This is a genomic window from Chromatocurvus halotolerans (assembly GCF_004340525.1).
Classification (GTDB): Bacteria; Pseudomonadota; Gammaproteobacteria; order Pseudomonadales; family Halieaceae; genus Chromatocurvus; species Chromatocurvus halotolerans.
The window spans coordinates 1-218724 of record NZ_SLWX01000006.1 but is presented as its reverse complement, the minus strand read 5'-3'; the positions used below and the strand labels follow the sequence as shown (position 1 = coordinate 218724).

At 61.5% G+C, this 218724-nt stretch carries 175 protein-coding genes, 2 tRNA genes and 1 pseudogene; 103 read left to right on the top strand and 75 right to left on the bottom strand.

Translation table 11 applies throughout. From position 1 onward, the window contains the following. Nucleotides 1-90: 90 nt before the first annotated feature. Nucleotides 91-1224, bottom strand: coding sequence for an efflux RND transporter periplasmic adaptor subunit (locus tag EV688_RS09370; RefSeq protein ID WP_165876882.1), 1134 nt, complete (start codon nt 1222-1224; stop codon nt 91-93). Nucleotides 1225-1226: 2 nt separating this feature from the next. Beyond that, nucleotides 1227-4412: an efflux RND transporter permease subunit gene (locus EV688_RS09365; protein ID WP_117315805.1), complete on the bottom strand. Its 3186-nt coding sequence runs from the start codon at nt 4410-4412 to the stop codon at nt 1227-1229. A gap of 224 nt (nt 4413-4636) precedes the next feature. Here EV688_RS09365 and EV688_RS09360 point away from each other — a divergent pair, with 224 nt between their 5' ends. From EV688_RS09360 to EV688_RS09335, 6 genes are all read left to right on the top strand, one after another. After that, nucleotides 4637-5416, top strand: coding sequence for a phosphocholine cytidylyltransferase family protein (locus EV688_RS09360; RefSeq protein ID WP_205686541.1), 780 nt, complete (start codon nt 4637-4639; stop codon nt 5414-5416). An 89-nt stretch (nt 5417-5505) separates the two neighbouring features. Next, nucleotides 5506-5901 carry an HIT family protein gene (locus tag EV688_RS09355; protein ID WP_131917612.1) on the top strand — a complete coding sequence of 132 codons (396 nt, stop codon included), beginning with the start codon at nt 5506-5508 and terminating at the stop codon, nt 5899-5901. Continuing rightward, a complete protein-coding gene (gene lptF, locus EV688_RS09350) occupies nt 5898-6941 on the top strand; it encodes an LPS export ABC transporter permease LptF (RefSeq protein ID WP_117315809.1) in 1044 nt (347 codons plus the stop codon). The genes EV688_RS09355 and lptF overlap by 4 nt, the downstream gene beginning before the upstream one ends. Further along, nucleotides 6938-8014, top strand: coding sequence for an LPS export ABC transporter permease LptG (lptG, locus tag EV688_RS09345; protein ID WP_162883827.1), 1077 nt, complete (start codon nt 6938-6940; stop codon nt 8012-8014). The genes lptF and lptG overlap by 4 nt, the downstream gene beginning before the upstream one ends. A 40-nt stretch (nt 8015-8054) precedes the next feature. Continuing rightward, nucleotides 8055-9305 (top strand): CDP-alcohol phosphatidyltransferase family protein, encoded by a 1251-nt coding sequence (locus tag EV688_RS09340; RefSeq protein ID WP_117315813.1) that lies wholly within the window; start codon nt 8055-8057, stop codon nt 9303-9305. Nucleotides 9306-9330: 25 nt separating this feature from the next. Continuing rightward, nucleotides 9331-10653, top strand: a complete 1323-nt coding sequence (locus EV688_RS09335) for a lipopolysaccharide biosynthesis protein (RefSeq protein ID WP_131917610.1) — start codon at nt 9331-9333, stop codon at nt 10651-10653. Between the two features lie 45 nt (nt 10654-10698). Here EV688_RS09335 and EV688_RS09330 read toward each other — a convergent pair whose 3' ends face one another. The 3 genes from EV688_RS09330 to EV688_RS09320 form a co-directional block, all read right to left on the bottom strand. Next, nucleotides 10699-11715, bottom strand: a complete 1017-nt coding sequence (locus EV688_RS09330) for a DUF3187 family protein (RefSeq protein ID WP_162883828.1) — start codon at nt 11713-11715, stop codon at nt 10699-10701. An 8-nt stretch (nt 11716-11723) separates the two neighbouring features. Further along, nucleotides 11724-14150, bottom strand: a complete 2427-nt coding sequence (locus EV688_RS09325) for an Ig-like domain-containing protein (RefSeq protein WP_117315819.1) — start codon at nt 14148-14150, stop codon at nt 11724-11726. A 217-nt stretch (nt 14151-14367) separates the two neighbouring features. Then, nucleotides 14368-15597 (bottom strand): Nramp family divalent metal transporter, encoded by a 1230-nt coding sequence (locus EV688_RS09320; protein WP_117315821.1) that lies wholly within the window; start codon nt 15595-15597, stop codon nt 14368-14370. 117 nt (nt 15598-15714) lie between these two features. Between EV688_RS09320 and EV688_RS09315 the strand changes: the two genes are divergently transcribed. The 4 genes from EV688_RS09315 to EV688_RS09300 are packed head-to-tail and all read left to right on the top strand — an operon-like array spanning nt 15715 to nt 18230. Continuing rightward, nucleotides 15715-16563, top strand: coding sequence for a glycosyltransferase (locus EV688_RS09315; RefSeq protein ID WP_117315823.1), 849 nt, complete (start codon nt 15715-15717; stop codon nt 16561-16563). 30 nt (nt 16564-16593) lie between these two features. Next, the gene (locus tag EV688_RS09310; protein ID WP_117315825.1) at nt 16594-17346 is read left to right on the top strand and encodes a uracil-DNA glycosylase family protein; all 753 of its coding nucleotides are present in this window, start codon (nt 16594-16596) and stop codon (nt 17344-17346) included. 1 nt (nt 17347) lies between these two features. After that, on the top strand, nt 17348-17836 hold the full coding sequence (locus tag EV688_RS09305) for a GNAT family N-acetyltransferase (protein ID WP_162883829.1): 489 nt from the start codon (nt 17348-17350) through the stop codon (nt 17834-17836). Next, nucleotides 17823-18230: a hypothetical protein gene (locus tag EV688_RS09300; protein WP_117315829.1), complete on the top strand. Its 408-nt coding sequence runs from the start codon at nt 17823-17825 to the stop codon at nt 18228-18230. The genes EV688_RS09305 and EV688_RS09300 overlap by 14 nt, the downstream gene beginning before the upstream one ends. 37 nt (nt 18231-18267) lie before the next feature. On the opposite strand, the gene EV688_RS09295 is transcribed toward EV688_RS09300, so the two are convergent. The 7 genes from EV688_RS09295 to metG all read right to left on the bottom strand — a co-directional run bounded on the left by EV688_RS09295 (nt 18268) and on the right by metG (nt 25555). Continuing rightward, complete coding sequence (locus tag EV688_RS09295) at nt 18268-18981, bottom strand: electron transport complex subunit E (protein WP_117315830.1); 714 nt, start codon at nt 18979-18981, stop codon at nt 18268-18270. Beyond that, nucleotides 18978-19640, bottom strand: a complete 663-nt coding sequence (gene rsxG / locus EV688_RS09290) for an electron transport complex subunit RsxG (RefSeq protein ID WP_117316120.1) — start codon at nt 19638-19640, stop codon at nt 18978-18980. The genes EV688_RS09295 and rsxG overlap by 4 nt, the downstream gene beginning before the upstream one ends. 2 nt (nt 19641-19642) lie before the next feature. Beyond that, on the bottom strand, nt 19643-20671 hold the full coding sequence (gene rsxD, locus EV688_RS09285) for an electron transport complex subunit RsxD (protein WP_117315832.1): 1029 nt from the start codon (nt 20669-20671) through the stop codon (nt 19643-19645). After that, nucleotides 20671-22218, bottom strand: a complete 1548-nt coding sequence (rsxC, locus tag EV688_RS09280) for an electron transport complex subunit RsxC (RefSeq protein WP_117315834.1) — start codon at nt 22216-22218, stop codon at nt 20671-20673. The genes rsxD and rsxC overlap by 1 nt, the downstream gene beginning before the upstream one ends. Beyond that, entirely contained in the window at nt 22215-22865 is a 651-nt protein-coding gene (gene rsxB, locus EV688_RS09275; protein ID WP_117315836.1) for an electron transport complex subunit RsxB, read from the bottom strand. The genes rsxC and rsxB overlap by 4 nt, the downstream gene beginning before the upstream one ends. Then, nucleotides 22866-23444, bottom strand: a complete 579-nt coding sequence (gene rsxA / locus EV688_RS09270; protein ID WP_117315838.1) for an electron transport complex subunit RsxA — start codon at nt 23442-23444, stop codon at nt 22866-22868. A 62-nt stretch (nt 23445-23506) separates the two neighbouring features. Next, a complete protein-coding gene (gene metG, locus EV688_RS09265; RefSeq protein WP_117315840.1) occupies nt 23507-25555 on the bottom strand; it encodes a methionine--tRNA ligase in 2049 nt (682 codons plus the stop codon). 162 nt (nt 25556-25717) lie between these two features. Between metG and apbC the strand changes: the two genes are divergently transcribed. Beyond that, complete coding sequence (apbC, locus tag EV688_RS09260; protein ID WP_240624263.1) at nt 25718-26530, top strand: iron-sulfur cluster carrier protein ApbC; 813 nt, start codon at nt 25718-25720, stop codon at nt 26528-26530. Between the two features lie 47 nt (nt 26531-26577). Further along, nucleotides 26578-27144: a dCTP deaminase gene (gene dcd, locus EV688_RS09255; RefSeq protein WP_117315844.1), complete on the top strand. Its 567-nt coding sequence runs from the start codon at nt 26578-26580 to the stop codon at nt 27142-27144. Between the two features lie 56 nt (nt 27145-27200). Here the strand turns inward: dcd and EV688_RS09250 are convergent, their stop codons facing one another. From EV688_RS09250 to purM, 3 genes are all read right to left on the bottom strand, one after another. After that, nucleotides 27201-27902: a DUF3108 domain-containing protein gene (locus tag EV688_RS09250; protein ID WP_240624264.1), complete on the bottom strand. Its 702-nt coding sequence runs from the start codon at nt 27900-27902 to the stop codon at nt 27201-27203. Nucleotides 27903-27981: 79 nt separating this feature from the next. Then, nucleotides 27982-28650, bottom strand: a complete 669-nt coding sequence (gene purN, locus EV688_RS09245) for a phosphoribosylglycinamide formyltransferase (RefSeq protein WP_117315848.1) — start codon at nt 28648-28650, stop codon at nt 27982-27984. Further along, nucleotides 28650-29690 carry a phosphoribosylformylglycinamidine cyclo-ligase gene (gene purM / locus EV688_RS09240; protein ID WP_117315850.1) on the bottom strand — a complete coding sequence of 347 codons (1041 nt, stop codon included), beginning with the start codon at nt 29688-29690 and terminating at the stop codon, nt 28650-28652. Before purM ends, purN begins: the two co-directional genes overlap by 1 nt. A 207-nt stretch (nt 29691-29897) precedes the next feature. Between purM and EV688_RS09235 the strand changes: the two genes are divergently transcribed. From EV688_RS09235 to hda, 3 genes are read left to right on the top strand one after another with little or no spacing between them, the layout of a single operon-like run. Then, nucleotides 29898-30875 carry a DUF2066 domain-containing protein gene (locus EV688_RS09235; RefSeq protein WP_162883830.1) on the top strand — a complete coding sequence of 326 codons (978 nt, stop codon included), beginning with the start codon at nt 29898-29900 and terminating at the stop codon, nt 30873-30875. After that, the gene (locus EV688_RS09230; RefSeq protein WP_117315854.1) at nt 30863-31945 is read left to right on the top strand and encodes an AI-2E family transporter; all 1083 of its coding nucleotides are present in this window, start codon (nt 30863-30865) and stop codon (nt 31943-31945) included. The genes EV688_RS09235 and EV688_RS09230 overlap by 13 nt, the downstream gene beginning before the upstream one ends. 2 nt (nt 31946-31947) lie before the next feature. Beyond that, on the top strand, nt 31948-32655 hold the full coding sequence (hda, locus tag EV688_RS09225; protein WP_240624265.1) for a DnaA regulatory inactivator Hda: 708 nt from the start codon (nt 31948-31950) through the stop codon (nt 32653-32655). On the opposite strand, the gene EV688_RS09220 is transcribed toward hda, so the two are convergent. Together EV688_RS09220 and EV688_RS09215 are read right to left on the bottom strand one after the other, a co-directional pair. After that, nucleotides 32643-33425 carry a queuosine precursor transporter gene (locus EV688_RS09220; RefSeq protein ID WP_117315858.1) on the bottom strand — a complete coding sequence of 261 codons (783 nt, stop codon included), beginning with the start codon at nt 33423-33425 and terminating at the stop codon, nt 32643-32645. The genes hda and EV688_RS09220 overlap by 13 nt on opposite strands. 4 nt (nt 33426-33429) lie before the next feature. Continuing rightward, nucleotides 33430-34131, bottom strand: coding sequence for an SDR family oxidoreductase (locus EV688_RS09215; RefSeq protein ID WP_117315860.1), 702 nt, complete (start codon nt 34129-34131; stop codon nt 33430-33432). Between the two features lie 178 nt (nt 34132-34309). Between EV688_RS09215 and EV688_RS09210 the strand changes: the two genes are divergently transcribed. Next, nucleotides 34310-34804 (top strand): 6-pyruvoyl trahydropterin synthase family protein, encoded by a 495-nt coding sequence (locus EV688_RS09210; protein ID WP_240624266.1) that lies wholly within the window; start codon nt 34310-34312, stop codon nt 34802-34804. Nucleotides 34805-34837: 33 nt separating this feature from the next. On the opposite strand, the gene prlC is transcribed toward EV688_RS09210, so the two are convergent. Further along, complete coding sequence (prlC, locus tag EV688_RS09205) at nt 34838-36874, bottom strand: oligopeptidase A (RefSeq protein ID WP_117315864.1); 2037 nt, start codon at nt 36872-36874, stop codon at nt 34838-34840. 117 nt (nt 36875-36991) lie between these two features. Between prlC and EV688_RS17705 the strand changes: the two genes are divergently transcribed. Genes EV688_RS17705 through EV688_RS09195 form a run of 3 tightly spaced genes read left to right on the top strand, consistent with a single transcriptional unit; the run spans nt 36992 to nt 40026 of the window. After that, a complete protein-coding gene (locus EV688_RS17705; protein WP_240624267.1) occupies nt 36992-38014 on the top strand; it encodes a TolB family protein in 1023 nt (340 codons plus the stop codon). Beyond that, nucleotides 37959-39050, top strand: a complete 1092-nt coding sequence (locus EV688_RS17700) for an alpha/beta hydrolase family protein (protein WP_240624268.1) — start codon at nt 37959-37961, stop codon at nt 39048-39050. Before EV688_RS17705 ends, EV688_RS17700 begins: the two co-directional genes overlap by 56 nt. Nucleotides 39051-39054: 4 nt before the next feature. After that, nucleotides 39055-40026: a quinone oxidoreductase family protein gene (locus tag EV688_RS09195; protein WP_117315865.1), complete on the top strand. Its 972-nt coding sequence runs from the start codon at nt 39055-39057 to the stop codon at nt 40024-40026. Between the two features lie 186 nt (nt 40027-40212). On the opposite strand, the gene EV688_RS09190 is transcribed toward EV688_RS09195, so the two are convergent. Together EV688_RS09190 and EV688_RS09185 are read right to left on the bottom strand one after the other, a co-directional pair. After that, the gene (locus tag EV688_RS09190; protein WP_240624269.1) at nt 40213-40668 is read right to left on the bottom strand and encodes a TlpA family protein disulfide reductase; all 456 of its coding nucleotides are present in this window, start codon (nt 40666-40668) and stop codon (nt 40213-40215) included. Next, complete coding sequence (locus tag EV688_RS09185) at nt 40665-41885, bottom strand: YihY family inner membrane protein (protein WP_117316123.1); 1221 nt, start codon at nt 41883-41885, stop codon at nt 40665-40667. The genes EV688_RS09190 and EV688_RS09185 overlap by 4 nt, the downstream gene beginning before the upstream one ends. Nucleotides 41886-42075: 190 nt before the next feature. Between EV688_RS09185 and wrbA the strand changes: the two genes are divergently transcribed. Genes wrbA through sppA form a run of 3 tightly spaced genes read left to right on the top strand, consistent with a single transcriptional unit; the run spans nt 42076 to nt 44941 of the window. Beyond that, the gene (gene wrbA, locus EV688_RS09180) at nt 42076-42705 is read left to right on the top strand and encodes an NAD(P)H:quinone oxidoreductase (RefSeq protein WP_276309857.1); all 630 of its coding nucleotides are present in this window, start codon (nt 42076-42078) and stop codon (nt 42703-42705) included. Nucleotides 42706-42713: 8 nt separating this feature from the next. After that, on the top strand, nt 42714-43091 hold the full coding sequence (locus EV688_RS09175) for a DUF2069 domain-containing protein (protein ID WP_205686543.1): 378 nt from the start codon (nt 42714-42716) through the stop codon (nt 43089-43091). Between the two features lie 2 nt (nt 43092-43093). Then, nucleotides 43094-44941 (top strand): signal peptide peptidase SppA, encoded by a 1848-nt coding sequence (gene sppA, locus EV688_RS09170; RefSeq protein WP_117315871.1) that lies wholly within the window; start codon nt 43094-43096, stop codon nt 44939-44941. A 22-nt stretch (nt 44942-44963) separates the two neighbouring features. Here sppA and EV688_RS09165 read toward each other — a convergent pair whose 3' ends face one another. The 6 genes from EV688_RS09165 to EV688_RS09140 form a co-directional block, all read right to left on the bottom strand. Next, entirely contained in the window at nt 44964-45821 is an 858-nt protein-coding gene (locus tag EV688_RS09165) for a mechanosensitive ion channel family protein (RefSeq protein ID WP_117315873.1), read from the bottom strand. 125 nt (nt 45822-45946) lie between these two features. Further along, nucleotides 45947-46534, bottom strand: coding sequence for a PqiC family protein (locus EV688_RS09160; protein ID WP_117315875.1), 588 nt, complete (start codon nt 46532-46534; stop codon nt 45947-45949). Further along, nucleotides 46531-47505, bottom strand: coding sequence for an MlaD family protein (locus EV688_RS09155; RefSeq protein ID WP_117315877.1), 975 nt, complete (start codon nt 47503-47505; stop codon nt 46531-46533). Before EV688_RS09155 ends, EV688_RS09160 begins: the two co-directional genes overlap by 4 nt. Next, the gene (locus EV688_RS09150) at nt 47498-48292 is read right to left on the bottom strand and encodes an ABC transporter ATP-binding protein (protein WP_240624270.1); all 795 of its coding nucleotides are present in this window, start codon (nt 48290-48292) and stop codon (nt 47498-47500) included. Before EV688_RS09150 ends, EV688_RS09155 begins: the two co-directional genes overlap by 8 nt. After that, on the bottom strand, nt 48289-49419 hold the full coding sequence (locus EV688_RS09145) for an ABC transporter permease (protein WP_117315879.1): 1131 nt from the start codon (nt 49417-49419) through the stop codon (nt 48289-48291). The genes EV688_RS09150 and EV688_RS09145 overlap by 4 nt, the downstream gene beginning before the upstream one ends. 82 nt (nt 49420-49501) lie before the next feature. Continuing rightward, entirely contained in the window at nt 49502-50008 is a 507-nt protein-coding gene (locus EV688_RS09140; RefSeq protein ID WP_117315881.1) for a DUF3806 domain-containing protein, read from the bottom strand. Nucleotides 50009-50171: 163 nt separating this feature from the next. Here EV688_RS09140 and dapA point away from each other — a divergent pair, with 163 nt between their 5' ends. The 6 genes from dapA to EV688_RS09110 are packed head-to-tail and all read left to right on the top strand — an operon-like array spanning nt 50172 to nt 55684. Then, complete coding sequence (gene dapA, locus EV688_RS09135; protein WP_117315883.1) at nt 50172-51044, top strand: 4-hydroxy-tetrahydrodipicolinate synthase; 873 nt, start codon at nt 50172-50174, stop codon at nt 51042-51044. After that, nucleotides 51044-52078, top strand: coding sequence for an outer membrane protein assembly factor BamC (gene bamC, locus EV688_RS09130; protein ID WP_117315885.1), 1035 nt, complete (start codon nt 51044-51046; stop codon nt 52076-52078). Before dapA ends, bamC begins: the two co-directional genes overlap by 1 nt. Continuing rightward, nucleotides 52078-52875 (top strand): MBL fold metallo-hydrolase, encoded by a 798-nt coding sequence (locus tag EV688_RS09125; RefSeq protein ID WP_117315887.1) that lies wholly within the window; start codon nt 52078-52080, stop codon nt 52873-52875. The genes bamC and EV688_RS09125 overlap by 1 nt, the downstream gene beginning before the upstream one ends. A 52-nt stretch (nt 52876-52927) precedes the next feature. Further along, entirely contained in the window at nt 52928-54088 is a 1161-nt protein-coding gene (locus EV688_RS09120) for a hypothetical protein (protein ID WP_117315889.1), read from the top strand. Beyond that, nucleotides 54085-54936 carry a class I SAM-dependent methyltransferase gene (locus EV688_RS09115; RefSeq protein WP_117315891.1) on the top strand — a complete coding sequence of 284 codons (852 nt, stop codon included), beginning with the start codon at nt 54085-54087 and terminating at the stop codon, nt 54934-54936. The genes EV688_RS09120 and EV688_RS09115 overlap by 4 nt, the downstream gene beginning before the upstream one ends. Continuing rightward, on the top strand, nt 54926-55684 hold the full coding sequence (locus tag EV688_RS09110; RefSeq protein ID WP_117315893.1) for an SDR family NAD(P)-dependent oxidoreductase: 759 nt from the start codon (nt 54926-54928) through the stop codon (nt 55682-55684). The genes EV688_RS09115 and EV688_RS09110 overlap by 11 nt, the downstream gene beginning before the upstream one ends. Here the strand turns inward: EV688_RS09110 and dapE are convergent. The 7 genes from dapE to map form a co-directional block, all read right to left on the bottom strand. Beyond that, nucleotides 55673-56818, bottom strand: coding sequence for a succinyl-diaminopimelate desuccinylase (dapE, locus tag EV688_RS09105; protein WP_117315895.1), 1146 nt, complete (start codon nt 56816-56818; stop codon nt 55673-55675). The two genes, EV688_RS09110 and dapE, sit on opposite strands and share 12 nt — an antisense overlap. Nucleotides 56819-56828: 10 nt before the next feature. Continuing rightward, nucleotides 56829-57848, bottom strand: a complete 1020-nt coding sequence (gene dapD / locus EV688_RS09100) for a 2,3,4,5-tetrahydropyridine-2,6-dicarboxylate N-succinyltransferase (RefSeq protein WP_117315897.1) — start codon at nt 57846-57848, stop codon at nt 56829-56831. Between the two features lie 34 nt (nt 57849-57882). Then, on the bottom strand, nt 57883-58239 hold the full coding sequence (locus tag EV688_RS09095; protein ID WP_117315899.1) for an arsenate reductase: 357 nt from the start codon (nt 58237-58239) through the stop codon (nt 57883-57885). Nucleotides 58240-58328: 89 nt separating this feature from the next. Further along, nucleotides 58329-58985: an endonuclease III gene (gene nth / locus EV688_RS09090; protein WP_117315901.1), complete on the bottom strand. Its 657-nt coding sequence runs from the start codon at nt 58983-58985 to the stop codon at nt 58329-58331. After that, nucleotides 58985-60175: a succinyldiaminopimelate transaminase gene (dapC, locus tag EV688_RS09085; RefSeq protein WP_117315903.1), complete on the bottom strand. Its 1191-nt coding sequence runs from the start codon at nt 60173-60175 to the stop codon at nt 58985-58987. Before dapC ends, nth begins: the two co-directional genes overlap by 1 nt. After that, a complete protein-coding gene (glnD, locus tag EV688_RS09080; RefSeq protein ID WP_117315905.1) occupies nt 60172-62841 on the bottom strand; it encodes a [protein-PII] uridylyltransferase in 2670 nt (889 codons plus the stop codon). The genes dapC and glnD overlap by 4 nt, the downstream gene beginning before the upstream one ends. Before the next feature lie 8 nt (nt 62842-62849). After that, complete coding sequence (map, locus tag EV688_RS09075) at nt 62850-63623, bottom strand: type I methionyl aminopeptidase (RefSeq protein WP_117315906.1); 774 nt, start codon at nt 63621-63623, stop codon at nt 62850-62852. A gap of 314 nt (nt 63624-63937) precedes the next feature. On the opposite strand from map, the gene rpsB reads away from it, so the two are divergent. From rpsB to EV688_RS08955, 24 genes are all read left to right on the top strand, one after another. Continuing rightward, the gene (gene rpsB / locus EV688_RS09070; protein ID WP_117316127.1) at nt 63938-64696 is read left to right on the top strand and encodes a 30S ribosomal protein S2; all 759 of its coding nucleotides are present in this window, start codon (nt 63938-63940) and stop codon (nt 64694-64696) included. Nucleotides 64697-64794: 98 nt separating this feature from the next. Next, complete coding sequence (gene tsf / locus EV688_RS09065; protein WP_117315909.1) at nt 64795-65652, top strand: translation elongation factor Ts; 858 nt, start codon at nt 64795-64797, stop codon at nt 65650-65652. Between the two features lie 147 nt (nt 65653-65799). Then, the gene (gene pyrH / locus EV688_RS09060) at nt 65800-66525 is read left to right on the top strand and encodes a UMP kinase (protein WP_117315911.1); all 726 of its coding nucleotides are present in this window, start codon (nt 65800-65802) and stop codon (nt 66523-66525) included. Between the two features lie 32 nt (nt 66526-66557). Continuing rightward, on the top strand, nt 66558-67115 hold the full coding sequence (frr, locus tag EV688_RS09055) for a ribosome recycling factor (RefSeq protein WP_117315913.1): 558 nt from the start codon (nt 66558-66560) through the stop codon (nt 67113-67115). Between the two features lie 11 nt (nt 67116-67126). Next, nucleotides 67127-67888 carry a polyprenyl diphosphate synthase gene (gene uppS, locus EV688_RS09050; protein WP_117315915.1) on the top strand — a complete coding sequence of 254 codons (762 nt, stop codon included), beginning with the start codon at nt 67127-67129 and terminating at the stop codon, nt 67886-67888. Further along, complete coding sequence (locus tag EV688_RS09045) at nt 67881-68717, top strand: phosphatidate cytidylyltransferase (RefSeq protein ID WP_117316129.1); 837 nt, start codon at nt 67881-67883, stop codon at nt 68715-68717. Before uppS ends, EV688_RS09045 begins: the two co-directional genes overlap by 8 nt. A gap of 1 nt (nt 68718) precedes the next feature. Beyond that, nucleotides 68719-69948 carry a 1-deoxy-D-xylulose-5-phosphate reductoisomerase gene (ispC, locus tag EV688_RS09040; protein WP_117315917.1) on the top strand — a complete coding sequence of 410 codons (1230 nt, stop codon included), beginning with the start codon at nt 68719-68721 and terminating at the stop codon, nt 69946-69948. Then, nucleotides 69948-71303 (top strand): RIP metalloprotease RseP, encoded by a 1356-nt coding sequence (gene rseP / locus EV688_RS09035; protein ID WP_117315919.1) that lies wholly within the window; start codon nt 69948-69950, stop codon nt 71301-71303. The genes ispC and rseP overlap by 1 nt, the downstream gene beginning before the upstream one ends. Before the next feature lie 72 nt (nt 71304-71375). Further along, the gene (gene bamA, locus EV688_RS09030; protein ID WP_240624278.1) at nt 71376-73970 is read left to right on the top strand and encodes an outer membrane protein assembly factor BamA; all 2595 of its coding nucleotides are present in this window, start codon (nt 71376-71378) and stop codon (nt 73968-73970) included. Between the two features lie 28 nt (nt 73971-73998). After that, on the top strand, nt 73999-74517 hold the full coding sequence (locus EV688_RS09025) for an OmpH/Skp family outer membrane protein (RefSeq protein ID WP_205686544.1): 519 nt from the start codon (nt 73999-74001) through the stop codon (nt 74515-74517). 5 nt (nt 74518-74522) lie between these two features. Next, nucleotides 74523-75551: a UDP-3-O-(3-hydroxymyristoyl)glucosamine N-acyltransferase gene (gene lpxD, locus EV688_RS09020; protein ID WP_117315923.1), complete on the top strand. Its 1029-nt coding sequence runs from the start codon at nt 74523-74525 to the stop codon at nt 75549-75551. A 5-nt stretch (nt 75552-75556) separates the two neighbouring features. Then, entirely contained in the window at nt 75557-75994 is a 438-nt protein-coding gene (gene fabZ / locus EV688_RS09015; RefSeq protein WP_117315925.1) for a 3-hydroxyacyl-ACP dehydratase FabZ, read from the top strand. Continuing rightward, complete coding sequence (gene lpxA / locus EV688_RS09010) at nt 75991-76761, top strand: acyl-ACP--UDP-N-acetylglucosamine O-acyltransferase (protein WP_117315927.1); 771 nt, start codon at nt 75991-75993, stop codon at nt 76759-76761. The genes fabZ and lpxA overlap by 4 nt, the downstream gene beginning before the upstream one ends. A 46-nt stretch (nt 76762-76807) precedes the next feature. Then, nucleotides 76808-77962: a lipid-A-disaccharide synthase gene (gene lpxB, locus EV688_RS09005; RefSeq protein ID WP_117315929.1), complete on the top strand. Its 1155-nt coding sequence runs from the start codon at nt 76808-76810 to the stop codon at nt 77960-77962. Beyond that, nucleotides 77955-78593: a ribonuclease HII gene (rnhB, locus tag EV688_RS09000; protein ID WP_240624271.1), complete on the top strand. Its 639-nt coding sequence runs from the start codon at nt 77955-77957 to the stop codon at nt 78591-78593. Before lpxB ends, rnhB begins: the two co-directional genes overlap by 8 nt. 9 nt (nt 78594-78602) lie before the next feature. Next, on the top strand, nt 78603-82079 hold the full coding sequence (gene dnaE, locus EV688_RS08995) for a DNA polymerase III subunit alpha (protein ID WP_117315931.1): 3477 nt from the start codon (nt 78603-78605) through the stop codon (nt 82077-82079). 13 nt (nt 82080-82092) lie between these two features. Further along, complete coding sequence (locus tag EV688_RS08990) at nt 82093-82395, top strand: DUF1244 domain-containing protein (protein ID WP_117315933.1); 303 nt, start codon at nt 82093-82095, stop codon at nt 82393-82395. A gap of 228 nt (nt 82396-82623) precedes the next feature. Then, on the top strand, nt 82624-83823 hold the full coding sequence (locus EV688_RS08985; protein WP_117315935.1) for a CaiB/BaiF CoA transferase family protein: 1200 nt from the start codon (nt 82624-82626) through the stop codon (nt 83821-83823). Beyond that, nucleotides 83820-84722, top strand: a complete 903-nt coding sequence (locus tag EV688_RS08980) for a hydroxymethylglutaryl-CoA lyase (RefSeq protein WP_117315937.1) — start codon at nt 83820-83822, stop codon at nt 84720-84722. Before EV688_RS08985 ends, EV688_RS08980 begins: the two co-directional genes overlap by 4 nt. Before the next feature lie 92 nt (nt 84723-84814). Then, the gene (locus tag EV688_RS08975; RefSeq protein ID WP_117315939.1) at nt 84815-86875 is read left to right on the top strand and encodes a hydantoinase/oxoprolinase family protein; all 2061 of its coding nucleotides are present in this window, start codon (nt 84815-84817) and stop codon (nt 86873-86875) included. A gap of 13 nt (nt 86876-86888) precedes the next feature. Further along, nucleotides 86889-88760 carry a hydantoinase B/oxoprolinase family protein gene (locus tag EV688_RS08970; protein WP_117315941.1) on the top strand — a complete coding sequence of 624 codons (1872 nt, stop codon included), beginning with the start codon at nt 86889-86891 and terminating at the stop codon, nt 88758-88760. Nucleotides 88761-88810: 50 nt separating this feature from the next. Next, on the top strand, nt 88811-90388 hold the full coding sequence (locus EV688_RS08965) for a sigma 54-interacting transcriptional regulator (RefSeq protein WP_205686545.1): 1578 nt from the start codon (nt 88811-88813) through the stop codon (nt 90386-90388). Nucleotides 90389-90429: 41 nt separating this feature from the next. After that, nucleotides 90430-92952 (top strand): TonB-dependent receptor, encoded by a 2523-nt coding sequence (locus EV688_RS08960; protein ID WP_117315943.1) that lies wholly within the window; start codon nt 90430-90432, stop codon nt 92950-92952. A 110-nt stretch (nt 92953-93062) separates the two neighbouring features. Then, nucleotides 93063-93797 (top strand): hypothetical protein, encoded by a 735-nt coding sequence (locus tag EV688_RS08955; protein ID WP_117315945.1) that lies wholly within the window; start codon nt 93063-93065, stop codon nt 93795-93797. A 3-nt stretch (nt 93798-93800) separates the two neighbouring features. Here EV688_RS08955 and EV688_RS08950 read toward each other — a convergent pair whose 3' ends face one another. Further along, complete coding sequence (locus EV688_RS08950) at nt 93801-94361, bottom strand: VOC family protein (RefSeq protein ID WP_162883831.1); 561 nt, start codon at nt 94359-94361, stop codon at nt 93801-93803. 229 nt (nt 94362-94590) lie between these two features. Here EV688_RS08950 and EV688_RS08945 point away from each other — a divergent pair, with 229 nt between their 5' ends. The 3 genes from EV688_RS08945 to EV688_RS08935 all read left to right on the top strand — a co-directional run bounded on the left by EV688_RS08945 (nt 94591) and on the right by EV688_RS08935 (nt 101273). After that, nucleotides 94591-97902 carry an efflux RND transporter permease subunit gene (locus tag EV688_RS08945; RefSeq protein ID WP_117315949.1) on the top strand — a complete coding sequence of 1104 codons (3312 nt, stop codon included), beginning with the start codon at nt 94591-94593 and terminating at the stop codon, nt 97900-97902. Further along, nucleotides 97899-98969: an efflux RND transporter periplasmic adaptor subunit gene (locus tag EV688_RS08940; protein WP_117315951.1), complete on the top strand. Its 1071-nt coding sequence runs from the start codon at nt 97899-97901 to the stop codon at nt 98967-98969. Before EV688_RS08945 ends, EV688_RS08940 begins: the two co-directional genes overlap by 4 nt. A 162-nt stretch (nt 98970-99131) precedes the next feature. Further along, the gene (locus tag EV688_RS08935) at nt 99132-101273 is read left to right on the top strand and encodes a TonB-dependent receptor family protein (protein WP_117315952.1); all 2142 of its coding nucleotides are present in this window, start codon (nt 99132-99134) and stop codon (nt 101271-101273) included. Here the strand turns inward: EV688_RS08935 and greB are convergent, their stop codons facing one another. Beyond that, complete coding sequence (gene greB / locus EV688_RS08930; RefSeq protein WP_117315954.1) at nt 101274-101795, bottom strand: transcription elongation factor GreB; 522 nt, start codon at nt 101793-101795, stop codon at nt 101274-101276. Between the two features lie 118 nt (nt 101796-101913). Between greB and EV688_RS08925 the strand changes: the two genes are divergently transcribed. The 7 genes from EV688_RS08925 (at nt 101914) to EV688_RS08895 (ending at nt 107705) form a co-directional block, all read left to right on the top strand. Further along, the gene (locus EV688_RS08925; RefSeq protein WP_117315956.1) at nt 101914-102771 is read left to right on the top strand and encodes a M23 family metallopeptidase; all 858 of its coding nucleotides are present in this window, start codon (nt 101914-101916) and stop codon (nt 102769-102771) included. Nucleotides 102772-102826: 55 nt separating this feature from the next. Next, nucleotides 102827-103012 (top strand): Trm112 family protein, encoded by a 186-nt coding sequence (locus EV688_RS08920; RefSeq protein WP_117315958.1) that lies wholly within the window; start codon nt 102827-102829, stop codon nt 103010-103012. Nucleotides 103013-103015: 3 nt separating this feature from the next. Further along, the gene (locus EV688_RS08915) at nt 103016-103363 is read left to right on the top strand and encodes a histidine triad nucleotide-binding protein (RefSeq protein ID WP_117315960.1); all 348 of its coding nucleotides are present in this window, start codon (nt 103016-103018) and stop codon (nt 103361-103363) included. Between the two features lie 28 nt (nt 103364-103391). Then, nucleotides 103392-106001, top strand: a complete 2610-nt coding sequence (gene alaS, locus EV688_RS08910; protein WP_117315962.1) for an alanine--tRNA ligase — start codon at nt 103392-103394, stop codon at nt 105999-106001. Beyond that, entirely contained in the window at nt 105998-107239 is a 1242-nt protein-coding gene (locus EV688_RS08905) for an aspartate kinase (protein ID WP_117315964.1), read from the top strand. The genes alaS and EV688_RS08905 overlap by 4 nt, the downstream gene beginning before the upstream one ends. 129 nt (nt 107240-107368) lie before the next feature. Next, nucleotides 107369-107557: a carbon storage regulator CsrA gene (gene csrA / locus EV688_RS08900; RefSeq protein ID WP_117315967.1), complete on the top strand. Its 189-nt coding sequence runs from the start codon at nt 107369-107371 to the stop codon at nt 107555-107557. A gap of 55 nt (nt 107558-107612) precedes the next feature. Beyond that, a tRNA-Ser gene (locus EV688_RS08895) sits at nt 107613-107705 on the top strand. Between the two features lie 71 nt (nt 107706-107776). On the opposite strand, the pseudogene EV688_RS08890 reads toward EV688_RS08895, so the two are convergent. Further along, nucleotides 107777-107932: pseudogene (locus tag EV688_RS08890) on the bottom strand (transposase); the annotation flags it as partial. A gap of 251 nt (nt 107933-108183) precedes the next feature. On the opposite strand from EV688_RS08890, the gene EV688_RS08885 reads away from it, so the two are divergent. The 3 genes from EV688_RS08885 (at nt 108184) to EV688_RS08875 (ending at nt 111465) form a co-directional block, all read left to right on the top strand. Further along, on the top strand, nt 108184-110157 hold the full coding sequence (locus tag EV688_RS08885; RefSeq protein ID WP_117315969.1) for a PhoX family protein: 1974 nt from the start codon (nt 108184-108186) through the stop codon (nt 110155-110157). A gap of 64 nt (nt 110158-110221) precedes the next feature. After that, nucleotides 110222-110380, top strand: a complete 159-nt coding sequence (locus tag EV688_RS08880; RefSeq protein WP_117315970.1) for a twin-arginine translocase TatA/TatE family subunit — start codon at nt 110222-110224, stop codon at nt 110378-110380. Nucleotides 110381-110889: 509 nt separating this feature from the next. Next, the gene (locus EV688_RS08875; RefSeq protein ID WP_162883832.1) at nt 110890-111465 is read left to right on the top strand and encodes a porin family protein; all 576 of its coding nucleotides are present in this window, start codon (nt 110890-110892) and stop codon (nt 111463-111465) included. 86 nt (nt 111466-111551) lie between these two features. Here EV688_RS08875 and EV688_RS08870 read toward each other — a convergent pair whose 3' ends face one another. Further along, the gene (locus EV688_RS08870) at nt 111552-112472 is read right to left on the bottom strand and encodes a homocysteine S-methyltransferase family protein (protein ID WP_117316136.1); all 921 of its coding nucleotides are present in this window, start codon (nt 112470-112472) and stop codon (nt 111552-111554) included. Nucleotides 112473-112613: 141 nt separating this feature from the next. Here EV688_RS08870 and EV688_RS17890 point away from each other — a divergent pair, with 141 nt between their 5' ends. After that, complete coding sequence (locus tag EV688_RS17890; RefSeq protein WP_131917608.1) at nt 112614-113342, top strand: DUF4174 domain-containing protein; 729 nt, start codon at nt 112614-112616, stop codon at nt 113340-113342. Here EV688_RS17890 and EV688_RS17420 read toward each other — a convergent pair. Next, a complete protein-coding gene (locus tag EV688_RS17420; protein ID WP_162883834.1) occupies nt 113251-113733 on the bottom strand; it encodes a c-type cytochrome in 483 nt (160 codons plus the stop codon). The genes EV688_RS17890 and EV688_RS17420 overlap by 92 nt on opposite strands. 282 nt (nt 113734-114015) lie before the next feature. Between EV688_RS17420 and EV688_RS08860 the strand changes: the two genes are divergently transcribed. The 4 genes from EV688_RS08860 to EV688_RS08845 are packed head-to-tail and all read left to right on the top strand — an operon-like array spanning nt 114016 to nt 118770. Further along, on the top strand, nt 114016-115032 hold the full coding sequence (locus EV688_RS08860) for a 3-oxoacyl-ACP synthase III (protein WP_117315975.1): 1017 nt from the start codon (nt 114016-114018) through the stop codon (nt 115030-115032). A gap of 6 nt (nt 115033-115038) precedes the next feature. After that, the gene (locus EV688_RS08855; RefSeq protein WP_117315977.1) at nt 115039-116049 is read left to right on the top strand and encodes an alpha/beta fold hydrolase; all 1011 of its coding nucleotides are present in this window, start codon (nt 115039-115041) and stop codon (nt 116047-116049) included. Continuing rightward, complete coding sequence (locus tag EV688_RS08850; RefSeq protein ID WP_117315978.1) at nt 116030-117787, top strand: fatty acid CoA ligase family protein; 1758 nt, start codon at nt 116030-116032, stop codon at nt 117785-117787. The genes EV688_RS08855 and EV688_RS08850 overlap by 20 nt, the downstream gene beginning before the upstream one ends. Further along, entirely contained in the window at nt 117784-118770 is a 987-nt protein-coding gene (locus tag EV688_RS08845) for an NAD-dependent epimerase/dehydratase family protein (protein WP_117315980.1), read from the top strand. Before EV688_RS08850 ends, EV688_RS08845 begins: the two co-directional genes overlap by 4 nt. Nucleotides 118771-118785: 15 nt before the next feature. Here EV688_RS08845 and EV688_RS08840 read toward each other — a convergent pair whose 3' ends face one another. Further along, a complete protein-coding gene (locus EV688_RS08840) occupies nt 118786-119157 on the bottom strand; it encodes a DUF6768 family protein (RefSeq protein ID WP_117315982.1) in 372 nt (123 codons plus the stop codon). Continuing rightward, the gene (locus EV688_RS08835; protein WP_117315984.1) at nt 119154-119705 is read right to left on the bottom strand and encodes an RNA polymerase sigma factor; all 552 of its coding nucleotides are present in this window, start codon (nt 119703-119705) and stop codon (nt 119154-119156) included. The genes EV688_RS08840 and EV688_RS08835 overlap by 4 nt, the downstream gene beginning before the upstream one ends. A gap of 241 nt (nt 119706-119946) precedes the next feature. Here EV688_RS08835 and EV688_RS08830 point away from each other — a divergent pair, with 241 nt between their 5' ends. From EV688_RS08830 to EV688_RS08800, 7 genes are all read left to right on the top strand, one after another. Continuing rightward, nucleotides 119947-121650, top strand: a complete 1704-nt coding sequence (locus EV688_RS08830; RefSeq protein ID WP_240624272.1) for a DUF1592 domain-containing protein — start codon at nt 119947-119949, stop codon at nt 121648-121650. 103 nt (nt 121651-121753) lie between these two features. After that, nucleotides 121754-123088, top strand: a complete 1335-nt coding sequence (locus EV688_RS08825) for a DUF1552 domain-containing protein (protein WP_117315986.1) — start codon at nt 121754-121756, stop codon at nt 123086-123088. Beyond that, entirely contained in the window at nt 123089-124543 is a 1455-nt protein-coding gene (locus EV688_RS08820; RefSeq protein ID WP_240624273.1) for a COG4315 family predicted lipoprotein, read from the top strand. A 129-nt stretch (nt 124544-124672) separates the two neighbouring features. Continuing rightward, a complete protein-coding gene (locus tag EV688_RS08815) occupies nt 124673-125692 on the top strand; it encodes a hypothetical protein (RefSeq protein WP_117315988.1) in 1020 nt (339 codons plus the stop codon). Nucleotides 125693-125720: 28 nt separating this feature from the next. Beyond that, entirely contained in the window at nt 125721-126563 is an 843-nt protein-coding gene (locus tag EV688_RS08810; protein WP_117315990.1) for an HpcH/HpaI aldolase family protein, read from the top strand. A 68-nt stretch (nt 126564-126631) separates the two neighbouring features. Then, nucleotides 126632-126973 carry a high-potential iron-sulfur protein gene (locus EV688_RS08805; RefSeq protein WP_117315992.1) on the top strand — a complete coding sequence of 114 codons (342 nt, stop codon included), beginning with the start codon at nt 126632-126634 and terminating at the stop codon, nt 126971-126973. Nucleotides 126974-127016: 43 nt separating this feature from the next. Next, entirely contained in the window at nt 127017-128348 is a 1332-nt protein-coding gene (locus EV688_RS08800; RefSeq protein WP_240624274.1) for a cytochrome c, read from the top strand. A gap of 51 nt (nt 128349-128399) precedes the next feature. On the opposite strand, the gene EV688_RS08795 is transcribed toward EV688_RS08800, so the two are convergent. Continuing rightward, entirely contained in the window at nt 128400-129389 is a 990-nt protein-coding gene (locus EV688_RS08795; protein ID WP_117315994.1) for a threonine dehydratase, read from the bottom strand. Nucleotides 129390-129749: 360 nt separating this feature from the next. On the opposite strand from EV688_RS08795, the gene EV688_RS08785 reads away from it, so the two are divergent. Next, nucleotides 129750-130616: a hypothetical protein gene (locus tag EV688_RS08785; protein WP_117315998.1), complete on the top strand. Its 867-nt coding sequence runs from the start codon at nt 129750-129752 to the stop codon at nt 130614-130616. Between the two features lie 166 nt (nt 130617-130782). Here the strand turns inward: EV688_RS08785 and EV688_RS08780 are convergent, their stop codons facing one another. Then, nucleotides 130783-131247: a DUF2269 family protein gene (locus tag EV688_RS08780; protein ID WP_117315999.1), complete on the bottom strand. Its 465-nt coding sequence runs from the start codon at nt 131245-131247 to the stop codon at nt 130783-130785. A gap of 61 nt (nt 131248-131308) precedes the next feature. Next, a complete protein-coding gene (locus EV688_RS08775) occupies nt 131309-133489 on the bottom strand; it encodes a sulfatase-like hydrolase/transferase (protein WP_117316001.1) in 2181 nt (726 codons plus the stop codon). Between the two features lie 297 nt (nt 133490-133786). On the opposite strand from EV688_RS08775, the gene EV688_RS08770 reads away from it, so the two are divergent. From EV688_RS08770 to EV688_RS08760, 3 genes are read left to right on the top strand one after another with little or no spacing between them, the layout of a single operon-like run. Beyond that, nucleotides 133787-134821, top strand: a complete 1035-nt coding sequence (locus EV688_RS08770; protein ID WP_205686546.1) for a catalase family protein — start codon at nt 133787-133789, stop codon at nt 134819-134821. 21 nt (nt 134822-134842) lie between these two features. Then, nucleotides 134843-136687 carry a c-type cytochrome gene (locus EV688_RS08765; RefSeq protein ID WP_117316005.1) on the top strand — a complete coding sequence of 615 codons (1845 nt, stop codon included), beginning with the start codon at nt 134843-134845 and terminating at the stop codon, nt 136685-136687. 31 nt (nt 136688-136718) lie between these two features. Then, nucleotides 136719-138623, top strand: coding sequence for a di-heme-cytochrome C peroxidase (locus EV688_RS08760; protein ID WP_117316007.1), 1905 nt, complete (start codon nt 136719-136721; stop codon nt 138621-138623). Between the two features lie 63 nt (nt 138624-138686). On the opposite strand, the gene EV688_RS08755 is transcribed toward EV688_RS08760, so the two are convergent. From EV688_RS08755 to EV688_RS08745, 3 genes are all read right to left on the bottom strand, one after another. Continuing rightward, the gene (locus EV688_RS08755; protein WP_117316009.1) at nt 138687-139517 is read right to left on the bottom strand and encodes a putative porin; all 831 of its coding nucleotides are present in this window, start codon (nt 139515-139517) and stop codon (nt 138687-138689) included. 208 nt (nt 139518-139725) lie between these two features. Further along, the gene (locus EV688_RS08750) at nt 139726-142149 is read right to left on the bottom strand and encodes a zinc-dependent metalloprotease (RefSeq protein ID WP_117316011.1); all 2424 of its coding nucleotides are present in this window, start codon (nt 142147-142149) and stop codon (nt 139726-139728) included. An 11-nt stretch (nt 142150-142160) separates the two neighbouring features. Next, the gene (locus EV688_RS08745) at nt 142161-143771 is read right to left on the bottom strand and encodes an amidohydrolase (RefSeq protein WP_117316013.1); all 1611 of its coding nucleotides are present in this window, start codon (nt 143769-143771) and stop codon (nt 142161-142163) included. A gap of 596 nt (nt 143772-144367) precedes the next feature. Here EV688_RS08745 and EV688_RS08740 point away from each other — a divergent pair. The 3 genes from EV688_RS08740 to EV688_RS08730 all read left to right on the top strand — a co-directional run bounded on the left by EV688_RS08740 (nt 144368) and on the right by EV688_RS08730 (nt 151690). Beyond that, on the top strand, nt 144368-147220 hold the full coding sequence (locus EV688_RS08740) for a TonB-dependent receptor plug domain-containing protein (RefSeq protein WP_117316015.1): 2853 nt from the start codon (nt 144368-144370) through the stop codon (nt 147218-147220). 322 nt (nt 147221-147542) lie between these two features. Next, on the top strand, nt 147543-150545 hold the full coding sequence (locus EV688_RS08735) for a WD40/YVTN/BNR-like repeat-containing protein (RefSeq protein WP_240624275.1): 3003 nt from the start codon (nt 147543-147545) through the stop codon (nt 150543-150545). Next, nucleotides 150545-151690, top strand: a complete 1146-nt coding sequence (locus tag EV688_RS08730; protein ID WP_117316019.1) for an asparaginase — start codon at nt 150545-150547, stop codon at nt 151688-151690. The genes EV688_RS08735 and EV688_RS08730 overlap by 1 nt, the downstream gene beginning before the upstream one ends. Before the next feature lie 54 nt (nt 151691-151744). Here the strand turns inward: EV688_RS08730 and EV688_RS08725 are convergent, their stop codons facing one another. The 11 genes from EV688_RS08725 to EV688_RS08675 all read right to left on the bottom strand — a co-directional run bounded on the left by EV688_RS08725 (nt 151745) and on the right by EV688_RS08675 (nt 168026). Further along, on the bottom strand, nt 151745-152566 hold the full coding sequence (locus EV688_RS08725; protein ID WP_117316021.1) for an SDR family NAD(P)-dependent oxidoreductase: 822 nt from the start codon (nt 152564-152566) through the stop codon (nt 151745-151747). Between the two features lie 43 nt (nt 152567-152609). Further along, the gene (locus tag EV688_RS08720) at nt 152610-155822 is read right to left on the bottom strand and encodes a M16 family metallopeptidase (RefSeq protein WP_162883835.1); all 3213 of its coding nucleotides are present in this window, start codon (nt 155820-155822) and stop codon (nt 152610-152612) included. 132 nt (nt 155823-155954) lie between these two features. Continuing rightward, complete coding sequence (locus EV688_RS08715; RefSeq protein ID WP_117316024.1) at nt 155955-156425, bottom strand: CYTH domain-containing protein; 471 nt, start codon at nt 156423-156425, stop codon at nt 155955-155957. 26 nt (nt 156426-156451) lie between these two features. After that, a complete protein-coding gene (locus EV688_RS08710) occupies nt 156452-157366 on the bottom strand; it encodes a CHAD domain-containing protein (RefSeq protein WP_117316025.1) in 915 nt (304 codons plus the stop codon). Beyond that, nucleotides 157367-159133 carry an N-acyl-D-amino-acid deacylase family protein gene (locus tag EV688_RS08705; protein ID WP_117316027.1) on the bottom strand — a complete coding sequence of 589 codons (1767 nt, stop codon included), beginning with the start codon at nt 159131-159133 and terminating at the stop codon, nt 157367-157369. Nucleotides 159134-159257: 124 nt separating this feature from the next. Continuing rightward, on the bottom strand, nt 159258-161171 hold the full coding sequence (locus EV688_RS08700) for a gamma-glutamyltransferase family protein (protein ID WP_117316029.1): 1914 nt from the start codon (nt 161169-161171) through the stop codon (nt 159258-159260). A 129-nt stretch (nt 161172-161300) separates the two neighbouring features. After that, complete coding sequence (locus tag EV688_RS08695; RefSeq protein ID WP_117316031.1) at nt 161301-164411, bottom strand: efflux RND transporter permease subunit; 3111 nt, start codon at nt 164409-164411, stop codon at nt 161301-161303. A gap of 1 nt (nt 164412) precedes the next feature. Continuing rightward, nucleotides 164413-165519, bottom strand: a complete 1107-nt coding sequence (locus EV688_RS08690; protein ID WP_117316033.1) for an efflux RND transporter periplasmic adaptor subunit — start codon at nt 165517-165519, stop codon at nt 164413-164415. Nucleotides 165520-165612: 93 nt separating this feature from the next. Continuing rightward, on the bottom strand, nt 165613-166389 hold the full coding sequence (locus EV688_RS08685; protein WP_117316034.1) for an amidohydrolase: 777 nt from the start codon (nt 166387-166389) through the stop codon (nt 165613-165615). Further along, complete coding sequence (locus EV688_RS08680) at nt 166377-167522, bottom strand: methionine aminotransferase (RefSeq protein WP_117316036.1); 1146 nt, start codon at nt 167520-167522, stop codon at nt 166377-166379. The genes EV688_RS08685 and EV688_RS08680 overlap by 13 nt, the downstream gene beginning before the upstream one ends. A gap of 27 nt (nt 167523-167549) precedes the next feature. Next, nucleotides 167550-168026, bottom strand: a complete 477-nt coding sequence (locus EV688_RS08675; protein ID WP_117316038.1) for an Lrp/AsnC family transcriptional regulator — start codon at nt 168024-168026, stop codon at nt 167550-167552. Between the two features lie 132 nt (nt 168027-168158). Here EV688_RS08675 and EV688_RS08670 point away from each other — a divergent pair, with 132 nt between their 5' ends. The 3 genes from EV688_RS08670 (at nt 168159) to EV688_RS08660 (ending at nt 175609) form a co-directional block, all read left to right on the top strand. After that, nucleotides 168159-171656, top strand: a complete 3498-nt coding sequence (locus EV688_RS08670; protein WP_117316040.1) for an indolepyruvate ferredoxin oxidoreductase family protein — start codon at nt 168159-168161, stop codon at nt 171654-171656. Between the two features lie 45 nt (nt 171657-171701). After that, nucleotides 171702-172811, top strand: a complete 1110-nt coding sequence (locus EV688_RS08665; protein ID WP_117316041.1) for a Glu/Leu/Phe/Val family dehydrogenase — start codon at nt 171702-171704, stop codon at nt 172809-172811. 95 nt (nt 172812-172906) lie between these two features. After that, complete coding sequence (locus EV688_RS08660; RefSeq protein WP_117316043.1) at nt 172907-175609, top strand: M14 metallopeptidase family protein; 2703 nt, start codon at nt 172907-172909, stop codon at nt 175607-175609. Here EV688_RS08660 and modC read toward each other — a convergent pair. The 7 genes from modC to speA are packed head-to-tail and all read right to left on the bottom strand — an operon-like array spanning nt 175557 to nt 183441. Then, nucleotides 175557-176684 carry a molybdenum ABC transporter ATP-binding protein gene (modC, locus tag EV688_RS08655; protein WP_117316057.1) on the bottom strand — a complete coding sequence of 376 codons (1128 nt, stop codon included), beginning with the start codon at nt 176682-176684 and terminating at the stop codon, nt 175557-175559. The genes EV688_RS08660 and modC overlap by 53 nt on opposite strands. Further along, a complete protein-coding gene (modB, locus tag EV688_RS08650) occupies nt 176675-177352 on the bottom strand; it encodes a molybdate ABC transporter permease subunit (protein WP_117316058.1) in 678 nt (225 codons plus the stop codon). The genes modC and modB overlap by 10 nt, the downstream gene beginning before the upstream one ends. Before the next feature lie 13 nt (nt 177353-177365). Next, on the bottom strand, nt 177366-178229 hold the full coding sequence (modA, locus tag EV688_RS08645) for a molybdate ABC transporter substrate-binding protein (RefSeq protein ID WP_117316061.1): 864 nt from the start codon (nt 178227-178229) through the stop codon (nt 177366-177368). Continuing rightward, entirely contained in the window at nt 178210-179103 is an 894-nt protein-coding gene (gene speB / locus EV688_RS08640; protein WP_117316063.1) for an agmatinase, read from the bottom strand. Before speB ends, modA begins: the two co-directional genes overlap by 20 nt. After that, entirely contained in the window at nt 179100-180263 is a 1164-nt protein-coding gene (gene nspC, locus EV688_RS08635) for a carboxynorspermidine decarboxylase (RefSeq protein WP_205686554.1), read from the bottom strand. Before nspC ends, speB begins: the two co-directional genes overlap by 4 nt. A 4-nt stretch (nt 180264-180267) precedes the next feature. Then, the gene (locus tag EV688_RS08630; protein ID WP_117316067.1) at nt 180268-181467 is read right to left on the bottom strand and encodes a saccharopine dehydrogenase family protein; all 1200 of its coding nucleotides are present in this window, start codon (nt 181465-181467) and stop codon (nt 180268-180270) included. A gap of 36 nt (nt 181468-181503) precedes the next feature. Next, the gene (gene speA, locus EV688_RS08625) at nt 181504-183441 is read right to left on the bottom strand and encodes a biosynthetic arginine decarboxylase (protein ID WP_117316069.1); all 1938 of its coding nucleotides are present in this window, start codon (nt 183439-183441) and stop codon (nt 181504-181506) included. A gap of 227 nt (nt 183442-183668) precedes the next feature. Between speA and EV688_RS08620 the strand changes: the two genes are divergently transcribed. Beyond that, the gene (locus tag EV688_RS08620) at nt 183669-184175 is read left to right on the top strand and encodes a hypothetical protein (protein ID WP_117316071.1); all 507 of its coding nucleotides are present in this window, start codon (nt 183669-183671) and stop codon (nt 184173-184175) included. A gap of 26 nt (nt 184176-184201) precedes the next feature. Here EV688_RS08620 and EV688_RS08615 read toward each other — a convergent pair whose 3' ends face one another. Then, on the bottom strand, nt 184202-185575 hold the full coding sequence (locus EV688_RS08615; protein ID WP_117316073.1) for a sigma-54-dependent transcriptional regulator: 1374 nt from the start codon (nt 185573-185575) through the stop codon (nt 184202-184204). Further along, nucleotides 185572-187044, bottom strand: coding sequence for a sensor histidine kinase (locus EV688_RS08610; RefSeq protein WP_162883836.1), 1473 nt, complete (start codon nt 187042-187044; stop codon nt 185572-185574). Before EV688_RS08610 ends, EV688_RS08615 begins: the two co-directional genes overlap by 4 nt. Before the next feature lie 225 nt (nt 187045-187269). On the opposite strand from EV688_RS08610, the gene EV688_RS08605 reads away from it, so the two are divergent. Continuing rightward, nucleotides 187270-187650: a DUF4168 domain-containing protein gene (locus EV688_RS08605; protein ID WP_162883837.1), complete on the top strand. Its 381-nt coding sequence runs from the start codon at nt 187270-187272 to the stop codon at nt 187648-187650. A gap of 162 nt (nt 187651-187812) precedes the next feature. Here EV688_RS08605 and EV688_RS08600 read toward each other — a convergent pair whose 3' ends face one another. Both EV688_RS08600 and EV688_RS08595 read right to left on the bottom strand, forming a co-directional pair. Beyond that, the gene (locus tag EV688_RS08600) at nt 187813-189048 is read right to left on the bottom strand and encodes an NAD-binding protein (protein WP_117316079.1); all 1236 of its coding nucleotides are present in this window, start codon (nt 189046-189048) and stop codon (nt 187813-187815) included. Between the two features lie 87 nt (nt 189049-189135). After that, nucleotides 189136-190836, bottom strand: coding sequence for an aminotransferase class V-fold PLP-dependent enzyme (locus tag EV688_RS08595; protein ID WP_117316081.1), 1701 nt, complete (start codon nt 190834-190836; stop codon nt 189136-189138). A gap of 205 nt (nt 190837-191041) precedes the next feature. Between EV688_RS08595 and EV688_RS08590 the strand changes: the two genes are divergently transcribed. Further along, on the top strand, nt 191042-191506 hold the full coding sequence (locus tag EV688_RS08590) for an Lrp/AsnC family transcriptional regulator (protein WP_117316083.1): 465 nt from the start codon (nt 191042-191044) through the stop codon (nt 191504-191506). Between the two features lie 44 nt (nt 191507-191550). On the opposite strand, the gene EV688_RS08585 is transcribed toward EV688_RS08590, so the two are convergent. Continuing rightward, nucleotides 191551-192468 carry a hypothetical protein gene (locus EV688_RS08585; protein WP_117316085.1) on the bottom strand — a complete coding sequence of 306 codons (918 nt, stop codon included), beginning with the start codon at nt 192466-192468 and terminating at the stop codon, nt 191551-191553. Nucleotides 192469-192591: 123 nt separating this feature from the next. Here EV688_RS08585 and EV688_RS08580 point away from each other — a divergent pair, with 123 nt between their 5' ends. The 5 genes from EV688_RS08580 to EV688_RS08560 all read left to right on the top strand — a co-directional run bounded on the left by EV688_RS08580 (nt 192592) and on the right by EV688_RS08560 (nt 198123). Beyond that, nucleotides 192592-193188 (top strand): DUF2452 domain-containing protein, encoded by a 597-nt coding sequence (locus tag EV688_RS08580; RefSeq protein WP_117316086.1) that lies wholly within the window; start codon nt 192592-192594, stop codon nt 193186-193188. A 15-nt stretch (nt 193189-193203) separates the two neighbouring features. Beyond that, the gene (locus tag EV688_RS08575; RefSeq protein WP_117316088.1) at nt 193204-193995 is read left to right on the top strand and encodes a TSUP family transporter; all 792 of its coding nucleotides are present in this window, start codon (nt 193204-193206) and stop codon (nt 193993-193995) included. A 65-nt stretch (nt 193996-194060) separates the two neighbouring features. Then, nucleotides 194061-194498 (top strand): hypothetical protein, encoded by a 438-nt coding sequence (locus EV688_RS08570; protein ID WP_131917606.1) that lies wholly within the window; start codon nt 194061-194063, stop codon nt 194496-194498. A gap of 77 nt (nt 194499-194575) precedes the next feature. Beyond that, on the top strand, nt 194576-197989 hold the full coding sequence (locus EV688_RS08565) for an EAL domain-containing protein (RefSeq protein WP_117316091.1): 3414 nt from the start codon (nt 194576-194578) through the stop codon (nt 197987-197989). 57 nt (nt 197990-198046) lie between these two features. After that, nucleotides 198047-198123: transfer RNA gene (locus tag EV688_RS08560), tRNA-Arg, on the top strand. Here EV688_RS08560 and EV688_RS08555 read toward each other — a convergent pair. From EV688_RS08555 to EV688_RS08535, 5 genes are all read right to left on the bottom strand, one after another. Next, nucleotides 198086-199636, bottom strand: coding sequence for a recombinase family protein (locus EV688_RS08555; protein ID WP_117316093.1), 1551 nt, complete (start codon nt 199634-199636; stop codon nt 198086-198088). The genes EV688_RS08560 and EV688_RS08555 overlap by 38 nt on opposite strands. Next, nucleotides 199633-199875: a hypothetical protein gene (locus EV688_RS08550; RefSeq protein ID WP_117316095.1), complete on the bottom strand. Its 243-nt coding sequence runs from the start codon at nt 199873-199875 to the stop codon at nt 199633-199635. The genes EV688_RS08555 and EV688_RS08550 overlap by 4 nt, the downstream gene beginning before the upstream one ends. A gap of 146 nt (nt 199876-200021) precedes the next feature. Then, nucleotides 200022-200702, bottom strand: coding sequence for a hypothetical protein (locus EV688_RS08545; RefSeq protein WP_117316096.1), 681 nt, complete (start codon nt 200700-200702; stop codon nt 200022-200024). 10 nt (nt 200703-200712) lie between these two features. Beyond that, nucleotides 200713-201735: a hypothetical protein gene (locus tag EV688_RS08540; RefSeq protein ID WP_117316099.1), complete on the bottom strand. Its 1023-nt coding sequence runs from the start codon at nt 201733-201735 to the stop codon at nt 200713-200715. Beyond that, a complete protein-coding gene (locus tag EV688_RS08535) occupies nt 201722-202060 on the bottom strand; it encodes a hypothetical protein (protein WP_117316101.1) in 339 nt (112 codons plus the stop codon). The genes EV688_RS08540 and EV688_RS08535 overlap by 14 nt, the downstream gene beginning before the upstream one ends. A gap of 98 nt (nt 202061-202158) precedes the next feature. Between EV688_RS08535 and EV688_RS08530 the strand changes: the two genes are divergently transcribed. The 7 genes from EV688_RS08530 to EV688_RS08500 all read left to right on the top strand — a co-directional run bounded on the left by EV688_RS08530 (nt 202159) and on the right by EV688_RS08500 (nt 213784). Beyond that, entirely contained in the window at nt 202159-203499 is a 1341-nt protein-coding gene (locus EV688_RS08530; RefSeq protein WP_117316103.1) for a hypothetical protein, read from the top strand. Nucleotides 203500-204078: 579 nt separating this feature from the next. Further along, entirely contained in the window at nt 204079-204267 is a 189-nt protein-coding gene (locus tag EV688_RS08525; protein ID WP_240624276.1) for a hypothetical protein, read from the top strand. Then, nucleotides 204264-206276: a type I restriction-modification system subunit M gene (locus tag EV688_RS08520; RefSeq protein WP_117316105.1), complete on the top strand. Its 2013-nt coding sequence runs from the start codon at nt 204264-204266 to the stop codon at nt 206274-206276. The genes EV688_RS08525 and EV688_RS08520 overlap by 4 nt, the downstream gene beginning before the upstream one ends. After that, nucleotides 206273-207589 (top strand): restriction endonuclease subunit S, encoded by a 1317-nt coding sequence (locus EV688_RS08515; RefSeq protein WP_117316107.1) that lies wholly within the window; start codon nt 206273-206275, stop codon nt 207587-207589. Before EV688_RS08520 ends, EV688_RS08515 begins: the two co-directional genes overlap by 4 nt. Beyond that, complete coding sequence (locus EV688_RS08510; protein WP_117316109.1) at nt 207586-210606, top strand: type I restriction endonuclease subunit R; 3021 nt, start codon at nt 207586-207588, stop codon at nt 210604-210606. The genes EV688_RS08515 and EV688_RS08510 overlap by 4 nt, the downstream gene beginning before the upstream one ends. A 2-nt stretch (nt 210607-210608) precedes the next feature. Next, nucleotides 210609-212375 (top strand): SIR2 family protein, encoded by a 1767-nt coding sequence (locus EV688_RS08505; protein WP_117316111.1) that lies wholly within the window; start codon nt 210609-210611, stop codon nt 212373-212375. Then, nucleotides 212372-213784, top strand: a complete 1413-nt coding sequence (locus EV688_RS08500) for an argonaute/piwi family protein (protein WP_117316113.1) — start codon at nt 212372-212374, stop codon at nt 213782-213784. Before EV688_RS08505 ends, EV688_RS08500 begins: the two co-directional genes overlap by 4 nt. Before the next feature lie 12 nt (nt 213785-213796). On the opposite strand, the gene EV688_RS08495 is transcribed toward EV688_RS08500, so the two are convergent. Continuing rightward, entirely contained in the window at nt 213797-216274 is a 2478-nt protein-coding gene (locus EV688_RS08495; protein ID WP_117316115.1) for a DEAD/DEAH box helicase, read from the bottom strand. 1193 nt (nt 216275-217467) lie between these two features. Here EV688_RS08495 and EV688_RS08490 point away from each other — a divergent pair. Beyond that, nucleotides 217468-218463 (top strand): ArdC family protein, encoded by a 996-nt coding sequence (locus EV688_RS08490; RefSeq protein ID WP_131917604.1) that lies wholly within the window; start codon nt 217468-217470, stop codon nt 218461-218463. Nucleotides 218464-218724 lie beyond the last annotated feature (261 nt).

Below are 218724 nucleotides of genomic sequence, written 5' to 3'. Positions count from 1 at the left end.
TGACTTGCGGGAAATCGTCGACACTGTCCGCGCGCTGATGCCGCCAAAGGCAAAATAGTCACGCTGGCAACAACGTCTCGGAATGACCGGTTACTGTGTCGCGACGGCAACGGCCCGTAAGCGCTGGTTTTCAACAACGTAAATATAGCGGTTCCTGTGGAGGCTCTGCTGCGGCACCGCCACAACGTTGTCTACCGGCGGCAATTGCAGTACCAGATCCACGGTGCGACCGATTTCCAGAGAACTGCCGGTCGGGAGCCTGAAAAACGCGTCAATACCGCTGCTTCCCGATTCGATTTCACTGGACAACTGGTCGAGCTCTGCCATGTCCAGTCTACCGGCTATTGCTGCGGAAATGCGGGTGCCGCTGGCGACGTGCGACTTCAACCTGGGCACCAGCGCCGATGGCAGGCGAGCACGAACGCGCAGCTTTTCAAGGTCATAGAGGGCGACGAGCACTTTCCCGGGTGTCACACGATCCCCCTCGGAGGCATTCACCAGGGTGACGCGACCATCGAAGGGCGCTCGCAGCACGCTGCGTTCCAGGCGCAGCTGTTGTTCATCCAGCGCTGCCCTGGCGCTGTCTACAGCCGCGCGGGCGGCAGCGAGTCGCTGAGGTTGTCTCTCTACCAGTGCCTGCTGTCGCGATAATTCAATGCGCCTTATCGACACCTCCTGCTTCAGCGTATCTACCTCTGTGGTGGACACCAACTGTCGCGCATACAGTTCTCTCAGCCGGTTCACCCGCCTTTCAGCGAGTTCCTGTAATTCCTGCATCTGCGCAAGAACCCGCTGTTCGCTGTCGAAATCGGCTGCCAGTGATTCGAGTGTTGCCAGGTTTCCCGCCAGGTCGGCCGCGCGTTGTGCGTGAACGAGCTGCGCCTCGGCGGCATCCAGCGTCACCAAGGGTTCACCTTTTTGCACGCTGTCTCCCTCGCTGACGTGCACGGCCACCACCGGTGCATCAAGTGCACTGGACAGGCGGGTATGCCTTGGGCTCTCGACTCTCCCGTACACCTGCAGCTCTGGACTCAGGCTATCCACTTCAACCAGCGTCGTACTGACTGGCCACACTTTCTCGTCCACCTCCTGTGGTGCATGTTCCGGCGCCGTGGCCATGAGAACCGTCGTGGTCATGGTGCCGATACCCACGGCGATGGCGAACAGAACGTTCTTGCGCTGGATCCGTGGCGTGATGCTGGCCAGGGTTGTTTTCAGGGTCATGATCATTCTCCGTAGTATCCGGGCAGTGGCACGTGAGTTGGTGTTGTCGGGTTCCGGGCCGACTGAGTCTGCCTGGCAGGCCGATCAATCAGCGACAGGATTGCTGGAATCGCGATGAGTATGAGAGCCGTGCCATACATGAGACCAAAGCAGATCACGACGGCAATGGGTGCCATCGCCTCTCCCATCGGCGAGCTCTCCAGCATCATGGGTGCCAGTCCCAAAGTAGTGGTGATTGATGTCAGCAATACCGGGCGCAGGCGCGAGACGCAGGCTTCAACAAGCGCTTCGCGTGCTGTCATCGGGCCCTCTCTGAGCTCGCGGTAGGAGTTGATGAGGATGATCGAGTCGTTGATGATGACGCCGGTCAGGGTAAACAGCCCCATTATCGCCATGGCACCCAGATTCAACCCCATGATCTGCAGGCCAAAGAGTGCGCCGGTGAATCCCAGTGGGATTGCCACCATGACGGCCAGCGGCCAGGACCATGATGCAAACATCCAGGCGAGAATGAGGTAGATAAGAATCAGACCTATCACGGCTCCGATCAGCATGTCGCCGAGCACTCGGGCTTCTTCTGCGGAACCATCGCCAAGGCCATACTGCACGCCGTATCTGTGGGTTATTTCCGGAATGGTCTGCGCCTCAAGGTCGGCGATGATTGTCATGGGCGTGTTCACGCGACGATCGACGTTGGCATAGACATTCACAACACGCTGCCCATCGCGATGCCGAATACGATCGATTCCGCGCTGTGATTCCAGTGTCGCTATGCTGGCTAGCGGCACGCTGTGGCCGTCGGGCGTGACAATGGGAAGTGTTGCGACGCGGGCAGGTTGCCGTCGTTCACTCTCGGGCAGAGATACCCGGATTTCCAGTTCCGCATCGCCCTCCATGAACAGCTGCACGCGATGTCCCTGAAAAGCCGCGGTGACCTGTCTTCCGACCTCTTCGCTGCTAAGCCCTGCCGCGCGGCCTTCTGCGGTCAGTGAAAAGAGCCACTGCTGATCGCCATAGGGAAGATCGTCGAATGTGTGGGTAACGCCGGGATATTGTGAAATCGCCGCGGCCAGCTGCTCGGCGGCGGCCTTGAGTGTCTGGGTATCGTCTCCACGGAGGAATAGCTGAAGGTCCGGCGTGCTGTCTTCGCCCGAAGAGAATGCGACCTGTTCGACCGCGCTGTTTGCCGCCACGCGCTGTTTCCAGGCTGCGGAAAAATCAGCCAGCGTTACCTGTCGGTCCTCAGGAGATACCAGCTCGGCCTCGACCGCCGCATATTGCGCGCCGTGGCGCTCCTGCTGATCAAGGCGCGCCCAGTTGTGCGAGCGTACCTGGGTAATCACGACATTGCCGCCGAACGCGTCGTCGGTTTTCTGCAGTGCCGTTTCGAGGGCTCGCAGATAGCTTTCTTTGTCGGCCTCGGTCGCGTGTGGCGCAAACCGCACGTGGGCATCGGCAAATTCAAAATTCAGCTGGAGGTCGAGTTCGGGCTTTACTCGCCCGCTGAAGAGTAGCGACAGTGCCACCACGAAGGCGCCCAGCGCAACGGCCACGACGGTACGTCGATTGTCCAGGCACCAGTGCAGTCCGGGTCGGAACAGGCGCGATACCATGCATTGGAAGTAATGATCGAAGCCGCGCCGGAATTTCCCCGGAACGCGATGCTGCATCCGCTCGAAGCTGTGTCTCAGGTGACCGGGCAGGATCAGAAAGCATTCAAAGAGCGACGCAATGATAATGCAGAAAATCAACAGCGGGATTTCGCGAATGGAAGCCTGGTCGAGGACAACCAGCGGCAGGAACGCGGCGAGCGTGGTCAGCGATGACGCCACAACCGGTGCGAACATTCGCCGTGCTCCACTCGCAGCGGCCTCTGCCGGGCTGGCACCTGCCTCAAAGCGTGCCAGCGCATGTTCGCCAACCACGATGGCGTCATCGACCACAATGCCGATGGCCATCACCGCGCCGACCAGGCTGATGAAGTTGATCGAGCCACCCAGATACCAGAATGCGCAAAGCGCCGTCAGGAACGATACCGGTATTCCCAGCGTGACCCAGGCGGCCACGCGGGTATTTAGGAAAAGAAACAGAATGGCGACCACGAGGAACAGGCCCGTGATGCCGTTATTCACTACCAGCATCAGCGTGTCACGGGCAAAGCGCCAGGCTTCCAGCCAGACTCCGGCGTCAATGCCGCGTGCTGCAAGGGAATCCACGTTCTCTGCGTGCCACTCGCGCAGAATCTGCGCTTCTGCCATCACGTCCGAATCTGGCGCGCGGCGCGCGCGTATCATGATGGCCGCATCGCCGTCATGGAAAAGCAGGCGCTGGTTGTCCTGATAACGACGCTCGATCAACGCGATGCTGTCTAGGCGCTGCAGCTGTGCGCCGCTGCCCGTCTGCAGCGGCAGCTTGGCCAGCTCCTGCGGACTGCGTCGCTGCTCGGGAGCCCGCAGTGCGAGCGCCGATGCGCCTGAGCCGACGGTGCCGGCGGAAATGTCACGGTTGTTTCTCAGAACGCTGGCCGCAATATCGTGAAGGGGGACACCGAGCTCAAACAGTGTCTGGCTGTCGATCTGTATTGCGATCTCCTCACGCGGTACGCCCCTGAATTCCACCTGATCGAGACCGCGCGCCAGCAGGTCACGTTGAATACGGCGGGCTTCAGGCACCAGCTCGGAAAGGGGTCCATCACTCGATAGCAATATGGCCGCGACGGTTTCGTAATAGATGGCTTGACGGATGACCGGCGTTTCCAGATCTGCCGGCAGGTCGCGCGCCTGATCGACCCGCTGTTTGACCCGATCGGCAGCCGCACTGATGTCTTCCGCTCCGCTGAAGCGCAGACGAATGGATGCCGCGCCGCTCTGTGTGGTCGATGTCAGGCTTTCAAGTCCTGGCAGCGAGCGCAGTTGGTGCTCCACGGGCTGCGTCACGAGCTGCTCCACGTCTTCTGCCGCGGCGCCGGGCCAGGTCAGTTCAACCTCGATGCTGCGTGTGGGCTGCGTTGGATTCAGCTGGACATTCAGCTGACGCAGGCCCCAGATGCCCGCCAGAATGCAGACCAGCATGAGAAGGTTGGCGGCGAGGGGGTGGCTGGCCAGGGTCGAAATCAGTCCTGGGTGTGCGCCGGGTTTCTGCGGGATGTGCTGCACGTCGGTATCTGCCATCGATATAGTGTTATGCATAACTATAACACCATATCAAAAGCTCGCAAGGGTTTTTGCGCCCCAGGCGCCTGAACGCTCTCGCCTTGTCGTTCGGTGAATGCTCAGCGTGATTAAGACGCCGGTGCCGTTGCACACCCGTCTGCAGCGTCAGGGTGCGCGCTGTGCGAATAAAACTGGTATCTTTACCGGGATGCGAGGAGCGCAACGACAATAATGCGCGCAATATCCCGGGGGGGATCTACATGAAAGTGATAATACTGAGCGCCGGCCAGGGCAGTCGCCTGCTGCCGCTAACGGAAAATCAGCCGAAATGTGCACTGGCAGTTGCAGGTACGCCGGTGCTCGAGTGGCAGCTGCACAGCATCGCGCGCTGCCCACAGATTGAGGAAGTGGTGGTTGTCACCGGTTATGCAACAGATAAGGTGGAAGCGATCATTGCCGGTTTCAGCAGTGACCGGCTTCTCGTGCGGAGCCTGCACAATCCGTTCTTTGCGGCGAGTGATAACCTGGGAACATGCTGGATTGCGCGGCATGAAATGCATGACTCTTTCATTCTCATCAACGGTGACACGCTTTTTGAAACCGCCGTACTGCAGACGCTGCTTGACGTGGAAGCCACGTGCCCGATAACCCTCACCGTCGATCGTAAAGGATATTACGATGATGATGATATGAAGGTCATTCTTGAGCGTGGACGTCTGCGGCAGATTGGCAAGAAACTCGATCCCGAGGATGTTAACGGTGAATCGATAGGCATGACGCGTTTTACGGCACATGGAGCCGATATTTTTCGCGCCGAGCTGGAGCGCAGCATGCGCTTTGGTGGCGGGCTGAACCGCTGGTACCTCTCGGCGATCGATGTCATCGCCCAGAAACATGCTGTAGTGGCCTGCTGCATCGAGGGGCTCAGCTGGTGTGAAATCGATACCCACGAAGATATCGAGAACGCCCATGGCGTGGTGCGTGGCTGGTCTCAGCCGTGCCGGGCTAGCCTGGGCAACGGCGTGTTGCGGGGAGCCTAGCGCTGGCCGTGCACGCCACTCTTGCAAAGTTCGGGTACCCAGAGGGCTGTCTGCTCGAGAGCCCGCATTGGGCGGTTCTCCTGCGACCGGTGCAATGCACGCTGTCAGCTCTGGTCCTTTGCAGCAAGACGCAGGAACGCGCGCTGCCCTCTCTGCCCCCGGCAGCATTTACCGATTTGCAGGATATCTGCCAGCGTCTTGAAACTGCCCTGACCGGCGCGTTCGGTTACGAAAAAATCAACTATCTGATGCTGATGATGGTCGATCCCGAGGTGCATTTTCATGTGTTTCCCCGTTATTCATCCGAACAAGTATTTGCCGGTCATCGATTCCCGGACAGCGGTTGGCCGGGACCGCCGGACATCAGCGGTGGCGTTGCAATAGAGGGGGCCCTCACCCATTCACTCATGAGGGTGCTGCGGAACCACCTGCCCGCGCAGGGAGCGTCTGCGAAGCCGGATGACCCCACCACCCTGACTCGGTGATTATCGACCGGTATCTGCTGCAACGTCTGCTGCCCCCGGTGGTCGGGGTCGCACTTGTGCTGTCGGCAATTTTTGCCACTTTTTCCCTGGCGCGTTTTCTCACGGATGCCAGTGCCGGTGTGCTGCAGATCTCCGAGGTGTTTCAGCTGACGGCATTGCGTTGGTTGATCGCACAGGACGTTTTGCTGCCAATTGCCTTTTACCTGGGCCTGATTCTTTCCTGGGGACGGCTGCGGGAGGATCTGGAAATTGACGCGCTGTGTGCGAGTGGCATCAGTGAGTTCCGCCTGCTGCGCTCGACCCTGGGGCTTGCGCTGCTGTTCGCCCTGCTCGTCGGACTCTTCTCGCTGTGGCTGCGGCCCTGGGCGTGGGGAGCGGATCACGTCATCAGGTCCCAGGCCGCGGCGTCCGCCGACATCCAGCGCATTACCTCGGCCGCTTTCAACGCCTATGCCAATAACCGCACCGTGTTTATCGAGGACATTGATGCCAATGGCGCCCTGACCGGAGTGTTCATCCGCAAGCGAAGCGGTGAGGACTTCGAGATCCTGTCAGCGCCGACAGGCCAGTTCCGGGCCTACGTGACCCGGGACGCACACGAGCTTCGCCTGCAGCAGGCCCGTGTTTTTATGGAGTCCGGCGATGATCCGGGCGTGCTCGGTCGCATTGATGACCTGACGCTGAGAATCGAGGCGGCGCGACCGGAGCCGTTCGCTGACAAGGCCAAGGTCCGGGACACGTTCACCCTGCTTGAAAGCAGTGACAACCATGACCGCGCGGAACTGCAGAGACGGCTGTCGGCGCCGCTTTCGGTTTTTCTGTTGCTGGCAACTGCTGTCCCCCTGACACGGTCGGGCCCCCGCGAGGGTCGCTACGCACGCCTGCTGGTAGCGATAGCTGTCTATGCCGTGTACTACAACTTTCTCGGTGTCGGACGCACCTGGGTAGAGCAGGGGCAATGGCGCAGCATTGTCTGGGTCCATGTTGCCCTGTTGATTTTCGCGATTGGCATTGGTCGCTACCGGCGGGTGGCGGCATGAATCGGGTCACACGTTATCTGGCGTGGCACTATCTGCTCGGCTGTGTTCCGGTACTTCTGATTCTCGTGACCCTGTTTTCGTTTCTGGCACTGTCCGAGGAGCTGGAAAGCGTCGGTGAGGGCTTATACCAGACTCGTGATGCTCTTATGGTAATGCTGTTCACAACGCCGGGCCGCTTGCTCGAACTGTTGCCCGTCACGCTGCTGCTAGGTTCGCTCTGGGGCCTTGGTGGTCTGGCGCGACACGGTGAAATTGTCGCCTTGCGCGCGGCCGGCGTTTCGGTCCTTCAACTTGCAGTCCCCGTCCTTGCGGTGGCGCTCATGGCCGTGGCAATGGTTGTGGGCCTGCGGTTCCAGGTGATCCCCGGTCTTGAGCAGAATGCGCAGGTGCTGCGCGCAAAAAGCGAGTCGACCGGTTTCATATCCAGCGAGGACGCCGGTGGCTACTGGATGCGTTCCGGTGATCAGATTGTCCGTATCGGTGGCCTCAAGGGCGGTGATCAGTTGCATGATGTCGAAGTCTACCGGCTCAATGCGCGCGGCCAGATTGAGCATTTCATGCGCGCGGCCAGCGGGCGCATGCGCCTGGATGGGGAGTGGCGGCTGCAGGCTGTCCGCCGCTACGATACACGGGAGGGTCCGGCGCGGGAGACCTTTGATGAAACGCTGGCCTGGCGCAGCCCACTCTCGGATCGGCAGGCCAGCAGCGTTGCGGTCCCTGTTGAGGCACTTTCGCCCGTCGCGCTGCACCGATACATTGAACTGCTGGACGCGAACCGGCTTGACAGCCACCGCCATCGGATCATCTTCTGGCAGCAGGTCAGTCAGCTCCTCGCCATGGTGATCATGGCCATCGTGAGCGTGCCCTTTATTCTGGGTACGCAGCGCAGCGGCGCCCTGGCGCGCTCGGCGGTGATCGGTGGAGGGCTCGGTATCGGGTTCTATCTGGCGGAACAGCTGGTGAGTCACCTCTCGATTCTGATCAATCTTGCGCCGCCCATTGCGGCGCTGCTCCCGGAACTGGCAATGGCAGGTATCGCAACTTTGCTGCTGCGTCGGGTCCGCGGCTATTGAGCGCGGCGCTTTCACGACAGAGGCATAATGACACGACACCATGAACGGAAAGGACAACATGCAGGCAATAGCGTTTCTGGTAGGTGATTCCGGGGTTGTTCTCTGGGGGCTGTCCTCGCGCGAGCGTTTACGGCGTCAGTGTCGCGGTCTGGAACTGCCGGTCAGCGCGGCTCCACCGGATGCCGCTGCCAGTGGCGACTGCCTGCTGTTGCGCTGTGACTATCTGTTCGAGCTGCGTACGATCGCCTCGCTGCTGGATCGGGCCGATTTTTTATTGTGCGACCCGGATACCGGCGATATCGCCGCTGCGCGGGTGCCCGGTGAGCGCGCCGCAGCGCTGCACGCGCTGATGCAGCAGCAGTTTGTCGCCACTGCACAAACCCGGCATGAGCAGCCTGACGTTATCGATGACACGGCGTGTGATGGTCTGACTCGCGGCGCCCCGGGTGATCTCGGTGATTACGATCTGACGCTGCGGCGCTCGCAGCCACCCATGCTCGAACGCCTGGATGCGAGTCGCGCCGGACAGCTGGAAGACCAGCTGTATGGTGATGCGTACAAGGGCATCACCGACCTGGTCACCAAATGGCTGTGGCCACGGCCCGCCAAGCGCCTCGTCAGGGTGTGCGCCGCCTGGAATATCAGCCCGAACCAGGTAACGAGCATCAGTTTTCTGCTTGTCGTGGCCAGCGCCGTGCTGTTCTACCGTGGCGAATTCGCGCTGGGTCTGCTCAGCGGCTGGATAATGACGCTGCTCGATACCGTGGACGGCAAGCTGGCTCGCGTGCGGGTGCAGTCCAGCCATTTCGGGCATCTGTTTGACCATGGTATTGATCTCATTCACCCGCCTTTCTGGTACCTGTTCTGGGCACTGGGGCTGTCAGGTGCTGGAGAGACTATCGACATCGGCATGACCGCCACCCTGATTTTCAGCGGTTACGCTGCGGGTCGCTTTGCCGAGCTTGCCTTCCAGAAGCTGTGCGGCGGCTCCCTGTTTGCCTGGCGTCCCTTCGACTCCTGGTTCCGGCTGGTGACAGCGCGGCGCAATCCCTGTCTGGTGATACTCACCGTCGCCGTGCTGCTGGGTGCCCCGGAGGCAGGTCTCTGGGGGGTTGTCGTATGGACGGTCTTCACGTCGATGATCCTGTGGTTGCGCGTCACACAGGCAGTGTCGGCGCGGCGGCAACGCGGTGGCAACCTGCCGGCCTGGTTCGAGTCGCCGGAAGCCGTGCGCGCGCATCCACGCAGCCATCGGCTGTTTTCCGGAACGCGTGGCGCGTATCGCGCCTGACCGTGGTTTCGATCCGGGTGCTGCCATGAGTGTGTCGGCGTCGGAGGTGGACACCCGTTGGCAGGGTCGCCGCGTCGGCCGGAATTTTCTGCGCCTGCTCAAGGGCCGCGCCGCGTCTGCCCTGCTTATGCTCGCCGCTACCGCGCTTATGGCGCGGAGCCTCTCGCCGGAGGATTTTGGGTTGGTTGTGCTGATCCACAGCTACCTGCTGCTGGTGAGGGGCCTGGTTAACCTGAAGCCTTTCGAGGCCATTATTCACTACGGCGTACCACTGCTGGAGCGCAACGACGGCGATCGGCTTGTGCAGCTACTGCGCCTGAGCTTCGTGCTGGATGTGTTGCTGGCAGTCATCGGTATGGTCCTGGCCATGCTGGTGCTGGTCCTGGCGAGCGATGTTTTGCCCTGGGACAGTGACGCCAGCCAGGTCGCACTGGTCTATTGTCTGCTGCTGCCGGCTGCGGCCAGTGGTGCTGCCAGCGGCGTGCTGCGACTGTATAACCGCTTCGATCTGCTGGGTATACGCCAGGCCCTGGGCCCACTGGTACAACTGTGCGGCGTCACGCTCGCCTGGTGGGCCGACGGGAGCCATGTGCATTTCCTGATGGCCTTCGGTGCGGGTTTCCTGATCGAGCATGTCGCGATGCTCGGCTTCGGTTATTCGGAGCTTCGCCGGCAGCAGCCGCATTTTCGTCTGCGCGGTGAATGCCTGACAGCGCGACGCGAGCGCTTTCCCGGCCTTTGGCGGTATCTGCATGTCGTCTACTGGCAGAGCAACATCGATCTGGTTCCGAAGCAGGTTTCCCTGCTGCTGGTGGGAGCAATTCTCGGTCCCGCGGCTGCAGGACTTTTCCGCATCGCACAGCAGATTGCGCGGGTGGTCTCGGTGCCGGCGCTGTTACTGCGGCAGGTCCTGTTCCCGGATCTGGCGCGGCTGTGGTTCCGCCGCGATCCGCAGTTTCGACGGCTGCTTGGACGCACGCTGCACATAGCGCTGGTAACGGGTCTGTCTGTGGCGCTGATGTCACGGTGGGTGGGTGAAACCCTGATTGAGGGAATCGCAGGAGAAGGCTATGCGGGTGCGCGCGACGTACTGCCCTGGCTGCTTCTGGCGGCGGGGCTCGATCTTGGCGTGGCTACCCTGCGCGCGGCGGGCTATGCCATGGGGCAGGCGGGCGGCCTGCTGCGCGTATCGGCTATCGCTACGCTCTGTTATATGTTTGTGCTGGTCATGTTTGGCCGGATACTGGGGCTGGAGGGCGTCGCTTTCGCGGTTGTCGTCTGGGCGAGCATGAATCTGATCGCATTTGCCGCAATTGTGCATCGTGGCCTTGGCAGAAGCGGGATGTAGACGGACTGCCGTCAGCCAGCGTATCGCGACCCCTGCTGAATGCGGTCAGAACCGTCGCTGGAATCCGCCGTGGAAAGCGATGTCGGGAGCCGTTTCCACCGCAATGTCTTCGCTGAATCCGACCTCGAAAGACCAGTCCCGGGACATCGCAAATGCCGCTGCCAGGGATAGCTGCAGCGAGCCGCGATCGAGGAGGCTGCCCGTATCGTGGTAGGCGGCGGTGTGCCCGTCGAGCTGCGCCTTCAACACCCAGTTCCCGGACACCCGCCAGGCCAGCGTTGTCGAGCCGATGCCGAGCAGGTTTTCGCGCTGCCCCCGCAGGACGTCGCCGTTGCCGCTGATCAGCAGGCCGCCGCTGATATGCCATGTCAGGCTGTCACCGAGGTTGCGACTGGCATGCAACGAGGTGGCAAATGCCGTCGCCCCGGATCCCGTCAGCTGCTGGCTGCTGCCGGTCGGCAGCTTCAGCATGCCGCGCAGGGCGAGGCCAGCGCCGAGTCGTCGGCTCGCGGACAGCTGCAGATCCCCAATCCCTCCGCCGGCGCTGTCCAACTGGAACCCGGGTGCGTCCGGTGAGCTCTGGCTGAACAGGAGGCGGTCCCGGGGCAGCCGGTCGCGGTTGCCGTTGGGAAGCTGGAAAAACTCATGCCAGCGTTCGATGGGCCGATCCAGAAACCCGCCGCTGTGTCGCAGGAACGGCAGGGTAAGTCCTATATCCCAGCCGCCGCCAAGTCCGTGTCGGATATCGAGCTCAAGGCGGTGGGTTTCTCCGTCGATGATCGTCAGGCGGCCATCTGGCGCTCTTTCAACGATGCTCGAATTGGCGGCATCGGCGTGCAGGTAAAGCCGCGTACTGTCTTCGTTGAGCAGATACGCGCTGCGTGCAGGGGGCAGACCGTGGATGGCAAGGAAAGGCAGGCGGTTGCCGGTAGCGATCGGGTCGGCGGCGATCTGGCCGCCGCCGGCTGCCGCTGCCGGCAGCGCCGAAAACAATAATGCCAGGACAAAACAGGCGCCGCGCTGGCTATCGTGGTAAAGCCCGCGGCAAGGCCTGGTATCCAACCCGGGGGTCAGCTTCCGGCCTGGCATCCGAAAGAGGCGATGATCACACCGTTGTCACTGTCAGGGTCGGTTGCGGTCACCAGAATCTGCCCGTTCTCAAATACCGTGATCGTCTGGTCCGGGTTATTCGGGTCAGGTGCCTCTTCGCCGCCCGTAAACTGGACGAGAAACGATGTTGTGAAGGCCCCGCGGGCACCGCCCCGATTCGGCACGATTACCGGTTCTTCAGGAAGAATGCCGCAGTCGCCGGTCGTTTCGAACTCGATGGTGGTGCCGGCCCCGGGGGCATTGTTATAGAAGTCGGCAATGTGCAGGTCGTAGCTGTTGCCATTGCGCGCTGTGGACACGGTACTACCTGTGCCGCCGCTACGCCGTACCAGTCGCGTGAACAGGTTGTTCGGTGATGAGGAAAGCGTAAGCACCAGGTCTGCGCGCACGTTAACAAGATCCCGACTGCAGTAGATGCCATCGCCCTGGGCAGGACACAGGCTGCCGTTATAGACGCCCTCTCCGGTGTTCGGATCAACGTTCAGGCTGTACACGCCGTCGCCATTGGCATCGATGAACTCCTCTTCAGCGCCCGCCAGCCGGCAGTTCTCGGCAGTGCTCGGCGACCCGCACTTAGGACCCTCCGTGGGTGTGTAAACGCCGTCCTCGTTATGGTCCAGAAAGGCTTCTGGCAGATTTTCGAACGCTTCACCTCGGTCATACAGGCCATTGCCGTTGGCGTCGACAAAGAATTCTTCACCCTCTGCGGTAACAAGAACCGTGGAGCGAAGACCGCGAATCGCGCCGAGATCCTGTGGGCAGGGACCTCCGAATGTGCTGTTGAGTACGCCGCACGAGAAGCTGCCGTCATCGGCAATGGTCTGTACTCGATCGCTATTGAATGTGGGCAAACGCGGCGCCTGGCTGATCCACAGCACGGTGCACGTACCGCGCAGCGGTGCCTCGGTATCCCGCAAGCGCTGGTAACGCGCCCCGTTGCTTTGCCCGGTGAGGCAGGAGGAGTCGATTGCCCCGTATTCCGTGGTAAAAATGGCGCTGGTGCCGTCGGCGACGGGATTGTTGAATTTGTCAGCCATGCGCACGGTGATGGCGACTTCCACGCCGTCCACGTCAGCGGCGCGCGGCACGTTGAAGAATTCGGTGCTCAGAGAGATGGAGTTCTGGTCCGGCAGCCCGGTGCCGATCACGATCTGGTTCGACAGCACTGACTGCGGGCGCAGCGTGCCATTGCTGCTCTGCGCCTCAAAGCTCGCAACGATGCGGGTCGACGTGGCCACGTTGCCTGAGCGCAACTCTACGCTCACCAGTCCATCGGCATCGGAAACGGCGCTGGTATTCAGGAGCGTGGTGTCACCCAGGCTGCTGGTCAGTTCGAACGACACGGGAATACCCGACAGCGGCCGGCGGGCGGGGTTGTTCAGGTAGGCAGGGTCACCGGGTCCTGGCTCGTCCTCGCCCAGCGCTACTGACTCCTCCAGCACTTCGAAGGTGACCGTGGCGATTTCTGTGCGGCCGGGTCCACCGGTGCCCTTGATCGCGATGATGGTGCGGTCCGAGCCTTCTTCGCCCTCAGAAGGCTCGCTGCGGATAAAGCCAATGAAATTGGCGTCGCGGTCGGCGATGGTGACGTTAGCGGTTGCCTCTCGCCCATTGCCCAGAAGGCGCGCAGTAATCACGTCTTCCGCCTCACAGCTTCCCGCCCGGTACTCCACCGAAGCCAGGCCATTCGGCGCCTCAACGGTCAGGGAAGAACTGCCGCTGCCTTCATCATCGAACTCCCTGAAGGTGGCGCGGCCGGCGTTCGAGCACACGCTGCGGAAGCGCACCTCCTCGACGGTGGAGACCGCTTCACCCTGTTCATCGACAATAGTGACCGTCAGCACCGAGGATCCGCGGAAAGGCAGGTTTTCGGCGCTCAGGCCGATCTCGCCGTTGATGAAGCTGTTGCCCTCGAAGTAACCGATACTCAGGCCCGCCGCCTGGACATCGACCACGGTATCAACGCTCACAGGCCCCCTCGGAGCCTCGGCGGTGACGGTCACGGTATCCGCGCCGAGCGTGGCGCCGGCCTGTATTTCAAAGCGTGCAATGCCGTCACTGTCGGTACGGGCCTGGCCATTGGCCGGGAGTATTTCAACAAACTGGGCCTGGGCCGTCACCAGGACGCCGCTGGCGGGCGCGCCCGCGCGGGTGTCTTCCAGCACGGTAACTTCGAGGGTGACGGGGCGCGTGGAGGTGACCAGTGAGGTCGGATTGTCATCCTGGTCGATCACTGCGGTGCTCATGCGGTAATTCAGCAGGTCTGCGCCCGGCTCGCCCGGAATGAAGCCTCCGCCGCCGCTGCCGCCTCCACCACAGGCCGCCAGGGCAAACAGAATGGCGGCAGCCGCAAATCGGCTGGCAAAGAAAGCGACCCGGTGACTCATTCTATTCCCCTTTCTGTTCGCAGCGGAACAGGTGTTGTTATCAGTGCACGTGCGTGCCGCGCTGTACTGTAGCCTGACACCGGAACACACGCTAGACCGGTCAATACCATAGCACGGTTTATGAAGAGAAAGTCCATACATAACATGACGATAGATCAAAAAGGTAATTTTTAACGCAAAGTATGCCGCCTACCTGGCTGAAAACCGGTCTCACCGCTCAGAACAGGCCCGCGCTGTCCGCCAGCTTGACCGCCCCGAGCAGCACGGCGACAGTCACGACCACAATACCCAGCAGGTTGCCAACCCGGCCGTTCACATGCTCGCCCAGCAGGTCGCGCCGGTTCATCAGTATCAGCAGCGCCACTGCGACGAAGGGCAGCAGCAGGCCATTCGCCGCCTGCGCGAACACAATGGCCACGAGGGGTCGGGTGCCGATCGCGGAAAACAGGGTGCCGGTAACGAGCACGGTCAGGCTCACGGCTCTGAAGGGCAGGTCGCGCATGCCACCGCGGCAGCCGAGAGCGCCGCAGACGGCATAGCCGGCGGCCAGCGGTGCCGTGATGGCGCTGGTCAGGCCGCCGGCGAACAGGCCGGCAGCAAATACCGGGCCGCTGGCATCACCCAGCAGGGGGCGCAGCTGGTCGGACATGGCGAAGGCGTCAAAGGCAGCACCGCTCACATAAAATGTCATCGCGGCGGTACTCAGGATGGCGAGAGTCACCAGACCGCCGAGCCCTATCGACAGCCCCGTATCCCAGCGCGACTCGCGCAGCGCACTCTCGAGAGGCACGTCGGCAGACCATTTCTCGCGCACCGCGTTCGCCTGCAGAAACAGGTTGTAGGGCACAACGGTGGTGCCTATCAGCGCGACAACGGTCAGCAGAGATCCCGAGGGCAGGCTGGGATGAAACAGACCCGCGGCGACGTCGGCCAGCGGGGGCGCAACCAGCCATGCGCAAAGCAGGAAAACCACGCTCATCAACAGCACCAGCGCAATAAGCACCCGCTCCAGAATGCGGTAGTGTCCGCTGAGCAGCAGGCCACCCGCGACGGCCCCGATGACCAGTGACCAGGTACTGCCGGGCACGCTGCTGACGCTTGCCAGCGCCAGGGCCGCGCCCGACAGGTTGCCGGCTTCATAGGCCGCATTGCCGCAGCCGATGGCCGCGACCACCAGAATAATGGCGACGCGCCCGACCAGACGGCTCTGGAAGGCACTGCGCAGGTTTTCCGCCAGGCCGGTGCGCGTCACCAGGGCCTGCCTGGCGGCCATTTCCTGGAGGATGATGGTTGCCGCTACGGAAAACAGCAGTGCCCAGAGCAGGGCAAAACCGTAGCTCGCCCCGGCACTGCTGGCGGTGGCAATCGTGCCCGGCCCGATGAAGGCCGCGGTGACCAGGATACCGGGGCCGAAGGCGGCGCGCCTGCGCGGGGACTGGGATGACATGGCAGCCGGTGGGTCCTTTGCTGTGATGCGGCATGGTACCAGCTGTGCCTGCGGGCGCACACGTCATGGGACGCCAGCCCGGGCCAGGGTATGCGCAATACTGGTAAACTGCCCGGGATGACGCCAACGCATTTGCCCAGTCTCGCTGTTTCCGTGGTCCTGCACCACAGCCCCCTGCCGCGACTCCGCCAGACCCTGGCGAGCCTTCTCGTTGCGCTGCAGGAAGCCCGGGCAGATGGCGTCCTTGGCGCCGCCCGCGTGTGGTTGATCGACAACGCCTCGGGTGAAGCCTATCGGAACGCCGCGCAGGAGCTGCTGGACGACGTTTTCGGCGCGACGGACGACGCTGTGCTTACACGCTTCGTGCCGCTTGAGCAGAATGTCGGTTTCGGTGGCGGCCACAACCGTGCCCTGCTGGACGACGACAGTGACTACCACCTGGTGCTGAATCCGGATGTCGTCCTCGGGCACGATGCGCTCGCCGCCGGACTTCGCCTGTTGTCCCGCGATACGGGCGTGGTGGCGGTGAGTCCCCGCTCCTCGTCACCGGGGGGGGCGCGTGAATACCTGTGTAAACGCTACCCGTCGGTGCTCGTGCTGGCGCTGCGCGGTTTTGCGCCGGCCTGGCTCAGACGCCGCTTTGCCGCGCAGATTGCCGCCTACGAGATGCGCGATGTGTGCCGCGGTAACGCGCCCGCAGAGGTGCCCCTGATCAGCGGCTGCTTCATGCTGCTGCGCGGCAGGGCGGCGCGTCGTGTGCGCGGGTTCGATGCGCAGTACTTCATGTACTTTGAAGATTTCGACCTGTCCCTTCGCCTGCGGCTGCACGGTCGCCTGATGTATGTCCCGACCGTTTCCATCGTGCATTACGGAGGCTATGCGGCGGCCAAGGGCTGGCGCCATCGACGCTGGTTCCTGCGGTCCGGAGGGCGGTTTTTTTCCCAGCACGGCTGGCGCTGGATATAGCCGCACCGGGAAAACTGGTAATATCGCGTCATGCCCAGCGAACACCTCATGGCTCATCGGCAAACCCTGCAGGCCATGGGACTGACGCTGTACGTGGCCCGCTACCCGCTGCCGGGGGCGGCAACATCACTCGGGTTTGAGGAATCGCCGGCAAGCGTCGGGGCAGGGGCAGCGCCCCTGCGGCAGGGCATCGAGTCCGCGCATCACGGGACCGACGGCGAGGCGCTGGATCGGTCTGCACAGGAGCCGCCTGACGCGCAGGCACTTCAGGCGTCCGTGACTGCACCGTCGTTACTCGACGCTGCGTCCCTCAATGTGGCACCGGTCAAACCGACGCCGCGGCCGCGTCAGGCGACGGCGGTGGACGCGCCGGCACTGGCGCCCTTCACACTCGCCGCGGTGGCCCTGGGGGGCCGTCTGTGGCTGGAAGAGCTCCCGGATGGCGTACTGGGTAGGGATCAGGTGCAGCTGGTGCGGGCGATATGCCACGCCCTCGGCTGGCCGTTGGAGCCCCTGACCATCAACCAGTTCACCTGGCCCATGCATCGAAATCCCCAGTTTGATCAGAGTGCCGATGCCGCCAAAGCGGCACTGTCCGCCTTTGTCGGTCGGCAGATGGAGGCCGGCCAGTGTTCACAGCTGATGCTGCTCGGGTCGGAGGCTCGGGACAGGCTCGGCGACATGCCCCCCGGCACCCCGGTGCTTTGCACCCACTCAACCCGTGACATGCTCGGCAACCCGCAGCTCAAGCGCGACGCGTGGCGCGACCTTCGCGGACAATAATGTGGATTCATGCAGGATACGCCCCGCAGAGCCAGGTGATATCGAGGACGTGCTCGCCATCAACAGCGAGGCGCCGCTATCCGCGCTGCCTGAGAGCTGGCTTCGGGATCCCTTGCTCTGTGCCGATGCGCACCGACTGATCCTGGTGGCAGAGCGTGCCGAGGGTATTATCGAGGCCTTCTGTCTTGCGGCACTGGTGCTGGATGAGGCCTCGCTGTTGCTGATTGCCGTCCGGCCCGGGGCGCGGGGAAAAGGTCTGGGTCGCCAACTGCTGCTGGCACTGCTTGACGGCTTCGGACCGGCAGGCATCCATCGTTGTCTGCTGGAAGTTCGCGAAAGCAACATGGCGGCCCTGGCACTGTACCAGAGCTGCGGCTTTGCAAGAGATGGACGCCGCCGGGGCTATTACCCCCCGGAAGCTGGCGGAAAACGCGAGGATGCAGTCCTCATGTCGTGGACGAGGAAGGTTGAAGATCATGGTTGTGCTTGAAACCGAGTGGTGGAGTCTGCTGCTGCCGCCCGAATGGGTCGCTGAAGAAGACGAGGACGAGGATGGCGGCGTCGTTATTGGGGACAGCGATGGCGTCGGCTGCATCGAGCTCAGTGAGCTGCGCCATCCCCGGGGGACGTTTGCCGAACAGGACACTCGCGATTTCGCCGAGCAGCAGGGCAGCGAGCCGGCTTGGCAGGCGTGCTCACTGGGCCAGCTGCGCGGCGTGAGCCGGTCGCTGGTGGAAGACGGTGCCGCGATCCGCGAGTGGTGTGTTGCCAGTGGCCCGCTTCTGCTTTACATCACCTACAGCTGCGACGACAGCAACGCGGGTATGGATGACGCGGCAGTTGACGATATTCTCGGTACGCTGGCAGTCAATCCGGATCTCTAGTGGGCGGTGCGGCTGGTCCGGTCATAGCCGGCCGCGGCTAGCTGACCGCGCCCGTCACGCGGACACGCTTGCTGCCGCGCACCGGCTGTTCTCGGAGCGCCAGGCGGCGCTTCGCCAGCTGGCGGTCTATCAGGTTCTTCAGGGCGATCAGCAGGCCGGTGAAGATAAACGCGCCCGGTGGAAGAATGGCCAGCAGGAAGGGCTGCGAGGTGTCGAAGAAAACGACTTTCCAGTCGGCCGCCACGGGTCCGAAGAGCAGATCCATGTTGGCGAACAGGGCGCCGGTGCCAACCAGCTCGCGCATGCCCCCCAGCATGACCAGCACAACGCCAAACCCCAGCCCCATCATGACGCCATCAAACAGCGCGGGCGCCACGGGGTTCTTGCTCGCGTAGCCGTCGGCCCGACCCAGGATCACGCAGTTGGTGGTGATCAGGGGCAGGAATATGCCGAGAATCTGGTATAGCTCGTAGGTAAACGCCTGCATCAGCAGTTCGATGCAGGTCACGGCGGAGGCGATGATCATAACGAAAGCCGGTAGGCGCACGGCATCCGAAACGATGTTGCGGATGATCGACACCGCCGTGTTTGAGCACACCAGCACCAGCAGGGTTGCCAGCGCCAGGCCGAGCGAGTTAACCACCGTGCCCGTGACGGCCAGAAGCGGGCACAGTCCCAGCAGCTGCACCAGCGCCGGGTTGTTTTTCCAGAGCCCGTTGACAGAAAGGTCGCGGTAGCGGGTATCGCTCATGGTGCGGCTCCTGCGGTTGTGGCGCTCGATGTCTCAGTGCCGGGCAGTTCAAAAAGGCGCTGGCGGTTCTGCGCGACAAATTCCAGCGCACGGCGGGTGGCGTTGATCACTGCCCGCGGGGTAATGGTAGCGCCAGTGAACTGATCGAACACGCCCCCATCCTTTTTCACCGCCCAGTCGGGCTCGGGCGTGTTTGCCAGCGAGTGGCCCTTGAAGTCGGTTATCCAGTCGGACTTGCGGCGTTCGATCTTGTCGCCCAGCCCCGGTGTTTCCCGGTGAGAAAGCACACGCACGCCGGCGATGCTGCCGTCGCGGCTGACGCCGACGATCATGTCGATCGCGCCGCTGTACCCATCCGCTGCGCGGGCGGGGACGATCAGTGCTGTGACGTCACCATCGCGTCGCGCCCGGTAAATGGGTCGCGGCGCAGTCAGCCGCAGCAGGTCGTCGCCGGCAGGCGCGGACAGGGTATCGTCGAGCAGGGAGTTGTCATGACTCTCCCGCGGCAGGATCTCCAGCAGCGCTTTTTCCTCGGCCATGCGCTGCTGCTGCGCAATGCGATCGCGTGTCTGCAGAAACGTGGTCGAGATAACCAGTGCGGTGCCGACGGCAAACAGTGCCAGCAGTACGCTGTTGCGTGATACCGATTGGCCCATCAGCTTCATGTCGGCGGCCTCACGCGGTGGCCATAGGTGCGTGGCTGGGTGTAATGATCGATGAACGGCGCTGCGAAGTTCATGATCAGAACGGCAAAGGCAACGGCATCGGGATAATTGCCGGCCACCCTGATGATGTAGACGAGCGCGCCGATCAATGCCCCGTAGACCAGTCGACCACGGTTGGACACGGCGGAAGAGACGGGGTCGGTGATTATAAAAAAGGCTCCGAAGAGCGTCGCGCCCCCGAGCAGATGGAATAGCGGCGAGCCCTTGCTGGCGGAGGATCCCTCGTCATAGAAAAGCGCTGACAGCAGCGTGATGCTCAGCAGCATCCCGACCGGCGCATGCCAGGTGAACAGACGCTTTTTCAGCATCCAGAGCCCACCGGCGAGGAAGGCCAGACTGACCCACTCCCAGCCCGCCCCGGCCCATCGACCGAGCTGCGGTGATTCCCGCCAGAGCGCTTCCAGGGTCAGTCCGCTGTTCTGCTTCACGACGTCCAGCGCGGTGGCCATGGTCACGGCATCGTAGGTCTGCGGTGCGAAGCAGGCGCGAAGCGCCTCCAGGAATGAGGGCAGTTCAGCGCCGGTCCCACGCGGTGGAGCCCAGGACGTCATCTGCACCGGGAACGAGATCAGCAGCACCACGTAGCCCACCATGGCGGGGTTGAAGGGGTTGTAGCCCAGGCCGCCGTAAAAATGCTTGGCAAGCCAGATGGCGGAGCCCATGCCAATGACAATCAGCCACCAGGGCGAGTAGGGCGGCAGCGAGATGCACAGCAGGCTGGCTGTCACCACCGCGCTGTGGTCGTCCAGCGTGCGCAGGATGGGACGTCGCCGCAGCGCCAGCGCGACAGTCTCCATGGCCACCGCGACCATGCTGCCAAAAAGGATATTCACCAGCGTTCCCGGCCCGAAAAACCAGGTCATGACCGCCACGCCGGGCAGCGTCGCCAGCAGGACCGACTGCATGACCTGTGTGGTGTCCTGGGCCCCATGCGCGTGGGGCGACGTGACCCGCAACAGAGCCATCAGTCTTTGCTGCCGGCGTCGGCCAGCGCGGCCTTGCGAGCCTGGGCGCGTTCGATGGCGGCCTGTATCGGGTCGCTATCCTTATCGTCCCCTGTGGCCGCCGTGGCCTTGGCCTCGGCGGCACGCTTGCGTGCCTCGCGGCGCTCGGCCTTCTCGCGAGCCTGTCTCTCGATGCGCTCCTGGCGCGCCTCGAAGCGCTGTCGCGCGTGCTCGGCGCGTTCGGCGTCCTGTCGCTGCGCAATGATCTCGGCCTTGGAAGCGCGATAATACTGCACCAGCGGAATATGGCTGGGGCAGACATAGGCGCAGGCGCCGCATTCGATGCAGTCGAACAGGTTGTGCGCCTCAAGGCGCTCGTGGTCCCGTCCGCGGGAATACCAGAACAGCTGCTGCGGCAGCAGGCTGGCGGGGCAGGCTTCGGCACACAGGCCGCAGCGGATGCAGGCCTGCGGCGGCGGTGGCGTTGGCAGCTCGGCTTCGGTGGGCAGAAGCAGGCAATTACTTGTCTTGATGATCGGACAATCGGGGTCGCTGACGGTAAAGCCCATCATCGGTCCGCCCATGACCAGGCGCTGGTTCACTGATGCGTCATAGCCGGCGAGTGCCAGCAGGTGGCGGATCGGCGTGCCCAGCAGCACCTCGTAATTGCCCGGCCGCGATACCGCCTCTCCGGTAACCGTCGTGATGCGGGACACGAGCGGCCTGCCGTTAACGACCGCGTGGTGCACGGCGGCTGCGGTGCCGACGTTCTGGCAGACAACGCCTATGTCTGCCGGCAGCGCGCCGCTGGGTACCTGTGCGCCGAGAAGAATCTCGATCAGCTGTTTTTCGCCTCCGGAAGGATATTTGGTGGGGAAGACCACGATCTCGACGCCGCTGCCGGTAGCGGCATCCTTCAGCGCCGCGATGGCCTCGGGCTTGTTGTCCTCGATGCCGAGCAGCACGGTCGGGTTCCCCAGTACATGCGCGAGGATCAGGCTGCCACTGATGACCGCGGCGGCGCGCTCGCGCATCAGGCTGTCATCCGCGGTGATATAGGGTTCGCATTCGGTGCCGTTGATGATGAGTGTCTGTATGGGCTTGCCCGGCCGCGGTGACAGCTTGACCGCGGTCGGGAAGCCCGCACCGCCCATGCCGGCAATGCCGGCCTGCTGGATGTGCTGGGTGAGCAGCAGGGGGTCGGCGTTCATGGGGTTAGCAAAGGGTCGCGGCTCTGCCCATTCGTCGCGACCGTCCGGCTGCAGAACGATGCACAGCGCCGAGAGTCCCGACGGGTGAGGGACCGGTCGGTCCTCCACCGCCAGCACCGTGCCCGAGGTTGGGGCATGGCAGGGCACGCTGAGCGCGCCGTCGGCTTCCGCAATTTCCTCGCCGCCCAGGACCCGCTGTCCCGGTGCTACCGTGGGCAAGGCACTGTTGCCGATGTGCTGGCCGGTCGGCAGCACCAGGACATCCGGCACGCCCGCTGGCTGTATGGGCTGCGCCATGGAGTCGGACTTGTGCTCGGCGGGGTGAATGCCGCCGTGAAAGTCGTGTATGCGCCTCATGCTGCCTGGTCCCGATCCTGGGAGTGAGACGTCGCGACCGCCTGATTCACATCGCAATCACTGGCGATAATGTCTGCCGGGCTGCGGTCTGCCGGGGGGAGCGGCCAGTGCCAGGAGCGCAGGGTGGTTTCGACCGGCAGCATATCGATGCAGTCAACGGGACAGGGCTCCACGCACAGATCACAGCCGGTGCATTCGCTCGCGATCACCGTGTGCATCTGTTTCGCAGCGCCGAGAATGGCGTCCACGGGGCAGGCCTGTATGCACTTCGTGCAGCCGATACATTCGTCTTCGCGAATATAGGCGACGGTTTTTGCTACCGCCTCTTCGCCGTGCTCGTCGTCCAGCGGTATCGGCTCCACATCCAGCAGGTCGGCCAGAGCCTGTATGCCCGCTTCCCCGCCCGGCGGGCACTTGTTGATCGCCTCGCCGTTGACGATCGCCTCCGCATAGGGGCGGCAGCCCGGATAGCCGCATTGGCCGCACTGGGTCTGCGGCAGTAGCGCATTGATCTGGTCGGCAATGGGATTGCCTTCGCTGCGAAAGCGCACGGCGGCGAAGCCGAGCAGGGCGCCGAATACGCCGCCGAGGCCCAGCATGGCGAGACCGGCGGCAAGCAGCGGAAACTGTTCCAGCCAGGCGAGCATCTACACCAGCCCCGCAAAGCCCATGAAGGCCAGGGATGCCAGACCGGCCGTAATCATGCCGATGGCGGCGCCAGCGAAGGGCTCGGGAACATCGGCAACGGCAAGCCGTTCACGCATGGCGGCGAACAGCACCAGCACGAGTGAAAAGCCGAGTGCCGCGCCAAAGCCATACAGCAGCGACTGAGCAAAGTCGTGGCTCTTGTTGATGTTCAGCAGGGCAACCCCCAGAACCGCGCAGTTGGTGGTGATGAGGGGCAGGTAGACGCCGAGCACGCGGTGCAGCAGCGGACTGCTTTTGCGCACAACCATCTCCGTGAACTGCACCACCACCGCGATCACCAGAATGAAGGAGATGGTGCGCAGGTAGCCGAGATCAAGCGGCAGCAGCAGGTAGTTATAGGTAAGATAACTGCAGGCGGAAGCCAGCGTGAGCACGAAGGTCGTGGCCATGGACATGCCCATGGCGGTCTCCAGTTTGTTGGAGACGCCCATGAACGGGCACAGGCCAAGAAACTGTACCAGCACGAAGTTGTTGACCAGGATCGCCCCGATCAGCAGAAAGGAATAGTCAGCAAGCATCTCGCATTCCGCCGGGTTCTCGCTGGAATGTTAGGGGGTCACCGCCGACAACACAATGCCATTCACTTGACCTGCATGCCCGGCGTGGCGCCGCTGTCCGGCGCCAGCAGGAAAATGTCCTTGCCGCCCGGTCCCGCTGCCAGCACCATGCCTTCGCTGGTGCCGAAGCGCATTTTGCGCGGTGCGAGGTTGGCCACCACTACCGTGAGCCGGCCGACCAGATCCGCCGGTGCATAGGCCACCTTGATGCCCGACAGGACCTCCCGCTCGCCCAGGGAACCGAGGTCCAGCGTGAGACGCAGGAGTTTGTCGGCGCCATCCACGGCCTCCGCACTGATGACTTTTGCGACCCGCAAATCGACCCTGGCGAAATCCTCAAAGGCGATTTCGCTGGCAATCTCCACCCCGGGCGCCTTCTCGGCCGTCCCGGTTTTCGCCGGTTCGGACTGCACGTGCGCAGCCTCTGCCGCCTGGCGTTCCGCGTCGAGAATGGCGGCAACCTGCTTCGCATCGATACGCGTCAGCAGTGGGGTGAAGGCGCGCAGCTCATGGTCGAGCAACGTCTGCTCCAGCGCTGTCCAGTCGAGGGACGTCTGCAGGAATGCCTCGGCCTTCTCGGCCATGCGGGGCAATACGGGTTTCAGGTAGATCATCAGCACACGGCACAGATTGATGCCCACGGAGCAGACTGCATGTACCTGGTCGGCGTTAGCCGGATCTTTCGCCAGAATCCAGGGTTTGTGATGGTCAATGTACTGATTGGCGCGATCTGCCAGGGCGATGATATCTCGCACGGCCTTGCTGAACTCACGGCTCTCGTAGCGCTCTGCAATCTCTTCCCCCGCGGCGATAAAGGCGTGCAGCAATTCGGGCTCGCTGCAGCTGGCGGCCAGGCGATTATCATAACCCTTGCGCAGGAAGCCGGCGCAGCGACTGGCGATATTTACCACCTTGCCGACCACGTCAGCGTTGACGCGCTGCACGAAGTCCTCGAGATTCAGGTCGATATCGTCGACGCCCGCGCCCAGCTTGGCGGCAAAGTAATAGCGCAGGTATTCGGCGTCCAGATGCTCAAGGTAGGTGCTGGCATTGATAAAGGTGCCTCGACTCTTTGACATCTTCGTGCCGTTCACCGTCAGAAAGCCGTGGGCGAAGATGCCGGAGGGCGTGCGCAGGCCGGCAGAGTGCAGCATGGCGGGCCAGAACAGGCCGTGGAAGTTGACAATGTCCTTGCCGATGAAGTGGTACAGCTCGCTGTCGTGACCGGAGCGCCAGAAACGGTCGAAATCCGTGCCGGTGCGCGTGCAGTAGTCCTGAAAGCTGCCCATGTAGCCAATGGGCGCGTCCAGCCAGACATAAAAGTACTTGTTGGTTTCGCCGGGAATCTCGAAGCCGAAGTAGGGGGCGTCGCGACTGATATCCCATTCGTGGAGCTCGGTATCGGTCCACTCGCGCAGCTTGTTTGCAATCTGCGGCTGCAGGGTGCCAGAGCCTATCCATTCGCGCAGCATGTCGGCAAATGCCGGCAGGCGGAAGAAAAAGTGTCGCGAGGCCTTCTCTACCGGGGTGGCGCCGGAAAGTGCCGATACGGGGTCAATCAGCTCGGCCGGCGTGTAGGTGGCGCCGCAGGCCTCGCAGTTGTCACCGTACTGATCGGGCGTCCGGCAGCGCGGACAGGTGCCCTTGATGAAGCGGTCCGCCAGGAAGAGCCCTTTCTCCGGGTCGTAGGACTGCGTGATCTCACGCTCGGCAATGTGGCCGTTCGCTTTCAGGCGCGCATAGATGTATTCACACCACTGGCGGTTCTCTGCCGAGTGGGTGGTGTAGAAATTGTCGAAGCTGATCAGAAAGGCTTCGGAATCGCGCTGATGCGCCGCGTGGATTCGGTCTATCTGCTGCTGCGGCGTGATGCCCAGTTTTTCCGCGCTGAGCATGATGGCGGTGCCATGGGCATCATCTGCACAGACATACAAACATTCATGTCCCCGCGAGCGCTGAAAACGGACCCAGATGTCCGTCTGTACCTGTTCCAGCATATGGCCCAGGTGCAGGGGGCCGTTGGCGTAGGGCAGGGCGCTGGTGACGAGAATGCTGCGCTTTTCTGGGGGCATGGGGCTGCATGGCATCGCAAAATGGGCGCGTACTATAGCCGCTTTGAGGGAGTTTTTCACGCGGCTCATGCGGGTCGGCCGCCGCGGATTGTGGGGGAAGAGGTGAGTCTCTATACTGGCCGCCCGTCGGGGCCTGTGGCTCGCTCGGCCAGGAGAACAATCATGCAGTCAGTGCAGCACATTATCGCCGTCGCTTCGGGCAAGGGGGGCGTGGGCAAATCCACCGTTGCCGTGAATCTGGCGCTGGCACTCAAGGCATGTGGTGCCCGGGTCGGCCTTCTCGATGCTGATATCTATGGCCCCAGTCAGCCATTGATGCTGGGCGTTGCACCGGGAACGCGACCGGACACCGAAGGTGACCAGGTGATACTGCCGGTCGAGGTGCACGGACTGAAAACCATGTCCATGGGGTATCTGACAACGGACCGCACGCCATTGGTATGGCGGGGTCCGATGGCCGGTGGTGCGCTCACCCAGATGCTGGAGCAGACGCGCTGGGGAGAGCTGGATTACCTGCTGATCGACATGCCCCCGGGCACGGGCGACATTCAGCTGACGCTGGCGCAGAAGGCCAGGGTCAGCGGTGCGGTGATCGTCACGACGCCGCAGGACATCGCGCTGCTCGACGCACGCAAGGGCATCGAGATGTTTCGCAAGGTCGATGTGCCGATTCTCGGCATTATCGAGAACATGGCGCTGCATGAATGCACCCAGTGCGGTCACGTGGAACACGTATTTGGCAGCGGTGGCGGCGCGGATGTCGCCGCGGAGTACGGCGCCGAACTGCTCGCAAGCCTGCCCCTGGCCATGGCGATCCGCGAGCAGACCGATGCCGGTCGGCCAACGGTGCTGTCGGCACCTGACTCCGCCGCCGGGGAGGCCTTCATGCAGGCGGCGCGGCGTCTACAGGAGCGGCTGGCCGCGGACGACGCGACGCAGGGCGGCGCCCCTGATATCAGTGTGACTGACGACTAGTGGCATGAATTGCCACTCATGACACTAGCGTCCAGAAAGGAGCAGCGGTGAGTATCAAGGCGGACAGATGGATCCGGCGCATGGCGCTGGAGCAGAGCATGATCGAGCCCTTCGAGCCCGGACAGGTCCGCGAGCGCGACGGGCACAAGCTGATTTCCTACGGAACCTCCAGCTACGGTTACGATGTGCGCTGCTCCCAGGAGTTCAAGGTTTTCACCAATATCAATTCGGCCACGGTTGACCCCAAGGCCTTCGACGAGAGCAGCTTTGTCAATGTCACCGGCGATGTCTGCGTGATCCCGCCCAACTCCTTTGCGCTTGCCAGCACCGTGGAATATTTTCGCATTCCGCGCAATGTCCTCACTGTCTGTCTGGGCAAGTCGACCTATGCCCGCTGCGGCATCATCGTTAACGTGACGCCGTTGGAGCCGGAGTGGGAAGGGCATGTCACGCTGGAGTTTTCCAACACCACAACGCTGCCCGCAAAGATCTATGCCAACGAGGGCGTTGCGCAAATGCTGTTCTTCGAATCCGATGAGGTATGCGAAACCAGCTATAAGGATCGCGCTGGTAAGTATCAGGGGCAGCGCGGGGTGACTCTGCCCAAAGCGTGATAAAAGGCCCAGAGCGTGATAAAAGGCCCAGAACGGGAAAGAGCCCGGAATCCTGTTCAGCTGGCGACGTACTGCGTGACCGGAACGCCGTCGATTTCCGCGCTGATAAGGTTTGCCTCTATGGTTTTTCCTTCCTCAATGTGCAGCGTCTTTACCACAAGATAATCCCAGTCGGGTGCCACCCAGAGCTGTGACAGGCGCTCGTCGGTATCGCGCTGGCGCTCGTAGAGCAGTGTGTCTACCTCTCCCATCGGGGTCTGCAGTCGCTCCTCGCCGATGAGTGCCAGCGTGTAGTCCTTGACCTTTCGGCCATCGGCAACGGTAAATACCATTTCCTCGGGCGCGGGATCCTGGCTGAGAAGATTCAGGCGCATCTGTTCCTGCTGACTCATCCGGTCAAGCGTATGTCCGACATCGGGCAGGGCATACCACTCGTCCTTGTAAAGACTGCGAATGACCGAAGAACCCGACGTGAAGTGGACTTCCCGCCGCCGACTGATAAGCCCCGTTCCCTGGTAGATGTACGAATGGGGCTCCACACGGCCTTCCGTCAGGCTGAACCGGCTGACTTCGCTCAGTCCCACGACGAGCAGGCTGCCTTCGCTGGTCAGTCTGCAATGTCCCTCGGCGTCAATGGTCAGGTCGCGGCGAAGCTTGATGCTCAGGCCGCGCGCGGTTGTCTTGTAGACTGTGCTATAGGGCTTCAGCCCTGTTTTCCCCGTGCCTGGTGCCGATTCCTGCTGGGCTACGGCCGACACGCCGGAGGCACACAGACACGCAAGCAGAAGTGTCGACAGTCGCCGCAGCGAATGCCAGGCAGCGCGACGCCCCGTGACCTCATGTTTTGCCCGGGGTGTACGGTATCCCGGTTGCGGGCATCGTTTTTCCATCCAGTGTCACCTCTCCTGCTGTCAGCCGCAGCCGTCCTTTCACCCACCATGAAATGGCTTGGGGATAGATGCGGTGCTCAAGTTCGAGAACCCTTGCGGCCAGTGTGTCGGCGTTATCGTCAGGTATTATTGGTACTCTTGCCTGAAGAACAGGGGGCCCGCCGTCCAGTTCGTCTGTGACAAAGTGAACCGTCGCGCCGTGTTCGCGGTCTCCGGCTGCCAACGCTCTCGCGTGAGTCTTCAGGCCAGGATACTTCGGCAACAGGGATGGGTGAATGTTCAACAGGCGGCCACGGAAAGACGCGATGAACAGCGGCGTCAGTATGCGCATGAAACCGGCGAGAACCACCAGGTCCGGCGCATGCGGTTCGAGTTCGGCCAGCATGGCGCGGTCAAAGGCGTCGCGGGTGGCGTAGTCGCGATGATCCACGACGACCTGTGGAATGCCCGCGCGACGGGCGCGCTCGAGAACGCCGGCTCCGGGCCGGTTGCTGCCGATGACGGTGATACGGGCGGGAATGGTGCCGTCGCTGCAGGCATCGGCAATGGCCTGCATGTTGGAGCCGTTGCCGGAGGCAAGGATCGCCAGCCGCGACAGGCTGTCGGCAGCGCCCATCACTCCCTGAGGTTGACGCGACGCTCGCCGCGACTGATCGTCCCCAGCTTCCAGGCTTTCAATTGCTTCTGCTGCAGACTGTCAATCCCTGCTTGCCAGGTGTCGGGCGACATGCAGACCACCATGCCGACGCCACAGTTGAAGGTCCGGTACATCTCCTCAGTGGCAATCCCTCCCTCGCGCTGCAGCCACTCGAATACCGGCGGCCACTGCCATGAGCTGACTTCAATGTCTGCCGCGCAGCCCTCGGGCAGGACGCGCGGAATGTTCTCGAGCAGCCCGCCGCCCGTAATGTGTGACAGGGCGTGGACGCCACCCTCGCGTATCAGCGCCAGCAGCGGCTTCACATAGATTTCCGTGGGTGCCATCAGCGCTTCTCCCAGCGTCCTGTCGTCGAGTTGCTGCTGCAGGTCGACGCCGCTGACCTCGATGACCTTGCGGATCAGCGAGTAACCATTGGAGTGCGGGCCGCTGCTGCCGATGCCTACGAGAACATCGCCGGGCTGTACCGCGCTGCCGTCGATGATCTCGCTTTTTTCCACCACGCCAACGCAGAAGCCGGCGAGGTCATAGTCGCTGCCGTGATACATGCCGGGCATCTCTGCCGTCTCTCCACCTACCAGTGCGCAGCCCGCCAGTTCACAGCCGCGTCCGATGCCATCAATGACGCGGGCCGCAACGTCAACGTCGAGCGCCCCGGTGGCGTAGTAGTCCAGGAAGAACAGGGGTTCAGCACCTGCGACCACGAGATCATTGACGCACATGGCAACGAGATCTATGCCGATCGTGTCATGTTTTCCCAGCTGCATTGCCAGTTTCAGCTTGGTGCCGACGCCATCCGTACCCGACACCAGCACCGGCTGACGATAGCCGGCCGGGATCTCACAGAGGGCACCGAAACCGCCCAGGCTGCCCATGACCTCGGGGCGTCGAGTGCGCCGGGCGGTATCCTTGACGCGCTCTACGAGTGCGTTGCCGGCATCGATATCGACGCCGGCGTCCCGGTAGCTAAGCCCGGTCTTGCCGCGATCACCGCTCATGCTTCTCCCTGTCTGGCGCTGGATTGAGGCGCGTAGTGTACTGCCACGTTATTTCCAGTAAAGCCGCGACGGTACTATTTATGCTCTCCGCCTGCGGCTCGCGCTGTTACACTTGGCCGCATGATTGTATCCGTTTTCAGGTGCCTTGCACGTAGGATCACGCTGGGCCTGTTGTGTGTCTTGCTGGCGCACCCGGCAGCCGCTCGCGTGGTTGATGACCTGTACAGCGCGCGGGTCAGCGTGCAGGATCGCAGCCAGGCGTCTCTGGACGCTGCGGCGCGCGACGGCCTTTCCGAGGTGCTGGTGAAAATTACCGGCAGCCGCGAGGTACTTTCACTGCCGGTGCTCGATCGCGCCGTGCGCGACGCACGGGACCTGCTGCAGCAGTTTTCCTATCAATCCTCGGGCGATGGCCGCGATCTCGAGATCGAGCTCAGGTTCAGCAGCGAGACAGTCCGTGGCCTCGTCATAGAGGCCGGCGCGCCGCTGTGGACCGCGAATCGGCCGCAGGTGCTGGTCTGGATGGTTGTCGACGGGCCAGGCGGGCGTCAGCTGGTCGATGCCGAAAGCTACCCGGATGTGGTCGCCAGTATGCAGCGGGCGTTTGAGCGCCGGGGTCTGCCGCTGGTCATGCCGATTCTGGATCTGGATGATGTGGTTGCCCTGTCGCCGGGCGATGTCTGGCGGCAGGGTCTCGCCGAGATCATGCAGGCGTCCGCCCGATACCCCGCCGAACAGATTCTGATCGGACGCGTTGCGGCGTTGTCCGGTGACCGCTGGCTGGGCGACTGGCTGCTTTACGACGGGCGCAGCCGCGCCGATCGGCCGGTCAATGCCGGGTCTGCGGATGCGTTTCTGGAGGCGGGCGTTGACCTGGTTGCCGGAGTTGTTGCGGGCCGCTTCGCGCTGACTTCGTCTGTTGCCGGCAGTAACTCCGGTGCGCGAGTGGAGGTCAGCGGTGTCAGCAACTATTCGGATTACGCCGCGATTGTCAGCTGGCTGGAGAGTCTTGAACTGGTCGAATACGCGAACGTGGAGTGGTTGCGGGGTGACCGTCTCACCCTGCGCCTGGTCGCGCAGACCGATCTTCAGAGTCTGCGACCCCTGATCGAGCTCAACAGCCGCCTTGTCCCGGACAATCGCGGCGGCGACGGTGCCAACCTGGTGTACGTATGGCAGAACTAGACGAGCCGGTTGTTGACATCCCGATCAAGCGATGGCCGCTGGTTCTCGCGGTGTTTGCCGTTGCCTGTCTGTTTTTCTATCTGCTGCAGCCTATCCTGCTGCCGTTCGTTCTCGGCGCGGTGATCGGCTATCTCGGTGACCCGCTGGTCGACCGGGTAGAGGCCCGCGGCGGCAGCCGCACCCTTGGCGTGGTTCTGGTTTTCCTCGCCTTTGGTCTGCTGCTGCTGGTCGCAACGCTGTTCGCCATGCCGATGCTTCTGCAGCAGCTGGATATCCTCATCCAGAAGATTCCCGCATTCTACGCCTGGCTGCGCGATAGCGCGCTGCCGTGGATGCAGTCGAGGGTAAGCATACCTTCCTCGCGTCTTCCCGAGATCGACTGGTCGGGCCAGCTGCTTGAAAACTGGCAGTCTTTGGGCAAGGCATCGGCGAAGGCAGTGGGGCAGATCACGGGATCCGGACTGGGCATGCTGCTGTGGCTTGCCAACATTGTGCTGGTGCCGGTGGTGGCGTTCTATTTCATGCGGGACTGGGACAACATGGTACGCAAGCTGCTTGAGCTGCTGCCGAAGGCCTGGCAGTCCGGCACCCGCACTCTGGCAGCGCAGGCGGATGAAGTTCTCGGCGCCTTTCTGCGCGGCCAGTTCGTTGTCATGTGTGCACTCGGTGTGCTTTACAGCAGCGGGCTGTGGATTGTCGGCGTGCAGGCGGCGCTGCTGCTGGGCCTGCTTGCGGGCCTGGCGAGCATCGTACCCTACCTCGGTTTTGTCGTCGGTATTACCGCATCCATGATCGTGGCCTACGTGCAGTTCCAGGAGTTTTCCATCCTGCTCTGGGTGCTGCTGGTGTTCGGTGTCGGACAGCTGGTGGAAAGTCTTTTTCTCACGCCGGTTCTGGTGGGCGATCGCATTGGGCTGCACCCGGTAGCCGTAATCTTTGCATTGATGGCCGGGGGCCAGCTGGCGGGGTTTCTGGGCGTCCTGGTCGCGTTGCCGGTAGCGGCGGTCGTCATGGTCTTCGTCAGGCACGCCATTTCCCACTACCGCGCCAGTAATCTCTACGGGGGCTGATCGTGGCCACTGCCTTGGGGAGCCAGCTACCCCTGAACATCCGTCCCCGCGATGACGCGACCTTCGACAACTATGTGGTCAATTCCCGGGTGCGGGCGGTCTGTCTGGCCGTAAGCGGCGCTGTCGAGCGACTTTTGTTCATCCATGGTCCCGGTGATGGCGGCAAATCCCATCTTCTGCAGGCAGCCTGTCATGCCTGCGACGGTGTGGCCCTTTACCTGCCGCTGGCCGCACTATCGGATATGGCGCCGACGGGTCTTCTCGATGGCGTTGAGCACTCGGCGCTGATCTGTATTGACGATCTGCAGGTGGTCGCCGGGGACGGCGAGTGGGAGCGGGCGCTGTTCAACCTGTATAACGCGGTGCAGTCGGCAGGCGCGCGCCTGGTGGTCGCGGCTGATGCTCCCCCTTCCGCCCTTGCCATCGCCATGCCGGATCTGCGCTCCCGGTTGGCTTCGATGCTGGTTTACAGTGTGCCCTCGCCCGACGACGAGGAAAGACAGGCAATACTGATCGCGCGGGCGCGCCGGCGTGGCCTCGCGATGCCGGTCGAGGTGGCCCGTTACATCGGACACCGCGCCGGTCGGTCACTGGGAGACCTGATGGCGGTACTGGAAGAGCTCGACCGCGCGTCGCTCACTTACCAGCGCGCGCTATCCATTCCCTTTGTGCGCCAGGTCATGGGCTGGCAGGGAAGTCAGGTTCCATAGACTTCGTTATCCGCGTGCGCTGCCGCCATTTCGCCGGGCTGAAGCCGCAGGTAGCGCCGCAGATAATGCACGGCAATGTACAGCGGGCCGGTATCGAGAAGCGCCACACAGGCCTTGAACACATAGTTGCTGCCTACCAGAACGAGAAGCGCCGTCAGCGCGATGTCTCCACGCAGGAAGGCGGCGCCAAAGGTCACCGTCACCACCATCACCGAGTCCACCATCTGGCTCATCAGCGTGCTGAAATTGTTGCGTATCCAAAGGTGCTTGCCGCGTGTCACCCGCTTCCAGAAATGAAACAGCTGCACATCGCAGTACTGGGCCGCGACATAGGCGAGCATGGAGGCGAACACGGCGCCCGAGGTCGTGGCGTAGATCAGCTGATACAGCCCCACACTGGATTCGACGATGTCGCCGTTGGGCAGGGCTATCGGCGCCGCCAGCTGCAGCACCTGCCAGGGCGGCATGGCGTCGGGACCCACCGAGGGCAGGCTGTTGCCCAGGATCAGCACGCCGAGAATGAAGAAATTCATCCCCAGGCCGACGCTGACCAGGAAGTTCGCGCGGGCCCGGCCATACAGTTCGCACACCAGGTCGGTACACAGGAACGTCAGGGGATAGGGAAGCACGCCCACGGCGAGAGCCATGGGCCCGAGCTGAACAAAACGCGTGATGCCAATCACGTTGAGCAGCGTCATCGCGCAGAGAAAGGTTCCGGCAAGTACCAGGAAAACCCGCTCCCGGCGCTCCTGCAGCACGCTTGCCTTCATGCGCTCAGCTTTCCCGCTGGCCGAGGTTGGCATGTATGACAGTGCCGTTGATTACCGGGTGTTCATGCGCCCAGATGATCAGCTCGGCGATTTCCTCCGGCGCCACGAGACGACCAAAACTGTTGCTGCCGCCAATGGCCCGGAGGGTATCTTCATCATTGCCCAGGTGGGTGCGCAGCATCTCGGTATCAGTAAAGCCCGGACATACCAGCGCCGTGTGCACGCCCTTGCCCATCAGATCCTGGCAGGTTGCGCGCATCATGCCGAGTTGCGCGTGCTTTGAAACGACATAGCTGAACGCCCCGGCAACCGCCTTTTCGGACAGTGTCGAACCCACATAGATCACGCTGGACGACGCAGGCATCACGGGCAGCAGCCGCTGGTTGAGCGTGTTGATGCCAATGACGTTGACGCCCAGCACGCCGGCCAGGGCCTCATCGCTGCAATCCAGTGCGGAATCCTTGAGCATCTGGCTGGCATTGTGGACGAGGGCGACCGTGTCGGATTGCTCGACCGCCGGCAGCAGAACCGACATCGCCGCCTCCACGCTGCCCCGGTCCCGAAGATCGCAGCGCAGGTTCTCAACGCCGGTCAGGAGGCAGGGTCGACGCGACAGATTGTAGACCGAGTAACCGGCGTCGCGGAACAGCTCGGCAGCGGCGTGGCCGATACCGGCGCTGGCCCCTGTGATGATGGCAATGGGCATTGATGTATCCTGTCTGACGGGGGCTGCAGAATGGCAGCCTATGCTAACGTTGTGTGCGACCAGTTTATACTCCGCGACTGGCCGGCCGGATTGCCCTGGGTGTGAACCATTGCCGATGCGGTTCGCGTATGCAGATCTGACCGCACAGCACGCATGCGCATTGCGCGAGGAAGGCCCGTTGAATAATCAGGAACCGCAACTTGCAACGCTCTATATCGACAAGGAGAGTCACAAGTTCTCCGCCGCCCATTACACCATTTTCTCGGCCACCGAGCGCGAACGACTGCATGGCCACAACTACTCGGTGTCGGCGAAAATTGTGGCACCCATGGGGAACAACGGGTTCGCGGCGGATTACAACGTGTATAAAAACCGCATAAAGCGTCTGTGTGACGAACTCGACGAATACATGATTCTGCCCGAACATTCTCCCCACCAGACACTCGAGGACGGGGGCACGCACTACCGGGTGGCTTTTGCCAATGACACCCTGCATTTCCTCAAGAGCGATACCCTCGTGCTTCCCATTGTCAATGCCACGGTCGAGGAGTTCTCACGCTACCTGCTGGCGCGCGTTATTGCCGATTCCCGGGGTGAGGATCTGCGGGAAGTGCAGATCTGTGTCGCCTCCGGTCCGGGGCAGAAGGGCTGTACCACCTGGACAGCCGGATAAGCCTCCGGTCACCTGCAAGGCTGCCTGGGTGTCTCACGCGGCAATGCCACTGTGACGCAACAGTGCGCGGATGTCCGGGTCGCGCCCGCGAAAGGCCCGGAACGTTGCCAGTGCATCGCGGGACCCGCCAGCCTCCAGCACTTCGCGCAGGAAATCCGCGCCGGTCGCCGCATTGAAGATTCCCTCCTCCTCGAAACGGCTATAGGCGTCAGCTGACAGCACTTCGGCCCACTTGTAGCTGTAATAGCCGGCTGCGTAGCCGCCGGCGAAAATGTGGCTGAAGCTGTTCTGGAAGCGGTTCCAGGTAGGCGGCTGCAGCACCGCCACATCCTCGCGCACGGCATCCAGCAGGGCTTGCACGGAGTCGAAGTCCTGCCTGCCCCATTCCAGATGCAGCCGGAAGTCGAACAGGGAGAACTCAAGCTGCCGCACGGTCTGCATGGCCGCCTGGAAGGTCCGCGCCGCCAGCAGTTTGTCCAGCAGCGCCGCCGGCAGCGGCTCGCCCGTCTCGACGTGACCTGAAATGAAGCCGAGCGCTTCTGCCTCCCAGCACCAGTTCTCGAGGAACTGGCTGGGCAGTTCCACCGCATCCCATTCAACGCCATTGATGCCCGATACCGAGGCGACAGTCTGTGCTGTGAGCATGTGGTGCAGACCGTGCCCGAACTCGTGGAACAGCGTGGTCAACTCGTCGTGGGTGAGCAGCGAGGGAGAGCCGCCAGAGGGGGCAGAGAAGTTGCACACCAGCCACGCTACCGGCAGCTGAAGGCCGTCGCCGGCGAGGGTTCGTCGAGTGCTGTAATTGCCCATCCAGGCGCCCCCGCGCTTGCCGCTGCGGGCGTAGAGATCGAGGTAGAATCGCGCCACCGCCGCGCCATCGCGTCGGATCTCAAACAGCTGGACGTCGGGGTGGTAGCTGTCCACCTCAGGAATCTCCACCACCTCAACCCCATACAGCCGATTGACCAGAGTGAACAGGCCGCAAAGAACCCTGGGGACCGGCAGGTAGGGGCGTATTTCTTCCTGCGAGACGGCGAAGCGGTGCTGGCGAAGCTTTTCGCTGCAATATGCAACGTCCCAGGCCTCGAGCTGTTCGAACCCGAGTCGCGCCTTGGCAAAGTCCGCCAGTTCCTGCCATTCCTGCTTGGCGCGGGGCTTGGCTCTGTCCGCCATGTCGGTGAGGAAGCGCACCACTTCATCGACGTCCCGGGCCATCTTGGTGGCAAGAGAGAGCTCTGCGTAATTGTCGAAACCGAGAAGTCGCGCCAGTGCAAGCCGGCAGTCTAGCGTCTCGCGGATAATGGCGCTGTTGTCCCAGCGGTCCGCATCAGGACCCTGCTCGGAGGCGCGCGTGGCAAAAGCGGTGTACATTTCCCGGCGCAGTGAAGAGTCATCGCCGTAGGTCATGACCGCCAGGTACATTGGCATGTCCAGCGTCAGGAGCAGGCCATCCTTGCCTCTGGCCGCGGCGGCGTCCCGGGCACTGTCCAGCGACGAGGCAGGCAGGCCGGACAGCTCTTTCTCGGTCACCGCTTTCGACCAGGCGTCGGTCGCGTCGAGCACGTTCTCGCTGAAGCGGGCGCCCAGGCGCGACAGGCGCTGGCGAAGCTCGGCATAGTCGCGCTTTTTCTCCGGTGCCAGGGCCACCCCGGCAAGGCGGAAATCGCGCAGGGCAATCTCCACGCTGCGCTGCTGTGCCGGCGAAAGCGACGCGAATGACGCGCTGTCGAAAACCTCCCGGTACGCCCCGAAAAGCCCTTCGTGCTGACCGAGCCAGGTGTTGTATGCGGACAATAGCGGCAGGCAGGCGTTGTAGGCAGCGCGCAGTTCCTCGCTGTTGACCACGGCATTGAGATGGCTGACCGGCGCCCAGACGCGCGCGAGTTCATCCTCAAGCGCTTCAATCGGCTGCAGAACGGTTTCCCATGTGGCGGGCTGGTGTGACGCTAGCAGTGCCTCGATTGCCGTCTTGTTGCGATCGATCAGTTCTCGGATGGCAGGTTCTGCGTGTGACGCTTCGATAGCGCTGAATCGGGGCAGCTCGGCAGGCGCGAGCAGGGGATTGGTCATCGGGTATACTCCAGAGTCGAACATCAATATGGCGCCAGTGTAGCGCATGACCGCGCGGTTTCCCGTCGCGATGTGTGCCTCCGGCAGATTACCGTTTCCACCAGAGAAGGATGTCTCATGAAACAGACACTACGGCTTTGGCGGTCGCTGTTCACCGGTGCGGTCTCGATACTGCTGGTGTCCCAGGCCGCACTGGGGCAGGAGAAGGCCCCGCTGGCGCTGGAGGATGTTTTCCAGCTGCGTTACGCGGGGGCGCCGCTGGTCAGCGCCAGCGGTGATTTCATCGTGTATACGCGGCATTCCATGGACATCATGCAGGATCGCGAGCGGAAAAACCTGTGGCTGGTCAGACGCGACGGCAATGACCACCGGCCACTTACCAGCGGTGCGATGAGCGTATCCCACGCGGCCCTGTCACCGGATGACACCCGGGTTGCCTTTGTCGCCAGGGATGACACCGGATCACAGATCTTCGTGCACTGGCTGCAGCAGGGCTATACGGCGCAGCTGACCCGGCTTGCCAACGCGCCCGGTCAGTTGACCTGGTCGCCGGATGGCCAGCAGCTGGCTTTCACCATGCGGGTTGCGGAAAAGGCGCCCGTAATGGGGGTGTTGCCGTCAGCCCCGGAGGGCGCGGAATGGGCACCACCGCCGATAGTCATTGACCGCGCGGTCTATCGCAGCGACGGCAAGGGCTATCGCAAACACGGATTCCAGCATGTGTTCGTCATGCCGGCCAGTGGCGGCAGCCCGCGGCAGGTGACCTCGGGTAACTTCGATCACAGTGGTGGCATCGCCTGGTCTGCGGCTGGGGACGCACTGTTTATCTCGGCAAATCGCGGCGACGACGCCGAACTGAACCCGGTGAACACCGACCTGTTCCGTATTGACCTCACCACGGACCAACTGACCCGTCTGACCGATCGGCAGGGCCCGGACAGCGGTCCGGTGGTCTCGCCTGACGGGCGCTATCTCGCCTATACCGGATGGGACGACGCCGGCAAGGGCTACCACCGCCAGCGGCTTTACGTCATGCGCACGGACGGCTCCGGCAGGCGTGAGCTGCAGGCTGACCTTGACCGCGATGTGGCGTCACCCCCTTTGGTCCGAAGGCAGCGAACACCTGTTTTTCAGCTTTGACGACAAGGGTGACACTGTCCTTGCCATGACCGACCTGGAAGGTCGCCTGGTGCGTCTTGCGGAGGGTCTCGGCGGGACATCGCTGGGGCGCCCGTATGCGGGTTCGGCCTTCGCCGTGGGTGGCGGTGATGTCTTTGCCTATACGGCAGGCGACACATCGCGCCCCGCGGATATTGCCGCGGGCCGGCCGGGGCACGACGCTCCCGCCCGACTGACAGCCCTGAACGAGAACTTTCTGGCACATCGTGAGCTGGCGCGCGTCGAGGAGCGCTGGATCACCTCATCGGCTGACGGCGAGGAGATCCAGGCCTGGGTCGCCCTGCCGCCGGGCTTTGACCCGGGCCGGAAATATCCGCTTATCCTGGAGATTCACGGGGGACCATTCACTAATTACGGCGATCGTTTCTCGACCGAGATTCAGCTGTATGCGGCCGCCGGTTACGTGGTGCTCTATGTGAATCCCCGCGGCAGTACCAGCTACGGCGAACGCTTCGGCAACCTCATACACCATGCCTATCCTGGCAAGGATTACGACGATCTGATCTCGGCAGTAGACGCGGTCATCGACGAAGGGTATGTCGATACGGACGCGCTGTTTGTCACGGGTGGCAGTGGCGGCGGTGTTCTGACGGCCTGGATTGTCGGCAAGACCGACCGTTTTCGCGCCGCGGTGGTGGCCAAGCCGGTGATCAACTGGGCCAGTTTCGTGCTGACCGCCGACAATTCACCGTACTTCACCCGCTACTGGTTCCCGGCCCTGCCCTGGGAGGACCCCGAGGGTTACTGGGCGCGCTCGCCGCTGTCCCTGGTCGGCAACGTCAGCACGCCAACCATGCTGCTGACCGGTGAGGCGGATCTGCGCACACCCATCAGCGAGACGGAGCAGTATTATCAGGCACTGAAGCTGCGCGGGATCGACACGGCGATGGTTCGGATACCGGGTGCTTACCACAGCATCACCAAGCGGCCCAGCCAGATGGCGGCCAAGGTGGCGGCCATTCTGGCCTGGTTCGAGCAGCATTCGGCGACGGAGTAGTCCCATGGTTCAGCGTATCGAGATCGCACAGACCGGTGGTCCGGAGGTGATGCAGCTTCGCGAGACGGAATTGTCGGCGCCGGGTCCGGGCATGGTCCGGGTGCGTAACAGGGCGGTCGGCCTCAACTACATCGATACCTACCATCGCTCGGGCCTGTATCCACTGCCATTGCCCAGCGGTCTCGGTCTCGAGGCCGCCGGGGTGGTGGAAGCCGCGGGTGATGGCGTTGCGCTCGTACCCGGAACCCGAGTTGCCTACTGTGCCGCCGGCATCGGCGCCTACAGCGAGGCGATCAACCTGCCGGCGGCCAGGCTGGTGGTGCTCCCGGACAGCATCAGTGACGAGATGGCTGCGGCGGTACTGCTCAAGGGCTGCACGGTTGAGTACCTGCTGCAGCGCACTTACCGTTTGAGCGCGGGAGAGCACTGCGTCTTTCACGCGGCGGCTGGCGGTGTCGGGCAGTTGTTCGGTCGCTGGGCGCAGGCTCTGGGCGTGCAGGTCATCGGCACGGTGGGCTCGGCGGAGAAAGCCGAGGTGGCGCGACGCTGCGGCTACGCCCACGTGATCAACTACCGGGAGGAGGATGTTGCGGCCCGGGTGCGTGAGATTACCGGTGGGGTGGGTGTTCCCGTGGTGTACGACGGCGTTGGCGCGGCAACCTTTGATGCCTCGCTCGATTGCCTGCAGCCCCGGGGCCTGATGGTCAGCTTCGGCAATGCCTCCGGCGCACCGCCGCCGCTGGACCTGCAGCAGCTGACTGTCAGGGGTTCGTTGTTTATCACACGGCCTTCGCTGATGGGCTATGTCGCCTCGGATGCAGAAATGCAGGCGTCCGCGCGGGACGTACTGCAGCGGGTTGCAAACGGTACCCTGGCCGTTGCCGTCAATCAGCGTTACCCGCTGGCTGACGTGCAGCGGGCACATCGGGAGCTCGAGGCACGAGCGACGGTCGGGTCGAGTGTGCTGCTGCCCTGATTGAGGGAAAAGCCCGCCATGGGGAACCATCGCCGTATTCGCGGGTCACAACTGCGCAGGCGGTAAATGCCTGCCGATGTATTGACACTGTTCAGGCCATTGACCCCCTGGAAGAGACTCCTCCTCTGCCGGCCGCAAGGCCGGCTTTTTTTTGGCTGAGCAATCCCGACCCGGGTGCGCGGTGCGCTATTTTGCGGAACGCTGCACCGTTGCCTCGAGCAGTGAATCCAGGGTCTGTGGTCCGACCAGGGTCTGTATCAGCTGGCCGTCGGGATGGAACACCAGGGTGGTCGGCAGCACCACAGGTCGCTCGGTGCCGAGGGCTTGCGCGGGATCCTCCGGCAGCGTGGCAAAGTCGATACCGAGTTTTTTCAGCTGCTGCGCAAGCGCATCGCCCGTGGCGCCATCGAAATTGACGCCGAGCACCGTGACATCATCGCGCGAGTTCAGCTCATTCAGTTCCGGCACTTCCTTGATGCAGGGTTTGCACCATTCTGCCCAGTAGTTCACCACCACCCAGTCTCCCTGAGCCGCCCTGATCGGCGCCAGAGGGCCGTCCGCCGACGGGTCACAGCCAGCCATTGTCATCAGAAGAAACCAGAGTGCCGCCAGCGGGCGGCGAACGTTGCTGCGTAGTGTCATGCCGAAAACAGCTCCACCAGGTTGATGTCGAGGGCTTTTTTGCGTGCCTGCTCCTGTTCGCTGAGCAGGGCAATGGCCTTTTCCTCCCAGGCGCTCTCAGCGTTGCCCGGATAATCGCGCACCCGTTTTTCGCCGCTGACCCACTGCACAACCTGCCACAGGCTGATGTTGTGAAGGTCACGGGCCAGCAGGTAGTGCCCGCGATCATTCTGCGAGATGAGTTTGTGCTGCAGAAAGATACGGCGCAGGGTACTCCAGCTGTCGCTATCAATATTACAGCCGCGGTCGAGCATCAGGTCGAATTCGCGCAGGGTCTGTCCGGCCTGCTGGCGACGCCACAGCAGGTGCAGCGCCTCCAGTGCCTTCACTACCAGGGGCCGTGCTGCCTGCTCTCGCGACTGGTAGGCCGACAGGCCGTGCACGAGGATCGCGCAGATGAGGACAATATTCCAGGAAATAAAAACCCACAGCAGGAACAGGGGTACTGCCGCAAACGCGCCGTAGATAAAGGTGAAACTCGTGCCCGACACCAGCATGGTGAAGAGCTTGCGTGCCACGTTGAAAGCGATGGCTGCCGTCGTGCCACCGATCAGCGCATGTTTCAACGGCACGCGACAATTGGGAACGGCTGCGTAAATGAGGGTGAATCCAATGGCGTTGAGGAAAAATGGCGTCAGCTGCAGCAACAGACCACCGACGCCGATGATATCGAAGCTTTCCAGGACGTCGGCGAATGACGCGAGATAGGTGCTTACGGCCAGGCCCAGCCCGATGGTCAACGGCGCCAGGCTCAGCACGGCCCAGTACAGCAGAAAGCTGGACACCGGGCTGCGATTCTCCGGCGTGCGCCAGATTCGGTTGAAGCTCTTTTCAATGTTGCGCAGCATCAGGATGGCGGTGCCGCCGAGAAAAGCCACCCCGAAGCCCGTGAGGTTCTTGGCCTGACGGGAGAAGTCGTCCAGGTAGTCCTGCATTTCCCGTGAGGCCTCCGGCATGAGGTACTCAAACAGAAGGTTCTGGATATTGCCCTCGAGGCCCTTGAAGGCGGGTATCGCCGAGGCCATGGTGTAGAGCACGGTCAGCAGCGGTACCAGTGCGAACAGGCTCATGTAGGTCAGTGCGGCCGCCGTGTCCTGGCAGCGATCCGCCTTGTATCGCTGGAGGAAGTAGTCGAGCCGGTGCAGTAGTGGCTGCCACTTGTCGGGTACGCTGATCATGAGCGGATTATTGCACGATTCACGGCGCGTCGGGACGCAGGCACAGTCAGTCATGCCGCTTTGCTATAATGCGGCGCTGGAATATGGAGAGTCGAATGATCGTCATCATGCCAACCCGCAATCCCGTCGCAAGCTGCCGCGATCACGCTGTGAGCAGCGCATTCCCGGCACGCGTCCAGGCACCGCTGTCGTGACGCCAGGCAGACCCTATGTCCTGGTAGTGTACTACTCGGCCTCAGGTGCGACAGCCCGGATGGCAGAGGAAGTTGCCCGCGGTGTCCAGGGCGTGGCCGGCATTGATGCGCGGCTGCGCACGGTCCCTGGCGTGTCTGCGGAAACGGCGCAGGTGGCAGCGGACATCCCCGACGCGGGTCCGATGTACTGTGAGCTTGATGATCTGCGGCAGTGCAGCGGTCTGGTGCTTGGCAGCCCGACACGATTTGGCAATATGGCGGCGCCCATGAAGTATTTTATCGACGGCACTTCCGAGCTCTGGCTTAGCGGCGCGCTGGTAGACAAACCTGCGGGTGTGTTCACTTCCACGTCCAGCCTGCACGGGGGACAGGAGAGCACGCTGCTCAGCATGCAGCTGCCGTTGCTGCATCACGGTATGCTGCTGGCCGGCCTGTCTTATGGCGAGCCGGGACTCACCCGCACCCGCGGTGGAGGTACGCCTTACGGCGCCAGTCATCACGCAGGCCCCCGCAATGATCGTGCACTGGACGCTGACGAGCTGGGTCTGTGCAAGGCGCTGGGCGCCCGCGTGGCGCGCCTGTCTCTGGCCCTGGACACCTCCCGCGCCGTGGGTGGCACCGCATGAGCGCTGGTGTGACAAGACAGGGCGCGAGCGCCTGGCTGTGGGGTCTGGTGTGGGGTGCCTGGCTGTTGCTGTTCCTGCAGCAGACCGCCGATGCCTGGCTGAGGGAAGTGCCCTGGGTCATCTGGTGCGGCAAGCTGCTGCCGTTGCTCATGTTCGCGCCCGGTATGCTCAGGGACCGACTGCGCAGCTTTATCTGGCTGTGTTTCATGTGCCTGCTCTATTTCATTGCGCTCGTCCAGTACCTGTTCGCAGCACCGGCCTCGCTCCTTGCACAGACCGGCATGCTTGCGGTGGTGGCGCTGTTCATTGCTGCCATGATGTACGTACGTGCCCGCGGTCCCGAGCTGCGCGCGGGGAATCAGCCAGCCACGTCGCCTGAAGGATGACCATGACCCGCCGCCCCTCTTTTCTGAAACGACTCCTTCGCGGCACCTGGCGCGGCATCACCTTCCTGCGCCTGGCGCTGTCGAACCTGCTGTTTCTTGTGGCTATCGGGCTGCTTTACCTGCTGTTCAGCGGGACATCACCCGAGCCGCTGCCGAAGAAAGCGGCTCTGCTGCTCGATCCTGCCGGCACGGTGGTCGACGAGAAAACACGCATCGAGCCGCTGTCCCTGCTCAGTGAGCCTTCCCCGGCGACGGCAGAGACACGGCTTCAGGACATGATAGACGCGGTGGACGCAGCGGCCACCGATGAGCGGATCACCGCGCTGGTCATGGATACGGAGAATCTGGTGCAGTTTGGACTGAGCAGAGCGCAGGAGATGGCGCCGGCGCTTGCGCGCTTCCGCGCAAGTGGCAAGCCGGTCATTGCCGTCGGAGACTACTTCACCCAGGATCAATATCTGCTGGCTGCGGAGGCTGACGAGATTCTGCTGCACCCCTACGGCGGTGTGGCCCTGCAGGGTTTTGCCAGTTACCAGAACTATTTCCAGGAGGCTTTCGAGAAACTCGCCGTGGATATCCACGTGTTTCGCGCCGGTGAGTTCAAGTCAATCGCCGAGCCCCTGATGCGCAACGACATGTCGGAGGGCGAAAAGCAGATTACCCGTGCATGGCTGGAGGATCTCTGGGCCCAGTACACCGGACATATCGAGCCGCGGCGCGGCCTGGACGCGGGCGCGCTGCAGCGGCAGATCAATGCCTATCCGCAGCGCCTGGCCGGTGCCGGCGGTGATCCGGCGAGGCTGGCGCTGTCGGAGGGCCTGGTTGATCAGCTGATGTCACGTCGGGAAATGGACAGTTACCTGGCCAGCCGCGTCGGGGCGTCGAACGACGCCGGTGAGGCGACCATGATTCCTTTCCAGCGTTATCTGGCGAAGCGCGGCGCCTCCACGGGGAATGGCAGGCGTATTGCGGTTGTCACTGCGCAGGGAAATATTCTGCCGGGCGAACAGGAACCGGGTGCCATTGGCGCAGAGAGCCTGTCTTCACAGCTCATCGAGGCGTCAGAGGCGCCCGACGTCGCGGCGATTGTCCTGCGCATGAACAGCGGTGGCGGCAGCGTCTTTGCCTCCGAGGTGATTCGTGCGGCGCTTGCCGAGGTGCGCGCCAGGGGCACGCCGGTGGTCGTGTCCATGGGACCTGTCGCGGCGTCTGGCGCCTATTTTATCGCCACGGCAGCGGACCAGATCTGGGCAACGCCGGCAACCCTGACCGGCAGCATCGGCGTTTTTGCGGCGTTTCCCACGATTGACCGTCTGCTCTCCCGAGCCGGTATTCATACCGACGGCGTCGGTACCACGGAGGCGGCGGGATCGCTGCGCATAGATCGTCCGCTGAATCCCATGGCAGCGGAAGCACTGCAGCAGTCCGTTGAGCAGATCTATCAGAAATTTCTCTCGCTGGTGTCGGAAAGCCGCGGCATGAGCATCGCCGAGGTTGATGCAGTGGCGCAGGGGCGCGTCTGGAGTGCAACCGCAGCTCGGGAGGTGGGTCTGGTCGATGAAATCGGATCGCTGGAGGACGCCGTGTCGGCGGCAGCGGCACTGGCCGGCGTGTCGACCTATCGCGTCGACCATATCCGGGCGCAGATGTCGCCGCGCCAGCAGCTGCTGCAGCAGCTGAGTGAGCGTGTGGGGCTCGGCGGAATTCTCTCCGGGTTGCCAGACGCGACCGCCGCGCTGCCTGTCGCTGTGCGACAGGCCCTGGTGCCGTTGCGGGTGGCGCGCGACGCGATGTCCGGACTTGCCGATCCGCGGCATCTGTACATGCAGTGTCTCGGCTGCAGTTTCTGATCGCCGACGGCAACGTCCTTGCCTATTCCGCTACCGCGGTCCGCGCTTGCTCCGTGGCCATGGCGGTCTCGTACCGGGTAATGTGCAGCTCCCGCTGCGGAAACGGAATGGTGATCCCCGCCTCGTCAAAGCGCAGTTTCACCTTCTCCGTGGTGTCCCAGAACACCGGCCAGTAATCGGCCGAGTTCACCCAGGGGCGCACCAGGAAATTGACGCTGGAGTCCGCCAGTGCCCCGACCACCACGGCGGGCGCCGGATCTGCCAATACACGCTCATCGCCCTCGACGATATCCTGCAGGATGCTCCTTGCCAGGCGCAGGTCGTCGTCGTAGGAGATACCGAAAGTCATGTCGACGCGACGGGTGGGCTTCGCGGAGAAATTGGTGATGTTGTTGCTCATAATGGTGCCGTTCGGAACGATGATCTCCTTGTTGTCGGGCGTGATCATCGTCGTGGTGAAAATGTTGACCTTGTCTATCGTACCCATCGCGTTGCCCGCCTCGACGAAGTTGCCTTTCACGAAAGGACGGAAGATGATCAGCATGACGCCGGCCGCAAAATTTGACAGCGAGCTTTGCAGTGACAGGCCGATGGCCAGGCCCGCGGCGCCGATCAGTGCAATCAGTGACGTGGTGTCGATACCGAGCTGGCTCAGTGCTGCGATGATCACGAACAGCAGCAGCAGGGCCCGAAGAATGGCGACAACAAAAATAACCAGCGTCTCGTCCAGTTTCTGTCGCAGCATGAGTTTCTGGGCGATGCCCACTACGACGGCAACGACCATGCGCCCGATAATGAAAATGACCAGCGCGGTGACGATGCGAATGCCCCAGGGGATGGCGTAGATATTGATGAGTTGCGGGATGTCAATGTTTTCCATGCGCTCGCTCCTTGCGGCTATCAGGCAGAAGGCGGAAGATCATACCGGCGCCTCCCCGTGCTGTACACGGCAAGGCAGGTGGCGTCGGGCTGTTGGGCCACGTTGCCCGGTCGGTATGCCGGACTTCAGGGGTCCTGCGCCGGGATCGCGCCGGCGATATCCAGTGCAAGCGCGCGCACCAGAGCACTGAAGGCGCGGGCGACGGCGGGACCGGAGGGTGACACAAGGGCTTCCTCGCGACTGAATCGCCCCGTGAGTGTCGGGCCCGGTGAAACGGATGACGTTGGCAGAATGCGCCAGCTCGCGGACAGCCTCGCTATGGCATCTGTTGCCTCCAGCCTGCGCACAGAAATGCTGACCCCGTAATCCGCCCGCGAGGCCGAGGGTCCGGGGAAATTCGTGATCCCTGCGCCTTCAAGCGCGTCAGAGAGAATCTCGATCAGCGTGCGCTGTATGCCCTGATCCAGCGGCTCTGCCCAGAGCTCTGACACACTGTAGTGCAGCGCGCCCTCGCTGTCGCGTCTCGCCAGAGCGCTGCGCTTGAGGTATTCGGGTAGCGTAACCGGGCCGACACTCACCGGGGGCGCATCACTGCGAATGGCTGCCTGCGCTGGTGAGGTCAGCGTCAGATAGTCCACGGCGGCAGGCGTGGCGCAGCCTCCCAGTGTCATTGCCAGCAGGTAACACAGCGTCTGGAAATACGGGCCTTTCACTGGTCGTTACTCCGTCGACCACGCAGAAGGGCATCCGGATGTTCCTCCAGCAACCGTGCCAGAGACTGCAGGGCCCGGCTGGCATCCGCGAGTTCTTTCAGCGTTGCGTTCAGCTGGTACAGCGTGGGCGATCCGGGATCCACCTGGTCACCGATGGATCGCATGGCCTGTTCTGTGGCCAGCAGCGCCGAGTCCAGTCGCTTCAGGCCACTGCCGGCGCTGCTGGCGAGCCCGGGAAGATCCGCGTTGACCTGCTGCAGCACGCCGCGGGCTTCCGCGAGCACGGTCGTCACTTCAGGTCGCAGCGCGACCATGGCATCTGTGAGACCGTCACCTGCCTGCGCAAGGGATGCCAGCGTCTGCTGCAGGTCTCCGGGCAGGGCCTGGAACTCTTCCGTTGCGGTCAGCGTATTGAGACTGCCCGCAATATCACCGATGTCCTGCGCGATTCTGGCGTAATCGATGGATTGCAGTGTTCTGCGCAGCAGCTCCAGCTCGGTGGGAATGGTTGGCACCTGTGTGTGCGGCGAGGTAACGTCTGGCAGACTGACAACGGTGTCGGGGTGGAAGTCCATCTGCACATAAAGCAGTCCGGTCAGCACGCTCTGCATGTTGAGCTGGGCGCGCAGGCCGTTATCGATCAGATAGGGAATGAGCGACGACGCATCCATGCCTTCGCCGACGAGAAGAACGTTTCTCTCGGACAGCTCCGCCTCAACCTGCATGATGATGTCAGCCTTGTCCGTGGACAACAGCAGCTGGATGTCGGTGACCTGGCCGATCTCTACCCCGCGCAAGGCTACCGGTGCACCCACGGTCAGCCCTTTCACCGAGCCCTCGAAGACCATGACGACCCGCTCTCGCTGGCCTCCGAAACCGGTGCTGCCGATAACTACCGCTCCGGCGAGCACAATGAGCAGGGAACCCACCACGAAGGAGCCGATCAGCACGCTGTGCTTGCGTTCACCCACGATCGTCCTCCCCGGAGACGTCGCCGGACGGCCGGACGTCGGCTTCGCGATTCAGAAACTGCCGCACGACAGGCTGTTCACTGTGTGTTCTCAGCCAGCCTGGATCGCCGTAGTCAATCATGGTCCGGGTCTCCGCGTCCAGATAGACGCTGTTGGTGGCGATGGCAAAAATGCTCGGCAGCTCGTGCGTCACCATCACCACGGTGGCTCCGGTCGACTCCTTGATCTGCAGGATCAGGTCGTCGAGGCGTCGTGAGCTAACCGGGTCAAGCCCGGCAGAGGGCTCATCGAAGAACAGAATCTCGGGATCCAGGGCAATGGCACGTGCCAGGGCCGCGCGTTTGCGCATGCCACCGCTGATTTCTTCAGGCAGATAGTCCTGGAAGCCATCCAGGCCCACCAGCGCGAGCTTGTAGGCCACGATATCATCAATGGTGGCAGCTTCGTATTGCGTGTACTGGTGCAGCGGCAGCGCCACATTCTCCGCGAGGCTCATGGCGCTGAACAGGCCGCCACTCTGGTAAGTGATTCCCCAGCTGCGCCGCATGACACGTCGCTCCGCGGCACTGGCAGACATCAGGCTGCGACCGTGATAGAGCACGTCGCCAGCGGCGGGCGTCTTGAGGCCAAGCAAGTGACGCAACAGGGTGCTCTTGCCGCAGCCGGAGCCGCCCATGATGACAAAAATGTCTCCGGGGAAGACGGCGAAATCGAGGTCGCGCTGAACGACCGTGGAACCGTAGGCCATGCACAGCCCATGCACCTCGATAACCGGCTCCTGGATCACACGCCCACCTGCTGAAAGAGAATGTTCATGCCGGCATCGGCGACGATCAGGTAGACCACCGCGGTGACGACGGCTTCCGTGGTGGCGTCGCCAACGCCCGCGGAGCTGCGACCTGCCGACATGCCGGCACGGCAGCCGGCAATCGCGATCAGCACGGCAAACAGCAGGCTCTTGGACAGTCCGACCATGAAGTGCCCGGGGGCCAGTACGGTGACCAGTTCACTCAGGTAGGCCAGTGGACTGATCCCCATGCCGCCGGCGACGATCGCCCCGCCCAGCATGCCGAGGACGTTGGCATAGATCGTCAGCAGGGGCATCATAAGCGCGAGCGCCAGCAGGCGTGGCGCGACCAGGAATTCCATCGGTGACAGGCCGAGGGTCGTCAGGGCGTCGATTTCGTCGTTGCTCTGCATGGTGCCGATCTGGGCGGCATAGGCGGCGCCTGTTCGACCCGCCATGACCACAGCCGTCATCAGTGCGCCCATTTCCCTGAGCATGCCGATGCCCACGAGGTCGGCGACATAGACCTCGGCGCCAAACTCCTTCAGCTGCACCGCGCCGAGATACGCGAGAATCATGCCGACCAGAATGCTCGTCAGTGTGATGATGGGCAGTGCCCCGGGCCCGGCCTGAGCGCAGTACAGCTTCAGGTCGGACCAGCGCATGCTCGAGCCGGGCATCATGCAGGTGGCGCAGGCGACAGTGGCATCCCCCACAAAGGCCAGGGATTCCTGCACCTGCTCGCCGATCTCATGCAGGTTGCGCCTGATGGCAGCCGCCGACAGCCAGCCGGCGCTGCGCGGTCGTGCCTCGCGCGGCGGTGTCGCGGTTGCCAGATCCAGCAGGTCGTCGAGACTGGAACCGTGGCGGCGACGCTCGCAATCGATACCGCGGGAGCGGCACAGATTCATCCATCTCAGGCAGAACGCGGGGAGCTGAGAATCCCAATCGCCGATGCCGGAGAGGTCGAGGGCGACGGGACCGGGCGGTTCAATCCGTGCCAGCATATCCTGCAACCGGGATGGTGCCGGGGTGGGCTGGCCCTCTGTCCAGTCGCCGCTAAGGTAAAGCGTGGGCTGACCGCTCGCGTCAGGACGCAGTGCGCAGTCGGGGGCCGTTGCGTCCATGGTCGGTTTTCCCTGGCTTACTCGCGCCAAAGGTTGCAGGTGGCCACTGCGTCTGCCGGATGCTGCCGGCGGCGTGACCGGCTCACTGGAACGGCCGCTTTTCCCGGATCGGTTCAATCAGGTCGATCGCCTTGTCATAGATTTCCTGCACTGGACGATCATTGCCAACGGCGCGCCGACGCGAAATCATGGTGGCCGGAAACAGGTAATTGTCGGTTTCGCGGTAACGCAGCGCGCGGCTGCGGCCCACCGGGTCCTCGTAAATCACCCAGTGCATGTCGAGTTCCCGCGCCAGGACATCGCCCAGCAGTATGCCCATGGCCTGCAGTTCCTCGGTCTGCTCAGGCCGCACACGGCGCTCATCGAGGAGGCGCTGCAGCAGCGGAATGTCGTTTGCGGGAGAACCGTCAAAACCGCTGCCGGTATGGCGGCGCGCCAGACTCTCGATCGCATCGCGCTGGCGCTGCATATACTGTCTGTCCAGTGGCGTCAGTTCGCTGATACGCAGCTGATCCTGGCCCGCCGCCGGCAGGCTGCTGAAGAGAAGTGTTGCGATGATGACCAGGCAAAGACGGGTCAGGACGTTCATTCGGGCCTCCGGTTTTCAGTCAAACCCCACGTGCTGCACTCTAGCGCGGCGTGACGGATACCTCAATCCGGTTGTGTTTGGGTGATGGGCATGGATAATTGCGCCCTTTAACCCGACCGTCGGCGTTTTCGACGCCGACCCGGGTCAATTTGCGGAGTTTCGCATGATCACTGGCAGCATAGTCGCTCTCGTCACACCCATGCACGATGACGGGAGCCTCGACTGGGCGGCTCTCGAGCGTCTCCTGGACATGCACATCAGCGCGGGCACCGCGGCGATCGGAGTCACCGGCACCACGGGAGAAAGTGCGACACTGACGGTTCCGGAGCACTGCGCGGTGATTCGCCACTGCGTCGAGTATGTTGCCGGCCGCCTGCCCGTGATCGCCGGCACCGGCGCCAACTCCACCCGCGAGGCCATCGAGCTGACCACGGCCGCCGCCAACGCGGGTGCCGATGCCTGCCTGCTTGTGGTCCCCTACTACAATCGTCCCACGCAGGCCGGGATCTACGCCCACTTTATGGCGATTGCCGACGCCGTCGAGATTCCGCAGATCCTCTATAACGTACCTGCCCGCTGTGCGGCGGATCTCGCCAACGACACTGCGGTGGCCCTGTCGCGTCATCCGAATATCGTCGGTATCAAGGATGCGACGGGCAATATGGAGCGCGGAAGGGAGTTGATCGAACGGGTCGGCGATGACTTTGCCGTGTACTCGGGTGATGACCCGACGGCGCGGGAGCTGATGCTGGCAGGCGGGCGAGGCAATGTCTCGGTGACCGCCAACGTGGTGCCGAAGCTGATGGCCGAGCTGTGCGACGCTGCGATGGCGGGCGACCAGGCGGGCGCGGCAGACATTGATGCGCGTATGGCGGGGTTGACGGCGGCGCTGTTCATCGAGCCCAATCCCATACCGGTGAAGTGGGCGCTGGCGCGCATGGGCCTCATCGAGACAGGCATACGCCTGCCCCTGCTGCCCCTGGATGCGAAGCTGCGCGCGGTTGTGGATGATGCGCTGGCAGGGGTGGCACTGTGATGCTGCGCAGTCTGTCAGTCGCGTTGCTCTGTCTGCCGCTGGCGGGTTGTGGGTACCTGTTCGGCGACTCCGGCTTCTTCCGGGACAGCTCCGGGGATTATCGACAGGCCCGGACAACCGAGATCATCGAGGTTCGCCCCGGAGAGACGGCCGCGCTGCAGGAAATGTACCCGATTCCTCCAATCCAGACCGATGCCCTGATGACACGGGAATTCGAGGTGCCAAGGCCAGCGTCACTGGCGTCGGGACGTGCCGAGGAGATGGTGCGCATTCAGCGGCTGGGCGACGAGAGCTGGGCGCTGGTGGCGATAGCGCCGGGCCAGTTGTGGCCACAGGTGCGTGGCTTTCTCTCCGCGGCCGGCATCAATTCAGGCCGCATTGACGCCGGGCAGGGGATTATCGAGACAGACTGGCTGAAGCTGCGCAATCAGGACATGGAGTCCCGCTTCCGTTTCCGCATTGAGCGCGGCGTGCAGCGCGGCACCAGTGAACTGCATGTCCTGCAGATGAACCGCGCTGGCGATACCAGCAGTTGGCCGGAGGTGTCTAACAATCTCGAGCATGAGTCCGAGATGCTGCGCAGCGTCGCGCAGTACATAGCGAACAGCACGGAGACCGCGCCCGTCTCCATGATGGCCGACCGGGCGATCAGCGCGGGCGGCAAGATATCCGTCCAGGAAGATGACGGCGGTGATGTGTACATCCGTCTCGGTCTGCCCTTCAACCGGGCGTGGGCGTCGCTGGCGCTGGCGCTGGAGGCGGCAACGTTCGAGATACTGGATCGCGACCGCAGCGCCGGCAATTATTACGTTCGCTTCATTGGCGACGATGAAGAGGAGAGCCGGGGCTGGTTCGGTCGACTCTTCAGCCGTGACAGCAATCACCCGCTGGCGGATCGGCAGTTTGTGGTGTCGCTCGCGGAATCGGACGCGAGCGAGGTCAGGATTGACCTGCAGACGGAGGAGGGGGATCCCGAGCTGGATCCTGGACAGAAGCAGGCGATGCTCGAATTGATCAAGGGGAATATCAATTAGTGCGCTTTGCATCCCTGGGCAGCGGAAGCAAGGGCAACGCCACCCTGGTGCAGAGTGGCGATACCCTGGTCATGGTGGACTGTGGGTTTTCGCTGAGGGAAGCGCGGCGCCGGCTGCAGCGACTGCAGGTGGATCCCGCCAGCATCACGGCCATTCTGGTCACCCATGAACACAGCGACCACATCAGCGGCGTGGGACCACTCGCGCGCGCGCTCGGGATTCCGGTTTACCTGACCCACGGCACGCAGCGCAGTGGCAGGCTCGGCGATTGTAATAATGTCGTTGCCTTCAACGCCGGAGAGCACTTTTCCCTTGGCGCCATGGCGGTGCGCTCTGTGGTGGTCCCGCATGATGCGCGGGAGCCCTGCCAGTATCTGTTCAGCGGCAACGGCTGCCGTGTCGGTGTTCTGACCGACCTTGGCAGCGTTACGCCGCACGTGATCGATGCCTACCGCGGATGCCACGGCCTGCTGCTGGAGTTCAATCACGACAGCGGGCTGCTGGCAGGGGGACCCTATCCGCCCTCGCTCAAGGCCAGGGTCGGCGGTGACTGGGGACACCTCAGCAATCGGCAGGCCAGTGAACTGCTGCGGCAGATCGCAACCGACGATCTCAGGCAGGTGGCCATCGCCCACATCAGCGAGCAGAACAATGCGCGGGCCGCGGTGGAGGAAGCCCTGGTCGCGCAGCTTCCCACCTGGCGAGACGATGTCGTCTGGGCTGACCAGGGGACGGGCTTTCCCTGGCTTGACGTGGCCCGGGACACAGCGGCGATGGCCCAATGCGATGCTTGCTAGTATGCTGATCGTGAAGGTACCGGCGACCTCGCCGGGCATGGCGGTCCTGTAAATGGGTAACGCTGAAGTGGAAGCGGTCAGTATCATCCAGCGGGGAAATCTGCAGAACCTCGAGCGCACCCTGCGTCGTCAGTGGCGCCTCGGGCAGAACATTGTGCTTTGCTGGTCGCTGGATGCCCGCGGGCTGCTGGTGATCTTCGTCCCGCACTATTTTCTCGGCAACTACTGCGCACCGCGCAAGGACGATACTGAGCAACACCGCGACAATGAGCGCTATATCCGCCGCCTGATTTCCGGCAAGCGGCGCAAAACCCGCGATGAACTGTTTGCCGTCGCCGTACGCCTGGGCGCCTCACCCACTTTTATCAAGCTGGACCATCCCCTCGACGATCAACCGGCTGTGGTGGCGGCGGTCGAGCAGATCATCCGGCGCTACGGGCTGGGCTATGTCGACAGTCGTGCCGTGTTGCTTTTCGATATTTCCGATTTTTCTCTGCGTACGCCGTTCGAACAGGCGAGCCAGCTCAACAGCCTGTCCTACTCCATGAACTCGGTGTACAACAAGCTGGCCGCGCGTGGGATGGAGATCAACTTTGCACGAACCACCACCGGCGATGGCTACTACGTCTGGAACCGGGATCGGGAGGCGGATTCCGACAGCCTGCTGTTCTACTTCCTGATTCTCATTATGCTCGACAACGCGCTGGCGTCGCGGGCTTCCCGCGGCAAGACGGTTCCCCTGATTCGTGCGGCGTTTCATATTGGCAGCCACTATGAGCTATACCAGGCCGAGGGCGTGAACCCCACGGTATTCAGCTACATCGTCGGCGATGTGACCATTGATCTGGCGCGCATGATCGAAAAGGCGGAGCCCGGTCAGATTCTGCTCGGGAATTTCGCTGCAGAGCTGACCATCTCGGGGGAAGTGGTGGACCCGAACGCCCGGGTCACCCCGGCCTTCGTTGCGTCGAGTGACGCCGGTCTGGAGCGTATCCGGGGCATCAGGATGATGGGCAGCGCGATCGATGAAGTTGCCTGCTGGCTGACGGCTTCGCGCCCCCTGGCGCCCCGGCACACCTCACCGCTGGAGCTGGCGCTGACCGACAAGCACGGCTTCTCCCATCTTGCCTACAATCTTGAAATCGCCGCGACCATCGGTGATGTGCAGATGCGCCTCGGCCACTCACCGGAGCAGCTCAGGGCGCAGAAGTGACGGCCCAGGTCCGGGAAGGCGGGGGCGGCGCTGTTGCCGGCGCCTGTCGCATGGCCCTGATGCGGCCTGCTTCCGGGCCTGAACGCGACGCGGCAGACTGGCCCCGGCTGGCCGAGACACTGGGCCTCCCCCTGCTGGAGTCCGCCCTGAGCGCGCGCCAGGAGACGCGCTGTGACGTCTACCTGTCGCAGGACGAGACTGGCCCCTTTCTGCAGGTGACGGGCAGTCGCGCGCCGGGTCCCGTGCGCTGTGGTTTTTACGATCCGGCCATGGCCTATCGGCGCCGCGGTGGACAGAATGAACTTCTGGGGCGCGCCGTGGGGGTGCACAGGTGCCCCGGGGGTCGCGTGATAGACGCGACGGGGGGCTTTGCCGCCGACGCCTTTGTGCTGGCAGATCTGGGTGCCCGGGTTCTGCTGTGTGAGCAGCACCCCATGCTTGCCACGCTGCTTGCTCTCTCCGTCGACCATCTCACGCATGTGCAGCACGACTGGCGCTCGGACGTGGTTGGCAGATTGTCGGTGCACAGCGGTGACAGCCGGCTGCTGCCGGCGGGAGAGCTGCAGGCCGAGGATGTTCTCTACCTGGATCCGATGTTTCCCCCGGGCCGGCGCTCGGCGGCGGGCAAGGGCATGGCCCTGCTGCAGCGCCTTCTGCCCGAGCACCCTGATAGCGCGGCGGAGTCCCTGCTGCGCTGGGCGCTGCGCCAGACGGTCCGGCGTGTGGTCGTGAAGCGGCCGCTGAAGGCGCCGCAGCTGTGCGGGATTCGCCCGTCACATGGGCTTTCCGGGCGTTCCGTACGTTTTGATGTCTACCAACTGGATGGAGTCGCAGTTCATGAATCCTGAAAATGCCACAGTGCTGGTTACCGGCGCATCCTCAGGCCTTGGGGAGGAGTACGTGCGCCAGCTGGCGCCGCGCTGCGCTCGCATCATCGCGGTCGCCCGGCGCGCTGACCGACTCGACGCCCTCGCTGCGGAGCTCGCGTCTGCACATGCTGACATTGTTCCGCTGCAGGCAGACCTTGCCACGCTGGAAGGTCAGGGACGCGCCGTCGAGTGCATCCGCCAGCAGGGGCCTCTCGGCATGCTGGTGAACAATGCCGGCTTCGGCAGCTTCGGACCTTTCATTGACGACGATATCGACAGGGATCTGGCGATGCTGCGGCTGCATCAGGACGCGGTACTGCTGCTGACCCGCGCGGCGCTGCCGGCCATGCGTGACGCCGGTGGGGGCGACATTATCAACGTGGCGTCCGTCGGCGGCTTCCTGCCGATGCCCGGCAGTGCGGTGTACGCGGCCAGCAAGGCGTTTCTCAACAGTTTTTCCGTATCGCTGCAGAGTGAGGTGGAACGCTTCGGGATCCGCGTGCAGAGCCTGTGCCCGGGATTCACGCACACCGAGATCCACGATTCGCCGTCCATGCACGGTTTTGACAAGTCGCGCACGCCGCAGGACCTGTGGATGCCGGTGGATGAGGTTGTGAGAGAGAGTCTTGCCGGACTGGACAGCGGCAATGTGCTGCTGGTGCCCGGTGTCATGAACCGCGCGATGGTAGTCGATGCGCTGGACAGGGAGCTGGCGCTATTTCGCTAGCAGCCGCCGCAGCAGGGCAGCGTAGATTGCCGTCAGCGTTACCAGATCCTCGCTGCGAACCTGTTCGTTCACCTGGTGGATGCTGGCGTTGACCGGGCCTAGCTCGACAATCTGCGCGCCGCTGGGTGCAATAAAGCGTCCGTCTGACGTGCCGCCGGCGGTTGACAGCCTTGCCGTACGACCGGTGACCTCGCGTATCGCGGCGACCGTCGCATCGACCAGTGTCCCCTCGGCGGTGAGGAAGGGCTCGCCGCTCAGGTTCCATTCGATGTGGTAGTCGAGTCCATGCCGGTCCAGCAGGTCTTCCGTGCGTCGCCGCAGATTGTCAGCCGTCGTCTCCGTCGAGAAGCGGAAGTTGAACAGAACGCGCAGTTCACCGGGAATGACGTTGGTGGCGCCGGTGCCCGCTTCCACGTTGGATATCTGCAGCGATGTTGCGGGGAAATGGGCGTTGCCGTTATCCCAGTGCTCTGCCGTCAACGCGGCGAGTGCCGGCAGTGCGCGGTGCACGGGGTTGTCTGCCAGCTGTGGATAGGCAACGTGGCCCTGCCTGCCGCGCACCACCAGGGTGGCCCCCAGCGAGCCACGGCGCCCGTTCTTTACCGTATCTCCCAGCGCCGTGCTGCTGGAGGGCTCGCCGACAAGCGCCCAGTCGATCTGCCGGCCCGACTCACGCAGCCACTGCATCACTCTGACCGTGCCATCGGTGGCCGGGCCCTCCTCATCGGACGTGATCAGGAAGCCGATGCGCCCGCGGTGGTCGGGGTGTGCGCTGACAAACTCCTCGCAGGCGACCACCATGGCGGCAAGGCTGCCCTTCATGTCGGCGGCACCGCGACCGTACAGCACACCGTCGATGTCCGTGGGCTCAAAGGGTGGCGTGCGCCAGGCGGCCTCCGGGCCCGCGGGAACCACGTCGGTGTGGCCGGCGAATACCATCAACGGTCCGCCACTGCCGCGCTCTGCCCAGAAATTCAGGGTATCCCCGAAAGGCAGGCGCTGGCAGGTAAAGCCGGCCGCCTCCAGGCGACTGATCATGATGTCCTGGCAGCCGGCGTCGAGCGGCGTTACCGAGGGTCGCCGTATCAGGTCGCGGCACAGCGCCAGGGTGGGGTGATGGGAGGTCTGCGCCATGGGGAGTCCGTCAGTTGTGGCTGTGCAGCATGTCGTTGAGTTCGACCGCTGCCTGGTTCGTCTGGCATTCCACGCGGCCGCTGGTCGAGTTGCGCCGGAACAGGAGGTCCGGTCGGCCCGCGAGTTCGCGCGCCTTGACCGTATCTACGCTGTTGCCTTCATTGTCCAGCACGGCGACCTTGGTGCCGGCGGTGATAAACAGTCCGGCCTCGACTGTGCAGCGATCACCCAGGGGGATACCGATGCCGGCGTTGGCCCCGATCAGGCAGCGTTCGCCGACCGATATGATGATGTTGCCGCCCCCGGACAGCGTGCCCATCGTGGAGCAGCCACCACCGAGATCTGACTGCGCGCCGATAAAGACCCCGGCGGAAATGCGCCCCTCGATCATGCCGGGCCCTTGGGTGCCGGCGTTGAAGTTGACAAAGCCCTCGTGCATCACCGTCGTGCCCTCGCCGAGATAGGCGCCGAGTCGTACGCGCGCGGTGTGTGCGATCCGCACCCCCCTGGGCACCACGTAATTGGTCATTTTCGGGAACTTGTCGACGCAGCTGACTTCCAGCGGCACGCCGCGCAGGCGGGCCGCCAGCTGGCGCTCGGCGAGTTCTTCCAGTGCGATGGCCCCCTCACTGGTCCATGCCACGTTTGGCAGCAGGCCAAACAGGCCCTCAAGGTTGGTGCCGTGGGGCCTTACCTGGCGATGGGAGATGAGGTGCAGCTTGAGGTAGGCCTCGGGCACGCTGGTGGGCGCAACATCCTTCTCCAGCAGGACACAGGCAATGGGCTGCGGGGCATCGCCAAGGCGCCTCGCAAGCTGTGCGAGTTCGGCAAAACCTGCCTCTTCGAGAGCCGCCACCAGACCCTGCGCCGCTGTCCGAGTCAGCGGGGTCGCACTGCTGAAAGGCCGCACCGCTGTGGCGAGACTGGCATCCACCGCGAGCCCTGGCTGGGGAAAGAACACCTCAAGCCAGTTGCCGGCGCTGTCCAGCGTACCGACGCCGATTCCGAAAGCAAATGCGGTTGCCGTCATTGTGTCGAGTCGTCCATGTCAGTGGGAGGTGTTTTCAGAGTGTGTGCCGTTTGAAGAGCGTTGCGTAGCGTTCCGGGCTGAAGCCGACGTGAATCTCGCTGCCGGTATCGAGCACCGGCCGCTTGACCAGCGTCGGGTGTTCAAGCACTGCCGTCAGCGCCCGGTCATCATCCATGCTGTCTCGCAGTTCTGCCGGCAGTGTTTTCCAGGTGGTGCTGCGGCGGTTCAGCAGTTCCCGCTGGCCGAGGGCCGTCAGCCATGCGCTGGCGCTGGGTTCTGACAGGCCGTCCTCGCGCAGGTCGTGGTACTGGTAGTCGATGTCGTGCTGGTCCAGCCAGCGCCGCGCCTTGCGCACCGTGTCGCAGGATTTGATGCCGTATAGCGTGATCACGATAGTCTCCGGGCCGCGTCAGCCTGTAAAAGCCGGCAAGGATAGCAAAGATGCTACGGTGCCCGCGATACGGGCATTGATCTGCTGGGTCATGCCTTGCGGGTTTTTTTCGGGTGTCGTCGCGCCGGATAGCAGGTGCGGCAGATATCACAGACGCGACCGTCGCAGCCGCGCGCTGTGCAGAACTCGCGACCGTAGAAGATGAACTGGAGGTGAAGTGAGTTCCAGCGCGCGCGGGGGAAGAGCCGCTTCAGGTCTCTTTCCGTCTGCGCCACGCTTTTGCCCGAGCTCAGGCCCCAGCGCTGCGCCAGGCGGTGTATGTGCGTGTCCACCGGAAAGGCGGGTACCCCGAAGGACTGGGCCATCACCACGCTGGCGGTCTTGTGGCCGACGCCGGGCAGGCGCTCGAGGGCCTCGATGTCCGCCGGCACCTCGCCGTCGTGCTCGTCCAGCAGAATCTGGCTGAGACCGGTGATGGCGCGCGCCTTCTGCGGCGACAACCCGCAGGGACGGATAATGCCGCGGATAGCCTCGGTACCCAGCGCCAGCATGTCGACCGGGTTGTCGGCTGCCGCAAACAGTGCCGGCGTGATCTGATTGACGCGCTCATCGGTGCACTGGGCGCTGAGCAGCACGGCAATCAGCAAGGTATAGGGGTCGCGATGATCCAGGGGGATCGGCGGGTCGGGGTAAAGCGCCTGCAGGCGTGTATCGATGAAGGCAACCCGCTGTGCCTTGGGCAGCATTACAGCCGCCCAAGGAAGCGCACGATCCGTCTGGCGGCCTCCTCGCAGTCGGCAAGCCCGGCCACCAGCGCCAGCCGCACGTGGTTCTCGCCGGGGTTCATGCCGCCGGCATCCCGCGCCAGATAGCGTCCGGGCAGCACGAGGACGTTTTCCTCGGCGTAGAGCCGCTGTGTGAAGTCGGTATCCGGGATCGGCGTTCGCGGCCACAGGTAGAAGCCGGCCTCTGGCACCTGCACCGGCAGCGCCGGTGCAAGCAGCGATGCCACGCGGGCAAACTTCTCCCGATAAAGTGCCCGGTTGGCTGCCACGTGGGTTTCATCCCGCCACGCAACGGCACTGGCGGCCTGGTGGTGCAGTGGCATGGCACAGCCGTGGTAGTTGCGGTAGCGCGTGAATGCATCGAGCAGATCCGCGTCTCCCGCGACAAAGCCGGAGCGTAGCCCGGGCAGGTTGGAACGCTTGGACAGGCTGTGAAAACTGAGGCAGTTGCGGAACGTCGCGTTGCCTGCCTCGATGCAGGCCTGCAGCAGGCCAGGGGGCGGGGCATCCTCATCGCTATAGATCTCGGAATAGCATTCGTCGCTGACCAGGATCACGTCGTGCTCCAGCGCCTTGTCGATGAACCGGCACAGCAGTGACTGGGGCATTACGGCGCCACTCGGATTGCCCGGCGTGCAGAGATAGAGGAGCTGACAGTGCCTCCAGGTCTCGGCGTCGATACTATCGGGATCTGGCAGAAATCCGTTGTCGGCGTGGCAGTTCAGGAAGACCGGCTCGGCGCCGGCGAGCAGCGTCGCGCCCTCATAGATCTGGTAGAACGGATTCGGGCTCAGCACCAGCGCCCCCGGCACCCTGGAAACACAGGTCTGGGCAATGGCGAACAGCGCTTCGCGGGTGCCGCTGACCGGCAGAACCTGGCGCCCGGGGTCTGGGCGGGCAATGCCGTAGCGTTGCTGCAGCCAGTCGGCGATGGCATTCCGCAGGTCTGCCGTGCCGCGGGTGGCGGGATAGCGGTCCAGCAGATGCAGGCTGTTGTGCAGGGCCTCGATGACCGCGGTGGGGGCGTCGTGACGGGGTTCGCCAATGGTCAGGACAACCGGGTCGAGCGACCGGGGTGGCTCTATGTCGGCGATGAGTGCCGCGAGGCGCTCGAAGGGGTAGGGGTGCAGTCGGTCGAGATCGGTATTCATGCGGTTTTCTGTCCATCCAGTTCGCGGCGAATCGCCGCCTGTATCGCCTCGCACAGCTCGCGGTCTTCCAGCGGTCTGTGCGCGCTGTCGGTAATGAAGAAAACGTCCTCGACGCGCTCGCCGAGCGTCTGGATCTTGGCGGCCTGCAGCACGACGTTGAAGCGCACGAAAACCTCGCCGATGCGCGCCAGCAGGCCGGGCCGGTCGGGCGACCTGACTTCGAGAACGGTGACACCCTTGTTGGTGTCGGTGGTCATGAGGGTTTCCGTGGGCAGGCTGAAGGAGCGCACCTGGCGGGGTGTGCGGCGCTGCACGATGGCGGCGCCACGCGCCTCGTCAGAAAGCGCATGTGTCAGGTGTTCGGCAATGTGCTCCTGGCGTTCCCCCTGGTCTTCCAGCGGTGTGCCGTCCGAGTCCAGTACGAAGAACGTGTCCAGGCTCATGCCGTCATTGGCGTTGTAAACCCGTGCGTCGTGCACGCTGAGCTCTAGCTGCTCAAGCTCGGCGCAGACCCGCGGGAAGGACCGGTTGTCATTGCGCGCGTAGATGAAGATCTGGGTAGTGTTGGCAACGTTGGACTCCAGGCTGTTGCGCACCAGAACCAGTGGCTGCCGCCGGTCGTGGTGTCCCGCGATGGCCTCCGTATGCCAGGCGATGTCCTCGGCCCGCTCGCGCAGGAAATAATCCTCGCCGCGCTCGCGCCACAGCGCATCCAGCTCCTCGACCGTAAAGCCCCGATATTCCAGAATGTCGATCGCCGCCTGGCGCGTTTCGTTGATCCAGTCCTGCTTGTCGACCGGGTTTTCCAGGCCGCGGCGCAGTGCCCGTCGTGTTTCGGCATACAGTTGACGCAGCAGGCTGGCGCGCCAGGCATTCCACAGCGTCGGGTTGGTGCCGTTGATGTCCGCGACCGTGAGCACCAGCAGGTAATCCAGCCGGTTCTGGCTGGTGACGTGGCGGGCAAAATCCTGAATCACATCCGGGTCCGAGATGTCCTTGCGCTGGGAGAAGGCTGACATGACCAGGTGGTTGCGCACCAGCCAGGTCACCAGATTGGTGTCGCGTCGGCTGAGGCCGTGGTCAAGACAGAAGCGCTCGGCGTCCACCGCACCGAGTTCCGAGTGGTCGCCGCCGCGGCCCTTGCCGATGTCGTGATAAAGGCCCGCGATGTAAAGCAGTTCTTTCTTCGGCAGACGCCTGGCGACGCGGCTGGTAACCGGAAACCGCTCATCGCTGTCCTCACGCAGAAAGCGCCGCATGTTCTCGATCACCTGCAGCGTGTGCGCGTCTACCGTATAGGCATGGAACAGATCATGCTGCATCTGCCCGACCACCCGCCCGAACTCGGGCAGGTACATGCCCAGAATGCCGTAGCGCGCCATGCGGCGCAGCTGCCGCGTCATGCGGTGCTGTGCGCAGAATAGCTGCAGGAACAGTCCGCGGTTCGAGGGATCGGCCCTGAAGTCTTCGTCGATCAGGTGCCGGTGCTCGCGAATGAGGCGGATGGTCGGCGCACTGATGCCCTGGATGTGCGGGTTGTTGCCCGCCTGAAGAAAAACCTCCAGCAGCGCGCCCGGCCGGCTCCGGAACAGATCCGGCGAGCGTGCGGCAATATAGCCGTTGCGGATCTCGAAACTGTCATTGAGGATCGTGACCTCGTCCTCGGCGTCGGTGCGCAGGATGGCCTGGTCGAAGTTCTGGATCAGCAGCTCGTTCAGCTGCGCCAGCGCCAGTGCCCAGCGGTAATACACCTGCATGAACTGCTCCACGGCGAGGCGTTCACCGTCGGTGAAGCCCCACATCCGCGCCAGCTCACGCTGGTGGTCGAACAGCAGACGATCCTCTTCGCGTCCCGTCAGCATGTGCAGGGCGTAGCGCACCCGCCACATGAACTCCTGGCCGCGCAGCAGAATGCTCGATTCCTCCTTGGTCAGGAAACCGCTGCTGGTGAATTCTTCCGCCGTGCTCCAGCCGAAATGTCGCCGCGCCAGCCAGCCGATCAGCTGCAGGTCGCGCAGGCCGCCCGGCGAGCTTTTCACGTTGGGTTCGAGATTGTATTCCGTGTCCGCGAACTTGTTGTGGCGCGCCTCCTGCTCCGCCAGCTTGGCCTGCAGGAATTCGCGCGCCGGCCACATATGATGCGTGGACGTGCGTTCGCGCAGCTGCGCCAGGAGGCCGGCGTCACCCGCCAGCAGGCGCGCTTCGAGCAGGTTGGTCAGTATGGTGACGTCGCCGGCGGCGCGCCGCACACATTCTTCCAGCGTGCGCACGCTGTGGCCGATGCTCAGCCCGAGGTCCCAGAGCAGAGTGATGAACTGCTCAACCCCTTCCGGACCTCCGCTCTCGCGATCCGACTGCAGTATCAGAAGGTCAATGTCAGAGTGCGGGTGCAGCTCGCCGCGTCCGTAGCCCCCCACGGCGATGAGGGCGAGACCCGGGCGATCCGGGGTGAAGCGCTGCCACAGTGCCGATAACAGCTGGTCTGTCATTTCCGCACGCCAGTGGATCAGTTCACCGGCGAGGTGGCCGCTCCTGAAGGCCTCGTTGAGCTGCTCATTGGCCAGACGCAGGGCTTTTCTGCCTGCCTTTACCGGCCCGGCGGCCGCGGCGTCGGTTTCAAAGGCTGCCCGGCTGAAGAGATCCCGCGGCAGGTCGAGTTCAGACATCCGCTGCCTCAGAACGGCTCGTCACTACGGCGCGTCAGGACTTCGACGCCGGCGTCGGTCACGGCAAGCGTGTGTTCCCACTGGGCCGAGAGGCGGCCGTCCCGGGTGGACACTGTCCAGCCATCCTTCTTGTTGAGTTTGGTGTGACGCCTGCCGGCGTTGATCATGGGTTCTATGGTGAATGTCATGCCCGGTTCGAGGGCCATGCCGGTGCCCTTGCGTCCGTAGTGCAGCACCTGCGGCTCCTCGTGAAACACCTTGCCGATGCCATGGCCGCAGTATTCGCGAACCACTGAGTAGTAGTTCGACTCGGCGTGTTGCTGGATGATATGGCCGATGTCTCCAAGCGTTGTCCCCGGACGCACGATCTCGATGGCCCGGTAAAGGCATTCCTGCGTGATGCGCATCAGGCGCTCCGCGTGAGGCGGCGTATCGCCGACACCGACCATGATGCTGGTGTCGCCGTGATAGCCATCCTTGATGACGGTGACGTCAATGTTGATGATGTCGCCTTCTTTCAGTTTGCGCGTGTCGCTGGGAATGCCGTGGCAGATGACGTCGTTGACAGACGTGCAGATGGAGCGCGGGAATCCGTGGTAGTTGAGCGGGGCGGGGATTGCCTGCTGTACCTCTGTGATGTGCCTGTGGCAGATCTGGTCGAGCTCTCCCGTGGTGATGCCCGGTTGCACCTGCGGCCTGATCATTTCAAGGACTTCTGCCGCCAGTGCGCCTGCGACGCGCATCTTGTCGAGTTCCTCGGCGGATTTTGCAATGACGGGCATGGCAGACCTTATGGGTAGGGAAACTGTGTCTGCAGGCGCGCTGACGGGCCGGCCTGCGGGATCAGCGCCACAGTGTAACGCAAGCGGTGGTGCAATCTGTAGTCTCGGGCGCTGTCGACGGCCGTCGACGCTTCTTATCGGCGTTGACTTGTGGTATAAAGCGCCCCGCTCGGGGCTGCTGCCCCGGGTAAACGACACACGCACGCCACAACCCGCTTCAGGGTGCCGGTGCCGGCGATTGCCACAAAGGCTCGCCGCGACACGGGTTTGGATCGGGGGCAGTGCGGAGGACTAACCCATACAAGGTAATGATTATGTCACAGATAAGCATGCGCGACCTGCTGCAGGCCGGTGCGCACTTCGGTCACCAGACCCGCTACTGGAACCCCAAGATGGACCAGTACATCTTTGGTGCCCGCAACAAGATCCACATCATCAACCTCGAGCACACGGTGCCGGCGTTCAATGAAGCGCTGCAGCTCATCAAGCGCATGGCCGGCGGCAAGAACAAGATCTTGTTCGTGGGTACCAAGCGCGCCGCGGGCAAGATCATCAAGGAGCAGGCCGAGCGCGCCGGTATGCCCTTTGTCAGCCACCGCTGGCTCGGCGGCATGTTGACCAACTACAAGACCATTCGCGCATCCATCAAGCGTCTTCGCGACCTTGAGGCCCAGCAGGCCGATGGCACTCTTGCCAAGCTGACCAAGAAGGAAGCGCTCATGCGCACCCGGGAGATGGACAAGCTTGAGCGCAGCATCGGTGGTATCAAGGATATGGGCGGTCTGCCCGATGCCCTGTTCGTGGTCGACGTCGATCACGAGCGCATCGCCATCACCGAGGCCAACAAGCTGGGTATCCCGGTTATCGGCATCGTCGATACGAACAGCGATCCCGATGGCGTGGATTACGTTATACCCGGCAATGACGACGCCATTCGCGCGGTCCGGCTTTACGTGACCACCGTGGCGGATGCCTGCATAGCAGGTCGCACCGAGAGCGGCGAGCAACCGCCATCCGCTGGCGACGAGTTCGTTGAGGAAGCGGCTTCTGCGGAGACGCCCGCAGACGCCTGAGGGCGGCTGCTGCACCCCACACACTATCGCGCGCCATGAGCCTGGTGCGCGATGTTTCATTATTTGCCCGCCGAGGTGGGCATGTCAGGAGGTAATCCATGTCTGCAGCATTGGTTAAAGAGTTGCGCGAGCGCACTGGGCTGGGACTGCTGGAGTGCAAAAAGGCACTTGCGGCGGCCGATGGCGATGTCGACAAGGCGATCGAGGAATTGCGCAAGTCCAGCGGCATGAAGGCCGCAAAGAAGGCAGGTCGTACCGCCGCTGACGGGGTGGTTGCGGCGCGCGTCGCAGAGGATGGCAGTTACGGCATGCTGCTGGAAGTCAACAGCGAGACCGACTTCGTCGCCCGCGACGAGGGGTTCCTTGGCTTCGTCAACAGTGTTCTCGAGGCGGCGTTCTCGCAGCGCGAGACGGACATTGAAAAACTCATGGCCGGCGAGCTGGAGCAGGCGCGCGAGGCGCTGGTGCAGAAAATCGGCGAGAACATCACGGTGCGACGGGCGGCGCTCATGACCGCTGACAACGGCGTCGTGGGTTCCTACGTGCACGGCAACAATCGTATCGCGGTGCTGGTTGAGCTCAAGGCCGGCGACCAGGACCTGGCCAGGGACGTTGCCATGCACGTGGCGGCGGTGAGTCCGCAAGTTGTCTCTCCCGATGACATGCCGGAAGAGGTGATTGCCAAGGAGAAGGAGATCTACACGGCGCAGGCCATGGAGTCGGGCAAGCCGAAGGAAATCATCGAGAAGATGATCGGTGGGCGAATTCAGAAGTTTCTCGCCGAGAACAGTCTGGTCGACCAGCCTTTCGTCAAGGATCCCGATACCAGCGTCGGCAAGCTGGTCGCCGCGGCTGGTGCGGGTGTGGTGTCCTTCTGCCGCTTTGAAGTGGGTGAGGGCATCGAGCGTGAGAGCGTGGACTTTGCTGCCGAGGTGGCGGCCCAGCTCAAGGGCTGATTCGCGGCATACGAGAGGAGCGGGGCTGTGGCCCCGTTTTTTTTCGCCCGAAAAGCACGGTCCGGCACACATTGCCTGCGCCCAGGCGCTAGGGCGGTGCCCGATTGTCCTGTAACATACGCATTTTTCCGGAGGCGATAGGGTTGTATGGTTCAGGGCGCGGGAGAAAAAAAGTACAAGCGTATTCTGCTCAAGCTGAGCGGTGAGGCCCTGACGGGTAGCGAGAAGTTTGGTATCGACCCGAAGATTCTCGACCGGCTGGCACTGGAAATCGGCCAGCTCGTGGGTATCGGTGTACAGGTCGGTCTGGTGGTTGGCGGCGGCAACCTGTTTCGGGGTGCCGCGCTGCAGGCAGCGGGCCTCGACCGGGTTACGGGCGATCATATGGGCATGCTGGCAACCGTCATGAATGCCCTCGCGCTGCGCGATGCGCTGGAGCGTTCGAACATCGCCACGCAGGTGCTCTCATCCATCCCGATGAGCGGCGTGGTGGATCACTATGACCGGCGCAAGGCGATTCGGGCGCTGTCCAACGGCGACGTGGTCATTTTCTGCGCGGGCACCGGTAATCCGCTGTTCACCACGGATTCCTCGGCCTGCCTGCGGGGGATTGAAATAGAGGCCGAGGTCGTGCTCAAGGCCACCAAGGTCGACGGTATCTACTCGGCCGACCCGCTGAAGCAGCCGGATGCCGAAAAATACCAGCGCCTGACCTACGACGAAGTCCTCGACAAGAAGCTGGAGGTGATGGACCTCACGGCGATCTGCCTGTGCCGCGATCACAGTATGCCGGTACGGGTTTTCGGGATGAACAAGGCCGGCGCGTTATTGAATATCGTGCGCGGCGGCAACGATGGTACGCTGATAGAGTAACAGGCGCGAACAGTCCAGAGGGAGCAGCAAGCGTGATCAAGGATATCAAGAGCGATGCCGACGAGAGGATGAAGAAAAGCCTCGAGGCACTGGGGCACAATTTCAACAAGATCCGGACCGGACGGGCACACCCGAGCCTGCTGGACGGTATCAAGGTGTCCTATTACGGCGCCGAGACGCCGCTCAGCCAGGTCGCCAATGTCAATGTCGAGGATGCCAGGACCCTGTCGCTGACGGTATGGGACCGGTCGATGATTCCGGATGTCGAGCGCGCCATCATGAAGTCCGATCTCGGGCTGAATCCGGCAACGGCAGGTGAAGTCGTCCGTATTCCCATGCCCATGCTCACCCAGGAGACCCGCAAAGGCTATATCAAGCAGGCGCGGTCAGAAGCCGAGGCGGCGCGGGTGTCAATCCGCAACGCAAGGCGCGACGCGATGAACCTGCTCAAGGAGTTGCTCAAGGAAAAGGATATCAGCGAGGATGACGAGCGCCGTGGTCAGGATGCCGTGCAGAAACTCACCGACACCTATATCGGCAAGGTGGATGCGCTTCTGGCTGAGAAAGAATCAGACCTCATGGAAATCTGAACCGGCGGCTTATGTCCGGTAAACCCAAATCCGCTCCGGCGATTCCCCGGCATGTTGCCATCATCATGGACGGCAACAACCGCTGGGCGAAGCGCCAGGGTCTGCCTGGTTCTGCGGGGCATCGCGCCGGTGTAGAGGCGGTACGCAATGTCATGCGCGCGTGTCGCGATCAGGGCGTGGAAATACTCACCCTGTTTGCGTTCTCCAGTGAAAACTGGGGGCGACCCAGACCGGAGGTCCGGGCGCTGCTGGCGCTGCTGTCGCGCTATCTCCGTACGGAAGTCAAGCAGCTGCAGCGAGACGAGGTACGACTCCGGTTCGTTGGTGAGCGCTATCGCTTCAGTGAGCGCCTGCAGCGACTCATGGAGCACGCAGAACGCAGCACCCAGCACAATACGGCGGCAACGGTGGTTATCGCAGTCGACTACGGTGGGCAATGGGATATGGCAGACACCGCGCGGCGCATGGCGCAGGATGTCGTTGCCGGTCGACTGGCGCCCGGTGACATTACGGTCGAGTCCTTCGGTCGCGCGACCAGTCTCGGGGATCTCCCGCCTCCCGACCTGTGTATCCGCACGGGCGGGGATGCGCGCATCAGCAATTTCCTGCTTTGGCACGTCGCCTATAGTGAACTGTATTTCACGCCGACACTCTGGCCCGACTTTGGCGAGCTGGAGTTTGCGCGGGCGCTGTCCGATTACGCGCGTCGTGAACGTCGCTTCGGCAGACGTCAACCTGATGGACTGGTCGCCGGCGGTGACCTTGATGCTTAGGCAGCGTGTCTTCACGGCAATCGCCATGGCCATGGCCTTCCTGGGCGGCGTGCTGTTTCTGTCCATACCGACGCTGGCCCTGACTTTCGTTGTCGTGGTTGCCCTCGGCGCCTGGGAGTGGGCGCCGCTAGCAGGGCTGCAGCACGCGCTGGCGCGAACCGCCTATGTCGCGCTGGTCGTGCTGGGCTGCGGGGCGCTCTATCTCAATCTGTCGCTGGGTGACAGCCCGCGCCGGGCAGAGGTGCAGCCATTGCTTGGTGTCGCCTGTCTCTGGTGGTGCTTCGCACTGCTCTGGGTGCGCTCGTTTCCCGGCAGTGCGGTGCTCTGGAGCAGCCGCCTGATGCGGGTTGTCATGGGGCTGATGGTGCTGCTGCCCGCCTGGATGGCTGCGGTTTATCTGCTGAGTTTCCAGCGCGGTGGCGTGCTGATGGCAACGCTGGTGCTGCTGGTTGCAACCGCGGATATTGGCGCGTACTTTGCCGGCAAACGCTTTGGTCGTCACAAACTGGCGCCGGCTGTCAGCCCGGCCAAGACCTGGGAAGGTTTCTGGGGTGGCATGATCTGTGTGGTGCTGGTCACGCTTGCCATCTGGTCCATCCTGCCGACACAGTTTGATCATATCGGCGTGGGGGCCGCCATCGCGGTGGGTCTGGCGACGGCGCTGACCTCGGTGCTGGGCGACCTCACGGTGAGCATGGTGAAGCGGGAGAGTGGCGTGAAAGACAGCAGCTCCCTGCTGCCGGGGCATGGCGGTCTTCTGGACAGGCTTGACAGTCTCTGTGGCGCCGCTCCGACCTTTGCGCTGGCGTTGTTGCTGGCAGGATATTGAGATGTCTTCGAAACGACAGCAGATCACGATACTCGGTTCCACCGGCTCCATAGGCGTCAGCACGCTGGATGTGATCGCGAGACATCCGGACAGGTTCAGCGCCTATGCCCTGACTGCCAGCACGTCCGTTGACGCGCTATACGAACAGTGCTGTCGTTTCCAGCCACGCTTTGCCGTCATGGCGGACGCCGATGCGGCCGCGGCGCTGGAACGCCGTCTGCGGGACGCTGGCGTCACCCGCGTACTGCATGGCGATGCCGGGCTGCGACAGGTCGCCGAGGCTGCCGAAGTGGATGCCGTGATGGCGGCGATCGTCGGTGCCGCGGGGCTGCCGCCAACGCTGGCGGCGGCGCAGGCGGGCAAGCGCGTCCTGCTGGCCAACAAGGAGGCCCTGGTGATGGCCGGCGCCCTGTTCATGTCAGCGGTGCGCGAAGCCAATGCGCTGCTGATGCCGATCGACAGCGAACACAACGCCATCTTTCAATGTCTGCCGGTTGCGGCCGATGGGCGGCCCGGCCTGCAGGGCGTCGAACGCATTCTGCTTACCGCCTCCGGCGGCCCGTTCCGCAGCTGGTCCGAGTCGGCGATAAGTGACGCCAGTCCAGACCAGGCCTGCGCCCATCCGAACTGGGCAATGGGCCGCAAGATCTCTGTGGATTCTGCCAGCCTGATGAACAAGGGGCTGGAGCTCGCCGAGGCCTGCTGGCTGTTTGACGTGACGCCGGAGCAGGTGGATATCGTGGTTCATCCGCAGAGCATCATTCATTCCATGGTCCAGTATCAGGATGGATCGGTGCTGGCACAGCTTGGCAATCCGGATATGCGCACGCCCATTGCCTTCGGCCTCGCCTGGCCTGAGCGCATCATGGCCGGAGTGTCGCCGCTGGACATGATTGCCACGGCAAGGCTCGATTTCGAGGCGCCGGACGAGGGGCGGTTTCCCTGTCTGCGTATTGCCCGCGAAGCGATTGCCGCGGGGGGCACCGCCATGGTCTCCTGCAATGCGGCAAACGAGATAGCTGTCGCCGGTTTCCTGGAGGGACAGCTTGGCTTTACCGAGATTCCCCGCCTGATCGAGGCGACGCTCGAGCAGGTGCCGCAGGTGGAACCTACCACGCTGTCCATTGTCGAAAACGCCGACGCACTGGCTCGCGACACGGCCCGGGCATTGCTCGCCAATCCGGGCACCCGCCGCACCGTGGCGCGGGCGCCCCTGTCACAGGATCGCTGATGGACCTGCTCTATACCATTTTTGTCATGCTCGGCACGCTGGGAATACTCGTGGCCATACACGAGTATGGCCACTTCTGGGTTGCCCGCCGCTGCGGTGTCAAGGTCCTGCGCTTCTCTATCGGATTCGGTCGAGCGCTCACCCGATGGCATGACCGTCACGGTACGGAGTACGTGATCGCGGCAATACCGCTAGGCGGTTATGTCAAGATGCTGGATGAGCGCGAGGGCGAGGTATCGCCGCAGGAGCAGCATCTGGCGTTCAACCGCAAGCCTGTGCTGGCGCGGATTGCCATCGTCGCGGCGGGTCCCCTGGCCAATTTCCTGCTTGCCATTGCGGTGTACTGGGGCCTGTTCATGGCCGGCGAGAGCGGCTATGCCCCTGTGGTGGGGCAGGTGGAAAATGCCTCCATTGCCGACCTGGCAGGGCTTGAGCCGGGCCAGGAGATCGTGGCGGTGGACGGGCGCGAGACGCCCACCCGGCAGGCACTGAGTTTCCGCCTGCTCGATCGTCTCGGCGATTCCGGGCCCATTTCATTTACCGTCAGGTATCCCGGGTCCGACATGCTGTATGACTCGCAGGCGATGCTCGATAACTGGCTGGCCGGCGCCGACGAACCGGATCTCTATCGGGCGCTGGGTCTGCGTCTTTACGTGCCGGAGGTTCCGCCGAAGGTCAGCGAAATTGTTGACGGCGGCGCCGCCGCGCGGGCTGGACTGAGCCCCGGCGACCTTGTGGTCAGCGCGGATGGCAACCCCATGCCAGACTGGGAAAGCTGGGTGGATTACGTGCGCCAGCGCCCTGGCGAGTCCATTAGGGTGGGTTATGAGCGTGATGGCGTACGCCAGTCGACAACCCTGGTTCCCGAGCGCATCACCGATGACAGCGGTGAGGCTTTCGGGCGGGTCGGTATGGCGGTGGTGCTGCCCGAGATGCCCGAGAGCATGCTGCGAACCTTCGAGCGGGGGCCGCTCGAGTCACTGGCGGCGGGCGTCAACCGCACCGGTGAGATGATCGGCTTCACGCTGACCTCCATCAAGAAGATGCTGCAGGGGCTTATCTCGCCAAAAAACTTGAGCGGTCCCATCACCATTGCTAAAGTGGCGTCCGCTTCGGCCCAGTCCGGTCTTGAGTCCTACGTGGGTTTTCTTGCATTGCTCAGCGTCAGCCTCGGGGTGCTGAATCTATTGCCCATTCCGGTGCTGGACGGCGGCCACCTGCTGTATTACACGGTGGAGCTGATCGCCGGACGTCCTGTTCCGGAGCGTGTGCAGATGGTGGGCTACCAGGTGGGGCTTTTCCTGGTGCTGAGTCTCATGGCGTTCGCGTTATACAACGATTTCTCACGGCTCTAGGGGGATAACACTGGCAACTGCGGCAGCGCCACGCTGACCGCAGTAAAGCCGGTCACTGATATTTTGACGACAATTACATTGAAATGCCGTGCCTGCCTGCTGGTACTGCTGCTGCTGTCGCCGCTGGTGTCGGCGCAGAGCTTTATCGTGTCGGACATACGTGTCGAAGGCCTGCAGCGGATTTCTGCCGGCAGCGTGTTTTCCGCAATGCCGATCGCCGTGGGTGATGTCGCGGATGACTACAGCATCCGGGAAACCGCGCGGCAGCTGTTCTACACCGGCAACTTCGATGACATTCGCATTGGACGTGACGGTGACGTGCTGGTGATCGTCGTGGTCGAGCGACCCAGTATCAGCGCCATTAACATAGACGGTAACAAGGCCATTGAAACCGAAGCGCTGCTGGAGGGCCTCAAGGGGGCGGGTCTGGCGGTCGGTCAGGTGTTCCAGCGCTCAACCCTGGAAGGCATGCAGCTCGAACTGCAGCGTCAGTATGTCCAGCAAGGCCGCTATGATGCCAATATCGACACCGAGGTCCTGCCGGAGCCGCGTAACCGGGTGTCTGTCAATATCGACGTCGATGAGGGCACTGTTGCCTCCATCAAGCACATCAACATCGTCGGCAACGATGTGTTCGAGGATGAGGAGCTGCTCGACACCTTTGAGCTCAAGACAACCAACCTGCTGTCGTTTTTTCGCAACGACGACAAGTACGCCCGGGAAAAGCTGTCAGGCGATCTCGAGACATTGACGTCCTACTACATGGACCGCGGCTACCTGCAATTTTCCATCGATTCCACCCAGGTCTCCGTATCGCCGGCGAAGGACGAGGTGTTCATCACCGCCAACGTCACCGAGGGCAACAAGTTCACCGTGGGGTCAGTCGGCCTTTCCGGTGACCTTGTGCTGCCCGAGCAGGATCTGATGCGCTTTGTCTTTGTCGGGGAAGGGCAGACCTTCTCCCAGCAACTGGTGACGTCCTCCGAGGAGTACATCACGCGGCGTCTGGGCAACGAGGGCTACAATTTTGCCAAGGTGACCGGTATACCCGAAGTCAATGAGGACGAGGACACGGTCGACCTGAAGTTTTTTGTCGATCCCGGCAAGCGTACCTATGTCCGACGTATCAGCTTCACCGGCAACAGGCGCACCGAGGATGCCGTCATGCGTCGGGAGATGCGACAGATGGAGAGTGCTCCAGCGTCTGCCTCGGCCATCGAGCAATCCCGGATCCGGCTGCAGCGCCTGGGGTATTTCAGCGAGGCAAAAGTCGAGACCACGGAAGTGCCCGGTCACGACGACCTGATTGATGTCGAGTTCGAAGTGGAGGAGATGTCTTCCGGTAGCATTGGCGCCAGCCTCGGTTTCGCCCAGGCGGCGGGCCTCATCGTCGGCGTGAATCTGCAGCAGAACAACTTCCTGGGCTCAGGCAAGCAGGTCGGCATCGGTCTGAATTCCTCGCGCTTCCAGGACGTCTACAACTTCAGCTACACCAACCCCTACTACACCGAAGATGGGGTCAGTCGTGGCTTCAATGTCTTTTTCCGCTCTACCGACCTCGCCGAGGTCAACGTGGCCAGCTACACCACCGATACCGTTGGCGGTTCGCTCAATTTCGGCTATCCATTGTCCGAGACCCAGCGGCTGGGATTCCAGTTCGGGCTCTCCAACACCAAGATCACCGCTGGCCGCTTTGCCGTGCAGGAAATCCGCGCAAGCCCACGCCTGCTTGAAGGTGTCGATACCTTCTATGAAAGTACCCGGCTCGACAGCGGTCTTTACGCCGGTCCGGAGGTCATCCGTCCGATTTCCGAATTGCCGGAGGGGGCGCTGACGATACCCTCGGAGCCCGGCTTCCTTGATGAGAACGGCAGTGAGTTCCTGAACTGGACGATCACCTCGAGCTGGTCATCCTCGACGCTGAACCGTGGTCAGCTGGCGACACGGGGTTCAGCGCAGTCACTCTCGCTGGAAGTCTCCATGCCGGGTTCGGACCTTGAGTTCTACAAGGCCAACTATCGGGGGGAAATCTATTTCCCCATTACCAACCGCTGGGTCATGCACTTCCGGACACAGCTGGGCTTCGGCGATGGCTATGGCGATACCACAGAGCTGCCGTTCTACCAGCACTTTTTCGGCGGCGGCTTTGGCTCCGTGCGGGGCTATGAAATCAATACCCTGGGTCCGCGCAGCTCACCGCCATCCATCTATGACGTGACGCAGCCGGTGACGGCGGTGGGCGAGGACGGCAACCCACTGGAAGTGGGTGGGCCGGATGGGCGTCAGTTCGGCTATGTGCTGAACCCGGCCACGGGCCTGCTGGATTTCCAGACCATCCAGAACCGGCGTCGCCCGCCGCCATTCGGTGGCAATACCAAGATCGAGGCGTCCGCCGAGTTGCTGTTCCCGCTGCCGTTCATCAAGGACCAGAGACGTTTGCGAACGGCTTTCTTCCTCGATGCCGGTAATGTCTTTGACACGACATGTCGCCGCGATCAGCTGAACTGTTTTGATATCGACGCGTCGGAGTTGCGCTACTCGGCGGGTATTGGCGTGACCTGGATTTCCGGGTTCGGGCCGATGACGTTCGCCATTGCCAAGCCGCTAAACGCGTCGGATATCGACCGTGAAGAGGTGTTTCAGTTTACCCTCGGTCGCGGGTTCTGAGTTTAAAGCCAATCAAAAGGAGAATATTGTGCATAAATCATTGACGTTGTTAATTGCCGCAGTTGCGCTGTCGCTGCCCGCTATCGGCTGGGCCCAGGGCAAAATAGCCGTTGTTGACCTGCAGGAAGCGATTCTGCAGTCCGATGCGGCGCAGAAAGCCCTGGAGCAGGTGCGCTCCCAGCCCGACTACAGCGAAGACAAGCAGGAGTTCGATCGTATCCAGGACGAACTCGAATCGCTCGTTGCTGAATTCCAGAAAGACGCAGCTGTCATGAGCCAGGAGCAGCAGATGTCAGCGCGCAAGCGTCTCGCCAGCAAGCAGGCCGACCTTGAGCACGTGACCGGCAAACTGCAGCAGGCCGAGCAACAGGCCGGCCAGGCCATATTGCGCCAGATGTCCGGTGAGGTGCAGGAAATCCTTCGCGACCTCATTCAGTCAGAAGGGATTGGTCTGCTACTGCAGCGCCAGGCGGTCATCCACGCTGATCCCGGCTACAGCATCACGGCCAAGGTAACGGATCGCCTGAACCAGGCCACGTCCAACTGACATTCGTGCTCACGCTGGGCGAGGTTGCCGCGCGCCTGGATCTGGAGCTGGTGGGCGACCCTGCTGCGCCGATTGCCGGCCTGGCATCGCTGGCATCGGCGACGGATCAGGATCTGACGTTTATCACCTCCCGCCAGCGGCTCGCGGCACTCGGGTCGACCGCCGCGGCAGCCGTCATACTGAAGCCGGAATGGCGACGGGACTGCCCGGTCGCGTGCCTGCTCACGGCAGATCCCTACCTGGCCTACGCCAGGGCGTCGAGGTTGTTTGATCGTCAGTTAACCCCGGATTACCGGGTGCATCCCACGGCCATCATCGCCGCCGGCGTGCATCTGGGGGCGTCGGTTGCGATCGGTCCGGGTGTTGTCATCGAATCGGGGGTTGTCATTGCCGATGAGGTCGTGATCGACGCTGGCGTGTTCATTGGCGCCAACACCCGAATCGGCACCCGCACACACCTTTATCCCAATGTGGTGCTATACCACGGCGTCAGGATAGGCGATGACTGTCGCATTCATGCAGGGGCGGTTATCGGAGCTGACGGGTTCGGCTATGCGCCGGGTCCCGGTGGCTGGGAGAAGATTGCGCAGCTTGGCGGGGTGCAGCTGGGTCATCGCGTGGAGGTGGGGGCCTGTTCGACGATTGATCGCGGTGCGCTGGATGACACGGTAATCGATGACGGCGTGATTATCGACAACCAGGTGCAGATTGCGCACAACTGCCGGGTCGGCAAGAATACCGCGATCGCCGGTTGTGTGGGCATAGCCGGCAGCACCACCATCGGCGAGAATTGCACCCTCGCCGGCGCGGTGGGTGTCTCCGGGCATCTCGATATCTGTGACAATGTGCATCTTACGGGGCAGGCGAGGGTAACGCGTTCCATTCATGCGCCGGGAACGTATTCGTCTGGCACAACACTCGCTCCCACCCGGGAGTGGGCGCGTAACGCCGTTCGCTTTACTCAGCTTGATACACTCGAGCGTAGACTGGCGGCGCTGGAAAACGCTGTTTCGGCAACCACTGACAAGGAGTGAATAACATGATGGATATCGCCGGAATACGCGAGCATCTGCCCCACCGCTATCCCTTTCTACTGGTCGACCGCGTTCTGGAACTGGTCCCGGGAGAGTCCATCGTCGCGCTGAAGAACCTGAGCGTGAACGAGGAGTTCTTTCAGGGGCATTTCCCTGACAAGCCGGTTTTTCCCGGGGTACTGATGCTTGAGGCGATGGCCCAGGCGGCGGGAATCCTCGGTTTCAAATCGCAGGACAAGACCCCGGCAGACGGTTCCATTTACTACTTCGTCGGCGCGGACGACCTGCGCTTCAAGCGGCCCTGCGTTCCGGGTGACCAGGTCATCCTCCACGCGCGCATCCTGGGCGATCGGCGGGGTATCTGGAAGTTTGCCGTGCGTGCCGAGGTAGACGGTATTCTTTGCGCCTCCGCCACGATTCTGTGTGCCGATCGCAAGGGATGATTCACCCTTCGGCCATCATCGACCCCGAGGCATGCCTGGCGGAAGACGTCAGCGTTGGCCCCTGGAGCGTGATCGGTCCCCACGTCGAGATCGGCGCAGGCAGCGTTATCGAACCGCATGTCGTGATCCGCGGCCCGACGCGCATTGGTCGCGACAACCATATCTATCAGTTCTCCTCTGTCGGTGAGGCGACGCCGGATCTGAAGTATCGCAACGAACCCACGTGGCTGATCATGGGTGATCGCAACACGGTTCGCGAGGGGGTGACCATTCATCGCGGTACCATACAGGACCACGGCGAGACACGGATCGGCGATGACAACCTGTTCATGGCCTATGTGCATGTGGGTCACGACAGCGTGATTGGCAACCACACCATTCTGGTCAATAACGCGGCGCTCGCCGGCCATGTGCATGTGGGTGACTGGGCGGTGCTCAGTGGCCATACGCTGGTACATCAGTTCTGCAAGATCGGCGCGCACAGCTTCAGCGGCATGCAGACGGCTATCGGCAAGGACGTGCCCGCCTACATCACCGTCAGCGGTTCCCCCGCAGAGGCCAAGACCATCAATACGGAAGGGCTGCGCCGACGCGGCTTTTCGAGCGAAGCCATTAACGACCTTCGCCGGGCCTTCAAGATTCTGTATCGGCAGGGGCTGACGCTGGATATCGCGATTCAACGCCTTGAGGGCGTGTTTGCCGGTAGCGCCGAGGTTCAGGTCCTCATTGACTCCCTGCGCGCATCGGAGCGGGGTATCGTGCGCTAGTGGGCCACGCGGGGAAGCAGCACCGCACCTACCGCGAGGCCCGCTAGTGTCCAGCCCTCTCCTGCGCGTCGCCATGGTGGCCGGCGAGGCGTCGGGCGATATCCTGGGGGCCCGCAGTATCGCGGCGCTGCGCGATCGGTTCGGCGAGATCGAGGTCACGGGTATCGGCGGGCCGCTGATGCAGGCAGAGGGCATGCAGTCGCTGTTTCCCATGGAACGGCTGTCGGTGATGGGATTTGTGGACCCCCTGCTGCGATTGCCGGAGCTGCTGCGGATTCGACGTGACCTGTTTCATCACTTCTACCGACAGCCGCCGGACTTTTTCCTTGGCATTGATGCCCCGGACTTCAATCTGGGCCTCGCACGGCGTCTGCGGCGCGAGGGTATCGCTACGGCGCACCTTGTCAGTCCTTCGATCTGGGCCTGGCGTGCCGGCCGGATACACCGGATTTCCAAGGCCGTTGACCTTATGCTCTGCCTGTTCCCGTTCGAAGTGCCTCTTTATCAGCGGGCCGGCGTGGCGGCCCGCTGCGTGGGACACCCGCTGGCGCAGTCACTGACGCCGGCCGACGGCATGCGCCGCAGTGCACTGCGCCTGGAGCTGGGCATCCCTGAGGGAACGCCGGTTCTGGGATTGCTGCCCGGCAGTCGGGCATCGGAAGTCACCCACATCGGACCGGCCTTTGTGCAGGCCGCGCAGCGCCTTGGTCGGGATCTGCCGATGCTGAAGGTGCTTGTCGCCGCGTCTGATGCTGAGCGTCTGGCGCAGATCTCGGCCCTGCTGCCCGATGCAGAGACCTTGCCGGTCAGCCTTCTGGAAGGGCGCTCCCGCGACGTGATGTCGGTTGCCGATGCGCTGCTGGTCGCCTCCGGCACGGCTACGCTGGAAGCCGCGCTGCTTGACGCGCCCATGGTTGTGGGATACCGCATGCAGCCGCTGTCCTGGGCTCTCGTGTCGCGTCTCGTGCGCACGCCTTATGCCGCTCTGCCGAACATCCTGAGCGGCAGGGCGGTGGTGCCCGAGTGCATCCAGGGAGCCATGACCACCGATGCCCTAACCGCCGGGCTGCTGCCGCTGTTTGCGCCGGGTGGCGGGCAGGCGCAGCGGGCCGCCTTTGCGAAGATACGGGCCTCACTGGCGGTGGATTTTGGGTTGGCGTTTACTCAGGCGGTTCAGGAGCGTCTACTGCAGCGTGGATGATCTGCGGGCAGCAGGGTTCAGCGCCGATGCGATATCGGCCCGGTATCTCGCTGGCGTCGATGAGGTCGGCCGCGGGCCTCTTGCGGGTGATGTGGTGGCGGCGGCGGTGATTCTCGATCCAGGGAGGCCGATTCCCGGACTGGCGGATTCCAAGACCCTGAGCCAGCGACGCCGCGAACAGCTGGCCGATCAGATTCGCGAGCAGTCGCTGGGCTGGGCGCTGGGCCGTGCCAGCGTCGCGGAAATAGACACGATCAACATACTGCAGGCGAGTCTTCAGGCCATGCATCGGGCCGTCGCGGCGCTGGCGATTGTGCCCGACCTGGTTCTGGTGGACGGCAATCGTCTGCCGCAGTGGCCTTATCGCGCGCAAGCTGTTATCAAGGGCGACAGTCGCTGTGCAGCGATTGCCGCGGCGTCTATCCTGGCCAAGGTTCAGCGCGATGCCGAGCTGGTCGCGCTGGAGCAGCGTTTTCCCGGTTACGGGTTTGCACAGCACAAGGGTTACCCCACCGCGGCGCATCTTGAGGCCCTGGTCCGGCTCGGACCGACGGTGGTGCACCGGCGCAGCTTTGCGCCGGTGAGACGAATTATCGCGGCTGGCGAGACAGTGTCGGCGCGCAAGGAGTAGATTGCCCGCATGACCGAATTTGTTCATCTCCGCCTGCACACCGAATATTCACTGGTTGACGGACTGGTGCGCATCAAGCCACTCATGCGGCGCACCGCCGAGCTGGGCATGGGGGCCGTTGCGGTCACCGACCTGTGCAATTTCTATGGCCTGGTCAAGTTCAGCAAGGCGGCCTATGCTGCGGGCATCAAACCCATTTTCGGCGCCGAACTCGCGGTTGTCGACAGCCACGATGCGGAGGATGCCTTCCCTCTCGTCCTGCTGGTCGCGAGCGAGACGGGCTACCGCAACCTGACGCGTCTGATATCGGTCGCCTACACCGAAGGGCAGCACCTCGGCATGCCGCGGGTGATGCGGGAGTGGGTGAGCCAGCACAGTGAGGGACTGATTGCGCTGTCGGGGGGTGCCCGGGGCGATATCGGTCGCGCGCTGCTGGTGGGGCGTGGAGAACAGGCGTCGGAGCGTCTGCGCTACTGGATGCGCTGCTTTCCTGATCGCTTCTATCTGGAAGTGCAGCGGACTGGCCGCGAAGGGGATGAAGACCACCTGCACGCTGCCGTTGCGCTGGCTGCCGCAACGGCCTGTCCGGTCGTTGCTACCAACGATGTGCGCTTTCTGACAAGCGATGAGTTCGAGGCCCACGAGGCGCGGGTCTGTATCGGTGAGAGCCGCACGCTGGACGACCCGCGTCGGGCGCGGCGCTACTCGGCGCAGCAATACCTGCGCACGCCGCAGGAGATGGTCGAGCTGTTCGCCGACCTGCCCGAGGCCATTGAGAACTCCGTCTGCATTGCCATGCGCTGCAACTTTGCCCTCACGCTCGGTCAGCCCTGCCTGCCGGATTATCCGGTGCCGCGGGAGCTGGGCATGGAGGCCTATTTTCGACGCCTGTCCCACGAGGGGCTGGAAGCGCGGCTGGCAAAACTGGGGCGCGATACCGATCCCGATGCGGTGTCTGCGTACCGGCAGCGCCTGGATTTCGAGCTGGACACCATCATCCAGATGGGTTTTCCCGGCTACTTTCTGATCGTCATGGACTTTATCCGCTGGGCCAAGCAGAACGGCATTCCGGTGGGTCCGGGCCGCGGCTCCGGGGCGGGTTCACTGGTGGCGTATGCGCTCGAGATCACGGACCTCGACCCCCTGCAGTACGACCTGCTTTTTGAGCGCTTCCTGAATCCGGAGCGTGTCTCAATGCCCGACTTCGATGTCGACTTCTGCATGGAGCGACGCGACCGGGTGATCGATTACGTGGCAGACAAGTATGGTCGCGAGGCGGTTTCCCAGATTATCACTTTTGGCACCATGGCCGCCAAGGCCGTGGTTCGCGACGTGGCGCGGGTTCAGGGCAAGCCCTACGGACTCGCCGACCGACTGTCCAAGATGATTCCCTTCGAGGTGGGGATGACCCTCGGCAAGGCGCTGGAGCAGGAAGAGACGCTGCGGGAGTTTCTTGCCGAGGACCCGCAGGCGCAGGAAATCTGGGACATGGCGGAGCAGCTCGAGGGCCTGACCCGCAACGTCGGCAAGCATGCCGGTGGCGTGGTGATTGCCCCGGCGCGGATTACCGACTTCTCCCCCCTGTTCTGTGACGAGAGTGGCAGCGGGCTGGTCACGCAGTATGACAAGGGCGATGTCGAGGACGCCGGGCTGGTGAAGTTCGACTTTCTCGGCCTGCGCACGCTGACCATCATCGACTGGGCGGTGCGAATCATCAACGACGAGCGTGCCGGCCTGGGTGAAACGCCCCTGGATATCGAGCAGCTGCCGCTTGACGACAGCGCGACTTTCGATCTGCTCAAGCAGGCGGAAACCACCGCCGTGTTCCAGCTGGAATCCCGCGGCATGAAGGAGCTTATCGCGCGGCTCAAGCCTGACTCCTTCGAGGACATCATTGCGCTGGTCGCCCTGTTCCGTCCCGGCCCGCTGCAGTCGGGCATGGTGGATAACTTTATCAACCGAAAGCACGGGCGCGAGGCCATTGCCTACCCGGATCACAGTTATCAGCACGACTGCCTGAAGCCCATCCTCGAGCCCACCTACGGCATTATTCTGTACCAGGAGCAGGTCATGCAGATCGCCCAGGAGCTGGCGGGCTACAGCCTCGGCGAGGCCGACCTGCTGCGCCGCGCCATGGGCAAGAAGAAGCCCGAGGAAATGGCCAAGCAGCGCGAGGTCTTCGCCGAGGGCGCCGCGGGGCGCGGTATCGATGCCGATCTCGCCACGCGCATTTTCGACCTGGTGGAGAAGTTCGCCGGCTACGGTTTCAACAAGTCGCACTCGGCGGCCTACGCGCTGGTGTCCTACCAGACCGCCTGGCTGAAAACCCATTATCCCGCCGCATTCATGGCGGCGGTCATGAGTTCGGAAATGCAGAACACCGACAAGGTGGTGGTCCTGATCGAAGAGGCCCGGCGCATGGGGCTCACGGTCAAGCTGCCCGATGTCAACGAGGGCGAGTACCGCTTTACCGTGAATGCCCGGCACGAGATCGTCTATGGTCTGGGGGCGATCAAGGGCCTGGGTGAAGGGCCCATCGAGCTGTTGCTGGCCGCCCGCGCGGGCGACGGTCACTTCACCGACCTGTTCGATTTCTGCGCGCGCACTGACCCGCGCAAGGTGAACCGGCGCGCCATCGAGGCGCTGGTGCGTGCCGGAGCCTTCGATTCACTCGAGGTAGCGCGCTGGATTCTGATGGCCAGCATCGACGATGCGCTGCGCGCGGCCGAGCAGAACGCCGCCAACCGCGACGCCGGCATGCTCGACCTGTTCGGCGAATCGGTGGTCACGGCCGATGCCGCCGCCGGCGATCCCTACGCGGGGTTCCGGGACGTTCGTCCCTGGTCGGATCGCGAGCGCCTAAGCGGTGAAAAGGACACCCTGGGCCTGTATGTCACGGGGCACCCGATAGACGAATACGAAACGGAAGTTCGGCGCATGGCACCTGTCCGCATCGCCGATATGCGCGCGGATGCCAAGGGTACCCAGCGGCTGGCGGGACTCGTCATTTCCCTGCGAACGGTGAAGACCGCCCGGGGCACCATGGCGATTGCGGTGGTGGATGATCGCAGCGCGCGTATCGAGGTCACGGCGTTCGCTGAAACCTATAATGAGTGTCGGTCGGTACTGGTCAAGGACGCGATCGTCGTGGCCGAGGGGCGTATCGCCCAGGATGATTTCAACAACGGTGCGCTGGTGATGCGCGCCACGGGCATACGCAGCCTGGCCGAGGAACGGGAGCGGCTTGCCAGGGAGCTGACGCTGGAAGTGCACGACAGCGCGCTGGATGATGCCTTCGGTGACTTTCTGGCACAGGCCCTGGGCGCGACCCCGGGGGCGTGTCCGGTGAGGCTGCTGTACTGCAGCGGCGACATCCGTGCACCTCTCATCTTCGGCAAGGCCTGGCAGGTGAGGCCCACCGAGGACCTGCTCGAAACCTTGCGTGCGCGACTCGGCAACGCTAACGTCAGACTGGTGTTTTCATGACAGGAGATGACACATGACCCAGGACGACGCACAGCGCGAACGCGATATCGAGGCCGCGGTGTTCCGTCGGCTGCTGGACCACCTGGACAGCCGCAAGGATGTGCAGAATATCGAGCTGATGAATCTTGCCGGTTTCTGCCGTAACTGCCTGTCCAAGTGGTACCGCGCGGCGGCACAGGAGCAGGGCGTGACGCTGGAGGATGCCGAGGCCCGGGAGCGCATCTACGGCATGCCCTACGAGGAGTGGAAGGCGCGTTATCAGGCGCCGGCGACGGCGGAGCAGCGGGCGGCATTTGAGGGGTCGCGGGAGGTCTGATCGGGAGCGGGGATCTTCGCGCTGCATTTCAAAGTGAAAGAAGGGCATTCACTTTGAAATGCAGCGCGAAGATCCTCTCGAGTCGCTGCCGTCACTGAACGCCAAATTTCCTGTAAGCCACCGATTTAAAAAGTTTTTTTGGGGGGCTTTCCGGTCGCGTTGTTGTGGCACGCATTCTGCAATGCGGTAGCGGTATGTAAAGTACCGTGCTGACAGGAAGGTGTGTTCATGGCGAAACCATTGGCGGGATTGCGCGTTCTGGATCTCACCCACATGCTCTCGGGGCCCTACGGTGCGATGATCCTCGCAGACCTTGGCGCGGAGACCATCAAGGTCGAGCCGATCAAGGGCGAGGGCACGCGCAAGCTGCTGGCCACGGACCCCGCCAACTCTCTGGACGGCCAGGGTGCCTACTACATCACGCTGAATCGCAACAAGCAGAGTGTCGCCCTGGATCTGAAGAGTGCGGAAGGTCTTGAGGTCTTCTATGACCTGGTGAGATCCGCCGATATCGTGATAGAGAACTTCAGCGCCGGCGTCGCCGACAAGCTCAAGATCAGCTATCCCTTCCTTTGCGACATCAACCCTCGAATCATTACCTGCGCTATCAGCGGCTTCGGGTCCGCGGGGCCGAGTTTCCAGCGCCCTGCCTTTGACCAGGTGGTTCAGGCGCTGGGCGGTGGCATGTCCATCACCGGCACCGACGCCGAACACCCGACCCGCGCGGGCATTCCCATCGGCGACCTGGGAGGCGGCATGTTCGGTGCGATGGGCGTGATGGCGGCCCTGTACGAGCGTGAGCGCAGCGGTAAGGGGCAGCACGTGGACATCTCGATGCTGGACTGCCAGATTTCCATGCTGAACTACATGGCCACCATGTATTTTCTCTCGGGAAACGAGCCGACGCCCATCGGCAACAGTCATTTCGTGCACGTGCCCTACAACAGCTACCGCACTGCCGACGGCCATATCATCATCGCGGTCATCTTTGACAGCTTCTGGGACAACCTGCTGGAAGTCGTGGACTACGCGCCCTTCCGCGACGAGAAGTACCGTACACAGCCCGGGCGCCTCGCTGACAAGGACTTTATCGACGGCAAACTCAATGAGCTGCTGAAAACCAACACCTCTGAGTACTGGCTGCGCCGGCTGGAGGAAAAGCGCATTCCCTGCGCCAGGGTCAACCGGCTCGGCGAGGCTCTGGCGGATGAGCAGGTGCTGTCGCGCAATATGGTTGTGGACCTGCATCATCCGAACGGCAGTCACACTCGCGGTCCCGGCAATCCGATCAAGCTGTCGCGTACGGACGAGGAGTCCTTCAGTCCGGCGCCGCTGCTGGGCCAGCACACAGACGGCGTCCTGGCAAATATTCTGGGGTATAGTGATGCGCAGATTCGGGCGCTGCGAGAAGAGGGCAGAATCGCATGACAGACGACACGATTCGCATCAACGAGGTCGGCCTGCGCGACGGCCTGCAGAGCCAGTCCCGCCACCTCACCCTCGATGAGCGCCTGCGCCTGGCAACCTCTCTCATGGAAGCAGGTCTTACGTCCCTGGAAATCGGCAGCTTTGTCTCACCCAGGGCCGTTCCGCAGATGGCGGGTACCGGCGAACTAATCGCCGCACTCAAGCAGCCCGATGGCGTGCATCTCAGTGCACTCATTCCGAACATGAAAGGCTACGAGCTTGCCCGCGCCGCCGGGATCGGGACCGTGGCGGTGGTGGTGTCTGCAACCGAGACCATGAATCTCAAGAATATCAACATGAGCCTTGAGCAGACCCTGGAAGTCGCGCGCGGAATCATCGCGCGCGGGAAGGCCGAGGGGGTAAAGGTTCAGGCCTACCTCGCGGTGGCCTTCGAGTGCCCCTTCGAGGGGCCGACGCCGCGGGAAACGGTCCTGTCCCAGGCTGCGCAGCTGGCCGAGTGGGGCGCACACGAGATTGTTATTGCGGACACTATCGGCGCAGCCAATCCGGCGGCGGTGCGCGGGCTCATGGATGCATTGGTGGTGGCTCATGGCAGCGGCCGGCTTGCCTGTCACTTTCACGATACCCGGGCCATGGGCCTTGCCAACGTCTTTGCCGCCATCGAAAGCGGGGTGCGTCAGTTTGACAGCTCAGTGGGTGGTCTTGGTGGCTGCCCCTTCGCCCCCGGCGCCAAGGGCAACGTGGCGACAGAGGATGTGGTGATGCTGTGTGAGCAGATGGGCTTCGCCACGGGTGTCGACATGCCGGCGCTTCTCCGCTCGGTCGAGCTGGTCAGCGAACTGATCGGCACAGCCCAGGGTGGCCGGGCGCATGACTGGTTGAGCCGCAACGCGGCATAGACGCAGGCAGGGACCCGGGCGCGTCGGGAGCAGCACCGCCAGCGCCCGCAGAGGATACACCGGTAACCGATAACAGCGAGGAGACATAGCGCATGGCATACAGACTGGGTGTCGACGTCGGCGGCACGTTCACGGATTTCCTGTTGATGAACGATGCGACGGGCGAGACCCATACGGCAAAAGTGCCGTCTACGCCGGAGGATTCCTCCATCGGTGTTCTCAACGGCATAGCCCGCGTCTGTGAGGAAACCGGCATCAATCCGACTGACATCCGTCTCGTCATGCACGGCACCACGGTTGCCACCAATGCCGTGTTGACCGGTCGCGGTGCAAAAGTCGGGCTTGTCACGACCGCCGGCTTCGAGGACACCCTGCAGGTGGCGCGCTCCTACTGTCCCGGTGGCCTTGCCGGCTGGGTAAGCTACATCAAGAGTCCGCTGCTGGCGCCCCTGGAGCTGACGATCGGCGCACACGAACGCATGGCGGCGGACGGCTCTGTGGTCACGCCGCTGGATGCTGACCGGCTGCGCGAGGAGCTGCGCAGGCTGCACGCAACGGGCGAGGTCGAGGCGCTGACGATCTGTTTCATCAATGCCTATATCAACCGCGAGCATGAAGAGCAGGCACGCGCCATCGCCAGTGAAATCTTTACCGACACACCGATTTCTATCTCCAGCGACGTGGTGCCGGAGATGCAGGAGTACGAGCGCACCGAGACCACGGTTGTGAATTCCTATGTCAGACCTCAGGTAGCGCGCTACGTCGACAACCTGCAGCGCGCGCTGGAGGAGCGCATGGGTGGCGATACCCACCTGTCGATCCTGCGCTCCGACGGCGGTCTTGCCTCCGCGCGCGCCGCCTCGGAATCGCCGGTGAATCTGCTGATGTCGGGCCCCGCCGGCGGGGTTGCCGGGGCCATCTATTTCTGCAGCCGCGCCGGTTACGACAATATCCTGACCTTCGACATGGGCGGCACGTCTACGGATGTGGCGCTGATCCAGGAGTCAAGGGCGCGGGTGCGTCGTGAGACCTATGTCGGCGATGTGCGCGTGCGTGCACCCTCTGTGGATGTGCGCACCGTCGGCGCTGGCGGCGGCTCGATTGCCTTCGTGCCGGAGCTGACGAAAGCCCTGCGCGTGGGCCCCGAGTCGGCGGGCGCTGTCCCCGGTCCCGCCTGTTACATGAAGGGCGGTGAAGAGCCCACGGTCTGCGACGCCAACGTCGTGCTGGGCTATCTGCCCTCCGATGTCCAGCTTGGCGGCAAGATGGAGATCAACTACGACGCGTCGGTCAAGGCCGTGCAGAAGGTGGCCGACGCCATGGGCATCGGACTCATGGAGGCCGCGGAGGGCATTGTGCGCATCGTCAACGAATCCATGTTCGGTGCCTTGCGGCTGGTGTCGGTGGAGCAGGGGTATGACCCGCGCGACTTTGCCCTGGTGGGCTTTGGCGGCGCCGGCCCACTGCATGCCAACGCGCTGGGGATTCTTACCAGCGCCTGGCCGGTGATCGTGCCGCCGGGCCCCGGTGTGCTGTGTGCCTACGGGGACGCCACCACCCAGGTGCAGGATGAGGCCTCTCGCACCTACCTGATGATGGCGGGCGACCTGACCGACGACAAACTGATGGCAGACCTGAAAGAGCTGCAGGAGCGGGCAGGGGCCTCCCTGCGTGCAGACGGTATCGCTGCGGAGGATCAGGAGGTGGCTTTCCAGGCCGACCTGCGCTACGTCGGCCAGGCCTTTCAGATCACGGTCGACTTCACGGAAGACGAGCTGCGTGGCAGGGGCGTGAGCCTGTTGACCGATGCCTTCGATGCCGAGCACGAGCAGCTGTTTACCTTCAAGCTTGGCGATGGCCACGAGGTGCTGATGATCCGCGCGGTTGCCAGGGCCCGCACCCGCACCATAGAAGCGGCCTCCGCCGGTGATGCCTCGGCGTCGCTGGCGGACTGCATTATTCACCAGAGTCGCTTCTATGTGGACGGCGAGTGGCACGACATCAACATCTACAGTCGCGAAAAGCTGCATGCGGGTCTCACGGTGCCGGGGCCCGCGATCGTTCTGGAAATGGACTCCACCACCGTCGTGTTGCCGGGCTACGCCGCAGGCGTGGACACCATCGGCAACCTTTTGATCAACCCGGCCGCCTGAGGAGAACAGACCGATGGGAGCACGAATCATTGAGACCAGCCCGGCGCCGCTGAAGACCGTCGATGTGGACGGCGTGACCGTGGATATCATTGAAAATGCCCTGAAAAACGCCCGCGTGGAAATGGATGCGGTGCTGTTCCGTACTGCCATGTCTCCAGGCATTCGCGAGCAGGGTGACTGTTTCCCCATGATCGCCAATCGCGAGGGGAAAATGGTGGTGGGCCAGTTCGGCTCGTTTATCGGGCCATTCCTGTCGGTCTATGATGCGGATATTGAGGAGGGTGACATCATCCTCACCAACGACCCCTACCTGTGCAACGCCGCAGTGTCGCACCTGCCCGACTGGCTGGTGCTGGTGCCCGTCTTCAAGGACGGTCGACACATTGCCTGGAGCGCCATGTTCGGCCATATGTCAGACAACGGTGGCATGGTACCGGGGTCGATCCCCATCGAGGCTACCAACATTTTCCAGGAAGGCATTCGCATCCCGCCCACGAAACTTTACCGGAAGGGCGTTCTGCAGGAAGACATCCTCGAACTGATACTGCACAACGTGCGCACGCCGCAGTGGAATCGCTTCGACCTGAATGCCCTGGTTGCCGCGTGCAAGACGGCGTCACGGCGATGCATCGAGCTTGCAGAGCGCTTTGGCGATGATGTTCTCGGCACCACCATGGATGTCATGCTGCAGCGCAACCACGATGCCATGCAGCACATTATCGAGAATTTCATCCCCGAGGAGCCGCGGGAGTTCGAGGATTATCTGTGCGATGACGGCATGGGCATGGGTCCCTACCGCATCAGGTGCCGCATGTGGCGCGAGGGATCGAAAGCCATCTTCGATTTTGACGGCACTGATCCGCAGGCGCAGAGCTCGGTGAACTTCTTCCTCAATGAGGACATGTTCAAGATGTTCTTCGGCTCTTTCACCATCAACGTGGTAGATCCGCAGATTGTCTTCAACGACGGTTTCTACGACCTTGTGGATGTGCGCATCCCCGAGGGTACGCTGCTCAAGCCAAAGTTCCCGGCAGCCCTGTCAGGCCGTACCCACGCCCTCGGTCGGCTGTTTGACCTGCTCGGCGCACTGCTTGGCATGGGTGCGCCGGAGCAGATGCTCAACGCGGCAGGATTCTCGGATTCGCCCCACCTGTTCTACTCGGGCTACGACAGCAAGGGGGAGTGGTTTCAGCTGTTCCAGATCGGCTTTGGCGGTATCCCCGGGCGCCCCGTGGGTGATGGACCCGATGGCCACTCCCTGTGGCCGGGATTCACCAATGTTCCCAACGAGTTCATCGAGAGTTATTTTCCGCTGCGCATAGAGCGTTACGCCACCATTCCCGATTCCGGCGGCGCTGGGCTGCACCGTGGTGGCAACGGTCTCAACGTGGCCTATCGCTTTCTCGCCGATGGCGACATTGCCATCCACGACGATCGCTGGCTGACCTACCCCTGGGGCGTCCTCGGCGGTGAAACCGGCATGCGCTCCACGAAACGCCTTGTCCGTGCGGATGGCAGCGAGGAGTGGCTGCCGTCCAAGGTGGAAAACGTGAAAGTGAGGGAGGGTGACGTGCTGCACTTCAATACCTGGGGCGGTGGCGGCTGGGGCGACCCCTTTCAGCGCGATCCCGATCTGGTGCGCCAGGATGTCAACCGCAGGCTGGTCACCCGCGAGGGCGCGAAACGCTATGGCGTCGTGATTGCCGACGATGGCAGCGTGGATGCCGCGGCTACTGACACGCTGCGGCAGGAACTGCGCGCATCGCGTGGCGAGATTGCGCTGTTCAACCGCGGCGGCAGCATTGAGGAACTCAAGTCGCGCTGCGAGGCGGAGACGCATCTCAAGCCACCGGTTGCGCCCAGCTTCCGCAAAGGGGCGGCGTAGTACGCCGCGGCCAGCGTGACGGATAACGGCATCATGCGGAGACGGGCGTCGTGACCGAGCGGGTGAAGGTCCTCGTCGTCGGTTATCGCAAGTTCAGCGAGCTGATCAATGCCCTGCTGCCGGAATTTTCCGATGAGGCGGATGTGGTCATTGTGGAATCGGTGGCATCCGATCATCGGGACTACAGCGACATGGTCAAGCGCTACGCCGCCGATGTTGTGGTCAGCACCGGATCCAATGCTGCCTATCTCAAGGCCACCCTGAAGGTGCCCGTGGTATCGCAGCGGGTTTCTGATACCGACGTGATCGAAGCTCTTGGCAAGGCACGCAGGGTTGCGCCAACGATGCACCTTTTCAGCTATTCCGGGGAGCCTGAGCCCAGTGCCCGCCTGCTGGAGAGCCTGCCGGAACTGCTGGGTGTCTCTGTGCAGGCGCACAGCTACACCACGACGGATGAAGCGGCCGAGAGCCTGCTCCTGGCGCTTGCCGGCGAGGCGCCCGAGGTGATTGTCGGTCCCAGTTATATCTGCCGTCTCGCCGAGCAGCGAGGCGTGCCAGCGATACTTGTGTACAATCGGAGCTCGGCCCGGCTGATGCTGCGCGAGGCGATAGATACCGCGCGCGCGGCGCAATCTGTCGCGCGAGCGCTCACCGAGAGTCCCGATACGGGCCCTTTTGTTATCCGCTCGCCGCAGATGGAGCGCGTGTCCGCCCTTGCAAGCACCTATGCCCGGGGTCGCGCGGCGGTGCTGCTCCAGGGGGAGAGCGGTACGGGTAAGGAGCATATTGCACGGGAAATTCACCGGCGGAGTGAATTTTCCAGCGGGCGGCTGGTGCCGGTCAACTGCGGCAGCATTCCCAACGAGCTGTTTGAAAGCGAGCTGTTTGGCTATGTGGAAGGGGCGTTCACCAGCTCCCGTCGTGGTGGCCGCGTCGGGCTGATAGAACGGGCAAACGGCGGCGTGCTGTTCCTCGATGAAGTTGGCGAGATGCCTCTCCAGCAGCAGGTCAAGCTGCTGCGCGCGCTGCAGGAGCGGCGCATACGGCCCGTGGGCGGCAACCGGGAAATCGCACTCGACTTCAAGGTGATTGCGGCTACCAACCGCGATCTGCGCGATGCGGTGACGCGGGGTGAATTTCGTGACGATCTGTATTTTCGCCTGAATGTTTTCTCGCTGCGCATTCCTGCGCTGCGTGACCGCCCTGAGGATATTCCGCCAATCGCCGGCCACTACCTGCGCGAATATGCCCGCCAGTACGCCACCGATATCGATACCGGGAGCCTGCTGGCGCAGGTGGTGGATCGACTGCTGGGTTATGCCTGGCCGGGGAACGTTCGGGAGCTGCAGAATTTTGCCGAGCGGCTGGTGGTGAACTGCCTCGATCACGGTGCCGCAGCGATCACGCCGCAGACACTGCGGGATATTCTTCCGGAGCTTATTGCGGCTGACAGCTCGCTGCAGTCGTCCGGGGCACTGAAAGCGCAGGAGCAGGCGGCCATAGACGAGGCCATGCAGCGGTTTGGGGGTGACCGGCAGCGCGTGGCCGAATATCTGGGTATCAGTACCACAACACTGTGGCGACGCCTGAATACCATGGGCCGGGCCGGAGTCTCGAGCATCAACTGACAGAGCGACAACAACTTTCAAAAAAGAGCGGGAGGAGACACATGCAACACACCAGGCGACCTTTGATCGCTGCCCTTGTGGTGGCGGGTGCTGCGTTGGGCAACACGACGCAGGTGAATGCGCAACAGGGCGGTGCTTCTATCGAGGAAGTGGTAGTCACCGCGCGCAAGCGCGCGGAAAACCTGCAGGAAGTTCCGATTGCGATCAATGCGCTCAATGCGCAGGACCTTGAGCGTGCCGGCATCAATCGACCGAGTGACTACATGGGGCTGATCCCCAACGTCACGATTGTCGACGCTGCCAACGTCGGTGATACCCAGGTGAGCATACGCGGCATCGTCTCCACGCGTGACGCCGAGTCCACTTTTGCCTACGTGGTTGACGGCGTTCTCAGCACCAACCCGAACAGCTTCAACGAGGAACTGTTCGACGTCGAGCAGATTGAGGTGCTGAAGGGTCCCCAGGGCGCCCTGTACGGCCGCAATGCGGTGACCGGTGCCATTCTGGTCACCACGAAACAGCCGACCAACGAGTTTGAGGCGCGTGTCGGCGGCACGGTGGGCAACGTCGGTACTTACCGGGCCAATGCGATGATCAGCGGTCCCATCATCGAGGACAGGCTGCTTGGCAGACTCGCTGTGAGCACCAGTGAAACCGATGGCTTCTATGAGAATATCTTCACGGGCCAGGATGACGTGGTGGACTTCCTCGAGGACACCAGCGTGCGTGGACGCCTCATTTTCAATGCAAGCCCGGACCTGACTTTCGACATGCGTGCGGGATACTCCGAAGTCAGTGCGGGCGCCATCAACTTCAACGCGGCTTTCGCCATCCCCGCGTTCGTCGACGCCTTCGGTGCACCGAACTATTTCCAGGACCCCAACGATCTGGATTTCCGCTTCATCTTCAACACCCCCGGGGAAAATGAGCAGGAAACCACCGAGTTTGCCATCAAGGCCGACTGGACGCTGGGTTTTGCCGACCTGGTCGCCAGCTTTTCCTACAATGATCTTCAGGAATACCTACTGTCCGATGGAACGGCAGCGACATTCTACGGCTACGAGCTGACGCCCTCCTGTCAGTCTGACCGCGCCGAGCTGAACAGCTTTACCCGCCCGGACCTGTTTGGTGAACCTTTCAATCCCTTCGGCGTGTTGCCGCCCGGCAATGACTTCGAGGGCGTTTACGGGCCGTATACTGCGTTGTCCTGCGACGGCTTCCAGTACCAGGAGCGCAATCAGACGGATATGAGCCTGGATGTCCGCCTGGTGTCAGCCCAGGACCAGCCCATGCGCTGGATTGCCGGTCTGTACACGGCGGATATCGAGCGAGAGGTCGTGGTGTCCTATGGTGCCGACCGCGGTCAGGGCTTTGTCCGCGCCCCTTATGTGCCTGCCAGCGGTATCAGCCCGACCGACCTGCTGTTCTGGGACGATTTCAAGACCCGGGTGTATTCCGGCTACGGGCAGCTCGAGTTTGATCTCAGTGACCGCATGGAAGTGTCACTGGCCCTGCGCTACGACCGCGAGGAGCGCGAGGTGGAGAACCGAGTACCCAACGTGCTCAACTCCGGGCTCAACGTCAACCTCGTGGACGAGAACTTCGCGCCTTTGCCCATCAATCCCGCCTTTGGCAATAACCCGGATGGCATTCCCGATCGCGATCGCACCTTCACCCAGTTCCAGCCCAAGGTCACCTGGAGCTGGGCGGCAACCGAGGCGGTCAATGTCTATGCCAGCTACGGCATTGGTTTTCGCAGCGGTGGCTTCAACTCCGTTGGCACAGAGGATCTGCTGAATTTCTGGTTCAACGCCGGCTTCGGTGGTCCGGGCGAGGCGGTGAATGCCGGTATCACCGTCACCGATGATTACGACAAGGAAGTCTCGGAGGCCTGGGAGCTGGGCCTGAAGTCCGAGTGGCTGGATCGCCGCCTGCGCCTTAACGCGGCGGTATTCCGCACCGACGTCGAGGACAACCAGTTCTTCGAGTTCTTTGCCGGCCCCTTCGGTCTGCTGCGTTCTGTCACAACCATTGATGAAATGTACATCCAGGGACTGGAGGCAGACTTCACCTTCGTTGCCGGCGACGGCCTGACGCTTTACGGCGGTATTGGCCTGATGGACTCCGAAATCGAGAAGAACGTGAATCGCCCCCTGTCTGTCGGCAACGATGTGCCGCAGGCGCCGGACATGACCGGTAATCTGGGCGCGGAGTGGGTTCTGCCACTTGCCGATGGTCTGGATCTGGTCAGTCGCCTGGACTGGAAATACACCGGTGAGATGTGGTTTCACACGCTACAGGGAGAGCAGACGCCAACCATCTGGAACGCGTTTTTCGGCCCGGGCTTCAATCAGGATTTCTCCAAGTCCTCCCGCGATGCATTCAGCACGCTTGATCTTCGAGTCGGGCTGGAGTCCCTGAACTGGACCCTGACCGCCTGGGGGCGGAATATCACCGACGAGGAGTACCTGCAGGAGATCATCCCGGCGCCCGAGTTCGGCGGCACCTTCAACCATCCTTCCGCACTGCGCAGCTACGGTGTCGATTTCTCCTATCGTTTCTAGTGGCCCACTGTCTAGCGTGCAGACTGCCGGGGACGCGCAGGCGCTCCCGGCAGTCCCGCCGACCGCAGACCCGGGGAGTGCGTGCCTCTTGACGGCAGAGGTATAGCGCCTTGTTCACGCCTGAAGTTGTCGTGCTGTGTACTGCCGCAGCCTCCATCGCCTTTGTGCATACGCTGCTGGGTCCCGATCACTACATGCCCTTCGTGGCGCTCTCGCGCAGCCGCGGCTGGTCGCTGGGCAAGACGGTTCGCGTCACCCTGTTCTGCGGCGCAGGACACATCGTGGGCTCGGTGATCCTCGGCGTGCTGGGGCTGTATATCGGTATTCAGCTGAATGTGCTGGAGTGGGTGGAGAGCGCCCGCGGCGATCTCGCAGCATGGGCGCTGGTTGCCTTCGGGCTGGTTTACATGAGCTGGGGCATACGGCATGCCTGGCGTCAGCGACCGCACGCACACTGGCACAGCCACGATGGCGTCAGTCAAAGCCATGCCAATGCGAACAGCGCGGCGCAGGCTCACCCGCACACGGAACCGGATGCCGCAGCAGAGAAGAGTGAGCGCCGCACGCTGATTGGCTGGGCGATTTTCATTATCTTCGTGCTCGGCCCCTGCGAACCTCTGATTCCCCTGCTCATGTTTCCCGCCGCCCGGGAGAGCCTACCGGCGCTGCTTGCCGTGACCGGCATTTTCGCGGTGGTGACTGTGGCCACCATGCTGTCTGCGGTTGTGGCGGGATTCTGGGGCGCTCGAAGCCTGCGGTGGCCGGGACTTGCCCGCTTTGGTCAGGCGATTGCCGGCGGCATTATTCTGGGCTGCGGGTTGGGTATTGCGGTGCTCGGTCTGTGAGCGCTATTGCAGCTGGTTGAGTTCCACGGTGAAACCGTCCGGATCCTGCATGGCCCCTATCAGGACGGTGAGGGCCTTCTCACCCGCGTAGGAGGGATAGGTGACCCGCTCCGGCTCGTCCAGAACCGTCACTCCCGGTACCTCCCGCGCCCGGGCAAAGCTTTGCAGCAGCTCATCCGTGTTGAACACAAGTACCGTGGTGCCCTCCCGGAAGGCTGCGCCCTTCAGATCAACACGCGGATTTTCGGGCTTGATGTACTGCAGCAGGCCGATCATGCCGATGTAATCGTCATTGGCGCGCAGTAACACGAGCCGGCGAATGAACTCCGCCTCATCCCGGGATGCGCCACGGGGCGTGATGATGGTCCTGTCGTAGGTCACCACCATGCCCAGGGCGTCCCGGTAGAAGGCGAGTGAGCGATCAATGTCGGCCACGACAAGTGTTGTGCGCCGCAGGTCGATGGGAGTGCGTTGCTCCGGATCGACCGGCTCGGCATGCGCCGGCGGCCGCAGGGCCGACAGCGCCAGGCAAAGCAGAGCGGTGGCCAGGTGTTGTACAGACATGACGGCGCCTCCCGGGGCAATAATGGCTAACGTGCTGACGACTGGCCTGCCGGCGCCTGCGCCTGATGCAGACCCGTTAGTGCAGTGCACGGTACAGGGTAGCCCAGGCCGGTCGTGCAATTCCATTCGCTGCCGCAGCAGTGGCGGGTGTTATCCGCTGGCGACGGCGGTGACGCTCCAAAAACGGTAGACTGCGCAGCAGGCATGGCGAGCGGATCGGGAGCGCGGGATGATCAGGGATTTCAACGGACTGATGGGGGTCGTCCTGCGTGGCGGTCTGCCCACCCTGATCTTCCTCGGCGCGCTGCTGGCCGGGGTGCTCGCGCTGCAGCTGACGCCGCGGGAGGAAGAACCGCAGATAGTCGTGCCCATGGTGGATGTGCTGGTGGATGCTCCCGGACTGAGCGCCCGCCAGACCGAGCGTCAGGTCACCATCCCGCTGGAAAAACTTCTCAACCAGATTCCCGGTGTAGAGCACCTCTATTCGAGTACCCGCGCCGGCAGCGTTGCTGTAACGCTGCGCTTTCACGTGGGTGAAGATCGCGAGCGCTCCCTGCTCAATACCTACAACAAGCTGTATTCCAATCAGGATCGCATTCCGCAGGTGGTGTCGCGCTGGCAGCTGAAGCCGGTCGAGATCGACGATGTGCCGATTCTGGTTGTGGCCCTGTGGAGCACCAACAGTGAACGTTACGGGGACTACGAGCTCGGGCGCATGGCGCAGGAATTTGCCACCAGCCTGCAGGCCATACCCCAGACCAACGGCGTTACCGTGACAGGGGGGCGTACGCGCACGCTGCGAATACTGCTTGATCCTGAGGCCATGGGGGCCCGCCGCACCACTCCCACGGACATCGTTGAGGCACTGGCCTCTGCCAATCGGCTGCAGGAAGCGGGCGACTGGGTGGTGGGTAATGAGGCGATCTCGCTGCAGGCTGGCGATGTCCTGCGCGAGGCCGGCGAACTGCGCCAGCTCGTGGTCAACGTCATCGACGGTGCGCCGGTATTCCTGCGCGACGTGGCCGATATCGTTGACGGACCGCAGGAGCCGGAGGCTTACAGCTGGCTGCAGGCCGTTTCCGGAGAGGCCAGCAGCACCGAGCACCCCATGGTGACGCTGGCGGTTGCCAAGCAGCGTGGCTCGAACGCTGTGACGGTATCCGGGCAGGCTATGGCGACACTTGAGCGGCTGCAGTCGGATATTCTGCCGCCCGAGATTCGCCTGACGGTGCTGCGCGACTACGGCGAAACCGCGGATGCCAAGGTCAACGAACTGGTTACCTCGCTGGGTTTTGCGGTGCTCACGGTGGTGGTGTTCATTGGCGTCTTCCTGGGCTGGCGGGCGGCACTGGTCGTGGGGCTGGCGCTGCCGGTCTGCTACGGCGCCGCGCTGGCGCTGGACCTGGCCTTTGGCTACACGATAAATCGGGTGACGCTGTTTGCCCTGATTCTCTCGCTGGGCCTGTTGGTGGATGACCCGATCACCGGTGTGGATAACATTGACCGTTATCTGCGCCGCGGCGAGGGCTCGCTCGCTGAGCGTGTGGCCGGAGCGATGCGGGAAATTCGCTCGCCCCTGATCATGTCGACGGTGACCATTGTGGTGGCCTTTCTGCCGCTGGCGTTCATTACCGGAATGATGGGGCCTTACATGGCGCCGATGGCGTTCAACGTGCCGGTCAGTGTGATCATCAGCACCCTGGTGGCTTTTCTGGTGACGCCCTTTGTCGCTAGTCGTTTGCTGCGTGCAGAGGCGCCCGCCGACGCCGCAGCGCCGGCCGGCCACAACCTGTATCGATCCCTGCTGGCCCCGTTTCTCGACAGCCGATCGCGGGCGCGTACCCTGATTCTTGTCGTTGTCCTGCTCTTTGTCGCCTCCGCGCTGCTGCCGGCGCTGCGCGCGGTCCCCCTGAAACTGCTGCCCTACGACAACAAGAACGAAGTGCAGGTGCTGCTGGACATGCCGGAGGGCAGCAGTCTGGAGCACACGGCGGCGGCGCTGCGGCAGCTGTCTGCCGCCGTGTCGCGGGTTCCGGAGGTGCGCTGGGTGGCGGCGTTTGCCGGCGAGCCCTCGCCGATGGATTTCAACGGTATGGTGCGTCGCTATTACCAGCGTCTGGCGCCGCACCAGGGTGAGCTGCGCCTGGTGCTGGCGGACAAGGCCATGCGCGAACACCAGTCCCATGCGGTGGTGCTGCGCCTGCGGGCATTGCTGGCGCCTCTGGTTGCCGACGGCGTCTCGGTCAAGGTGGTGGAGGTGCCGCCTGGCCCGCCGGTACTGAGTACCCTGGTGGCGGAAGTGTATGCCGATACGCTCACGCCCTCTGCCACCCATCAGGCGGCAGCCAGGGAGCTGTTGCGGCGCCTGGCGCTCGAACCCCACGTGGTTGAGATCGATTCGACGCTGGAGGCATCGCAGCCGCAGCGACGATTTATCACCGACCGGCAGAAGGCCGCTCTGTCAGGCATATCCACAAGTGACGTGGCGCGACTGCTCACTCTCGCCAACGCCGGGGAAGTTGCCGGTTACCTGCAGGACCCCGACGAGATGCTGCCCGTGCCCATGGAACTGCGTCTGCCCCGGTCGGGACGCGTGCAGGAAGGGGATTTTCTGCGCCTGCTGGTGCGCGGCCGTGCCGGCATCACGGCAACCACCACAGAGCAGGGCCTGGAAGTGGCTCCGCAGCCGCTTGTCGCGCTGGGCGAACTCGGCGCGTTCGAGTCACGCACGGTCGACAGGACAATCCATCGCAAGGATCTGCGTCAGGTGGTCTATGTCACGGCCGAGCTGAACGGTCGTACGCCCGCCGAGGTGATTGCCGATATCCACGCAGACCAGCAGCAGGCTGGGGATACCCGGTCCGCAAACACCAGCGCACCGCCCTGGGAGTCGCGCACCTTCTTCAATAATGGCGGTGGCGAGGCCTGGCAGCTGCCGCCGGGTACCGGGGTGAGCTGGACCGGCGAGGGGGAACTGTCCATCACGCTCGACGTGTTCCGGGATATGGGCCTGGGCTATGCCTTCGCCCTCCTGGCGATCTTCGGCATTCTGCGCGTGCAGACACAGTCGACGGCGCTGTCATTGATCATCATGTCGGCGATCCCGCTCACCGTGATCGGCATCATGCCGGGGTTCTGGCTGATGAACCAGGCAGGCGAGCGCATGGTGGCGGGCGCGCCCGATCCGGTAATGTTCACGGCCACCGCGATGATCGGGATGATTGCGCTGGCGGGCATCGTGGTACGCAATTCCCTGATTTTGGTGGAATTCATCGCGCAGTCCCTGGCCGAGGGTGAGTCCCTGCGCGAGGCCGTGCTGCAGGCCGGTGCCGTGCGCATGCGCCCGGTCATGCTGACCGCCGGCACCACGCTGCTCGGCAACCTGGTCATTACCCTCGACCCGGTATTCAACGGCCTGGCGCTGGCCATCATATTCGGGATTGTCGCGTCCACCCTGTTCACCCTGGTAATCGTGCCGGTGGTGTACTGGCTGGTGTTCAGTGACGCCAACGCCCCGGCATCTGCGGAGTCTGCATCATGATTCAAGCCCGGAAACTGCTTCTGCCCCTCGCCGCCCTGTGCCTGTTGCTGCTGGTCATTGCCTGGATGGCGGGTCTGTTCAATACGCGTATTGAGCCCGGTGTCGAGCCCGGTGCCGGTCAATCCGTCGAGGATGCGCTGGTCGCCACCTACACGGAGGAGCCTGTGACTGAGGCGGTGCCGGCATCGGTGCAGGCGGTGGAGCGCACGGTGGTGAGTTCGCGCTTGCTGGCGCGGGTCAGTCGCCTGCTGGTGCGCTCGGGGGATACCGTCGAGGCCGGCGCATTGCTGGTCGCGCTGGAGGACGATGACCTCACGGCGCAGACGCGTCAGGCGCGGGAGTCTGTCAACAGCATCCAGGCGCGGCTGGACGAGGCATCGCGCAACCTGCAGCGTGCCAGCAGCATGCACGAACGCGGCCTCATCGCCGATACCGACCTGGATGCCGCCATCTCGGCCGCGCGCACGCTGGAAGCCGAGCTGCAGCGCGCCCGGCGCCGGGTCGAGGAGAGTGAGGCGGCGCTGTCCTATGCGCAGGTGCGTGCACCCATCGGCGGCCGCGTGGTGGAACGTTTTGTTGAACCCGGAGATACCGTGTCGCCGGGGGAGCCCATGGTGTCGCTGTACAACCCCGTGTCGCTGCGCGTGGAGGCCTGGGTGCGGGAGTCGCTCGCGCTGTCACTCACCGAGGGCGACACGCTTGCGGTGGCCATTCCGGCACTCGACAGGGGGCTGGAGGGGACGATCGAGGAGATCGTGCCGGCGGCAGATCCCGGTGCCAGGGCATTCATGGTCCGAGTGCGCCTCCCGCCCGGGGACTCGCTGCAGCCGGGGATGTATGCCCGGATGCAGATTCCTGCGGGCAGCGTTGAGCGACTCCTGATTCCGCAGGCGCGGGTACGCTCCATTGGCCAGCTCGACGTGCTGTGGGTGCAGGGCGAGAGCGGTCCCGAGCGTCGCTTCGTACGCCTGGGTCCTGCCCGTGATGACAATACGGTTGAGGTGGTTGCAGGTCTGTCTCCGGGTGACAGGGTGCTGGTGCCACAGGACCGTGGCAATCTGCCCTGAGCGGCGTTTCCAGGTTCCAACCCAGAGAGACGGACCCCTCCCTTGTAATTGATAATCGTTATCAGTATCGTTCGCGCTTATGGGCTTCGGCACCGGAAAACCGTGCGGGGCCGTGCCAATACGGGCACATGATCACACAGCGGACAGTACAGGGGGCAAGGCATGATCAGATACGGCAACAGACGGAGCAGGCTGGGGATCGCGGTGGCATCGGCGATCACGGCGATCGCGGGAGCGACTGCACAATCGGCTGAGCTGGAAGAGGTCACCATTGTTGGCTCGGTCGCTGATGCCCGCATTCTGCCGGGCTCGGGCAGCGTGATCGATAACGAACAGATGACCATCGAATTCGCCAACGATATCAACCAGCTGCTGAAAACCGTTCCCGGCGTCTACATTCGCGAGGAGGATGGCTATGGCCTGCGACCGAATATCGGGATCCGCGGTGCCACATCCGAGCGTGCCTCCAAGGTGACGCTGATGGAGGATGGCGTCATGATCGCGCCCGCGCCGTATTCCAACCCGGCGGCCTACTATTTTCCGACCACCCTGCGCATGCATACCACCGAGGTAGTCAAGGGCGCGCCACTGCTGCGCTACGGCCCGCAGACTACCGGCGGCGTGATCAACATGGTATCGACGCCGATTCCCGATGCGTTCGGCGGGCGGGTGAATCTACGCTACGGGCAGAATGCTGAAGCCGACCTGCTGGCCAGCGTGGGTGGCAAGCGGAACGGTTTTGGTTTTCTGCTGGAAACGGCGCAGCGCCGCAGTGATGGCTTCAAGGATATCGACGGCGGCGACCGCGACTCCGGTTATGACATACAGGATTATGTCTTCAAGCTGGGCTGGGAGGGCGACCGCCAGAGCCTGTTGTTCAAGGCCCAGTATTCGGACGAGACCTCTGACGAGACCTACCTCGGCCTTACTGACCGCGATTTCGCCCGCGATGAGAATCGACGTTATGGCCTCTCAGCAATTGATCAAATGAACAATGAGCACGAGGGCTACAGCCTGACCTATCGCCTCGCGCTGACCGACACGGTCGACCTCACGGCCATTGCCTACCGCAATAACTTCAGCCGCAACTGGTTCAAGCTCAGCGGCGGCGGCAGTCTTGTCAGCGCCGCCAACGCCGGCGACGCGGACGCCCAGGCCGTGCTCGACGGCACCCGCGACATCAGCGGTCTGAGCTACAAGAACAACAGCCGCGACTATACCTCCGAAGGCGTGGACCTGAACCTTGATATCGACCTCGGAGAGCACCAGCTGGCTCTCGGCGGGCGGCTGCACCAGGACGACATGGACCGCTTTCAGCCGGTGGACATCTACGACCAGATCGATGGGCAGCTAGTGCAGACAGGCACGGTACTGCCAACCGGCGGTGACAACCGGCTGGAGGACGCCGAGGCCATGACCTTCTGGGCGGTGGATACCTGGCAGATCAGTGATGCGCTGAAGCTGAACCTGGCCCTGCGCTACGAAGACGTCGAGTCCAGCCGTCGCCAGTACGGTGACGTGGATCGCATGACGGCACCCTCTGTTCGCGGCAACGACTCCGCGGAATGGCTGCCGGGCGCATCCTTTACCTATGCCCTCTCGGACAGCTGGCAGGTCCTCGGTGGCGTGCACCGCGGCTTTTCGCCGCTGGGGGGCGGTGCGAGGGAGAATGAAGACGCAGAAACCAGCGTGAACTACGAGGCGGGCGTCCGCTACAGCGGCGCCATGTTCCTCGAGGCCATCGCCTTTTACAGCGATTTCGAGAACAAGAGCGAGAACTGCTCCAACGCCAGCCCCTGCAGCAACGGCGCGACCAGCGGGGCATTTGTCACCGGCGAGGCAGAAATCTCCGGGGTGGAGATGCAGCTCGGCACCAGCCTGAATGTGGGCGGGCTGAATATGCCGGTAGACGCGATGTACACCTACACGCAGGCGGAAGTCAGCGGCAACAACGAGAGCCTCGGGTTTGCCGATGGCGATCGTCTGGCCTCCGTGCCGGAAAACGTGTTCAGCCTGCGCTTCGGTCTTGAGAGCGACATGGGCTGGAACAATTATGCGGTGGTGAAATACATCGATGACATGTGCGTGAACATCGGTTGCAATAATGTCGCCAGCAACTTTGCCGAAACGGAAGAGCTGTTGGTGATCGACTACATCAGCCGCTATGCCCTCAACGACGACGCCGTGGTGTTTCTCAAGGTCGACAACCTGCTGGACGAGCAGTCCATCGTGTCGCGTCAGCCCGACGGTGCGCGTCCGAACCGACCGCGAACGGCGTCCGTTGGCGTGCAGTGGTCGTTCTGATCAGGGGGTCTTGCTGATGCTGTCGAAGCGATAGTCGACCGCGGTGATGACATAGCGCTGCTCACCCGCCGGCGTTGCCACGCTCACCTCGTCGTCCAGGGCCTTGCCGAGCAGGGCACGGGCGACGGGAGAGTCAATCGACAGTTTTCCCGCGGGTAGATCGAACTCGTCGGGCCCGACAATGCGCCAGCGGATCTCCTCGCCGGCGTCGTTCTCAAGGGTGACGTGACAGCCGAAGTAGACCCTGCCGGCGTCAGCGGGCGGACGGTCCACGATTGTCACCTCGTCGAGGCGCTTGCCGAGAAAGCGCACCCGGCTGTCGATTTCCCGCAGCCGCCGCTTGCCGTAGATGTAGTCCCCGTTTTCCGAGCGGTCACCGTTCTTTGCGGCCTCGCGCACCACGTCAGTGACCTGCGGTCGCTCCACTTTCCACAATCGGTATAATTCATCGCGCAGGGCGCGCTCTCCCTCCGGGGTGATCAGCGCAGTGCCGCGGCGGCGGGGTGGTCGGTAGCGTGACATGGCGCGCAGTGTAGCGCGACATCCGCCAGCCGGTAAGATGGCCGCTGACCAGCGCGAGACAGTCACTTGCCGCGACGGAAGCGGGAACAGTCAGTGGAAACAGGGAGAACAGGCGATAATGGCAGGGGCGATACGGATACCACGATGGCGTGAACTGTTGCTGTTTATGGGCGCTGCGGCGGCCACCTCGGTCGCTCACGCCCAGTGTGTGGATGTCAGCGGCGATCCGACTCAGGGGGGTGTTATCTGGGGCAGGGTAGCGCCCGAAGCCAGAGTGGCCCTCGATGGCGAAGCGATCGATGTGCTGCCCAACGGCTACTTCGTTGCCGGCTTCGGCCGCAACGCCGCCGCTCGCAGCCTGCTGGTGGTGGAGCAGGAAGATCCGGGCAAGCGCTGCGAGCAGGCGCTGACGGTGGCAACCCGCGAGTACCGGATAGACCGGGTCGAGGGCGTGCCCCAGCGCACGGTGACGCCGCCACCGGTACAGCTGGAGCGCATCCGTCGCGAGCGCGAACTCGTGGCCGCGGCAAAGCGCCAGCGCATCGAGCGTCCGGACTGGCTGCTGCAGGTGGATGGCGGCTTCGACTGGCCCGCGACGGGTCGCATATCCGGCGTCTATGGCAGCCAGCGCGTCTATAACGGCGAACCCGGCAATCCGCACTACGGTGTTGATGTCGCTGTTCCCACGGGAACCCCGGTGCTGGCGCCGGCGGCAGGCGTGGTCACGCTGGCGGAGGACGACCTGTTTTATTCCGGCGGCACGGTGATCCTCGATCATGGCTACCGGCTGTCCTCATCTTTCCTGCACATGAGCCGCATACTGGTGTCGGTGGGGGATGAGCTGGCGCAGGGCGACCTTATCGGCGAGGTGGGCGCCACGGGGCGCGCCACCGGCCCGCATCTCGACTGGCGCATGAGCTGGCGACAGGAGCGCGTGGACCCTCAGCTGCTGGTTCCGCCCATGCCCAAGCCCTGAAAAATCCGTATACTATCGGGTCCCGGATCGTCGCAGATCCTGCAATGGAGTCAGTATGATCGACAAGAAACTGCTCAGCATCCTGGTGTGCCCGGTGACGAAGGCGCCACTGCAGTATGATGCGGAAAAAGAAGAGCTGGTGTGCAAGGCCAGCGGGCTCGCCTACCCGGTGCGCGATGGTATTCCCGTGATGCTCGAGAGCGAAGCACGCCAGCTCACCGCCGACGAGAAACTGGGGTAAGCCGTGTCCGAGACTATTTTTGGCAAGATCATCGCCGGGGACATCCCGGCAGACAAGCTGTACGAGGACGAGCACTGCATCGCCATACGCGACATCAATCCGCAGGCCCCGGTGCACGTGCTGGTGATTCCGAAGAAGGCTATCGCCAGACTTTCGGATGCCAGCGCCGATGACCAGGCACTTCTCGGTCACCTTATGCTCGCCGCGGGAAAAATCGCCCGGCAGGAAGGCGTCGGCGATGCCTTCCGCCTTATCGTCAACAATGGTGAAGCGGCAGGCCAGACCGTTTTCCACCTGCACCTGCACATTATCGCCGGCCGGGAATTCGCCGAAGGCCATCTGGCGGGCTGACCCCGCCCTGTACTGACAGAGACCCACTATGAAGACCGGAGACATACGCGAGGCATTCCTGGCGTTTTTCGAGAGCCACGGGCATACCCGGGTGCCCAGCAGTTCGCTGGTTCCCGTGGACGACCCGACGCTGCTGTTCACCAACGCCGGCATGAATCAGTTCAAGGACACCTTCCTTGGCAACGATCCGCGTCCTTACCTGCGCGCGACCAGCTCCCAGCGCTGCGTGCGTGCTGGCGGCAAGCACAACGACCTGGAAAACGTCGGCTATACCGCGCGCCACCACACTTTTTTCGAGATGCTCGGCAACTTCAGCTTCGGCGACTATTTCAAGCGCGACGCCATTCGCCTTGCCTGGACCTTTCTCACCGAGGAACTGGGGCTGCCGCCGGAGCGCCTGTGGGTCACGGTGCATGTCTCAGACGATGAGGCCGAGCAGATCTGGATCGAGGACATCGGCTTCCCCGCCGCGCGCATCTCGCGGCTGGATGAGGACAATTTCTGGCAGATGGGGGACACCGGTCCCTGTGGCCCCTGTTCCGAAGTGTTCTACGACCACGGCCCAGACGTCCCTGGCGGCCCTCCCGGCAGCCCTGACGACGATCTCGATCGTTATATCGAGATCTGGAACCTGGTGTTCATGCAGTTCAATCGCGATGCCTCCGGAGAAATGAACCCCCTGCCCAAGCCCTCGGTCGATACCGGCATGGGGCTTGAACGTATCGCTGCCGTGCTGCAGGGCGTGCACAGCAACTACGAGATCGACCTGTTCCAGGCCCTGATCAACGCCGCCGCCAATACCCTGGGCGTGACCGACCGCGACGCGTCATCGCTGCGGGTGATTGCCGATCACATCCGCTCCTGTGCCTTCCTCGTCGTGGACGGCGTACTACCGGGCAACGAAGGCCGTGGCTACGTTCTGCGCCGCATCCTGCGCCGGGCCATCCGCCACGGCAACAAGCTCGGGGCGGACAGACCCTTTTTCCATCGCCTGGTAGCGCCCCTGGTCGAACAGATGGGCGATGCCTACCCGGAGCTGCGACGACAGCAGGCGGCCATCGAAAAGGCACTACTGGCGGAAGAAGAGCAGTTCGCCAAGACGCTGGACAACGGCATGGCCATTCTCGACGAGGCTCTGGCGGGACTCGATGGCGACGAGATCCCCGGCGACCTGGTATTCCGGCTGTACGACACCTACGGCTTCCCGACCGACCTGACCAACGACATCGCCCGTGAACGCGGCCTGACGCTGGACATGGAAGGCTACGAGGCCGCCATGAACGCCCAGCGCGAACGCTCCAAGGAAGGCGGCAGCTTCCGCGTTGACTACAACGCCGCACTCAAGCTCGAGGGCAGCACACAGTTCACCGGCTACGATGGTATCGACGGCAGCGGTCGCGTGCTCGCCCTGCTGCGCGACGGTGAACCGGTGACCTCGCTCTCGGCTGACGACAGTGGCGTGGTGGTGCTCGACAGTACCCCCTTCTACGCCGAGTCGGGCGGACAGATGGGAGACACCGGTTTTCTGGCCGCGGATGGCGTGCGTCTGGAAGTGACTGACACGACCAAGGCCCAGTCCCATCACCTGCATCATGTGAAAGTGCTTGAGGGCCAGGTGTCAGCGGGGGACACCCTGGCGGCCTGCGTGAACAACAGCCTGCGCCAGCGCACACGCCTGAATCACTCGGCAACCCACCTGCTGCACGCTGCGCTGCGGGAAATTCTGGGAGACCATGTCGCCCAGAAGGGCTCGCTGGTGGATTCGCGCCGGCTACGCTTTGATTTCTCCCACCCAGACGCGGTGACCCACGAACAGCTGCGAGCCATCAGCGAGCGCGTGAATGCACAGATCCGGGCGAATACGCCCGTGACCACCCGTCTCATGAGCATGGACGAGGCCATGGCAGCGGGTGCGATGGCGCTGTTCGGCGAGAAGTATGGGGAAGAAGTGCGTGTGCTCAGCATGGGCGAGAACGACTTCTCCGTGGAGCTTTGCGGTGGTACCCACGTGGACCGTACGGGTGATATCGGCCTTTTCCACATTACCGCAGAAGCCGGCGTTGCCGCCGGCGTGCGCCGGATCGAGGCCGTGACTGGCGAAGGCGCCATTGCCGCCGTCGATGCCCAGTCGGAACAGCTGAGGTCACTGTGCGAGGCCGTGAAGGCAACCCCGGCAACGCTGGTGGATCGGGTTGTCGGCCTGCGCAGCGAGGCGAGAGAGCTGGAAAAGGACGTGGCGCGCCTGAAACAGAAGCTTGCCACTTCCGCCGGTGGTGATCTGACATCCCGCGCCGTCGCGGTGGGTGATACGAGAGTACTGGCCGTCAACGTTGACGGTGCCGACGCGAAAACCCTGCGAGAGACCATGGACCAGTGCAAGAACAAGCTCGGCAGCGGCGTCGTGTTCCTCTCTACAGTGAGTGACGACAAGGTGTCATTGACCTGTGGTGTCACGGCTGACCTGACCGACCGCATCAAGGCCGGCGACGTAATGCGCGAGTTTGCCGGCCGTCTCGGCGGCAAGGGCGGCGGTCGTCCCGACATGGCCCAGGGCGGCGGCACCGATGTCGCTGCGCTGGACAGCGTGCTGGCGGCCATTCCCGACTGGGTCGCTGAGCGGATGGGCGTCAGTGCGTGAGTCTGATTGTCCAGAAGTTCGGCGGTACCTCTGTCGGCTCAGTCGCCCGTATTGAGCAGGTAGCGGATAAAGTCGCCGCCTTTCGCGCCTCAGGTCACGATATCGTGGTTGTGGTGTCCGCCATGAGTGGCGAAACCAATCGGCTCATCGGCATGGCGCACGAAATCACCGAGCACCCCCTGCCGCGTGAACTCGACGTGCTGGTTTCCACTGGTGAGCAGGTGACCACGGCGCTGCTCGCCATGGCGCTGGAGAAGCGCGGGCTCAGCGCCAGGAGCTACACCGGCTCCCAGGTGCGCATCCTCACCGACAGTGCCCACACCAAGGCGCGCATCCGCGAGATCGACAACCAGCGAATGCACGCCGATCTTGCCAGGGGCAGCGTAGTGGTCGTGGCCGGCTTTCAGGGCGTGGACGAGCACGGCAACATCACGACGCTCGGCAGAGGCGGCTCGGACACCACTGCCGTCGCGTTGGCGGCGGCATTGAAGGCCGACGAATGCCAGATCTATACGGACGTCGACGGCGTCTACACCACGGACCCGCGGGTTGTGGACGGCGCGCGACGCCTCGATCGCATCACCTTCGAGGAGATGCTGGAAATGGCCAGTATGGGCTCCCGCGTGCTGCAGATACGCGCCGTGGAATTCGCCGGTAAATACCATGTGCCGCTGCGTGTCCTGCACAGCTTCAAGGACGGCCCGGGCACGCTGATCACCCTCGAGGAGGACGAGTCCATGGAAACGCCAACCATTGCCGGCATCGCCTTCAATCGCGACGAGGCCAAGCTCACCGTGCGCGGCGTGCCCGATACGCCGGGCGCCGCCTATCGCATTCTCGGGCCGATTGGCGAAGCCAATATCGAAGTCGACGTCATTGTGCAAAATGTCGCCGGCGATAACACCACCGACTTCACCTTCACCGTCGCCCGCAACGATCTGGCCGAGGCCGAGGCGGTATTGCGCGAGGTGGTCGCAACCATGGATTCTGCCGAGGTTCGCAGCGACAGCCGCATCGCCAAGGTTTCCGTTGTTGGCGTTGGCATGCGTTCCCACGCCGGCGTTGCCAGTCAGATGTTCGCGGCCCTGGCCGAGGTCGGCATCAATATCCAGATGATCACGACGTCTGAAATCAAGATTTCGGTGATCATCGAGGAAAAATACATGGAGCTCGCCGTGCGCGCGCTGCATTCCTCATTCGGGCTGGACGGGGAACCCCGGGACGAGCACGCTGCCTAAGCCCACGGAATGGGTTGGTCTGCGGTGGGTAAACCGCTAGAACGGTATCGATGGGGCGGGGTGAGAGTGGCCCGGCATCCGCAAGCAAGCGCCGACTGCGGCGATCACGGACGATACAGGCTGAACGATATGTTGATTCTCACGCGCAAGGTAAACGAGTCGCTCATCGTTGGCGACAACATCACTATCACCGTACTCGGCGTCAAGGGAAACCAGGTCCGTATTGGCGTCGATGCGCCCAAGGACGTGGCGGTGCACCGGGAAGAGATCTACCAGCGTATTGCTGACAAGCCGGCCGAAGACAACGAGTCCTCCTGACGGGAATCTGATTTTTTGATTTCTTGTCTCGCCCAGTGATATGATTCCGCGCCACGGAGAGGTGGCCGAGTGGCTGAAGGCGCTCCCCTGCTAAGGGAGTATAGGGTTTATAGCCCTATCGAGGGTTCGAATCCCTCTCTCTCCGCCATTTATCGGCTCGGCTCTACCCACCTAGGCTCTCCGGCTCTACCCACTTAACGGGGGATGCACCGGTTTTCACTAAACGCGATTAATAATGCCATCCCATCCACAATGGGTTAAGACTCTCAATCGATAGTTCTCAAAATTCCTGAATCCGTAAGCCCTCCTGGTCATCATTTCCATCTTGGTATGGTGACCCTCAGTGACCCCGTTGCTCTTCGAGAAACGCCACATGGCGGCGCATGAGGCTCAGCAGGCCACGACTCCTGCCGCCGTCGGGATCGGCGTTCTGTCAGGCCTTGAGAAAGTGATGGGGTGATAAATCGCACACTTCGTCCTTGTCACACAACCTTCTCCAAACTGTCTTTTAAATAACGCTTTTTGTTCATCGAGAGGGCGTAGCGTATTGATGCTGCGCACGCGGACACTTTCCTGTCTCGTGGCAGCGCCATCCGATCAGCTTCGCTACACAACTGGAGAATGCGATGATCACTGATAATTCCCCCAATAATGCAAGCCTGCACGATGATATGGAGAATGTTGCCTCAAATATTTCAGGCAATACGCACTTCTCTGATATCGTAAATCGAGGTGTCGCCCGACGTAGCCTCATGAAGGGCAGCCTGGCAGCGGCGGCAGCGGGCTTTTTCGCGCCATCGGCTCTTGCCAAGGCCGCTGGCAAAGGTAACGGAAAAGCCAACGGCAAGGCGAAAGGTAAACCCTTTCAGTCCGGCGTGGATGCCGGCAATCTTGTTACCTTTACACCGGTAAGCGTGGAGCAGGGTTCTTCGAATGCCCGTATTCCGCATATTTCAAACGATTACGAATACCAGACTCTCATTCCCTGGGGCACGCCGCTGGTGTCGGGTGCCACTGGCTATGATGGAGATCCCGATAGCCGACCCACGGCGGACGAAGCCACCCGGCAAGTCGGCATCGGCCACGATGGCATGTGGTTCTATCCCGAAAACAACCGCTATAGCGATTTTGTCGCCAATGGCTACCAGCTGAGCAGTACTCGTGGCCTGTTGGTAGTCAATCATGAGTACGGCACCAATGGCCATGTGCTGGGCAAGGCAATGCCGGATTCATTGGAGGATGTACGCCTGTCGCAGCACGTGCACGGCGTCACGGTGGCCGACATCCGCAAGGCCCGCGGCAGCGATGATTGGGAACTCGTCACCGATAGCCGATTCAATCGGCGCATACACGTCAACACAGAGGTGACGTTCTCGGGACCAGCCGCGGGCAGTCCGCTGCTGCAGAATCTGGCGGGTAACCCGCCCATGGGTACGGCCAACAACTGTGGCTCCGGTCCAACTCCCTGGGGCACCTACATAACTTGCGAGGAGAACTTCAACGGCTACTTCGGTTCGAATGAGCCGGATCGGCAAAATGACAGCGCCCAGGATCGCTACGGCTTTAGTAACAATGGATTCGGTTATGGATGGCACCTGTTTGACGAGCGCTTTGATCTTGCAAATGAAGATTACGCAAACGAACAGCACCGCTTTGGCTGGTGTGTCGAGATCGATCCGTTCAATCCCGATGCAAAACCCGTCAAGCGCACGGCACTGGGCCGCTTCAAGCATGAGGCGGTGGCGATCAAGGAAATCAAGGGCGGTCATATCGCCGCCTACATGGGTGATGACCAGGTCTTTGATTACTGCTACAAGTACGAGTCAAGACAGCCCTGGCGTAATTACATCCGCCGCGGCGAGAGTCCGCTTGATGATGGACGCCTGTATGTAGCGCGCTTCAATGCTGACGGCACGGGTGAGTGGATTGAGCTGTCCGTCGACAACCCGAAGCCGTTCAAGGACGGCAAGACGCTTGGCGATATGTTTGCCGACCAGGCAGAACTGCTGGTGTTCACGCGCCTCGCGGCTGACCACGTCGGTGCAACCCCCATGGATCGACCCGAGTGGGCCACCATCGGAAAGGACGGAGAGGTCTATTGGGCTCTGACGAACAACGGTGCACGAACTGAGCCCAATGCTGCCAATCCGGAGGCCCCGAACACAGACGGCCATATCATCAAGACAGTCGATCGCAACAGCAATCGGTTCAACTGGGAGCTGTTTTTCCTCGCCTCAGATACACGTGGCACGGAAAATGTCGTAACGGACCCCGACGCAGCGTGGGCTGACGACGAAGGCCGTCTGTTCATCGGCACGGATGGCGGTCAGCCTGACGGCCTGCAGGACCAGCTGGTGGTGTTCGATACGACTGCGCCCGGAAAGCCGGAGCCAAAGCGTCTGTTTGTTGGTGTCTCCGGGGATGAGATTACGGGTTACGCAACTACGCCCGATTATCGCTATGCATTTATCAATGTGCAGCACCCCGGTAATGGCAGCCCCGCCGCGACAAACTTCCCGGCACCGGATGGCAGTGGGCGCGTACCGCGTGATTGCACGGTCGTGCTGCGTCGCAAGGACGGCGGTAGGGTCGGTTCCTGATTGGCCAATGTATTACGCGGGGGCGCTCTGCGCCCCCATCTTCACGTTTCAGGGAGATTGACAAATGGGTATTGGTGGAATTGGAGTCTGGCAGCTACTAATTGTGTTTGCGATGATCTTGCTGGTATTTGGCGGCAAGCATCTTGGATCCCTGGGTGCTGATCTGGGGAACGCTATTTCAGGCTTCCGAAAGGCCATGCGGGATGACAGCCCGGTTGAGTAACCGTCCTTTTTCAGGGGTCTCAAGCAGGCAACACCGGAACAGCTATTGACCTATCGACTCACTCAACCCCGGGCTACGCCCCTGTTATCCCTGTATTCATCAAACCGAAGGGCCCCAACGGGGCCCCTTTTCATTTGCCTATCAGTATGTCGGCCATTCTTATTTTCCTGAGTCTTGCCCAAAAGTAAGCCATAGATTTGTTACAGGCTGATTTCGATGGCGTTGCCGTTTGTTTACAGTCGCGGGTGGAATGCCAGATTCGGGTAGTCTCAGAGCAATAAGGAGGGTGAAGACGCTAATGCCTGCGATCAGCTCTACACGACGATAGGGTTTGCCCGGTGGCAGGATCACGCCAGGCAGCATGAAATAGCGCCGCACGCATGTCGTGAGCATATAACAGCGGATCTGCGTATCGCCAGCATAGGTTCCACGTCGCTTGAAAGACGCCGCCACCAGGCGGTAGCCTCGTCTTTATGAAATGCATAGAGGAAAGCAGGAGGGAAAATTCCATGCGATCTTCAGTCATCACGATGACGCTGCTTGTTCTCCCATTCGTAGCGCCGGGCCTGCCGTCTGCGAGCGCGCAGGACAAGCCATGGTCCGCTGCGCTCCACGTGGGAGTGGCCGAGGTCAGTCGACGGGTAACGGACAGCGGGCCCTGGTGGAACGACGTGGATGATGATGCAACCGCTCTGGGTGTCAGCCTTGGCTATGATGTGTTGCCCATGCTTGGAGTTCGCGTGATGTACGAGGAGGCGGACAACCTGCGTGGTGTGAACACATGTCCCGCGGACGCGATCTGTCCCGCTGTGGTCATTCGTGAAGAGGTTGGCCTCAGATCATGGCACGCGGCCCTGCTTCCGCGCTATGAATTTGCACCTGACTGGACGGTGTTCGGGACCCTGGGTGCACAGCGATGGAAACTGGATCGGGATGATGTTCTTCCCGATGATTCGGGCACAGCGTTCACCTACGGCGCTGGCGTCACATGGCAATTCCTGCCACGCTTGGATGTTGGCCTTGAATACCAGTCGTCGCAAGTGGATTACGACGCCGTTCGGCTCTCGCTGGGATACCGGTTTTAGCGGTGGCACTCCCTTGTTATGGACACGTCAACAACGCCTGATGTTTTGCTGTTGAACACAACAAGCCGTTCAGGTGATCAGTCCTTCTATGGCCGGGCCCCCAACTGCGACAACCCGATGATCTCGCATTGATTGTTGAAGCTATCCGCCAGATAACGGATGTGGGCGGGTGTAATCTCACAACAACCACCGGTAACCACGGCGCCATTGTTCAACCACTGTTCCACGGCCGCGCCATAGGTTGCCGGTGAGACGTCCTCCCGTGCTTCAAGGGTGTCTACCAGTCCACCGTTCGCTACGCTCTCGACACTTTCAAACGCATTGGCGTAGCCGCCTACCCTTGGATAGAGTGCAACCAGTTCGGGCATCGCGGTGGTGAGTGTTTCGAGGTCACAGCAATTCAACATCACGGCCGTGGGTGCGTAATGTGCAGCCGTAGAGACGGCTTTCGCGAGGCTTTCACCCGATTTCAGGCCACCATTCGCCTCCAGGCGGAATGACACGGCAAAGGGTTTGCCGAGTTCCCTCGCCGCATCGCATGCTGCCCGTGCTTCAAGGGTGTTGGTCATGGTTTCAATCAACATGACGTCGGCACGTTGCTGGAGCTCGACGAGCGTCGCGTATTCCCCGCGCAAATCCTCGAAAGATCGTTCCGGCTGGCCCCTGTAGCTCCCGAACAACGGTGGGAGGCAACCAGCAACATCCACCTCGGTACCCGTCGCTTCCATGGCTCTCTCCAGCGCTTCGAACGCCTGATGGTGAATAGCGCCCATCTGACTGAGAGCCCCATTTTTTCGTAGACGATCGGGCGTGGCGGTATAGGTATTCAGGGTCAGGGTTCGGGCTCCCGCACGGATAAAGTCTGCGTGAACAGCCGTGACAATCTCGGGTTTTTCGAGCATGACGGCAACCGACCACAGTGGAGAGCTTATGTCCTTCGCCCTGCGGTAGATTTCCTGGCCAAGCCCGCCATCGAGGAGAACGATGGACTGCGCGTCAGGCTTCACTTCCACTCCCGAAACCAGCACAAAGGCGACTTGTCGACACGGATATTTTCGTCTCCATCCAGGTGTGCTGGATCACCCAGCCTCGTGCATCATCATATCATTGACGGTTTGTCGCCCTGAAGCTCATCATCCGATGGTCATATGCCTTCTGGTATCAGGGCTTTAATGGGAATAAGGGGAATCCCGATGCACCGTGGAACCTGTAGCGTAATGTTGGCGCTGGCCTTGATCACATCGACAATGTCTTCTGCGGAACAATCGGGTTCATTGGCATCGGGCTTCGAAGCCCTCAGCCTCAGGAACCTGTCGGATCTGCGCTGGAAAAACCGCGTCATTATCGTGCTGTCATCGGGCTCGGCGTCGGTTGCAGAGGATATCGCAGCACTGAAAGAACATACCCCTGGACTCGAGGAGCGCGACGCAGTCTGGTTTGTCCTGGATGGTGAGGTTCTGGTGACGAACTTCCCCGGCGCGGTCGCACCGACGTTTGCAGACGATCTGGGCGAGTCGGTCAGCGGCGATCAACGCGTGCTGCTGATCGGCAAGGATGGTGGTGTCAAGATGCGCGCGTCGCGCCTGAACATCGACGAGCTGTTCTCGCGCATTGACGCCATGCCCATGCGACGCCGGGAGATGCAATCACCGGCGCGCGAAACTTCGGAAGTTCCCCGTCAAGGGCACGCAGGAGATGCGCGAATGCGGTATCCGTATTGTGCCGGGTGGAGATTATGGCGTCGCCTGGACCCTACACGGCACCAACGCGACAGATCTCGAGTATTCAGATCGGGTAATGGTAGTAGCGACCCGAGTACTTCGGCACCTGAGTGTACTTGGAGTGCAGGAACTCGACGACATCAATCAGCTGCGTGACTGTCATGGTCCCGGTGAAATCCGGCATTGGCGATACCACGGCCCCTTCATCGTTGCCAGAATCGTCCTGCCGCCGCAGTTGGGGGGCCACGCGGTGGCTGGGGTTGACGATGGATGTGAGCAGGTCGCCGTAATGCTCAACCTGAATCAGTCTGCCACCGAGCCTGACCTGAAACTCGGCATTCTCGGGTTGCTCGATGTCGGAGTCAGCGACGGTGTGGCACTGTGGACATCCCAGTGACAGGAAAGCCGCTTTGCCCTGCTCAATGTCACCCTCGGGCAGGACAAAACCTTTCACAGGCGGCCTGTCATCGCTGCAGGCGGCGAGGGTCGAGATGAACAGAAGAACCAGCCCGTAACGGGCACCAGGAACACGCAGCAAACCGTTCATGATATTTCCCCATGTAAACACCTGTTTTGAGTATAGGCCAGGTGGCATGACGCCGCCTTGACTTCTATCAAAGGGGCTAAGACTGGCGCTGCGCCAGCGTTTGTCGCCACTGCGGGCGATACCGGAACTTGTGCCTCGGGAGCTGACTCCCGCAAACGCGTCAAATTCGCTACAATGCCGCGCACATCCGGGGCTGTGCCGTAAATCATCGAGACGTGCAGCTCGCCACGCGCTGCCTATCCGCAGCAGTCCCAGCCATGACACGCAGCCGAGTATCCATCCATGCATTTCAAGAACGTTGTTATCCAGGCCCCTGTCGCCGTGAATGCACCTGTCAGCCTTAGCTCGCAGGAGATCGCGCAGCGCCTGAAGCCCACCATGGATCGCCTGGGTATTCGCGAAAACCTGCTTGCGGAAATTTCGGGAATTGAGTCCCGCGGTTTATGGGATGAGCACACGAGCCCCTCCGATGCCGCCACGCTGGCCGCGGAGGAGGCGATTGCGCGCAGTGGCATTGACCGCTCGCGCATCGGCCTGGTCATCAACACGTCGGTGTCCAGGGACTTCCTTGAGCCCTCCACCGCCTGCATGGTGCACGGCAATCTTGGCCTCGCACCCGACTGCCTGAATTTCGATGTCGCCAATGCCTGTCTGGGCTTTCTTAACGGTATGGATATCGCGGCGCGCATGCTTGAGCGTGCAGAGGTGGATTACGCCTTGATTGTTGATGGTGAATCCAGCCGTCCACTGATCGAAGCCACCATTGCACGACTGCTTTCACCGGAGGTGGAAGAAGCACAGTTTCGCGCAGAGTTCGCGTCACTGACGCTGGGCTCGGGCAGTGCCGCCATGATCATGGCGAGGCGTGAGCTGGCGCCCGACGGGCACAGCTATCGCGGTAGCGTGACGCGAGCGGCGACCCGGTTCAATAAGCTGTGCCAGGGCAATATGGACCGTATGCAGACGGATACGCGAGGACTTCTTGGTGCCGGGCTGGAGCTCGCCGCGGAGACCTTTGCGGAGGCGCGCAAATCCTTCGGCTGGGCCCCGGATGAACTGGATCAGTTCGTCATCCATCAGGTAAGCAAGGTGCACACTGAGTCACTGGTCCAGCTGCTGGGTCTGGACCCTGTGAAGGTTCACACGATATATCCGCATATGGGTAACGTCGGACCGGCCTCGGTACCGATCGTGCTGTCCAGGGTGGCCGAGGCGGGCAAGCTGGACACAGGAAGTCGCGTTGCGCTCCTGGGTATTGGCTCGGGCCTCAACTGCTCCATGGCCGAGGTGGTCTGGTAATTCCCCATGAGTGAGGCGACCGCGCAGCCGCATCCATCCACCTACCGGCCACCGGAAGATCTGTATCCGTTCCACTCACACTGGCTTACCATCGATGGCCAGCGCATGCATTACCTGGATGAAGGTCCGCGGGATGCGCCGGTATTGCTGATGCTGCACGGCAATCCGACCTGGTCGTTCTACTACCGTAATCTTGTGCTGCGTCTGCGCGACCGTTATCGCTGTATCGTTCCGGACCACATCGGTTGCGGTCTGTCCGACAAGCCGGATGACGCAGATTACGACTATCACCTGGCCCGGCGGATCAGTGACCTCGATGTGCTGGTGCGTGCGACTGTCGGTGAGGAGACGCCTCTGTCGCTGATTGCACACGACTGGGGCGGCATGATCGGCTTCGGCTGGGCGGCACCGCGTGCGCAGAGGATAGAACGCTGCGTCATTCTCAATACCGCAGCTTTTCCCCTACCTGCAGACAAGCCCTTTCCCTTTGCCCTGTGGCTGGCCGGGCGCACGCGCCTGGGTGCGGTGCTGGTCCGAGGCATGAATGCCTTCTCTGCCATGGCCGCCTGGATTGCCTTCAAGAAGCCGGTGAGCAAGGCCGTGCGGGCGGCTTACACAGGCCCGTACAACAGCTGGCAGAACCGCATTGCCACGGTACGCTTCGTGCAGGATATTCCGCTCAAGCCCGGGGACCGCGGCTACGACCTGGTGGCCGGAACGGCCGCACAGCTGCATCGCTTTGCCCGGACGCCGGCGCTGCTCGTCTGGGGCCTAAAGGACTTCGTTTTCGATCAGAGCTTTTATCGCGACTGGCAGCATTATTTGCCAGAGGCTCAGCGATACCCGCTGGCGGACTGCGGACACTATGTGCTCGAGGATGGCGGCGAGCCATTGCTGGACCGTATTGAGGCCTTCCTGGCCTCCAGCGAAAGTCTCGCGGAACACCAGATGTCCACGCCACCTCAGCAACCGGGCACCCTGGAGGATGCTGCGGGCAATGACCGCGCCGCACCCTGAGCAGGGAAACACCGGCCCCTGCAATGTCGCGGCTGCCCTGGTTGAGCAGGCGCGCCGGCAGCCGCAGCGTCCGGCAATTCACTACCCGGTGGGTGCGCACAGAGGCACGGTAGACTACCACAGTGCCACCTACGCCGAACTCGACGCGCTGAGTGACTGTTACGCGCGAGGGCTAAAGCATTACGGGATAGAACGCGGCGCCCGCGTGGCACTGATGGTGCCGCCGGGGCTGGATTTCTTTGCGCTGTTTTTTGCGCTGTTCAAGGCCGGCATTGTCCCGGTCCTGATCGACCCGGGTATTGGTCTGAAACCGCTGAAGACCTGTCTGGCAGAAGCCGAACCGGAAGCCTTCATCGGTATCACCCGGGCACAGCTGGCCCGCGTCATCCTGCGCTGGTCGCCTCATTCCATCCATCGCAACGTTACCCTGGGGCCGCGTCTTGGCTGGGGTGGCCTCTCGCTGCGTGGCCTTGCCCGCCGCGGCGGTGTCACCGGTCCCCCGGTGCTGGCCGATACCCGGGCGGAGGAGATCGCGGCGATCCTGTTTACCTCCGGCAGTACCGGTATCCCCAAGGGTGTGGTGTACCGGCACCGTCACTTCACCGCGCAGGTCGACATGCTGCGCGCCACTTTCGGCATTGAGCCAGGCGAGGTTGACCTTGCCACGTTTCCGCCCTTTGCGCTGTTCGATCCGGCACTGGGTATGACCACGGTGGTGCCGTACATGGACCCGACCCGCCCGGCCAGGGCCAATCCCGACTACCTCGCCCAGGCCATTGACCGCTTCTCCGTAACCAACGTGTTCGGCTCACCGGCGCTGCTCAAGGTCCTCGGTACCCACTGTCGGGAAAAGCAACGTCGGCTGCCAACGCTGCGACGGGTGCTCTCCGCGGGCGCGGCGGTGCCGGCGGACACCGTGTCCCTGATGCAGCAGGCCATGCCTGCCGATGGCAGGGTCTACACGCCCTACGGTGCCACCGAGTGCCTGCCGGTCGCCTGCATCAGCAGCCATGAGCTGAGTCCGGAGCTAATTGCCGCCACGCGGGAAGGTGCCGGCACCTGTGTCGGACGCCCTGTGGCACCTAACGAGGTGGCGATCCTGCGTCTTTGCGATGAGGCGCTGGAAACCTTCGCGGCCGATGATCTGCTGGCGGCGGGCGCTGTCGGGGAAATCATTGTGCGCGGCCCGACCACGACAGATCGTTACTGGCAGCGCAGCGAGCAGACCCGACTGGCCAAAACCGCCGATACACAGGGCAGGCTCTGGCACCGCATGGGCGATGCAGGCTACCTTGATACTCAGGGACGGCTGTGGTTCTGCGGCCGAAAGTCACAGCGGGTGCGTACGGCGCAGGGAGATCTGTTCGCCGATCAGATCGAGGCGATCTTCAATACGCTTGACGACGTCGAGCGCTGCGCACTGGTCGGCGTGGGGGAAGCCGGCGAGCAGGTACCTGTGCTGTGCGTGGAACTGCACCGAGCGGGAAGCGGTCAGCCGCCGGCCTGCAGGCAGGCGGTAGAAGCGGCGGTCAGGTCAAAGGCCACGGGGCACGCTGCGCTGCAGAGTCTGGGCGCGGTGCTGTTTCATCCGGGCTTCCCGGTGGATATCCGGCACAACTCAAAAATCAACCGGCAAGTGCTGGCTGCGTGGGCTGCCCTGCAGTGCGCCGATGCGCGCCGGCAGCAGCAACCCGCGATCACGGACACCAACGCGAGCACCGAAGGGCGCCGTCTGTGAAAATTCTGGTAACCGGGGGTGGCGGCTTTCTCGGTATGGCCATCTGTCGCCAACTGCTGGCGCAGGGTGATGAGCCCATTGCCATGCAGCGCCGTGAATCATCGGCGCTGGCTGGTCTGGGTATTTCCCAGTACCGCGGCGATATCCGTCGACCCGGGGATGTGCGGGCGGCCGCCGCGGACTGTTCGGCGGTGATTCACACAGCAGGCAAGGCCGGTGCCTGGGGTGATCCGGCCGTCTATCACGCTATCAACGTCACGGGAACGGAAAACGTCATCGATGCCTGTCGTTCTCTGGGTATCCGGCGTCTGGTGTTCACCTCTTCCCCCAGCGTCGCGCACGGTGGCGGTGATATCGAAGGCGGCAATGAATCTCTACCCTATCCCGATCATTACGCGGCGCCTTACCCACATAGCAAGGCTCTCGCCGAGCAGACGGTCATGGCGGCCAGCGACGGTGATTTGAGCACCGTGTCGCTGCGTCCGCATCTGGTCTGGGGCCCCGGGGACAACCAGCTGTTGCCGCGACTCGTGCAGCGCGCCCGTCAGGGCACACTTAAGCTGCCTGGCGCCAGCAAGCGGATTGATACGGTCTACATCGACAACGCTGCCCGGGCACACCTGCTGGCCCTGACGGCACTCGACAACAACGCGGCCTGCCACGGCAGGACCTACTTTATCTCCAACGGGGACCCCTGGCCCCAGGCAGAAATCATCCACGCACTGCTGGCAGCGGTTGGCGTCGATGTCCGGATCCAGTCGATACCGGCCTCGGCAGCGGTGCTGATCGGCGCGGCGGCCGAGAGCTGGTGGCGTCTGTCGCGACGTCGCGACGAGCCACCGCTGACGCGCTGGTCGGCGCAGCAGCTCTCGACTGCGCACTGGTACGATATTTCCGCCGCTCGCGAGGACCTGGGCTATGAACCGCTCATCACTATGCGCGAGGGACTGGCGCGTCTGCGTGCGTCAGGTCTGTCACCCTGAGGTCAGCGCGCCTGACTAGTGAGGAGCCGCTCCGCTTGATAGCTTCAGCTGAACCAACGCGAGTTCGCGCAGAATACGATTGGCCTCGAACTGGCTGCCCATAAAGCCGCGCAGGAACGTTATGATCTGGACCAGCACCACGACCAGAACACCCCATTGCACGGCCCGGACGGGGTCGCTGGCATCCATCAGGTTGATCGCTGCCCAGATGCCGGTACCGAACAGTGCCAGCTGGACCGCCATGACCAGTCTCATCACCCAGCCCAGCGGTCCGCGGAACAGACCGAATGCCTGGCGCAGGTACCCGGGCTCCTCGCCCAGTTCCGCCCAGACCGCGCGGTCCTGTTCTTCCAGGGTCTTGCGGATCATGTCATCAACATTGCTCATGGTGCGTCTCCTTTTAAACGAGCGCGCAGGCGATTGCGCGCGTGCAGTAGCCGGGTCTTGACGGTGCCCGGGGCGATATCCAGTGCGGCGGCAGTCTCTGTCACCGTCAGTCCTTCCAGGTAAAAAAGCGCCAGCGTGGCGCGGTGATGGGCCGACAGGCCGGCCAGCACGGCATGCAGTTCATCGGTCGAAGCGCTTTGCTCAGGTGATGCATTTTCGGATGCCACGGCATCGAACGTCTCGGCAACATCCCGCTGGCGTCTACTCTGCCGTTGGCGGATGCTGCGGGCACAGCGGCGCGAGACAATCCGATAGGCCCAGGCAGGAAAGGCGCGTGCCTCGCGAAGGCCTGGCAAGCCGCGCAGAATCTCCAACCAGGCATCCTGGGTGGCCTCGCGCGCAGGCTCCTCCTCACCCATCAGACGCCGGGCGTGCGCCAGCAGCTTCGGCTGCCAGCGCTGGGCCAGGTGTTCCAGTGCGTTTCTGTCGCCCATACGGGCAACCGAAACCAGATAGTGGTCGAGCGCAATGGACTGATCTGTCCGCATTCGTGTCTTCCCCGGTAGATCGTCGTTCGGGCTGCCGGTAGCTGCCACCCCTGCCGGGCGGGTATCGCTGAACCAGTGCCGACAATCATCAGCAATAGTCTTACAGTGGGGGAAGAGAGGGAAACGGTTCACTGGCCATGGATATCGAGTGGCTGTGCTGCGTCAGACAAAAGTATTGCGTGTGGCGAAATCGTGCCTTAGGCTGGCCCTCTATAAAAATAATGCTGGAGAAATCTGCAGTATGCGTCTGATGTACAAGCGCGCGGCTCCGCACGGGTCAAGCAAGGTGTTCTGTGCGGGTGTCCTGGGTTTTGTTGCCCTGGTCATGCTGGCAGGCTGTTCGGAATCCGATCCTGAGCCTGAAACGCCCGGAACCAGAGCCCTGGTCAGCCTGGTCACGGCTGAGCAGTACCGTAATTCCCTGAGCTACATCTTTGGTCCCGGCGTTGATCTTCAGGTGGAGTTCGCGCCTGTGGCACGCACCGAAGGACTGCTCGCGAACAGTGCTGCAATCGCCGGTATCGGCAGTTCTCAGCTTCAGGGTATTCAGGGCGTCGCTGCCAGCGTGGCCAGTCAGGTCCTCGATACCAAACACCGCAATTATCTGGTTCCCTGCAGACCGGAATCCATAGACGGGCCGGACGAGGCCTGCGCAACCCGCTTCCTGTCCAGGGTCGGCCGGCTCCTGTTCAGGCGCGCTCTCACGGATGACGAAGTTGCGATGCACGTGAAACAGGCGGGTTCTGCGGCAGAGCAACTGGAGAGTTTTTACGCAGGCCTGGAAATTGCGCTTGAGGGGATGCTGATCAGCCCCGAAGGTCTGTTTGTTGTGGAGCGCGCCGAACCCGATCCCGAGAATCCAGGCCAACTGCGCCTCGACGCCTATTCCCTCGCATCGAGGCTGAGTTATTTCCTGTGGAATTCCGCGCCGGATGACGAGTTGCTGGCCGCGGCAGAGAGCGGTGAACTGCAGGCGAGTGGGGGTCTTGAACGTGCCGTGGACCGAATGCTGGCGAGTCCGAGGCTCGCGGAGGGAATGCGGGCCTTCCTCGACGACATGTTCGCCTTTGATGAAGTCAAGACGCTGACAAAGGACTCCACCATCTACCCGGAGTTCACACGTGTGACAGCAGAGGACGCGCGGGAGCAGACGCTGCGCACCTCCATCGAGCATCTGCTTGCCAATGATGGCGATTATCGCGACCTGTTCACCACGCGGTCGACTGTGATGTCCCCGGCCCTGGCTATTATCTACGGTGTGCCGGCAGAGCCTGGCTGGACGCCGCATACCTTTCCCGACGACAGTCCGCGATCGGGTCTCCTCACGCAGGTCAGTTTTCTTTCCCTGCACGCGCACCCCGGTCGCAGTTCCGTGACCCTTCGGGGCCAGGCTCTGCGTGAGCGCTTTCTGTGCCAGACGGTTCCCGAACCGCCGCCAGGTATCGATTTTTCCGTGGTGTCGAACCCCGATGCCAACTACCCGACGCAGCGCCAGCGTGTGCGGGCGCATCTCGAGACGCCGTCCTGTGCCGGCTGCCACAGGATCACGGATCCGATCGGTTTGTCGCTCGAGCGGTTTGATGGTGCCGGCGGCTTCCGGCTTACCGAGAACGGCGCCGTGATCGATGCCAGCGGCGGCCTCGATGGCTTCGAGTTCGAGGGCGCCGTAGGTCTTGGAAAGGCACTGCGCGAGAACCCCGAGCTGCCTCGATGTCTGGTGCAGCGCGTCTACAGTTACGGCACCGGCGCGCCGCCGGCGATGGAGGCGCGGCCTGCACTGGATTATTTCAATGCCGAATTTGCCGCTCGGGGCTACCGGCTTCGCGAGTTGTTGCGGACGATCGCACTCAGTAAGGCATTCTCGCGTGTACAGAATGATCCGGGCGAAGAGAGCAATCCGGAATATCAGGAAGAAAGCCGGATATCGGTTGCGAGTTCACGCTGAGGCCAGTCGTGCGCCGGGTACAGGAACACTGAACCGAAGGACCGACGGCGTTGGCTATCTGCCGTCGGACATCGGGCGAATCGGGGAATTCAGGAGAGTGGTTATGAGTCAGTGGAACAGGCGTCGTGTTCTCAAGGGAATGCTGAACGGTGTCGGTGTATCGGTAGCGCTCCCTTTCCTTGATGTCTTTCTTGACGGCAATGGAACGGCACTCGCCTCGGGCGCACCGATGCCCGTGCGGTTTGGCACCTGGGGCTATGGACTTGGAGGCACGTCGGGTATTTTTGTCCCGAAAAAGACCGGCGCCGGCTATGACCTGCCCGAGGAGATTGCTTCCTGGGCCCCGGTGCGTGATGACGTCAATCTGTTCACGAACGGATCGGCCTTTCCCGACTCCTCCCCGAACCGGAATCATTTCACCGGCTGGGTGGTGTCGAGAACCGGTGTGGCGCCGGAGATCGACAGCGTGCCAACCGAGACGATCGATGTCACCGTCGCCAAGCAGATTGGCCGTGCCACGCGCTTCAACTCCCTTACCGCCACTGCGACCGCTGATGCTCGCGACACCTACAGTTTCATGAACGCGTCGACGCCCAATACGCCGGAATGGTCGCCCCTGCAATTCTACAATCTGTTGTTCGGGGCCGATTTTCAGGATCCGAATGCAGAGGAGTTCACTCTGGATCCGCGGATTATTGCGCGCAGAAGCGTATTGTCCGGCGTCATGGAGCAGTCGCGCTCCATGATGAAGGTGGTGGGCGCCGCGGACCGCGAGCGTCTTGATCAGTACTTCACCGGCCTGCGTCAGCTGGAGACGCAGTTTGAGCAACGACTGACCAAGCCGGATCCGATCGCGAGCTGCCTGCCCCCCGGTGAGGCTCCGGTCAATCCCTTGATGGACAAGTCGGCCGATGCCGTCCGGCTGCGGCACCAGATGATGACCGAGCTTATGGTGATGGCCATCGCCTGTGATCAGACCCGTGTTTTCAACATGACCTATTCAGCAGCATTTTCGTCAATTATCAAGCCGGGCTATCCCAAGCCGCACCATACCTGCACCCACGAAGAGCCCGTCGACGAGCGCACAGGCTATCAGCAGAACGCCTCCTGGTTCACGCGCCGCGCCATGGAGTCCTGGGTGGATTTTGTTGAAGCCTTCAAGAAGATACCGGAGGGTGACGGCACACTGCTCGACAACGTGCTGATTCTTGGCACGACCGATGTCGGTTACGCGAGAACGCATGCAATTGACGGCATGCCGGTGTTCCTCGCCGGCAGAGCTGGCGGCAAGGGCAAGAGTGGCATGCACATTGATCTGAAAGGTGGCTCGGTGTCACAGGTTGGCTACACCGCCCTCAGGCTCCTGGGCATTGACAAATCCTCCTGGGGTACGCTGAGTAACGAGTCGTCTGAAGTCATCCACGAGGTCGTGGCCTGAATGATGGCGCTCGGCGATTCAGGGAAAGTCATCGACAGGCGCGTGATCCACTCCCTCGCTGCGACGTGTCTTCTCGCCGCGACGGCGAACCTGGCCGTCATGGATGCGGCTGCCGACACTTCAGATCGTTCGCGGTACTGGCAGGCGGCGACCAGCACCGCACAGGAAGCCTACATCGAAGAGAAGACGCCACCGGGGATTCAGGTGGTTATCAGTCCCCTGGAAGGGCCGGTGTATGCCGATGAGCGAGGGCGAACGCTGTACCAGTGGCCCCTGAGTGCCTTGCGCAACGGGTCCACCGGTGACAGGAAGCACGAACCGTCCAACTGCACCGATGAGGTGCTGAAGGTTTCCGCAGGCTTGATGAGCCCATACCCTGCCGGTCTGCGCTTGCCGGATGCCGACCAGCGCCTGAGCTGTGCCCGGGTCTGGCCTCCCCTGATCGCAGCCGATGATGCGGAAGACGTCGACAAGTGGACGCTTGTCACGCGCGACGACGGTTCCCGCCAATGGGCCTATGACGGTTACCCGCTATATACCTCCATTCTGGATCAACAGCCCGGCGATGTGCTGGGAGGCACCAGGATCAGGTCTGGCGGTGATGGCGGTGTGGTTCGCGTGCCGGTGGGACCGCCGCCGGATGTTCCGGCTGAGTTTGCTGTGATTCCCAGCACTACCGGCCGACTGCTTGTGGATAACCGGGAATACTCGGTTTACACCTGGGATGGCGACGAGCCGAACACGTCGAACTGTTATGACGACTGCCTGGATCACTGGACTCCGGTCGCTGCACCTGCGCTTGCGGCCGACACGGATCAGTGGACAGTGATCAGGCGGTCTTCCGGAACCCGTCAATGGGCGTTCCGGGGCCAACCGCTCTACACTCACAAGAACGACCCCGGGAGCCGCAGCTTTGTCGGTGGCGATGAGCCGGACTGGCGCAACCCGAAATGGCACAACACCTACACGCAGCGCGCCGTCGTGCCGCCGGACGCGTTCACGGTACAGGACGCGGAGTTCGGTGGGCAGGTTCTGGCGGATGCCCGCGGGCGGACCCTGTATCTGTACAACTGCAACGACGATTCCCTGGTGCAGCTGGCCTGTGATCACCCGGATGCGCCGCAGGAATATCGCCTGGCCATCTGCGGCAATGGCGACCCTGCAGTCTGTCTGGAGACCTTTCCCTACGTCATCGCAGAGGCCGATGCGAAGAGCGAGAGTTCGCTCTGGAGCGTGATGGCGATAGATCCCGAGACCGGACATCGCGCCGCTTCGGGTCAGGATAACGCGCTGCAGGTCTGGGCCTATCGCGGGCGACCGGTATATACCTATGTCGGTGATCGTGAGGCGGGCGTTACCAACGGTGATGGCATCGGCGAGTTTACCGGGCGTCGCAACGGCTACAAGGCGTTTGTGCTGCGCGACGATTTTGGTGAAAACGCGTTTCGTCGATGATGCTTATGCTGACAGTGCCAACAAGCGTTATGAACGCTGGGGAGAAAACCGATGTCACAGTTTGAAGCGGCTAATACCTTGCATAATTGCCCACTGTCCCTGAGAACAATCTCGGCCGCAGCGCTTCTCATGTCGTTGGGCAGTGTCGCAATGGCGGGGGCGCCGGATGGGGGTCGCATTGGCTACGTGCTCACGGAACGGCACTGGGCGCTCTATCAGACGGAGGGTGCCCGGGAAGAGTGTCCCCAGGGTTTCAATATCGGGCCGCGCGAGCAATACGATGAGCTGTTTCCGGAAGACAGCGGGGTAGAGCGCACCGAGGTGGACACGCGTCTCATGCGGGAGGGTCGACGGTTCCACCGCACAACCGCAGATGAAGATCCCTTCCCCTTCCACGATGCACAGGGCACCACCGCTTACGGACTGAACCTGGATGGCAAAGTGAGTGATGAGGACTTTCTCAGCCCCGAGGGCGAGGACGGCATCGATAATCAGCTGCATCGCGCCATCGGCTGTATCTCGATTTACCGCGGCCCCGACGGTACCTTCTACCACTTTTCAAACCTTTTCATGTACGGGAATGCCTACAATCGCTGGATGATAGAACTCTCCGGGGTGGACGATCTGGCGAATGACAATGAGGTGACGGTGACGTTTTATCGCGGCCTCGATGACCTTGTAACCGACGCCTCCGGCAAGGGCTTTGTTGCGGGAGGTACGCAGCGGGTGGATATGCGCTGGGGCCAGAGCTTTATTCAGGAGGTACAGGGCAGCATTGTCGACGGCGTCCTGACCACGCAGCCGACGGATCGGACCAAGTTTCCGTGGTCTTTCCCCGGGATCGGCGGTGGCTTCCATCTCTTTCGCGATTTCCAGCTTAAGCTCACGCTGACCCCGAAAACAGCCGAGGGCATCCTGGCCGGCTACGTCGATGTCGAACAGTACAACCACCGGCTGAACAGGAACTGGACAACGCACCACCAGAGTTACGGCCAGCTCTCGGCGGCATCCCTGTATCGCGCGATGAAAAGGCTGGCGGATGGCCACCCCGATCCCGACACCGGCGCCAATACGGCCATTTCCGCGGCCGTGGATGTGATCATGCACCAGGTGCATATCGTGCATCCGGGCCAGCAGTCGGCAGATTAAAGGTTATTGACCCCTTTAGGAGTATGACATGGAAGGTCGGCATTTTTTTTTCGCGCTGCTTGCGTGCATCGTTATTCCATTTGCGTCGGTCGCGCACAGCGCCGAACCTGGCGCGCCCATTCGCGATCGGAGCCTCATAGAGCTGTGGGCAGCTGGGCAGCCGGCTTTTGGCCAGTATGTGACGCAGATGGCGGACGATGCCGGTTCAGAGGAAGTTCCCCGTTACACCGTTGAGACAGGCCGTGAGCTCGCTGCAAACCGGTTACTGGACTTTGCCTTCCTGAGTCTGGAGCAGCATTACGATGCCGAATCCGCGCGTAACGTCGCCAGGGGCCTTGGCAGCGGGGGAGGGGATGCCGCGATGCCCCTGCTGGTACGCATTCCACCGATTTCGACAGATGGCGAAGACGCGGCACGGGAGCGGGTCAGGGAAGTTCTCGCGCTGGGCGCCGATGGCGTGGTCATCCCCCATGTGCTCAGCGCCGGGGAGGCGCGCACCGCCATTTCGTTCTTTGAGGACGTTGATGTTTGGTCTCCCGGCAATCCGGAGGGTGACGTCATCGCAATGCTCATTGTCGAGGATCCTGAGGTTTTTGCTGAGCTTGAGGAAATCGCCGGCATGGCGGGCTACAGTGCGCTGGTCTGTGGCATCGGCAGTCTCACCAGTGCGCTGGATGGCGACCGGGAAGCGGCGGAGGCGATCGCCCTGGAAGTGCTGGAGGTGAGCCGGCGTGCGGGACTGGTGGATCTGATGACCGTAGACACGGAATCGGTCGGGCGGCGCGTGGAGCAGGGTTTTCTGGCGCTGCTGGCCTATGGTCCCGAGTCGGATCAGGCCATTCGAGCAGGCAGGGCCGCGGCTGGCCGGTAAGCGGCACGCGCACCCAGACCTTTCCCGGAACACTGTGTTCGCGGGCACATCACAAAAAGGGGTAGAGAATGAATTCCAGAATGTCGCGGCGCACGTTGCTGTTGCGAGGCCTGCAGATTCCTGTTGCGGGCGGTGTACTTATGGGATTGTCCGCCTGTGGTGACGACCCGGACAGCGGCGGCGACACGGCCATGGTATGCGCCGACCCCGGTACGATGACCTCGGCCGAGGAGAGTGTTCGTCGCACGCTCAACTATGTGGAGACCTCGCCGGACCCCGCCCGAAAGTGTATGGATTGCGAGTTTTTCCACGCAGCCCGGGAAGCCGGCGGCTGTGGAACCTGCGAGATGTTTGGTGGCAAGCCGGTGAATCCGGGGGGTCACTGCGACTCGTGGAGTGTTGATGCCTGATAAGGCTACGCGGGACCTTTCCCGGATTCGGAACGGAGCAGGAATGATCAACTTTCACATCGAACGCCTCGAGTCGAGAACATTCGACGCCGCGCCTGCGGGCGCCTCTTCAGTTCTGCGCAGCATGCTGCTGGCGCTGGCCATTGCCGTGAGTCTGGCAGGCCAGGCAAGCTCAGTGGATGCGGCAACTGCCGCTGGTCCTGGCAAGATCACTTCGGATACGCATCAGCGAGGCGAGTACCTTACCAGCGCAGGGAACTGCGTGAGCTGCCACACGAGCGATAACGGTCGGCCATTCGCCGGCGGTCTTGCGTTCGAAACACCGTACGGGACGATCTATTCAACGAATATCACCCCCGACGCAGACACCGGTATCGGTCAGTGGAGCCTGAAAGAATTCACGGTGGCAATGCGGCAGGGTGAGCGGCCGGACGGCGAGCATCTGTATCCGGTGTTTCCCTATACCTCGTTCACGAATATCAGCGACGCGGATATCGCCGACATTTACGCGTACCTGAAGACGGTTGCCCCGGTGAAGTCTTCACCGCCGCAGAATGACCTTGATTTCCCCTATAACCAGCGCTGGGCGCTGGGAATCTGGAAATTCCTGTTCCTCGAGGATCGCCGCTTCGAGCCGGAGCCAGCGCAGTCGGCGCAATGGAACCGCGGAGCCTATCTGGTCGAAGCGCTGGGACACTGTGGGGAATGCCACACCCCGCGCAATTTTCTCGGTGCCACCGATGCGGATCTTGCGATGACCGGCAGCACCTACATGGAGCGGGTCGAGGGGAAACTGTCGGCCTGGTCGGCGCCAAACCTTACCGCTGCGAGCAGCGGTCTGGCCATGTGGTCGACCGAAGATATTGCGGGATATCTGAAGCTCGGCTTCAGCCACCGGGCAGGCGTATTCGGCCCGATGAACAAGGTGGTTGTGAACAGCACCCGGCATCTGTCTACCGAGGATGTCAGTGCCGTGGCCACCTACCTGAAAAGCTTGCCGGCCAATTCCCGGCCCAGCGCTGAGCCTGCCAGTGACGAGGTGCTGCGCGCCGGCGCTATCCAGTACGATATCCATTGCGGGACCTGTCATTTGCCGACGGGTGAAGGGTCTGCAGAGACCGGGCCGCCCCTGGTCGGCAGTCCGGTGGTTCTCGATACGGATCCGTCGTCGCTGATCAATATCACGCTCTATGGGGCCCAGCTGCCGAAAATCGCACCGTCGACTGAATGGCAGGCGCGGGGCTGGAAGCGCATGGAGGCCTATGCCAATAAATTGAGTGACGAACAGACGGCGGCACTGCTCAGCTATCTGCGCAATGCCTGGGGTCATGAGGCGGGGGCTGTCAGTCGGGAGCAGGTCGCGACGCAGCGTTAGTGGTGCGGCCCTTTGAGGCCGCTCTGCAGGGGCGAGACCGGGAGGCGCCCTTCAGGGAGTAGGCGTCGCGCCCGACAGCACGGTCCGGAAGATGTCCGTATCCACATTGCCGCCACACAGAATGACGGCCACGCGCCGCCCGCGCTGTCGTTCCCGCTCCTGCATGAGCCCGGCGAGCGGGGCGGCACCCGCACCTTCCGCGACGTTGTGCGTGCAGCGAAAGTACATGCGCATGGCTTCAGCCACTTCATCATCGCTGACTTCCATGACGCGACTGGCACCGCGTCGGTAGATTGCCAGTGCCTCCGGTACGACGGCCCGGACGGCCATGCCATCGGCGAAGGTGTGGGCGCTGTCCGTCGACTCGGCCTTGCCGCTGTGAAAGGCGCGGCTGGCGGCGGGTGCGGCGTCGGACACGACACCCACGATTTCCGTGTCCAGGCCAAGGGCATCGCGCGCGGCGATGACGCCACAGATACCCGAGCCGCAGCCTATCGGCACGTACAGCGCGTCAATGCGGTCCACTGCGCGGAACAGCTCCAGCGCGTAGCTTGCCACCCCGGTCACCAGAGCCGGGTGGAAGGGAGGTACCAGAAAGAGGTCTTCTGTCGCCGCGATGCCTGCTGCTTCCTGGCGCGCTTCGTCGAAGTCGTCGCCATATTCCAGTAGCGTTGCGCCGAAGGCACGCATGGCCTCGTTCTTCTCCCGCGCATTTCCGCGTGGCACAACAATAGTGGCGGAAAGACCGCACGCGGCAGCCGCGCGGGCCTGGCTCTGACCGTGGTTGCCACGAGTGGCCGTTACCACGCCTCTGCACTGCGGGTGTGCCTGCCGGAGCCAGTGCATGAACGTGATGCCACCGCGGACCTTGAAAGCCCCCGTCGGCGTATGATTCTCATGCTTGACCCAGACATCCGCACCGACAGCGTCTGCAAGCGTTGGCCACGCATATTGCGGCGTGGCGGGCATCGCGTCGTACACGAGCGCCGCAGCCGCCTCCAGTGCACTCAGATTGAAATCCGGGCTGGAAAAGTCGTCCATCACTGCGCTGTCTCCCTGGTCATCCGGCGGTGTGGCCAACAGGATAGCACCACAGATGCCTGCATTGTTTTCGAGAACCGCCTCATCGACATGCGCGAGACCGCACAGATAAAAGAAACAAGCCCTGCGAAACTTGAGCTGAGTCGAGCGTCAGCCACAACGCTGCAGGGCCGTCACAGGCCCGTCCGCAGGTTTCTAGCTGCGCGCTGGCGTATTTTTCAACCCGGGCGTTCTAGAAGGAGCACTGTCATGCACAGCATCATTTATATCATCGGCGTTATCGTGGTCATTATGGCCATCCTGTCGTTCGTGGGTCTGGCCTGAACAAGGCGATCAAACCCGTTATCAAGGAGACTTCCCATGACCATCGAACACCCCTCTCAAGCGGTAACCGTCAATGAATCCGATCGAGCCTACTCTGACTGGCAGGCGATATTCACCGGCGCGTTCTTTGCCGCAGCCTTTTCCCTGGTCTTGCTGACCTTTGGTTCGGGCGTTGGCCTTACCATGATGTCCGCAGAGCCGGGTGAGGGGATCTCATTGAAATGGTCGATGATCGCGGCCGGCGTCTGGTTCATCGTTGTCGCGGTCAGCAGTTTCGGTGCCGGTGCTTATCTGACCGGAAGAATGCGCCATCCCATTGGCGATGCCAGCGAGGACGAGATTGAAACCCGCGACGGAGTGAATGGCCTGACAGTCTGGGCGACGGGAACGCTCATTGCCGTTGTTCTCGCCATGGGCGGTATCGGCAGCCTGATGGGCATCACTGCGTCTGCGACCGGTGCCGTTGCCGGCGGTGCCGCGAAGTTTGTGGAAGAGCAGGGGGATTATTTCGCCAGTCTCATTGTGCGTAACGGGACCGGCGCATCATCCTCGTCCGAGTCGCTGTCTGAAATCCGCACGATTCTTGCCCGCAGTGTGGCAGAGGGCGAAATCAGCGAGTCAGACCGGAACCGGCTCAAGCAGATCGCCGCCGCAGAGGCGAACATGGAGCCCGCAGAGGTAGAGCAACGTGTCAACGAGGCCCTGAGCATGTTCAAAGAGGCGCGCGAGGAGGCAATGGACGCCGTTGATCAGGCAAGAATCGCCGCAGTCATCACAACCTTTGTGGTGGCTGCGACCATGATTGCCGGTGCGGCGGTCGCCTATTTCGCAGCGACACTCGGTGGGAAACATCGCGATCATGGCATGCCATTTAGCCGCGTGGCATTTCGACGCGAGGTCTGATTCACTCGGATAGCTGGCACATCCTGCGGCCGCCCGTATGCTTTTGAAGGTTGCGGCGTTGCTCCCCGGGCAAGGGGTAACCTTCCGCGTGGCACATGTGCAAAAACTCTCTAAGGGTCGATGCCTGGTGTGCCGGGATGCCTGGCGGTCTGGCAAGGATTGATCGTCAGCTCTTTTCAATCATCAGGTAGAGCACATACAGAAAAGGCACCGTTGACGCGATGCCGACAAGATTCCAGTATCCGCAAAGTTGCCAGTAGGACTCTGGGATTGTGCCGGTAACCGCGAATTTGCGCGCCTGCCGGGACTGCAGGACCTGCAGCGGGACGAGCACCAGAAGCCAGATGAGCCCGACGGCGTAGAACCAGATCTGGCTCCAGAGCAGCCAGCCGGTGGCGACGGGATCGATACGGGCGACAGCGGTCATTCCGTAACCGCCGATCATGACAAGCGCCGCGCCGCCAGCGGTGAAGACCCAGTCGGTCCAGGTCACGATACGCTGCGCGAAAGCGAGCACGATCGGGTCGCGCGTGGTATCGGCGTGAAACTTCCAGATGAACGTGATCGTCACGTTGCCGACCAGCAGGACGACACCGAGGATATGAATAATCTTGAACAGGGAGTAGGTCATGACGTTTCGGTGTGCCACGGCGTCAAAAGAATCGTGTTAACTGTCATGCCATCGTTGCTGCCTAACCTCCACCGGCCCTGCAATCCAGGCCTAGATTTGACTGAATGATAACCTCATCCAGTGCATCCGTGCGACCGTCCAGGTTCAGGTCGTAGACGCTGGAGAGACCTGCCCCGCTGGCGTAGCGTTCCCACTGTCGCAGGTCCTCTTCGTCAACCACGCCGTCGATGTTGCCATCACCCGGGCATTCGACGACGCTGGCGCGGAGCAGCGCTAGCTGGTCTTGCAGTTCCACGTAGGCGGTTTGCTGCCCCGACGACAGCGCATTCAGCGGAAGCTCGTCGCCTTTCCTGTCGAGCCATGGCGTGTCCAGCGGCTGGTCTATCTCGAACAGCTCCAGCTGTGTGCTGTCGACGCAGGATCCGGAGCTGCAGTCCTTGAAGGTATTCTCCACCAGTTTGAAGGCATCGTTACGTACCGCAATGGAAACCAGGGGCAGTATCTCGAAGGCGTCGCCGCCATTACGCGTCACGAAGTCCAACACCTCGGAGCAGTACTTGAATCCCTGCCCAGGTGCCGGTACGCCGTTAACCGCCGCAGTGTTGTCTTTTCCCCACCAGACGCCGTTGTTATCTTCACAGATGCTGCGCACGTTGGGTATCTGGGTGCAGCTGTTGATCACGCAGGGACCGTTGACCTCACCATCGGCCTGCAGGCTCAGTCCGACTTCGGTGTAGTTCCAGTCGCGTAAGGCCGGCTGATCCGGGTTGGTCAGGTACGGCAGCATGGATACGGCGTCCAGCATCCGCGGTACCGCGGCCTGTACGTCGCCGACGCCGGCGATCTCGGCGAAGAGGGCGAACAGATCGACAGCGTTTACCATCGAACGCACCTGGCGGTCGGGGGTGTCCACCAGCGGACCGCTGACAATCAGCGGGACCCAGACGCCGGTCTGGTAGGCAGAGCCCTTGGAGCGGGTGAGGTCGAAGGGCAGTTTCACGGTATAGCCCAGCGAACCGTTGTCGCCGAGAACCACGACCATGGTGTCGGTCGACTCGGGGGCATACACCAGGCTGCCCTGTTGATCGTGGGTCGCAAGGCCGATTTCCACAAGCAGCCTGCCGATTTCAAGATCCAGGGATTCAACCATCAGGTTGGACAGTTCTCGCTGGGCCAGAAGGTTCGAACAATCGAGGTTCGTGGCGGCGATGCTGGCTGGGGATGCCGGATCAACCGGCGGTGGCACCAGTGGCGTGTGGATGGAAGCGAAGCTGACAGTGGCCATCCATGCCTGGTCCGCAGCGCGCGAGTTGATCCAATCGGCAGCGGCATCAACCGCGAAACTCGCACGGAACTGACGCGATCTCGGGTCGGTGGTCGGCAGCTTCTCCACCGAGCCGTCGGCCCGGTTATAGGTCACCGGTGATACCGAGTGGGCGTTCATGCGGGTGAAGTCAAGCCGCTCCGGCACTACGCTCTGGCAGCTGGTATTCGGGTTGAACAGACCACCCGCATCGCGACAGCTTCGACCGGGCGCGACGACATCGCCCCCGTGTTCGGAGCAGCTGCCGTCAGCCATATAGCAGGCGCCGGCATCGGCGCCGTTGGCCAGCTCGCTTCCCGGCACGAAGCCACAACTGTACGTGCCAGGCGGGGCGATGCCGCCTGCCGTGGTATCGATCGAGGTAGGATCGCCGGTCTCGTCCAGCCAGCCTGCGAAGTAGTCCCAGCCGAGGTCGTGGACCAGTGCGTCGCCGGCGGGGTAGTTGCCCTGCAAAGCGATATGAAATTTGCCGATGAGTGCGCTCTCGTAACCCTGGCCGGCCAGAAGCCTGGGGATAGTCATGGCGTAAGGCGAGGTCATGGAGTTGGCAAGGTCGTTCGGGCCCAGCGCCGCCTTGACGTTGGTGCGCAGGGGGAACCTTCCCTCAAACATGGCGGCGCGCGTCACCGAGCAGGCGGGCATGGCCCAGGTATCCGAAAAGCTGACGCCTGAGCTGGCGAGCTCGCCGATCGTCGGCGTTGCGGGCGCGGTGGCGCCGCCAAACCCGAAAATCTCCATCTGATCCATACCGACGTCGTCGAGAACCACAAACAGAATATTGGGCCTTGCCGTCGCGACGGGGTCGGGGTCGGCTGGCACCACGGGGAATGAGTTGTTGTCGGAGCAGCCAGCGACCACCAGAGCAGCGATGCCCAGAAGACATCCCATCGAAAAACGGATTAGCGTGTGGCCGTGCATGGCGTGCTCCAGGACGATGGGGTACGGGAGCCTAACAGTATGCCTGCTCCCCGGTTACTCATTTCTGCTGTCCCAGCAAAAACTGAACAAAGTCATGGACGCGTGCTGCATGATGGGATATACGCTTAGTCCCGTAGTCGGACATCAAAAGCAATAACGCCCGTTCGACGTTTGCGGTAACGGCATGACGACAAGAGGGGAGAGGGAAGAATGCCTTTTGGGAAGAGGAGGACAGGTGCCGGCGGATACCGTTTATGCGCGACCATCCTGGCACTACTGCCAGCGCTTTCAGTTAACGTGGGCGCCGCGGAGTCCACTGAACATCAGTATCCGAAAGCCGATGCTTACCTCGGTGAGGTAATCCAGACTGACGAGTGGCATTCCGCGCAGCGACTGATCAACACGCTGGAAGAGAAAATCAGAAGTACCTATGGTCCCGGTGGTGCACGCCGCGATGCACACCCGAAAGCGCACGGCTGTGTCGCTGCAGATTTTGCGATCAACGACGATCTCCCGCCAGGTCTTGCCCATGGCGTTTTTCAGCCCGGGGCAGCCTATCGCGCGAAAATCCGCTTCTCCAACGGCTCACCCAACGCCACAGGTGATGACATCACGGGTGACACCCGCGGCATGGCCATCAAGCTGTATGACGTCCCCGGCGAGAAGCTTTTTACGTCTGCAGACCGCGCCGATCAGCAGGACTTCATTCTGATCAGCAGTCCGGTATTTTTCATCAACGATGCCGATGACTATGCCAGCTTCTTCGAGCGCGTCGATAGCGACAGCGTACTGAAGATGCTGAAAATTCCCTTTCTGCTTGGCTGGCAGGGGTCGTGGAATGCGTACAGGATGCTGTCCCAGACCATCGCCAACCCGCTGGAGACCCGTTACTGGTCGGTGGTGCCTTACCAGCTTGGGCTCGGTCAGGAGCGCCAGGCCGTCAAGTATTCCGTTCGGGCCTGTAACGAGGGCAGCAGTACCATTCCGGATGACCCGGACAGCAATTATCTGCGCGCCGCCATGGTCAGAACACTGGACGCCGGTCCCGCCTGTATGGAGTTCATGATTCAGCCGCGCATCGCGGAGATGAGCGTTGAGGATTCGATCAGCCGCTGGTCGGAAGATGAGGCGCCGTTTCAGCCGGTGGCGAAGCTCACGATACACCAGCAGGTCTTCGATACGGCGGACCAGAACAGCGCTTGTGAAAACGAGTCCTACAATCCCTGGCAGGCCCTTCCCGCGCACAAGCCGCTGGGCGCGGTCAGCCGGATCCGTCGCGTGGTCTATGAGGCAATAAGCGATTTGCGTCACGGGATGAACGGTGTCGAATAAGTTTTTCTGTTGGAGTTTTGAATGAAGTTGATACGCATATTCGCACTGTCTGCTGTGGCAGTGGTGATAGTTGGTGGTGGCTGGCTGTACTGGTCTGTCGAGGAGGCAGGGCGAGACAAGACCGGGATTGAGCTGACTGCCCCTGCTTCGCGCGCGTCCATGGTCCCGGTGCAGGCGGACTGGGCCGCAGAGCAACAGGCTCGCAGCGACGCCAAGACCTCGTATATCCGTTCTCACCAGGAAGCCTATGACTGGTTTACGCTGTTTCCTTTCAGCAAGTCAGATGGCACACCGCTGCTGATTCTCAAGGTGCTTCCGAGACTTGCGCCGGACATCTGGAACGAGGGCGAGGACTTCCTGTCGGGGGTCGGTCTGTTCCACGACGCGCGCGTAGACAGCGCGATCCTCCCGACCGGTGTTGGCTTCACCGGACTTACCCGGGACGACGCGAATTCCGACATTGACTATACATCGTTCACCTGCGCTGCCTGCCACATCGGGCGAGTGCGTGCGGATGATGGCCAGGTTCACTACATCGATGGCGGCATCAATGCCGAATTCAATATCAACCTGTATTTCGTCAGGCTGAGCCAGACCCTGGCGCAGCTGTACGGTCCGGAGCAGGATCCCGCCAAACGGCTTGAGCGCGTGACAGACAGCATTGTGCAGGCGGTCGATACCGCCGCGGCCGCGTCGCCCACCTACTTTTACGCAAACCATCGCTACGGCGACCGCACTTTCGATGCCGCTTACGAGGCGCAGCAGATCGCGCTGTTCAAGCAGAACGCAGGCACCCACGTTGGCGCTTTCGTTGATTACACCGAGGGTTTTGTCGCGGCATTCAGCCATTATCTGGACAAGACCTACGAGGGCTACCAGCAGCAGATGCTCGCAGGTTTGCCGGGCATGGCTGACGCGACCGGCGTAAGCGCTTCCCATGGCTACGAGAGCATGGCCACCAGCAGGCTGGGCACACTGATAGGTGAAGGCGTACTGCCATCATCTCCCGGTTTGACCGACTTCATGGCCGTATGGGAGCAGAAGAGCCGCACTGCGGAATGGGATCCTACCGGACAACAGCTGATCAATGGCGGCGGCCAGTATAACGGCAACATTCCCGTGCCTATTTTCCGGAACCTGGCGGCATCCATGACCATGGGTCTTGCAGACACTGATGTCCGTGTGGCTGCCTTCAGTGCAGAGCTGCTCGACGGTCTGCCTGCCACCGTCTGGCCTTTCCCGGTGGATGTGGCGCTGGCAAGACGGGGAGCGGCATTGTTCGAGCGTAACTGCGAGGCCTGTCATCAGCCGAATAACGGCCGTGTCTATGACGAGCTGGGAACGAGCATGGCTCGGGCAGGTGTTATCAATACCCTGCTGATGGAAGGCGCGCGGGCGGAATATACCGGCACCTGTTCGCCACAGACCACGGTGGAGATGTATGGTCGTCAGGTGAAGCCCTGTGCGGAATTCAAGGGCGTACCATTGGACAACATGGAACACGTGGTCATGCGTCCTCTGGATGATCAGCGTGGCTATAACGCCCTGCCGCTGAAAGGTCTGTGGGCACTCGCACCCTACCTGCACAACGGCTCGGTACCCACCCTGTACCATCTGCTAATACCCTCCGAGCGGCCAGCAAGCTTCATCAAGAGTCGCCTCGATTATGATCAGGAGAAAGTCGGCTTTGCCTGGCAGGACGACGGAACGCCCGGCGGTTATCGGTTCGATACCGGCGCATTCCACGCGGTCAGCAACAAGGGACATGACCGCGATGTGACTCTGGATGGGGTCACGTACAAGCTTGCCTGGGAAGATGATCGCGACGGTGCCGCGGCATTGATCGAATACCTGAAGACACTTTGACATGGCTACGACAACAGTCTTGGAGACCTTGATGCCTTATTCACGATTTTTGCAACCGCTGGCGCTTTGCCTTGCTGTCCAGGGCCTGTCTTCAGCGGCGCTGGCGCAGCCGCAGTCCCACCCTCAATACAATGCCGTGTATGGCGATAACCTGATGATGCTCGATCAGGGCTGGGATGATGAAGAGCGCGATCGCTTTTATCATGAACCACAGGGTTCGCCGATCATGCCCTACGACTGGTTCCTGATACTCGAGCAGGCGGGAAGCACGGATCTGTTTCGCTCGAATGATCATCTGCAGAGCTTTGGCCTCATTACGGCTGCGGCGCCCAGTGCGCGCAACCCCGCAGCCCTGCCGATCGGTCTCACGAAAGACCTGGGTCTCTATCCGAACGAGTACAAGCTCGGCATGAACTGCGGTGCCTGTCATACCTCCGAAGTGAGTTATCAGGGCAAGCAGGTACTTATCGATGGTGGCGCCGCGCACTTTGATTTCTGGTCTTTCATGGCGGCGCTGGATGCTGCGCTACTTCAAACCTGGGAAGACGACGACAAGTTCAAACGCTTCGCGGATCAGCTGCTTGAGGGCGATAGCGATGAAGACACGGCAGACCAGCTGCGCGCCCGCTTGCGCGGTGTGCTGAGAGAAAGACAGGACTGGTCTTTCCGCAACGCCACGCATGTCGTGCCGGGCCCGGGACGGGTCGACGCCCTCAACGTGATCCTGAACCAGGTTACCGCCATGATGCTGAACCGGCCCGACAATGCCAGGCCTTCGGATGCGCCGGTGAGCTATCCTTTCGTCTGGGACGCACCCTATCTCGATTATGTTCAGTACAACGCGGTGGTGCCTAATGAGGGCCCCGGAGCGATAGGACGGAACGTTGGCCAGGTTCTCGGCGTCTTTGGCGAGGTATCCATGGTGCCCTCGACGTTGCCGCCGGGCTACGCCTCGTCGGTACGCACAGATCATCTGCTCATTCTGGAAAGCGCCCTGGAAACGCTGGTTTCGCCCACCTGGGAGGAAATGGCGCAGAAGGGCATACTTCCACCACTGGACAGGGCTAAGGTTGCCAGGGGCAAAGCCGTCTACGACAAGGCATGCAGTGACTGCCACCAGGTGATTGATCGTCGCGACCGCGGCGAGCTTGCCAGCATCAAGGTCAAGACACTGGCCCTGTCAGATATCGGCACAGACCCTGTGGCCTCACTGAATTTCACGGATCGTGAAGTGGAGACCGGCCCGCTTCTGGGGCGCAAGACCGACTTCCTTGAGGGTGAGCCGCTGTGCGAGCGTACCCACGCGGACCAGATCCTCGCGCACGTGACGGTGGGTACGATGATGCACGACCTGGGCGTCACCGGTGGGCCTATCCTTGGGACCCTTGGCAGCAGCCTCATGAGTGATGCTGCGGGTGCAATGAAAAGCCTGTTCGACCACGCGCTCCACGGCAGCCACAAGCAGGAGTCGGATCAGGCGGTTATCGCCCGCATGGCTGCGGCCGGAAAGAGTGAGGCGGAAATCGCCGCGACGCTTGCAGAGCGCAGTGGAGACAGAACAGCGCTGTACACCCTGCTGGTAGAAGACGGAATGGACCGTCACGGGGAAAACCGCCACTGCCTCGAGGTGCTGGAGCACGCGGTCTATCGTTCGCGTCCCCTGAACGGCGTCTGGGCAACCGGCCCCTTCCTGCACAACGGATCGGTGCCCAGTATTGCAGATCTGCTACTGCCCGCAGAGAAGCGTCCTGCGACGTTCCAGGTGGGGTCGCGGGAACTCGATCCGGTTCGCGTGGGCTTCGAGAACGCGGAACGGCCGGGAACCATGATGTACGACACCCGAATAAAGGGGAACAGCAACGCCGGCCATGTTTACGGCACCAGTCTTCCGGAGAAGGACAAAGCTGCATTGCTGGAGTTCATCAAGACGCTTTGATTTGTGGGCTGATTGCCCTGAGTTGCCGCCCGCCTGTCGGTCGGGCGGCGGACGACGGGACATTCACAACAGCAGCCGCGCAAACACCTTTACGGTATTTGTGTGCTGCTGCCGATCTGGCTCGTTGCGACTGAGCGTCGCGCCAACCGCGATGAATCGTGTCAGGTAGTGCGTCAGCCCGAGTGTATAGTCTGTGCCCCTGGTTTCACCACCGGTGATATCCACTCCAGCCACAAGGCTGCTTGCCAGGGTGAAGTGATACTCACCCTGAATGCCGAGGCTGTTACTGGTGCCGGCGTCGGCATCGATGTGTTGATAGTCAAGGTCGAGTGTCAGGGACGTATTGGCCGTGGGATGCCGCGTTACGTTCTTGTAGGCGAGTCCCCAGATGTGGCTGGAACTGTCGGACAGGCCGTCAATGCTGTCGTCCGTGCGTCCGATGTTCGCCACGATCGTAGATGTGTCATCAAGGTAGCGCCCGAAGGTCAGTGACCGGGTCTCCTGCTCTGACAGGCCGGCAAGCCTGAGTCGGCTGTACGTTGCACCCACCAGCCAATGCGACGTCATGATGTACTGAAGGTCAACGAGCGCCGCATCACCGTCGGTCTGGCCATTGACGCCGAAGTCTGCATCAACGTCGGCCCAGGCCATTGTCAGGCTTGAGGCGCGTTCAAGAAACGCAGCCTGGTTATGAGGTAGCGAACCGTGATTGACCTCCTGCAGAAACGCCGTACCCACCACCGTCGCAGTATCCGTGTTTTGCACACCACTCTGACGGGCACGGGAATAATCGGTCTCGATGACGCCCGAGTGGCTGATGGAGCTCTGTGCTTCAGCTTGGAGGGCAAGCAGACTGCCGAGTAATGACAGCAGCAAACGGGGGTTTCCGGTCATTACTTTCTCCTGGTGCAGCTTGTCGGGTTATGAGTATTGCTGCAGGCGGCGATAGTACGCCGTTTCTGGCAGGGGCGATATATGCCGGTGTGAAAGGCGGGTGAGGGTTGGCGCGATGCAACCAGACAGCGCGGTCTTTATTGGGTAGAGCAACATCCCCCGATCTCGCAGGAGACCGGGGTCAGTGTCGAGGCTCGCTAGTGGCCTGCTAGATCGGGTCGCCCGGCAGTAACTGCAACGCCTCGGGAACCGCATACCCGGGATGCTGCTGCCATCGGCGTATGTCAGCGGCGACCGACGACAGATGAGCGTTAGTGTCCTGCTCGTCCTCGAGTCGCGAGGCCAGGGTATCCAGGCGATCGGCCAGCACGGCTTTTACCGCACCGGAGCTGTCCTTTCCCCGCGCCTGGCGCATCATCTCATTCACGGTGACCCGCTGGACGACGTTGAGAACCTCGCGTGGATACGGGTCGTCCGGCTTTTTGGCACCCCAGGTGAAGTCGATCAGGCGGTCGATCACCTCCTCGAGATCCGGGTAATCGCCCATGCTGCCGTAGGCGACCAGGCGAGCCATCCGGGCCGGGTGCAGAATCTGTTTGACCGACAGGCTGGCTGAAGCTTCGGCAGCGCCCAGCGGATCAAACAGCAGTTCAGTGCGCCCGGGGAAGTGTTCACCCTGGCCGTAGCGATAGGCCGGCGGCGGGATCAGCGCGACGATATTCTGTGGCAGGGTTAGGAATTCCGGGCTCAGCGTCGAGAGAAGGGTTTCCAGCGCATCGCGCTGTTCATCTCCATCAATGATGGCAAAGGGGGTTTGTCCGTCACCCCTGACCGCGTAGCGGTAATCGGCCCCACCCAGACTCTGCGCTGCCGCATTCAGCTGAAAGCGGTGATGCATGTAGAGTGGCAGCAGTACCTCTTCCAGGGACGACAGCGGCTCGCCATTGCGTATGACGGACTCACCGAAGTTCTCCAGTCCGATACGACGCACCTCGATCTCATGCTTCAGATGGTCCACCAGGTTTTCCCCGTTGTCCCACACGCTGGCGTACTGATGACCGGCCCCGACAAAATTGTTGTTGGTGTGCGCCATGAAGAGCAGCCCGCGATCCAGGCTTTCCTGCGCGATCATTGCCAACTCTTCCGCTTCCTGACTGGCTGAGGCGAACTGTGCATAGGAGTAGCGCACCGCCAGTTTGTCGTACTCGCCAATGCGCTGAACATAGGCATTGGAGAGATCCAGCTTGCCGTCCTCGGTGATTTCCACCAGCGGGGCAGGGTAGTCCATCACGCTCTCGCGCCCATAGGTACTGGCAATATAGTTGTGAGGAAAGCCGATGGCGTGTCCCACTTCATGCGCCGACAGTTGTCTGACACGGTCCAGGGCCATGTTGACGGAGGCGGCGTTGTCGTCAGCGATATCTTCGAGGTAACGGAAGCCGGGAATCAGGCCCTGACCGTGCAGGTAATCCTGGCGCAGGCGCAGGCTCCCGAGGTTCACGTTACCCTTGAGAATCTCGCCGGTTCGGGGATCGGTCACCGCGTAGCCGTAGGAGTAGCCCCGGGTGCGGCGATGTGTCCAGTGAATCATGTTGTAGCGAATGTCCTGCGGATTCGCATCTTCGGGCAGTTCCTTTACCTGAAAAGCATTGATAAAGCCCGCTGCCTCAAAGGCCTGGTTCCACCAGCTGGCGCCTTCGATGAGCGCGCTTTTTACCGGCTCCGGGGTGCCCGAATCAACGTAGTAAACGATGGGTTCGACGGCCTCCGAGCGTTCCGATTCAGGGTTCTTTTTTTCCAGGCGATGCCGCGCCACGAGGCGAACCTGTAAATCCTCGCCGATGGGTGTGCTGTAATCCTGGATGGTCGGACCATTAGTGCCGATGCGCGGATCTGCGAGACGAGGCGTGAGTTTCTCATCGGGAAGTTTTACCAGGGAATGGTGCTGGCGCAGAGTGATCGAATTGCCCGAGGCAGCCACGCCCCTGACCAGATTGCCCGGGTTGCTGCTGTTGAACGTCAGCATGACCTCGACTTCGATATTCTCCGGAAAGGTCTCGGTACTTTCCATGAAGAAGACGCTGCGACTTTTGTCGAGCGTAAAGGTGCCCTGGTCCCGGCTGGCGATTCTGCCGATGACATCCCTGGCATCCCGCATGAAAAAGTCTGTTGCATCCACCAGCACGCTGCCTTCTTTTTCAGCCAGGACGTCAAACCCCCAGATTACCGAGGGAGCAAAAGCATCCACGACCGACTGTTTCTCCAGCGGATTATCGCTACTCGCCACGAAACGGTAATTGGGTTGCATCAATAGCACTTTCCCGCCCACCCGCTTTGTCGTGAGAATCGACGTGGAGGCAAGTTGCCCCCGGTCAATACCAACGGGGTTGGATCCCAGACCTGAGCCCATGGAAACTAGGTAGAGAAATTCGGTGTTGAGCTTGTCGATCTCCCAGTACATCTTCCCTGAAGATTCTTCCCAGTACAGGTTGAAATAGCCCTCCATGGGTGTCGTGTCGGCCACCAGTTCGTCATAACCGGCGGCTTGTGCGGACACGGGCGACGGTAGTAGTGAAGCGCTGCTCAGGAAGACCAGCAAGGCCAGTATCGATCTCGATGTCGTTATTCTCATGTCGGGCTCCTTTACTCTGACTCTGGGGACTTCAGTACCGGGTAATCGACGCCCAGTTGTTCCAGGTAGGTTTCATACTTTGATGGGTCATAGTAGTACTCGGACAGTTGGCCCTTGTAGTTTGCCATAATAGCCGTGTTTTTCTCGATTGCAGGTGCATCATCCTGCGCGATGAAAGGTGTGTAGGTTTCGTTTGCCGTCTGCTCCTCTCGGTAATAGGTCCAGGCGCTCTCCACAAGAGCTGGCTGCTGCAGCAGGTCGAGCATTGTCGTTGCAATCACCTTGGCGCCGGCTGTGGCACCTTTGTGCGCTATGGGCGTCGCCATGGCAATGGCGCTAGACCAGTGGTGGCCAGTGCGGCCATCGATGTTTGAGGGGAAGCGCAACGTGACCGTCGGTACACTCCAGGATACATCCCCGATATCATCAGAGCCGCCTGATCTCGGCTCATCGCGAGGCGCCGCGAGTTCTTCAACATCCGTTTTGAGACCGGTGATGTCCGTGGCGCTCATGAATTCCTGGAACGCCTCGGCAAAGGCCTGATCATCCTCCGACCAGTCAGGCATGCCCACCGACAGGATATTCTGCTGCATGGCTTCGGCTATCGGCTTGTTGAAGTGCCTCGGATAGGCAGCGCCGATAATGCGACGCGATACGCTGGTATCGGTCATCATGGCGGCACCTTCTGCCGTTCGCTGCAGTGCGTCAAAGTTCTCGCGGATGCGATCCGCGGTAATCTCGCGTATGAAGTACCAGACTGAGGCGCTGGACGGCACCACGTTCGGTTGGTCGCCCCCATCGACGACCACATAGTGAGAACGCTGCAGGGGACGCAGGTGCTCGCGACGGTAATTCCAGCCGACGTTCATCAGCTCTACGGCGTCCAGTGCACTGCGTCCTTTCCAGGGGTCACCGGCGCCGTGTGCAGCCTGTCCCTCAAATGTGTATTCCACGGAGACCAGGCCGGTGCCAGATGCCTGGCCCCAGCTCACGGCCATACTGTCGCTGACATGGGTAAAAAGGACGGCATCAACGTCATCATAGCGACCATCACGTGCAAACCACGCCTTGGTTGCCAGCAGTTCCTCCGCGATGCCGGGCCAGATTACGATAGTGCCCCCAAGCCCGTCGCGCTCCATGATCTCCTTCACCGCCAGTGCTGCGGTGATGTTCACGGCCTGGCCGGAGTTATGTCCCTCGCCATGTCCTGGTGCTCCCTCGACCAACGCCTTTCGGTAGGGCACGCCAGGCATCTGCGAGGACTTGGGAATGCCGTCGACATCTGAACCCAGGGCAATCACTGGCTTGCCACTGCCCCAGGTGGCCCACCAGGCGCTGGGGATGCCGGAAATACCCTTCTCAACGGTAAAACCGTTCTCCTCGAGCATGTCGGTGAGATAACGCTGGGTCTCGAATTCCTGAAAACCCAGCTCGGAAAAAGAAAACAGGCTGTCGACAATCTCCTGCGTGAGTTTCCGGCGACCATCAATTGCGTCGACGACCTCTGCCTTGGTACCCGTCAGTGACGGTGACGATGACTTCGCGCTGCTGTCGTCGTTCTGTGCGTGACTCCAGTGGCTGAAGGCAACGATCGACACGCCGATTGCGAGTAATGATTTCATGGTATTCCCCTGATTGCGTTCCACAAAGTCTGTTGATAGCAAGGTTGCAATTGATGCTGCGATCAATGCGCCAGGTACGACTGCAATCAATGTGCCAGCCAGTGCTGCAGTGCCGCGATCCCGGTTGCGAGTTCCCTGGGGCTCCTTTGCGGCGACACCGAAGCAGATTCCTCGCTGTATCGATGATTCCACACCGATAGAGCCTGCATGCTAGTGCGATGGAAATCTCGAAATCCAGCGCGGCATGACCAAAAAGAAAACACGCGGTGATGTTTTTTTCACGCACAGCTGCAATGGCTGCGCGTCAGCCAAATCGGTGCGGAGCTGTCCGGAATTGCGCCGATCTGGTGCGATGTCCTATCCGGTCTGCTCGACAGAGTGCCACTTGTCCTGATTGACAGCGGATGGCACAAGTTTTGCGGACGCTCTTTTTGGCGCGCTGACGCAGTCAGTGTTCATGGGGGGGCATGACCGCGGTTACGCCTTGAATATGAAGCAGGTGAAGGGGGCGCTGGGCTTCGTCGTTATCGGAAGCGAGCTTTTTCCGTAGCGAACAGAGCACTCGTTCGAATCACCGGCGAGAGGAGTTGCAGAAAATGATATTTAAAGCATCCAGGACTACCGGGTTTCATTTTTCGGCTTTAGCCGGCGCTGTGGCGGCGGGGAATCTTGCACTACCCGGAGTCGCCACCGCCCAGTCCACAGGGGAAAACCAGATAATCGAGCAGGTTGTCGTCACCGGTTCGCGGCTCTCGCGGTCCGGCTTCGATGCGCCGACACCGATTACCGTTCTCGGGGAGGATGAAATCAACGCCGAGGCACCGGCAAGTATCGATGCATTTGTATCGAGCATGCCGTCGGTCCAGGGCAGCACCACGACTTCAAATACGTCTGGCAGTCTCAGCAATGGCGGTGCCGGTGTCTCTGCACTCAACCTGCGCGCGCTCGGAACTCAGCGCACCCTGGTGCTGCTCGACGGGAAGCGCAATGTCGCATCCAGGACCACGGGCGTTGTCGACATCAACACCATGCCACAGGGTCTCATCAAGGGGATAGAGATTGTCACCGGAGGCGCGTCCGCCGCCTATGGCTCGGACGCCGTGGGGGGCGTCATCAACTTCACTCTCGACAAGGAGTTCACAGGCGTAAAAGCCAATGTGGACTATGGGGAGACCAGTCGCAGCGATAATGAGAATGGTCGCTTCTCGTTTTCGGCGGGCAGCGGTTTCGCGGACGGTCGTGGTCACGCTCTCTTCAACGCAGAGATCTTTCGCTCCGAAGGCATATTTTACGAATCGCGTGACTGGAATCTTCAAGGACTGCAGGGCATCGACAACCCGCGTGCCGATGAGCCCGGGCAGCCGGATTTCCTGGTCGGGGAAAACATCGGCATCTCTGCCTATACCCCCGGCGGTCTCGTTCAGCGAGTGAATGGGCCGGGTGCTGACGGCAGTGGCCTGCCCGGTACCTACTTCGGGATCGGGGGTCAGCCCAACCAGCTGGTTTTCGGGGATGTCGGCGGGCAGTGGATGCAGGGCGGTGACTGGGAGTACACGCTTTCTTCCATGCGTGGGACCCAGTCACTGGCGGCCGAGGATAACCGGGATTCGTTCTTCGGCCGAGTCGACTTTGAACTCATGCCCAATTTGAACGTTTTTGCCCAGGCGTCCTATGCCCAATATGACGGGAAAAGCTTTTATATACGCCCGACGCAGAGTTTTACGGTGCAACAGGACAACGCCTTTCTGCCGGAATCCGTGCGACAGCAGATGATTGACGAGAGTGTTACCTCCCTCGTCGTGCGCCAGGCGCACGCGGACGTGCCGGCCTCTGGTTCCACCAACGAGAGGGAGACGACGCGCTGGGTCTTCGGTGCGGAAGGTTTTTTCGCAATGTTCGATCAGGATGTAGAGTGGGACGCCTATTGGCAGACGGGCATCACCGATACCAACGAGCTGCAGCTGCCAACCTACAACACGGCAAACTTTCGCGGCGCGCTGGATTCGATCGTCGACCCGGTCAGCGGTGAAATCCGTTGCCGGGATCTCGAACGTGATCCCTCCTGTATACCGTTCAATCCGCTTGGGATCGGTGTCGCCTCGCAGGAAGGCCTCGACTATGTGCTCGGGCGTCCTCAGCGTCGCCAGGAGCTGCAGCAGGATGTGCTCGCTCTAAACTTCCGTACCAGCAATATCCCGGGCTGGGCCGGACCGATCGCCCTCGCGATCGGCGGTGAATATCGCAAGGAACAGGTTGATGGCAGCGTTGAGGAGCGCCTGCAGAGCGGCTGGAAATACGGCAACTATCTTGTGACGGAGGGCGATTACGACGTGATAGAGGGCTATGTCGAGGTCGGCATTCCGGTCTTCGAGGGAATGGATATCAATGCCGCCGGCCGGGTTACGGACTACAGCACCTCTGGCAGCGTGAATACCTGGAAGGTGGGCCTCACTTATTCGCCAATCCCCGATGTAACATTCCGCGCCACGCAGTCCCGCGATATTCGCGCGCCGAATCTGGCGGAGCTATTCGATCCCGGCACCGCACGCACGAACAACGTGGTGAACCCGAACGCTCCCGGCGGTTCCGACGAGTTCCTACAGCAGCTCAGCGGGAGTACCGATGTGGGTCCGGAAGAGGCGGACAGTTTCGGCATCGGTGTTGTTCTGCAGCCCCGCTTCCTGCCCGGCTTTTCCGCTGCGATCGACTACTACGATATCGAGATCAATGGCGTGATCGGATTCCTCACGGCAGACGAGGTGGCGGAGCTTTGCTTCTTCGAGGGTGTGGAGAGCTTCTGTAATCGTATCGATTTCTCAGGCGAAGGCCGGTCTGACATCTCCCGGATAAACCTCTTCCGTGAGAACCTGTCATCGCTGGAGTCCCGAGGTCTCGATCTGGAGGCGAGCTATCGGTTTGACCTGGCGGATCTGGCTTCGGGCCTTCCGGGATCCATCCGGCTTCGGGCTCTGGCAACCCACTACATGCGCAATATCCAAGACGATGGCCAGAATGCCATTGATGATGCCGGGCGCAACACCGGGGATACGCCGGACTGGGTCTATCGCCTGACGGCCATGTACATGGCAGGGGACTGGACGATGAATGCGACGGTCCGCGGTGTCAGCTCCGGGGTTGTGGACAACGCCTACATCGAATGCCAGCCCGGCTCCTGTCCCGATGTCGAAGCACCTTTCTTCACCATCAACGACAACAAGGTGGATGGTGCAACCTACCTTGATCTATATGTGGCGAAGAACTTCACGTTCGGTAGCAGCCAGGCCGAGTTCTTTGGCCAGGTGCGAAACGCGTTCGACACTGATCCGGAACTTGTGCCATTCCCCCAGTTCCGTGGTGCGGAGAACCGCCCCGGCTATCTCCCGACCAATCGTAACCTCTACGACGTGCTGGGGCGGACCTTCCGCATGGGCGTGCGCATGACGTTCTGACGGGCCTGCCCCGATTGCGCGTGATCGCGCAGTCGGGGCCATCCTATTCAATATCGCGTGCAAAGACCCCACAGCATAAGAGGAATCCATTCTGCCGCCCTTGCTCGTGCCGCGGGCACGTCCCCCAGCGATGCGAATACCGTTGTTTTCACTCACACGACCGTGGTTACCAATGACGCGCAGCATCGTCGTGTTTCTTGCGCAATATTTTGTGGACTGCAGGTAAAGCTGGCGGGCGTGGTTGGCCTGAAGAATAATTGTCTTGGGCGTGACTTCGATGGTACGGTCTGTGCTGAACCCAACACAAGAGAAAACAGCCGTGGTGAATCCCCTCAAAATTGTCATCGGTGCCTCTCTGGCTTTACACAGCCTGTGGCTTGCGGCGGAACCCCTCGACGCACTGGAGTTCCGCAACCTCGGTCCCACCCGCGGTGGCCGTGTCACGGCTGTCGGTGGAACGGTGGCGGAGCAGGGCACCTTCTATCTCGGCGCCTCCGGTGGTGGCGTCTGGAAAAGTACAGACTATGGCACGACCTGGAACAACGTATCTGACGGTTTCTTCGCGTCTCCGTCAATCGGTGCGATCGCAGTTTCACAAAACGATTCGAACATCCTCTTTGTGGGCACCGGCTCTGAGGGTCTGCGCAGTAATGTGATCCCCGGCAAGGGCGTCTACAAGTCTGTGGATGGCGGCCGCAACTGGATGCATGTGGGGCTGGAGAAAACGGCCCATATCGGTGCGGTAGAGATTGATCCACGCAACAACAATACAGTCTGGGTGGCGGCGGTTGGCAACGCCTTCGCGCCCAATGAAGAGCGTGGTGTCTACAAGACAACCGACGGTGGCCGTAACTGGGAGCGTGTTCTGCATGTGTCCGACCGGGTAGGGTTTGCCGACGTGGAACTGTTGCCCGGCAGCCCTGATGTGGTATTCGCGACCGCCTGGAGGGCCGAGCGCAAGCCATGGACCATTATCAGCGGCGGTGAACAGGAAGAGGGAGGTCTGTACAAGTCGGACGATGGCGGTGCCAGCTGGCGACGCGTCGACAAGGGACTGCCACAGGGTCTTATCGGCAGAATGGATCTGGCCGTGTCACCCGATGATTCGCGCATTGTCTATGTGCTGGTGGAGGCCCCTGACGACGAGGGAGGACTCTACCGTTCCGAAGACCAGGGAGAGAGTTTTACGCAGGTCTCCAGCAAATCAACGCTGCGCGCCCGACCGTTCTATTTCGGCAGAGTGGAAGCCAATCCCCACAATGCCGACGAGGTGCATGTGATGTCGGTGCGCCATTCGCGCTCACGCGATGGCGGCAATACCTGGGAGCTGTTGCCGACGCCGCATGGCGACAACCATGACCTGTGGTTCAACCCTGAAGAACCGGGCTTGTTCATCCAGGCCAATGACGGCGGCGCCAACGTGACACACAACGATGGCGCGAGCTGGTCTACGCAGTTCAACCAGCCCACGGTAGAGGTCTATCAGGTAGAGGTGGATGACCAGTATCCCTACTGGCTCTACGCCGGGCAGCAGGACAATGGCTCGACGATTGCGGTACCGAGCAGCTCGCCGTACTCCGTGCAGAATTCGGTCGCCTGGCTGATCGAGACCGGCGGCTGCGAAACCGGGCCGGCCGTACCCAAGCCCGGCAATCACAATATTGTCTATGCCAACTGCAAGGGTCGTTTCGGCGTCTTCGACAAGCGCACGGGCACCGAGCGCAGCTACTATGTGGGCGCGGCCAATATGTACGGCCATAACCCGAAAGATCTTCGCTATCGCTTCCAGCGCGTTTCACCCATCCATGTGTCTCCCCACGACCCGGATACGGTGTATCACGCCTCGCAGTTCGTGCATCGTACCCGCGATGATGGCGTGACCTGGGAGACCATCTCACCAGACCTCACGGCCTTCGAGGCGGACAAGCAGGTGATCTCCGGTAGTCCGATCACACGCGATATCACGGGCGAGGAGTTCTACAGCACCATCTATTCACTGCGGGAATCAGCGCTGGAGCCCGGTCTTATCTGGGTGGGCGCAAACGATGGCCCGGTACATGTAACGCGGGACAACGGCGACAGCTGGCAAGACGTTACGCCGCGGAACCTGCCGTCTGGCGGGCGGATTGACTCGGTCGAGCCATCACCGCACGATCCGGCAGTGGCCTACATCACGTCCCTGCGCTACCAGCTTGGCGATCCCAAGCCATATATCTATCGTACGGATGACTTCGGCAAGAGCTGGACGCTGTTGAGTGACGGCAATGGTATTCCCGCCGACCATCCTGTGCGCGTGGTGCGCGCCGATCCCCTGCGCCCGGGTCTGCTGTATGCGGGCACCGAACTCGGGCTGTTCGTCTCGTTTGACGATGGTGGCAGCTGGCAGTCCTTCCAGCAGAACCTTCCGATAACGCCGATCACCGACATCAAGCTGCACCGCGGTGACCTGGTGCTGTCGACAATGGGTCGCGGCTTCTGGGTGCTCGACCAGGTCAGCGTTCTCAGCCAGCAGCCGCTGCCGCAGGCCGATGATACGCCCGTGCTGTTCGCGTCACAGGAAACCGTGCGCTACCGGCAGAACATGCGTGGCTATGATCCCGAGGCGATACCGCAGTTTCCGGAGCCCTCGGCGATAATCGACTATCAGCTGCCGGAAGGGTATTCCGGCGCCGTGCAGCTTGAGATTGTTGCAGCCGACGGCACGGTGGTTAATGCCTTCCGCAGTGAAGATGCATCGGAAGAAGCTGTGGTCGAGGACAGCATGGCGCTGAACGAAACCCGCGTCCTGGATACCGCGGACCTGACGGTGAACCCGGGCCTCAACCGCTTCCATTGGGATATGCGCCACCGTGGCGCCTGGCACGCTGACAAGGACAAGCGCTTCCGCGGCGGTCCGATGGCGCGCCCTGGCAACTACACATTGCGCCTGCATGCCGGTGATGAAGTCCTGGAGCAGCCACTCACGCTGGTTGTCGATCCGCGGGTTCTGGAGCAGGGCGTGACGCCGGAGCACATCGATGCACAGGTAGCCTTGCAGCTTCGCATTGTCGAACTGCAATCTGAGGCGCGCCGACTGACCGATGAGCTCGAAACGGAGCGCGAGGACCTCGACGCTGACACGGCGCGGGCAGAACAGATTGACGCGGCGCTGGCGGAGCTGACCATGGCCGAGGGTACCTATATGCAGCCTATGCTGGTCGATCAGATCGGCTACCTCGGCTACATGCTGCGCGGTGCGGACCAGGAACCCGGCGCCGACGCGCTGGAGCGATTCGAGGAACTGGCTGAGCAGCTCGAGCAGGTTCGTACAAAGGTACAGTCCTGATGTTTGCAGGTGTCCCGGGCACTGGTCACAGGACCGGTGCCCGATCCGCGACTTTTCCCCGGCTGGTTATCGTGCTCTTCACGCTGTGCCTGCCCATGGTGTCAGCAGCCAGCGACGATGCCGACCTGCCCACGGTATTGATTGTGGCCACGGGCGGCACCATCGCTGGCGTGCAGGACGATCCCGACGATCCTGCCCGATACCGGGCGGGCAGTCTGGACGCGGCACAGATCATCGCCTCTGTCCCGGAGCTGGAAACGCATGCGCGCATCGACACGCTGCAGTTCAGCAATGTGCCCAGCACCAAGATTACCCCCGAGCAGTGGGTGCAGCTGTCGCGACAGATCACCCAGCGCCTGCAGGAAACGGATGACCTCGCCGGCATCGTGGTGACCCACGGAACCGATCGTCTGGAAGAAACCGCGTTTTTTCTGCACCTCACTGTACAGTCGGAAAAGCCGGTCATTGTCGTCGGTGCCCAGCGTCCCGCGACCAGTGCCAGCGCAGATGGGCCAGCCAATTTGCTGGCCGCTGTCAAGACGGCGGCGTCGCCAGACTCCCGTGACAAGGGGGTGCTCGTGGTGATGGATGAGCGCATCCTTTCGGCGCGTACCGTGCGCAAGGATTACCCGCGCATGGGTGGTTTCATGACCGGCCAGATCGGTCTGGTGGGTTCAGAAGGCCCGCAGTACCTGTTCTCGCCGACCCGTCCGCATACGCATCGCTCGGAGTTCGAGCTTGCCGATGACACCGTGCTTCCCGCGGTGGATCTGGTCTTTTCCTACTCCGGTGGTGAGGGTCCGCAGTATGCCGAGCCCCCGTCCGGGGTTGTGATCACGGCAACCAACATGCGTTGCCAGGAAATGCTTTCCGTTGTGGCGCTGGCGCGGGAGGGCAGCACGGTCGTGACGGCTTTCCCCACAGGCGAGAGCCTCGGCAGGGTGCGTCCGGTTGAGGAGTCTGCGCCGGCGCGCGCGCGGGAAGGCTGCCCGGAACTGGAGGGAGACCCGCGCTGGGAAGGTGCCTGGATTCCGCCGTTACCGGCACCGCGAATGACGCCACAGAAGGCGCGTATTCTGCTGATGCTGGCGCTGGAGAAAACCCGTGATCGCAGCGAGCTGGAGCGCATTTTCACGGCTTACTGACTGCACGGATCGCGGTGCCCTGGGGGCGGTGTTCCGCGATCCAGATCCTCTGGTTTATTGGCTCTTGAGAACCCGCTGGTAGTCGCCGCGCACCCGCGTCAGGCGATCTTCCACCAGGGGCCAGAAGTCCGCGTGGGTAAACACGTTGAACGTGCCGTCGGCCATGGCCTCGAGCGCGCGGTCTATCAGCTGCTCCACCGCGATGCCTTCTGCCTCGATCAGCCTGGCGATAGCGTTCATGCCATCAACGGATGCTTCCGCTTTGGCGTTGTCCGGGTGGTTGCGCCCGCTCTGGGCGATGCGGGTTTTTACCCAGGCGGGACAGAGGACCGCCACGCCCACGTGGGAACTTTCAAGCTCGAGTCGCAGGCTCTCGGAATACCCCACCACCGCGAACTTGGTGGCGTTGTAGGGGCCGAAGCCGGGATTGGCGACATGGCCGGCGAGTGAGGCGGTATTCATGATGAAGCAGGGCTCGTCGAGAGCAAGCATGGAGGGCAGGAAGTTCTCCACGCCATAGGCAACACCCAGCAGATTCACGTTCACGACCCACTGCCAGTCGGCAATCGGTGTCTGGCCCGCAGGCGAGAGGGCACCAACGCCGGCATTGTTGAACAGGAAATTGATCTTGCCCAGGCGTTCCAGTGTGTGCCGTGCGACCTGCTCGTAAGCCGAGGGATCACCCACGTCGAGAACGACCGTATTCGCCTCGATGCCGGCGTGGCGTAACTCGCTCGCCGCCTGCTCCAGTGCATCTGCCTCAATGTCTGCCAGCATCAGTGACATGCCGCGGCTGCCCAGTTCCCGCGCCATCGCCAGCCCGATACCCGATGCGCCGCCGGTAATGAAACCGCAGGTGTTGTCGAAGGTTTTCATGGTGTCGGATACCCCATAATGTTCGGGTTTGTAGCGTTGCGCATCACCATTCCAGGGCGCTGCGAACGGTCTCGGGAGCGTTATCCCGTATGATATCGAGCTGTCCCGTCACCGCGATGACCAGGTTTTCCGGGTCGAGGTACTTCTTCGCGGCCGCGTTCACATCCTCGAGTGTCAGTGCTCGCAGTGCCTCGACCTGTGCCGCATCGCCTGCGTAGTAGTTCAGGTACTGCGGCGATTGATACGCGTAGTGGCCAAACAGTCGTCGGTGCGCAAGGCGCTGGCCGATCTTGTGTGCGGTGTCGTAGGAGGCGGGGATCAGGCCGTCGATAAAGGTGGTGCGCGCGGCCTCGAATTCCGCAGCGGTAATGCCGTCTTCGCGAAGTCTGCGGATTTCCTCCAGGGCAAGCCCGATCCCTTCAGCCAGCGTCTCAGGCCTGCCGCCGAAACGCCAGACATAGGGGTTGGGAGCGCCGCGACCTGGCTCGATCTCGCCATACAGGGCCGAGGTGATGCCGGTTTCTGCACGCAGCAGGCCCATCATGCGGGAAGCGAAACCGCCACCCGCCAGAACGTGGTGCATGATCTCGAGGGCGGCATGATCGTCAGGCCTGCCCTCGATGCCCAGATGCCCCAGCATTACCTGGGCCTGACGCGTGTCCAGCTGCCGGGTGTGAACCTGCAGTCCTTGCGGACCCGTTGGTGTGTCAAAGTCCAGTGTGGCGGTCTCTCGCCGGGTTGGCAGTGCGTTCAGAGCGGTGAGGCCGCGCAGTGTGTCGCTGACCTGTTCGCGATCGACCGCCCCGGAAATCACCAGAGCAATACGATCAGCGGTGTAATGGGTGCGGTGGTGCGCGCGAACATCCTCCAGCGTGATACTGCGAATGGAAGTTGCGCTCTCGCGGACACCCATGGGGTGGGTGTCGCCATACAGCGCACCATCGAACAGTGCCCGGGTTGCATACAGGGCATTGTCGTCGGCGCGTTCCGCCGCCAGGGCAAGTCGCTCGCGCTCGTCTTCAAACGCGGCGGCGAAAGCCGGTGCGGCGACTATCTCACCCACAAGTGAGACCAGCGCCTGCGCCTGGTCGGCCGGCGCCACCGCTTCGAGCCGCGTGTTGCGGCGGTCATGCTGTATCGACAGCGTCGCACCCATACGGTTAAGGGCATCCTCGATGGCCGCTGCATCCCTGCCAGCGCTGCCCTTGCGCAACAGCTGGGCAGTCAGCGAGCCAAGGCCGGCCTTGCCCTCGGGGTCCGCAAGACTCGGGGCGTCGACCAGCGCCGTGACGCGCACCTGGGGCAGCAGGCTTTCACCGACGATGTAGCTGGAAATGCCATTGTCCAGCTCGACCCGATAATCGCTTTCAGCCGGGAAGCGGAAGTCGGTCTCGGGGTACTCCAGTTCCCGATAATCCCGGGTAGGCGCCGCCTCGCTAAACCGTGCCGCCCGCTGCTTCGCCATGAAGGGGGGCACATACCAGGGCTGTTCCGCAATGGCGAGCGGTTCGCCGTAGTCGATGTGCACATTGTCTGTTGGCGTGCTTTCGTGAGCGGCTGCAGCGCTGCGCTTTTCCCGTGTGTCGGCCAGGCCGAGAATTCCGGTCTCTCGGAATTTTCGCGTGTCGGTGCCCTGGCGTTCGCGCTGCTCGCGGGTCGCTGCGCCGCGTTCCATGTCGGCGAGGAAGAACTCATCCACCGGGCCACCAACCGGCCAGTGGCCGGGGCGAACGGTATTCAGGCTGGCGAATTCCAGATCGCTGCCTGTCGCCTTTTTTGCGAGCTCTTTCTCGCTGTCGCGCTGCAGGTGCCCGACGATCTGCATCTTTGGTGAGAAGTAACGCTGGATGACGCGCTGCAGGTCGGCCTTGCTCACCGATGCCCAGAGCTCAGGCAGTGTGTTCAGGTAGCTCCAGTCGTAGATCGTTTCCATGGCGCCGATCGTCACCGCGCTGCGGCCGATCTCCTCGAGATTCTGTGCGAGTGTCAGGACAAGCCGATCCGAGGCTGCCTGCAGTTGCGCGTCATCGATGGCGCCCGCGGCAATGTCGGCGAGGACCGCGTTGATACCGGCTTCAACAGCATCCAGCTGCGAATTGTCCCGGGCCTTCACCTGCATGGCAAAATGTGACGGGTATTTGGACGTCCACGCCGAGGCGGAGGCCTCGGTCGCCAGCCGTTCCTCGTCCACCAGACGCGCCGCGAGTTGTCCGCGTGGACCACCGAGCAGTTCGGCCAGGAGATCGAATACCGGTGCATCGGCATGCCCGACCGCGGGCATCGGCACGTTGATCGCTACCGCCGGTCCCGCTGCCGCGGTGACAGCGAGGCGTTTCTGTCCAATAGGCTCGGGCTCGACGGTGCGCAGTCGTGGCGACGGTCGCACGGGTTGCCAGCTGCCGAAGTAGTCCTCTGCCATGTCGTAGACCTGCTCGGCCTCGACGTCACCGACAACAACCAGCACCAGATTCTGCGGGATGAAATACTTGTAGAAAATTTCCCAGTGATCCTCGCGCGTGGCCTGGGTCAGATCGCTGAACCAGTGTGCCCAGCCATAGGGATGGGCGTCGTAGGTCATTGAGCGCAGAACACGGTTGAATTTGCCGTCGGGGTTATTGTCGTAGCGGCGAATCTGATCGACAACGACTTCCTTCTCCGGCTCGAAATGCCGGAATACCGGGTTTTCCACGCGCGAGCGCTCGGCCCACATGAACAGCTCCAGCTTGTTGGCCGGCAGATCCACATCGAACTTCATCCAGTCGCGTCCCGTGGACGCGGTGGTGCCCGTTCCCCCGGCCGCCTGAATGGCACCGAAATACCATTCAATTTCCGCCAGTTCATTCTGTGCATCGGCCGCTCTTGCGAGTTCGGCTCGCAGGGCGTCAAGTTCCGGGGTGCTGCAGTCGTTCTCCAGTTCGGCGAAAACGTCTCGCTGCAGCAGGCACTGGCGCTGGCTGTTCTTCGCGTCGGTGACCCGCCGCGCCAGCGTCTCGACGCGCGCTGCGACGGCGCGCTCTTTCTCCCAGTCCCGGGTGCCGGCGATATCGTCGCCCTTGAACAGGTGATGCTCCAGCATGTGCACCAGTCCGACGGTGCCGGGTCGCTCGGCGGCAATGTCTACCTTGTAAAAGCTGCGCGCGCCGACGCGGCCTGCAGACTCCCGCTCCCAGACCAGCACCGTGACACCGTTATCCAGCACTTTTTTCTGCACGTCGATGTGCAGTTCCGCGGCGTTTACGCCGGCCGCCAGAGACATTGCGCAAAACCACTGCAGGCTTGGTCGTAGAAGGGTGGGCATCGTTTGGGAATCTCGGGTGGCTGAGGGGCAGTCCGGAAGGTACCCGATTGACGCATTCAGTGGCAAGGCGGTGCGGCTTCAGCCCGGCTGCTACCAGGGCAAACCGTGTAACGCCAGCTGCTGGTTTTTGTATGTCGCGTTTTGCGTCACCTCATCCCCGAACCAGTGGGGTGGCTTGAAGTTGTCTGCCGCGGCTTCCCCGGGGAACTCCACCTCGACGACCGCCAGCCCGCTGTGGCGCCCCAGGTAAACATCCAGTTCTGCAGACAGCTCGCCGAGCGGGATGGCGTAGCGCGTTTTCTTGATGCGCTGCCCGTCGGTGAATGGCCAGAGAGTCTGGAACTGCTCGGCGGATAAAGGCACTTCACCCTCCCCACGCATCCGGCCCTGTCCGGTCTTTACGGCCAGTGAAAATTCACCATTGCGTTTTCGCAGCCGCACTTCCCGGTCATCCACTTTGCTCACAGCAAGATAGCCCTGTTCGATAACGCTCGAGGGATAATCGTTCAGTGCGAACGGCAGTGAAGTGAGATCGATCTGAAATTTGCGCTCAATCTCCACTGGCAGCCAGCCGAGGCCGCTTACGATTACGCTGAACCGGACAGTGACGCTGCCCAGTAGGCTCTGAGACGATTTGTCAGAGGCTTTGGTTTTTCCGCAAAGACCCGCTGCCCCAGCGACAGCGTCCGGATCTGTAGCTGGGTACGCCGCTGTCGAGAAAGTTCCTGCAGCGCGTCATGGTTGGCACGTGAACAGAAATCCCCCGGATTTTGAGCCAGCATCTGCGTGAACACTGCGAGATCGTGCTCGTCGCCGAGATCGTCTCCCAGGCGCTTTATCTCATCCTGCCAGGGCTTGAGCACGTGTTTCCACGACGGAGCGAGGACTTGTATGTGGTAGAGATGGTATTTCACGCGTTTGCGCCAGTCGTGAAAATGCGCGGTGCCGGGTTTGCGTGCTGCCTTGCGCATGGCATTGCGGCCCTGGCGGTAATTTTTCTTCAGCCCTGGCGCGAGGGAGCCGAAGCCGTCGCCGACTGGCCAGGCGTCAACGCGAATCCGCGCTTCCCGGAAGGTGACGGCGAAGGCATCAAGCCGTTCGTCCAGGTCGTCTTCGCGCAATGAAGGGTTCCGCATTCGCGCCTCCAGCTCATCGCGCAGATCTCTCAGATGCTGAAGGTCGCTCTGGCTTGACACGGTTTCCTTGAGCTTGTCGCAGGTTTCCAGCATGGCCTGTGCATCGCGGACGTTCGACAGGCGTCGTGCGGCATCCCGGAAACAGACGTTCTCACGCTGGTAGATCTTGCCGGCAGCGTCCAGGTCACCCCGAGCCAGACGCAGCAGTGCGCGTACCTTCTTGCAGCGCTTGCGCACCTGATGCACGGTGGCGTGCTGATCAAGCTCGCCGTCGGCGATTTCGTCCAGCGCCTTGTCGATCTGCTGTCGCGCCATGCGCCGGATACCATCGCCGGCAGATTCTCCGATCCTGAATTTATAGGCCATTCAGTAACCTCCCGTTTCGCCTGAGTAGCCCGGTCCGCGCACTACGCGACCGGGCAGGGCGCCCGTGTGCATTCCGTCCCGGAGCACGGGCACGCCATTGACGACGACGTCACTGACGCCCCTGGCCAGCTGCTGGGGGTTATCAAAGGTTGCAGGGTCGGTGACGGTATCGGGATCAAAAACCACAATGTCCGCATAGTGTCCCACCTCGAGACTGCCGCGCTCGCGCAGCTTCAGGTTGCCGGCGGGCAGTGTTGTCAGGCGACGGATGGCCTCGGAAAGCGTGATGACCTTCTCCTCCCGGACATAGTTACCGAGCAGTCGTGCGAAGTTGCCGTAGGCGCGCGGATGGGTGCTGCTCAGCAGAAACGCGCCCTCCGGTGCCATGGATGCCGCATCCGAACCGAAGCTCATCCAGGGCTGTGCAATCTTCTTGCGCACATTTTCTTCCGACATCATGAAATACACGGTATCCACGCGGCTGCCGTCCTCGATAACCAGATCCATCATGGTATCGATGGGCGATGTTCCCCGCTGTTCGGCAACCGCGGCCAGGCTCATGCCCGTAAGAGGCTTGAGTGCAGGGTTACGAAAACCGATCAGCAGCACCCTGTCGGCGCCGCCGGCGGAAAGGTAGAGGTTCTCCCAGTCGTCCGACGGCGTTGCAATCTCTGATCGCAGGCGCTCGCGGATTTCCGGGTCGCGCAGGCGCGCTATCCATTGCTCAAGGCCACCCGCCTGCACCCAGGGCGGCATGCTGGCGTCGAGACCGGTGGCGCCCGCGGTATAGGTGTACATGTTGGCAGTGATGTCGAGCCCGCGCTCGCGCGCTGCCTCAATCCTCTCAATGGCAGCATCCATCTTGTCCCAGTTCTTCTCGCCAGAGGCCTTCAGATGGTAGATCTCGGCGCCGGTGCCGGCGCGCTCGGCGATCTCGATGAGCTCGTCCACGGATTCCAGCAGGCGGTTGCCCTCACTGCGCATGTGCGAAATATAGCGGCCATCGAACTCGGCGGAGGCCTGCATCAGCGCAACGAGTTCATCGGTGCCGGCATAGAACGCCGGTGCGTAGATCAGCGACGAGCCGACCCCGAGCGCCCCTTCGCGCATGGCCTCGCGCACCAGCTCCTGCATGGTGGCCAGTTCCTCGGACGTCGGGTCGACGTCGTCTTCCCCAAGTACATGCATGCGCACGGTGGTGGCGCCGACGAACGACGCCACATTGGGCGAGATGCCTCTTTCTGTCAGATAGTCCAGATACTCGCCCAGCGTGGTCCAGGCAATGTCAAAGTGAATGTCACCCTGTTGCGCCAGCATATCGGCCTTCATAGTGTCGTTCAGCGGTCCCATGGACCAGCCCTCACCGAAGACCTCCAGGGTGATGCCCTGCCGGATATCGCTGAGAGAGCGTCCGTCCTCGATCAGCGATTCGTTGGCCCAGCTGAGCATATTGATGAAGCCCGGTGCCACCGCCTTGCCACTGGCATCAATCCTCTCATCCGCAGTGCCGATATCATTCCCGATGGCGGCGATGAGGTCGTTGCGCACCGCGATGTCCGCCGCGATGGCCTCGCCGCCGCTGCCGTCGTACACGGTGCCGCCAGCGATAATCAGGTCGAAGTGGGTCGCGTTGTCAGCGGTCTGTCCCGCGTCTTTGCCGTTAGTGTTGGACGCCTGCTCTGCGCAAGCGGAGACCGCGAGATTAAGGAGCAGCGCCGCACACAGGCGCTGTGAGAAGAGAGACGGTATGCACTTTCGTAGCGTCATGGTGGGTACCCGAATCAGATCCTGATCTGGATGATATCAGTCGCCGGGCCGGGGCGGTGTCTCGCGAGTGGCACTACGCGGCTGCGGTTCAGCAGACGCGTAGTGCCCATGATCGCAGTCGTTCTCACCAGGCGATGCCGTAATCATCCCCGTAGTCGCTGGCGCCACCCTGCATGACCTCTTCATCGTGGTCGAACCAGATGGCCGTGGTCGGGTTGTAGACACGGTCGACCAGCTCCACGTCGTAACCCATTTCGGCGAGTTTCTCGCGGGTATAGGGAGAGACGAGTGGTGCGACCTGCAGCCGTCCGGGCTGTGCCTGGTGGGCGCCAAAGGAACTCTGCATCTGGAAGCTCTGGATATGCCCTTTGCCTTCTGCCGCTTTCTGCACGTTCATGTCCCATTCCACCATGTTGAGGAAGAACTGCAGCAGATTCTGGTCCTGGCTGTCGCCACCCTGAACCGAGAATGCCATCAGCGGCTTGTCGTTCTTCAGCGCAAGGCTGGGCGTCAGGGTAACGCGGGGACGCTTGCCCGGTGCGACGACGTTGTAGGGGTTGAGCGCTTCGTCGAGTACAAAGCTCTGCATGCGCTGGCTCAGGCCAATGCCGGTATTTCCGGCGACAAAGGCGGGTATCCAGCCACCGGAGGGCGTCACGGAGACAACCCAGCCGTCGGCATCTGCCGCCTGGATGGAGGTGGTGCCGGCAAGAAAGCCCTCATCGTGGCTGCGCGTGCCCGCCTGTTGAAAGCCATCGACCCCGGCTGCGTCCGCATCCGGGGGCACCGGCTGCCACTGCTCACGCAGTTCGCTGAACGGGTTTTCCTTGCCCATGAAGACGTAGGGATCGCCTGGTTTCAGATCCGTCAGATTGCGGTCGGGCCGGATCAGCTTGCGCCGTTCGGCGGCGTAATCCTTGGACAGCAGGCCGGCAATGGGTTCTTCGGGTGGGAAGGCGGGGTCGCCGTAATAGAAATCGCGATCCGCGTAGGCCAGGTTCATTGCCTGGTACAGCGTGTGGATGTAGCGCGTGGAGTTGTAGCCCATGCCCTTGAGGTCATAGCCCTCGAGAATGTTCAGGGCCTGCAGCAATACCGGACCCTGTGTCCAGGTGGTGAGTTTGTAGACATCCACGTCCCGGTAGCGGGTGGCAACCGGCTTTTCTATCTTCACTTCCCAGTTGGCCAGATCTTCTTTCTCGAAAAGTCCGCCGTACTCCTGGCTGGCGCGCACGATTTCTTCAGCGATATCGCCGCGGTAGAAGCGCTCATAGGCGGCATAGATTGCCTCCTTGCGCGTCTTGCCAGCGGCCAATGCTTCGGCCTCGGTGTACACGAGTTTCTGCAGGGTGGCATGGAGGTCGGGCTGGCGGAATATCTCGCCGGGGCGCGGCGCTGCAGGCGCTTCGGGATTGTCTGCATCGTAGTTTGGCAGGAACACGCGCCGTGAATCGGGCCACTGCTCGATAATCCCGCGGCGTCTTTCGATGTTGGCGGACTGGGAGGCCTCCATCGGATAGCCTTCTGCCATCTGCATGGCGGGCTCCAGCACCTCTGCCAGGCTCAGTCGGCCATATTCAGCCACCATGGTCATCAGCCCGCCGGGTGTGCCGGGCGTGGTCGCCGCCAGCGGACCATACTCGGGCGGGTACAGCATTCCCTTGTCCCGAAAGAATTCCGGTGTGGCACCGCTCGGGGCAACGCCAAGGGCGTTGATGCCCAGCACTTCGCCCGTTTCGGGGTTGTAGATCAGCGCCTGTGTCTCGCCGCCCCAGCTCAGTACGTCCCACATGGTAGAGGTGACGGCGAGCATGGCCGCGGCGGCATCCACCGCATTGCCACCGCGCTGGAAGGTCATGGCACCGGCACTGGCGCCCTGGGGTTTGCCGGTGATCGCCATCCAGTGTTTGCCTAACAGTACCGGTCTGCCGGTATCCTGGGCAGTGGTCGGTGCCGTGTTCACCAGCCAGGAAGCCGCAAGGACAACGGACAGGAATTTCCGGATGTGGCGTGGTGAAGACTCGCGTCTTGTTAGCATGATGTCCCCTCTGTCAGTCAGGGCGGCCAGCCAGTGAAGTCCGGAAGCCGCAGAATGTCAGTGGGGATAATAACAGATGGACAGCGTGTGTCGCGGGAGTGTGCCGCCACCTGCCGCCACCTGCCGCGATCAGGCGCTGCTGACGGCGTCGGCCAGCTCCTGATCGAGGCGCTTGGCAGATGACGCACGGGGCCGGGTGAAGCGCGCCAGCCCAAGGTATACTACCGGTGTCAGATACAGTGTGAACAGCGCGGTAATCCCGAGGCCACCGACCACGACCCAACCCACTGACATGCGTGCCTCGGCGCCGGGTCCAAAGGCAAATACCAGGGGCAGTGCGCCGAGGACGGTCGACACCAGCGTCATGACGATAGGGCGGAAGCGAACGCTGGAAGCCTCGGCAACCGCCTCGAGAATGCCAAGCCCCTCATCACGCAGCTGATCCGCAAACTCCACCACAAGAATCCCGTTCTTGGCGATCAGCCCGATCAGCATGACCAGGCCCACCTGTGAGTAGATATTCAGGGACGTGCCGGTAACGAACAGCGAGAAGACCGCAGCTGCGAGACCGAAGGGCACAATGGTCATGATGACCAGTGCACTGGTCAGGCTCTCGAACTGGGCCACGAGCACCAGGAAAACAATCAGCAGGGCAAAGCCATAAGTGATCAGCGTATCTCGCTTTGCGTCGTCCAGTGCCGCGGCCTCGCCCTGGTTGATCAGCTCGATGCCGGGTGGCAGCACTTCTTCCGCCAGGCTGCGCAATTCGTCCACGACGGTCTGCGGTGCAACACCCTGATTGACGTCAACATCCACCCGGATCGACCGTCGCTGCGACTGCCGGTCGAGCTGGTCGGCAATACCTTCTTCTACCAGGGTAACCATGCTGGAGAGGGGGATCAGCGAGCCGTTGCCTGCGCGCACATACAGATTGGCGAGGTCGGTCGGGGCCTTCACGGCTCCCGCGCCTGACTCGAGCATGATGGGTACCGACTCGTCCTCGACGCTGAGGCTGATGACATTCAGGCCGCCGACCATGGCGCGCAATGTCTGGGCGATCGATTCCAGAGGGATGTCCAGTTCACTGGCGCGTCGACGGTCAATGCGCACCGAGAGCTGCGGCTGTGATGTCTGGTAGGAAATACGGGTTCCGGCAACGCTGTCCAGCCGCTCGTCGATTGCCGTGGTGTACGTCTTTGCCGCATCGAAGATGCGGTCGTAATCATTGCCCACCAGGGCAACCCTGAGGCCGCCGGAGGCGCCTCGGAGATTCAGGCTGTTGCGGCTGAAGACGCGGGCACCGCCGGGAATATCGTCGAGCATTGGCTGTATTTCCGCGGCAATGTCCTGTTGGCTTCGGCTGCGATTCTCCCAGGGCACAAGAGGGGCGCTGATCAGTACAATATTCGGATCGTAGCGGCCGACGACGGTGTAGACGGACTGGACGTCGCCTCCTTCCAGCATCGGCAACAGGATCTCCTCGAAGCGGTCCGCCTGTCTTCCCGTGAAGGGCAGGCCTGTGCCGTCGGGGCCGCGTGAGAAAATGTTCAGTTCGCCCCGGTCTTCCGTTGGCAGAAGCTCCTGATCAAGCTGTTGATACAGGGATGTGGCACCGCCGGCAATCAGCACACAGGCAGCAAATGCAAGGAAAGGATGGGCGAGGATGGCGCCGAGCGAGCGCACGTAGCCGCGCTGGATAACAGCGCCGAAGCGGTGCAGCTGGCGGTCGACAGCGGACAGGCGGTTACTGTCCTTGCTTCCCAGCTTCGCCATCGCGGCCGGTACCAGTGACAGTGCAACAAAAGAGGAAATGGCCACGGAGACGGCGAGAACAAAGCCAAATTCACGAAACAGTCGACCCGATGTGCCGGGCAGGAAGGCAATGGGAACGAACACCGCAACCAGCACGGCGGTTGTGGCGATCACCGCGAAAAATACCTGGCGTGTGCCCAGAACTGCAGCGGCACTGTCGCCGAGGCCCTGGCGCTGCCGGCGCTGGATATTCTCCAGTACAACAATCGCATCATCCACAATCAGTCCCGTGGCGAGCACCAGCGCCAGCAGGGTGAGAATGTTGATCGAGAAGCCGAGCATCCAGATGCAGGCGATGGTGCCCAGCAGAGAGACAGGGATGGCGACCGCGGGCACCAGCGTGAGCCGCATCGACCCGGAAAATACGCGTATCGTGGCGATCACCACAAGTATGGCCAGCAACAGGCTGGTCAACACCTCCTTGACGGCGCCGCGAATGAAAATGGCGTTGTCCGAAATCTTTACCAGCTCGATATCGTCGAAACGCTGGTTCACCCGGGCAATCGCCCGGTCCACGCCGGCGGCGATTTCGATGGTGTTCGACCCGGCCTGACGTACCACGCTGATACCGATCACCCGCTGTCCGTTCAGACGGACAAACGAGTCGGCTTCGGCAGGCCCGAAGGCGACGCTGGCGACATCGCCGACGCGCACATTACCGGTAAGCACGATGTTCTCTATCTCCGACTCGCGGATGGCACGGGCGTCGGCGCGCACCAGCAACTGCTGGTCGCCGGTGCGGAAACTGCCTGCGGGCACATCGAGAGGAACGCCGCGCAGAACCTCCGCAACATCGGGAATTGTCAGACCGTAGCTGGTGAGGCGGAGTGGATCGAGGTTCACTCTGAGAACGCGCTGGCGAGTGCCGAACAGCGGGACATCGGCGACGCCGGGAAGCGAGATGAAGGTGGGAACAATATCTTGCTCGACGATACGCGTCAGCGCTTCCTCGCTGTAACGGTTGCTGACCACGGCGATGCGCACAATCTCCTCGGCGTCCTCATCGGCCTTGTAGACCGCGAGCTGTTCCACATCCTCCGGCAGTTCTCTGCTCACCCGGCTGACGGCCTCGCGGACATCCGCGGCGGCGCGGTCGACATCATCACCGGGCTGGAACTCGACGCGAATGCGCGCACTGTTTTCCTCGCTGGATGAATTGATGTCGCGTACGCCGGAGACCCGGGCCACGGCGCCCTCCAGCAGGCTGGTGACCTCAGAATCCATCGTCTCGGGGGAGGCGCCCGGTAACTGTGCACGCACATTGATGATCGGACGATCGACATCCGGCAGTTCGCGTACCTCAACTGCCAGCAGTGCGCCCACGCCGGCAATAACGATGAGCAGATTGATGACCGCAACCAGCCAGGGACGCCGGACGCCAAGTGCCGGCAGGTCATTTTGGCCTGGCGTTCCGTTCGTGTCGTTCATGTCAGGACTCGGACCGGGTTTCAGGCGCGTCACGCGCATCCCGGGCCACGGCACGCGCATCGATCACCCGAAGGGCAATGCCTTCGCGCATGGACTGTACGCCCTCGCCGATGACCATGTCCCCCTGGGCCAGATTTCCCTCAACAAGGATGCTGCCGTCGACACGCTCCACCAGCCGCACCGGCACGCGACGTGCCTTGTCATCCTCTGCCACCCAGACGAAGGCGCCGTTTGCGCCCCACTGAACCGCGACCTCCGAGACGGCGGGGAAGCGTCCCCGATCCAGCAGCAGGGCAACGCGGAAACTCATTCCCGGGCGCAGCTCGTCGCCCTCGTTGGGCACGCGGGCGCGCACACGGAAGGCGCGGGATACCGGGTTGATCCGCGAATCCACCTCAATGACCTCTCCCTGCACCGTGCTCTCGCTGTCGCGCCAGGTGGTGACGTCCACCGGGTCGTTCACGGCAAGCTGACCCACGAAAGACTCTGGCGCGTCAAACGTGACCTGCAGCGCGCTGCGATCATCCAGCGTGGTAATGACCGATGTGGTGTCGACGCGGTCACCGACCTCCACATCCGTGATGCCCACGTGTCCGGAGAACGGTGCGTTGATGAAACGTCGCTCCAGTGCGACCTGTGCGAGATCGCGCTCGATGCGCGCGGTCTCCAGCGCGGTGCGCGCGGTATCAACGGTGGTTTCGGGGACCGTCAGATCGACGCTGCGATTGGCGCGGTCATAGCGGTCGAACAACCGCCGGGTTTCCTCAAGCCTTACGCTGGCCAGTTCCAGTGCCAGCTCCTGGTCCCGCGACTCGAGCTCCAGAAGGGTATCGCCGCGTTTCACGAAGTCACCGGGCTTGAAATGCACGGCGACGACTTCGCCCGCGGCCTCCGGGAACAGGGAAATGCTTTTCAGAGCCTCTGATGTACCTACAGCTTCCAACCGGGTGGTCAGGTTCTGGTAGGACAATGGCGCCGCCGCTACCGGCACGGATCGCGAGCGCTGGGGGGAATCATTTTCACCCGTTGCGGTCTTCTCGCCACAGGCAGCAACGCTGAGAAGCAGCACCACGACAGTGTGGCGGAAGAGGCATGTATTGTGTCGCATGACAGTATTATGTCCGTTTCTGGTGGCGGGCGACGTGCAAGCCCCTGATAACTCGAAAATTATAACTCCTTACGTTGATACTACCCAGTTGTATCACGAAGCGGGCAAGGAAAAATCATCGGCGTCGAGATGAAAGGGGAAGCGCTCCCGGTGAGCCGCCAGTGCCTCTGCATCAAAGGTCACACGGCGGGTTTCCGCACCTTCTTTCATGTCGGCGAGGTGATGGCCATGTGCGTCGAGAGCGAGACTGTCGCCGGAATAGTGAAGCCCATTGCCGTCCTCGCCGACCCGGTTGACCCCGACCACGCACGCCAGGTTCTCAATCGCCCGCGCCTGCAGCAGGCAGCGCCAGTGCTCGCGGCGGGCGACCGGCCAGTTGGCGACGTACAGCGCGAGATCGTAATCCCCGCGGTTGCGGCTGAACACGGGAAACCTCAAATCGTAGCAGACCTGCAGCAGCACGCGCCAGCCGCGCCACGTCACGCAGACACGGCTGTGGCCCGGCGCATAGTGCTGCTCCTCGCCCGCCATGCGGAACAGATGGCGCTTGTCGTAATGCGTAACGCTATCGGGCGTGGCAAACAGCATGCGGTTGAACACCGCATTGCCGTCGCGCGTGGCGATGCTGCCGGTAACGGCGCAGTTCAGCGCTGCCGCCATTCTCCGCAGCCATTGTTCGGTGTCTCCTCCTGGTGGTTCGGCATTGCCCTCGGCATTCATGGAGAAACCGGTGGTGAACATCTCCGGCAGGACAACGATATCCGTGTTGTCGCGCTCGCCGGCGATGAGCGATTCCAGATGCTCGCGATTCTGCGCCGGGGACTCCCAGGCAAGCTCGCACTGTACCAGGGTTGCGGTCAGATTCTGCATAGACGCTGCGCTGCCTCCTCAAGCTGGGAATCCTGTTTGGCAAAGCAGAAGCGCAGAAGCCGCTGCTCCGGATCGGGTGACTGCGAGAACACGGAAACCGGTACGCAGGCCACGCCGTGCTGCCGCGCCAGAGTCTCGCACAGCACTGTGTCAGGCTGGTCACTGATGTCGCGGTAGTCAAGCAGCTGGAAATAGGTCCCCGCAGCGGGCCTGAGCCGGAAGCGCGAGCCGGCAAGGGCGCTACAGAAACGGTCGCGCCGTGCCTGGTAATCCTCTGCCAGCTGGCCGGGGTAGCCAGGCAGGCTGTGCAGGAAGTCGGCGATAGCCTGCTGTACCGGCGTTACGGCCACAAAGCAGACAAACTGGTGGATCTTGCGCAGTTCCGATGTCAGGGCCGGCGGGGCAACGCAGTAGCCGGTTTTCCAGCCCGTGACGCCCAGCGTCTTGCCAAAAGAGAAGACTGCGAAGCTGCGCTCGCGCAGGCCCTCCAGCTGCAGGACGCTGTGATGCGCGGCGTCGTCGTATACCAGATACTCGTACACCTCGTCGCTGATAACGTAGAGATCGTGACGTGTCGCCAGTGTCTCGAGGCAGCGCAGGTCATGACGGCTGAGGACCGCGCCTGTCGGGTTGTGCGGTGAGTTGACGATGATCAGCCGGGTTTTCGGGTTGACCGCTGACTCGATGCGGTCCCAGTCGGGCGTGAAGGTCTGTGCGTCGAGGGGCACGTGCACGGCGCGCCCGCCGCTCAGGGTTATGGCGGGCTCATAGCTGTCGTAGCAGGGGTCAAGGACAATGACCTCATCTCCTGGGTGCACGCAGGCGGTGATTGCGCAGTAAATCGCAACCGTGGCGCCGGGTGTCACGGTAATCTCGGTATCGGGATCGCAGTCAACGCCCCGGTCGTTCACCAGCTGTGAGGCCAGTGTCTCGCGCAGCGCGGGCAGGCCCGCCAGCGGTGCATACTGATTGTGGCCGTGCATGGCGTGCCGGGCCATTGCTTCGCGCAGCGCCTGCGGCGCGGGAAAGTCGGGAAAGCCCTGGGACAGGTTGATGGCGCCACATTCGCTGGCCAGTGCCGTCATGCGGCTGAAGATGTTGGTGCCGATGTCGGGAAGTTTGCTGTGCAGCATAGTGATGATGTCCTGAAGCCGAGTCTGTCAGAGCTGGGTGTCCAGCGGCAGTTCTGTCGTGTTCTTGATCTCGGTGACCGCAAGGTGTGAGTGCAGTTCGCGGATGGACGGACTCGCCGTCAGCGTGTTGCGTACGAAGGACTCGTAGTGGCGCACGTCACGCGTGACGATTTTCAGCATGTAGTCCCAGATTCCGGTCATGGTGTAGCACTCTATCACTTCCGGGTGCTGCACGATGTCGCGCTCGAAGGTCATCAGGTTCTGGCGGCCGGTGGAGGTGAGGTTGATGGTGGCGAAGACAACCACGTCCATCCCCAGCGCAGAACGATCCAGCAGAGCCACGCGGCCACGGATCAGTCCTTCCTCTTCCATACGGTTGATGCGTCGCCAGCAGGGTGATTGGGACAGGTTGACACGCTCGGCGATGCCGGCAGTGCTCCGGGTGGCGTCCTGCTGCAACAATTTAAGGATGCCGATATCCTGTTTACTCAGCTTTAAAGTCATACTCTGTCCTATTAAGTTTATTTAGCTGCATATTTTATGCGTTCACAGACAAAAACGCACCCCAAATCAAATAACAATGCCTCCGGGTTTGGGTAACAATTGGGGGTTGGAATTCTCTGGGAGACAGTGCTTATGGGCGCCGATAACAGCAAGACCCTGCGCAAGGTATCGCTTGACGACAAGTATGCACTGGATGCCCCTCGGGCCTACATGACCGGCATCGAAGCGCTGGTGCGTCTGCCCATGCTGCAGCGCCAGCGCGACCAGCACGCCGGGCTCAACACCGCAGGCTTCGTCTCCGGCTATCGGGGATCGCCGCTGGGCGGCGTTGATCAGGCCATGTGGAAAGCGGCCGCCTATCTCAAGCGTGACAATATCCTGTTCCAGCCCGGCATCAACGAGGATCTGGCCGCGACCGCAGTCTGGGGCAGTCAGCAGACCACCCTTTTCAAGGGTGCAAAATACGACGGCGTCTTCAGCATGTGGTATGGCAAGGGGCCGGGCGTTGACCGCAGCATGGACGTCATCAAGCATGCCAACGCCTTTGGCACCTCCCGCTATGGAGGTGTGCTGGCTGTTGCCGGCGACGACCACGCCTGCAAATCCTCCACGCTGCCTCATCAGTCAGAGCACATGTTCATCGGCGCCTCGGTGCCGGTGCTCAGTCCCGCCAACGTTCAGGAAGTACTGGATCTGGGTATTTTCGGCTGGGAGCTGTCCCGCTACAGCGGCTGCTGGGTCGCGCTGAAGGCGATTACGGAGAACATGGATTCCGCGATTTCTGCCGACCTCGACCCCAACCGCATACAGATCCACATTCCCGAAGAATTCCAGCTGCCCGCCGATGGTGTCCACGCACGCTGGCCCGACAAGCCGCTGGAGCAGGAACTGCGTCTCAACAAGTACAAGATTTACGCGGCGCGGGAATTTGCCCGGGTCAACAATCTGAACCGCATCGTGATTGACTGCGAGAAGCCGCGCCTCGGCATCATTACATCCGGAAAATCCTACCTCGACGTGATGCAGGCGCTGGAGGATATGGGTATCGATGACGGCGTCGCCGCGGAGATCGGCTTGCGCGTCTACAAGGTCGGTATGCCCTGGCCGCTGGAGCCGCGTGCAACGCATGATTTCGCCGAGGGCCTCGAGGAAATTCTTGTGGTCGAGGAGAAGCGCTCCATTATTGAAGATCAGCTCACGGGGCAGCTCTACAACTATCCGGTGGCCGCGCGGCCGCGCGTCATCGGCGAGTTCGACGAGGACGGTCGCGACCTGCTGCCCAACCTCGGAGAACTGACCCCGGCGATGGTGGCGCTGGCCATCGCTGCGCGCATCCGCCGGTTCTACCAGTCAGAGACCATGGATCGTCGTATTCAATGGATTGAAGACAAGGAGAAGTCGCTCGCAAGGCCGGGCGACAGCATCGAGCGGGTGCCGCATTTCTGCTCCGGGTGTCCGCACAATACCTCCACGCGGGTGCCCGAGGGCAGCCAGGCCTTCGGTGGTATCGGCTGTCACTATATGGCCACCTGGATGCCGGACCGCGAGACGCACACCTTCACGCAAATGGGCGGGGAGGGCGCAACCTGGATCGGCCAGGCGCCCTTCACGGAAACCAAGCACGTCTTCCAGAACCTGGGTGACGGCACGTATTTCCACTCTGGCCTGCTTGCGATCCGCGCTGCCGTGTCGTCCAGGGTCAATATCACCTTCAAGATTCTCTACAACGACGCCGTGGCAATGACCGGTGGCCAGCCGATTGATGGATCGCTCACGGTCGGCGATGTCGTGCATCAGGTCAGCGCCGAGGGCGTGCACCGTATTGCGGTTGTCAGTGATTATCCGGATGCCTGGCGGGGCAAGTTCCACGGAGTCCCCGGCTACTCGCTGCATCACCGCGACGAGATGGATGCCCTGCAGCGCGAACTGCGCGAATACAGCGGCACCTCCGTCATTGTCTTTGTCCAGACCTGCGCCGCGGAAAAACGCCGCCGTCGTCGCAAGGGTTCCCTGGAGGATCCCGCGAAGCGACTGTTTATCAACCCGGCCGTGTGCGAAGGCTGTGGCGACTGCAGCGTGAAGTCCAACTGTCTGTCGGTGGTGCCCAAGGAAACCGAGCTGGGCCGCAAGCGCCAGATTGACCAGAGCTCCTGCAACAAGGACTACAGCTGCGCCAACGGTTTCTGTCCGAGCTTTGTTTCCGTCATTGGCGGCACGCTGCGCAAGCCCGACGGCGCTGGCGCGGCCTCCGACACGCTGTTTGATCCCCTTCCCGAGCCAACCCTGCCGACCCTCGACACGCCGTGGAATACCGTGGTGACCGGCGTCGGTGGTACGGGTGTGCTGACCATTACCGCGCTGGTGGCGATGGCGGCGCACATTGAAGGCAAGGGTTGCGCCACCATGAACCAGACCGGTCTGGCGCAGAAGTTCGGCGCCGTCGTCAGCCATGTCCGCGTCAGCGCACGGCAGGAGGACATCAAGGCGGTGCGCATTCCTGCGGGTGAAGCCGACCTGCTGCTCGGCTGTGACCTGGTCGTGACCTCCACCTACGAGGCCCTGGGCAAGGTAGCGAATGGACGCACCCATGCCGTGGTCAACGATGCCGAGGTGCCCACGTCCGCCTTTATCACGGATCCTGATGCACGCTTTCCGACGGAATCCATGCGCCAGCGTGTGCGCGACGAGACCGGCGATGAGGCGACCTTCTTTCTGGATTCCTCGCGCATTGCCACGCAGCTGCTCGGCGATTCGATTGCGTCCAATCTTTTTCTGCTCGGTTACGCCTGGCAGCGAGGCCTGGTGCCGGTTTCCGCCGAGGCGCTAGGGCAGGCCATTGAGCTGAACGGCGTTGCCATCAACTTCAACCGGCAGGCGTTCCTGTGGGGGCGTCGCTACGCCAACCAGCCCGAGCGCGTCATGCAGCTGGTGGATGATCTGGCGCCACTTGAACCCGGGCGACTGCAGTCAGTGGACGATATCGTGAAGGACCGTGTGCGCCGCCTCACGGATTATCAGGATGCCTCTTATGCCGAACTGTACCGCTCGCATGTCGAACGCGTGCGTGCAGCCGATGCACGTTCCGGTGAGCCCGGGTCATTGACCGTCGTGGTGGCGCGCAACCTGTTCAAGCTCATGGCCTACAAGGATGAGTACGAGGTGGCGCGGCTCTATAGCAACGGGGAGTTCCGCAAGGAGCTCGATCGGCGTTTTGAGGGGGATTACGAACTTCGTTTCCACCTGGCGCCACCGCTATTGAGCAAACGCGACCCGAACACCGGGCATCTGCAGAAGCGCGAGTTCGGTCCCTGGATGATGCGCGCCTTCGGACTGCTGGCGAAGCTGCGAACCCTGCGCGGCGGAGCGCTGGATATTTTCGGTTACACGGAAGAGCGGCGGCAGGAGCGGGCGGATATCGCGGATTACCTCGAACTGCTCGATGACGTTGTGCCGCGGCTGACGCAGGACAATTATGACACCGCCGTTGAACTGGCCGCGCTGCCGGCGAAACTGCGCGGCTTCGGCCACGTCAAGGACCGCAATCGCGCGCAGCTCGATGTGGTGCGCAGCCGGCTTCTTGCCCGCCTTCGCGGTGAGGCAGAAGCCGTACAGTTTGTCGATGCCGCCTGAGCTGATCTTTCAGGCGACCCGAAATCCGGAGCAGGAACAGGTTTTATGAGCGTTTTTCTGGACAGTGCTTACGATAATCACGAGTTGGTCACTTTCGGTCACGACCGGGCAACAGGTCTGCGCGCCATTATTGCAGTGCACAACACAACCCTCGGCCCGGGAGTCGGCGGCTGCCGCATGTATCCTTACCCCGACGACGACGCAGCGCTGCGGGACGTGCTCCGTCTCTCCCGGGGTATGACCTACAAGTCTGCCCTGGCAGACCTGCCCCTCGGTGGCGGCAAGTCAGTCATCATCGGCAATCCTCGCGAGGACAAGTCACCTGCGCTCATGCGTGCCATGGGCGAGTTCGTGCATTCCCAGGGCGGTCGTTACGTGGCGGCGGAAGATTCCGGTACCGGGGTCGAGGATCTGCGCGAGATGGCAAGCGTTACCCCATATGTCAGTGGCATTGCCGATAATGAACACGGTGGCGATCCCTCGCCGAGCACCGCGTACGGCCTGTTTGTCGGAATTCGGGCGGCGGTGGCCCATCGGCTGGGTGTCGACAGCACTTCCGGTCTGCGCGTCGCCATTCAGGGTCTCGGTCACGTCGGTTTCCTGCTGGCGCGACTGCTGCGTGATGACGGCGCGATCGTTTACGGTGCCGATGTCAGCGCCATCAACCTGCAGCGCGCCGCTGACCTGCTGGGCGTGATTCCCGTGGACGTGGATGACATTCTTTTCTGCGAGGCGGACATTCTCGCGCCCTGTGCGCTGGGTGCGGTGCTCGATGAGCAGACAATACCCCGGCTGCGGTCAGGGATTGTGGCGGGAGCGGCGAACAACCAGCTGGCAACGCCCCTCGATGCAGCTCGTCTGCGGGACCGCGGCATACTCTACTGCCCCGACTTCCTGATCAACGCCGGTGGCATTATCGATGTCCATCATCAGCGGCTGGGGTCGGCGGAGACCGAGGTCAGGGCGCATCTGGCGGGAATCGAGAAAAACCTGCTTGAAGTCCTGCAGCGCTCGGATCGCAGCGGGGAATCGACAGATGCCGTGGCGGAGGCGCTGGCGATGGAGAAGATCGACCGCAGGCGTGACCGCCCGGAAGGCGGTGGACGTCCGTTGCTGGCCGATCCAGAGACCCGTCGGGCAGCCGCAGCGCGCTGATGGGGGCCGCCGATGGGGTCAGGTCCGGGAGGACCTGACACCGGTAGGTGTTGTATCCTCGAGGCATCGTTACCTGTTGTGTGAGGTCTTTGTCTGTGTCAAGCCGTGTTGCACGTTATTCGTTTATTCTCGTTTTCCTCCCGTTTATCCTCTGTCATCCCGTGTTTGCCGAGTCCCTGTGGCCGGCGCCCGAAGTCTCTTATCGCAGTGACATTCCCAGTGTGGAATCGGTCCTCGACTATCCTTCCGGGCATCACATCACCTGGTCTGCCGATGTCACGCGTTATTTCGAGGCGCTGCAGGAGGCCGCACCGCAGAGTGTGAAACTGGTGCCCTACGCCACCTCCTGGGAAGGGCGCGAGCTTTTCTACGCCGTGATCAGTGCGCCAGAGAACATGCAGCGTCTTGAAGAGATCCGCGCAAACATGCACCGCCTGCGCGACCCTCGCAGCACCAGCGCCGTCGAGGCGTCAGCCATTGCCGGGAATACCCCGGCGGTGACCTGGCTTGCCTACGGTGTGCACGGTAACGAGATTTCTTCCAGTGATGCCGCCATGGCGACGGCCTATCACCTGCTTGCCAGCAAGGGCGATGCGCGGGTGGCATCCATTCTTGAAAACAGCGTGGTCATTATCGCGCCGGTACAGAATCCCGATGGTCGTGATCGCTTCATCGCGCGCTATATGACGGCACGCGGTCTGCAGCCCGACGCCGATCCGCTGTCCGCCGAGCACAATGAGCCCTGGCCCAGTGGGCGTACCAATCATTACCTGTTCGACCTCAATCGCGACTGGTTCATCCGCACGCAGCCGGAGACACGCGGTCACGCCGATGCGGTTCTCGAGTGGCTTCCGGTGGCTTTTGTCGATCTGCACGAGATGGGCTCCAACTCCACCTACTTTTTCGCGCCGGAGGCAGAACCTTACAATCCCCACCTCGTTGCCGGGCAGCGCAGCAATCTGGAGCGCTTCGGCAGAAACAACGCGAAATGGTTTGATCGTTTCGGCGTCGATTATTTCACCCGCGAGGTGTTTGACGCCTTTTATCCTGGCTATGGCGCCAGCTGGCCCTCGTATTTTGGCAGCACCGCCATGACCTATGAGCAGGCCTCGGCCCGCGGTCAGGTGGTGCGTCGCGACGACGGTGAATTGATGACTTTTCGCGATACGGTGCGCAATCACATGGTCACCTCCCTGGCCACGGCAGAAACGGTGGCCACGAACCGCGAGCAGCTGCTGACGGATTTTTACGAGTACCAGGTAACGGCGGTGCGCGAAGGCAGGAGCGGCAGCATTCGCTCCTATATCCTGCCGCCCCAGGATGACCAGGCCGGCGTTGATCGCCTGGCCTCACTGTTGGTGGCTCAGGGTGTTGAGGTTGGCCGTGCCGAGGTCGGGTTCAGCGCCTGTGGGCGCCGCTATCCCCGCGACAGCATCGTGATCGATCTTGCCCAGCCGGCGAAACGGCTCGTCAGAACGCTGATGGACGCGCAGGTGGAGATGCCCGAGGAGTTCATCGCCGAGCAGGAGCGCCTGCAGGACAAGCGCCTGCCCGATGTCATCTATGATGTCACCGCCTGGTCGCTGCCACTGATGCTGAATGTTCAGGCCGATGCCTGTGAGCAATCTGTTGTTGCTGCCACGCGTGCGGTGGGCGTTGAGCCTCCTCCCGGCGCGGTGGCGGGCGGTCCGGCGTCAGTGGCGTACCTGGTGCCCTGGGGTTCACGCCCCGCCATCCGCTTCCTGAGCGCTGCACTGCAGGCGGGAATGCTCGTCAACAGCGCCGACGAGGCCTTCGTGATCAAAGATCGCGAGTACCCGGGCGGCACGCTTATACTGCCGGTCCGCGATGATGCGGAGTCACTGCATGCGCAGGTCGCCAGTCTGGCGGAGCAGACCGGAGCGCAGGTCATTGGCCTGGATACCAGCTGGGTGACCGAGGGTCCGAGCTTTGGCAGTCGCAAGGTTGTTCGCATGCTGCCGCCGCGAGTGGCGATCGCCTGGGATGTACCGACCCGGGCCTATGCTGCGGGCAACACGCGTTTCGTGATTGAGCGACAGTTCGATTATCCGGTAACGGCCATACGGACCGCCGACCTGGCATCCGCCGACCTCTCGCGCTACCAGGTGCTGGTCCTGCCCGAAACCGGCAGCGCCGGTTATGCCGGTGTGCTGGGTGAGTCCGGGCGCGACAGTCTGCGTCGCTGGGTGGAGCGTGGCGGCGTACTGCTGACGCTGGGTAATGCGACGCGCCTCGCAGCCGATCCCGCGGCGGATATGCTGGCAATCCGTCGCGAGCATGCCGCACTGCCTGGCGCCGACGCGGACGGTAACCCGGCAGCCGAGGACCCTGCCCCGGCCGTGGTACCCGGCACGAACCTGGACGAACCCGCCTATGCCGAAGCCATCAGGCCCCGGGAGGTGGATCCGGAGAGTCTCGGTGGTGCGCTGCTGCAGGCCACCGTCGACCCGGACCACTGGCTGGGTGCGGGCGTTGCCCGCGAACTGCAGGTGCTTGCCCGCGGCAGCGATATCTACACGCCGATACGTCTCGACAAGGGCGTGAACGTTGCGCGCTTCGCCGGACCCGATACGCTGCTGGCCAGCGGCCATGTCTGGCCGGCGAATCGCAGGCAGCTGGCTTACAAGCCCTTTGTCGTGGCACAGCCGGTGGGGGCGGGCTTCGTGATCGCTTTCACTCAGGATCCCACCGTCCGTGCCTATCTCGACGGGCTCAACACGCTGTTCATGAACGCAATATTCCGGGCTGCTGCGCATGCGAGGCCGGTAGTCCGCTGACAACTGCGCGCGTGGAGGCAAGAGACTTGATAATGGCGTAGCACTCCACGCCCGTGACGATGCCCAGCGTTGCGACGGAGCGTCGGGTGATTCGCGCCAGTAGTCGATCTTCACCCATCTGCAGCTCCACGAGGACCGCCGTGTCGCCGGCGCCGTGTATCTGTCCGACGCGGGCGGGCAGCACATTGAGTGCCGAAAGCCCCCGGGGACGCTGTCGCGACAGGATAATGTCCTGTGCATGCACCCGCAGCCGCAGGTGTGTGCCCGGTGCGGCCTCCAGTCGTGGCATCAGCAACACACCCGCGTCGCAGCGCAGGCGCGTCAGCCCGTCTGCTTCCTGATCCTCGATGACCGCGCGCAGCAGGCCACCTGCTTCCGCGTCATCGAATAATGCGCGGGTGCCGGCAGCGGCGATAAGCTCTGCGACGCGGCCACTGTGTACGGCCTGACCGCCGTCCATAACCAGCAGGCGGTCCGCGAGCAGCTGGGCCTCGTCCAGGTCATGGGTCACCAGCACCACGGGTATGTTCAGGTCGCGCCGAAGATCGCTGATCGCTCGATACAGCTGCTCCCGTGTTGCGGGGTCAGACGCGGAGAAGGGTTCATCCAGCAGCAGCACTTTCGGCTCGCGAGCCAGGGCGCGGGCCAGCGCGACACGCTGGCGCTGGCCACCTGACAGGGTCCCGGGAAGACTGTCGGCACAGTGATCCAGGTGTACCGCCGCCAGCCAGCCTAGCGCGCGTCGATCACGCTCGACCCGCCGCATCCGCCTCAGGGATGTCGCGACATTCTGCAAGGCCGTCATGTGCGGAAACAGCGCGTAGGACTGGAAGACCTTGCCCAGTCGCCGCCTGCAGACCGGGAGATGGATTCGCCGCGATGTGTCCGACCAGACGGCACTGCCGACGGTGACAAGCGCTTCGGTCGGCGTGTGCAGACCCGCAATGCTACGCAGGATGGACGACTTGCCGGCGCCGGACGGGCCGGTGATTGCAAGGAATTCACCGCATTCCACCCGGAAGTCGACCTGCAGCGGAATCGGTGACCGGGCGCTGAGCCTGACGGTCAGCGCCATGCCATCACCCTTCGGTCCAGGCGCCGCGTGAGCATAAATGTGAGGGAGAGTGTCAGCAGTGACACCGCCATCAGTACCGCGGACATGGTCCCCGCCGACTCCAGGTCAAAGGCCTGCACGCGGTCATAGATGGCAATCGCCATGGTCTGCGTCTCTCCCGGAATCGCGCCGCCGACCATCAGCACTACGCCGAATTCCCCCAGCGTGTGGGCAAACACCAGCACGACCGCAGTCAGTATCCCTGGCCAGGCGAGCGGCAGTTCCACGGCTGTCAGCGAGCGCAGTGGCGACATGCCGTTGCAGGCTGCAGCCTCACGCAGATCCAGCGCCACGCCCTCGAAGGCGCGCTGTACTGGCTGCACCGCAAACGGCAGGTTGACAAGCACGGACGCAAGCAGAAGGCCCTCGAAACTGAACACAAGCGGACCGCCGAAGGTGGATTGCCACCACTGCCCCAGTGGCGAACTGGCGCCCAGCGTTACCAGCAGGTAAAAACCCAGCACGGAGGGTGGAAGAACCAGCGGCAGGGCGATGGCGGCTTCGGCAAGCCCCTTGCCATGGAATGACCGATAGGCCAGAAAGCGCCCGCAGGCAACAGCCAGCGGCACCAGAATGATAACGGTGAGGCCGGCAAGGCGCAGAGACAGCCAGAGTGCGGTCCAGTCCACGCTGCGTGCCCCACTAGGCCCCGTCGGTCGGCAGGGAGAAACCATAGCGCCGCAGTACCTCGCGTGCCGGGCTTTCCTGCAGATAGTCGTAGAAGGCATGCGCGCCGTCGGTCGCGCCGCGCAGTAGCACCATCCGCTGTTTCAGTGGCCGGTGCCAGTCAGCCGGAATCAGGGTGCTGTCAGCGCGCGCCGCAATACGGGGTGCCAGGGCCAGCGACCAGGCAATGAGGCCGCCGACGGTACTGCCCGACAGGGCGAACTGGGCTGCCTGGCTTACGTTTTCGCCCAGAACCAGCTGCGGCTGCAGTGCCTCCCAGAGTCCCTGGTGCTCCAGCACGTCCCTGGCGCGCTCGCCGTAGGGCGCGTGGGCGGGATTGGCGATGGCAAAGCGCTGCAAAGGACTGGCCGCGAGCCGGGCACGCACATCTGTCAGTGTGGGTGTTGGCGTGAGCGAGCTTCCGCGGGGAACTACCAGCGCGAGCCTGCCGATAGCGTAGAGGGTTCCGGCACCCTCTGTCAGCCGGTCCGACGCCAGCGCATCGACATAGCGTTCATCGGCGGCGAGGAAGAGATGGAAGGGCGCCCCGTTTCGAATCTGGTGGGCAAAGTTGCCGGTCGAGCCGTAGGTGATGCGCAAGCGATAGCCGGACTCGCGCTGAAACCCATCGGCGATGTCATCCAGGGCAAACCTGAGGTCTGATGCTGCAGCAACCCGCACGGGCTGTTGATCCGGGGCCTGCGCCGATACCTGCGCAGACAGCGCCAGGGCCAGACAAAGGCCGAGCACCCGGAAAAGCGCAGTGCCTGTGGCGCGCAGATAACGGTTCCAGCACCCGGACAGCGCGCTGCCGGCGGTGTCAATCCGGCAGGTGGCCATGGCGTTCGCAGATGCCCAGCATCTTGTAGGCGAGCAATGCCGCGGCAAAATCATAGGCGTGAAAGCCGGGAATGGGCGAGAACTCCATGATATCGAACCCGATGATCTGCCTCTGCGCGGCCACCGACTCGAACAGCCCCAACGATTGGTACCAGCCCAGGCCGCCCGGCACTGGTGTCCCGGTAGACGGGAAGACGGAAGGGTCCATGCCGTCGATATCCAGGGTAAAGAATACCTTCGCAGGGAAATCATCGGGGAGTGTCAGGCTGCTGATGTTGTTGGGGACGAGTTCCTCGGCATCGAGGTGGTGTACGCCGTGCGCCAGGCGCGCATCGCGTTCCTCTTCACAGAACGCGCGCACACCCAGAGAGAAAATGGGAATGCCAAGGTCCACGGCTCGCTTCATGACGGATGCGTGGCTCAGAGGGTCGCCTTCGTAGGCATCCCGAAGGTCGGCGTGGGCATCGATCTGGACGATGCCGAAATCATCGAAGCCGGCATCCCGCAGTCCTTTGAGAACGCCGCCGGTCACGGTGTGCTCACCGCCGAGGACAACCGGGAATGCACCGTGACGCACGATGGCAGCGGTCGCAGCGGCGATGCTGGCGATCACGCTATCCGCATCACCACTGCAGTCGATGGGGTCGCAGGTATGGATGCCGCGTTCGCAGGGGCTGCTGTGCCCGTCCCAGGTTTCCAGCTGCCACGATGCATCGAGTATGGCCGAGGGGCCGTTACGGGTGCCGCCGCCGTAGGAGACAGTTTTTTCGTAGGGGACGGGTAAAACATGTACCGCTGCGCGGGCGGGATCCCCCTGCTCGATTTCCGAGCCTAGGAAATGCGGATAGTCAGGCGGTTGGCTGGTGGCGCTCATGACAGACGTTCCCTGAAGTCAGTGTATTCGAAGGTCTTCACCACCCGCAGGTCGCCGGTAGCGGAGTTCCAGATGGCGATCGCTGGCAGACGTGTACCATTGAAAGTTGTGGTCTTGACCATGGTGTAGTGGGCCATGTCCTCGAACAGCAGTCGCTGACCCACCCGCAGCGGCTGGGCGAAGCTGTAGTCGCCCATCACGTCACCCGCCAGACAGGTGAGGCCGCCAATACGGTAGGTGTAGGCCAGTACCCCGGGCATGTCAGCTTCGCTGATGTCAGCGCGGTAGGGCATCTCCAGCGTGTCCGGCATGTGGCAGGTAGCGGAACAGTCGACAATGGCGTGGTGCATACCGGACTGCATGACATCGAGAACCTCGGTCACCAGCACGCCGCTGCCGATGGCAACGGCTTCGCCTGGCTCCAGATAGACCTGACAGTCGTGCCTGTGTGAGAAATCCCGGACCAGGTTCACCAGGCCGTCAATGTCGTAACCCGGTGCGGTAATGTGGTGACCACCGCCGAAATTGACCCAGGACATTTGCGGCAGCCAGCGTGCAAAGCGTTCTTCCACGGCCGCCACGGTTCGCGCCAGCGGCTCGAAGGGTTGCTCACAGAGGGTATGGAAGTGCAGTCCGGAAATACCCTCGAGGGCCTCCACGGTCAGCTCTGCCTCCGGAATGCCAAGGCGTGATCCGGGTGCGCAGGGGTCATAGATCGGGGTCGCCCCCTCGGAATGCTCGGGGTTGATGCGCAGGCCAAACACCAGCTGTGGTCGCTTGCGCTGCGCCGCCAGGCAGCGCTCGCGGAAGCGCAGCCACTGGCTGCAGGAGTTGAATACGACATGATCGGCAAAGGTGAGGATTTCCTCGAGATCCTCCGCACCGAATGCTGCCGAATAGACATGCACTTCGCCGCCGTAATACTCGGCGCCGAGGCGGGCCTCATGCAGGCCGCTGGCGCAGGTTCCCCAGAGTCGATCCCGGTAGAGTGGCGCAAGCGACCACATCGAGAAGGCCTTGAGCGCCGCCAGCACCCTGGCACCGCTGCGCTCGCCAACATCGTGCAGGATATCCAGGTTGCGCCGGATAACCTGTTCATCCACGACATAGCAGGGCGAGGGCAGCGCGCCGGTATCCAGCCTGTCGAAATCGCTCAACAGCACGTCAGTCGTCCAGACTGAAGTCGGTTAGCTCGGTCACCTGCCAGGGCAGGCCATAGTCGTTGAGCCCCTGCATGAAAGGATCGGGATCGAGCTGTTCGATGTTCCACACGCCGGCCCTGCGCCAGGTTCCCTCGAGAATCAGCTTGGCGCCGATCATGGCGGGGACGCCGGTGGTGTAGGAAATGCCCTGTGACTGCACCTCGCGATAGCAATCCTGGTGGTCCTTGATCTGGTACAGGTACATGGTGCGCTCCTTGCCGTCCTTGACGCCTTTCACCACGCAACCGATGCAGGTCTTGCCGTGGGTGCGTGGCCCGAGCGTTGACGGGTCCGGCAGCAGCTGCCTGAGAAACTGGATCGGCACGATCTGCTGGCCCTGGAATTCCACCGGCTCGATACCGGTCATGCCGACATTGCCCAGGACCTCGAGGTGCCTGAGGTAATTTTCCGAGAAGCTCATCCAGAACTGTGCGCGCTTCAGGCTCGGGAAATTCGCGGACAGGGATTCCAGTTCCTCATGGTACATGCGGTAGATCGTGTAGGTGCCCACGTCATCCGGGCAGGTGAAACTGGCCTTTCTCGACATCGCCGGGGTGGTGACGAATTCGCCGTTTTCCCAGTGACGGCACTCCGCCGTGACTTCGCGGATGTTGATTTCCGGGTTGAAGTTGGTGGCGAAGGGGTAGCCGTGATCGCCGCCATTGACGTCGATGATGTCGAGTTCGTGGATCTCGTCAAAATAGTGTTTGGCCAGGTAAGCGGTGAAAACGTTGGTGGCGCCCGGGTCGAAGCCGCTGCCAAGCAGTGCCATGCGGTCGGCCTTTTCAAAGCGCTCACGGTAGGCCCACTGCCAGCTGTATTCGAACTTTGCGGTGTCCAGCGGCTCGTAGTTGGCGGTGTCGAGGTAGTCGACACCGGCGGCGAGGCAGGCATCCATGATGGTCAGGTCCTGATAGGGCAGGGCGACGTTGATCACCAGGGCGGGTTGCTCCGACTCGAGCAACGCCGTCAGTGCCGCAACGTCGTCGGCATCAATCTGTGCCGTGCGAATGGGCCGGTCGATCTGTGCGGCGATAGCCTGGCACTTGGACTCGGTGCGGCTGGCAAGCAGGATGTCGCTGAAGACCTCCGGCAGTTGCGCACATTTGTGAGCAACCACGCCGCCCACGCCGCCCGCGCCAATAATCACGACTTTCGACATACTGTGTCTCCTTGCTTGACTGTCTTCGCGCCGGTTTCAGCGCTCGAAATAGGTATAACCGTTCAGGCTGTCGCGGAAGGCACGCAGCATGTTCTGGCGTTCCTCAACGTTGATGCGACCGTCGCGCACCGCACGCTCCGCCACTTTTCGGAACTGTTCCAGAACGTTCTTGGGTTCATATTCCACGTATGACAGTACATCGGCAATGCTGTCGCCATGAAACTCGCGAACAAACTCGAACGAGCCATCCGGTTCAATGTGCACGCTGACAACTGTGGTGTCGCCGAACAGGTTGTGCAGGTCGCCCAGGGTTTCCTGATAGGCGCCCACCAGGAACACCCCGAGGTAGTATTCGCTGCTTTCGACGAGTGGATGCAGCGGTAGCGTGCTGTGTGTGTCTCCCAGATAGGAAAAGCGATCTATCTTGCCGTCGCAGTCACAGGTAATGTCGGCGATGACTGCCTGTCGTTCCGGCTTCTCGTCCAGCCGATGGATAGGCATGATGGGAAACAGCTGGTCTATGGCCCAGATGTCCGGCAGAGACTGGAACAGACTGAAGTTGCCATAGTAGATATCGGCGAGCATCACCGGGAGGTCGCTCAGCTCAGGCGATACCCGGCGCGCTTCGGGCAGCAGGGCGGCGACTCTCTCAAAGATGCCCAGTGCATAATTTTCCGCCAGCGCCCGCTCGCGCAGCGACGCCATCCCGCGGTGAAACATTTCACGCAGTTCATCGCGATAGTAGATGGCATCGTTATAGCACTCCTGGAGGTTGTCGACGTGGACATTGTCCAGCACGCTGTGCAGATTGACGATGAGATCATGCGCGTCATCGTCAAGTGTTGCCGGCAGCTGCCCCGGCCGGTGGTCACGTACATCGAGAACGTTGAACAGCAGCATGGAGGAATAGGCGACGAGCGCCCGGCCTGACTCCGAGACCAGTACCGGATGGGGAATGCCCTCGGCGTCCAGGGATTCCTGCAGTGTTTCAATAATGTTGATGCAGTACTCGTCGAGACCGTAGTTCATGCTGTGGGTCTCGTTGCTGCGCAGGCCCTGGTAGTCCACGGCGAGGCCACCGCCAACGTCGAGGAACCCCATGGGCGCGCCCTCGGCGACCATGCCCGCGTAGAAACGGCAGGCTTCCAGTACCCCCGAACGTATATTGCGGATATTCGGTATCTGGGAGCCCAGGTGGCAGTGCAGCAACTGCAGGCAGTGCAGCATCTCATGCTGTTTCAGGGTTTCGATCACGCTGATCAGCGAATCCGTGGACAGCCCAAAGATGGAGCGGTCGCCGCTGTCCTCGTTCCAGTGACCTTCTACCATTGAGGCCAGGCGGATGCGGGTGCCGATCAGTGGGTCGATTCCCAGGCGTTTGCTGCACTCGATCACGATATCCAGCTCTGAACGGGTTTCCAGCACGAAGAAGCACTGTATGCCGATCTGGCGGGCGTACAGGCCCAGCTCGACGAATTCCCGATCCTTGTAGCCATTGCAGATGATCAGGCTGTCGTAGTCGCGCAACTGGCTCATTGCGATGATCAGCTCGGCCTTGCTCCCCGCCTCCAGTCCGTGGTGATAGCGCTGGCCAAAGTCGGCAATTTCCTCAATCACGTGGCATTGCTGGTTGACCTTGATCGGGAAGACGCCACGGTAGTGGTTGTTGTAGCCGCTGCTGTCGATCGCGCGCTGGAACGCCGTATTGATTTCGCTGATGCGGTGGTCCAGCAGGTTCTCGATGCGCAGCACCACCGGCATCTCGAGTCCGCGCAGCTGCATGGCCTCGACCAGGTCGACGATCGGCACGCTGATTTCCTGGCCCGGCACCTGCACCCGCAGCCTGCCCGCATCGTCAACGTTGAAGTAGTCGGCACCCCAGTCGCCCACGCCGTACAGTGACGCGCTGTCCTGTGCGCTCCATTGCGGTGTTGCGGCCGGCACAAGGGGGGGTATGGATTGACTGTGGGTCATAGCGAGTGGATATCCCATGGGTAATGAGGATGCAGAGTGTGGATACTTAACTCAGACAATGCAAAGTATTGAAAACGTGTATTTTGCGCAACCGCGACGGTGAGGCGCCGGGGCGCCTGCGGACCGGCCGGTGCAAGGGTTTGTGGCGTACTCGGGCGCGGGAGTGCATCCATGGACGCCCGCTTTTGCGTATCATGGCCAGTCTCGGGAACGGAGATCGGGTTGACATGCGGCGCACACTGAAATTTCTCCATACGCTGGGAGCCATTGGCCTTACCGGCGCACTGGCTGCACAGATCGTGCTGTTGTCACAGCTTCCGGCGCCAGAATCCCTGGCCGAGTACGCCGCGCTGCGCGGTGCCATGGGAACACTGGCCGAGTGGATATTGCTGCCATCTCTCGGTATCACACTGGTCAGCGGCCTGTTCGCCATGTCCATCACGCCCGCGTTTCATAACGCGGGCTGGGCCTGGCTGAAGCTCCTGCTGGGTGTGTCCATGTTTGAGGGCACCCTGATCACGGTCCAGGGTCCGGCACAAAAGGAAGCGGAACTCAGTGCCCGGGCGCTGGCCGGAGACATTGATCCGGCGTTGCTGGGGCAGGCAATGCAGGCGGAGTGGAACTCGGTCTGGGTGGTGCTGGCAATTGCCATCGTGAATGTACTGCTTGGCGTCTGGCGTCCGCGTTTCCAGCGTCGGCGTCAACTGCCTCGGCGCGTTGCCGATGATGGCTGAGGCTCGCCGCCGCCCGGTGCTCCCGGTCAATCCCGGGCCAGCCAGCGGTAAAGCGTGCTTCGGGTGACCCCCAGTATCGCCGCCGCCTGCTGTTTGTTGCCGTCGGTTCTGTCGAGCACCTGGCGCGCGTAGCGGCGCTGCAGAACCTCGAGCGTTGGAAGGTCATCGAACAGGCGCTCGTTGCCGGTTTCCCGCTCATTCGAAGGGTGCCCAAGTGACACCTGCCCGGGGTTTTCCAGTATTCGCGCCGGCAGATCCCCGACGCTGATCAGAGCGCCCTGGCAGAAGGCGACCGCGCGCTCGATGACATTCGACAGCTCCCGGACGTTGCCTGGAAAGGTATAGACGTTCAGTGCCTCGAGTGCGGCGGCATCAAAGCCATCGATGTCGCGGCCTGTGGTGCTCGCGTGCTGGCGCAAAAACAGAGAGGCGAGCAGCTCCACATCGCCCTGTCTTTCGCGCAGCGGTGGCACCTCGAGCTTGAAGGTTTCCAGGCGGTAATACAGATCCTCGCGGAACTCCCCGGATGTCACCAGCTCTTCGACGTTGCGATGGGTCGCAGCGACAACCCGGACATCCACATCCTGTTCCCCGGAAGCGCCGATCGAGCGCACGCTGCCTTCCTGAAGCACGCGCAATAGCTTGGCCTGCAGCGTCAGAGGCATTTCGCCGATCTCATCGAGCAGCAGTGTGCCGCCGCTGGCCTGCCGGAAAATGCCGGCGTGTTTTTTCTTGGCATCGGTAAAGGCGCCCGCTTCATGGCCGAAGAGCTCGCTCTCGATCAGCTCTCCGGGAATGCCGGCGCAGTTGATCGCGACAAAGGGTCCGTCCCGGCGTTCGCTCTGGGCATGCAGGCTGCGCGCAACCAGCTCCTTTCCCGTCCCGCTTTCACCGGTGATCAGCACGGGCCCGTCCGTGGCCGCAATGACCGTGATCTGCTCGCGAAGCCGCTGGATCTGTGCGCTGCTGCCGGCGATGCCGTGGTTGTCCTTGCTCTGTATGGCCTGCTTCAGGCGCGCGTAGTCACGGCGCAGGAATGACTGTTCGATGAGCCGGTCGACGCTGAGCAGGAAATGGTCCATTTCCAGGGGCTTGGTCAGAAAGTCATCGGCACCCTGCTTCAGCGCAGCGACAGCATCGCTGACGCTGCCGAAGGCGGTAATCACCAGGCATGCCGGGCGCGGCTCGGCCTGCCGGGCTGTCTCCAGCACGTCGTGCCCGGTACCGTCCGGCAGGCGCAGATCGGTTACCACCAGGTCGAAGTCATTCTCCGTCAGCTGTTGTCGCGCGGCGTCGACCGAAGTCACCTGATCCACCAGGTAGCCTTCGGCATCCAGCTCGTCGCGGATCAGACGCAGCAGGGCTGCATCATCCTCGACCAGTAAAATCCGCCGCTTCATCGATTATCCTCACTGTCCGTGGATGGAAATACCAGCTCGAATATCGCGCCGCGGCTGCCGCGAGAGTAGCCCACATTGCCGCCGTGCTCCTGCATGATGTTGCTGACAATGGCCAGTCCCAGGCCCGATCCACTGCCCGTGGGTTCGCGCGAGAAAAAAGGTTTGAAGATTTCCTGCTCGTCGTCAGTGGTGACGCCGGGGCCGTCATCCTCGACGCGCACGACAGCGTTGCCGCCCCGGCGTTCCACCGTCACCGAGACTGACGACTGAGCGTGGCGCTGCGCGTTGCGAACAATGTTTGCAACGGCCATTTCAATGCGCACCCTGTCGCCCTGGATTATCGCCTGGCTTTTGCAGGTCAGCTCGGGTTGAGGCGCATCTGCCGCGCTTCCCTGACAGACTCTCTCGACAAGGTTGGCCAGCTCAATCGCATCGTGGCCAGAGTTCTCCCGTCGCGCGTAGCTCAGAAGCTGCCGCACAATGTTTCCCATGCGCTGCACCTGCTGACGGACTTCCTGCATGGCGCCTGTGGTGCCGGGCGCATCAGGCCGGCGCTCCATCTGCCGCACGCGACCGTCAATGACGGTCAGCGGCGCGCCCAGTTCGTGCGCCAGGCCCTCCGCGACGCGACCGATTTCAGCAGCGCGCTCGGACTGGTCCAGTCGCCGCTGCAGTGCCCGCTCTTCATTCTGCTTTGCCGCGAGCGCTATTTCCGCTTCCCGGGTTGCGCGTGCCATGCTGTTGAGGCTGTTCCCGATATCCGCAAATTCCCGGGGCGCGCGGATGGCCAGCTTCAGCTCACGCTCACCTCGGGCGAAGGCATCGATGGACGTCAGAAGCATGGCCACGCGGGTGCCTATCAGTCGTCGGTATAGCTGAAGGGTAATGACGATGGCGGCGAAAACCGCGAAAAACCACAGGGACCATGCCGTGAGGTGCAGCCGCTTCAAAGCATCGGTGATTTCCTGGCGCTGTCGTGTCATCTGCAGCAGGCCCTGGATGCGACCGTCGCGGTCCAGTAGCGGCGTGAAGTAGGCGTAGACTGTCTGCCCGTCAACCTCACGATAACCCCCCTCGTCCTGCCCGCTCGAGACCACGCCCGACGCGGCTAGGCTGCCGCGCAGCGTATTGTCCGCGGTTCCGGCCGCCACCAGCAGTTCGCCGCCGACATTATAGACTGCCACGCCGTAGACCCGGCGGATGCTGAAGAGTGAGTCAAGGCTATTGCGGATGCCGTGTATGTCGCTCTCGACGAGTCGTGTGCTGATCGAGGGGGCGACGGCGCGGGCGATCAGCTCGATTTCGCCCTGCAGGCGCGCCTCCAGCGAACGCTCCGCCCAGAGAGCGACGACCAGAACGAGAGCCGCCGACAGCAGAGCGATGGGCGCGAGGATACCGAGCAGCATGGCGCGTCGCAGGTCATAGGTGTCGCTGTGTGTACCGGTCTCTCCAGCCGTTATATCAGCCAAGCTGCTGCCTCCCCTGTCGACGGTGGGGGCGACAGAAGCCTTTCGGGGAGTGTTGCAAAATGTGTGTCTTAAAATCATCCATACGTATCACCATGATACATAAATCGTGGGGCCTGGTTATGAAAAGTTCAGTCATACCGGAGTTTTTACAGTTGGCACGTCGCTTGCTTCCTCTACGGTGAGCAGTGAAAACTGCGTTTTGTCAGACCAGAAGGAGAGATGAGTATGTTGGTATCAGATCTTGTGAAAACCGCAGAAATTGCAGCTGGCGCAACGCGCCGCATTTTTTCGGCAGCATTGGTTGCCCTGGCGCTCGTGACTGCGGGTAACGCGGTCGCGCAGCAGCAGGGTGGTGAAGTGACGGACCAGAAGTTGGGGCAATTCATGGTTGCCATGGCTTCCGTGCAGGATGTGCAGGAGGAATACGCAGGCGAGATACAGTCCACGTCCGATGGCGAAAAGGCGCAGGAACTTCGCCAGGAAGCGCAGAACAAGATGATTTCTGCAGTCGAGGACAGCGGACTCACGGTACCGCAGTACAACATGATTGCAGAGCGTATGCGCACGGATCCCGAGCTCGCGGAACGTGCGGAGGACATGCAGTAAGCAGAGGCTTGTCTCGCCATCCGCTGCACGCGCCCGCCCGGGCTGGCAGCGGCGGATGGTCGACAGCTTCTTCCTTACCCGCCATGGCGGTCATTGTCTCCTGATGGGGGCAATGACCGTCTCCGCCGGCCCCGCCTTTCTCAAATTCCCCCGTTATTCGTCTTACACCCAGTGTTCAGGAATATTGCGTTCTACCAGCTCGTGAATGCTGACCGTGATAATGTTGTGCTCTTTACCCACTTCCTCGGCAAACAGCGACGCCTTGCTGCTGCGGGCAATAATCATGGCGTTGGGGTAGCCGCGACGCAGCCAGATGGCTGTTCGCAGATTATCCTCTTCATTGCCGGTGCCGAGAATGAAAACCACGTTCCTGGCGTCACCGGAGATATGCACGGCATCGCGCAGGCGCTGCCACACCGCGGGATGCGAGATATCACCCTCCAGCACTTCGCGCCGGTAGCCGGACGAAAACGTCATCTGTTCTTCGGCAACCAGGACGCGACGCACGGCATCCCTCTCGATGATCGCGACCGTTTCCAGCTCCCGCAGGGCGTGCGCCTGCAGCTGTTCGATGATGGTCTGGCCGAAACGGCCGAAGCCCGACAGCACCACAATATCGCGCCCGCTGGTGTCCAGAAAACGCTGCATCAGATGTTCCCGCACGAGACCCGATGCGGCGAGATGGTAGGAGTTGAAGATCTCGCAGCGCTTGGCAACGTCGGTGTGCTGCATCGCGCGCATGAAGCGAAGGTTCGCGCAGTGCATCACGATGCGTTTGCCAATTCCGGGAACCATGCGCTGCATGATGCTGGCGGCTTCGTAACTGCGCAGGCTGTTGTCCGACAGCAGGACGATGCGGCGTGCCCGCTTGACGCGCAGCTGCTTCAGGCAGAATTCGTGTGTGATGTCGCCGGTGATAACAATCGCATCATAGGTTTCGCGCAACTCATCGGCGATCGAGGCTTCTGGCTCCTGGCGCGAGACAATAATCACCGGCACGCTGCGGTCACGCTGCCGCAGCACACGGAGATAGCTCATTGCCAGCTCTCCCGTGCCGATGACGACGATGTGATGGCGCAGGCGACGCATGTGCAGGTTGTGCGGTGACAGAACGCGCAGCAAAACATCAATCAGCGTTGTCGCTGCGAGTATCGGTGAGCCGAAATAGGCGAGCCAGAGCAGAGCCCTGCTAAGGGCCGGTCCGCCTTCCGGCGTGCCCAGCTCAACGCCACCCACCACGAACAGGCTGAGGCTGTAATAGGCCTGCGCCAGCAGGCCCGCATGTGTGACATCCGGTCGCTCGGTGACGGAGGCGCCGGTGGCGAAGGCGATAATTCCGCTGGCGAAGAACAGCAGGGCGGCGAGGGTGCGCCAGGAGAATTTGATGCCGCTTGTCATCCCGCCAGTCTACGCAATAGTGGCACCTCTACGCATCAGATCTTTTCGCATGGCTTCCGGACAGACAGGCCGGGTGTAGAGTGGTGTTCAGACTGCCGCCGGCGTCTGTCGGGACAGGTCTTCAGCGATGGTGAACCAGCGCTCGGGATCATCGCAGTCAATCCTGCGCGGTGAATCTGCGGCTGCCGCTGTGTGTCCTGCAGCACTTGCCGTTGCCAGAATGTCTCTCGCGTCGGCTATCAGCTGCTCGAAGTCCGGCTCGGACGGCGGCTGCGTGTCGGACCGGGGGGGCTCCTCGAGGAAGTTGATCGCATCAAGGCTGACCGGCAGCTGCGGCGCTACGCCGTGGTAGCGCCACACGCCGGTGCCCGGATCCAGCGCGTAGTGCGGCAGCAGCCGCCAGCCATCGCTGGCAATCAGGCAGATGGCATCCAGCAGATAGTGGAACTCGGCCTCGCTGATGAAGTAGTTGAAATTCAGCCTCACCCAGCCCGGCCGTAGGGCGCTCTCTCCGTTGGCACTGCGCTCCTCCAGAGCCCTCGAGCGCGCCCTATCCAGCCCCAGCAACAGATGGCCATAGGGCCCGGCACAGGAACACCCGCCGCGCGCCTGAATGCCAAAAAGATCGTTGAGCAGGGCTATCACGAAGCCGTAGTGCAGTTCGCGCTCACCACAGAGAAAGCGAAGTGAAACAATGGAAAGACGCCGGGCCTCCGTGCCGCCCAGGATGTCGATCTCCTTGAACGCGGAAAGTCGCTTCAGTGCGGTCTGTATGCGTTCGTGCTCTATGGCTTCAATGGTGTCGGTGCCGACCGTCTGCTGCAGCTTGAACACCAGCCCGGCACGGATGGATTCGACAATCGCCGGCGTTCCGCCTTCCTCCCGGCGTTCCGGGGCATCAATGAAGCGATGGTGCTCGGCGGTCACGTAAGACACCGTGCCGCCACCGACAACCGTCGGCACCGCATTTCTCAGCAGTCTCTTCTTGACGGCGAGTATCCCCGGTGTGCTGGGGCCACCCACAAACTTGTGTGGTGAGAGAAAAACGGCATCGATGTTGTGGTCGCCGGGGTTCATGTCGATGCCCACGTAGGGTCCTGCCGCGGCATAGTCCCAGAATGCCAGCGCGCCATGTGCCTTGAGAATGCGGGTAATGCCGGCAACATCGCTGCGGATGCCGGTGACGTTGGACGCCGCCGAGAAACTGCCGATGCGAAGTGCGCAGTTCCTATATTTCGCGAGCGCGGCTTCCAGGGCTCGCCGGTCAATGTCGCCATGCTCATCGGTGGGAATGCGAACGACCGTCGCGGTTGACTCACGCCAGGGCAGTTCATTGGAGTGGTGCTCGTAGGGGCCGACGAATATGACCGCTTGCTGGGTGTGTTCCGCTGCCTTGGTGTCAGGGTCGCCTGGGGCCGCGGCGGCTTCCCGGGGAGCACACAGGCCAAGCATGTCGATGAGGCGATTGATCGCTGCGGTGGCGCCGGCGCCACAGAAAATCACCGCGTCATCATCGCCGGCATTGATGGCGCTGCGAATCTGTTTGCGTGCGGCCTCACGCAGCGCCGTCGTCTGGGCGCCGGTGAGGGACGCCTCCGTGTGCGTATTGGCGTAGTACGGCAGAACCTGATCGCTCACGATGTGCTCGATGAAGTCGAGGCTGCGACCGGATGCAGTGTAATCGGCATAAACCAGGGGCCGCGTCCCGAAGGGCGTCGTTATCGGGCGATACTGACCGATAACGCTGCGCTGTATACGGTCGATCAGGGTGCGGGATGTTCCGTTCATGGCCGTGCTACCTCCGGGCAGTCATCATCTCAATTATCAGGCCTATAGGATATTTGCGTATCGATGGCAGGTGTGTTCTATTTCTTGCCCTTTAACGGTCTATATCGGGAATAATGGTCGAATACATGGCTTTTACCGGAAAAAACATGTCGCTGATTCTCGGCAGTCGCCCGGCTGATGGTCGCCCCGGATGGGGGATGCACAAATGACGCAGGACACACGGCTGGACGCGGCGGATCTGCGGCTGCTGCGGCAGCTGCAGCGTGACGCTTCCCTGCCGCTGGTGGAGCTGGCGGAATCGGTGAACATGTCGCGTTCGGCTTGCTGGCGACGCCTTCAGAAGTTGCGCGAGAGCCGTATCATCCGGCAGCAGGTCATGCTGCTCAATCCGGCCGCCCTGGGTCTGTCGCTGACCGTTTTCATCTCCGTACGCACCAATCACCATAACGCCGCCTGGAGTCGGCAATTTCGCGAGGTGATTGACAATATTCCCGGTATTCTTGAGGCCTATCGCATGGGTGGCGATGTGGACTATCTGCTCAAGGCGGTGGTCGCTGACATGCCGGATTACGACCGCCTGTATCAGGAACTGATTGCGGCGGATCTGTTTGACGTGAGCGCAGGCTTTGTCATGGAAGAGCTTAAAAATACGACATCATTGCCGTTGTGAGTCGCACCGGATGGGACCGGCGCGACTCACCACCTTGCAAAGGTTTATTTGCCGAAGAGTTTCTTGAAAGCCTTGCCAACGGCTTCTCCGGCTTCTTGCGCCGGGTTGGACGCGTCTTCTTCTGCCTCGCTTTCGCTGGCGTCTTCGTTGCCTCCCAGTTTCTCCATCATCCCGGAAAACAGCCCGCCAACGCCACTGCCGGCGTCCTGGGACTCCTCGCCAGCATCAGCGCCGCCAGCGCTCTGGCTTGCAGCGCCACTGAAGGCTCCCATCAGTCCGCCAAGGTCGTTCATGTCCACGGGTTTTGCCGGGAGTTCAAAGCGCGCTGCCGCCACGGTGTCACCGTCAATCGCGGCAAGTTTCATTTCTGTGCCGTAGCGCAGGATGCCCATGTTCATGTCGCCAAGCCGGTTGCGAAAATCCTCGCTGTTGCGGCGCAGTTCCTCATCCATCGCCTCAGTGCTGGCGCGGATCATCGTGAACAGTGCGTCGCGGAACTCCAGGGCTCTGGCGTCTGAAGACATCACCACCTCCTGGGTGATGTTGTCGCCTTCCTCGCGGGTGGTGATCTCGTAGATCTCCCCATTGATGCCGGCGACGGTTTCGCGGCGTCCGGTTGCCTTGATGGACACCACCTCGGCCGTGGCGCCGGCGGGTGCCGCCTGTTCGGTCATCTTTGCCATATCGGCAAAGCCCTTCATCATTGTGGAGGCATTCACGACCATGGGCTGGCCGTTGTTGTAGGATACCGCGTACAGCGTGTTGTCGCGCACGAGCATGTAGGTGTCCTGCTGAGGCGTATTGAGACGCAGCTTGTTGCCATCGGCATACTCAAACACCATGCGCTCGCCGTTTGGCGACTCGACGGTGGCTGATCCAGCAAGGGCTGTGCTGGCGTATACGAGGGCCAGTGCCGACAAACCGCCCCCCAGAAAAAACGTGCGCGAGTTGGTTGAAATCATGTTGTTATCCCCATCAGGTGTCTGAGTGTGTAATCCTCCCTCCAGTGTACCCCCGGAAACGCCGACTTCAAGCGCGTATCCGGCATTCTGTGGGCGTCGTCCCGAGCAGGCCGGAATGCTGTCATGAAACACGCGAATCCTCAGGGCAAGGGACTGGTGCCGGCACTGCAGGCATGGAACGACACCCGGCCGGCGCGAGCGACATCGCCTCGCCCTGTGCAGTCACTGCTTGCCGACTTCTGTGCCTCATCGCTGGTCCTGGCCGCCCGATTCGAGTTCCGGCCTGTGCCGGGGAACCGTTATCATCTCTACAAATGTGGCGACATCTGGCGTCTGTCACTGATCGCGCCGCAGGAATGGGGTTCACGACAGCCGGGTATTCACATTGCACGCTGCGACCTGCGACGGGATATGACCTGGTCGCTGGTCGCGGCGGAAGGACTGGCAGAGAGCCCTGAGGTCGTCGAGGCGCTTGAACGGCACATGGAAGCGTTTCTTGCCGCGGTGAATACGGAGGAACCGTTGACAGACACCCTGCCTTTTCACGTATCCGAACTGCCTTTCTACCCGCGACTGATGGCCTCTGCGCTGGCGCGCTCGCTGCGAGACAATCTGCAGGTCAATGGTCTCGATGCCGCGTCTGGCAGAACGCTGCTGACGGCCACGGAGTCGCCCGCCAGACTGCTGGACATTCTGCCACCGCAGGCGGCGTCATCATAAACGCGAGCGCGCCCGGTGGCTGACCTCGAGGTCTGGCAATATGCCTGTATCGGCCTGTTGTTCGTCTGGAGCGGTTTCGTGCGGTCAGGACTCGGATTCGGCGGCGCGGTCCTCACGCTGCCGTTTCTTCTGATATTGCTGAATGCGCCTCTTGTCTTCCTGCCGATCATCGCGGTGCATCTGCTTTTCTTCTCAGCCTTGACTATCGGCTTAGCGAAGTGGGAAGCGCGTCGCCGGCGGGAGGCCGACCAGAACACGCCAGCGGATACGGTCAACTGGGCGTTTTTGCGCTACGCGCTGCCGCTGATGCTGGTGCCGAAGCTGATTGGCGTGGCAGGGGTGATAACCCTGCCGGCAGATGTGGTTAGCGCCTTCATCTTTGCGCTGGTATCGATCTACGCGGTCAGCTACATTCTGAATCGGCCCTTCCGCAGCGGCAGCCGGCGGGTGGATGCACTGTTCATGATTATCGGGGGGTATGTCAGCGGTACGTCGCTGGTAGCTGCTCCGCTGGTCGTGCCGGTGGCCGCCAGTCGGGTTCGACGAGAACAGCTGCGCGATACGCTATTTGTGCTCTGGTTTATTCTGGTTGGCATCAAGCTCGCGGCATTTGTGATCAGCGGTGTCGATCTGCAGTGGGAACATCACTTGTGGCTGCTGCCCTGTGCGGCCGTCGGCCACGTGCTGGGGCTTCGGTTTCATCGCTTTACGCTGCGTGCCGAGACGTCGATGTTTTTCCGCGTCCTGGGTGGCGGGCTGCTGGCAGTCAGTCTCGCCGGTCTGGCGAGGATTTTTCTGGGCTATTGATAACGCCGCACTTCTGTGCTTCTTTAAGCCGGTCTGCGCTGCGACAACCATGAGGTGTTGAAACGATGAGTTTAACCATTACGAAAACAATGCGGTCCGCGACTTTTCTCGCGGCCGTCGCACCGCTGCTGCTGGTCGTGGCGCTGGGCGCCCGCGGCGATGATCTGCTGCAGACCAACTGGATTGAAATGGTGAGAGGTTTCCAGGATGCCGATACCGGTATTCAGGTGAGGGAAGTCACACAGGATGATAGCGGCGCGACGCACCTGCAGATCGCCATTCCCAAAGTGCGCATGGCTGATGTGATGGATATGGAAGAAGTGCGCGTGGTGGGGCAACGGCCGCAGGAGTTCGAGTTCAAGAATTTGCTGCCTGAGTTCGAGTATGAGTGGGTTGACGATTACGACAACAATTTCTACGGCCTGCTCGTGCATTTCAAGGGAGCGCCGAAAACGCCACTACGGCTGTTCTTTTCGTCGGAGTCAGGGTTCCTTCAGCCCTGACCCGCACAGGCGGCCATGTGGCCTGACCGCCCTTGCGACAGTCCGCGTTTCACGACGCGGAAAGGCATGAGGTAACCATGAGTCCGCGCGATCGAGGGGTGGATTCGGGTCGCGCAGCGCACCCGGATTACGAGATTCGACTCAGCGAACTGCTGGCGCGACTCGCCACGACCCTGATCCACCGCCCCGACACACCGCTTTCCGAGGTTGTCGACCACGCGCTGGGTCAGATTGCTGCGTTTGTCGGCGCCGATCGCGGCTATATCTTTCTTTACGATTTCCCACAGGGTCGCGCTGTCTATTCTCACGAATGGTGTGCCCCCGGTATCAGTCCGCAACTCGCGGCAGAGGCAGTCGTCGACACCGCCACGCTGGGGGAGTGGGTGGACCTGCATCGGCGCGGTGAGCCCGTGGTGGTGGAGGATGTGCAGGCATTGGGTGACAGGCCTATCCGGCGTGTTCTGGAGCATCAACAGATCCTCAGCACGGCGATGGTACCCATGCTGCAGGAGGGCGAATGCATCGGCTTCTGTGGGTTCGACGCCGTGCGCCGCCAGCGCGACTACAGTGGGCAGGAACTGCGCCTTCTGCAGGTTTTTGCGCAGATGCTGGTCAATCTCTGGCTGCATGAGGAGACACGCCAGCGCCTGCAGCAGCTGTCGGACATCGTCGAACTCTCCCCTGCCGTTGCGGTTGTCTGGCGCAATGAACCGGGATGGCCCCTCGAATACGCCAGCGATAACATCCGTCAGCTAGGTTATACCGCCGAAGAGTTCATTGCCGGCGAGATTCTGTACAGCGATCTCATCCATCCCGATGATCTGCCCGCAATCGAAGCGGCCGTGGCAGCGCATGTCCACCATGGACCTGACGAATATCGACAGACCTATCGGCTTTACCGGCGCGACGGCAGCTACATCTGGATTGACGACCATACCTGGCTGGTGCGCGACGACCACGGTGAGGTCCAGGCAATCCATGGCATTCTCATGGACGATAGCGCCCGCAAGCAGGCGGAAATTGCGCTGGCGAGCAGCGAGCAGCGTTTCCGCCGACTGCTGGAGGACATCCCCAACATCGCGGTGCAGGGCTACGATCGTGACCTCAGGCTGATTTTCTGGAACCGGGGAAGTGAGCTGATTTACGGCTGGAAAGCGGAGGAGGCGATAGGACAGTCACTGCTCGATCTCATCATCCCCGAGACACTGCGAGACGATGTCGAGAGGGGCGCGTTGCGCTGGCTTTCCGGCGGGCCGGCGGTCGATTCCGGCGAATTGACGCTGCAGCGGCGGGATGGTTCCGCAGTGTCGGTTTACTCAAGTCACGCGCTGCAGGTCAACAGCCGCGGCGAGTGTGAAATGTACTGCATCGATATCGACATGACGGCGCAGCGGGCGGCGCGGGCCCGACTGGAGCTGTGGGCGAGCGTATTCACCCACAGCCACGAGGCGATATTCATTCTCGACGGGGAACGGCGCATCGTCGAGATCAATGCTGCGTTCACGGCAATCACCGGCTATGACGACAGGGACGCCCTGGGCAGACCGCTGGACTTTCTGGTCGCCGGTGCCGCCTCTGCGGCACGCTATGAGGACATGTGGCGTGCATTGTCCGAACAGGGGTTCTGGACCGGCGAGCTGCCAAGCCGGCGCTCTGACGGCGGGCGATTCGAGGCCTTTCTCACGGTTAGCGCCATTGTCGGTGCGGATGGGGGCGTGGCCAACCTCGTCGGCCTTTTTTCCGACATCACGGCACAGAAGCACTATCAGCAACAGCTGGAGTACACCGCGTTTTACGATGCACTGACCGGCCTGGCGAATCGCACGCTGCTGGCTGATCGTCTGCGTCAGGCGATGTCTCTCGCGGTGCGCCGAGGCCAGCCCGTCGCTGTCTGCTTTATCGACCTGGACGGCTTCAAGAGTATCAACGATACCTATGGTCACAGCATCGGTGACGGATTGCTGGTTGCGGCTGGCGCGCGCCTCAGGTCGCTTGTGCGCGAATCGGACACCGTTTCCAGAATGGGCGGCGACGAGTTTGTTCTCCTGTTACTCGACCTTCCGGAAAGCGGCGTGCTGGACGATTTTTTCACGCGTCTGGCAATGGCCATGGCCGAGCCCATTGAGGTAGGCGGGCACAGTCTGCGAGTCTCGGCGAGCATGGGGGTGAGCTTCTTTCCCCAGGGCGATGTGGCGCTGGATGCGGATCAGCTTCTGCGACAGGCGGATCAGGCGATGTATGAAGCGAAGCACGCGGGAAAGAATCGCGTCGTGTATTTCGACAGTGCGCTCGACGAGACCGAGAAGCAGCGCCGCCGGCATGTCGACAGACTGTCGCGGGCAATTGACAACAATGAACTGCTCCTGCACTACCAGCCGAAAGTGGATCTGCGCGCTGGCGTGACAACCGGTGTCGAGGCCCTGGTTCGCTGGCAGCATCCCGAGCAGGGATTGTTGGCACCCGGTGAATTCCTTCACCTCGCCGTCAACGAGGACAGGCTCGCGGTGAAGCTGGGGGAGTGGGTGCTGCGTCAGGCGCTTGACGACTTTGCCGGACTTTACCGCGATCTTCCGGATGTGCGCATTGGCCTCAGCGTCAACCTGGATGCTGTCCACCTGCTAAGCGGCGATTTCGCCGGCCGTCTCGCCGCCGTCATGTCGCAGCACCGGGATCTGCCCGATGGCGTGCTGCGACTGGAAGTGCTGGAAAGCAGCCTGATTCCCGACATGGATCAGGCGGTGATGACCATGGAAAAATGTCGCGGTCTCGGTGTGCGCTTTGCGCTCGACGATTTCGGCACGGGATATTCCTCTCTGCATTACCTCAAGATTCTTCCGCTGGACGAGATCAAGATTGATGCCGGCTTCGTCCGTGACATGCTGACAGACCCCGATGACCTGGCGATCGTCCGCGGCGTGATCGATCTGGGTGAGGCCTTTGGCATTGATGTGGTCGCCGAAGGTGTGGAGACTGCAGATCATGCGGCTCTGCTGCTTCGCCTTGGCTGCGCTGCCGTGCAGGGCTATGGTATTGCAAGGCCAATGCCGATTGCCGAACTGCACCGATGGATCTTTCAGTGGCGTCCCGACCCCACCTGGACGGAACTGGCGCCGGTCAACACCATGGGCGCCGCGCTGCTGCACGCGGAAGTCCGTCATCGGGCGTGGATTGCCGGCGTCCAGGCGTACCTGAGCGGGCGGACAACGCGACCCCCGCCGCTGGATGAGGCGGACTGTCGTTTTACGACCTGGATTGAGGCCCTCCCGGACAGTCACCTGTCGCGTGCTACGCTGACTGAACTGCGGCGGCTGCATCGCAGGGTACACGTGCTGGCACAATATCTGTGCGCGGCTTTCCGCGATGCCGCGGGGCTACTGGACGCAGGTGCCCTGGCTGAACTCGAGGATGTTTCCGAGCGACTGCGGTCTCTTATGCAGAACCTGCTGACCCACGCCGGCATGCTGGATGGTGGCGCGGCCAGAGTGCGATGAGCAGGCACCCGGAGGCCTTGACTTGGGCTTTTGGTCTCCCTATAGTGGCGACCCTGCGCGCCTGTAGCTCAGCTGGATAGAGTACCTGACTACGAATCAGGTGGTCAGAGGTTCGAATCCTCTCAGGCGCGCCACTCCATTTTTCGCGACTGAAAAATCCCGTAAGAGCTTGAAAGGTAAGGATAAATTAGCGGTTCGAAAACCCTTTTTTGGGGCATATTTTAAGTTGTCCGCAAAGGTCAACCTGAGCACTGCCCGCTGATCCTCGAATCGCCCGGAACGCCAGATTTTCTGCGGGTTTCCGAGAAACGACAGAGCGGTTCGAAACGACTCCTCGAAGGTATCGACCGGCTTACCGGCTTTTTCGATCTTTTCGTTGAGAACGATCTTGTCCGCATCCAGGCGCGCCAGTCGCTTTTCGTAGGTTTCGACAACTCGCGCATTCTCGGTGCTCACAATTCGATCAACGATGCTCTCGACCTGGCTCTCAATCTTTGAAAGCTGTCGCTGCATAGCCTGCTTGCGTTCACCTACGCGCTGAATCCTCTGATCCCACATATCACGGAACATTGCCCCCGCAAGATCGAAAAGCCTTTGTGTCGGCTTGGCATCGGCGAGCAGATCGTCGAACTCTGCTTCAATTGTTTCCTTGCGGACTGACTTGCCACGGCTCTCGCAGCCTGACGTTACGCAGTAGTAGTAGGGATAGTGCTTTTTACGGCCCTTGGACCAGCACGCCGTCAACGGCTTCTCGCATTCATCGCAAAGGACGAATCCCCGTAAGGGGAAATCGACGCTGATGTCTTTGCGAGCTGGTGCCTTGGGGCGACCGTTCAGCCGATCCTGAATGCGCTGAAACACTTCGAAGCTGATGATGGGGTCAAACTGGGCTTTACGAAGGCTGACGTTCCACTTTGGGTATTCAATATAGCCAGCGTAAAGCCGTTGAGTCAGCACATCCTTGACGCGCTGATTGGTCAGCTTCCCGGTTTTCCGGTTCTTTGGGAATGCGGGTTGCGCTTCCAGAAACCTCCTTACCTCCGCCTGTGTCTCGAAACGCCCGTTCGCAAAGCCTTCAAGTGCTTCTTGAAGTATGGAAGCAACCGGCTCATCCCGAACATAGGTCTTCCCATGCTCAGGCAGCTTTGCCCATGTGTATCCAACCGGCGGATTGAATGGCCAGTGACCGTTGAGCATGCGTCCGCGCATGCGGGAAATCGTCTGATCGCGGTTTTTCCCGGAATGGTGCTCAGACACACTCGCGAGCACATGTTCGACGAACATTGAATCCGGATCGTCCTTGAATTCCATGGAAGGGGAGAGAAGCGTCGCGCCAAACCCCCGAAGCGCTTCTCGCAGCTCCAGATGGACGCTCAGGCCCCTGGCAAGGCGGGTAATGTCGTCGATGATGACACAGATATCCGAGCTCCTCTGTCGTCGCAGAAGCGCCAGCATTTTCTTGAGGCCGGGGCGATCCGCCGAAGTCCCCGTCATGTCGTCTGTAAAGACGTCCAGCACATCATAGTTTCGGAATTTTGCGAATTCCCGGCATCTGGACTCCTGTGATGCCAGTCCGTCGCCGCGTCGCGTCTGATTGACGCTCGACACGCGACAATAAATAACAGCGGGTTTTAGCAACTCGTTCATTGTCTCGGCTCTCGTTTATCTATCCACTTCTCATCTGAATCTACTTCATCATTTCTTGACTTTCCATCCGAATCAGAAGCTGTCCCCAGTAAATGCTGAACTGGGTCTTCCTCGAAAGATCTGTCTACAAAGGTCTCGAGCATCGACCACATCGCCTTGAGCAGCTCATCCTGTTGCTCCTGGCTCAAGTCGAAGCCGTCCACATAGGGACGATATTTTTCTACATCAAGACCCTGCATAATTTTTTCTTTACTGGTCTACTAACAGACCAGTCCTACACCTCCATTTTCTGAGAAAAACCTTTCCAGAAAGTAAATAAACCCCGGATTTATGCGGCTTTCAGTCTGTTTTTTTCTGAATATTCCACGATTCATTGCCGCTGCCCTTAAAAAACCGGCTTTGGAATGAAATCAGCGCCAGCATGTTCGGCCCACGCTTGCCACGCCGCGATCAGGTTACGTGTGTGTGCGGAATTGGCCCCATTTACGGTCTCCCCGATGCCGAGCATCGTGAGCTGACAGTTCGACAGAACGCCCGTTGGCGGAGTGGGTAACCCCGTTTTGCCGTTCGTGAGCGCCTTTGGATTGGTGGCCTGTGACGCCTCGATGCCGTCTGAAAGCAGATAAAACCCGCCCGCCTTTCCGGTGCATTCCAGTGAGCGGGCCTCATCGATAAGGAAAGCGGAAATCTGCGTTGTGCCGGAGGCTTGGACGCGCCCTTCGGCGACGAGGGTGGGGAGCGCTTCGACCAGCCGTTGGACGGTAGCGGCGATTTTCCTGGCCGGTGTCTTGCGCGATACGACCAGATCAAGCCGGAGTGGGTTCGCTCGCATGCCGTAATCGCCCAGGGTGCGAACACGAACGACATCGGAACGCGACAGGCTTTCGATTATGCCTGCCATATACGACGCGGCTCGGCTGGCGACCGCTTGGTCGGTGATAAAAGCGTTTGACTTGGAAATATCGAGGCCGACGATCACGGCTTGCTGTGCAGTGGCCATGCTCGCGCCTTGGGGGCCAAGAATGGCGACGATACCGGCGAAGATATATTTGGCTAAAAACCTCATGCTGCTCCTCCTACCCTGAGATGCCTTTGGCGACGTTGATTGCAATTTTTTTCAGCCTGTCTTCGCTGGCGGCGACCTCGATGCGTTGTAATTCCGCTTTGAAGGCTTCAGTGTCGATCGCGAAGGCCTCTTCGCTGATGCCGAGGAAGGAAAGGCCAATCGATCCAATGGGATCGTCTCGGTCTTCCTGCTTCACCAGATCAAGCAAGCGCCGTGCATAGCGAGCCTCGGCCAGAGCGTTATCTGCCTCGACCACCAAATCCGCCACGGCTTCATGGACCACTTGTGATTTTGAGGTGGCCTGCAGCCGGTTGTGCTCGGCCTGCGCAGCTTGAAGCGCAACGGCCTTTCGGTTGATCCCGTCGTGCAGGTTGCTGGACTCCCTGTAGTGCACCCTCGCGTGGATAAAATTACTCGTCAGCGTCAGTCCCCGGTCGATCAGGGTGTGACTGACCAGCATGCTGATAAAAAACACGCCTCCCAGGCCAACGGATGCCATGATCAGAGCGACAACACCGCCGAACTCTCCAAAGGCCTCTTTGATCTTGAGGCCCATGCTCTCTGGATCGGCGGTCGTACCGGCCCCGTCGATCCACGCCTCGATGGCATCGAGCCCGGTCTCCGGATCGAAAAGCATCGACGCGGCGATCTCGAAACTGGTCAGCGAGACGATCAAACCAAACCCGATAATGAAAACCATCAGAGCGAGTAGCCCCAGCCGAGCGAGCCAGTCATGCAACCGTGTGTCTTGCAACTGTTTGGTGATGATGGTTAGTCCGACAATGGCAAGTAGAGAGCTCAAGGACAGGAGTGTCACCGGCTGGTCCGGCCCGCCCACGTCCAGGAGCACATTCATGGTGTGCGCCATCAAAGCGTATTCGAGCCCGAGTGCGAGGATCAGCACCGGCACGATAATCAGGAGACCGGTGCAAGCCGCCGCACTGGCGAGATAGCTGCGGCGGGCGTTACCATCTAAGCGAGACAGCAGCTCCACCTGGTGCGGTCGCAATGCCGTGAGGTTAATTTTGCTCATCAGAAAACTCCTGTATGTCTTCGAGCGCCGTATCCAAAAGACGGGTTTTCTTTGCGCTGAGCTTGTCGGACGCGGCAGTATCGGTGTGAAGTTCCAGGAAGGCATAGAAATCCTGCGCCAGGCTCGCCTTTGCTTCGGCGATCCTCTCTGCCGCTGCTTGCTCGGCTTCCGCGTGAGCAAAAAGCGCATCGCGGATTACTTGAGCGATTACAGCGGGCGAGGGAGTGCGCAGCCGTTTCAACTCGCTGGAGAAGTGCTCGATCGCCGAAGGCGGCGCGCTCGTCCTCCAGTGTTTTCCGGTATTTGTTTCGTCCTGATCTCTCATGATTCACGTCTTCGCTACATGTGGTATGTCGATGTCCGAAAGTGTGAACGCAGTGAAGGCTTGAGACAGGCAGCCGGTTGGCAGGCAGCGGACGCAGTATGAGAACGGCAGTTGTCAGACGTACTTACGACTCGACGATCCAGCGAGCGACGATCTGGAAAGGGCTTTGTGAAGAATTCTGGAGACGGAAAGGCGAAAGCCGCGCCTTTGGGCGTGGCCGATATCTTCAGGCTATTTACAAGACGCTACGTGATCATAGTGCCCATATCCGCTTCGACGATGGTGCGGCATTCACCCTAAATTATGAGGCTGTCACCGATAGCGACCTCAGGGATGCCTTAGCTCGTGATCTACGTCCAGGTGAGCTCTGGAACACGAGTGACGCCAAGCTTCAGGTGTATCACGCCTTTCTTCAGCTGGTGCTCGACGGCGGGTTCGTGGCAGGAGATAACGCAACTCGGTATGAGGATGCAGCACAACTGCTTTGGGGGAAGCTTGGCTACTCGGCGGGTGCCTGGCAGGCGAAAGGAGCGGAGCTCATCAGCGCCGACATTCCGCCAATCTGGGCTGGCTCCATCGACGTCTATGAGCTCGGGATTGACGTTGGCGAAGATTACGAGTGCATGTTCCGTATGATCAACGGAGAGGCTTTCGACGGGGAAGATGCAAAGCTGCAGGCTTTTTCCCGCTTCACGAAGTTTAAGACGGCATATGCACCAAATGCGATCATTTGTTTTGGTGATATATTGTCGGGCGGCATGCGCCCGGTTTCGATATTACTCTATCCCCTTAAAGGCATACTGGCCGACCAGAAAATATCTGAAGAATTTCTGTCCCTTTTCAAAGCCTGGCAGTGGCGCGACAAAGAGGTGGTACAGATGGGCCTGACTATCCCATTCGTTCGTTTTTTTGCCACTGCAGAGCCTCTAGTATTCGGCGGCATGGCCGCGCCCGAATTCAAGAACCTGAATAACGAATTTGCCAGCCAGCCAGTGCCCGATAACCAGTTTGATCGAGACTCTTATCTTCGAGGCGAACGCTGCAAAATTCTTGAGAGCGATATATCAGGCGCTAGATTGCTCGTAAATTTGTTTCACATCGATCAGGCTGTTGAAACAAGCATGCACCTAGAGCTTTTTGGAGTAAATAACGATGCGCGAGTTAGTGCATCCATGCAATTCTGTGGGCATCCACTTCCATTGGTCAATCACGTTTACTATGGACTGCGCGCGGCTGTTTCTAACGCTCGCATATCCTCTTCAAGGTTCGAAGACGAGCGTCCAGGGCGGGTGTTTAACCCACCGCGCGTAACGTTTTTTGATATTGATACTAACCGATGGGAGGTTTACGACTTTTTTATGGCGCAGGCGACGCGCTTCGGCCTTCAGTTACCATCGGTTGATCCCAGAACAGTCGATTGGCTTGAAGACTACGACTGATAAGCGGCGGGCTAAGGTGTTGGCGTGGTGAGTAACTAAGGCCGCGTGAGCCGCCGAAGTAGTACCAACATCCGCGAAGCGGTGGTGGTAGTACACGAAATCCCGGTCCTATTTGGACCGCAAGATGTGTGTGGTACTACCACACATCTTGGCAAGGGGGCCGCTGCGCCCCCCGTTGCATCCCCCGGCGCCAGCTTCGACGTTGCTGAGAGCACGCCGAGAGCCGGGGAAACGTGTCGCCGTTCCATCACTCGCAAGGGAGCCTTCGGCGCTCCCCTGCACCCCATCGATCCTTTCAGGAATACCAGGCGGGCATGCTATTGCCCCCTGGACCCCTCAGCCATGCCATGGAGGCCACGCCGTGGGGGCAACTCCATTGAGGCCAACCGTCCGCCGATTGGATGCCGATCAGGGCTGTCGTGCCCCGATACCGACGACCAAAACTCCGCGCGTTGGATCAGCGCCAGCGCCTCGACGCTGGACCCCGACCATGGAGACCTGCTTGGATGCGTTGCCAAAGTCCACAATCGGAAATCATTTTTTCCTTTGCAGGTGTGGTCACATTGGATACACTTTTTCATGATGAAAGGGAAAGATTCCGGGTTCCGTATCCGCGTGGAGCGCGAACTCCGAGACGAGTTCGTTGCCGCCTGTCGTGCTCAGGACCGACCAGCGGCGCAAGTCCTCCGTGATTTTATGCGGCGCTACATTTTGGAGCATTCCCTGAAAAATGAAGAAGCCAAGCCGAGGGAAGAGGGGCCAGTGTGAGCGACATAAAATCGTTGAGCGGTTTCGTCTGGTCAATAGCTGAAATCCTACGTGGGGATTTCAAGCAATCGGAGTACGGCAAAGTCATCTTGCCTTTCGTTGTTCTTCGTCGTCTCGATTGCATTCTTCAGGACAGCAAGCAAGCTGTACTCGACGCCGAGAAGTCCCTTCCGGAAGGGGCTGATGAAGCTACGCGCGACATGATTCTGTTTGGCGCGGTCGGCGGCAATGTGAAGGTCTACAATCTCTCGCGCTTCACCTTCGGCAGCCTGAAGGGGCAGGACCCTGGCCAACTTCACCAGAACCTCGTCGACTACATAACGAAATTCTCACCGAATGTCCGCGACATCTTCCTTGATAAATTCCTGTTCACCGATCAGCTCAAGCGCCTGAAGGACGGAGGCATCCTCTGGAACGTGTTCGAGCGTTTCTGCGAGATTGACCTGCACCCTGATTCGATCAGCAATATCGAGATGGGGTACCTCTTCGAAGAACTGATCCGCCGCTTCTCGGAAATGTCGAACGAGACGGCGGGGGAGCATTTCACCCCGCGCGAAGTGATCCGACTGATCGTCGATCTTCTGATCGCCAACGATGACGCCAAGCTCACCGGGCGTGGCATCATTCGCCAGGTCTACGATCCCGCTTGCGGAACCGGCGGCATGCTTGCGCTGACCGAGGAAGCGCTCAAAGGCTTCAACCCATCGATCCGCGTTGAGCTGTTTGGCCAGGAGCTAAACCCCGAATCCTTCGGTATCTGCAAATCCGACATGCTCGTGACGGGCCATGACCCCGAGCAGATCGCCTTCGGCAACACGCTCACAACCGATGCGCATGCGAGCAAGAAGTTCCACTACATGCTGTCCAATCCGCCATATGGCGTGGACTGGAAGAAGTATCAGGACCCGATCAAGGCGGAAGCCGAGAATATGGGCATGGAGGGCCGCTTCGGGGCGGGCACGCCGCGTATCTCCGACGGTCAGCTTCTTTTCCTTCAGCACATGATCTCGAAAATGCGCGATGACGAGGACGGCTCGCGCATCGGAATCGTCATGAATGGCTCCCCGCTGTTCACAGGCGGCGCGCAATCCGGCGAAAGTGAAATCCGCCGTTGGATGCTCGAAAATGATTGGGTCGAGGCGATCGTCGCTTTGCCCACCGACCTTTTCTACAACACCGGCATTCAGACCTATGTCTGGCTTCTCACCAACCGGAAGCCCGCCAGTCGCCGCGGCAAGGTGCAATTGATCGACGCCAGCGGCGAGCGCTTCTGGAAATCGATGCGCAAATCCCTCGGCTCCAAGCGACGGGAAATCCCGGACGAGGCCCGCGCGGAAATCGTCCGGCTCTATGCCGACTTCCTGAACGGCGAGAGCGGCCAGGATAATGTTTCAAAAATCTTCGACACTACCGACTTCGGCTACCGCGAAATTCGGGTCGAACGTCCGCTTCGCCTGAATTTTCATGTGAGCGAGGAACGCCTTGCGCGGCTGCACGACGAGAAGGCTTTTCAGAAGCTTAACAACGATGAGCAGCAAGCGGTGCTCGATGCACTGGCGGCGATCCCGGATCGCCTCTTCACAAACCGCGCTGCGTTCACCGATGAATTGACGGACGCATTGGCTGCCCTCGATTTCAAGATCGGCGCGCCGCTGAAAAAGGCGATCTTGTCCGCCCTGTCCGAGTGCGATGAAGACGCCGACATCTGCACCGACGGCAAGGGTAAGCCCGAGCCCGACACGAACTTGCGCGACCATGAACTTGTGCCACTGGGTGAAGATTGGCGGGAGTATGTAAAGCGCGAAGTGCTTCCCTTCGTGCCCGATGCCTGGATCGATAAAAGCTATACCGACGCCCGCGATAAGCAGGTTGGCCGCATCGGCTATGAAATCAACTTCAATCGCTATTTCTACCAGTATGTGCCGCCCCGTCCGCTTGAAGAGATCGACGCGGAGCTGAAAACGCTCGAAGCCGAGATTGCCGGCCTGCTGAAGGAGGTGGCGGCGTGATCCGCAGGCGCTTCAAATACTTCATGCCCGAGCGCAACGAATTCTCTTCCACCGGTGAAGAGACACTTCTCTCCGTATCAGAGTATTACGGCGTAAAGCCACGCGCGGAGGCGTTTGATGATGAATCCGCAGAAAGCCGAGCTGAGTCACTTGAAGGTTACCGCATAGTCAGGGCGGGTGATTTTGTGATGAACTATATGCTCGCTTGGAAAGGTGCATATGGCGTCTCCGACCATGACGGCATCGTCAGCCCGGCATACGCCGTTTACAAAATCGATCCGACTTACGCGGATCGGAGGTTTATCCATCATCGCTTGCGATCAGAGCACATGCGGTCAGTCTTCCGAGCGCGGTCCAAAGGCATTATCGAGTCCCGACTGCGGTTATATCCAGACGCCTTCTTGTCTATGGAACTGGAACTCCCAGACCTCGACACCCAAAAAGCCATCGCGGATTTTCTTGACCGCGAGACCGCCCGCATCGACCAACTGATCGGGAAGAAGCAACGGTTGGTAGAGCTTCAGAAAATCCGCCGACTGGCTGAAGTTACTCAACTTCTGTGCAATGGCACACGCACTCCTTCAACTCGCAAACGCTCCGGTCTTGACTGGATGGACGACATTCCCGGCCACTGGCAATGGGTCAGGATGAAAGATGTCTGCTCGGAAGTGATCGACTGCAAAAACCGTACTCCACCTCAGGTGGACGAGGGCCAGTATTGGGTTATCCGAACAACTTGCATCAAGGAAGGTCAGTTTGTGCAGTCTGGTGGATATCCAACAGACAAGGACTCCTACGAAGAATGGACAAAAAGAGGAAAGCCATCGGCGGGAGATGTGTTGATTACCCGTGAGGCGCCGATGGGCGAAGCATGCCTTTATCCAGAGGACCTTGAAGCCTGTCTTGGTCAAAGAATGATGCTTTATCGACCCAACAAAAAGCTCATGAGAGCGAGTTATATAGTGCACACGATTTATAGTGCAATTGGCCAACATTATGTGGGTCTGCGACGTAAAGGCAGTACAGTTGGACATCTTCGTGTTCCAGAAGTCTATAACTTCCCCTGCCTTATGCCCCCATTGGATGAGCAGGACGAGATTCTCGCTCGTCTGGATGCCAACTTAGATACCTACACTGCGTTAGGTGAGAAAATTCATGCGTCTATTGATCAGCTCAAAGAATACCGCTCAGCCCTGATCACCGCCGCCGTCACGGGACAGATCGACGTGGCGACCTGGGGCAAGCAGGGACAGACGGACCGCCGCCTCGATCAAATTGAAGAGGATATGGCTCCTCGGGAGGCGCGCGCATGACCGAACACGCCGCCGCTGATGTCCATAAGGAAGATGTCCTCCAGGAGCACTTGATCCAGAACCTGATCGATGGCCTGGGATATGAGCGCCGTGTCGGATCGGAAAAAAGCTGCGCCTATCGAGGCGACATCCATTTTGACAAATCGCTCGCGATGGACCGTGAGCTGGTCGTTCGCTTCCTGAAGGAAACGCAGGCCGATTCCTGGGAAAAGCTGGAGCAGCACTACGCGGCGTCCGCCGAAGACGTTCTGTTCAAGCAGCTCGACAAAGCGCTGAAGGATCGCGGAATTCTCGATGTCCTGCGCCAGGGGATCAAGATCGTCCCCGGCATACCATTCACGCTCTGCTATTTCCGCCCGGCAAGCAGGCTGGAGCCCAAGCGCGTCGCTGAATATGAAGCGAACATCCTCAGCGTGATGGATGAGGTCGCCTACAGCCAAAAGCACGGCAACCGTATTGATGTCGTCCTCTTCCTGAACGGGCTGCCCATCGCGACGATTGAAGCGAAAAATCTTCTGACCGGCACGACCTTCAAGCACGCCGAAAAACAGTACAAGCGGGACCGTTCGCCAGCGAACGAGCCGTTGTTGACCTTCAAACGGGGCGCTCTTGTCCACTTTGCGATCGATGAAGACAACGTATCGATGACAACGCGGCTCCAGAACGGGAAGACGCGGTTTCTCCCCTTCAATCGTGGGCGTGACGGCGGGGCCGGGAACCCCGACATCGAAGGCGAGCATCGTATCGCCTATCTCTACAACGATGGTGATTGGGGTTCCGCCGTCTTCTCACGTTCGGTCCTGATTAATGTGATCGGCCAGTTCATTACTCTGGAGGTGAGTGGCAAGAACGAGGCCATGATCTTCCCGCGCTTTCAGCAGCTCGACGCGGTGCGCAAGATCATGGTGCACGCAAAAACGCATGGCGCGGGGAAGAATTACCTTGTCCAGCACTCCGCCGGTTCCGGAAAATCGAACACGATCGGCTGGCTCGCGCACCATGCGATCAATCTGCATAACGAAGATGACGCGCAGGTCTTCCACACTGCCATCATCGTGACCGACCGCGTGGTCCTGGATCGCCAGCTTCAGGGGACGGTGGCTCAGTTCGAGCAAACACAAGGCGTCGTCAAAAAGATCGATGGCACCTCTCGCCAGCTCAAGGACGCGATCGATAAGGGCGCGCGGATCATCGTAACGACGATCCAAAAATTCTCGACCGATCACCTCAAGGCGCTTTCCGGTCAGGGCAAGCGCAACTTTGCCGTAATCATAGATGAGGCCCATTCAAGCCAGTCAGGCAAGAGCGCCCAGGCAATGACCGATGCGCTCACTCGTGAAGCGACATCGAGCGACGACATCGAGGACCTGATCGCGGAATATCAAAAGGCACGCGGGCCGCAGTCCAACATCAGCTTCTTCGCCTTCACGGCGACCCCGCGCAATGTCACGCTGGAGCGGTTTGGTATGCCGGGGCCCGACGGCTTGCCGCATCCGTTCCACCTCTACTCGATGCGCCAGGCGATTGAGGAAGGCTTCATTCTGGACGTGCTCCAGAACTATATGACCTACAAAGCCTATTATCAGCTTGAGAAAACGATCGAAGACGATCCGGAGCTGAGCGGGCGGCGGGGCCAGCGCAAAGTCGCGCGCTATGCGAATCTCCATGCCACCGCCATCGGGCAAAAGGTTGAGATCATCGTTGAGCATTTCCGACGCCACGTCATGGGTATGCTCAATGGCCAGGCGAAGGCGATGATCGTGACACAGAGTCGCGAGCATGCGCTCAAATACTATTTTGGCGTCAAGAAATACATTCGCGAGAACGGCTATCAGAGCCTGAAGGCGCTCGTCGCCTTTTCAGGCGAGCTTGAGCTGGACGGACAAACCTATACCGAAGCAGACCTTAATGACTTCTCGGAGACGGAGCTTCCCGGACGTTTTGATGGTTTTAAGCCAGATGGGACGCCGTATCCTGGGAGCTATCAAATCCTGATCGTTGCTGAGAAATACCAGACCGGATTCGACCAGCCCAAGCTTTGTGCAATGTATGTCGATCGCAAGCTGGCCGGGCTCCAGGCAGTGCAGACACTTTCTCGCTTAAACCGTACCCGTGTGAGCAAAGACCAAACCTTCATCCTCGATTTTCAGAATACGATCGAAGATATCCAGGCAGCTTTCAAACCGTACTATGAAGCAACGACTGTTGAGGCGATGTCAGATCCTAATATGATCTACGACCTTGAAGGTCGGCTCCATCGGTTTGGCTATCTGGATAAAGAAGAGATTGAGCGGTTCGCGCAGGCCTATTTTAATGGGCCGCTTAGTGGGGCGGATCGCGCTCAGCTCGAAGGCCTTGTGAAACAGGCGGTCGCTCGCTTCGAGGCCGACAAGGACGAAGGTCGCCAGGAAGAATTCCGTCAGCTTTTGAAAAGCCACAGTCGATTTTACAGCTTCATCGCCCAAGTGATGAGGCTCGAAGACACCAGCCTCGAAAAGCTTGCCGCCTATGGAAACTGGCTCTCACGCCTCTTGCCCAATAGAGAAGTGCCGCCGGAGATCGAAATCACCGAAGACATGCTCCGGCTTCAGGCGTTCAAGGTTGATAAAAAAGAAGAAGGCAGCGCGTCCCTCGCTGCTGGAGACACGGAAGCCCTGAACGCCATCAGCGAGTTCGGCGCGAAGCCTTACACCGATGACGAGAAGAAGGAGCTGTCCGAAATCGTCAAAGCTTTCAATGATCGCCATGGAACTGAGTTCTCCGAAGCGGACATGATACGTTTTGAACAGGTCAACCGCGATATCGTGGACGAGGACATGACCGAGATGCTGCGGAACAATCCACCCGATGTCGTCTACGCGGCGTTCCGTGATGCGTTCTTCCAAGGTGCTATCCGCATGTTCCAACGCGACAACGAGATGAAGAATATTGTCCTCACCGATGCTGAGGCGCGGGATAAAGCGACAAGGCACTTCTTCAATAGGGCTGTTCGCGAGGCCCGAGAAGGCGGGCTATAAATTTGGCTACTCAATCTGAACTAACGGCTAAATTCTCTCATCGCCCGCAAAATTATGCCTGGTTCCTTGGCGCAGGCACATCGCGTAGCGCCGGTCTGCCGACCGCCACAGACATCATTTGGGACCTGAAACGCCGCCACTACTGCCGCGAAGAGAATCAGGAGCTTTCGCGTCAAGACATTCAAAGTGTTGCAGTCAAAGCACGGATTCAAGCCTACATGGATGCGCACGGCTTTCCCGAATTGTGGGCAGATCATGAATATACAACCTATTTCGAGAAAATTTTCGGCGACGATAAGGAGCGCCAACGCCAGTACATGAGCGCCATACTGGCGGAAGGTAAAGCTGCATTATCAGTAGGGAACCGTGTTCTCGGGGCGTTGCTTACAAGTGGAATGTGCCGGGCCGTATTTACGACCAATTTTGACAGCGTTGTCGAAAAATCGGTCGCTGAAGTCAGCGGTCGGTCGTTCACAGCGTTCCACATCGAAGGATCGCGTGCAGCCAATAGCGCACTGAACAATGAAGAATTCCCGATCTATTGTAAGCTGCACGGCGATTTTCGCTATGACAGCATCAAAAATCTAAGTGGCGATCTGGAAGAGCAGAATCAGGAACTCTCCGCCTGCCTTGTGAATGCAGCCAATCGTTTCGGTTTCATAGTAGCCGGTTATAGCGGGCGCGATGAGAGCGTCATGGCGCTGTTTAGGCAGGCCCTCGAAACGTCTAATCCATTTCCTCATGGCCTCTACTGGACTAGCTTGAAGCGTGGTGCTGTACATCCTGCGGTTATGGAGCTTATTTCGGCTGCGCAGAGAAAAGGCGTGACCGCCGAAATTGTCGAGGTCGAGACGTTCGATGCGCTGATGCTACGCCTGTGGCGCAACATCGAGTCCAAGTCACCCGAGATGGATGCCAAGGTTCGTAAAGCCCATCTATCGAAAGTGGATATTCCGCTGCCGTCATCTGGGAGGCAGCAGCCGCTTTTGCGGCTTAATGCCCTTCCCATACTTGATATGCCAACCGAATGCCTGTCGCTGACGTTCAAGCAACCTGTTGAATGGGATGAGGTTAAAACGGTTGCACGCGCATCGGAACAATCGCTGATTCTAACCAAATCCGATACGGTGTGGTGCTGGGGAAAGGAAGAATATGCCCGTCGAGGATTCGCTGTTGCCCTCGAGACCGTAGAAACCCGTGCGTTACCGAATGATATTCGCAAGCCGGGGAATCTGCATCTAAAAGGCTTCATCGAAGAGGCCCTGGCATATGCGTTGGCGCGCGAACGTCCCTTGCTCGTTCGTGCCCGCTACGGATCGATTTTTCTTATTGTCGACCAGCATGCCGACGATGTTGGTGGCCTAGGTTCATTGTTCCAGCTTCTCGGTAAAACTTCAGGCAAGGTGCCGGGCGTCTTCACGGTGCCTACCCCCGAAAAGCCGAGGTCTGAACAGGTGGGTTGGGCCGAAGCGCTGCGGATATCCGTTGATCAGAAGGGAGACAATCTCTGGCTTATGATCGATCCGGACATATGGGTATGGCCGCCCCGCGCCCGTTCCAATGCCCGTGACTTCCTGGATAGAAGGCGCAGCGACCGGAAAAATGACAAGTTCAATGCGCTTTTGGATGCGTGGCTCGAGTTGCTTTTTGATACTGAAGAACGCAACTCTGAAATTGCGGTGACGCCTTTCTCTGACGGCAATGTGATTGAAAACCCGCGTTTTCGCATAAGTAATAGGACAGCGTTCTCGCGGAGGCTTTTAGCATGATCGCGAGAGCGGGAGAACTAAGCGGCTATGCGACGCTGCCCGAGCCGGAGCTTGTCTTCGCTGGCGGCCGAACTGGGAAGCATCCGTTAATGGGGTTGATCAATCACGGCCCCTACGGCCTGAAATTCGGTGCGCCAGCCAAACTCCGCCTGGCACTCCTCGCTCCGAAAGAGAATATGGAAAAGCTCACTGGGTTGGTTCAAGAGCTTAAGGGCACGGCGCAGGTGCGGGAAGCACCGAACTACTATCCCGAATATCCCGGCTTTGAGGCGCTGTTTCGCATTCCTGTCGCCGATCAAGATCACGGTCTGGTTATCTCCTTTCCCGATGAGCTTGATAGGCATGCGCAGACCGGGCAGAAGGCTGAACTTGCAAGAGGCTTGTTTGAATGTATCGCCCAGCTGCGGAGCGTGCGCAGCAATTTTGACATCGCGCTTGTATACTTGCCGCAGAGCTGGGCGGCATGCTTCGATGGCGAAAACTTCGATTTCCACGATTATCTTAAAGCCTATTGTGCACCTTCTAACATTCCGATTCAGGTCATCCGTGAGAAGAGTTTTCAACGCAGGTGTCGCGCCAATGTAATGTGGGGCATGAGCGTGGCTATCTATGCAAAAGCGGGAGGTGTACCCTGGAAGCTCATAGGGCTTAACCATGATGAGGCATTCATCGGCATCAGTTATGCCATGAAAACTGACAGAACTGGTAATCTTTATACAACCTGTTGCAGTCAAGTATTTGACCCGGATGGAACAGGATTTCGATTTGTGGCCTATGATGCGAGCGAATTCACACAGGACAGCAAAAAGAACCCGTATCTTTCATACTATGAGATGCAATCGGTTCTCTCTCGCAGTCTGGAGATTTACCAGAGCGGTCATTTTGGCCGTGTGCCACGCAAAATCACGGTCCACAAGAACACTCCCTTTCAGAAACAGGAGATATTGGGAGCGCTCGATACTTTCCGTGATGGCACGGACGTTGAGCTTGTCCAGATCGTAAAGGGCACGAACTGGAGGGGCATCCGTTTTGACAACAAGAAGCCTCCCGAAGCTCACGGATATCCGGTCGTTCGAGGTACTTACATCCCGATTGAACGCAATGAGGCTCTTCTCTGGACGCAAGGCAGTGTAACCGGAGTTAACGTCAAAAATCCGAACTACAATGTTTATAAGGAAGGGCCTCTAAAGCCCACGCCTTCACCAGTTCTTGTTCGCCGTTTTTCAGGTGCAGGGGGGTGGCACGAGACCTGTTCGGGTATTCTTGGCCTGACCAAAATGGATTGGAACAACAACACTTTGTACAAGAAAATGCCGGTCACGCTCGTCTACTCTAAGGCGTTCGCGGACATTATTCAGCAAAACGAAGACATGGTTGACAATGTTTATGACTTCCGCAATTTTATGTGATCCTAAAGAATACTATAAATTTGTGGTATACCTCTTTAGGAACTCCACTCCGTTGAAGCCGTGAGTGGCGAGCAGTTCGTTTACCTGCTTCTGGCTGTTGAGAATATCCGGATCGCCAAGTGATTTCGCAAAATCGGTGAGCGCTTTGCGCAGCTTTCTGAGCCCATTCTCCGTCATGATCCGCATCCCCTCAACTTCGGATGCGCCATCACCCAGTGTACGGAGTGGGTGGATGATGACAGGCGTGCCAGTGGCAGCTTGCGTGTACTTCCCCAAGAACCATGACATAGCTTGATCCAGCTGGCCCAGGTCGGCTTTGGAAATGCCTTTCTTGGATGTGGCGTTATTCTTGCACTCTATGACCAAGAACGATCCATCAGGGAGCGCCCACAGATTGTCCGGCCCTCCATCATTGAACTGTTTATCGGGCCGCTGGGAATGCAATCCGATGAACCGGGCAACAGCATCTATGGCCGCTTCGAATTTGTCCGGTGTTACGCTTTGGAAACGCAGGTCGTCGCTAAGCTGGTTGACTTCTAATATCCGGTCGGCAGCTTCTAGAGAGCGTTCCTGATGATAGGATTGCACCGCTGCCGCCTGCGCACCTTCCTGCGCCGCGAGCTTCTGATAGGCGATTCCTTCCATCGGGCGTAAGACGTTCGGGTTAAGTCGGTACGCCGCCAGTAAGGTTTTCTGAGACGCAGGCGGGTTTAGGTGATGTTGCATGGCCGCCAGTTTCGACATGATCCACGCCTTTTCATCGCCGTCCTGCGCAGCGTTCGCAGCTGCGCTAAGCAGATCGGCGGCGGCCTTATAGTCCCCTGAACGGGCTGTATCGAATGCAAGCCGGACCGCGACGCTGGTCTCGTCGAGAACCAAATCCGTTTTGGTTCGGGCTTTTAGCAGCGCTTTCTTGCTAATTTTTACCCAAGAGGGGTCGCGATTGAGACATTGGTTTATGACGTCTGCAATTCCTTCGATATCGACCCCATCGAGTTGCTTGGCGATCTTCTTCGAAAGGTTGAGTTGTGCCTGCGTGGCAGGGGTGAGCAGCTTGATCCCGTCAGGCGATTTCACGCGGCGCGTGAGTTTCGATCCTATAAGCAGCACGACGCAATAATCGTCATTGGAGCGTACGCCGCGCCCCATGCCTTGCTCGACGCGCTGCATTTGACGCCGCAAGCCAGATTGGGAATCACTTAAGACGGCCATATCAGTCAGGTCGGAAAACGACGCCACCTCGGGAAGATTGTAGATCACCAAGACGCGGCACGCATCGTGCGGCAGGTCGATGCCGTCATACCTGTTCACGAGGACGGTAAGTCCGACGTGCCCATCACGCAGCTTCTCTACCCCTTTGACGACGTTTGAAGCCATGAGCGTCTGATCGGCAACACCCTCCCAGTCCTTGGCAGCATTTTTCGAGGGTACGATGACGACAACGTTTTCCTTTTCCGCCAGATCGACAAGCAGCGTTTTGATCTCTTTCAACGCGATCTCAGGGTTGAGCTCCTGCGGCATGAGGATCATGCGCTCGCCCATGGACTGCGAGGATTTGGGAACGATCGGATTGGAGAGCTTCTTGGGGTCGGCACCGAAATGGGTAATGAGCACGCTGTCGTCGGCAAGCGTTGCCGTCATATAGATCCTGCGCTTGGCGCGAGAGAAGGACCGCACAAGGTCGGTCGGCGGACAGTCTGGCTCGATTTCCATCTTCTGGCCACTTACCACACAACGGCAAAGTGGCAGAAAATCCTGAAGAAGCGGATAGGAGAATTTAAGTTCCTCATCGTTCTTATGATCATGCAGCGCTTGCATGATCTCCTCCTGTGCCCTGATCCATGCCCAGTACGGCACTTCCATGATGGCACGCGGATCGCCTGAGTTGATATCAAGGAACCTAGCATGGCTTTGCCTTTTTAGGTCAGTTTCGACGCTGTTTAAGATTTCCTGATAGGCGGAATGCGTATTGGGAAGCTCTATCCTGAACTGTTCCGTGATAGTTGCGATGCAGGCATGGGCGTCGTCGATGACGACTGCACCCAACTTGATCTTCACACCCTCTGCGCCGACGCCAAATACAGACTTCCCGTTAAACAGCCTGTGGATGGTCGTGACCAGAATTCTGTCGCCCGACTGGAAGTCCGTATCATGCGGATCGTCCGTGACCTCGATACCGAGCATTTGGGCCTCGGCGATCACCTGATCAACCAGTTGCTTGTCTGGCGCGACATAGGCAGCCGGAGCCATTTCCTCATTCAGCGAGCTTTGTAACAACAATAGACCAACAAGCGTTTTTCCGCTGCCAACATTCAGCTTGATAACTGTGTCAGCTTGATTCCTCTGCGCAAACCAGTCTTTAATGACCTCGGTTTGAATGTCGCGTGGGAAAGCGAACGCCTTGTCACGGTCTAGGGTCAGGAATATGTCACGAGGATCGATGACGATTGAATCGTCATCATCGAGAAAGTCATCGAAACTTATTGGCATTAGTAACGCCTTACCATTATTCGAGATTCTATAATTGTTTTAACGGTAACGCATACATATCGTCTACGTAACTGTTTAATATACATATTTTCGCTGTAATAGTCTAAGGAATCTGGTTGCGTAAGGTGGCTGTAGGGCTGATAAGGGGCCAGACCCTCAGCGCGCTTCAGGGGAAATAGACGGTTCCCGACGCTCGCTGCACCGCGCCAGCCGTCGATTTTGCTTTCCGTTTGCATGCCTCGTTTTCGGCAACGGCCAGGGTTGCAGGGGGCAACCCATCTCCAGTCAGATAAAAGAAGGCGGACCGGGTAATCGGTCCGCCCGAGCGATATCCGGAGGCTATCGCAGTGCTCGATTATTTGCGGCGAGCGAGCTGATTGAAGATCGTCCGGCAGACGGTCTGCGCGGTGGTTTCGCGCTGAAACGCCATTTCAAATCGGATGAAGAATTTCATTGAAGCCTCCTTGGCTCATTTCCAAGTCTCCGACCATCGGAGCCTTTCGGAGTCCCCGATCCCAGAATAATCATCGAAAAGGCATCCGCATGGACGTCTTGGAATTGTGCTGTCTTGAGGCCTCGCCTAGTGATGAATCCGATGTAATCGGCGTTGCTGGATACCGTCACAGCACAGATCAACAAGCCGAGACAGGCTTCTTGTTTGTCGCCGAGATTGAAATCGGTATATCTCAAGAGGCATAGCTCGAATAACACCCTTAGCCATCGTCATCGCCGCTGCAGTCTCTGCTAACACAACTCCCGCGATCGCCATACACCACACTCCCAAAGGCATGGCGATAAGTCCCCCAGTTGACGTCAGTCGTCATCTGCCGCTACGACCCAGAGCACTAGAATCGTAAAGTCAGCAATCGTGGCGGCACGGCCTAAGCCTGCTGCGCTGTTTCATTCCTCATTCCGGTTCTAGAGTTGTTTATCAGCCCCAGCGTTTCACTACCGTGATCGCGGCTTTGCTGGCGGATGATTTTTGCTCATCTCAAACCCCGTCTCCTTTTTAGCGGCTGTCCTCAAGCTTCACTGTTCTAGCCGGGGTCGCCTGCCGCGCAACGGGCGGCCCGCATAACCGTGTTGCCCGTTTCCCTTCGGCCTGATCGCCTTCGGTGCGCGTTCGGCTTTTCCCCCGTCTGCGTCGTTTCGCGTTCTTCGGAACAGCCACTTTTACAAAAAGGAGACGACAGATGAGCAATTCAAAATCACCCTCTAAAGATGTTTACACTCGCATCACGGATAAGATCATTGCATCGCTGGAGCAGGGCGTCCGCCCCTGGATGAAGCCCTGGAATGCGGAACATGCCGCCGGGCGCATCGAAAAGCCGCTTCGCCACAATGGGCAGCCTTATAACGGCATCAACGTCATGATGCTCTGGGCCGCAGCGGAAGATCAGGGATACAGCGCCCCGATCTGGATGACTTACCGCCAGGCTAAAGCATTGGGAGCGCAAGTTCGCAAAGGCGAAAGCGGTGAGCTGGTTGTTTATGCAAACACCCTGGTGCGCACCGCCGAAGACGAAAAGACCGGCGAAGAGATCGAGCAAACGATCCCCTTTATGAAGGGATATAACGTCTTCAACGTCGAGCAGATCGAAGGGCTTCCAGAAGCCTATCACCACCTCGCCGAGCCGGTGACCGATCCGGTCGAGCGGATCGACCACGCCGAGCGTTTCTTCGAAGCCACGGGCGCGGAGGTCAACCACGGTGGTAACCGGGCCTACTACAACATCACACTCGATCGCATACAGATGCCAATCTTCGAAAGCTTTCGCGATCCGGAAAGCTACTACGCGACACTCGCGCACGAGACCACACACTGGACACGTCACCCGAGGCGTCTCGAACGGGACTTCGGTCGCAAACGCTTCGGTGACGAAGGTTACGCCCAGGAAGAACTGGTCGCGGAGCTCGGGTCGGCGTATCTCTGCGCCGATCTCGGGATCGCTCCCGAGGTCCGGGAAGATCACAGTGCCTACATCGCATCATGGCTTGAAGTGCTCAGAAACGACAAGCGCGCGATCTTTACCGCTGCCGCCCACGCGCAGCGGGCCGTTGATTACCTCCACGGCGTGATCGCTAAAACCGAGAAGGCTGCTCACGCAGCCTTCTCGGTTTCCGATGCGCTTTTTCGCAGCGCAGGGCAGGACGTGCAAGCGCAAGAGCAGGAGAGGCCATGGTCATAGCGAGGTGCAATCAGCATGAGGTAAGAATCCGTCAGATCACCCCATCAGGAAATATGCGAATGAGGCTAATAAGAATATCTGATGATATACATAGAGCTGCATTACGCATATCAATAGATTGACATATATTAAATTAAAGAATATCATATGATATGCATATTAGATGTGAAAGCCCATTAGGTAATAGATAATGACCGTCAAAGACACCGCCAGAAAGCAATATATACGTATCGCGGATCGAGCTGCGCGGCAACTTGAATC

What these genes read in the sequence shown, in the direction of transcription:
- EV688_RS08675 (WP_117316038.1), bottom strand. Translation starts at nt 168,026, where the DNA reads ATGACTTTAAAGCTGAGTAAACAGGATATCGGCATCCTTAAATTGTTG.
- EV688_RS08795 (WP_117315994.1), bottom strand. Translation starts at nt 129,389, where the DNA reads ATGGACGACTTTTCCAGCCCGGATTTCAATCTGAGTGCACTGGAGGCG.
- EV688_RS08855 (WP_117315977.1), top strand. Translation starts at nt 115,039, where the DNA reads ATGAGTGAGGCGACCGCGCAGCCGCATCCATCCACCTACCGGCCACCG.
- EV688_RS08940 (WP_117315951.1), top strand. Translation starts at nt 97,899, where the DNA reads ATGATTCAAGCCCGGAAACTGCTTCTGCCCCTCGCCGCCCTGTGCCTG.
- rseP (WP_117315919.1), top strand. Translation starts at nt 69,948, where the DNA reads ATGGACCTGCTCTATACCATTTTTGTCATGCTCGGCACGCTGGGAATA.
- EV688_RS08495 (WP_117316115.1), bottom strand. Translation starts at nt 216,274, where the DNA reads ATGCCAATAAGTTTCGATGACTTTCTCGATGATGACGATTCAATCGTC.
- EV688_RS09315 (WP_117315823.1), top strand. Translation starts at nt 15,715, where the DNA reads ATGACGCCAACGCATTTGCCCAGTCTCGCTGTTTCCGTGGTCCTGCAC.
- dapA (WP_117315883.1), top strand. Translation starts at nt 50,172, where the DNA reads ATGATCACTGGCAGCATAGTCGCTCTCGTCACACCCATGCACGATGAC.
- EV688_RS08885 (WP_117315969.1), top strand. Translation starts at nt 108,184, where the DNA reads ATGATCACTGATAATTCCCCCAATAATGCAAGCCTGCACGATGATATG.
- EV688_RS09110 (WP_117315893.1), top strand. Translation starts at nt 54,926, where the DNA reads ATGAATCCTGAAAATGCCACAGTGCTGGTTACCGGCGCATCCTCAGGC.
- EV688_RS08860 (WP_117315975.1), top strand. Translation starts at nt 114,016, where the DNA reads ATGCATTTCAAGAACGTTGTTATCCAGGCCCCTGTCGCCGTGAATGCA.
- bamC (WP_117315885.1), top strand. Translation starts at nt 51,044, where the DNA reads ATGCTGCGCAGTCTGTCAGTCGCGTTGCTCTGTCTGCCGCTGGCGGGT.
- EV688_RS08970 (WP_117315941.1), top strand. Translation starts at nt 86,889, where the DNA reads ATGGGAGCACGAATCATTGAGACCAGCCCGGCGCCGCTGAAGACCGTC.
- EV688_RS08990 (WP_117315933.1), top strand. Translation starts at nt 82,093, where the DNA reads ATGACCCAGGACGACGCACAGCGCGAACGCGATATCGAGGCCGCGGTG.
- EV688_RS08810 (WP_117315990.1), top strand. Translation starts at nt 125,721, where the DNA reads ATGGAAGGTCGGCATTTTTTTTTCGCGCTGCTTGCGTGCATCGTTATT.
- dapC (WP_117315903.1), bottom strand. Translation starts at nt 60,175, where the DNA reads ATGAATACCGATCTCGACCGACTGCACCCCTACCCCTTCGAGCGCCTC.
- EV688_RS08975 (WP_117315939.1), top strand. Translation starts at nt 84,815, where the DNA reads ATGGCATACAGACTGGGTGTCGACGTCGGCGGCACGTTCACGGATTTC.
- EV688_RS08745 (WP_117316013.1), bottom strand. Translation starts at nt 143,771, where the DNA reads ATGAAATCATTACTCGCAATCGGCGTGTCGATCGTTGCCTTCAGCCAC.
- EV688_RS08540 (WP_117316099.1), bottom strand. Translation starts at nt 201,735, where the DNA reads ATGAGCAAAATTAACCTCACGGCATTGCGACCGCACCAGGTGGAGCTG.
- dapE (WP_117315895.1), bottom strand. Translation starts at nt 56,818, where the DNA reads ATGGCGCAGACCTCCCATCACCCCACCCTGGCGCTGTGCCGCGACCTG.
- EV688_RS08680 (WP_117316036.1), bottom strand. Translation starts at nt 167,522, where the DNA reads ATGCTGCACAGCAAACTTCCCGACATCGGCACCAACATCTTCAGCCGC.
- EV688_RS09335 (WP_131917610.1), top strand. Translation starts at nt 9,331, where the DNA reads ATGAGTGTGTCGGCGTCGGAGGTGGACACCCGTTGGCAGGGTCGCCGC.
- EV688_RS09195 (WP_117315865.1), top strand. Translation starts at nt 39,055, where the DNA reads ATGGTTCAGCGTATCGAGATCGCACAGACCGGTGGTCCGGAGGTGATG.
- EV688_RS08670 (WP_117316040.1), top strand. Translation starts at nt 168,159, where the DNA reads ATGGGCGCCGATAACAGCAAGACCCTGCGCAAGGTATCGCTTGACGAC.
- EV688_RS08785 (WP_117315998.1), top strand. Translation starts at nt 129,750, where the DNA reads ATGACCATCGAACACCCCTCTCAAGCGGTAACCGTCAATGAATCCGAT.
- EV688_RS08550 (WP_117316095.1), bottom strand. Translation starts at nt 199,875, where the DNA reads ATGCAGGGTCTTGATGTAGAAAAATATCGTCCCTATGTGGACGGCTTC.
- apbC (WP_240624263.1), top strand. Translation starts at nt 25,718, where the DNA reads ATGCAGTCAGTGCAGCACATTATCGCCGTCGCTTCGGGCAAGGGGGGC.
- EV688_RS09300 (WP_117315829.1), top strand. Translation starts at nt 17,823, where the DNA reads ATGGTTGTGCTTGAAACCGAGTGGTGGAGTCTGCTGCTGCCGCCCGAA.
- EV688_RS08775 (WP_117316001.1), bottom strand. Translation starts at nt 133,489, where the DNA reads ATGCACGGCCACACGCTAATCCGTTTTTCGATGGGATGTCTTCTGGGC.
- EV688_RS08705 (WP_117316027.1), bottom strand. Translation starts at nt 159,133, where the DNA reads ATGACGCTACGAAAGTGCATACCGTCTCTCTTCTCACAGCGCCTGTGT.
- EV688_RS09220 (WP_117315858.1), bottom strand. Translation starts at nt 33,425, where the DNA reads ATGAAGGCAAGCGTGCTGCAGGAGCGCCGGGAGCGGGTTTTCCTGGTA.
- EV688_RS08840 (WP_117315982.1), bottom strand. Translation starts at nt 119,157, where the DNA reads ATGAGCAATGTTGATGACATGATCCGCAAGACCCTGGAAGAACAGGAC.
- speA (WP_117316069.1), bottom strand. Translation starts at nt 183,441, where the DNA reads ATGACCCACAGTCAATCCATACCCCCCCTTGTGCCGGCCGCAACACCG.
- rsxA (WP_117315838.1), bottom strand. Translation starts at nt 23,444, where the DNA reads ATGCTTGCTGACTATTCCTTTCTGCTGATCGGGGCGATCCTGGTCAAC.
- dnaE (WP_117315931.1), top strand. Translation starts at nt 78,603, where the DNA reads ATGACCGAATTTGTTCATCTCCGCCTGCACACCGAATATTCACTGGTT.
- EV688_RS08665 (WP_117316041.1), top strand. Translation starts at nt 171,702, where the DNA reads ATGAGCGTTTTTCTGGACAGTGCTTACGATAATCACGAGTTGGTCACT.
- EV688_RS09045 (WP_117316129.1), top strand. Translation starts at nt 67,881, where the DNA reads ATGCTTAGGCAGCGTGTCTTCACGGCAATCGCCATGGCCATGGCCTTC.
- EV688_RS09190 (WP_240624269.1), bottom strand. Translation starts at nt 40,668, where the DNA reads ATGACACTACGCAGCAACGTTCGCCGCCCGCTGGCGGCACTCTGGTTT.
- EV688_RS08690 (WP_117316033.1), bottom strand. Translation starts at nt 165,519, where the DNA reads ATGCGACACAATACATGCCTCTTCCGCCACACTGTCGTGGTGCTGCTT.
- EV688_RS09230 (WP_117315854.1), top strand. Translation starts at nt 30,863, where the DNA reads ATGGCAGAACTAGACGAGCCGGTTGTTGACATCCCGATCAAGCGATGG.
- EV688_RS09365 (WP_117315805.1), bottom strand. Translation starts at nt 4,412, where the DNA reads ATGCATAACACTATATCGATGGCAGATACCGACGTGCAGCACATCCCG.
- EV688_RS08530 (WP_117316103.1), top strand. Translation starts at nt 202,159, where the DNA reads ATGAGAACGGCAGTTGTCAGACGTACTTACGACTCGACGATCCAGCGA.
- EV688_RS09165 (WP_117315873.1), bottom strand. Translation starts at nt 45,821, where the DNA reads ATGGAAAACATTGACATCCCGCAACTCATCAATATCTACGCCATCCCC.
- EV688_RS08825 (WP_117315986.1), top strand. Translation starts at nt 121,754, where the DNA reads ATGAGTCAGTGGAACAGGCGTCGTGTTCTCAAGGGAATGCTGAACGGT.
- EV688_RS08850 (WP_117315978.1), top strand. Translation starts at nt 116,030, where the DNA reads ATGACCGCGCCGCACCCTGAGCAGGGAAACACCGGCCCCTGCAATGTC.
- purN (WP_117315848.1), bottom strand. Translation starts at nt 28,650, where the DNA reads ATGGGCGCTGCCGACAGCCTGTCGCGGCTGGCGATCCTTGCCTCCGGC.
- metG (WP_117315840.1), bottom strand. Translation starts at nt 25,555, where the DNA reads ATGCCCCCAGAAAAGCGCAGCATTCTCGTCACCAGCGCCCTGCCCTAC.
- EV688_RS08945 (WP_117315949.1), top strand. Translation starts at nt 94,591, where the DNA reads ATGATCAGGGATTTCAACGGACTGATGGGGGTCGTCCTGCGTGGCGGT.
- EV688_RS08750 (WP_117316011.1), bottom strand. Translation starts at nt 142,149, where the DNA reads ATGAGAATAACGACATCGAGATCGATACTGGCCTTGCTGGTCTTCCTG.
- lptG (WP_162883827.1), top strand. Translation starts at nt 6,938, where the DNA reads ATGAATCGGGTCACACGTTATCTGGCGTGGCACTATCTGCTCGGCTGT.
- ispC (WP_117315917.1), top strand. Translation starts at nt 68,719, where the DNA reads ATGTCTTCGAAACGACAGCAGATCACGATACTCGGTTCCACCGGCTCC.
- EV688_RS08615 (WP_117316073.1), bottom strand. Translation starts at nt 185,575, where the DNA reads ATGAAGCGGCGGATTTTACTGGTCGAGGATGATGCAGCCCTGCTGCGT.
- EV688_RS08630 (WP_117316067.1), bottom strand. Translation starts at nt 181,467, where the DNA reads ATGTCGAAAGTCGTGATTATTGGCGCGGGCGGCGTGGGCGGCGTGGTT.
- EV688_RS08590 (WP_117316083.1), top strand. Translation starts at nt 191,042, where the DNA reads ATGACGCAGGACACACGGCTGGACGCGGCGGATCTGCGGCTGCTGCGG.
- EV688_RS08950 (WP_162883831.1), bottom strand. Translation starts at nt 94,361, where the DNA reads ATGTCTGTACAACACCTGGCCACCGCTCTGCTTTGCCTGGCGCTGTCG.
- rsxB (WP_117315836.1), bottom strand. Translation starts at nt 22,865, where the DNA reads ATGCTCGCCTGGCTGGAACAGTTTCCGCTGCTTGCCGCCGGTCTCGCC.
- EV688_RS09370 (WP_165876882.1), bottom strand. Translation starts at nt 1,224, where the DNA reads ATGACCCTGAAAACAACCCTGGCCAGCATCACGCCACGGATCCAGCGC.
- EV688_RS08980 (WP_117315937.1), top strand. Translation starts at nt 83,820, where the DNA reads ATGACAGACGACACGATTCGCATCAACGAGGTCGGCCTGCGCGACGGC.
- EV688_RS08725 (WP_117316021.1), bottom strand. Translation starts at nt 152,566, where the DNA reads ATGAAAACCTTCGACAACACCTGCGGTTTCATTACCGGCGGCGCATCG.
- uppS (WP_117315915.1), top strand. Translation starts at nt 67,127, where the DNA reads ATGTCCGGTAAACCCAAATCCGCTCCGGCGATTCCCCGGCATGTTGCC.
- nth (WP_117315901.1), bottom strand. Translation starts at nt 58,985, where the DNA reads ATGCTGCCCAAGGCACAGCGGGTTGCCTTCATCGATACACGCCTGCAG.
- EV688_RS08685 (WP_117316034.1), bottom strand. Translation starts at nt 166,389, where the DNA reads ATGCAGAATCTGACCGCAACCCTGGTACAGTGCGAGCTTGCCTGGGAG.
- lpxA (WP_117315927.1), top strand. Translation starts at nt 75,991, where the DNA reads ATGATTCACCCTTCGGCCATCATCGACCCCGAGGCATGCCTGGCGGAA.
- EV688_RS08805 (WP_117315992.1), top strand. Translation starts at nt 126,632, where the DNA reads ATGAATTCCAGAATGTCGCGGCGCACGTTGCTGTTGCGAGGCCTGCAG.
- EV688_RS17420 (WP_162883834.1), bottom strand. Translation starts at nt 113,733, where the DNA reads ATGAACGGTTTGCTGCGTGTTCCTGGTGCCCGTTACGGGCTGGTTCTT.
- EV688_RS08920 (WP_117315958.1), top strand. Translation starts at nt 102,827, where the DNA reads ATGATCGACAAGAAACTGCTCAGCATCCTGGTGTGCCCGGTGACGAAG.
- greB (WP_117315954.1), bottom strand. Translation starts at nt 101,795, where the DNA reads ATGTCACGCTACCGACCACCCCGCCGCCGCGGCACTGCGCTGATCACC.
- EV688_RS08740 (WP_117316015.1), top strand. Translation starts at nt 144,368, where the DNA reads ATGATATTTAAAGCATCCAGGACTACCGGGTTTCATTTTTCGGCTTTA.
- EV688_RS09140 (WP_117315881.1), bottom strand. Translation starts at nt 50,008, where the DNA reads ATGAACGTCCTGACCCGTCTTTGCCTGGTCATCATCGCAACACTTCTC.
- EV688_RS08925 (WP_117315956.1), top strand. Translation starts at nt 101,914, where the DNA reads ATGGCAGGGGCGATACGGATACCACGATGGCGTGAACTGTTGCTGTTT.
- glnD (WP_117315905.1), bottom strand. Translation starts at nt 62,841, where the DNA reads ATGTCTGAACTCGACCTGCCGCGGGATCTCTTCAGCCGGGCAGCCTTT.
- EV688_RS09120 (WP_117315889.1), top strand. Translation starts at nt 52,928, where the DNA reads ATGGGTAACGCTGAAGTGGAAGCGGTCAGTATCATCCAGCGGGGAAAT.
- EV688_RS08595 (WP_117316081.1), bottom strand. Translation starts at nt 190,836, where the DNA reads ATGAACGGAACATCCCGCACCCTGATCGACCGTATACAGCGCAGCGTT.
- rsxC (WP_117315834.1), bottom strand. Translation starts at nt 22,218, where the DNA reads ATGAGGCGCATACACGACTTTCACGGCGGCATTCACCCCGCCGAGCAC.
- EV688_RS08960 (WP_117315943.1), top strand. Translation starts at nt 90,430, where the DNA reads ATGCAACACACCAGGCGACCTTTGATCGCTGCCCTTGTGGTGGCGGGT.
- EV688_RS09215 (WP_117315860.1), bottom strand. Translation starts at nt 34,131, where the DNA reads ATGCCCATTGCCATCATCACAGGGGCCAGCGCCGGTATCGGCCACGCC.
- tsf (WP_117315909.1), top strand. Translation starts at nt 64,795, where the DNA reads ATGTCTGCAGCATTGGTTAAAGAGTTGCGCGAGCGCACTGGGCTGGGA.
- EV688_RS08605 (WP_162883837.1), top strand. Translation starts at nt 187,270, where the DNA reads ATGTTGGTATCAGATCTTGTGAAAACCGCAGAAATTGCAGCTGGCGCA.
- modA (WP_117316061.1), bottom strand. Translation starts at nt 178,229, where the DNA reads ATGGCCACCTGCCGGATTGACACCGCCGGCAGCGCGCTGTCCGGGTGC.
- alaS (WP_117315962.1), top strand. Translation starts at nt 103,392, where the DNA reads ATGAAGACCGGAGACATACGCGAGGCATTCCTGGCGTTTTTCGAGAGC.
- EV688_RS08585 (WP_117316085.1), bottom strand. Translation starts at nt 192,468, where the DNA reads ATGATTTCAACCAACTCGCGCACGTTTTTTCTGGGGGGCGGTTTGTCG.
- EV688_RS08780 (WP_117315999.1), bottom strand. Translation starts at nt 131,247, where the DNA reads ATGACCTACTCCCTGTTCAAGATTATTCATATCCTCGGTGTCGTCCTG.
- EV688_RS08620 (WP_117316071.1), top strand. Translation starts at nt 183,669, where the DNA reads ATGCGGCGCACACTGAAATTTCTCCATACGCTGGGAGCCATTGGCCTT.
- EV688_RS09325 (WP_117315819.1), bottom strand. Translation starts at nt 14,150, where the DNA reads ATGAGTCACCGGGTCGCTTTCTTTGCCAGCCGATTTGCGGCTGCCGCC.
- EV688_RS09295 (WP_117315830.1), bottom strand. Translation starts at nt 18,981, where the DNA reads ATGAGCGATACCCGCTACCGCGACCTTTCTGTCAACGGGCTCTGGAAA.
- modC (WP_117316057.1), bottom strand. Translation starts at nt 176,684, where the DNA reads ATGGCGCTGACCGTCAGGCTCAGCGCCCGGTCACCGATTCCGCTGCAG.
- EV688_RS08800 (WP_240624274.1), top strand. Translation starts at nt 127,017, where the DNA reads ATGATCAACTTTCACATCGAACGCCTCGAGTCGAGAACATTCGACGCC.
- EV688_RS08875 (WP_162883832.1), top strand. Translation starts at nt 110,890, where the DNA reads ATGCGATCTTCAGTCATCACGATGACGCTGCTTGTTCTCCCATTCGTA.
- EV688_RS08730 (WP_117316019.1), top strand. Translation starts at nt 150,545, where the DNA reads ATGTTTGCAGGTGTCCCGGGCACTGGTCACAGGACCGGTGCCCGATCC.
- purM (WP_117315850.1), bottom strand. Translation starts at nt 29,690, where the DNA reads ATGAGCGGTGATCGCGGCAAGACCGGGCTTAGCTACCGGGACGCCGGC.
- EV688_RS08710 (WP_117316025.1), bottom strand. Translation starts at nt 157,366, where the DNA reads ATGGCCTATAAATTCAGGATCGGAGAATCTGCCGGCGATGGTATCCGG.
- EV688_RS08600 (WP_117316079.1), bottom strand. Translation starts at nt 189,048, where the DNA reads ATGACAAGCGGCATCAAATTCTCCTGGCGCACCCTCGCCGCCCTGCTG.
- EV688_RS09185 (WP_117316123.1), bottom strand. Translation starts at nt 41,885, where the DNA reads ATGATCAGCGTACCCGACAAGTGGCAGCCACTACTGCACCGGCTCGAC.
- EV688_RS09320 (WP_117315821.1), bottom strand. Translation starts at nt 15,597, where the DNA reads ATGTCATCCCAGTCCCCGCGCAGGCGCGCCGCCTTCGGCCCCGGTATC.
- EV688_RS17890 (WP_131917608.1), top strand. Translation starts at nt 112,614, where the DNA reads ATGCCTTCTGGTATCAGGGCTTTAATGGGAATAAGGGGAATCCCGATG.
- sppA (WP_117315871.1), top strand. Translation starts at nt 43,094, where the DNA reads ATGACCCGCCGCCCCTCTTTTCTGAAACGACTCCTTCGCGGCACCTGG.
- speB (WP_117316063.1), bottom strand. Translation starts at nt 179,103, where the DNA reads ATGAGCGCCACCAGCCAACCGCCTGACTATCCGCATTTCCTAGGCTCG.
- EV688_RS08765 (WP_117316005.1), top strand. Translation starts at nt 134,843, where the DNA reads ATGAAGTTGATACGCATATTCGCACTGTCTGCTGTGGCAGTGGTGATA.
- EV688_RS08835 (WP_117315984.1), bottom strand. Translation starts at nt 119,705, where the DNA reads ATGCGGACAGATCAGTCCATTGCGCTCGACCACTATCTGGTTTCGGTT.
- dapD (WP_117315897.1), bottom strand. Translation starts at nt 57,848, where the DNA reads ATGACGGCAACCGCATTTGCTTTCGGAATCGGCGTCGGTACGCTGGAC.
- EV688_RS08580 (WP_117316086.1), top strand. Translation starts at nt 192,592, where the DNA reads ATGAAACACGCGAATCCTCAGGGCAAGGGACTGGTGCCGGCACTGCAG.
- EV688_RS17705 (WP_240624267.1), top strand. Translation starts at nt 36,992, where the DNA reads ATGAAACAGACACTACGGCTTTGGCGGTCGCTGTTCACCGGTGCGGTC.
- EV688_RS08695 (WP_117316031.1), bottom strand. Translation starts at nt 164,411, where the DNA reads ATGAACGACACGAACGGAACGCCAGGCCAAAATGACCTGCCGGCACTT.
- EV688_RS08760 (WP_117316007.1), top strand. Translation starts at nt 136,719, where the DNA reads ATGCCTTATTCACGATTTTTGCAACCGCTGGCGCTTTGCCTTGCTGTC.
- EV688_RS09360 (WP_205686541.1), top strand. Translation starts at nt 4,637, where the DNA reads ATGAAAGTGATAATACTGAGCGCCGGCCAGGGCAGTCGCCTGCTGCCG.
- EV688_RS08510 (WP_117316109.1), top strand. Translation starts at nt 207,586, where the DNA reads ATGACCGAACACGCCGCCGCTGATGTCCATAAGGAAGATGTCCTCCAG.
- csrA (WP_117315967.1), top strand. Translation starts at nt 107,369, where the DNA reads ATGTTGATTCTCACGCGCAAGGTAAACGAGTCGCTCATCGTTGGCGAC.
- rpsB (WP_117316127.1), top strand. Translation starts at nt 63,938, where the DNA reads ATGTCACAGATAAGCATGCGCGACCTGCTGCAGGCCGGTGCGCACTTC.
- EV688_RS09340 (WP_117315813.1), top strand. Translation starts at nt 8,055, where the DNA reads ATGAACGGAAAGGACAACATGCAGGCAATAGCGTTTCTGGTAGGTGAT.
- EV688_RS08755 (WP_117316009.1), bottom strand. Translation starts at nt 139,517, where the DNA reads ATGACCGGAAACCCCCGTTTGCTGCTGTCATTACTCGGCAGTCTGCTT.
- pyrH (WP_117315911.1), top strand. Translation starts at nt 65,800, where the DNA reads ATGGTTCAGGGCGCGGGAGAAAAAAAGTACAAGCGTATTCTGCTCAAG.
- EV688_RS08535 (WP_117316101.1), bottom strand. Translation starts at nt 202,060, where the DNA reads ATGAGAGATCAGGACGAAACAAATACCGGAAAACACTGGAGGACGAGC.
- EV688_RS08985 (WP_117315935.1), top strand. Translation starts at nt 82,624, where the DNA reads ATGGCGAAACCATTGGCGGGATTGCGCGTTCTGGATCTCACCCACATG.
- fabZ (WP_117315925.1), top strand. Translation starts at nt 75,557, where the DNA reads ATGATGGATATCGCCGGAATACGCGAGCATCTGCCCCACCGCTATCCC.
- EV688_RS08555 (WP_117316093.1), bottom strand. Translation starts at nt 199,636, where the DNA reads ATGAACGAGTTGCTAAAACCCGCTGTTATTTATTGTCGCGTGTCGAGC.
- EV688_RS08720 (WP_162883835.1), bottom strand. Translation starts at nt 155,822, where the DNA reads ATGTCTCTGGCGGCCGGCGTAAACGCCGCGGAACTGCACATCGACGTG.
- EV688_RS08815 (WP_117315988.1), top strand. Translation starts at nt 124,673, where the DNA reads ATGTCGTTGGGCAGTGTCGCAATGGCGGGGGCGCCGGATGGGGGTCGC.
- prlC (WP_117315864.1), bottom strand. Translation starts at nt 36,874, where the DNA reads ATGACCAATCCCCTGCTCGCGCCTGCCGAGCTGCCCCGATTCAGCGCT.
- EV688_RS08565 (WP_117316091.1), top strand. Translation starts at nt 194,576, where the DNA reads ATGAGTCCGCGCGATCGAGGGGTGGATTCGGGTCGCGCAGCGCACCCG.
- EV688_RS08570 (WP_131917606.1), top strand. Translation starts at nt 194,061, where the DNA reads ATGAGTTTAACCATTACGAAAACAATGCGGTCCGCGACTTTTCTCGCG.
- rsxD (WP_117315832.1), bottom strand. Translation starts at nt 20,671, where the DNA reads ATGGCTCTGTTGCGGGTCACGTCGCCCCACGCGCATGGGGCCCAGGAC.
- EV688_RS08500 (WP_117316113.1), top strand. Translation starts at nt 212,372, where the DNA reads ATGATCGCGAGAGCGGGAGAACTAAGCGGCTATGCGACGCTGCCCGAG.
- EV688_RS08880 (WP_117315970.1), top strand. Translation starts at nt 110,222, where the DNA reads ATGGGTATTGGTGGAATTGGAGTCTGGCAGCTACTAATTGTGTTTGCG.
- map (WP_117315906.1), bottom strand. Translation starts at nt 63,623, where the DNA reads ATGCCCGTCATTGCAAAATCCGCCGAGGAACTCGACAAGATGCGCGTC.
- EV688_RS17700 (WP_240624268.1), top strand. Translation starts at nt 37,959, where the DNA reads ATGTGGCGTCACCCCCTTTGGTCCGAAGGCAGCGAACACCTGTTTTTC.
- EV688_RS08830 (WP_240624272.1), top strand. Translation starts at nt 119,947, where the DNA reads ATGCGTCTGATGTACAAGCGCGCGGCTCCGCACGGGTCAAGCAAGGTG.
- EV688_RS09145 (WP_117315879.1), bottom strand. Translation starts at nt 49,419, where the DNA reads ATGGACGCAACGGCCCCCGACTGCGCACTGCGTCCTGACGCGAGCGGT.
- EV688_RS09310 (WP_117315825.1), top strand. Translation starts at nt 16,594, where the DNA reads ATGCCCAGCGAACACCTCATGGCTCATCGGCAAACCCTGCAGGCCATG.
- EV688_RS08820 (WP_240624273.1), top strand. Translation starts at nt 123,089, where the DNA reads ATGATGGCGCTCGGCGATTCAGGGAAAGTCATCGACAGGCGCGTGATC.
- EV688_RS08935 (WP_117315952.1), top strand. Translation starts at nt 99,132, where the DNA reads ATGATCAGATACGGCAACAGACGGAGCAGGCTGGGGATCGCGGTGGCA.
- EV688_RS08700 (WP_117316029.1), bottom strand. Translation starts at nt 161,171, where the DNA reads ATGCTAACAAGACGCGAGTCTTCACCACGCCACATCCGGAAATTCCTG.
- EV688_RS08525 (WP_240624276.1), top strand. Translation starts at nt 204,079, where the DNA reads ATGATGAAAGGGAAAGATTCCGGGTTCCGTATCCGCGTGGAGCGCGAA.
- EV688_RS08545 (WP_117316096.1), bottom strand. Translation starts at nt 200,702, where the DNA reads ATGAGGTTTTTAGCCAAATATATCTTCGCCGGTATCGTCGCCATTCTT.
- EV688_RS08490 (WP_131917604.1), top strand. Translation starts at nt 217,468, where the DNA reads ATGAGCAATTCAAAATCACCCTCTAAAGATGTTTACACTCGCATCACG.